This is a genomic window from Streptomyces sp. CNH189, from assembly GCF_000527195.1.
The window spans coordinates 1-196,769 of record NZ_AZUS01000017.1 but is presented as its reverse complement, the minus strand read 5'-3'; the positions used below and the strand labels follow the sequence as shown (position 1 = coordinate 196,769).

Genomic DNA, 196,769 nt, shown 5'->3' with positions numbered 1-196,769 from the left:
GCGGCCGAGGCCCCGGTGCCCGTCGCCGCGCACTGAGCGCCGCGCGTCCGGCGAGGACGCGGACGAAGGCGAGCGGCGCCGCACGGATGCTCCGTGCGGCGCCGCTCGCTTCGTGCGTGCGTCGGCCCAAGTCCGTCCCTGTCGCGCGGGCGCGTCAACCCGGGCCCGTCCCCGTCACGGGCGCGTCAGCTCGGGTTCGTCTCGATGACGGCGGTGCGGTCGGACGTGCTGATCAGCGCCTGGCGCAGGGCGCCGTAGACGTCCTGGGGGGTGACGGCGGTCTTCTTGCCGTTGCCCCGGGTGATGAGCACACCGTCGAACGCCTGGCCGTACAAGTCCTCCAGCGCCTTCAGGTCGGGCTTGTCGACCAGCTTGCCGTTGACCGCCTCGACGCGCAGGAACTTCCACAGCGACTTCTCGGGGCTCATCGGCACCGAGTGCGCCGGGTCGGTCTGCACGGTGACCCGGTCGGACATCGCGGGCTCGGCGAACTCCTTCATCATCCGGTCGACCTCGGCCTTGGTGACCTTCGGCTGCTGGGCCGTCGTGGGGACGTTCACCGCGTTCGCGGTACCGGTCTCCACCTGCGTGCGGTACGCGGCGGCGACCACGTCGGCCGCCTTGGCGGCGTCGACGCCCTTGCCGGCCTGCGGGTACACCGGGACGGCCTTGCCGGACTCGAACGTGATCGAGCCCTCCTTGACGGTGCCGACGCCTCCGGCCGCGTTCTCCAGGGCGGCCTGCAGCTTCTCGTGGTCGACGGGGATCTCCGGCTCGACCACGCGCGACTGGCCGAACAGCGAGCCGATGACGTTGACCGGGTTGTAGTCGCTGGTGGCGGCCTTGCCGACGGTGGCGTCGATGTCGACCTGCAGACCGGCGTTGTCCGGCTGGAGTTCGAAGGTCTTGCCGTCGACGGACAGCTTCAGCGGCTTGTTCAGCCGGCCGTCGAGCGCGCCGTCCAGCTTCTTCACGGCCTCGTCGCGGGTGCCGCCGCCGATCTCGATGCCGAGCACCGTGGTGCCCTTGGGCACGTCGGAACGGTTCATCAGCAGGCCCGCGCCGTAGGCGACGCCGGCGACCAGGACCACGCCGGTGGCGAGCAGGACGAGCTTGCTGCGCCCCTTCTTCTTCGGCGCCTTGGAGGAGCTCGCCGGGGGCGGGCTGACCGGGTCGGGCAGCTTCGGCGGGGTGTGCGGGCCGGGGGCGTTCGGGCCCATGCCGGGGGCGTCGAAGGACGCGCTCGGCGGGATCACCGGGATGCCGCTGGTGACGGTCTGCCCGGAGACGTTGTCGTGGCGGGGCCCGTAGCCGGCGGCGGCGGGGTCGGCGAGCTTCTGCGGGGTGAGGATCGCGGTGTCGTCGCTCAGTCCGCCGCCGGGGCCGGTGCGCTCCTCCGCGAAGGGCGCGCCGCCACCGGGGGCGCCCACGCCGCGTGCGACGGCGGGCGGGGTCATCGGGCCGTCGCCGGTGACCGGGCCGCCGGTGGGGCCGGAGGGGGCCTGCGGGCCGCCGGGACGGCCGGGGCCGGGCGCGCCGCCGGGCCGCCCCGCGGGGCCGCGCCGGTTGCCGCCGTCGGTGTCGTCCGCGAAGTACGGGAGGTCGTCGCGGCGCGGTTCGCCGCCGCGGTTCGCGTCCGGACGGGCGCCGTTGCCGCCGGGAGCGCCGGCCAGTGCCTCGGTCACGTCGAAGGAGCCGGTGCCGCCGCCGTGACCGGGAGCCACCGGACCGCCGGTGGGCCCGGCCGCCTTCCCGCCGCCGGGACGGGGAGCGCCCGGGGCGCCCATGGAGCCGACCACGCCGCCGGGCCGCGGGCCACCGGGTCGCGCGCCGGGACCGCCCGGCGCGGCGCCGCCGCCCGCGGGGCCCGCGCCGTTCGGTGCGGACGGGGCCTGCGGAGTGCCGGAGGGAGCCGCGGTGGGCGCGCCGGAAGTACCGGGAGCAGCCACGCCGTTGGCCGGGGCCGCGCCCTGACCGGGCTTGCCCGCCGAGGACTTGCGGGGCGCGAACCAGTCGCTGGCCGGCTTCTCCTCGGCGGCGGGCCGGTCGGCGGCCTCGGGCCGCGCGGGGGGCTCGACCGGGTCGGCGGGGGGTGCGGCAGGAGCGGGCTCGGCGGCGGTCTCGGCGTCGGCGGTGGCTTTCCTGCCCTCCGCGTCCGTGACCGGCTTGCGCACCACGACCGGCGGAATCGGCCGTGACCCGGGGATGTTGATCCGGATCCGGGTCGTCAGCGTGGTCTCGGTCTTGCGTTCCTCCGGCCGCGCGGCCGAACGGCCCGCGTCCGTGCCCTCGTCCGGAATCGCCGGAATCCCGTAGGGCGGGGTGCCCGACGGGTAGGCGGCTCCGCCGTGCCCGTTGGGCCCGGAGGACGGAGTGTCAGTTTCACGACTCAAGGCAGGTTCTCCCGGTTGGCTCCGCCGCCCGTCACGACCTCACGGTGGGGGTCCTCCCAGCTCGGGCGAGGCCGAGGGTTCGAGGGAGGCTCGACGGCGCGCACCACCTTACTGGCCATGTCCGGCCCGTATCCCAGTACCGCCGGGGAAACCCACACCGGACCATCACGCCCCTGGCACGGCGAAGTGGTACGTCACTTGCGAAGTCGGGCGGAGTCGCCGTCCGGTTGCCTCCCGGCACCGAAGGTGGCGCAGATCACAGCCACGGCGATGCCACCGAGCAGGAAGAGGTACGAGCCGCTTCCCGCGGCGAACACGAAGTCGCCTTCCGGACGGCTGACCGTGAGCAGGACGACCATGATCATCCAGCCGGCGGCGACGGCCACCCCGCCCGACCGGCCACGCGTCGCCCGGGACGCGCCGAGCACCAGGCCCGCCTCACCGGCCAGGGCGAGCAGGAGCCCGCCCGGGAACCACGCGGGCTGGACCAGCGCCCCGGCGATGCCCACCACGGCGCCGAGCACCAGCAGCCCGAGCAGGGCGACGGCCCGTCCCGCGGAGGGCGGACGCAAGGGCTGCGCCATCAGGGGCACGCGGTCGCCGCTCACGACGCCTCCCCCGCGCCGACGCCGGCGAACAGGTCGTCCTCCGGGCCCGTGGGCCGCCCGCCGCGTACCAACTCGTAGTACTCGGTGGTGAACAGCGGCTGCGCGAGCTCGTTGGACAGCACGAAGTACGGCTGGTCGGCGACGGTGATCTGGGTGGCGTGGGCGCGCATCGCGGCGGCCTTGGCGCCGGCGTACGCCGTGCCGTCGACGGCCGTGGTGACCCGCTCGTCGTCGACCACACCGGGGACGTCCTGGACCCCGCCCGCCTTGTCGAAGGGCAGGTCGGGAAGGTCACGCTCCAGCCGGGCGAAGGCGTCCTCGGCCACGGAGCGCGGCACGCGGTTCCAGTAGACCTTGGGGACGTCCCACCCGGCCGCCGTGGCCAGTTCGACGGCGCGCATGGCGACGCGGTGGGTCTGGATGTGGTCGGGATGCCCGTAGCCGCCGTTGTCGTCGTACGTGACCAGCACCTGCGGCCGCACCTCGACGATCACCTCGGCGAGCAGCCCGGCGGCCTGGTCGACGTCGGCCTGCCAGAAGCAGCCGGGGTCGTCGTTGTCGGGCAGCCCCATCATTCCGGAGTCGCAGTACCGCCCGGCCCCGCCGAGCAGCCGGAAGTCCGTGACGCCGAGCGCCGCCATCGCCTCCCGCAGCTCACCGAGCCGGTGTCCGCCGAGGGCGGCGCCGCCGAGGTGCCGCAGTCCGGGCGGGATGACCTCGCCGCGTTCACCGAGGGTGCAGGTGACCAGCGTCACGTGGGCGCCCTCGGCCGCGTAGCGCGCCATCGTCGCGCCGTTGTTGATCGACTCGTCGTCCGGGTGCGCGTGCACCAGCATCAGACGCCGAGCGGAGCCAGATGGGGGTCCCCCCGGCCGAGGGCTGGAGGAGGGCAGTTCCGTCATGGGGCCACCCTATTTGGCCTGGGGTGGTTCCGGTCGACTTGGCCGGTTCGCCGGACGTCCCGCCCTCCGGCCGGGCAGCACTCAGCCGCGCAGGGTGCGCGCCCAGGGGGCGTCGACGGCGGCGGCGTCGATGGCCACCAGCACGTTGCTGAGGAGGGCGTCCGCGAAGTAGCGGCGGATCTGCTCCTCGGAGGCGCCGGAGACGGCGCGGATGTACTCGACCTGCTTGGCGTAGCACCGGCGCACGGCCTCGCCGATGCCGGGTTCGGTCGCGCACCCCTGGGCGTGCATGAGGATCATCAGCACGTCCCGGTCGCCGATGACGTCGTCGTACGCGGTGGTCAGCGCGTCCATGACCGCCTGCGGGTCGGTGCTGCGCACGGAGGCCGCCGCCGTGGCGGCGGCCTCGCGCAGACGGTCCGAGCAGTGGTCGACCAGGGCGACGAACAGCGTCTCCTTGTCCTTGAACAGCCGGTACAGGTACCCCTGCGAGATGCCGGCCGCCTTGGCGACGTCCGTCGTGGAGGTCCCGTAGTAGCCGCGGGCGGCGAACGTCCCGATGGCCGTCCGCATGACCGTGGCCCGGCGCTCGTCGGCGGTGGAGCGCTGCCGCGTCCTGGATTCCATGGAAGTAATCAACCACTTTCAAGAAAGGGGCGTCAAAACATCCGCCGGCGGTCAGTCGCGGCTGAACGCCGTGACCATGTCGGCGGAGCCGCCGAGCGCCTCCATCGCGACCAGCGGGTTCCAGTAGTCGACGTACCGGCTGATCCTCCCGTCCCGGGTCTCGACGACGGAGATGTACGTCTGGTTGTACGGCCGCCCGGTCTCCAGGGCGACGCCTTCGCAGCACAGTTCGGCGATGACGAGGGTCGGGTCGACGGTCTCGTGGATCCGCACGTCCTTCATCTCGACACGGAACGCCTTGGGGAAGTTGGCGATGTGCGCGCGCAGTGCGTCGTACCCCTGGAGCCGGGTGGGGTACCCGGGCGGCGCGTACGGGAACTCCAGGACGCCGTCCTCGGTGAACAGCGCCGCCCACTCGTCGGGGCGTCCGGCGGTGAGGAGGTCGAGGTGGTCGAGGAAGGCCTGCTGGGCGGCGGCGCGGATGGGGTCGAGGGTCTGGGGGGTGTGGGTCATGGGTGGGTCACTCCCTACTCATGTAAGCGGTCAACCACTTACTTTGTAGTCCGAAAGAGAGTCCCCACTCGGACGGAGCGGGGACTACAGCCAGCTTGGCGCGCCCTCTAACGGCGTCGGATGTAAGTAATAGACCACTCACATAAGTGCGTCAAGCTGGCCCGTAGGCGCACCCCACGATCACTCTCCGCCACGATCTCCACGAGTGCGATCGTGGAGCCGCCGGGGGTGGGTCAAGCCAGGACGTGCCGCGCGGGCGAAGGTGACCGATTGAGTCCCTCCGACTTCCGGAACACGTCCTTCACGACCGGTTCCGCTCCGCGCCGTGGTCCTCGTAGCGCGGCAGGCCGCTCGTGGAGATGGTCCACTCGCCGATGATGACGTCCTCGCCGTAGACGAAGTCCTTGCGCACGGCGTAGCGAGGGCCGTCCGGGGTGGAGTGGATGTCGCCGAGGACGGCACCGCTGCCGGTGCGGGGGTCGAAGATCGCGTAGACCGGTACGCCCATCAGCGGATAGTCGCCCATCTTGCCCACCCAATCGTTGTCCGGGTTGGACCGCGAGACGACCTCGATGGCGGCGATGACCGCCCGGGGATCGAACCCGGCCGGCACCTCCATGTCCGCCATGGTGATCACCATGACGTCAGGGCGCCGCATGATGCCCTCGTACTCGTCCTCCACATCAGGCGTGCCCGTATGGGCCACGACCTCTGCCGGCATCACCCTCTCCAGGCGCTTGCGAAGCAGCGACGCGGTCAGCTCGTGTCGGCCGTTGGGCGACAGAAGGTCGTGGATGATCCCTTCCTTGGTGATCTCGAACTTCCCCGGCAGCGCGTCGTCCGTGGACCGGACGAAGTCGCGCAGGGCCCGGTACCGGCGGGAGGCGCCCTGATGTGCGTCGTCGGGTGGGGTGGTCATGGCTCTCGCTCCTCGTCGTTCACGCTAGGCAGCCGTCTGGATGTCCGTCCGGCAGTCGCGGCAGCGGGTCGCGGAGCCGGGTGAACGGAAGGCCCGGTCGCAGCCGTCGCAGTTCCGCAGGGGGTGCGGTACGGGCGGCGGGGCGGCGGCCGGTGCGCGGAATGGGGGCGGGGGCGGGAGCTGGTCCGCGAGGCGGTGGGCCAGGAAGGCCGCGGGCCGGCGTACGCCCTCGGGCGGCAGGTCGGCGGTCAGGGCCCGGCGTACGGCGGCGGGGGTGACGTCCCGCTCCAGCCAGGCGGCGACGCCGGGGGTCAGGTGGGCCGTGTCGGTGGTGGAGAGGAGCAGCCGGGGCTCGTGGCGGTGGAGGTCCGCGAGGAGGTCGGCGGCGGCCCGGAACAGCGCGGGGACGCTGCACCCTGGGCGGGGCACGGCGGGGAGGGGTTTGCGGGGTGCTCGTTGCTCACGCGTCTCCCGTGGGGTGCGCTCCTCGCGGGCCTCCTGCGGTGGTGGCTGCGGCTGCGGTTCGGCTGTCGTTCGGGAGGGTGCCTCGGCGGGACGGCGGGCCGCCGCCGGCTGGTTGCACGAGGTCGTGCGGGTCACGATGCGGCCGGTGGAGGTGCGGACGCGTTCGCGGCGCAGATAGCCGTGAGTCTCCAGTTCGCGCAGGGCGGCAGCGATACGAACAGCTCCCTCGGGGAACCGTGCGGCGAGGCTCTTGATGTCGGCCGGGGCGCCCTTGGGCAGCGACTGGAGGTGCGTGCCGAGCCCGATGGCGAGCAGTGAGAGCTCGCGGTGCTGGGCGAGGTGGTTGCCGATCACCGTGAAGCGGGTGGTGTGGCGGGTGTTGTCGTGCCGGAGCCCGCCGGTGGTGCGGTGGGCCTGGTTCGGGTGCTTGTTGCCCGCTGGGCGGGCCTGTGCGTGCGGGGGCACGCTAGGGTTCTGCGTATCCATCAGGAAGGTCCTGTCTTCCTTGGTGGTCAGGCCCTCGCAGTGGGATTGCAGTCCCGGCGGGGGCCGTCTCATGTCTGTGATCGCGGTGGTGCGCTGCGCTGAGCGTCGGGCCTGGGCGGCTCGAAAATGCAGCCGAACCGGGGATGTTCACCCGCCCGAGTGAGCGCGACCACGGGCGGGAGGGGTGGGGTTTGGTGGGGTGTTTTCCCCCGGAGTTCTTTGTCTTTCAGTCGTCGATGGCACCGGAGCGCGAGGGTGCGGGTTCCGGTGCCGTCAGGCTCAGTTCGGCCCAGACGGTCTTGCGTGGGAAGCGCCCTTCGCTTACGCCCCAGCGGTCGGCCAACGCCTCGACGAGCAGGAGGCCCCGGCCCGACTCGGCTTCCGGGTCCTGTACTTGCGGCTCGGGCATCCGCTCACTGCGCGTGTCGGTGACCTCGATGCGGAGCGTGGTGCCGACCACGTAGAGCGTGAGGCGGAAGCTCCGGCCGGGGAGGCGGCCGTGGGTGGCCGCGTTGGCGGCCAGCTCCGCGACGACGTGGCTCGCCCGCTCGTACGGGAGTCCCCAGCTCCGGAGCGTGTCCACCGCGAGCAGGCGGGCGAGGCGGGCACCGCGGGGGGTGGAGGACAACAGCACGGTGAAGTTGCGGATGCGGTGCTCGGGTTCGGGTCCTGACCCGTGCCGGGCGATTCCCTGAGTTTGCTGATTCACGTGACCGAGCGTGGTCGACCGGACATACCGTTACCTGTGATTGCCCTGTTACGTAGAGCTACGGTCCAAGGTTTGTCCAGCGCTGTCGGGACTGTCGGAGCGACTCCTGCGAGCGGGGCGGAACAGTACGTCGCAGCACTATGGAGGGGCGCGCATGTCGGTGAACGGTGAGGCGGTGCGGGTCGGGACCGGGACGGACCAGACGGACGAGCCGGGCTGGGAGGTGGACCCGGACGACGACTGGGCGCTCGCCGTGGTCGCCACAGTAGGACGGCAGTTGAGGCTTCGCCGAGAGGCAACAGGGATGCGCGTCGGCGACTTCGCGGTGGCGGTCGGATACGGCGAGGATCTCGTCTACAAGATCGAGACGGGCAGGCGGATCCCGAGGCCCGAGTACCTGGACACGGCCGACGAGGTTCTGGGCGCGGGCGGCCTCGTCGCGGCGATGAAGGAGGACGTGCGGAAGGTCCGGTACCCGAAGAAGGTGCGGGATCTTGCGCAGATGGAGGCGCGGGCGGTTGAGCTTCAGCTCTACAACCCCGTGAACCTTCATGGGCTTCTCCAGACGCCCGAGTACGCCCGCGCCCTGTTCCGCATGCGGCGACCGCGCTACGCGGAGGAGGAGATCGAACGCGGTGTTGCGGCCCGCGTGGCCCGCAAGGCGGTCTTCGACCGTGACTCGGCGCCGGAGTTGAGCTTCATCCAGGACGAGTGGACGCTCCGACGGCGCCTCGGGGGCCGGGAGGTCGTCCGCGCGCAGCTCGACCACCTGCTGACCGTGGCCCAATTGCCCAACGTCGAGATCCAGGTCATGCCGATGGACCGCGAGGAGCACGCCGGGGCGGACGGCGGGATCGAGGTGTTGAAGTTCGAGGACGGGACGGCGGTCGGCCGTTCCCCGGCAGTGGCCGGCGGCCGTCCGGTCACCGATCCACGCCAGCTCCGTATCCTTGAACTGCGCTACGGCATCATCCGGGCGCAGGCGCTCACTCCACTCGAGTCGACCGCCTTCATCGAGCGGCTGTTGGGGGAGACATGATCCGCACGACCCCGTCACGGGACGCCTGCGAACTGGCGTGGTTCAAGAGCAGCTACAGCAGCGGAGCCGAGACCGACTCCTGCGTCGAGATCGCCACCGCCCCCGCCACCATCCACGTCCGCGACTCCAAGAACACCGACGGCCCCCGCCTCACCTTCACCCCGGCCGCCTGGGCCGGCTTCCTCACCGCCGCGCGCCACGACCGTCCGGCGTGACATCACCGCGGCGCAGACCCGGTGAAGCGGCCGGGCTGCTGATCGACTGCACGGTGCCGAGTGCCGCCCGCGATGTGCCGTCATGACACCCGACGCGCGCCACGAGTCCGACGCCGACGTCACCGTGGAGATGACGACGCTGCAACGGCATTGCATCGACGGCGGTGTGGACAACGAGGTCTCGATCGCGGCGGTGGACGGCCGCGACGACGACGTCGAAGCGGGCCACGCCGTGCGCGAGGCGGGTTGGCGGCAGGCCGCGGGCTGGACGGGCGACCCCGGGTCGGGCCGGTGGCCCCCCGATGACGCACGCGTCAGGGTGTCGCTGCCCGGCTCACAGTGGCGTTTCGTGATCCGCGTGCTCGACCGGGACGAAGCCCTCGGCCCTCCTGCCCACCCCGGAAACGTCACCGACCGACGGTTCTGGCCGGTGCTCCGGCGAGCGATCGTCGCCGCCCTGGAGGCCGGGTCCGCGTAAGGCGCGCCCGGTCCAGCGCCGCGCGCCCCCTCACGCCCCCCTGAGGCTAGGGAACGGCCGGTCCGCCTCCAGTTCGAACGCCAGCTCCAGCAGGGTCCGTTCAGCGCCCGGACGGCCCGAGAACATCACGCCGATCGGCAGGCCGTCCGGGGTCGTGGACGCGGCCGGGAGGGAGATCGACGGGGTGCCGACGACGTTGTTGACCGGGGTGAACGCCACGTACGCGAGGATCCGCTCGATCAGCGTGGCGTACGGGACGGACGGGGCGAGGTGGCCGAGCGGCGGGGTGGTGTGCGCGAGGACCGGGGACAGGATGACGTCCTGGCCCCGGAACGCCGCCGCGTAGGCCTCCCGGGTGCGCTTCAGGCGGCGCACCACCGCCGGTGTGCTGCGCCAGTTGCGGACGTACGTCTCGCGCAGGCCGCGGCTCAGGCCGTCCATGCGGTGGCGGTCGAAGTCCGTGCCCATGGTCCGGCCCGTGGCGCCGATGAGGAACGACAGCATGCCCCAGTAGGTGAGGAAGTCCTCGGTGAAGCGCGGGTCGATGGCCAGCTCCACCGGCGTCACCGTGTGGCCGAGGCGTTCGAGGCGCCGCGCCGTCTCCGTGACGGCCGCGCGGGTGTCCTCGTCGGTGCGGGCGCCGTTCGGGGAGTCCACCAGCAGGCCGACCCGCAGCCGGCGCTTCCCCGGGCCCTCCACCAGCCCCACGGACGGCAGCTTGGCGTTCCGGTGGTGCAGTTCCGCCGCGGCGAGGAACGCGGCGCTGTCCCGGACCGTGCGGCTCACGACGCCGTCGACCACGATGTCGATGGGCAGCTGACGCCCTTGCGCGTTCGGCACGGTCCGGCCGCGGGTGGGCTTGAGCCCGACGAGGCCGCAAGCGGCGGCCGGGATGCGGATGGAGCCGCCGCCGTCGTTGGCGTGCGCGACCGGCACCGCACCGGCGGCGACCAGGGCGGCGCTGCCGCCGGAGGAGCCGCCCGCCGAGTGGCCCGTGTGCCAGGGGTTGCGGACCGGCGGGCCCTCCTCGTACTCCGTGCTGGGGCTGAAGCCGAACTCGGGCAGCCGGGTCTTGCCGAGCACCGTGACGCCGGTGCTGAGCAGCTGGCGGGTGAAGGCGGCGTGCCGCCGGGCCGGCCGGGGCCGGAACGCGGCGCTGCCGTGTCCCGTGGGCAGGCCCGCGAAGTCGGTGTTGTCCTTCACGAAGGTCGGCACCCCGGCGAACACGCCGCCGCCGGGGGCGCCGTGGGCGGGGATGTCGAGGTGCACCTGGACGGCGTCGAGCCGGGCGTCGGCGTCCCGGACCCGGGCCGCGGCGTCCTTGGCGACCTCGGCGGGGCTCACCTCGCCCCGGCGGATCGCCGCGGCGAGGCCGACCGCGTCCAGGTCGCCCAGGGCGTCGTCACGGAAGACGTGGACCTGGGTCCGCGCCTCGCCGCGTCCTTGGCTCTGTTCCTCGGAAGTCGTCACCGTAGGCTCCGCCCTGCGCGCGTGAATACTGGCCCGTCCATCATTGCTTACCGACGGGTAACACGCGAGAGGCCGGCCTCGGCCGCGCTCAGAAGTTGAGGCTGCCGATCATCCCCGCGATGTTGGTGGTGACTTCGTTGATCGTGGGCGCGATCGTCGACGAGGCCAGGTAGAAGCCGAGCAGCATGCACACGATCGCGTGCCCTGCTTTCAGGCCCGACTTCTTGATCAGCAGGAAGACGATGATCGCCAGCAGCACCACCGCCGAAATCGAGAGTGCCACGGCGGCTCACCTCCAAGGATCCCAGGGGCGCGGGGGTCACGGAACATGGGGGCAGTACGTACACACAGCAGGCAGCAGGTTCATACCCACTATGCGCTAACGATCATAACTATCCGTACGTGCGCATCGATCGGCGCACGGCCGCACAAGGGGGCGCATGGCCAATATGGTCAGGGCATGACGACCGAGACGGACTCCTTCCCCCGACTCCACGCACGCACCCTCCGCTTCACGCTCGGCGCACCGCGTTCGTTCAGCGTGGCGCCCGACGGCTCACGTGTCGTGTTCCTCCGCTCAAGTTCCGGTACGGACCGGGCCAACGCCCTGTGGGTGCTCGACACCGAGGGGGGTGGGGAGCGCGTGGCGGCCGACCCGCGCGCCCTCCTGGGCGGCGCCTCCGAGCAGCTCTCCGCCGCGGAGCGGGCACGGCGCGAACGCAGCCGTGAGTCGGGCGCCGGCATCGTCGGCTACGCCACCGACGCGGCGGTGGAGCTGGCGGCTTTCGCCTTGTCAGGGCGGCTTTTCACGGCCGAGCTGAGGGCCGGCACGGCACGCGAACTGCCCACCCCGGGACCGGTGATCGACCCCCGTCCGTCGCCCGACGGCCGGCATGTCGCGTACGTCGCCCGGGGCGCCCTGCGGGTGATCTCCGCCGAGGGGGCGGGCGACCGCGCGCTCACCACCCCCGAGTCGGAGGACGTCACCTACGGTCTGGCCGAGTTCATCGCGGCCGAGGAGATGAGCCGGTCGCGCGGCTTCTGGTGGGCCCCGGAGTCGGACCGGCTGCTGGTGGCGCGGGTGGACGACACGCCGGTGCGGCAGTGGTGGATCTCCGACCCCGCCCACCCGGAACGTGACCCGCACCACGTTCGCTACCCGGCGGCCGGCACCCCCAACGCGGACGTCCGGCTGTTCGTGGTCGACCTCGAGGGGACGCGCACGGAGGTCTCCTGGGACCGGGCGCGCTACCCGTACCTGGCGCGAGTGCACTGGTCAGCGGCAGGGGCCCCGTTGCTGCTCGTACAAGCGCGCGACCAGCGGGGCCAGCTGATCCTGGCCGTGGACCCGGAGTCCGGGGCCACCCGGATGGTGCACGCCGACGAAGATCCGGAATGGCTGGAACTTTTCCCCGGTGTGCCCTGCTGGAGCCCCTCCGGACAGCTCGTCCGGATCGCCGACGAGGGGGGTGCCCGGCGCCTCGCCGTAGGTGAACGACCGCTCACCGGACCGCAGTTGCACATCCGTGCGGTACTCGACGTCTCGGACGACGACGTGCTGGTCTCGGCGTCGGCAGGCGCGGAGGCGGCCGACCCGGAGACCGGTCAGGTGCACGTCTACCGGGTGAACGAACTGGGCATGGAGCGCGTCTCCGAGGAGCCCGGGGTGCACACCGCGGTGCGCTCCGGAGGAGTCACGGTGCTCGTCTCGGCGACCCTGGACCGGCCAGGTTCTCGGGTGCGGGTGCTCCGTGACGGGAAACAGACGGCGACTGTCCCCTCGTACGCCGAAGACCCCGGTATGTCCCCTCGGGTGACGCTGACACAGGGGGGCGCACGCCGCATCCCGTGCGCCGTGCTTATGCCTCGGGACTACGCCGGTGACAGCCCCCTCCCGGTGCTCATGGACCCCTACGGTGGTCCGCACGGCCAGCGGGTGGTGGCCGCCCACAACCCGCACCTGACCTCGCAGTGGTTCGCCGACCAGGGCTTCGCGGTGATCGTCGCCGACGGGCGCGGCACCCCGGGCCACTCCCCCGCCTGGGAGAAGTCCGTCAAGGACGACATCGCCGCGGTCGTCCTCCAGGACCAGGTGGACGCGCTCCAGGCGCTGGCGGAGGACTTCCCGCTCGACCTGGGCCGGGTCGCGATCCGCGGCTGGTCCTTCGGCGGCTACCTGGCCGCCCTCGCGGCGCTGCGCCGCCCCGACGTGTTCCACGCCGCCGTGGTCGGAGCCCCCGTCACCGACCTGCGCCTGTACGACACCCACTACCAGGAGCGCTACGTCGGGCACCCGGACGAGCAGCCGGAGAACTACCGCCGCAACTCGGTGATCGACGACGCCGGCCTGGTCGACGCCGCCGAACCGCACCGGCCCATGATGATCATCCACGGCCTCGCCGACGACAACGTGGTCGTCGCCCACTCCCTGCGGCTGTCCTCGGCACTGCTGGCCGCCGGCCGCCCCCACGAGGTCCTGCCGCTGTCCGGCGTCACGCACATGACGCCACAGGAGGAGGTCGCCGAGAACCTGCTCCGCCTCCAGCTCGGCTTCCTCCGGCGCGCGCTGTCCCTCCCGGACACCGACGCACCGCGTTAACACCGGGGCAACTCCGCGGAAGCGGTACCGATATACGGACAGGGAAAGCTGTTCAGCGTACGGCCGTGCGGGTGCCGTGAACGGGCCGGGATGCGCCATGTCATCCCGGCCCGTACCCGTACCCGTGCCGACAGCCGGCCCACCGGTCAACCGGACCCGTCGCCCCGCTCCTCCACCGGCACCACGTGCTTCTCCTCCGCGAAGTGGCACGCCGAGTCGTGGGCCGCGGGTCCCCCCTCCAGCCACTCCGGCACCGCGAGCAGCGGCACCTCCTGGGCGCACCGCTCCCGCGCCTTCCAGCAGCGGGTGCGGAACCGGCAGCCGGACGGGATGTTCGTCGGCGACGGCACGTCCCCGGTCAGCACGATCCGCTCCCGGTGCTCGCGCGCCCGGGGGTCCGGGACGGGCACGGCGGACAGCAGCGCCTGGGTGTAGGGGTGCGTGGGGTGGTCGTAGATCTCGGTGTCGGTGCCGGTCTCCACGATCCGGCCGAGGTACATCACCCCGACCCGGTCGGAGATGTGCCGGACGATCGACAGGTCGTGCGCGATGAAGACGTAGGACAGGTCGAACTCGCTCTGGAGCCGGTCCATCAGGTTGATGACCTGCGCCTGCACGGAGACGTCCAGCGCGGAGACCGGCTCGTCGGCGACGATCACCTCGGGGCGCAGCGCGAGGCCCCGCGCGATGCCGATGCGCTGCCGCTGGCCGCCGGAGAACTGGTGCGGATAGCGGTTGATGTACTCCGGGTTCAGGCCCACCACGTCCAGCAGGTCCTGCACCCGGCGCCGCCGGTCCCCCTTGGGCGCCACCTCGGGGTGGATGTCGTACGGCTCCCCGATGATGTCGCCGACCGTCATCCGCGGGTTGAGCGAGGTGTACGGGTCCTGGAACACCATCTGGATGTTGCGGCGCACCGCCTTGAGCGCCCTGCCGGACAGCCGGGTGATGTCCTCGCCCTTGTAGCGGATCGAACCGGCCGTCGGCCGCTCCAGGTTGACCAGCATCTTGGCGACCGTCGACTTGCCGCAGCCGGACTCCCCCACGATGCCCAGCGTCTCACCCCGGTCCAGGTGGAAGTCCACGCCGTCGACCGCCTTCACGGCGCCGACCTGCTTGCGGAAGACGATGCCCCGGGTCAGCGGGTAGTGCTTGACCAGGCCGCTGACCTCCAGGATCGGCTCAGTCATCCAGGCACTCCCTCCAGAAGTGGCAGGCACTCCCGCGCGTGCCGGAGACCTCGTACAGCGGCGGGTCGTCGGTGGTGCAGATGTCCCGGGCCAGCGGACAGCGGGGGTGGAAGGGACAACCGGGCGGGATGCGGGTGAGGTTGGGCGGCAGGCCCTTGATGGCGTAGAGCTCCCGGCCCTTGTGGTCCAGGCGCGGGATGGAGTCCAGCAGACCCCGGGTGTACGGGTGCGCCGGGGCCTTGTAGATGTCATGCACCGGCGCCGACTCCACGATCCGCCCCGCGTACATCACCGCGATGCGGTCGGCGACGTCGGCGACCACACCGAGGTCGTGGGTGATGAGGATCAGGCCCATCCGGTACTCCCGCTGGAGCTCCGCGAGCAGCTCCATGACCTGGGCCTGGACGGTGACGTCGAGGGCGGTGGTCGGCTCGTCGGCGATGATCAGGGCCGGTTCCAGGGCCAGCGCCATCGCGATCATGATGCGCTGGCGCATGCCGCCGGAGAACTGGTGCGGGTACTGCCGGACCCGCTCCCGGGCGCCGGGGATGCGCACCCGGTCCATCAGCTCGACCGCCTTCGCCCGCGCGTCCTTGCGGGACATGCCCCGGTGCACGGTGAACATCTCGCCCAGCTGGTCGCCGACGGTGAGCACGGGGTTCAGGGAGGACAGCGCGTCCTGGAAGATCATCGCCATCTCGGCGCCCCGGATCCGCCGGCGCTCCTCCTCCTTGAGCTTCAGCAGGTCCCGGCCCTGGAAGACGACCTCGCCGCCGGTGATCCGGCCGGGCGGGACGTCGAGGATGCCCATGATCGCCTGGGCCGTCACGGACTTGCCGGAGCCCGACTCGCCCAGCACGGCCAGGGTCTCCCCCTCGTCCACGCCGTAGCTGACCCCGTTGACGGCCTTGGCCACACCGTCCCGGGTGCGGAACTCCACGTGCAGGTCACGCACTTCGAGCAGCACCGCGGCTCACCTCAGCTTCGGGTCGAGGGCGTCGCGCACCGCGTCGCCGAGCATGATGAACGCCAGGACCGTGATCGCGAGGGCCCCGGAGGGCCACAGCAGCGCGTGCGGGGCGTTGCGGATGTAGGGCGAGGCGGTGGAGATGTCGATGCCCCAGGAGACGCTGGGCGGCTTCAGCCCGACCCCGAGGTACGACAGGGTCGCCTCCAGGGCGATGTACGTGCCCAGCGCGATGGTCGCGACGACGATGACCGGGGCGACCGCGTTGGGCGCGATGTGCCGCAGCAGCAGCCGCGAGTGGGACGCGCCGAGCGCCCGCGCGGCCTGCACGTAGTCGTTCTGTTTGGCGGTGATCACGGCGCCGCGGGCGATGCGGGAGATCTGCGGCCAGCCGAGCAGCACGATGAAGCCGATGACCGGCCAGACGGTGTTGCTGGTGATGACGGACAACAGCACCAGACCGCCGAGGACGACCGGGATGGCGAAGAAGACGTCGGTGATCCGGGACAGCACCGAGTCGGAGACGCCGCCGAAGTATCCGGCGAGCGCGCCGAGCACACTGCCGAAGACGGCGACCCCGAGGGTGGCGAGCACCCCGACCGCGACGGAGGTGCGGGCCCCGTACACGGTGCGGGTGTAGACGTCGCAGCCCTGCCCGTCGAACCCGAAGGGGTGGCCGGGCTGGGAGCCCTCCTGGGCCTTGGACAGGTCGCACTTGAGGGGGCTTCCGGAGGTGATGGCCGACGGCCACAGCGAGATGAAGACCAGGAACAGGATGACCAGCGCGGAGACGATGAACACGGGGTTGCGGCGCAGGTCCCGCCAGGCGTCCGACCACAGCGAGCGGGGCCGGTCCTCCGGGCCCGTGCCGTCCGGGCCGGCCGGCGTCTTCTCCAGCGTCTCGGCCTCGTCGACACCCAGGTCCATGGCGCCGCCCATGCTGGTGCCCGCGATGGCGGCCTCGGGTTCCTCGTGACGGTCAGACATAGCGGATCCTCGGGTCGAGTACGGCGTACAGGAGGTCGACGACGAGGTTGGCGACGAGGAAGACCAGCACCAGGACGGTGACGAAGCCGACCACCGTCTGCGTGTTCTGCCGCAGGATGCCCTGGTAGAGCTGGTAGCCGACACCGTGGATGTTGAAGATGCGCTCGGTGACGATCGCGCCGCCCATCAGGAAGCCGATGTCGGCTCCGATGAAGGTGACCACGGGGATCAGGGAGTTGCGCAGCAGGTGCCGGACGACCACCCGGCGCCGGGGCAGGCCCTTGGCGATCGCGGTGCGGACGTAGTCGGAGCGGCGGTTCTCCGCGATGGAGGTGCGGGTCAGCCGGGTGACGTAGGCGAGGGACACCGACGCCAGCACCAGGCCGGGCAGGATCAGCTCGTCGAAGGGCGCCTCGGAGGACACCGAGGGCCGGATCCAGCCCCACTTCACGCCGAGCAGCAGCTGGAGCAGCAGACCGGTGACGAAGGTGGGCACGGAGATCACGACGAGGGTCAGCAGCAACACCCCGGTGTCGACCGGCCGGCCCCGGCGCAGCCCGGTGACCACGCCGAGGGTGACGCCGATGACGATCTCGAAGAGGATCGCGATCACCGTGAGCCGGATGGTGACGGGGAACGCCGTCGCCATCAGCTCGGTGACCTCCTGGCCGTTGAAGGCCGTTCCGAAGTCACCGGTGAAGACGTTCCCCATGTACGTCAGGTATTGCTGCCAGACCGGCTTGTCGAGGCCGAACTCCTGCTCCAGACGGGCGGCCGTCGCCGGGTCGCACTGCCGCTCCCCGCACAGTCCCGCGATGGGGTCGCCCATCACGTTGACCATGAGGAAGATCAGCAGCGTGGCCCCGATGAAGACCGGGATCATCTGGAGCAGCCGCCGGACGACGTAGCGCCCCATGCCGGCTCAGCTGACCTTGATCTCGTCGTAGACGGGAACGCTGAACGGATTGAGCTTGACGTTCGACAGCCGGTCCGACCAGCCGGCGCTGCCGTTCTGGTACCAGAGCGGGATCGCGGCCATGTTGTCGCGGACCACTTCCTCCGCCTGCTGGAACAGGCCGACGGCCTTGGCGGTGTCGGTCTCCTGGTTGGCCTGGTTCACCAGGTCGTCGAACTTCTTGTTCGACCACTTGCCGTCGTTGGAGGAGGCGTTGGTGTAGTAGAGCGGCTGGAGGAAGTTCTGGATGAGCGGGTAGTCCATCTGCCAGCCGGCCCGGAACGGCCCCGTCATCTTGCGGTCGGTGATCTCGTTGCGGAAGTCCGCGAAGGTGCCGACCGGGTTGGCGGTGCAGGCACGCTCGTTGTCGAGGGCGTTGTTGATGGAGTTGCAGACGGCGTTGACCCACTCCCGGTGGGAGCCGGTGTCGGCGTTGAAGGTGATCGTCACCTTGCCGCCGGGCAGTCCGCCGCCCTCCTCGATCAGCTTCTTGGCCTCGTCCGGCTTGAACTCGCAGAACTCCCCGCACAGTCCGTCCTGGAAGCCGCCGTCCTCGCCGAGCACCGGGGAGGTCCAGTCGGTGGCGGGGGTGCGGGTCTTCTGGAAGATCGTGTCGGTGATCTGCTTCCGGTCGATCGCCATGGACAGGCCCTGACGGACCTTCGTCGCGCCGTCGGTGTTCCAGGCGTCGTCGTAGAACGGGAAGGCGAGGGTCTGGATGATGCCCGCGGGGGTGTTGAGGTAGCGGTCGCCCAGGTCGTTCTTCACGTTCTTCAGCTGCGCGGCGGGCACGTCGTCGACGAGGTCGAGGTTGCCGGCCAGCAGGTCGGTGTAGGCGGTGTTGTTGTCGGTGTAGACCTTCAGGTCCACGCCGCCGTTCTCCGCCTTGTCGTCGCCGGGGTAGTCGTCCCACTTGCGCAGGGACATCTGCGAGCCGCGGTTGCACGACTCGACCAGGTAGGGGCCGTTGCCGACGGGCTTCTTCACCCACGCGTCGTGGTCGTCGAAGAACGCCCGGGGCAGCGGGGCGAAGGCGTTGTAGCCGAGGGTGTCGGGGAACGTCGAGAACGTCTGGGTGAGCTTGACGGTGAAGGTGCGGTCGCCGGTGACCTTCAGGCCGGACAGGGTGTCCGCGGTCTGCTCGCCCTCCTCCGGGTGCACCTGGTCGTAGCCCTCGATGTAGCCGAAGAAGTACGAGTTGCGCTGGTTGTTGCGCAGGCTCGCGCCGTAGTTCCAGGCGTCCACGAAGGACTGGGCGGTGACCTTCTCGCCGTTGCTGAACGTCCAGCCGTCCTTGACGGTGACGGTGAAGTTCCGCGAGTCGTCGGTCTCGATGCTCTCGGCGAGCATGTCCTTGGCCTCGCCGGTCTCCGGGTCGTACCGCTTCAGCCCCCGGAAGATCATGTCCAGGACCTTGCCGCCCTGGACCTCGTTGGTGTTCGACGGCTCCAGCGGGTTCTGCGGGTCGCCCCAGGAAGCGCTCAGCACGGCCGCGGAGTCGCTCCCGCCGTCTCCGCCGCCGCCGCATCCCGCCGTGGCGAGGGCGACCGCCATCGCGCAGGCGGCCCATCTGGCGTGCGTGGTGATGCGCATGGGGTGCCTCCTCGTGCCCGGGTCCCTTACCGGGTCAGCCTGGAAGCGGGGGACCCGGCGCGCACGCCCGCCGGGTCCGTACGGGTACGGGGTGTCCTCCGGACGGCCGCACGAGCCCGCCCGTGACCCTCCCCGAAGCCCCGGACGGCGCGGGACGCCCCCTGCCCTCGCGGGCGGGCACGCCGAGGCGCGGGTGAACGACGCACGTCCACGGCGGGGGTGACGAGCCGGGGCGGCCCGCGCCACGGGCCGGCGGCGGGCGAGGCAGCGCGCCGGGCGGGCGCGGGACTCGGGGCCGCGCCCCGAAGGCCAGGGCTTCCCGTACGCACGGCGAACCGCCCGCGCCCGTACGGGCCCTTGCCCTCACGGGCGGCCACGCCGAGGCCCGGACCCGCGAGGGCGCGTCGGGGGCGGGTATGCCGGAGGGCCGGGGCAGGAGGGTGCACCCTCCTGCCCCGGCCCTCCGGGACGGATCAGCTCTTGGCGATGTGCGACTCGTTCTCCAGGGCCTTCAGGCCCGGGTCCATCACGACGTCCTCGGTGCGGCCCGCGATCGAGCCCTCCTCCGGGTAGTGGCACGCCGTCAGGTGGCCCTCCTTGCTGCCCTGGATCCGCACCAGCGGCGGCTCCTCCGTGGCGCACTTCTCCGTCGCCTTCCAGCAGCGGGTGCGGAAGCGGCAGCCGGACGGCGGCGAGATCGGCGAGGGGACGTCACCGGCGAGGCGGATCCGCTCCCGCTTGTCCGCGTCGATGTCGGCGTCCGGCACCGCGGACAGCAGCGCGTGCGTGTACGGGTGACGGGGCCGGTTGTAGATCGAGTCGCGGTCCGCGATCTCCACGATCTTGCCCAGGTACATCACCGCGACGCGCTGCGAGAAGTGCCGCACGATCGCCAGGTCGTGGGCGATGAAGACGAACGCGATGCCCATCTCCCGCTGCACTTCCTGCAGCAGGTTGACCACCTGCGCCTGGATCGACACGTCCAGGGCCGACACCGGCTCGTCGGCGACGATCAGCTTCGGCTGCAGGGCGATGGCACGCGCGACGCCGATGCGCTGGCGCTGACCGCCGGAGAACTCGTGCGGGAAGCGGTTGTAGTGCTCCGGGTTGAGACCCACGATCTCCAGGAGTTCCCGGACCCGCTTCTCACGGCCGCCGGGCGGGTTGATCCCGTTGATCTCCATCGGGCCGGAGATGATCGTGCCGACCGTCTGCCGCGGGTTCAGCGAGGCGTACGGGTCCTGGAAGATCATCTGGATCTCGGACCGGATCGGCGCCAGCTTCCTGCGGTCGGCCGAGCTGATGTCCTGGCCCTGGTACTCGATGGTGCCCGCGGTCGGCTCGTAGAGCCGGGTGATCAGCCGTCCGGTGGTGGACTTGCCACAACCGGACTCGCCGACCAGGCCGAGGCTCTCGCCCGGGTAGACCTCGAAGTCGACGCCGTCGACGGCCTTGACCGCGCCGACGGTGCGCCGGATCGGGAAGCCGCCCTTGATCGGGAAGTGCTTGGTCAGACCGCTGACCTTCATCAGCGGCGCCTCGGAGCCGTTCCGCTGCTGCGGGACGGAGTCGGCGACCGCTGTGGTCGTCTTGCTGTTGTCGCTCATGGAAATGCCCCAGTCGCCGGTTTCCGCTCAGCCCAGCCGGGGCTGAATCGTCTCGATGAACACCTGCTGCCGCTGTTCCGCCGTCAGGTGGCAGGCGGCGGCGCGTCCCGGTGCGAGCGTCGGTCGCTCGCCCGAGCAGCGCTCCCCCGAGACCTTGTCGGTGAAGGCGCACCGCGGGTGGAACGGACAGCCCGGGGGCGGGTTCAGCAGGGAGGGCGGCGAGCCGGGGATCGGCAGCAGCGGCTCGTCGACGTCCGAGGACAGCCGCGGCATGGAGCCCAGCAGACCCCAGGTGTACGGGTGCTGCGGCGACTTGAGCACCTCACGCGTGGTGCCCCGCTCGACCGCGCGGCCGGCGTACATCACCAGGATGTCGTCGGCCATGTTGGCGACCACACCGAGGTCGTGGGTGATCATGATGATCGCGGAGCCGAACTCCTGCTGCAGGTCCTTGAGCAGGTCGAGGATCTGCGCCTGCACGGTCACGTCGAGGGCCGTGGTCGGCTCGTCGGCGATCAGCAGGTCCGGGTCGCAGGAGAGCGCCATGGCGATCATCGCGCGCTGGCGCATACCGCCGGAGAACTGGTGCGGGTAGTCGTCGACCCGCTGCTGCGGGTGCGGGATGCCGACCTTCTCCAGAAGGTCGATGGCGCGCACCCGGGCGTCCCGCTTGGAGGCGCCGGTGTGCTTCATGAACGGCTCACCGATCTGGCGGCCGACCGTGTAGTACGGCGACAGCGCGGTCAGCGCGTCCTGGAAGATCATCGCCATCTTCTTGCCGCGCAGCCTCTCCAGCTGCTTCTCGCCGGCGGTGGTCAGCTCCTGGCCGTCCAGCGTGATCGACCCGTCGATGGCGGTCTTCTTGCGGTTGTGCAGGCCGAGGACGGCCAGGTTGGTCACCGACTTGCCGGAGCCGGACTCGCCCACGATGCCGAGGGTCTTGCCGCGCTCCAGGTCGAAGGAGAGCCCGTCCACCGCCTTGACGATGCCGTCCTCGGTGGAGAAGTGGACCTTGAGGTCGCGCACCGAGAGGAAGGCTTCTCCCGCGGCGGCGGCCGCGGCCTCTTCGGGCTTGGTCTGAGTGGTCACGGTAGTTCTCCTAGGACAGACGCACGCGCGGGTCGATGACGGCGTACAAGGCGTCCACGATCAGGTTGAAGACGATGATCAGCGCGGCGCTGACCAGCATGACGCCCATCAGCATCGGCAGGTCCTTGTTGACGACGGAGGACAGCGCCAGCCGGCCGAGACCGGCCAGGCCGAAGGTCAGCTCGGTCACCATGCCGCCCGACAGCAGCGACGAGAGGTCGATGCCGAGGATGGTGATGATGGGGATGAGGGAGCCACGCCACGCGTAGCGGAAGAACACGAAGTTGCCCGACATGCCCTTGGCGCGGGCCGCCCTGACGTGTTCCTCCTGGAGCTGCTCGATCATCGACGAGCGGCTCATACGCGTGTAGTTGGCGGTGAAGATGGTGGCCATGACGAGCCAGGGGATCAGCAGGCCCATGAACCATCCGCCGAGGTCCTCGGAGAACGGCACGTACTTGGGCTTGTCGAGCCAGCCCGTCTGGTAGACGAGGAAGAGCAGGACCAGCGGGCCGAGGAAGTAGATCTGCATCGAGCTGATGACCAGCGAGCCGGAGCTGAAGGTCTTGTCGATCCAGGTGCCGCGGAACTTGGCGGCCATCATGCCGGCGCCGAGGCCGACGATCAGGAAGACGATCAGCGAGCCGACGGTCAGCGACAGCGTCGTCGGGAAGCGGTCGACGATCGTGTCCCAGACGTTCTGGTCGTTGGCGAAGGACACGCCGAAGCAGGGGGCGCTGCAGTGGCCGACGGCGAAGTCACGGCCGGTGAAGATGCCGATCAGGAAGTTCCAGTACTGGACCGTGACCGGCTTGTCGAGGCCCAGGTTCGTGTGGATGATCTCCAGCGCGTCCGGAGTGCAGTTCTTGCCACAGGCCAGCAGAGCCGGGTCCTGCGGAATGGCGAAGAACATGAAGAAGGTGAACGCACTGATCAGGACAAGGATCAGTGCCGCACCGAACGTCCGGCGAATGAGGAATTGAAGCATGGCAGGAAGCTGCTCTCAGGACGGCGGCTGTCGGAAGGAAGATCTGGGGGTGGCCTCCGGGGCCGGTGGTGGGCGTTCCGCCGCGCGCCCACCACCGGACTCCGGCCTGGCGGTTACTTCTTGAGGAAGATCCGGGTGACGTCCACGTAGCTCGAGTCCGAGCTGTAGCGGAGGCCGCCGATGTTCGAACCGAAGATCTGGAAGACCTTCGTGTAGTAGATCGGGGCAGCCGGGTTGACTTCCTTGGCGATGTACTCGCTCAGCTCGGTCCAGGCCTTGGTGGCCTCGTCGGTGTCGGTGATCTTCAGGATGCGCTGGATCTCCGAGTTGACGTGCTTGTCGTTGATGTGCGAGTAGTTCGACGCACCGTCCTGGATCTGCGTGCCGTCGTACAGCGGCGGCACCACGGTGGAGGCGGACGGCCAGTCCTGACCCCAACCGGTCATGTAGAGGTCCAGACCGTTGTTGACCTTACCGACCTGCTCGTACCAGGTAGCGGCGTCGATCTCCTTCTTCTGGATGTCGAGGCCGATCTTCTCCAGCGCGTCGGTGATCAGCACGGCCTGCTGCTGACGGACCGGCGAGTTGGCGTAGGCGTAGACGAGCTTCTTGCCCGCGAAGCCGCCCTCGTCGATCAGCTTCTTGGCGGCCGCGATGTCACCGTTCGTCTTCGTGTGCCGGTTGAACGGGTCGAAGTCCTCGCGGTAGCCCGGAGTGGTGGGCGAGGTCAGCGAGTTGGCGACCTCACCGCCGTAGGCACCGCCGTCGGCCTTGTAGATGGCCGTGGCCGGCAGGGCCAGGGTGATCGCGTCACGGAGCTTCTTGTCCTTGACGCGGTCCATGTTGAAGTTCAGCTGCCACACGTAGGGCGCGTAGCCCTGGATCGTGCGCTTCATGGCCGCCTTGTCGCTGACGACCTTCTGCAGCTGGGTGGTGGCGACCTGACCCGTGAACATCATCGCGTTCTTGGCCTCGCCCTGGTCGGCGAGAAGGGTCTTGGTCTGGTCCTCGTCGTCGTGGTTCATCTCGATGTTGAAACCGTCGACGTACTGGTGGCGCACGGAGTCGGACTTGGCGTCCCACTGCGTGTTCTTGACCAGCTTCATGGACTTGCCGGGCTTGAAGTCCGCGATCTTGTACGGGCCCGAGGCGACCGGGTCGTGGTCGTACTTCTCCTTGGTGTCCGTCTCCACGGGGACGACCGCGTAACCCGGCATGGTGAGCATCTGCGGCAGGTCGGGCTGCGCCGTCTTGAAGTGGAAGACGACCGTCTTGTCGTCCGGCGTCTCGAGGACGTTGTTGGGCAGGTGCTTGCCCTTGAACGGACCGTCGTAGGCCTTGCGGTAGGTGGTGCCCGCGCCGGACAGCCACTGCTGCAGGAAGGTCGGACCGTCGGTGATGAACGAGGAGTAGAGGCGCTCGACCGTGTGGCGGATGTCCGCCGAGTTGATCGGGTTGCCGTTCTCGTCCTTCAGGTTGTCCTTGAGGGTGTACGTCCAGGTCTTGCCGCCGTCGGTGGTCTTGCCGGCGTCGGTGGCCAGGTCGCCGACGACGGTCAGGTTGCCCTGGTCGTCCTCGTCGTACTGGGTCAGACCGCGGAAGATGAGACGGCCGAGCAGCTTGCCGTCCGAGACGTAGGTCTGGCCCGGGTCCAGGTGGGAGAAGTCGTCCTCCTGGTACACGTTCACCGTGCCACCGGGCTTGGCGCCGGGGATCTCGGCGGCCGGACCGGTCGACGCCTTGACGTCACCGATCTGCACCGGCTTGGACTGCGACTTGGCGTCGTCCTTGGTCTTGCTGTTGTCCTTCGCGGAGCTGTCGCTGCCACCGCCACCGCAGGCGGTGAGGGTCAGGGCGCCGGCGGCAACCGCGACTATCGCGGCCGTGGCGGCACGGTTACGGAAGATGCTCATGGAGACGGATCCACCTGCCTGTAGTAGTGAGCACTGCTGGTATGTGGCCGAAGCGGAAGCCGTGGGGCTGCCCGGCGCCGGCCGGTCGGGAGCGTGGGGGGTTCCCCTGTGGGCTCAGCGCCCCGTCTTGGGGTCGAAGGCGTCGCGCACCGAGTCACCGAGGAGGTTGAAGGCCACGACGAAGATCACCATCGCGATACCGGGGAAGAGCATGTAGTACGGGTCCTGCTCGATGATGCCGGCGCCGATGGCGAACATCCGGCCCCAGTCCGGCGTCGGCTCGACGTATCCGACGCCGACGAAGGAGAGGAACGCGATGCTGAGGATCGTGGAGGGCAGCGTCAGCGTCGCCTGCACCAGCGTCGGCGTGACGATGTTGGGCAGGAGTTCCTTGCGGATGATGCGCCAGGGCGAGGCACCGGAGATCCGGGCCGCTTCGATGAACTCACGGTCCCGCAGGGACAGCGTGGCGCTCCGGACGATCCGAGCCATGCTCATCCATCCGAGGAAGGACAGCACGATGATGATCGCGGAGGTGCGCACATAGGTGGGCGTCTCCTCGTCGGGGGCGACGAAGACGGTGGTGATGACGGGCATCGCGGCCACGAAGAACAGCTGGCTGGGCAGGGCCATGAAGAAGTCGGTGACCCGGCCGAGCCAGTAGTCGATCTTGCCGCCGAAGTAACCGCCGGCCAGACCGATCAGCACGCCCAGCACCGTCATCAGGATCGTCGCGGCCAGGGCCGTGGCGAGCGAGGTGCGGATGCCGTACAGCAGCTGGGTGAACACGTCCCGGCCGAGGCCGGGTTCGATGCCGAACCAGAACTCTCCGGTGATGCCGCCGAAGGGAGCCGCCGGCATCGTGAACAGGTCGAGGAGGTCGGGGTTCTCCTGCCCGTACAGGGTGTACGGGTTCTTGCCGTAGACCTTCGCGATGAGCGGCGCGGCCGCGGCTATCACGAAGAAGAACAGGACGACGACGGCAGAGACCACACCGGTCCGGTCACGCTTGAAGCGCGCCCACATCAACTGCCCGGGACTGCGGCCTTCGAGCTTCTTCGGCTCTTCGGCGTCGCCCTGAGGGGCGTTCTCCTTGTCCAAGACCGTAGAGGTGGGAGCACCCTCAAGCTCGATGGGACTCGTCATCAATTCGTCCGTTTCACAGGTTGGAGGTCGTCGGGAGCACCTGCGGCCCGACGGCCTTCGCACGACGTACGTCTTGCGCAGCGCGCGAGGGGAACAACGACGGAGGGGCGGCAGCCGCCCCGGGGGAACCCTGGCGCGGTCGTGACCTACCGACCGGCCTCACGAGTCGTCAAGGAAGGGCGCGACGCCGCGCCGCCACCGGGACGACCGTGACGGGACTGGGCGCACCCGCGGGACCTCCACCCGCCACCGGGTACGACGCGACCCATTGGGCGCTTGTGGCACCTCGCATGGGTTCCTCCTCATGAATCCGCTGGTTCACCGCAAAAAGGAACACCGGAAACCCCCGGCCCCTCGTCGGACCGAAGATCGTCAAGTGCCCCTGCGCTCGTGGATCGTCGCCGTCAGCTCACGACCCGTTCATCCGAGCTCTACGCGCCTAACTATCTGCCATGCGCCACGACCGAGCCACACCCCCGAGGTTTCGGTTCGATCACAGCTCTCGCCTACATCTTCCAAAATCCGGACAAAGGGTTTGGCGAAAGATCCCTGCGAAACGGACTTGTTACACATCTACCGGAGGCCGGTGTCCGTATAGCGGACGTTTCACGGGGGAAAACCGATTGCACTCAGGGTGCCCGGCGTGCAGGGTGCCCGAGGGGGCATCCGGGCACTCGGCCCGCCGAGTCGGCTCGGCCACGGTGACGGCCCCACCGATCGGGGGACCACCGGCCGCAGGCGCGCCGTTTTGGGAGCAGGGTAGTGCCGGGCCGGACCGTTTCGGCCTGATCAGCCCGTCATCAAGGGTTTTCCCTACCCTCCCCTTGCCGTCACCCTTTCGTCCCTCTCCGCCCCGTTCCCGCCGCCCTCACGCCCCGCCGGGCGCCGGAGACGCGAACGGCACCGGACACCCCCGTGAGGAGGCGTCCGGTGCCGTGTGCCGGTGCGGCGGGGTCAGCCGTGCTTGGCGCGGCTCGCGGCGCGGGCGCGCTCGCGGGCGTCCAGGTTCACCTTGCGGATGCGGACGGCCTCCGGGGTGACCTCCACGCACTCGTCGTCGCGGCAGAACTCCAGGGACTGCTCCAGCGACAGCTTGCGCGGCGGGACGATCGCCTCGAACGAGTCGGCCGAGGACGACCGCATGTTGGTGAGCTTCTTCTCCTTGGTGATGTTCACGTCCATGTCGTCGGAGCGCGAGTTCTCACCGACGATCATGCCCTCGTACACCTCGGTGCCCGGATCCGTGAAGAGCACACCGCGCTCCTGGAGGTTGGTCATCGCGAACGCGGTGACCGCACCCGAGCGGTCGGCGACCAGCGAACCGTTGTTACGGGTCGTCAGGGTGCCGAACCAGGGCTCGTGGCCCTCGTGGATGGAGTGGGCGATGCCGGTGCCGCGGGTCTGGGTCAGGAACTCGGTACGGAAGCCGATCAGACCACGGGAGGGCACGACGAACTCCATGCGCACCCAGCCCGAGCCGTGGTTGGACATGTTGTCCATCCGGCCCTTGCGCACGCCCATGAGCTGCGTGACCGCGCCCATGTGCTCCTCGGGCACGTCGATCGTCATGCGCTCGACGGGCTCGTAGGTCTTGCCGTCGACCTCCTTGGTGACGACCTGCGGCTTGCCGATGGTCAGCTCGAAGCCCTCGCGGCGCATCTGCTCGACCAGGATGGCCAGCGCCAGCTCGCCGCGGCCCTGCACCTCCCAGGCGTCCGGGCGGTCGGTGTCCAGGACGCGCAGCGAGACGTTGCCGATGAGCTCGCGGTCCAGACGGTCCTTGACCTGACGGGCGGTGACCTTGCGGTCCTTGACGACCGCCTTGTTGTCCGCGCCCTTGCCGGTGGCGCCGCGGCCGACCAGCGGGGAGGTGTTGGTGCCGATGGTCATGGAGATCGCCGGCTCGTCCACCGTGATCAGCGGCAGGGCGACCGGGTTCTCCGGGTCGGCCAGCGTCTCGCCGATCATGATCTCCGGGATGCCCGCGACGGCGCAGATGTCACCGGGGCCGGCCTTCTCGGCGGGCTTGCGGGTGAGCGCCTCGGTCATCATCAGCTCGGAGATGCGCACGTTGCTCACCGAGCCGTCGCGCTTCATCCAGGCGACCGTCTGGCCCTTCTTCAGCTCGCCCTGGTGGACGCGGAGCAGGGCGATACGGCCGAGGAAGTTGTCGGCGTCGAGGTTGGTGACGTGGGCCTGGAGCGGCGCGTCCTCCTCGTAGGTGGGCGCCGGGATGTGCTCGAGGATGGTGGAGAAGAACGGCTCCAGGGAGTCGGAGTCGCTCGGCACCGTGCCGTCGGCGGGCTTGGTGAGCGAGGCGACGCCGTCACGGCCGCAGGCGTAGACGATCGGGAACTCGATCTGCTCCTCGTCCGCGTCCAGGTCGAGGAAGAGGTCGTAGGTCTCGTTGACCACCTCGTCGATGCGGGCGTCGGGCCGGTCCGTCTTGTTGATGCAGAGGATGATCGGCAGTCGCTGCTGCAGCGCCTTGCGCAGCACGAACCGGGTCTGCGGGAGCGGGCCCTCGGAGGCGTCCACCAGCAGCACCACACCGTCGACCATCGACAGTCCGCGCTCGACCTCGCCGCCGAAGTCGGCGTGGCCGGGGGTGTCGATGATGTTGATGGTGATGGGCTCCCCGCCGTCCTTGGGGTGGTACTTCACCGCCGTGTTCTTGGCGAGGATCGTGATGCCCTTCTCACGCTCCAGGTCGTTCGAGTCCATCATGCGGTCGTCGACCTGGTCGAGCTGGTGGGCGGCGAAGGCGCCGGCCTGCTTGAGCATGCCGTCGACGATGGTGGTCTTGCCGTGGTCGACGTGGGCGACGATGGCGACGTTGCGGATGTCGTGACGCGTTGTAGACGCAGCCATAAAAGGCGTATCTCCCGGAGTGCTGAGGAAGGCCCTGCACGAGAAGCTCTGGTGGGCGGGCCCTGCCGGGCTGTACACGCCTCGGCCTCACCCCATGGTACGGGCCTCCGGGGGCTAAGGCTCCCGCGGCCGCCGCGGGCACCCGCCACGACGGCCCTGACCGGCGGTTACGGCCGCGCGATCTCAGTCCTCGGCCGACTCCCCGGCGCTCTTCGTCCCCGGGGTGCCGGCCGGTCCCTGCGCCGACTTCTTCAGGAAGCCCATGTCCTCGTAGACCGGGGTGCCGAAGCCGAAGGCGCCGGCGTTGGCCAGGTTCTCGCGGGCCGCGACGAGCTCCGGGCGCTGGTAGAGCGGGATGGAGCCGGCGGCCGCCCAGATCCGGGAGTCGGCCTTGCGGATCAGGTCGCGGCGGTCGCCGTCGTCGAGGGTGGCGACGGCCTGGTCGAAGAGCTGGTCGACCTGGTCGGTGCCGACGCGGGTCCAGTTCTGCTCCACGTTCAGCGAGCCGTCGGCGGCCGGGACCGGCTTGGCGTAGACGGGGCGGGCGTCGGTGGCGGGGAAGGCGGTCGCGGGCCAGGAGTACAGGGCCAGGTCGAAGGCGCCGGAGGCGATGTGGTCCTTGAAGAAGCTGTCGTTGTCGACCTTGGAGACGTCGGTGCGGATGCCGATCTTCTTCAGCATCTTCGAGATCCGGTCGGCCACGCCGGCCAGCGTCTCGGAGCCGGGTCCCGACGGCAGCACGAAGCGCAGGGCCAGCGCCTTGCCGTCCTTGGCGACGGGCGCGGTGTCCGCGCGGGCCGGGGCGGCGGTGCCCTTGGGCGCGTAGGCGCCGGCGGGGGCTCCGCCCTGCGTGAGCCGGCCGGTCCCGGTGCCCGAGTCGTGCGGGGCCTTGCCGTCGCCGTGGTTCTTCCCGTCGTCCTCGCCGACGATGTACGTGCCGTCGTCGCCGGAGCCGTCGGAGTCGCCGTCCTTGTCGGCCTCGGAGCCCGCCGCCTCCTCGCCCTCGTCCTTCTTCTCGTCCTTCTTCTTCTCCTCCTTCACCGGCCCGCCCGGCACCCAGCCGGCGTCCGCGAGCAGGGCGCGTGCCTCCTTGGCGTCCTGCTTGCCGAGGGCGCCGCTGTTGTCGGCGTAGGCGGCCTGACCGGACAGCGCCAGGTGGCTGCCGACGGGCTCGGAGGGCAGCCCGAGCGGCTTCAGGACGGACGCGGCGACGTCCTCGCGGTCCAGGGCGCGGGCCACGGCGCGGCGGACGCGCTCGTCGGAGAGGGGGCCCTCGGCGCCGTTCAGGGCGAGCTGGGTGAAGGCGGGCTCCAGTGACTTGCGCACCTCGAAGCCGCTGAGCGCCTTCTGCTGCCGGGCGTACTTCTCGGCCTTCTTGCGCAGCTTCTCGCGGGCGGAGACCTCCTCGTCGGCGGCGTCCTCGTCGGTGCCGTTGGCGACCGCCCAGGAGCGCAGCGCGTCCGCGGCGGAGCGGTCGGCCTCGGGCCCCATCAGGGGCGTGTTCCCGTCCTGCGGCAGCGCGGCGACGGTGACGCGGCGGGCGGCCTCCGGGTCGATTGCGGCGAGGTCGAGGGTGCCGTCGCTGAGAGCGGCGACGCGCTTGTCGTGCGGCACGGCGCGCAGCACGATCTTCTGCAGCTTGGGCGGGCTCCCCCACCAGCGCGGATTGCGGGCGAGGACGACCTCGTCCTCCTCGCTGTCGACCTTCTCCACCGTGAAGGGCCCGGCGGTGACCTTGATCTTCTTACGCGCCCCGTCGTTGAAGGAGTCCGGGGTGCCCATGACCTCCTTGGGGTAGAGCGGGGTGAACAGCGACTTCCAGTCGGCGTAGGGGCGGCTGAAGGTGACCTTGACCTCGAGGTCGTTCTTGCCCCGTTCGACCTTCTCGATGCGGTCGTAGCCGGCGTTGCGTGCGGTCCAGTAGGCGGTGTCCTTGCCGGACAGGGCGCGCCACTGGGCGGCGAAGTCGGCGGCGCCGATCTCCCGGCCGTCGCTCCAGACGGCCTGCTGGGCCAGCCTGTAGACGACCACCTGCTTGGGCTCGGTGTCGACGACCTCGGCGGAGGCCAGGTAGTCGGCGTTGCGCACGGCCCGGCCCCGTTCGTCCGTGCGGTACATCGACGGCAGGACGGCCTCGGCGATCCGGGAGGTGGTGCCGTCGGCGTCGGCCTGGAAGGTGTTCAGGGTGTCCGGGACGGTGTCCACGGCCCAGCGCAGGGTGCCGCCGTCGGCGACGTCGGAGCGGTCCGCGCGCGCGACGTCCGCCCCGGCGAGGGGCTTGCCCGCGGGGTCGTCGGAGCCGCATCCGGCCAGCACGGGCACCGTGAGCATGCCGGCGGTGAGGAAGGCGACCGAGCGCAGGACCGCGCGCGGGCCGATGCCGTCGTGGGACATCTCTGGGTACCTCCGGAATGCCGCGGACATGAAGATCATGCTGGTGATATTTGGCGCTCATCCGATGTATGCGGCCCACTGAAGAGGAAAGGGTCCGGCAACCCCCGGCGACACGGCGGCCCCGGCCGCCAAACCCACCCGTGCGGCCCAACGCACCCGGCGCGACGCCGCCGGGCACCGCACGATGCACCCATGCGCCTCGGCCAATCGATGCACATCCCTTCACAGCGCAAGGTGTGACGCGCAACACTCGCAGGCGCATGACCGATGCACCGCCTTGGGCCTGGAAGACCCTGGAAGTGAGGTCACGTCATGTCCGTGCACGATGAACTGACGACCGTCCAGCGCTGCCTCGACGACCTGATGCGGTCGGTGGGGCGCCTGGAGAAGCAGCTGGGCAGCGGCGGCCTGGAAATGCGCCGCGTCCGCTCCGACACCAACCACCTGCGCGAGAGCCTCGCGCTGCTCCGGGAGACCGCCGTCGCCACCGCGGGCCCGGCCAAGCGGCCCGACCTCGTGACCATCTCCGACACCCCCTACGACCCCTCGCTGTGGGTGGACACCGACGACGAGGGACTCGGCGCCCGCGACCGCCGCGCACCCTGACCCCCGCCCGGCAGCCCCGCCGATCACGGCACCCCCGACGCCTACCGGAGTGGACGACGTGGCCACTGGTACGGAACCCCCTGCGACCGAACCCGATCACCGCGGCGGCGTGAGATCCGGCACCCGCGCCGCGATCTCCGCCCCGCACCTGCGGACCGACCGCTGGTGGCTGGCCCCGGCCGCCACCGCGGCCGGGCTGCTCGCCTTCGTCGTCTACTCGACCTGGCGGGCCTTCGCGAACGCCCACTACTACGCGGCGCCGTACGTCTCGCCGTTCTACTCGCCGTGCCTGGCGGAGAACTGCGAGCCGATGCGCGGCGGGCCGAACTGGGAGCTGTTCGGCGGCTGGTGGGGCATCTCGCCGGCGATCATCATCCTGATCTTCCCGCTCGGTTTCCGGCTGACCTGCTACTACTACCGCAAGGCCTACTACCGGGGCTTCTGGGCGTCCCCGCCGGCCTGCGCGGTCGCCGAACCGCACGCGACGTACACCGGCGAGACCCGTTTCCCGCTGATCCTGCAGAACATCCACCGGTACTTCTTCTACGCGGCGCTCCTGGTCGCCTGCATCCTGAGCTACGACACCGTGCTCGCCTTCCGCGACGAGCACTACGCGTGGGGCCACATGGGGCTCGGCACCCTGGTGTTCCTGCTCAACATCGCCCTGATCTGGGCGTACACCGTCTCCTGCCACTCCTGCCGGCACATCGTCGGCGGCAAGCTGAAGCACTTCTCGAAGCATCCGGTGCGCTACCGGATGTGGCAGTGGGTGGGCCGGCTCAACGCCCGGCACATGCAGCTCGCCTGGGCCTCGCTGCTGAGCGTGGCGCTCGCCGACTTCTACGTCTACCTCGTCGCGTCCGGTGTCTTCGACGATCCGCGCTTCTTCTAGCTGGGGGCCTTACTTATGTCCGTGGTCGACCGACAGGAGTGGGACGTCGTCGTGGTCGGGGCCGGCGGCGCGGGCCTGCGCGCCGCGATCGAGGCGCGCGAGCGGGGCGCCCGTACGGCCGTGATCTGCAAGTCGCTGTTCGGCAAGGCGCACACCGTGATGGCGGAGGGCGGCATCGCGGCGGCGATGGGCAACGTCAACTCCGGGGACAACTGGCAGGTGCACTTCCGCGACACCCTGCGCGGCGGCAAGTTCCTCAACCAGTGGCGGATGGCCGAGCTGCACGCCCAGGAGGCGCCGCAGCGGGTCTGGGAGCTGGAGACCTGGGGGGCGCTGTTCGACCGGACGAAGGACGGCCGGATCTCCCAGCGCAACTTCGGCGGCCACGAGTACCCGCGCCTGGCGCACGTGGGCGACCGCACCGGCCTGGAGCTCATCCGCACCCTCCAGCAGAAGATCGTCGCGCTCCAGCAGGAGGATTACGCGGAGACCGGTGACCACGAGTCCCGGCTGAAGGTCTTCCAGGAGTGCACGGTCACCCGGGTGCTGAAGGACGGCGACCAGGTCAGCGGCGTCTTCGGCTACGAGCGGGAGTCGGGCCGCTTCTTCGTCCTGGAGGCACCGGCCGTGGTGATCGCGACCGGCGGCATCGGCAAGTCCTTCAAGGTCACGTCGAACTCCTGGGAGTACACCGGCGACGGGCACGCGCTGGCGCTCCTCGCGGGGGCGCCGCTGCTGAACATGGAGTTCGTGCAGTTCCACCCCACGGGCATGGTCTGGCCGCCGTCGGTGAAGGGCATCCTCGTCACCGAGTCGGTGCGCGGCGACGGCGGGGTGCTGCGCAACTCCGAGGGCAAGCGGTTCATGTTCGACTACGTCCCGGACGTCTTCAAGGAGAAGTACGCGCAGTCCGAGGAGGAGGCGGACCGCTGGTACGACGACCCGGACCACAACCGCCGCCCGCCCGAACTGCTCCCCCGCGACGAGGTCGCCCGCGCCATCAACGCCGAGGTCAAGGCGGGCCGCGGCTCCCCGCACGGCGGGGTCTTCCTGGACGTGTCGACGCGGATGCCGGCGGAGGTGATCAAGCGACGGCTGCCGTCGATGTACCACCAGTTCAAGGAGCTGGCGGACGTCGACATCACCGCCGAGCCGATGGAGGTGGGCCCGACCTGCCACTACGTGATGGGCGGCATCGCCGTCGACTCCGACTCGGCGGCGGCGCGCGGGGTGCCGGGGCTGTTCGCCGCCGGCGAGGTCGCGGGCGGGATGCACGGCTCCAACCGGCTCGGCGGCAACTCGCTGTCCGACCTGCTGGTCTTCGGCCGCCGGGCCGGCCGGCACGCGGCCGAGTACGCGAGCGGCGCGGGCTCCGCACGCCCCCGGGTGGACGACGCGGAGGTCGACACGGCCGCCGCCGAGGCGCTGCGCCCGTTCTCCGCGGAGGGCGAGGAACCGGCCGAGGGACCACCGGAGAACCCCTACACCGTGCACCAGGAGCTCCAGCAGACGATGAACGACCTGGTCGGCATCATCCGCCGCGAGCACGAGATGGAGCAGGCCCTGGAGAAGCTCGCCGAGCTGCGGACACGGGCCCGTCGCGCGGGCGTGGAGGGCCACCGGCAGTTCAACCCCGGCTGGCACCTCGCGCTGGACCTGCGGAACATGCTGCTGGTCAGCGAGTGCGTGGCCCGGGCCGCGCTGGAGCGCACCGAGTCGCGCGGCGGCCACACCCGCGAGGACCACGCCGGCATGGACCGCGCCTGGCGCAACGTCAACCTGCTGTGCGCGCTCACCGACCCCTCGGGCGGTCTCGCCGCCACGGACGCCGTGCGCGGCCAGATCACCCTGACCCGTGAGACCACCGAACCCATCCGCCCCGACCTGCTCGCCCTGTTCGAGAAGGACGAGCTCGTCAAGTACCTGGCCGAAGAGGAGCTCTACGAGTGAGCAGCTACGAGGCCCGCTTCAGGGTGTGGCGGGGGGACGTCGACGGAGGCGGCCTGGAGGACTTCGCGGTCGAGGTGAACGACGGCGAGGTGGTCCTCGACATCATCCACCGGCTCCAGGCCACCCAGACCCCCGACCTCGCCGTGCGCTGGAACTGCAAGGCCGGCAAATGCGGTTCGTGCTCGGCGGAGATCAACGGCCGCCCCCGGCTGCTGTGCATGACCCGCATGTCGGTGTTCGGCCGGGACGAGACGATCACCGTGACGCCGCTGCGGGCGTTCCCGGTGATCCGGGACCTGGTGACGGACGTCGGCTTCAACTACACCAAGGCGCGCGAGGTCCCGGCGTTCGTGCCGCCGGCCGGGGTCGGGCCGGGCGAGTACCGGATGATGCAGGAGGACGTGGACCGCTCGCAGGAGTTCCGCAAGTGCATCGAGTGCTTCCTGTGCCAGGACACCTGCCATGTCGTCCGCGACCACGAGGAGAACAAGCCGGCGTTCGCCGGACCGCGCTTCCTGATGCGGGTCGCGGAGCTGGACATGCACCCGCTGGACGCGGCCGAGGACACCGGCCTGGACCGCAAGCGCGCGGCCCAGGAGGACCACGGCCTCGGCTACTGCAACATCACCAAGTGCTGCACGGAGGTCTGCCCCGAGGGGATCAAGATCACCGACAACGCCCTGATCCCGCTGAAGGAACGGGCGGTGGACCGCACGTACGACCCGCTGGTGTGGCTGGGGAACAAGATCCGCCGCCGGTCCTGAAGGGTCAGCGGACCCAGCCGTCCTCGAACTCCTTCCAGTTGGTCTCGGTCGCCGCGAAGTCGATGTACGGGGCGAGGCCGAAGAGCTCCCGGTCGGGGTCGGTCCGGGACAGCCCCAGCCGGGCACCGCGCACGGCGGCGGCGACCGTCTCGGCGTGACCCCAGTGACTGGGGTTGCTCTCGTAGTAGAAGGGCAGCCCCATCAGCAGGTGGGTGGTGGGCGGGGTGACCTCCAGCGCGAGTGACGTCTGCTGGGCCACGTACCCGCCGTAGGTGCTCTCGAAGAGGCGCGCGGTGTCGTACGACATCACGGCGATCTGGTCGACGCGCCGGGCCACCTGCCCGAAGAACCTCTGCGACCACCACTTGGGGTGGTCGGCGACGAAGCCGGCGACCGTGTGGAGGTGCGGCAGCGGGTCGATCTGGTGGGCGGCCACGGACAGCTGCGCGTCCCGGGCGCGGGTGACGGCGCGCAGGTCGTCCAGCAGGGAGAGGTAGTCCTGGTCGTCGGAGTGCAGGGGCTCCAGGTCGAGATGGACGCCCTCGTAGCCGGTGTCCAGGACCTGCCCGGCGCTGCGCACCACCTCGTCGCGGGTGGCGGCGTCACTCAGCTCCAGGCCGTCGGGGCCGCCGTTGGCGAGGACGTCCCCGAGGAAGGCCTGGACGCGGACGCCCGGCAGTTCCCGGTGGACCGCGTCGATGAACCAGCGGGCGCGCGGATACACCGACGTGGGCAGGGTGCCGTCGTGCTCCAGCGGGCCGGTGTGGACGTACAGGTCCCGGATGCCGGTGTCCTTGAGGCGGCCGGCGAGGGCGGTGACGTCGGCGTCCTTCTTGCGCCCGTCGACCCACGCGTGCCCGAGCCACATGGCGTCCCGGTTGCGGGTGTGGGTGCCGTCCGCCGGGTCCCCCATGTAGTTGACCCGCAGCGTGGCCTCGATGGCGAGGAGCGGCACGACGACCAGCAGCGCGAGCACGAGGGCGGTGCGTCGGGCCCGGCGCACCCAGGGTCTGCGGCGCTTCTTCGCGGGCTCGGGAGCGGGTTCGGGCGCTGGTTCGGGCGTGGCCTGCGTGTCGTCCGTGCGCTCGTCCGCACCCGCCGTCCCGTCCCGCGACTCCGTGTGGTCCATGCGCCGTTCCCCTCGTCGTCGGATGTTGCGGGTGAGGACGAGGAGAACACGTGTCCTGGTTGCGGTCGGGACACCATGATCACGAAGGGTCACGGCACGGTCGACACGGCGTCAGAACAGGCTGAGCAGCGCCTCCGCCGGGTCGGTGAGGGCGGTGTCGGTGCCGGGCAGCGGCAGCTCGAACCACACCGTCTTGCCCCGGGGCGTACGGCGTGAGCCCCAGGCGGCGCTGAGCAGCCCGACGAGCTGGAGGCCCCGGCCGCCCTCGTCGGTGTCGCGGGCCCGCCGTCTGCGGGGCTGGACCAGGCCGGAGTCCCAGACCTCGCAGACCAGTGTGCGGTCGAGCAGCAGGCGGAGTCTGATCTCCCCCTCGCCGTACCGCAGGGCGTTGGTGACCAGCTCGCTGACCAGCAGCTCCGTGGTGTCGACCAGGGGCTCCATGTCCCAGGCCAGCAGCTGGGCGCGGGCGTACTCGCGGGCCCGGCCCACGCTGCGCGGCTCGCGCGGCAGGGTCCAGTCGCCCACGGAGTCGGCGGGCAGGCCCTGTACACGTGCCATCAGCAGGGCGATGTCGTCCTCGCCGTGATGGGTGTCCAGCGTGTTGAGGACGTGGTCGCAGACGTCCTCCAGCGGGGCGGAGGGGTCCGTGAGTGAGCCCACGAAGGCCTGCAGACCCTCGTCGAGGGGGTGATCGCGGCTTTCGACCAGTCCGTCCGTGTAGAGCGCGAGCAGCGCGCCTTCGGGCAGTTCGACCTCCACCTCCTCGAAGGGCTCCCCGCCGACGCCGAGCGGCATGCCGGGCGGCACGTCCAGCATCAGCGCGGTCTCGCCGGGCTCCACCAGGACGGGCGGCAGATGGCCCGCGTTGGCGAAGGTGCAGCGCCGGGTGACGGAGTCGTACACGGCGTAGACGCAGGTGGCCAGGTAGACCTCGGAGAGGTCCGCCTCGCGCGGACGGCGGGCGGCCCGGGTGGCCTGCTGGACGCCTCCCGCGAACGCCTGGGAGGGGCCGCCCGGTGCGCCGAGACCCCGGGCGATCTCGTCCAACTGGGACAGCACCTCGGCCGGTTCGAGGTCGAGCTGGGCCAAGGTGCGGACGGCGGTGCGCAGTTCACCCATGGCGACGGCCGCGCGCAGGCCGCGGCCCATGACGTCGCCGACGACCAGGGCGGTGCGGTGGCCGGGCAGTTCGATGACGTCGAACCAGTCGCCGCCGACCTCGCTGGGCCGGCCGGTCGCCACGTTTCCCGGGAGGTAGCGGCAGGCGATGTCCAGACCGGACGCCTCCGGGTCGCCGGGCGGGAGCAGGGACCGCTGCAGTATCAGGGCGCGCTCGTGCTCGCGCCGGTACAGCCGGGCGTTGTCGATGCAGACGGCGGCCCGCGCGGCCAGTTCCACGGCGAGGTCGCGGTCCCGGTCCCCGAACGGCTCACTGCCCTTGGTGCGGGCGAACTGGGCGAGGCCCACCACGGTGTCGTGGGCGACCATCGGCACCGCGAGCGTGGACTGCACCAGGCCGCCCTCCTCGCCCGGCACGGCCTGCGGGCGGGCGGTGCGCAGGGCGTCCGCGCAGGCCGAGTTGAAGGGGTAGTGGTGGACGGCGCCCAGCTTCACCGGCTCCCCGGTGCCGCTGAAGGGTCCGTCGGAGACAGCGCTGGCGAAGGCGACCCGGCGCACCTCGGCGCTGCCGTCGGCGAGCCCCGGCGGGGTCTCGTCACCGGCCAGCAGGCCCTGGTACAGGTCGACGGTGGCCAGGTCGCAGAAGCCGGGCACCACCACGTCGAGGAGTTCGCGGGCGGTGGTCTCCAGGTCGAGGGAGTTGCCGATGCGCGCACCCGCCTCGTTCAGAAGGGCGAGATTGCGCCGCGCGGCGGCGGCCTCGCGGGCGGCGGCGCGCCGGGCGGTGATGTCCGTGCCGAGCCAGGAGATGCCGATGGGACGGCCGCTTCCGCTGTGCACGCGGTAGAGGTTGACGGACCAGTGGCGGCGCTCGTCGGAGCCCGGGACGAACCCGGTGACGTGCATGTCCGTGATCGACTCGCCGGTCTCCAGCACCCGGCGCAGGGTCGCCGCGACGCGCTCGGCCTCCCCGCGCGGCAGGTAGTCGTGGACCCCCTTGCCGCGGTGGTCGTCCGGGGTGCCGCCGAAGAGGGACGCGAACCGCTGGTTGGCCCGGCGGACCCGCAGGTCGGGGTCGATCAGCAGGAAGCCGAAGGGAGATTGGCCGAATATGGCCTGCGAGGCGGCCAGATCCGTCTCGATACGGCGCAGGGTGCGCACGTCGACGACGATGCAGACGGCGGCCTTCTCGCCCGCCTCGGTCCGCGTCGGCATGACGTAGACCTCGGCGATGCCCTCCCGCTCGCGCTCGTCCCCGGCCAGGTCGGCGGGCAGCCGGAACGGCACCACGCCCGTCCACTCCCGGCCGTCGAGGATCTCGGCCATCTTGCGCTGGCCGCGCTCCCTGCGGACGGGCTCGAGGAACGCCTCGATCGGGTCCATGCCGACGGCGCGCTCCGCGGAGATGCCGAAGATCTGCTCGGCGCGCAGGCTCCACTGGTCCACCAGCCCGTCCGGGCCGATGGAGAAGGAGGCGACCTTGATGTAGTCGTACATGGAGCCGGGCGGGGCGGTCTGCCACATCGCGTCACCGGACGGGGCATCGCCGGATACGAGGCCGTCGGCGGCCTCGCTCCTCGGGCCTCCCGTCGAGTCCTCGGACTCCGTGGCCTTCGCTGGTATCTCGCTCACGCGAACCGTCCCCTCCAGCTCACCGCGTCCGGCACCGGTCACCGGGGGCGGCTGCCCNCAGTATCCAGCACTACGGCGCCGCACAACACGGTGTTCACGATCACAGCACGGTCCCGATGCTTTTCGGTCCGCGCCGTGAGAACACTCCCAGTCTTCTAACCAGCGGACACGTCGTCGAATCCCCCAGTTCGACAACCGTCACGGACCGGAACCGGTCACTCGGTGCGACGGGGGCACGCATCCCCCCGCGAACGACCGTGCGAGACCTCACCGCGGGACCGCGAGTTCGAACCACACCGTCTTGCCGCGCGGTCCCGCCTGGTGACCCCAGCGGCACGCGGAGACGGCCAGGAGCTGCAGTCCTCGCCCGCCTTCGTCGTCGGGGCGGGCGGCGCGTTCGCGCGGGGGGTCGGGGAGGGGGTCGGACACCTCGACGAGGAGCACCCCGGGGCGCGTGGAAGGCCTGGTCAGGCAGACGCCGACGGGGCCGGTGGCGTACCGCAGGGCGTTGGTGACCAGTTCACTGACCAGCAGCGCGGCCACGTCCGAGACGGTGTCGAGCTGCCACGCGCCGAGCTGGTCCCGCACGGCGCAGCGGGCGGTGTGCACGGCACCGAGGTCCGTGGTGAAGGTCCACGTGACCCGGTCGGTGTCGGTGTCGGTCACATGGATCACCTCCTCGCCGAGCGAGCCAGGCAGTCCGACTGTGTCCGGTTCCCTGTGGTCAATAGGCACGTACCCGTTATTCACGGGAGATACCGCGCACAACGGCGCGGGACCGGCGACACCGGCGCATCGCGGGCGCCCACGGGCCGTCATCTTCACGTCCGCGCGCCGCGATCGCGCTCACCCGCCCAGCGCACCGCCGGCCCGGAGGTCGTCGAACAGCAGCTGGTCGACCGGAGGCACCTGGGCCCGGTCCGCGTACGAGAACCAGGCGATCTCGTCGATCTCGCTGCTCGCGGCCAACGTCCCCGCGTAGTCCGCGGTGTAGCAGCTCATCCGCACCACCGTGCCGCCCGGGGCGCCGGGCACCTCGGCCTCGTACGTGCCCACGTGCACCGCGGTGGCCGGGTCGAGGAGCACGGTCAGCTCCTCCTTGATCTCGCGCAGCAGCGTCTCCACGTCCGTCTCGGCACCTTCCCGCTTGCCGCCCGGGATGTAGAAGACGTCCTTGCCCCGTGGTCGCGCGCAGAGGATCCTGCCGTCCTCGATACGCACCCACGCCACTGTGTCGATCAGGGTCGACATCACTCCGCCTTCGTCGTCCGGTTGCCCGGACGACCCTAACCGCAGCCCGGACAGCGCATGTCGCTCAGCCCTCCAGGGCGGCGATCGCCTCGTCCAGCCAGGTCCGCTCCTCGGCCCCGGTCGCCCGGGCGACGCGCAGCATGCCCTGCCGGAACAGATCGGGTGCCTCGTCGGCCCGCATCGGCTCGCCGTCGCGGTAGAAGAAGCTCGACGGCGTCTCGAGGAACGTCCGGCGCCGGCGGAGGACGGCGGCCTGCCCGGCGGGGTCCGGGAGATGACGCAGGAAGGCCAGCAGTGTGAAGAAGCGCTGCCCGTCGGTGATCTCCACGTCCTTGGGGTTCCCGAGGCGGTCCAGCAGCGCGGCGCGGCCCGCGTCCGTGAGGGACAGCACCCGGCGGTGCGCGGCGCCGCTGCCGGGTTCGGTGCGCTGCTCGACCGAGCCGGCCTTCGCCAGCCGCGTGATGGCCGGGTAGAGCGCACCGTCGCTCACCGGGCGGATGTGGCCGTTGAGGGCCTGGAGCCGCGCCTTCAGTTCGTAGCCGTGCAGGGGCTCCTCGCAGAGGAACCCCAGGATCGCCAGCTCCAGCATGGACCGTTCTCCTTGCCCGCACCTGTCCGCGCACTTGTTCGCCCGGCGGGCCCATGCTATCTCTTAACGCGGTGCCTCGATAAGAGGTACAACGAAACGAGGGGGCTTGTTGTGGACACCGCGTACCACCGCCGCACGCTGGTGTCTCTGGCGTGCCCCGTCTACGTCGAGCTCCTCGCCGGGGTCACGGCCGGGATCATCAACATGGTCTGGGTGGCCCGGCTCGGCGGGGACGCCGTCGCCGCCGTCGCGGTCGCCACCAACGTCGAGAACCTGCTGCTCGGCGTGATCCTGGTGGCCGGCTCCGGCACGACCGTGCGGGTCGCGCGGGCCAGGGGCGCGGGCGATCCGGCCGCGACGCGCTCCGCCGTGCGCGGCGGCTGGACCCTGTGGGCGCTCGTCACCCCCGTGGTCGCGGCCGGCGGGTACCTGGCGCGCGAGCCGCTGGCCCGGCTGGTGCTGGGCGGCGACGACGGCCCCGCACTGTCCCTCGCCACCGGCTACTTCTCGATCGCGTTGCCGGGCATCGCGGTGTTCTACGCGACCAACGTGGTCGACGGCATCCTCAAGGGCACCGGCGACACCCGCACGCCGATGCGGCTGTCCCTGGTCGCGAACGGACTGATCCTCGCGCTGGATCCGCTCCTCGTCTTCGGCCTGGGTCTCGGGGTGCGCGGGGCGGCCGTCTCCACCGTGCTGGGGCGGAGCGTGGCGCTCGTCTGCGGCCTGCTCGTGCTGCGCCGCACCCGTCCGCCGCGGTGGAGCCCGCCCGGAGGTTCCCGGTTCCGGGGGCTCGGGGCGGACCTGCGCGCCACCGCCGTGACCGGCCTGCCGATGTCGGCCGACTTCCTCGTCCGGATGACCGGCGCCCTCGCCCTCGTCGCGGTCGTCGCCCGGATCGGCGTGAGCGACGTGGCCGCGTACGGGATCGCGACCAAGGCGATGTACGTCGTCACGATGGCCTTCTACGCGGTGCGCCAGGCCGCCGCCATCCACACCGCGCACCTGCTCGGCGCGGGACGGGACGAACGGCGGACCGTCGGCCGCCAGGCGCTGCTCGTCTCCGGGGGGCTGGGACTCGCGGCGGCCCTGGCCCTGCTGGTGGCCGGGCCGTGGATCATGCGGGTCTTCGGCGCCGGCGGCGCGATCGCGGGCGCCGGGTCCCTCTTTCTGCGATGCGTGGGGCCGTATCTCGTGCTGCTCGCCTGCCTCATCGCGCTGGGCGGCGTCTTCGACGGAAGCGGCCGGGCACGGATCCTGGTGAGGATCACCTTGTGCGGTTCGGTGCTCCAACTGGCGCTAGCGCAGGGCCTGTCGGGGTGGGGACTGCCGGGTGTCTGCCTGGCCATGGCGCTGTCGACGGCGGCACAGTGCGCGGCCGTCGTACGGCTGCACCGCCGCACGACGCGGCCCGGCGCCACGTCCGGCGGCGGGAGCCGACGGGAGGCGTCACAGGCGCGGCCCTGAACCACGGCACCGTGCGCGGCGGCCCGGCGACGGGCGCCCGGCTCGGTCCCCGGCCCCCCGACCCGGCGTTCCCACGCGGGTCGGTCGTACGGGTCGGGTGTACGGGTCGGGTGTACGGGTCGGGTGTACGGGTCGGGTGTACGGGTCGGGTGTACGGGTCGGTTGTGCGGGTCAGTTGGCGGAGGCGCCGTTCTGGCCGATGCGCTCGACCCAGTAGAGCTGTTTGTGGCCGCGGCCGTCGAGGCTGTCCGCGATCTTCTCCGCCTCGGCACGGGTCGCGTACCGGCCCACCCGGTAGCGGTTGCCGTTGTCGTCCTGACGCACGACGAGCCAGGGAAGAGTCACCGTGCCGTCGCTCATCGCTCCCCTCCACTTGCCTTCCGCGGCCAGTGCCGCGCCCCGCCCGGTAAGGAAACCGCAGTCCGCATATGCCCGAGCCTACGCCTTACCTTCACTGAGCGAATACGGGTTTTCACAAGGAGGCACGCAACCGGCCAGCACGGAGGGGGCGCACGGCGGCGGATGCGCCGTGCGCGGGGACCGACGTGTCCGGTCAGCGGCGTATGTGCGGCCTTGCCCGGCCCCAGGGGCGACCTGCGAGAACGGCCAGATTGCTTCGTCCGGCAAGCGGTTGCGGCACGTGCGGTGCGCCGGAGCGGAGAGCGGGCGTGGGGCGCGGAGGGGAGCGCGAGGGGGTGATGGGGCGGATGGGGAGGCGCGGAAGGGGACCCGGAAGGGCTGACGGCCCCTCAACGCCCGCGGGCACGTCGCGAGTCCGCCGGGCGGGGCGTGGACTCCCGTTCGGGACTGCCTACTTCACCGGCAGGTGGTACGCGGCGCGGTAGCGGTCCGCGGGGACGACGACGTCGGCGGTCTCGACCGGGCGGCCGGAGGCGAAGTAGGTGCGCTGGATGACCAGGACGACATGGCCCGGGACTCCGCCGAGCAGCACCAGCTCCTCCGCGAGGCCGGGGCGGGCGCCGACCTCCTCCGTCACGTTGTCCACGATCACGTCGATGGCGCGCATGCGCTCGACGACGCCCATGCCGCCCAGCGGGCCCTCCTCGGGCAGCATCACGGGCGTCCGGCCGGTGAGCGCCAGCGGCTCCCAGGAGGTGGAGAGCATCATCGGCTCACCGGCCTCCCGGAAGAGGTACTTGGTGCGCATCACGCGGTCCCCGGGGTCGACGCCGAGCCGCTGGGCGATGTCCACGCAGGCGTCCGTCTGCTCGCTGCTGGACTCCCAGGTGCCCCGCACGCCGATGTCGGCCTGCTCCTGACGGAAGGGCGTCGCCCCCCGCTCCGGGCGGAACCCGGAGCGGGCCACCCGCCGGGGCTCGGGCCGCTCCCGCACATACGTCCCCGAGCCCGAGCGGCCCTCGACGAGGCCCTCGGCCATCAGCACCTTGCGCGCCTCCAGCGCCACCGTGTCCGAGACGCCGTACTCCTCGCGGATGCGGGCCTGGGAGGGGAGCCGGGTGTGGGGCGGCAGCAGACCGTCGACGATCTTCTGTCGGAGATCACCCGCGACGCGCAAGTACGCCGGCTGCTCACCGAATGTCACTGGCCACTCCCATCAGCTTGTACAGACAGCAACAGAGTGGCAACCCTGGGTTGTCCGAAGCAAGCGCAGGCCAAACAATCACTCGATGTGATGACTTCTGCCGCATGAGGGCTTTACGCAGGCACTTTCTCCCCACTATGGGCGCGCTCACACCTGCATGTCGCCGGCTTCCGGCTCGCGCTCGGCGTCCTCGTCGTAGTCGGGCGGCGAGGAGGCCAGGCCCAAAGCTTCGCGGGTGGTGACGGACTGGGCGGGGTCGGTCAGCTCCCAGGCCTTCTCCTCACGTAGCCAGTAGCCGTCCGGGTCGGTGGCGTCCGCCGCCTTCCCCCAGGCGACGCGCGCCTTCCCGAGGTCCGCGATCAGGTCCTCCACCGGCTGCTGCGCCGCGGCCGGCCACGCGTGCGCGCGCAGCTGCCTGATCTGCTCGGCGAGGGCCTCCTCGACCTGTCCGGCCCACTCCCGGTCGTCGCTCACGTCGTCGTCCGGGTAGTCGGACCCGGGCACCTCGTCCAACGCGACGTTGAGGACCTCCGCCGCCTCCAGATAGGCCAGTTGGTGGGCGTCGAGCGTGGTCTCGTCGCGGCGCAGCGAACCGGTGGAGCGGCTCCCGTCCTCGCGGCCCAGCACACAGGCGATGGAGCGGTCACCGAAGGCCCAGCTCTGCCGCGACGGGGCGAAGTAGTAGACGCCGACCTCACCGGGCAGGGCCCAACTGTCCCTCACATAGGCGTCCTGCAGCTCGTAGCACCGGTCCTCCCCCAGGTCGACGAGTCGGTCGTCCCCGGGGAAGTCACCTCCGGGGACGGTGACGAGGGCGAAGACCTCACCGTCGTGCCGCTCGGCGCAGGGCACCCGGTCGACCTCCGTGGTCCACCCCTCCAGTCCGCCGGGCGAGGTGAAGCAGTCGCCCTTGCGCAGCGAGAGGACGCTGTTGCCGCTCGTCCCGTCCCGGAAGCCCTCCCAGGCGTCCGCCGCGACACCGCTGGCGAGCGACACCGCCCACAGCACGAGCCCGAGCGAGGACATCACGATCCCGGTGACCGCCATCCCCAGCCCGCGCTCACCCCGCCGTTTGATCTGCCGCAGCGCGATCAGGCCCAGCACCAGCCCGAAGGCGGGCAGGAAGCACAGCAGACCGAGCACCAGGGCCGCGATGGCGACACCGTTGACGGCGGCGGGCGGCCGGGGCCCGTACGGACCGTAGAGACCGTACGGACCGTAGAGACCGTGCGGCGCGGGACCGGGCCGGCCCTGGTGGGGGAACTGCGGCGGCTGGGCGCCGCCTTCGTACTGCGGCCCGGGGGGCGGAGGTATCGACACGAGGCGCATCGTAAGCGGACGGTGACGCGCACCGCCCCCGGGGAGGCTCCCCGAGGACAGGCCCTGCCCCTGGGGGACGTCCCCCAGGGGCAGGGCTTCCGGTCCCCAGGGGACGTCCCCTGGGGGCGGGGCTTCCGGTCCCGCCGGACCGGAAGGCGCACGCGACCGCGCCGGTGCCGGTCCGCTCAGCCCACGTACAGCAGGCGGTTGGGCGAACCGCTGCCCGGGCTGCCGACCACACCGGTGGTGGCGGCGGAGGTCAGCGCGGACGAGACCTGGGCGGGGCCGGCCGACGGGTTCCCGGCCAGGTACAGGGCCGCGGCACCGGCGACGTGCGGGCTCGCCATGGAGGTGCCGGAGATGGTGTTGGTGGCCGAGTCGCTGGTGCGCCAGGCGGAGGTGATGGAGGAGCCCGGCGCGAACAGGTCCACCACCGAGCCGTAGTTGGAGTAGCTGGCGCGGGCGTCGGTGGAGGTGGTGGCGCCGACCGTGATCGCCTCGGTCACCCGGGCCGGGGACTTGGTGGAGGCGTTGGTGGACTCGTTGCCGGCCGCGACGACGAAGGTGACGCCGGCCGAGACGGCGTTGCGGACGGCCGCGTCGAGCGTGCTGTCCGCGCCGCCGCCGAGCGACATGTTGGCGACGGCCGGCTTGACCGCGTTGCGCGCCACCCAGTCGATGCCGGCGACGACCTGGGCGGTGGTGCCGGAACCGGAGTTGTTCAGGACCCGGACGCCGACGATCCTCGCCTTCTTGGCGACGCCGTACGCGCTGCCCGCGACGGTGCCGGCGACGTGGGTGCCGTGGCCGTTGCCGTCCTGGGCGACGCTGTCGCGGTCGACGGCGTCGTAGCCGTTGGAGGCACGGCCGCCGAAGTCGTTGTGGCTGATGCGGACGCCCGTGTCGATGATGTACGCCGTCACGCCCTGCCCGGCCGAGTCCGGGTAGGTGTAGGCCCGGTTGACCGGCCGGTTGCGCTGGTCGATGCGGTCCAGGCCCCAGGAGGGCGGGTTGGACTGGGTCGCGGTGATCGTGAAGGTGCGGTTCTGCACCACGGAGGCGACGGCCGGGTCGGCGGCGAGGCGTTTCGCCTCGGCCTCGGACGCCTCGATCTCGTAGCCGTTGAGCGCCTTGCTGTAGGTGCGCTCGATGTCGGCGCCGTACTTCTCCGCCAGGGCCCGGCCCTTGGTGGTGGTCGAGCGGGCCTCGTCGGCCTTCAGGGTCACGATGTAGCTGTCGGCGACGGCGTTCGCGGCGCCCGCGTACTGGATGCGGCCTTCGGGAGCGGGCGCTGCCGCCCCTGCGGGGAGTGCGGAGACCAGGCCCGCGACGAGTGCCACGGAGGCCGCGGCACCGAGGGTGGCCAGTCTTCGCCGGGGGTGACGCATCACTGCCATGTGAGGGTTCCTCCTCAGTCGGTGGTGCGCGTTCTGTGTGGGGGGTGGTGCGGTGACGCACGGGTCCGCCTGCGACGGAGGCACTTCATGTCGGGAGCATGACAAGGGCGGCCGAGGCGTCCGTGTGCGTCAGCCGAAAGATTGAGGGTTCTACAGGAATTGCACAAGGGCGCCTCGGCGACGTACGGACTTCGCCGTTCCGATCCGGACACCGGGCGTCAGGCACCGCGCGCCGGGCGTCGGGCGCCGGGCACCGCGCGCCGGGCGCCGGGCGCCGGGCACAGATGCGGCACAGGCAGCCCATGGACTCCGCCCCCACCCCCGTTAACATGTTCGAACTCACCACGGATGTCCTCATTCACCGGCTGACCACCGGACGACCCTGCCCCTCAGCGCGATGTGCCACGTGCGCACAAAACGAGAACATAGGCCGAACAGTTGATAACCGAACCGACTCGAACACCGCCGCGGGACGACCGCGGGACGCAGCCCGCCGCGTGGCGCCGGCCCCGCGTGGTCCTGTGGACCGCGGCGGGTGCGGTGACGCTCGGCTTCCTCGTCGCGCTGGAGATCGTGGCGCGCGGCTACGGCTTCTCGGGACCGATCACCGAGCAGTCCCGGGAAGTGATCTTCAAGCCCGAGTCGGGTCCGCTGCTGTACGGCGGGCTGGCGCTGACCATGGTGGTGCTCACCTGGCGGCAGCGGCTGATCGCGCTGGGCGTCGCCGCCGGCGTGGACATCGTCTTCTTCCTGGTGCGGTGGGCGGCCGGCGCCGACCTGAACTTCGGCAACGGCGCGCTGTGGGTGGTGCTGGGCGTCGCGGTCCTCGGCGTCACGCGCCGCACCGGGCAGGAACGGTTGCTGCTGCTGAAGGGCACCGGTCTCGGCCTGCTGCTGGTGGCCGGCCACAAGACCGGTGACACCTGGCTGCTGATCACCTCGGAGACCCGGCCGACCGTGCTCGACGCCTACGTGGCGGCCGCGGACCACGCCCTGGGCGACCCGTCCTGGATGATGGGCCGCCTGCTGGAGGCCACCGCGCCGGTCAGCACGGGCGTCCTGCACGTGGTCTACGGCCAGCTCCCGCTGGCCGCCGCGCTCGTCGGCCTCTACCAGCTGCGCCGGGTGGCCGTGGACCGCCGCTTCCCCGCCCACCACCTGGTGCGCACGTTCCTCGTGATAGGCCTGCTCGGGCCCGCGATCTACATGATCTTCCCGGTCGTCGGCCCGATCTTCACCTACGGTGCCGACGGCGGCGCCTACGCGGTGGCGAACCTCTGGCCGGACACGCTGCCCCCGGTCACCGGCCCGCAGCCCATCCCGTTCGACGACATCACCCCGCGCAACTGCATGCCCAGCCTCCACACCGCCTGGGCCGTCACGCTCTTCGTGCACACCCGCCAGGGGTCCCGGGCGATGCGGTACGCGGGCACGTTCTGGCTGGTCGGCACGCTTTCCGCGACGATGGGCTTCGGCTACCACTACGGCGCCGACCTGCTCGCCGGCGTGGTGTTCGCGCTGACCATCGAGACGGCGGTGCGGTGCTCCGCACACGGCTGGAACCGGTCCGCCGTCCGGCTGGTCGTCCTCGGCTCCGCGGTCTTCGCCGCGCTGCTGTCGGCGTACCGCTGGATGCCGGTGGAGCTGGCCGCCCGCCCGTGGCTGTACGGCCCGCTCCTCCTCCTGGCGACGGGCACCGTGATCTACGCGTACGTCCGTACGGCGCGGGGGCAGGACACGGAGGCAACCGTCCCGGGACCTCGTTCGGCACCGGAGGCGGTGGAGCCGGCGGGGTCGGTCGGGTCGCGGGAGGAGTCGGTCGAGCCGGCGGAACCGGCGGAACCGGCGAAGTCGACCGAGCCCCGGAAGACGGCCGGACCCTCGAAGTCCCCGGAATCGAGTGAGACCCCAAAGTCGCCCGGGTCCCCGGACGCACGGCCGGAACTGGTCTGACGGCCCGGGCAGGTCACGGCCGGAAGCGCGCGGTCGCTTTCGCCCGCCGCCGTGACCGGTGGTCGCGCCACTTGGTGACGAGCCACAGGACGTTGACCCCGCCCAGGGTGACCAGTACCGCCACCGAGTCGGCGTGGACGGCGGCGCCCTTCCCGGGCGCCAGGCCGCGTACGGCGCGGACCAGCAGGGCGATGTCGAGGGGCAGGGTGACGGCGGCCATGAAGGCCAGACAGGCCACCGTGCCGACGACGAGGACGACGCTGTAGAGGCGGACCGCCCGGCGCTCGTGGGCGGGCAGCCGGGCTGTCGGGTCGCCTCCCCCGGCCACCCCGCCGCCGTCCGCCTTGTCCCCGGCCACCCCGTCCCCGTCCGCCTTGTCCCCGGCCACCCCGTCCCTGTCCTCTGCCGCCGCCGTACGGACGCCGGGGCGCAGCGCCCTCAGCGCCCGCACCGCCCGGCGGAAGTGGTGGCGGGCGTGGGCGAGACCGTCGCCGTACAGGTCCCGGCAGCCGGTCAGGTCCTGCAGGACGAAGTACACGTCGGTGCGGGTGAACACCATCAGCTGGAACGGCAGCGGCATCAGGGCCAGCAGCAGGCCCGCGGCCGTGAGCCGGTGGGCCGTCGACCCGGCGTCCGTCCCGGCCAGGACCAGGACCAGGACCGAGGCGACGGACAGGTTGAGCGCGATGCCGGACAGGTAGGCCGTCAACCGGTGGCGGCGCGGGGCGAGTTCGATACCGCTGATGTCGGTCTGCATGACCAGGAACTGCAGCCGCGTGCCCAGCCGCATCCGTCCTGGGACGCCGGCTGCGCGGGCGCTGACCAGATGGGCCAGTTCGTGGGCCAGCAGCAGCGCCCACCCGGTGGCCGCCCCGCTGAGCAGCACCACGCTGCCGTGCGGGCTCCACAGCAGGTCCCGGTAACCGGGCAGCAGGCCGGGGCGGCGCAGCAGGGTGACGAGGGCCGCCGCCAGCAGCACGGCGACCGCCACGGGCAACGCGGGGTGCAGGGCGAACCGGACGTGGCCGGGCCGCAGCCACGGCAGGGAGGCACGCGGCGGCTCGGGGTCGGGCAGCGCCTGCTCCCCGACGCGGGCGACGAATCCGAGGGCAGCCAGGTCCTCGACGAACTCCGAGATCTCGAAGGCCTCACCCGTCTCGGCGCGCAGCCTCTCCTGCGTACGGGCCACGCTCAGCCCCTCACCGAGCAGTTCCACCGCCCGCGCCCCGGCGGTCGGCAGGGCGACGAAGGTGCGGGTGGCCATGCGGCCCACGATCCATTCGTCCCGGTCGCGCCGCATCGCGAGGTCGTGCAGGACGACGCGGGCCGACGGTTCGACGCGGGGCGGGGATCCCTCGGAGGTGTCCGTGCCCGTGCCCGTGTCCGTGTCCGTGCTCGTGCTCGTGTCCGTGCTCGTGCTCGGGCTCGGGCCCGTCATGGGGCCTCCCCGGGGTGCGGGGTCGCCGCCGGCCGCGTACCGCAGGCGGGACAGTCGTCACGCCGTTCGGAGCGTTGCATGACCGGGTCGCCCGGCACCATCAGGTTGAGGCCGAAGCGGCAGCCGGGTTCGACCGGCGGGATGCCGCAGAGCAGGGTGACGGCGGCGTGGGCGAGCAGGCTGCCGGACAGGCCCGCGGTCACGGCGTTGACCGGGTTCCACGGCATGCGGGGCGAGGCGACGTCCTCGTCCTGGCCGGGTGCGAGGCGCAGGTCACGCCGTTCGACCTCGGCGTCGCGCAGGCACTGCCAGCAGGCGCCCCGGCCGGGTGCGAACATCCCGACGCTGACCAGCGGCCCGCGGTAGCCGGCCTCGGCCCACGGGGTGCCGGTGTCCAGGCACACCCGGTTCACCCATCGGCGGATCACCGGGGGACGGTCGGCGGCGAGGAGCAGCAGGTCGTAGCGGGCGGGTGAATCGACGTCCGGACGGAGGGGTGAAGGCACGGTGACGAACCCGGGGACGGCGTTGGACTCAGGGACGGCGCCAAACCCAGGGACGCCGTCCGGCGCGCGGGTGAGCAGGTCCTCCAGGTCCGCGGGACCACGCACCTCGCGGCGCTCGCCGGTGACCGTGGTGTCGGCGTTGAGGGCGCGCAGCGCGGCCAGTGCCGCGTCCAGTTTGGGCCTGCCCAGGTCTCCCTCGCCGAACAGCGTCTGCCGGTTGAGGTTGGACAACTCGACGACGTCCGGTTCGACGCAGTGCAGGTGCCCCACACCGGACGCCACGAGGTCCCGCGCGGCGGCTCCGCCGGTGCCTCCGACGCCGACCAGCAGCACCCGGGCCCGCCGCAGCAGCATCTGCGGGTCCCAGGCGCTCTCCCGGGGCCGGAGGTCCATCCAGCGCAGCAGGGTCATCCCCCTGCCGTAGCGCTCGCGTTCGCGCGCGGACAGTTCGGCGGGCGGCGGGGCGCCGGCGTCCTCCACGTACCCGGCCCCGGTCAGGTCGTCCATCGCCTGGACGATGTCCTCGGCCCGCAGGTCGAGCCGGGGGTGGCACCGGGACACCTCGGCGACGACGCCGTCGGGCCCGCGCGTGCCGTCCATCGCCTCGACGAGGGTCCACACCCACCCGTCGGGGTCCCGGATCTCGGCTCCGATGCCGTGGACGACGCCGCCGATCCGTACGTCGCCGTCCACGGTCCGGTAGGCCCGGTGCTCCGGCTTGACCCGAGGCCGCCGCATCGTACGGACCGTGGCCTGTCCCGCTGTCCACACCGTCATCTTCGCGCCAATCTCGTCGGCCTCAACTACCGCACCCGCAACGCTCATTGACAACGATTGCCCAGCCGACGAACCCTGGCAAGCGCACATCTGGTCCTCGTGCGACAACCATCAAGGGGAGGAACGGCATGGCGAACAAGATCGAGATCCGTCCGCTGGACAAGAAGGAGACCACCGGCGACAGCGGTGGCAACGGCGGCGCCTGACGGACGCCCAGGATGGACCGCTACCTGACGGTCGCGGACGTCTCCGCGTCGGCGCGGCGGCTGGTCGCCCGGTACCCGGGCGCCGGCCGCCTGCGCCGTGTCGGCACGTCCCGCGCCGGCCGCCCCCTGGAGACGCTGTCCGTCGGCCACGGGCCGCACCACGTCCTGGTGGTCGCCCGGCCGCACCCCGACGAGCCGGTCGGCGCCGCGACGGCGCTCGCGCTGGCGGAGCGGGTGGCACGCGGCGACGGACGCACCGCGGCGACCGACCCGGCCCGCGTCACCTGGGACTTCGTGCTGTGCCTGGACCCGGACGGCGCCGCGCTGAGCGAGGGCATCGAGGAGGCCACGGCCGGCCCCGCTCCCTCCTTGGAGCACTACTTCCGCAGCGCTTTCCGTCCGGTCGCGGCGGAGCAGCCCGAGTGGGCGCCGATCGTGCCGCGGCATCTCCCGGAGAGCCAGGCCCTGTTCGACCTGATCGAGACCTACCGCCCGGTCCTGCAGTGCTCCCTGCACGGCATCGAGGCCGGCGGCGCCTTCGTACAGCTGACGGACGCCCTCCCAGGCCTCACCGCACCCTTCCACACGGCCGCCGCCGACCTCTCCGTCCCCGTCCAGCACGGCACGTTCGACGCCCTGTACTGGGAGAACCCCGCCCCCGGCGTCCACGTCCTCCCGCCGCCGGAGGGCACCGGCCGGCTGGCGGCCGGTTCCGAGAACATCGGCCGGTCCACGTGGTGCGCGCCGCAGCGGTACGGCGGTGTCACGGCGATCGTCGAGGTGCCCATGTGGGCGAGCGTCCTGGCCGACGCTCCGTCCCCGCACCCCGACGCCCTGCGCGCCCTGCGCGGCCTGTCCCGGCTGGTGCGGGACGGCGGCGAGCAGGTGACCGCGGTCCTCGACAAGGCGCGCGGGCTGCTGCCGCCGGCGGAGGAGAGCGCGCCCCGGCGCGTACTGGAGTGGATGGCGGACGGCCTGTACGACCTGGTCGCCGACTCCTGGGAGCCCCTGGCGCGGCAGGCCGCCGAGGGCTCGGAGCCGCTGACCACCTCGCAGGTGTGCGCCCTGGACGTGGTGGCCCGCCGCCAGCCGCTCCGCGCGGCGGGACTGCTGCTGCGCCTGCTGTCGGCCTCGGACGACCCGGCCGCCCCCGCGCTTCACGACGAGCTGCACGCCCTCTTCAGGGCCTGGTGCGCGGACTTCGCGCAGGCCCTGGCCCTGCGCTGGGTCCCGGTGCGCGACCAGGTGGACCTCCAGTCACGCACGGTTCTGGCGGCGGCGGAGTGCGCGGTACGAGCGGCGCGTCGCTGACCTCTCAGGTCGGGTCCCCTGACCACGACCCTCCGCCTGGAGGAGTCCTCCCTGGTGCGCCTCCCCGACATCCACCAGGACCACCTCCGCGCGACCGGAGACGCCGACGCCTACGCGGAGGAGGTGACGGCCTTCTTCACGGCGGCCTTCGCCCCCCTCACAACGGCCACGCAGCAGCGGGCCGTTACCAACATCGAGGTTACTGACATCGAGGTTAGTAACATCGAAGTTAGTAACATCGAAGTTGGTAACCAGCCCCGTCGGAGCACCCCCACATCACCGGGCGGTTGGCGGACGTGTACTCCTCGGCGATGGTGAAGACGCTGCCGCAGCGGGGGCATTCGGCGTGGCCGAAGAGGTGGGTGATGCCGTCGGCGAGGGCGCCCTGGCCGTCGCGGACGGCCGTGGCGTACATCCGTCGGCCGACGCCGGACAGGGCTGCCGGGTCCGCGGGCCTCAGGTCGCGCCGGCCCACGTCTCCGAGGTGCCAGTCCCGGATCGCCGAGTAGCGCCCGTACGCGCCGATGGCGATCGTCACGTCGACGGCGCAGTGCGGGCAGGCGACCTCGTAGAAGTCGTCCGAGAAGTCCCCGAGGACGGCGCTCCAGTGGTACTGCTCCTCGGTCGCCAGCAGAAAGCGGAAGCTCGCCAGGTAGTCGTCCGGGCGCGACCGCAGGTGCCGGTCGAGGATGTCGCGGAACGTCCTGATCGCGTCGGCGCAGCCCGGCAGCAGGTCGTCACAGCCGTGAGGGGACGGGACGCACATCACGATCAGCCCGGCGAGCTCGCGCGCCCGCGCACTGTGCGACGTAAGAGGCACCAGACGCGGCAGTGCGGCGAAGCCGGCGGGAAAGACCGTCGCACATTCGAGCAGCAGCCGGTGCCCCAGCTCGTCCCACGCCTCGGCGTCGTCCCCCCGCTCGACCCGCCCCAGCAACTCGGGAACGCGATCGACGTCCCCGAAACAGTCGTACATCCCCGCCCAGTCCACGGCCCGAGTATGCAGGCGTGCGGCCGGCCGCACTCAGCCGGTCTACCGGACCGAAGGGCCCCTTAATCGGGTGCCGTGGGGCTCCCGTTCGTCAGGCCCAGGCGGGTCTGTTCCTCCTCGACGATCTGGCGGGCCAGCTCGGTGTCCGACACGTCGACCGCGTCCGGGGTCGCTTCGGCCACGGCGCTGCGGCGGGCGTAGGCGTCGAACAGGCGGGTCTTCTTCTCCAGCATCGTCACCATGCGTTCGTCCACTCCTCCGGTGGCGAGCAGGCGGTGCACACGTACCGGCCTGACCTGGCCCATGCGGTGGGCCCGGGCGACCGCCTGGTGCTCGATGGTCGGCTTGATCTGCGGTTCGCAGATGACGACGACGGAGGCGGCCTGCATGTTGAGGCCCACCCCGGCCGCCTGCACCTGCGCCAGAAGCACCGCCGGCCCCTGCACACCGGCGAAGTCGTCGACGATCTGCTGCCTCCGTGCTGCCGAGACGCCTCCGGTGAGCGGGCCGAACACCGCGGCGCCGGCAACGAAGTCCGCGGCGAGCGCTGCCTCCACCACGGCCAGCACGTCCTTGAAGTAGGAGAAGACCACCGTCTTCTGCCCGTTCTCGCCGGCCTCCTGGACGATCTCGCGGAGGCGGGCCAGCTTGGCCGACTTCCCGGGGCGTGCGTACGCGGCCCTGCGCATCGCCATGAAGTTGCCGGCGCGCACGGCTTCGCGGTACGCCTCCTCGTCCGCCGCGCTCAGCTCCTCCCACTCGTCGGTCTGCTGAAGACTGGGAAGTTCCGTGAGCACGTCCTCCTGGTTGCGCCTCAGGTAGACCGGGGCGACGGTCCTGCGGAAGGCGGCCGATCCCACCAGGGCGCCTCGCTCGCCCAGGGAGTCCGCGACCTTCGCGTCGAGCATCCGGACCAGGTTGCGGAACTCCGCGGCCCGGTTCTCCATCGGGGTTCCGGTCATGAAGAGGCTGCGCTCACAGCGCTCGGTCCACAGCGCGACCGTCTCGGACCGCTTGGCCCTCGGGTTCTTCACGGAGTGCGCTTCGTCGACGACGAGCACGCCGACCTCCCCGCCGCCGGGCACCGGGAAGCCGCGCAGTGCGTCGAACGTGGTCACCCCCACCCCGCCCCGGCCCTTCCAGTCCGCGAACGCGTCGTGCCGGTCGGGACCGTGGAGCACCGTGACGCGCAGGGCGCTACGGGCCTCGATCTCCCGGGTCCAGTTCACGAGGACGCTCGCCGGACAGACGACCATGAAGTGGCTCTGCCCTTCGGCGGCCAGGTGTGCCAGCACGGCGATCGCCTGGATGGTCTTCCCAAGACCCATCTCGTCGCCGAGTATCACCTTGCGCTGGGCGAGGGCGAAGCGCGCACCGAACGCCTGGTAGCCACGCAGGGAGACCCGGCGGTGCGCGTCGTCGAGGTGCTGGGTCCGTACCCGCTCGGCGATCTCCTCCGGCAGGAAGCCCTCGGCCGCGGCCGTGTCGGGCGGCCGGCCGGCGATCTCGGCGAGCAGGCTGTAGTACTCGGCGGAACGGAGTTCGAAGTCCACCCAGGCCGCGACGTCGGACGGGGATCCGCGCAGCAGGTCCACCGATGTCTGGGCGAGCAGCTCGGGCAGGCCCGCCTGCTCGGCCTCCTCCACCAGCGAGCGGATCTCGTCGACCGCCACGAGGGCACGCGCCCTCTTCTCCTGGCCGGCCAGGAGCATCCTGATGCGTCCGGCGGCGGGCCGCGCCTCGGCCAGCAACGGGCCGAGCCGCTCCGACAGGGCCGCGGCCCGCTCCACCGCACGCCGGGCCTCCGGTCCCGCCTCCACCAGGACGTGCAGGGCCGTGACCAGTGCGGTGGTCCTCGGCTTCGGCCGGTCCACGTCCAGGTGGACGGCCACCGTCTCGTGCACGGCCTCGGAGAGCCGGCGAGCCGCGGCGAGCATCTGATCGACCGTGCGCTGCCCCACCCCGGGAATCTGCCGCAGCCGGTAGGGGCCCGCTTCGAGGACACTGCTTACCGTGCGCAGGCCGCCGCCCTCCACGTTCCCCAGCCGCAGGCGTCCTTCGGTGACGTCCTGGAGCCTGGCGACGGGAAGGGTGTCGAGCTCCCGCTTGACCGCAGCGTCGTGGAGCGGCCGCAGCGCCGCCCTCACCGCGTCGACGGCCTTGCCGTGGTCGGCGGTCACGGCCCGCGCCGACTCGTGGAGCCGCGCTCCCCTCACAACGGCGTCCCGCTCGCCCCGCCCCACCCCGCGCCCCTTCCCACTTGACCGACGCCGACGAGAACAAGAGGGCCTGACCCGCGTCCTCGCAGGCCAGGCCACTCACGGGGAGGAGATCAGACGTTGAAGCGGAACTCCATCATAAGGCTCTGACCTGCGGAAACGCGCGCGTATCCAGCACCCATCCGACACAGGCGCCGCGACAAGATGCAAGAAGACTCAAGATCACCAAAGTACCCTCCAGCGTCCGCAGATGTACGAAGTTTGCGAGATGGGAGCAGGATGGACGCCGCGCATACTGCAGCTCAGAGGAGTCTTCCAGCGACACCAGGTACTCAGAGCGTCACGGCGACTCTCTGGACGACGAGCGACCCCAGGGAGAAGCGCCCCGCCGACACAGCTCAAGTGGAGGCGCAGGAAGGCGAAACACAAGGCGGTGACGCCATCGCCCTCGTCCTAGGTCGGGCCCATACGCCGTACAGCGACTACCGCGCTAAGATCATCGGCCAGCGGTAGCTCCACAGTCCGCAGGGCAGGATGGCCCAGCCAGTGGAGCCGGGCAGTGTCGGGACGACCAGCGTAAGAGGGCGGCCAGGTCTGGGAAGGCGTGAAATCGTCGACGACGAGCACTCCACCCGGAACGAGTAGGCGCTCGGGATCCGCAGCACCGCCGCCCTTGGCCTGGCCACCGCCGTCAAGCACAAGCAAGTCGTACGGCCCGTGCGCGTATATATGAGTCCAGTCGGCGCACAACACGCGTACCTGCGGCACATGGGAGAAGACGTCGGCAGCAACCTTCGCCCGCGCCGGATCTCGCTCCACACTGAGCAGTTCCACGTTCGGGGCCGCTCCGCTGGCCAGCCAGGCAAGACCCACCCCACATCCGGTGCCCGTCTCGGCGATGCGCTGTCGGGCGCCGCCGGCCAGCACTTGCAGTAGTCGGCCTTGCTCGGGGCGGCAGGAGTAGCCGAAGCCATAGCGTTGGGCAGCGTCGAGGGCGCGCTCGACAAGCGGGGGCAGCGGCCCGCTGTGCAGGCGGTAGGCAGCAGTGCCGTTCATCGACATGACGGCAAGTATGGCCTCTACGGTCAGCCGGTCACATCAAGCACCTTCTGACGAATCCGAGTTGATGCCCGGCTATGCTGAGGCGGCACCACCAGGTCCGGTATCGCCTGTAGTCCGACGGGAGTGAATCGGCTTGCTTGTCGACGCAATCGGATGCCCCTACCGAACAACAACGCCGGCTGTTCGCCCTGATCCGTGCGCCGACTACCTCTCCCTCAAAGGCGGCGATCGGGTTGAGTGGGACGAGTTCCTCGGTGTATGGGTGGTGACCGGATACACCGAGGTGGCGCAATTGCTACGGAATCCGGCTCTGTCTTCCGGCTGGCCGACGCAGGGTGGCACAGCGCTGCACGAGGACACCCCGGACAGTGGCAGCGGCTCACGGACCAACTCCGTTGTACGTCGCTGGTTCATGTTCAACGACGATCCACGCCATGCCCGGTTACGTAAAATCGTGGCGCCACTCTTCACGGCAGAGCGCGTCGACGGCACTCGTTCTTTTGTCGAATCGACGGTGACAGATCTGCTCGCCGGGGTCGGAAACAGCCTCGATGTGATGTCCGATCTGGCGATTCCGCTCTCCAGCCGCGTGATCTGTCACGTACTCGGCCTGCCCCGTGACGTCGCGCCACGACTGCGGTCATGGACCCAGGACATCGACGCCCTGTTGAGAGCCGACTATCTCCCTCAGGCGCGGGAACAAGGGGACCGTGCCGTGCGCGAGATATCCGACGCGGTCGAATCCGTCCTGCGCGCCGGTAGCGCCGACGACGGCACCGGGATCAGTCTGCTGCACCGAGCCTTTCACGCGGGAGAGATCGAGCGGGAAGACGTACTGGCCACTGCGAGCCTCCTCGTCCATGCTGGATTTGAGACCACCTCCACCTTCATCGGCAAGGCGGTCCGAGCCGCGATCCATACCGGCACCTGGCAGCAACTGACCGTTCCCCAGGCCGGAATGGCGTTGGAGGAACTACTCAGATTCGACACCTCGGTACAGCAGGTCGCCCGGGTGGCGCGAGAGCCGGTGAGCATAGCCGACCGACGTATCGAGGCGGGTGATCTGGTCCTGCTCATGCTGGGGGTCGCCAACCGAGACCCGGCGGTGTTCTCCACGCCCGACCGACTGGAACCCGGGCGGGAAATCAAACGGCTCCTGACCTTCGGTCTCGGCGCCCACTACTGCCTCGGGGCCCGACTGGCCAGGCTGGAAGCCGAGGTGGCACTTCAAGCTCTGGCATCGAGATCGAGCACTCTGTCTTTCGCCGCGCCTCCCGTCAGTCGATCACACAACGGGGTGACGGTGCTCGAGCGGCTCGACGTGGCATTCGCGTAGGTATTGAGGAGGGGGTTACCAGAATGCGGACCATATGGGATGTCGTCACGGAACAGTGCGAACGCACGCCGACGGCGGTCGCGGCTGTCGGCACACGCCGGTACACGTACGAGGACTTCACCGAACGAGCACTGGCGCTTTCCAAGACCGCCTTGGACGGAGTGCCGCGCGGTTCCCTGATCGCTCTCGACACCAGCAATCCGGTGAGCGCCTCGATCGCGATGCTGGCCGCGGCCCGATGCGGCTGTGCCGTGCTTCCGCTGAACAGTGAGAGCCCGTCGGCCCACCGGGAAAAAGTGTTCTCCGACGCCCGCCCCGCGCTGGTCTTGAAGTCCGTCGAAGAAGGGCTCTTCACTGCCAAGGTCACCGCTCACGGGCAGGACGGGGAAGCGGCCCCTGTGCCCTTCTCGGAAATCGCCTATGTGATGTACACATCCGGCTCCACCGGGCAGCCCAAGGGCGTCATGGTTCCGCACAAGGCCCTCCTCGCCCGACTGTCGGGGCTGGCCGCGGTGCCCGGATTCGCCCCCGGCGAATCCATCGTCGCCATGACCGCTCTGTCGTTCGACATTTCGATGGCAGAGCTGCTGCTGCCTCTTTCGGTCGGGGGTACATTCATCGCTGCTCCCACGGATGCCCGGACGGATCCTGACACCTTCGCTGAATTCGTCAGACTGCATACCCCCGACATCATCCAGGCGACTCCGAGTTTCTGGCGCCTTGCTTCGGCGGGCGGCTGGGAAGGTGCGACCGACAGCCGAATCTGGTGTGGAGGCGAACCGCTGACTCAGAGCCTGGCAGCGCAACTGCTCGGCTGTGCGCGGGAACTGTGGAATCTGTACGGCCCCACCGAGGCAACCATCTTCGCGACGGCAGCACGGATCGAATCGGCCGACTCGATCCCCTTGGGATCCGCGCTGCCCGGCTCGGGGGTCGCGCTGGACGGGCCGACGACGGGCGAAGGCGAACCAGAGGAGGGAGAGATCCTGCTCTTCGGTGAGGGTCTGGCTGCGGGGTATCTCGGCCAAGAGGAGCTGACCCGCCGACGCTTTCACCTCCATGACACCCCACAGGGGCGACAGATGGTCTACCGGACAGGCGACCGCGGACGTCGCCTGGCTGACGGCCGCCTGTTCTTCCTCGGACGCGACGACGATCAGGTCAAACTGCGCGGTCACCGTATCGAGCTCGGCGAGGTCGAGGCGACGCTGGAGGAACACCCGGCGGTCACGGAGACCGTAGTGGTACTGCGGGACCGCGACCGGCCGGAGCGCGCCTACCTGGAGGCGCTGGTCGTGGCCGGCGTGGAGGTCACGCCGGCCGACCTCAGGCAGTGGATCCGTGACCGTCTGCCAGTGAGTCACTGCCCGGCGAAGTTCACCGTCCTGGACTCTCTGCCCCGTACGACTGCGGGCAAAGTGGACCGCGCCCGGCTGGCCTCCTGACCCACTGACCAGTGGATCAGGAGGCCAGGGCGGCCATGTCGGTGAATGCCGTGCGAAGCCCCTCCAACAGCGCCATCCCGGTCACCTCGTCGATGTAGTCCGCGCGCCAGGCGAGGTACACTCGCCAGCCCCCGTCCGGCCGCGGGATGGCTTCGACGAGGAGGTCAAGGCTGCTGAGGGGCTGCGGAACACGGACGGCCTCGAGCAGGACCGTGTCGTCGAGCACGACTCGAGGTGGGTCGTTCTGCAGCACGACCCATGCCTGGAACCACGGGTGGCGGCTGCGGTCCGGGCCCAGCAGCCGGACGACTTCGTTGAACGGCGTCCGCCCGTGCTCCATGGCCGAGGTGAGCACCTCGGCCGAGCTGCTCAGCAGTTCTCCTGCAGTCTGCTCGGACGCTCCCTGGAGCACCAGCGCCAGGGGGTTGATGAAGCACCCGATGACCGGTTCGAGCGCGGTCGCCACCCGGCCGGCCGTCACGGTGCCGAGGCACAGGTCCGGCACGCCGAAGACTCCCGACATCGCTCGGCCGGCGGCGGCCAGCAGGGCGGCGCCGGGGGGACCGCTGTGCCGGGCGGCGGCCCCGATCAGCCGACCCACGGTCTCCCGGTCAAGGTCGAACGACTCTTCCCTCCGCGCTGCTTGTGCGCTGTCCGGCGGGGCGGGCAGGAACGGCGGGGGTGCTTGGCTCAAGTGCTCCCGCCAGAACGGGATGTCGTTCTCCTGCCAGCGTTCGGTCTCCGCCCGCTCCCACCGGCTGTACGACTCATAACTGACAGGCGGTGCTTGCAAGTCTCCGCCTGCATAGGCCGTGGCGAGGTCCTCTATCAGCAGCTTCTCCGACCAGCCGTCGAACGCCAGATGGTGCATCTGAAGGCAGAGCATGTGGCGGCCTTCGTCCAGTGCACAGAGCCGTGCGCGCAAAGGAGGATCCGCCTCGAGGTCGAACGGCGTCTCCCACCAGTCCGAAATGAGCCTGGCGGCCAATGTCTCCAAGTCTTCAGCGCCGGAAACGTTCGCTGCCGGACGCTGTTCGAGGGTGAGCGCCGCGGTCGGCCGAGCCACCTGGGTGGGCTCGAGACTCACCTCGTCGATCGGGTAGACCGTGCGCAGCACCGCATGGTGCTCGATCACTCGAAGAAGCGCCGACTCCAGCCTCGTCGGATCGAGGTCACCGGAGAGGAAATAGGCGTGCTCGATCGTGCCGTCGGCATGCCCGGGGTTGAACTGCTCGGCCAGCCACAGTCTTTCCTGGGAATGGGCCAGCGGGGCGGGCTTGTCCTGGGGAGGCGGAAACGGCGTGGCCGTCTCACTGTTCCCGCCCGTAGCGCCCTCCAGCTCCATGAGACCGGACACGGTCGGGGCTCCACTGATCATGCGCAGGGGAACCCTGAACCCGAGCCGCTTGGACAACTCGCGCTGAAGTACGACGAGCAGGATGGAGTTTCCACCCGCATCGAAGAAATTCTCGTCATCGGAGGCGGGATCGGATTCCAGTACGGTCCGCCACGCCTGCACGATCGCGTCCCGTCGTGCATTGACATTACTCACCCAGATCGCCTCTCTGCCGGGCGCGCCGGCGCACCCTGAATCCATACCGTCCGTTCATCCTGCCGCCGTCCCGGTCAGCAGCCCACGTGCCAGACCGCCTGGCGCGACTCCCTGCTGTCCTGAGATCGCCGCAAGCGCCGCTTCCGCTTCGGCAGTCACTCCTGGCCGTGATTCGAGCAGCTGGGCAAGCCCCCGCGCACTGGGGGCGGCGACGAACTCCGACATGTCCAAGGGGGCATTGAGAGCCTTGCGTAGGACCGCGAGTACCCGGGCAGCACCGAGGGAGTCACCACCCTGGTCGAAGAACGACGTCTGCCGGGCCACCGATTTCCGCAGTACGGCCTGCATGGCCAGCACGACGACCTCGGTGACCGGGGAGGCATCCTGCTGCCCGGCCACCGCGTCGTCCGGATCCGGCAGACCGACCAGATACTCCTCGACCATGGCCGACAGCGCCCGGGTATCCGCCTTGCCGCTGGAAAGCAGGGGGAGTTCGGGCACGCAAAGGACGACGGTCGGCACCATGTACCCCGGCAACACGGCCGACAGGTGCCTGCGTACCGCCTGCGGATCAGGCTCAGCGTCCGGTTGCACGACCAGGAAGGCCGCCAGGCCGCTTTGTCTGTGGTGGTCGAACGGCACCACGGCGCACTGCGCGACTCCCGTGCACTGCCGGGCCCGGGTCTCGATCTCCTCGGGTTCGATGCGGTGACCGCGAAGCTTGAACTGGGAGTCGCGGCGTCCGTGGATGCGTAGGAGGCCGTCATGGCCCCAGGAGGCGATGTCGCCCGTGCGGTAGAGCCTCCTGGGGCCTTGGCCGAGGTCGTGGTCGATGAATTGACCGGCGGTGAGGGATTCCGCACCGAGATAGCCGCGGGCCAGCCCCGCCCCGCCGATGAACAACTCGCCACGGCAGCCCGGCGGCATGGGTCGCAAGTGCCTGTCGAGCACGTGCAGTTCGGTGTGCGCGATCGGTGTGCCCACAGTGACCGGACCCGGCGTACAGCGCCAGATCGCCGACCAGACAGCTGTCTCGGTCGGTCCGTAAAGGTTGTATACCTCGTCGGCCGCGGTCAGTAGTCGATCCTTCAACTCCCGTGGCAGCGCCTCTCCCGTGCAGAGCGCGACCCTGGGCCGAACGGTGAGGTGGTCCAGCAACAGCCTCCACACACTCGGAGTCGCCTGGAGGACGGTCACCTGTGCGGCGGCGGCCAGTTCGGCGAGCAGCGTCGGGTCGGCGGCGGTGCGGTCGTCGGCTACCTCGACCGTGCCGCCGGCCACCAGTGGGGCGAGGAGTTCCGGCAGGGAGATGTCGAAAGTGGTGGCCGTTGAAGCGGCAACCACATCGCCAAGGCCCAGACCGGTCAGCCGGACAGCCTCGCGTACGACGTTGGTGAGTGCCTTGCGCCCGACCAGAACGCCCTTGGGCACACCGCTGGATCCGGAGGTGAAGAACACATAGGCGTCGGCGTCGCCCTGCACCGTGGCGGACTGCGGCGGTGTCTGGTCTGTGTCGGTCGCTATGGGCTCCACTCCTGCGGCGGTCAGGACAACGCTCAACTGCGCCAACTGCTCGATCAGCCGCAACCTCTCGGCGGGCAGCCGCTGGTCAAGCGGCACGTAGACGGCGTCCAGCTCAAGCACGGCCAGCAGCGCGGCCACTGTGTCCGTTCCACGCGGAATCCGCACTCCGACCCGCCGGCCGGGTCGCACGCCAGCAGCGGTGAGCGCGGTCTTGAACTCTGCGATCCGTTCCCGTAGCCGCCGCCCGGTCAGCGTACGGCCCCCGCAGCGCACCACAATCGTATCCGGGTCGGTATGAATGCGCGCCGTGATGTCATCAACGATGTCGCCCTGAATCTCCTCCTCGCCCAGGGCCCACCGGCTTTGGAGCTGATCCTCCCCGGGGAGCAGCAGCGGAACTTCACCGAGTCGGAGCATGGGATCCGCCGCCCACGCGGTGACGAAGGCGGACAACCGCTCGGCGATACGGCGTCCGTGATCCGGGGTGAAGAGCTCTGTGCTGAACTCGACCATTGCCGCGAGTCGGCCGTCGGCTTCCTGCCAAAACTCGACGGTGAGATCGAACGCGGCCCTGGCCGGGTCCACCCTGTGCTCCTCGGCCGTCACCCCGACAAGGTCCAGTTCGGCTCCCAGAGTGTTCTGCAGCACGCACATGACCTGGAAGAGCGGCGTACGGCCCGGCACCCGCGCCGGTGCGACCGCGCGCACGATGCGGTCGAACGGCAGCCGGCGGTGTACACACCCTTCGAAGAAGGAGTCCGCTGCCCGAGCGACGAGGTCGCGGAGCGTCAAGTCCGTCATCAACGCGACGCGGACGGGCAGGGTGTTGACGAAGAAGCCCACCAGCGGCTCGAACCTCTGGCCGGGCCGGTCGGCCACCGGTACACCGATCACCAGATCGTCCTGGTCAGCGATGCGAGCCAGATATCCGGCCAGTACGGAGTACAGCGCCACGAAGAACGTCGTGCCCTCCGCCGCTGAGACCTCTTTGAGACTCTCGGCCGTGCCCGCAGGCAGCAGCAACCGGGTACGGTCACCCGACCGGAGGGGTTTCGCAGGGCGCGGGTGGTCGTAAGGCAGGTCCAGTGCTTCAGGCGCGCCGCGGAGGGCCTCGCGCCAGTAGGCGGAAGCCTCTTCCTCGCTCCCGCCGTACGCCTCGACCTCGCTCTCCAATGCCGAGGCCACCTCTGCGGCGGACAGCGGCAACGGATCGAGCACGGTGGGATCGGCGGCAGCGCCCGGAGTGTAGAGCGCGCTGAGCTCCTGCGTCAGCACGTCCAGCGACCAGCCGTCGGCGACGAGGTGGTGCAGGCGCATCAGCAGCAGCGCGCGGTCGGCACTCTCACGCAGCAGGTGGACGGTGAACAGCGGTCCATGAGCCAGGGACATCGGCCGATCGGCCAGTTCTGCGCAGCGTGCCGCGACCGCGTCGGCGGAACCCGGTTCCTCGGCGGTGAGCACGCTGTGCGGGGCGGGCAGGATCAGCAGCCGCGCGCCCGCCTGAAACTGATCGCACACCGACCGCAGCAGCTCGTGCCGCTCCACGAGCGCCTGGAGGGCGCTGTCGAGAGCCGTCTCGTCCACCGGGCCGGTCAGCCACCAAGCTTGGCAGATCACATGGGTGGCGCCCATCTCCTCGTACTGGTCGAGGTACAACAGCCGCCGCTGCTCCGGCGTCATCTCCACGGCTGCCGTGTCCCGCCGGTCATCCATCCGTGGCTCCGGGCTGCCTGACCTCGTCGATCGCGACTGCGATCGACTTCACGACCGGGTTGCGCAGAATCACCTTGGGCGGGAGAGCCACCTGGAGGTCGCGCTTGATCCGGCTCTGCATCTGGAACGCCAGCAGTGAGTGGCCTCCGATTTCGAAGAAGTGGTCCTGGACAGTCACTCCTTCGATGCCGAGCAGTTGCTGCCACAGGCCGATCAGATAGGTCTCGGTCGGAGTCGTCCCACGGGACCGGGGCTGTCGGCGGTCCAGTTCTCCGTCCAGGATCCGGCGCAGTGCGTCGAGATCGCGTTTGCCGTGCTCGTTCGCAGGCATGTCCGGAAGGAGCACGAAGCGGCTCGGCACCATGAACTCGGGCAGGTTCCTGACGCAGTGGCCGCGAAGCCGGTCCGCCGAAGCATCGTCGTCGAGCACGACGAGCGCTGCGAGGCTGCGGTCCTCACCCTCGCCTTGAGGCAGGACGACGGCATGGTGGACGCCGGGGTGCCTGAGCAGCATCCGTTCCACCTCTCCGCACTCCACACGGTAGCCGCGGATCTTCACCTGGTCATCCGTTCTACCCAGGAACTCCAGGACCCCGTCGGCGGAATACCGGGCCAGGTCACCGGTGCGGTACCGACGGCCGGGTCCCGTTCCGGCCGGGCCGGTGAGGAACCTTTCGGCGCTCAGCTCCGGCCGGCCGAGATAGCCCCGGGCCACGCCCGGGCCCATCACATGGATCTCGCCCGTCTCTCCCGGGCCCACCTCACGCCCTTCGGCGTCCAGCAGCAGGACACTGACGTCGTCCAGCGGTCGGCCGATCGGGATGCTGGCGCGTTCGGTGTCAGCGAGGGTGACCTCGTGCGCCGTGCAGGCGGTGGTGATCTCCGCGGGACCGTAGAGGTTGAACAGCCGTCCTTCGAAACGGCCCGAGAGTATCGCCCGGCAGGTGGCCGGCAGGACGACGTCGCCGCCCACGTACAGCAGGCGCAACGCGGAAAAGGCGTCCGGGTCCTCACGCACCACATGGTTCGCGACCATGGTGGGCACCAGCATGGCGGTGATGCGCAGCCGCCGCAGCTCCTGCTGGAATCCAGCGGCCAGCAGCTCCGGCACGTCCGGCAGGACGACAACCTCCGCTCCGTGGCGCAGGGACTGCCACATCTCGAAGTGGAAAGCGTCGAAGGACAGACTGGATATCTGGCCCACCCTGTCGTCCGGCGTCAGATCCGGCAGGAAGGAATTGCATGCGAACGAAAGGATGTTGCGGTGCTCCAGCACGATCCCCTTCGGGGTACCGAGCGAACCGGAGGTGAAGAGCACGCTCGCCGCACCGTCCGACCGGGGTCGTCCTTGGGGAGCCGCCGAGGCCGGCAGCGCGCCGCTGTCGTATGCGATGACCTCCGCGCCGTGGGCGTCGAATCTGCCCTCCCAGCCGGGTTCGGTCAGCACCGTCTTCGCGCCGCTCTCGGCAAGCATCAGATCGCGCCGCGCGTCCGGATAGCGACTGTCGACAGCCACATATGCGGCACCCGTCTTGAGGATGCCGAGGATCACCGCGAGAACGTGCGCCGATCGGCTCATGTACATGCCGACCCGGTCCTCCTGGCCGACGCCACGCTCGACAAGAAGGCCCGCCACGGCGTCCGCCAGAGCACCGAGCTCGGCATAGGTCAGGGATTGCTCGGCGTCGGTGACGGCGGGGCGGTCAGCATAGCGCTGCACCGAGTCCTCGAAGAGCTCGATGAGCGTTGCTACGGGGTGTTCGGATGGTGTAGTCATCAAGCAGCCTCTCCCGCGGGCGTGTCGGTCCACTCGTCGTACGGTTGCCGAAGGAGAGCGGCCCAGTGGTCCAGGAGCACCTCGATCGTGTCGCGGTGCAGCCGGGAGGCGTCGAACCGGGCCTCGACGGAGTAGATCCCGGGGTCTGTCTCCACCAGACTCAGCAACAGATCCCAGTAGAAGTCGGACTCCGAGGGCAGGGTCACGGGCCGGACGGTCATCCTCTTCCCCAAGTCGATCGCCTGAGGCGGTTTGACCGCATCGAAGAAGACCCGTACTCCGGACTGTGGGCCGGTCGGCTCAGGATCCTCGTCCATCGCTCGTACGGCCATCGGCAGGGCGCCATGGCGTAGCCCCGCGATCAACGATTGCCGAGTGCGCCGGACGACGTCGTCGATCGTGTCCCCGACCTGCACCTCAGCTGGCACCGGCAGGCAGTGGCTGATCCGGCCGACGAGCCGCACGGTGTCGGCCGTCCGGTTGATGACGGGGAGCAGCGGTGCGAGCAGCGGATTGCCCGTGGCGCGGTACTGCGCCGTGGCTGCGGTGGCCAGAGCGACGGTGAGCGGGAAGGTGCCGTAGGCGCTCGCCGCCCCGAGGACGTTCGCGTCCGCCTCGGGACCCAGACTGCGCGTGAGAATCACCGAGGCAGGTTCAGTACCCGGGGCGGGTGGCGCGAGGATGCGGGACAGACGTGGTCGGCCCTCGCCGAGTTGGCGCCAGTACGAGTCGATGCGTTCGGCGGCCGCGGAGTCGGCCCACGAACGCTTCCACGCCTCGTGATCGAGCGCCTGGATGACGGGGGCGGATGGGGGGGCCACTCCTTCGCCGGTCAGGGCGCGGTAGTGAGCGGCGAGTTCGTCCAGCACGGTGGTGAATGCCGTGCCCTCCAGTACGAAGTGGTCCGACACCACGACGAGTCGCCGACGACTTGGTCCACGGAGGAGCACCAAGCGCAGGAAGTCGTCGCCGGACCAGTCGAAGCGTTCGGCCAGCGCCTCCTGGGTGGCGGCGACGAGTGCCTCCTCCTCGTCCGTAGCGATGTCCCGGACGACGGTGTGTCCCGCAGCGGGGGCCGGGCGCGGGGTCTGCCACAGCGTGCCGTCATCGCCCGGCGCGAACGCGGTGCGCAGGGCCTCGTGGTGGGACACGAGCGTCTGGGCGGCCCGCTCCAGTAGACCGGGGTCCAGCTCACCGATCACATCGAAGCACTCCCAGATGAGGAAGGGCGCCGGGTCCGGGTCCTGCGACTCGAGGCGGTACTGGCGCTGCTGGGCCTCCGTCGCGGGTGCCGTGCGTACCGGAAGCCGGGTCATGGGGGGCAGCTGCAGACTCATGTCAGAGGCCCGGATGCAGGCGTCCGTGAAGACGTCGAGCCGACGGGCGGCCAGCAGTTCGGTTGCCGGTACCTCGTAGCCGAGCGCCTTCGACACGCGCGCGGACAGCCGAACGGCGTCGAGCGACTTGGCGCCGAGGTCGAAGATGTCGTCGTGCAGGTCGACCTGTCGACCGAGCAACCGTGCCGCCTCCCTGCGCACCAGCGCCGCGACGGTCCCCCGGGCGGACCGGTCGGCGAAGGACGCGGACTCCGCCTCCGCCGTATCGTGCGCTTCCCACGTGTCCATAGTGTTTACCGTGTCCATGGTTCGTTTCTGTGTCGTACGGCGAGGGTCAGTGATAGTCGGGTAGCACGTCGACGAGTTGATCGGCGTCCGCGTCCGCCCAGCGGCTCGGCTCGAACTCCAGGACGTCCACCTCGGCGACGCCCTCCCTGACGAGCGGGTCCTGGCGCGCCAGCTCCTCGACGGAGCCGCTGTCGCAGCGGGCACCGATGATCAGGCCGCCCCGGTAGGAGGTACCGCGCCCGGAGACCAGGAACTCACCCGAGGCGTAGTGCTCGTCCAAGAAGGCTTGATGGCGGTCGATGAGCCCGGGGACCGACGAGGGCGGGACGGCGTAGCGCAGTTTGATGACGTACATCGGGCGACACCTTTCGGCCAGGACGGTGGTGGAACGTCGCCATCTCCGGTCGGCCGGGTACCGACCCCTGATGGCTTCTGATCAGAATTGCCGAAAACGCGATCGGGAGGGCTGAGTTGACGAATCTGGACGATCAGCCGGGAGCAGCTCCGAAGCCAGATGTGCTCCAGGTGAGCGCTCGGTTGGCCCGCTCCTGGGATGTGCCGACGCCTGCGGCCGAACTCGCGGAGTTCCGGCATGTCTGGACCGGCAGCGACGCGGAGGCGGTGCCTCGTCGTTCTCGTCCACTGCCGCCGTGCCCCGGCCTGGGCAACCTGCTGCCTGGTGCACTGCGCTGTGCCCAGGCACTCGGCTATACGGTGACGCAACGCGCCCTGCCCGGTACCTGGGCCGCCGTGGCCGGGTTCACCTGCCGTGAACACGCCGCGATCATCGTCAACCCCGACCGACCCGGCTCCGCGTCCTATGGGGACGGCCGGCTGCTCGTGCGGGCCGAGCTCGCGCTGAACCTGCTGCATGAACTGGCCCATGCCGTGGACCCGGTCGACCATGTCTTCGCTCACCCCGGGCCGCCGCGTCCCGGTGAACGACGGGAGGCACTGCTGGCCGAGGCGGTGGCCTGTCTGGCCGCGGAGACACTGGCCGCCCGGTTGGGGGCAGGACCGGCCGGCGGTGGACAGGCGCGGTATCTCGCCTCCCTGCTGCACCCTACGGAACCCCTGACGATCGACGAGGAGGCGGGCGTGCGCACGCGGGCCGATGAGGCGGTGCGGCTGGTGGTCCTGGCTCATGAGGCAGAGCCGTGGTGCCCGTCGGACGGTGTGCGCCAGGCGAATCACGCCCTGTGTATCGGTGGGCACACCTTCGAGGTGAACTGCGGTGCGGCGGCCCACGGCGGCGAACCGCCCCATGAGGCGGCCGCCGCGGCCGCGCACTGGAGTCGCCTTCGCGTCGCCGAACTGGCCCACGGCAACACGCCGGTGACCGGCTGACCGGGCGAGGGCGTGCGGGCCGACGCACGGCCGGCCCGCACGTGGATCACTCCTCCTCGGCGGGAATGACGATGACGTCCATGGAGGCACCTCCCTTCGCAAGTGCTCCGGCATGCCGGAGTTGACGGGCGAGTCCTGGCCGCCGACCGACTGATCGGGGTCAGCTGCCAGGCGTTCAGGGGTGCCGTCAGACCTCGGCGGATAGTGCATCTTGCACCGGCGACGGGTACAGCGGAGCCCGGCACGGCTTGGTGATGCGCACGTCGGCATAGGTGTGCCTGCCCTGCCCGGCGTCAGGGAGCTTGGTCAGCCTGAACTTCTCGAACTCGATGGTGGAGTCCGTACCGACCACGATTTCCGGCAGCCGGGTGGGATGGACGCCGATGCGAACCTGCATCTTCTTCAGGTATTCGATCTGCTTGATGATGCAGTAATTGCAATCGAGACAGGTGGGAATGTTCTCCGACCAGGCGAACCAAGAAGAGGTCGCCTCCAGCTTGCGGCTACCCGACGGCAGAGTGAGCAGGTTGTAGTTACTGACGAGTTCGTGAAGGTAGACATTCCCTCGAGTCAGCATACGAATGAAATTGATGTCACCGGTCGTACCCCGCTCCAGTACCACGCTGCCGTTGGCGACGCCGAATTGGTAGCCGAGCGCCACGAGGACATCCAGATTGCGCGGGGCGCCGAGGTCGTGCACCCAGCAGTCGAGTCCATGCAGCCATGCCCCAGCACAACTCGTCTTGTGGAAGGTCTTGACGCCGAGTGCGTCACAGAATTCGATGAGCTGGTTTTCTATGGGGAGCTCGATCTTCTTCCGCTTCTTCGCGTCGTGAAGCCCACCGAGGACAAGCAGCCCTGTGTGCTCGGCTGCAACCTCGCTCAGCCGACGCAGAGTGGCCGGGTCGTCGTTCCGGTTGCGGATGATCGGACGAGTGAACACGAGGGTGTTCGGGAAGATCTGCTTGATGGCGGCGATGAACCGGACCCGGTTGCCGAAGGAGATCCCGCCCTCGTCCAGCCCGGTCAAGGAGTAGAAGACCACGACCTTGTCCACATGTGCGACGCCACGCAACTTCTCAAGGACCGCGTCGTCATAGCCGGCCTTGGTGAAGATGGCGATCGGAGCCCGGTGCGCGGTGAGGGACTCCAGCTTTGCGACCGTGTTGTCTATCTGCTCCGGAATGAAAGGGTCCCCGTAGGTGTCGTTGACTGAGACGGGAACTTCCCGGGTCCAGTTCTGCGCAGCGTCCCCAGCATCGCTCTGCATGGGATCGATCTGAAAGGCGTCCGCAGAACCGAAGGGAACATCTTCGCCTGAAAGGACCACAGATCCAACAATCTCAACATCGACCGGACTGCTCGGCTTCATTCGCCGACTCCCCCTTATGAGCCCACTGAAACCCGGGTTGAAAGAGCTCTGCAGCATGACGTGAGTGCACGTTTTGTTGATCCAACGTACGTGTTGATGGGGGGGAGCATGTAAGCCATCGAGGCGGGGGTGGCTGTATCTGTTCGAAACGTGGCCTAGATTGATCGATCCCTGGCTTGTTGTGTCGAGTCACCGGTAGCGTTCCCTCGGCCTGAGCGATGCGGTGATCAAGCGGGGGTGGTCTTCGGTGGCAACGTGCGACGGGGTGCTGTCTGACGGGGAGGGCACAGTTCTGTGAGCTCCCGGACCGAAGCTGTCAGCACCTTCACCAGCGAGGACGTCTACCGCGCCCAGCAGGCGGTGTACCGCACCGGATCCGGACCGGACGCCCGCGAGGTGCTGCGTGATGCCGTCACCCGGCTCAATCCCGGTGATCTGCTGGAAGTAGGCTGCGGCGAGGGGGAACTCTCTCAGGCTGCCATGGCTCACGGTCACCGTGTGGTAGCGGTGGACGGCTCAGAGCGGATGGTGGAGCTGGCCCGGGCCAGGGGGGTGGACGCCCAGGTTTCCTTGCTTCCGACGCTGCCTTACCCCTCGGACTCCTTCGACCTTGCCGTCGCGGCCTGGGTGCTCCATTACCTGACGGATGAACAGGTAAAACTTTCGCTGCGTGAGTTGGCCCGCGTAGTCCGCCCGGGTGGCAACCTGATCTTGGCCACCAACTCCGACCGCCATATGGCAGAGCTCTGGGCTCGTCTTCCCTCCGCGCGCTACCGGCTGACGTTCCCCGCGGAGCGCGCCTCGGAACTGCTCTCGTCCGTCGGGGCGCACGCACAGATCACTGAGGTTGAGGGGACCGTCGTCTTCCGTGACGACGCACAGGCCAGGCAGTTTCTGCGGAACCAGGTCAGACCGGCGAGCGCGGTGGATCGTATGACACCCATCGAGGGCAGCTTGACCGTCACCCGCCGGGCAGCCGTGATCGTCGCGGAGTTCCCCCGGTGACAGCCCGGGCGCGCCTTTGGTGGTTCGGGCCGATGGTGCCGGCCCTGGAACCGATGTGGCACAAGGGACTGATCCTTCATCCGGTTCGCAGCACCGGGGGCGTCACCTGGCTTGCCGATGGAACGGGCGTACAGACGGCGAGGCTGGCTGATCCGCTGCGGCAGAGCGAAGCCCCTGAGGCGCACGACAGCGAATTGTGGGCGCTGGAGCGTGGTGGACCGGTCCCCGACGCGGGGCTGCGATCCGCAACACGCGGAGTGGTGCTGTGGGGGCGTCCGGACAGCCGGCTGCTGCCGCTCGTCGACCGACTCCGCGATCAGGGCCTGGCCGCAGGGCTGCGCGCCGACCTGGTGCTCGGCCGCACGGAGGAGGAGGCCGGCGACCGGGCGGAGCGGTACAGCGACAGCTACGACCCCGACGAGGCCGCGGCCGAAGCCCTGCTCGGAGCACTCGCCAAGCCGCAGAAGGGCGAGCCGGGCCGCGGCGTACCCCGGGGCAGCTACCTCGTCGACCGGGGCACCACCTGGGTGGGGCCCGGCTCCCCGGGAATCGCCGGTGGCCAGTGGTCCTTCACGCTCATCGGCACACCCTCCGTCGTGGGGGCCGCGCTCACCGGGTTGCTGGACCACGGCGTGGGGTTGTGCTGCCTCGGCGGCTCCGCGGCGGAGGCCGAACTGCTGCCCGGCCTGATCGAGCGGATCGAGGCCGGATGATCGGTCATGCCCCCGCCCCGGTCAGTTGCTGCCAGTGCACTTCCCTCCGGTCCGTCGTGGTGAGCGGATCTGCGATCAGCCCCCGGCGGGCCGGGACCTCGGCATCGGCCTCGAACTCGTACAAGAGCACGGCGCCGTTGGGCACCGTGTGGCCGGCTCGCCGCAGCAGCGGCAACGGGTGCGCGCTCCAGGAGGGTTCCAGTGCCATCCGGGCCGCCATTATCGCCTCCCCGTGGCTCACGGCAATCAGGGCACCGCTGCGCAGGCCGGCCAGTGTGGCGGCAAGCCAGCCGCCGACCCGGTCGCGGACCTCCCGCAAACTCTCACCACCCTCCGGTCGCCAGCCCCACGGGTCCGCTCGCGCCTGCCTCCGGGCCTCCGCGCGCCGTTCGTCCACCGCGTCGCCCTCGGCTCCCTCGAACCACCTGCCCCAGGCCCGTTCCGCGAGAGGCGGGCACGGTTCCACGACTCCGGCCAAGCCGAGCAGCGCTGCCGTTTCCCGCGCCCGCTCACTGGGGGAAGAGCACACTGCTGTCACGTCGAGCCCGAGGCCACGCAGCCACCGCCCGCACGCCCGCGCCTGTTCGCGGCCCACTTCGGTGAGCCCCGCCGACGTCCCGTCGACCGGGGAGGGCAGTGCATGGGTGTTGTGCGCACACTCGCCGTGTCTGACCATGATCAACTGTCGGACACCGCGCACATCCACCCCCACCAGGAACATTGCAAGGAGAAACCGCTGTGGAGCAGTCTGGCACGATGCCCGCGCTGGTGGCCCAGCGCATCTACGACTTCGAGCCAGTGCCGGCGACCCTCGTCGGCGACGTCCTGTACTCCGACCAGGAGTACTGGCGCCATGCCGGCAGACGGCGCTACTTCTGGCTGCTGGAGGAAGACGTCCAGCTCGTCTACGAGCCCTTCGGATGGCGGGGCGAGTGGTATGTGGACCTGGTCTCCTTCGAGCGCGTGCAGTGGAACGAGCTGCCGCTGTTCACGGTGCGGGACCAGTACCTGGACGTGGTGGTCGAAGGCATGGGTCCCACCTACCGGCTGATCGACCTCGACGAGGCGGCGGAGGCTCTGCTTTCGGGCGAGCTGAGCGCTCCCGTACTGGCTCGGGCCATGGTCAAGGCTCAGCGATTCATCGACAGGTACCTGCACCGCGGCGCGGTGTTCCCGCCGCCTGCCCTGCACGGCCTGTTCGACGCCGATCACTGCTACCCGGACTGGTCGCGGCAGCCCGTGCGGCTAAGAAGCTGAGCCGCTCCCTTTCAGCGGAAGGCCGTCCCGCATGAACATCGTGCCGCCCGCCGCGGAACCGTTCCTGCGGCCCTTGTTCGCCACGAACGACGAAGCGTGGCCTGCAAGCGACCTCTCGTTGGACAAGGCGGTACTCGACGCCCTCAAGGAAACCAAGTCCGCCTACACCGTGCTACAGGCATGGGCGGCCCGAGCACTGCCGCTCGGGCCGGAGGCCCGGGCCGAACTGGACCGGCTTCGCACCCGCGAGGCCGTCCTGGACCGTGAACTCGCCGCGGCCTCCAGCTGTCTCACGGAGGCCGGAGTCGAGCACCTCCTGCTGCGGGGCCACGCCCTGGGCACTCGATACCCGGCAGGGCAGGTACGCCAGTACAACGACGTCGACCTGCTCATCCGTGAAGGCGACGCGCTACCGAGCGCACTCACCGCGCTGCGGTCCCTCGACTACTACACAGCACGGCCCATGGTGTGCCGACGTGACGGGGCCGGACTGTGGGCGGGTGTGGCACTGAACCGTCGAGTCGAGGGGCTCGGTCACCCGATGTACCTCGACCTCACCACGCTCGGTCCCGGACTGGACCGCGCGAGCGCCGTGTCGCTCCCCGCAGATGCCTGGGCGGGGCTGCGGGAACTGCCGGTCGGCGGGGCCCGCGTGCCGGTTCTCGACACGACGTGGCAGGCCGTGGTGTTCGCCGTGGAACTGGTCGAACGCGGAGACAAGTTCATCTTCCGGGACCTGCTCGACCTGCTGGCCCTGGACCGCGGCGGAGCCTACTGGGACGCCGTCGTCGCGGCGCTCGCCGGAGCACCCGCGGCAGTCGTCGCCTTGGCAGAACTGCACCGCATCGCGCAGGAGGCCGGAATACCCGTACGGACGGCCCCGGTGCCGCGACCGCCGTCACACGGCCTCGGTACCGCGGTGTCGACGCGAAGCCGCCGCGCGGCCGTCGCAGCGCTCGACCACGTCATCGCCCGGTTGCGCGGGAAGAACAAGGCCCGGGCCCGTCGGCTCGTCGAACTCTTCCCCGTGCGGCCATGGTTCGCGCTCGGCCTCCCGGTCTTTGTGCTGCCGCCTGCCGCCGACCGGCAGGTGTCCGGCGGTGCGGTACTCCGCGGCGTCGGCCTGCCGGACCACCGGGCGCTGGTCTATCCGCTGGTGCCGCCCGGATACTCCCGGGCCGCCTTCGCCCCACCGGCCGAGGAGCACATATGACCGTCATCCAGCACGACGCCTGGGCCCGGCTGTGGCTGGCCGAGCTCGAACGCCGCACCGACCGTTCGCCGCAGGACGCCTCGCTCATCCGCGACCGACTGGCCCGTGCGCGCGAGCGCACAGAAGTGCTCCACGCACGTGCCCGAGACGGCTCGGAGGCTTTCGCGGGCATGGCCGAGCACCGGCACCCGCTCACCGGTCAAAGGGAGATCGTGCTCAGCCATCTGGCGGCGGAACGCCCGTCAGCGCTGCGGGAACTGCTGGCAAAGCTGCCCGTCGGCGGTCAGGCCGCCGCACTCGAGACGGCCGGCGTACCCGGCGACGAGATCGCCGCCATCATGCGCCAGGCGTCTTTCCAGCCGCACGTCCTGACCCTCCGGCACCGCACAAATCCTCAGGCGCCAGTTCCGAAAGGGCCGTTGGACATCCATGTCGCGCGCACCGCGGAACACGGCTTCGTCTATGACTGCCTGGCGACGGCGCTGGGGCGCGGGCTGTATGACGAGTCGACAGTCACCGACCTCCGGGAGTGGGCACGCTCCAAGTTCGAGCTGACCGGTACGTCCGTCTGCCTGGTCGGCACCCTCGACGGCCGACCGGTCTGTCACGGCCTCGGTATCCCGCGGCCGGACCGTTACAGCGGCGGCAAGGTGCTGTACGTCGTGGACGTGTTCGTGGTCCCCGAGGAGCACTCCCGTGGCTTCTCCCGGATGGTGTCGGCCGCGCTGCTGCGCCGGGCGGCCGAGCGTGGTCACCAGGTCCTCGAGAGTGATCTGGTCATCGGGCCGAACAGCGACAAGCTCCTCGACGGCCTGCGGGACGCCGGCTGGGTCGCTGACCGGCTGCGCTGGCGCCGGGCGGCGACGGGGGTGGACCGGTGACCCCAGAGCCTTCCGCCGTGCATACGTCCCCACCTGCAGCCTGTCTGGTAGCGCAGACTCTGGAACCGCTTATCGTCCAGCTGGCCTCGGGCCGCGCCCCGACGCCGGGCACGCCCTGGCTGATCATGATTCATGCCCCCGGCGAGAACCGCACCGGTAACAACTACTGGCAGGCACAGACCGCACGCCGGCTCGCCTCGGCCGGAATCACCGTGGCCCGCTTCGACCTGGCCGGATACGGGGAGAGCCTCGCGGACCAAAACGTGTCCGTCTGGGACCGCCAGATCGCCGAGGCGGTGTCGACCGCACGGTCCTACGACGCGTCCGCCGTCCATGTGACGGCCCGCGGGCTGCACGCCGCGCTGCTGCCGGACTCGGCGCCCGGGCTGCGGGTGGCCGTCTTCCCTCCTGAGCCGCAGGACCTCGACTGGTGGCGGCAGAACGCCGGCCGGTCCGGGACGTGGGAGGCCCGATCCGACGCACCGGCCGACGAAGTGGCCTTCTGGGCCGCATGCGGCGTTGAGACCAATCTCCTCGGCGGGCTGACCGCGCCCATCGGCGTACTCGACGAACTCGTCCGACGGATGTGCTCCTCCGAGGCTGCCCCCGGATGGGACCTCACGCTCTGCACTGAGGAGGGCAGGACCGCCGACCCCAGCCGGATGATCGCCGGCCGCCATGGTCTGGCACGGCTCGAGGCCGACCGGCACGGCCTGCAGGCCGTGCTGCACAACGCGCTCATGATGTGGCCCCGGCAGCCGGGTCCGGAAGGAGCAGAATGATGGCACGCGGACGGCTGATCGCGGTGAGCGGCGTGGACGGCAGCGGCAAGTCCACGCTCGTCTACGGGCTGGCCCGACGTCTGACCCAGCGGGGCCTGACCGTCCGGTCGCTTCCTGCGCTGAAGCCTCGCGGCGAATCTCCGGTCGGTTGGGCCCTACGGACCCCGTCGGCAGGTGGAGGGGAGACTCTGGAGCGCTGGATCGCCGGGTACTTCACCCTCGTACTGGCGTCGAACGCCGCAGAGGTGGTGATCCCCGCCCTGGACCGTGGGGAGTGGGTGATCGCCGACCGCTGGGCTCTCGACCATGTGGCCAACCAGCGATCGTTCGGCATCGAATTGGACGAGTGGACCGCCTGGCTGAAGGTGGTGCCGCAGCCAGACCGCCATCTGCTGGTGGATGTCCCGCCGGATCTGGCCGCGCAGCGCATCGCCGGCCGCGGCAAGGACCCCGGTGTCGGCCACGGTCACGACTTCCTCACCCGGTGCCGCGGCCACATGCTCGAACTCGCCCGGGAAGGTACCTGGGGCCAGGTCACCGTGCTCGACGGATGCGCGGACGAGGTGTCGCTGCTCGATGCGGCCGAGACGGCCGCCCTGTCTGGGGAGGAGCGATGAGCGCGCCCGGAGTCGTCACCCTCGACGGGCCCAACGGTGTGGGCAAGACCGCCGTGGCCCGTGAACTGGCACGGGAACTGGGCTGGGCCTGGCTGTCGATCGGCATGGTCTACCGGGCGCTGGCGGCGGCTGCCGCCGAGCTCGCCTCGCCCCTCCACCTGCGGTGGGAAAAGGCATCGGACGGCGGCCTCGACCCGGTGGTCGAGGTGGCGGGGACGGCATTTCGCGAAGCGGATCTCACCGCCGAACACTTCGGCTCCGCCGCTTCCCGGCTCGGCGCGGATTCCGCCTGGCAGGCCAAGGTGAACCGGGTACTGCTTGCCGCGGCAGCTGACCGCGGCGTGGTGGCGGAAGGCCGGGCGGGCCAGGAGATCTTTCCGGATCCGCTGTTGGCGGTCTTCCTCTGGGCCGACGCCGAGGAGCGGGCGGCGCGTGCGGCAGCGGTCAGCGGCGTTGCGTACGACCCCGAGCGTGAGCGCCGCGACCGGACGCGCGCGGCGGAGCCCCTCCGTGTCAGACCCGGTTGCCTGGTGTGGAACTCCACCCGGCTCACCATGGAGATCACTGTCGCAGCGCTGGCCCGGAGAGTGCGGACCGTCCGGGGCGAGCGGGAGTTCACCATCGCGGTGACCGGGTTGCGGGGTGAGCACCGCGGTGGCGGACTGCGCTGCGTGCCCGGAGACCATCCGGCCGACGCATTCCTCACCGTCCCGCCCGGCGGGGGCGACGCCGAGCGGCTGGCACTGGCCGAGGCTCATGCGCCGATCCTGCGGTACGGCAGCGACATCGTCACCGTGGGCCGCGTGCCCAGCCGGCGGGGGGACGCCGTACTCGACGCCGTGAGCTGGCCGGCCAACCGTCAGCTCAGGGCGCGCTGGCTGCTAGACCACGGGCACTTCGCCGTCCCCGCGGAGGTACTCGCCCTGGCTGACGCAGACTGGACCGCGGCCACCGACGGCCTGGGCGCGAGGCGTCCCAGCGCACTCGCGGCACTGCAGGACGCGTGGTGGCTGCCCTGCCCGGCCACGGCCCCTGCGGCCGGTCCCGCGACGACGCCGGACACGGGGCATGCCCAGGCGGACCTGGACGCCGTACTGCGGCAGCCGCGTCCGGGAGACACGACGACACTGCTGTTCGACCTGAAGGGCCATCACGATGCCCGGGCCGCCCTCTGGCTGACCGCGGCCGCCCCCGACGCCCTGACCGACTTCGTGCAGCGGGAGTGGGGAGGCAGCCGATGACCGGCGAGCGGGAAGTCGTCCGCGAGCAGTTGTGGAACGGTCCCCCGGGACGACGCTGCCTCGTCGTCATAGACCGCCCGGCGACTCGGGAGCCGACGGGTACCGTCTGCCTGGCGCACGGCCTGACCGGCGATCGATCCGGGCCCCAGGAGTTGCTCGCGCAGCTCTCAGCGGACTTGTGCGCCCGGCTGGGCGTCCGCGTCATCCGGTTCGACATGACGGGTTCGGGCGACTCCGAGGGCGACTTCGCCGACACCCGCTTCAGCGGCATGGCCGAGGACTTCGTAGGCATCGCCAGGGCGTTGTGCCGTCCGGGCGAGCCGCTTGTGTGTGCCGGGATCAGCATCGGGGGGGTGCCCGCCGTCATGGCTGCTCATCGGCTGACCCGGGCCGGTGGAGCCGACGGCCCTCGACCCACCGGAGTACTGCTGCTGTCGAGCGACCTGATCCAGGGCGTGCGCTTCGCGACCGAGGGAGTGACGGCCATCCGGGGCGGGGAGTTCCACCTCCCAGCAGTGTTCTTCCGAGAGCGCGAGAGCATCCGTCCCCGCGACCTAATGCTGGAAACCGGGCTGCCGTTCCTCCTCTGCTACGGCGCGGCCGACGACAAGGTGGCCGGCGAGTCGGCTTGGTTCGCCGAGCACGGCGGGACGGTCGAGGCCATAGCCGGCGACCACCTCTTCGAGAGCGTTGCCGCCCGGCGCGTACTGGCGAGTGCCTGTGCGGACTTTCTCAGATCCGCCTTCTCCCTCTCCCCATCAACCAGCGACGTCCGGGAGGATGCGCGATGACCCTCACCTTGTGTCTGATCGTCCGTAACGAGACCGCCTATCTCCGTGGCTGTGTGGAGTCCGCCCGGGACTTCGTCGACCAAGTCGTCATCGTCGACACCGGCTCGACCGACGGCACCGTGGATATGGCCTGGCAGCTCGCTGACACGTTCTGCGAGGTCCCGTTCGACGGCGATTTCTCAGCTGCCCGCAACGAGGCGCTGGTACGCGCGGACGGAGACTGGATCCTCTTTCTCGACGCCGACGAGCGCATGATCGACGGCGAGGCTCAGCGGCTGCTGGGGCATCTCAAGGAAGTCGGCCCCGATGTTCTGGGACTGCGCCTGCTGCGCTACAACTTCTTCGCCACCGGCGGCTTCTACACCGGCCGGGAGCTGAAGGTGTTCCGCAACCTCCCGGAGATCGAGTACCGGCGCAAGATCAACGAATCCGTCGCAGCCAGCATCACGGACGCGGGGGGCAAAGTGGAACCCACGCCGGTGGTGATGAACCATTTCGGGCACTGCCGACCGGTCGCCGAGCGTGACGAGAAGGCGTACCGCTACCTGTCCCTGATGGATCGCCAGTTGCGGGACAGCCCCAAGGACGCCGTGCTGGTCGGCTACAAGGGCCTGATCATGCGCACCCTGGGTCGCTTTGAGGAGGCGGAGGACCACTCCAACCGTTCGGTCGCCCTTGATCCCTCCTCCGCCACCGTCTGGCTGTTCCGCGGGCACGTGCTGCGCTCGCTGGGCAAGGACGGAGAAGCCCTGGAGGCGTATCTCAAGGGCCTGAGCGTGGCGCCCGAAAACGCCGCGCTGCACAACATGGCGGGCGTACAGCTCGCCGCACTGGGCCAGCACGCGGATGCGGCCGAGAGCTTCCGTACCGCCCGTCATCACGACCCGCAACTCCTGCACACGGACATCAATCTGGGACTTCTCGCCCAGGCCAGCGGCGACTGGGCTGGTGCGGCCGAGCTGATGCGCAGGGCGGGCGCGGCCAACCCCGGCTTCTACCACGACGAGTGGGCGGGACGCGCGGAGCGTGATCCGTTCCGTGCCTTCTATTACGAGACCGTTCTGGGCTACGCCGGTCTCGGTTACCACATCGGCTACTGCGAGCAGCGCGTGAGCGGCACCGTACCGCCGTCGGGCCGCTGACGGGATGGAGAGGCGACGGCAGATGACGACCCAAAGCGCCGCGGAATTCGACAAGATCGCGCGGGAGTACGACGAGTCGCGCGGCGGTACTGCGCGCGCGGAGGGCTTCGCCGAGCAGTTGGCACCGCTCCTCGATCCCGACCGGGTGCTCCTGGACGTGGGCATCGGGACGGGCATCGTCGCTGCGGAGCTCGTGCGGCGGGGCATCCCCACCGTCGGTGTCGATCTGGCGCCGGCCATGCTCTCGCTGGCTCGTCGTCGGCTCGGTGCCGCAGTCGCCGTGGCCGACGCGGCCCGGTTGCCCATCCGTTCGGGCTCGGTGGCCCAGGCCGTCTCGACGTGGCTGTTGCATGTGGTGCCCGACCGTGCGGCCGTCTTCCAGGAGGTGGCGCGGGTTCTGGAGCCCGGCGGCCGGTACTACGTGATTCCGGCTCGTGGCCAGCGGCCGACGGACGAGATCGGCGTCGTGGTCAACGAGTTGGAGGATCTCCTCGATCCGCAGCGGAGCCGACAGGACGGCCCGGAGGAACTTGCACCGACCGCTGAATCCTGTGGGTTGAGCTACCTCGGTCCCTTCGGTCAGCGAACCAAGGTCTTCGAGGAGTCCCCGGAGGACATGGCGCAGGCGCTGTCCGCCGGCCTGTTCTCCGGTTCGTGGACGGGCGGCGCCAAGGCCGCGGAGGCGACCGAGAGCGCCTGCGCGAAGCTGCGCGCGCTGTCCGACCCGGGCCGGCCGCGCAAGAGGGAGGTGGTGGACGCGGTCCTCGTCTTCGAACGGGTGCGGGACGTATGAACTGCCGCACCGCAGTCATCGGCCTCGATGGGCCTGGTTCTGTCGAGCGTCCGTACGAGACCGACTCAGGAGGATCATATGTCCCCGGCGCTCGCCTACTCCTGGTTCCTGCCGCTCGGCCCCGATGTGCACCACATCGGCACATGGCCGGCCGAGTGTGGCACTCCGTCGCTGGACCGCCTCGTGGACATCGCGGTCACGGCCGAAGCGGCGGGTTGCCAGGAGATGCTGGTGCCCACCAGCTTCCACAACGACCTGGAGACGTTCACCACTGCCGCTGCCGTGCTCGGGCGCACCTCGCGGATCGGGATGCTGCTCGCCGTACGCCCGAACCAGTTGCATCCTGTGCAGGCGGCCGCGGCGGTCTGCGGACTGGAGGCCCTCTTCCCCGGTCGGATCCGGCTCAACATCACCACCGGCGGCTGGGCTGAGGACCGCTGGCTCGGGGACTTCGAGAGCAAGGAGGTCCGTTCGGACCGACTCGAGGAGTGGCTGGAGGTGCTGCACGAGGTGCTTTACGCGGACACCCCGGTGCGCCACAAGGGCCGGTTCTACGAGGTGGATGGCGCAGCTCTGCACCGCCGGCCCGAGCGCCGCATCCCGTTGGCGATGTCGGGCTCATCACCCCGGGCACGGGAGATTCTGAGCCGCTTCGGTGACGAGTACCTGATGTTCGCGGGGCCCCTGCCGAAAGTGGCCGCCGAGGTGGAAGCACTGCGGGTCACACCTGGCATAGGGACAGCAATTCGGGTGACTTTGCGCACTCATCTGGTGGTGCGGGAGGACGAGGAGGAGGCGTGGGCGGCGGCGGCGGAGATCGTCTCGCGGGTCCAGCCGAACGTCCGGGCGACGATCCGAGCCCAGCGTCCGGACGCGCGGTCCCAGCGAGCCGGACAGAACGAACTGGCCGCAGGGGACGACCTTGTCGTGGGCCCGAACTTGTGGGCAGGGATAGGCACCGGCCGCTTCGGGGCGTCCGTCGCGATCGTCGGCACTCCCGCCCAAGTCACTGACCGCCTGCTGGAGTTCCGCTCAGCCGGCGTCAACGGGTTCATTCTGTCCGGCTACCCCAAGCTGGAGGAGGCTCGCGTCCTGCAGCGGCTGCTGGTGCCGGAACTGCTCGGCCGTGGGCTCGCCCCCGACTCAGCGGTAGTCGCCCGGCCCGTGTAGGAGAGCGACCATCTCGGGGTGGGCCAGGGGTGTGCCCGAGGCTCGTACGGTCTCGGGCACCGGCACCTGGGTGACAACTCCGCGGGCGTCCACCAGCCGCTCCAGATCATCGCGATCATGGGTGTGCAGGACCTGGATGGGGATGTCGAGCGCCAGCCGCTCCGCTGCCAGGTTGCCGGTCAGCAGAGCGACCCAGGCCGCATAGCGCCCAACCAGGCTCTTGGCCACCAACTCGGGATCCTCGTCCTCCTCCAGGACCCGCCCCAGGTGCTCGGCCACGGTGTTGCTGAGGAATCGCATGACCGTGTGGAACAGCTCTACCGGCTCCTTGAGCCCCAGCAGCTCATCCGGCACCGCAGGTGACGCACCCAGTCCCGTGAGCAGGTCGGCCAGTGCGTCGCGCAGGTCGTCGCCTGTGGTGACCAGGGGGTCGACGAGGACGAGCGTGCGCGGGGCGGCACCATGTTCGGCCAGATCGGCGGCTACGTGTACGGCGAAGAGAGCACCGTTGCAATTGGCTATCAGGGCACCGTACGGCCCGCCTCCGGCATGCTCACGTGCTACGGCCGCGGCCCGCGCGGCAATGTCGACGGGGCCGTCGCCAGTCACCCCGGCCAGCGGATCGATCCGCAGCACCGGGGCGGTGGAGTCACTCGGAAAGGCGGTCTCGAAGGACATTTCGGAGGCAAGCCCGGTGAATTCGATCAGCAGAACGGTCTCAAAGCTGGTCGGCACGCACGCTCTCCTCGGTGTCAATGACAGGTTCGGCCTTGCGTCCGGGCATCTGTGAATGCTTCGGCTCCTCTTGCTCTTCCGCCTCCTGGGGCCGGGTAGCGATCGCCCACCGGACGGCGGGGGCGGTTCCGACGGCGAGGGCGGCGAAGATCAGGGTCATGAGCAGCCATCCGGCGATCTCGACGCTCTCCATCAGGGCGGTGAGAGCGACCGGTCCGATCACGGACTGCACGGTGTATCCGATCGAGAACACCGCACCGTACTCACCCTGGCTGTGCCGCGGGGAAAGCCCGTACTGAAGGCCCCACTGAGCCGAGGAAGTCAACAGTTCGCCGACAGTCAGCAGCACTGTGGCCACGATCAGCAGGGTGAGAGCCAGGGATATGGAGTCGCCCAGCGCAGAGACTCCGATGACGGCACACGACAGTGCCAGTGCAATGCTGCCGTGACGCAGCTTATGGCCAGCCCCCTCAGGCGTGTCCGCGCCCTTACTGGCGCGTACTTGGAAGAACACGACTAGGACTGTATTCAATCCGATCAGCCAGGCCGCCATGGGGCGAGGCGCCTCGGTCTGCGCCACGATCCACAGCGGAAGCGCGAGAGTGAGGATGGTGTCGCACACTGCGGTGAGCCCGCACAGGAAGGAGATCAGGACGAACGGACGGTCCCGCAGCGCAGTGTTGCCCCGGAGGGAACTCTCGCTCTTAGAGGGCTTTCTCACCTGCAGCCGCGGCAGCAGAAGCATTAGCGTGCTGTTGGCTGCGGACACGGCAGCGAAACCGTAGAACAGCCACAAATAGGCGGTCTTGGTGTCCTGCGCGATGGCGAGACCTGACAGCGCAACACCAACCGTCATTCCGATATTGATGACACTGCGGTTGTACGCGAACAATCGGACGCGTGCCTCTGAGTCGAGAAGCTGCCCGATGTATGCCATCTTGCCCACGGCACCCGCTCGTTCGGCGATACCAAGGAGGATCATGATGGCGATGTAGCCGCTGAAGGACGTGACCTTCGTGGCGATCAGGAGCAGTGGCGCCTGGAGGAAGCCGGTGAGGACGGCCATCTCCCGGGTGCCGATCCGGTCAGTGAACCGACCGGCGACCGGAGCGGCGAGCATCCAGACGACAGCAGCCAGAGTGACGCCGAGTCCTACCTGAGATACTGACAGCCCAACGATCCGGTGGAAGTAGATGGGAGTACCGGAGGAGAAGAATCCAAATCCCGTGCCGTAGAGCGCAGTGGAGAGCGCAAGGACACGCGGTGGTCCCGGATCAGGCAACAGTCGGGAGAGCCGTCCTTCGGGCTTCTGCGCTGGCGTGGACCCGCCACCCTCGGTCATACGTTCCCTACCCCCTCGCGAGCTCCACGGAGACATCCGGCCACAGATCGCACAGGCTAGCGACGAGCTTCTGAACCCGGCAGCAAATACCCCAGATCTTGGCTGGTTCTGGCCCATCGACCGACGCAAGCGCACCGGTGCCGGGTTCGCTTGGCCGTGCGCCCCACTATCGGTCTCGTCGAGTGCGTGCTCCCATTAGCCTGGTTCTCCGCGCGGGCTGCCGCTATGTGCCGTTCCCACACCTCAGCGTGGACGGTCCGCAACGGAAGACCGTGCCGCACCGCCTCATCCACCACCCAGTCGAGCACTCAAAGAGCCTCTCCAGGCCGTCGGCACGCACGACTGGTCGAGCGTCTGCAGATCCACTTCAGCCTCGGAGGCCCGAAGAAGGCGTGGGAAGGCCCCGCCCCCCGTGCACTGCCCGCCATCCCCACGCTCCGAACGGTGCAGGCCCCAGCACGGGCGCTGTCATCCTTCCAGCACGAATCCAGCACGGTAGGGATGAGCAGGGGTGATGACAGGTGACGAGAGATCAGAAAATCCGGCACCTATCCAGCACGGTAAAAATCTAGGGGCCCGACCCCCAAGAGTCAGACCCCTGTTGAACTGCATGTTTGCCAGATCAGCGAAGTGGTGCTAAGTCACCCGCTAGACGTTGAAGCGGAACTCCACCACGTCGCCGTCCTGCATGACGTAGTCCTTGCCCTCCATGCGGGCCTTGCCCTTGGAGCGGGCCTCGGCGACGGAGCCGGTCTCGACCAGGTCCTCGAAGGAGATGACCTCCGCCTTGATGAAGCCCTTCTGGAAGTCGGTGTGGATGACACCGGCGGCCTCGGGGGCGGTGGCGCCCTTCTTGATGGTCCAGGCGCGGGATTCCTTCGGGCCGGCCGTGAGGTAGGTCTGCAGGCCCAGGGTGCGGAAACCGACGTGGGCGAGGGTGGCCAGGCCGGGCTCCTCCTGACCGACGGACTGGAGGAGTTCGAGGGCCTCGTCCTCGTCCAGCTCGGCGAGGTCCGCCTCCAGCTTGGCGTTGAGGAAGATCGCCTCGGCCGGGGCGACCAGCGCACGCTGCTCGTTCTTGAAGTCGTCGTCCGTCAGCTCGTCCTCGTCGACGTTGAAGACGTAGAGGAACGGCTTGGTGGTGAGCAGGTGCAGGTCGTGCAGCAGCTCCGAGCGCTCCGTGCCCTGGACGATGCCCTGGGAGAACAGCGTGTCGCCCTTCTCCAGGATCTCCTTGGCCTCCTCGACGGCCTTGACCTTGGGGCCGATGTCCTTCTTGATGCGCGACTCCTTCTGGAGGCGCGGCAGGACCTTCTCGATGGTCTGCAGGTCGGCGAGGATCAGCTCGGTGTTGATCGTCTCGATGTCGTCCTTGGGCGAGACCTTGCCGTCGACGTGTACGACGTTCTCGTCCTTGAAAGCGCGGATGACCTGACAGATCGCGTCCGACTCGCGGATGTTGGCGAGGAACTTGTTGCCCAGGCCCTCACCCTCCGACGCGCCGCGCACGATGCCGGCGATATCGACGAAGTCCACGGTCGCCGGGAGGATCCGCTGCGAGCCGAAGATCTCCGCCAGCTTGGTCAGCCGGGGGTCGGGGACGCCGACGACGCCGACGTTGGGCTCGATCGTGGCGAACGGGTAGTTGGCCGCCAGCACGTCGTTCTTGGTCAGGGCGTTGAACAGGGTCGACTTGCCGACATTCGGCAGACCGACGATTCCGATCGTGAGCGACACGTTGCGACTTCCCGTACGTGAGGATGGGGGCGAGGACCGGCCGGCTGGGCAGCGTGGACCGATCCACCAGTCTACGGCGTACCCGCGGGCGCCCGGCCGCTGTGTCGAACGCCCGGCCGATGCACGGAACGCGCCCGGCCGATGCACGGAACGCGCCCGGTCGATACGCGGTAGGCACGCGGCCGACGACCTCTCGGCGTCCCGCCCCCGCCCCGCCGACGTCCGGTTCTCGGCGTGTCTGACGGGCATCTCGGCACATAAAACGACCTAAGTTGGTCCAGTGGAGCAACACAGGACGCGACCCGCCCAGCACGGACCGCGGCGCGACCCGGCGCCGGGCCCACCGCCACCGCCTCGTTCGTCACGGTCGCCCAGGCCGCCGCTGCCCCCACAGGCGGGCCGCGCGGCGGGCGGCGGAGTGACCAGGTCCGCGCGCTCCCAGCGGCCCTCGCGGCCTCCCGGGCGCCGGCCCACTCCCCCGCCCGACACCCGGCGCCTGCCGGGACCGCGGCTCACCGGACTGGGCAGCGGGCTGTTCTGCGGGGCCGTGATGCTGGCGCTCGGGCTGCTGACGGAGGCGCTGTTCGGCGCCTCGCAAACCGTCTACGGGGTGCTCTTCCTGCCGGTGTGCGTGCTGACCGCGCTCTGGGTGCGCGCCGGGGACCTGCTGATCGCCCCCGTGGTGGTGCCGATCGCCTTCGCCGTGGGGATGGTGCCCGTCGCCGACGAGGGCGGCGGGAGCACCCTCGACCGGCTGATGGGCATGGTGACGGGCCTCGCCACCCAGGCGGGCTGGCTCTACGGCGGCACGCTGGCCGCCGGTGCGCTGGTGCTCGTCCGCCGGGTGCGGCGGGTGCGCACGGCCAACCGCCGCGTCGCACGGACCCGGGCAGGCAAGGCGCCGGTCTGAGGGCCCCTACACCCCCGTGGCCGCCCGCATGGCCGCCCCCACGATCCCCGCGTTGTTCTGCAGGTGGGCCGGGACGATCTCCGCCCTGATGCCCTCGATCTTCGGCAGGAACTTGTGGGCCTTGCGGCTGACGCCGCCGCCGATGACGAACAGCTCGGGCGAGAACAGCATCTCCACGTGGGCGAGGTACTTCTGCACCCGGCGCGCCCACTCGTCCCACGACAGGTCGTGGTCCTCCTTGGCCTTGGTGGCGGCCCGCTTCTCCGCGTCGTGGCCCTTCAGCTCCAGGTGACCCAGCTCGGTGTTGGGGACGAGGACGCCGTCCACGAACAGGGCGCTGCCGATGCCGGTGCCGAAGGTCAGCACGATCACCGTGCCCTTGTGGTGCCGTCCGGCGCCGAAGTGCATCTCGGCGACGCCCGCCGCGTCCGCGTCGTTGACCACGGTCACCGGCAGGCCGCCCAGGCGGTCGCCGAGCAGCACGCGCGCGTCGGTGTCGATCCAGCCCTTGTCGACGTTGGCCGCCGTGCGGATCGTGGCGCCGTCGGTGACGACGCCGGGGAAGGTGATGCCGACCGGGCCGGTCCAGCCGAAGTGGTCGACGACCTCCTTCACGCCGTCGGCCACCGCGTCGGGCGTCGCCGGGTGCGGGGTGAGGACCTTGTGGCGCGCCTGCGCCAGGTCCCCCTTGTCCAGGTCGACCGGGGCACCCTTGATCCCGGAACCGCCGATGTCCACACCGAAGATCTGCATGGCTCCACGTTACGACGTACGACGCACGGTCACGGAGTCGAACGCCGTGACCGCCGCCGTCCGCGAACGGTGCTCAGGACTGGGCGCCGGTGCCCTTGCCGCCCCGCTCGGCCACCAGGGTGGCGGCCTCCTCGCGCAGGTCGCGCCGGAGCTCCTTGGGCAGGGAGAAGATGATGGACTCCTCGGCCGCCTTGACGATCTCGACGTCCTCGAAGCCGCGCTGCGACAGCCATTCCAGGACCTGCTCGACCAGCACCTCCGGCACCGAGGCGCCCGAGGTGACGCCGACCGTGGTCACGCCCTCCAGCCAGGCCTCGTCGATCTCGTCGGCGAAGTCCACCAGGTGGGCGTCGCGGGCGCCGGCCAGCTTGGCGACCTCGACCAGCCGCTTGGAGTTGGAGGAGTTGCGGGAGCCGACGACGATCACCAGGTCGGCCTCGGCGCCCATCTGCTTCACGGCGAGCTGCCGGTTCTGCGTGGCGTAGCAGATGTCGTCGCTCGGCGGGGAGATGAGCTGCGGGAACTTCTCCTTGAGGGCGTCCACGGTCTCCATGGTCTCGTCGACGCTCAGCGTGGTCTGGGAGAGCCAGACGACCTTCGACGGGTCGCGGACCTCGACCTTCGCCACGTCGGCCGGGCCGTCCACGAGCTGGATGTGGTCGGGGGCCTCACCGGAGGTGCCGATGACCTCCTCGTGGCCCTCGTGACCGATCAGCAGGATGTCGTAGTCGTCATTGGCGAACCGGACGGCTTCCTTGTGCACCTTGGTGACCAGCGGGCAGGTGGCGTCGATGGTGGCGAGCCTGCCGCGCTCGGCCTCCTCGTGCACGACCGGGGCGACTCCGTGCGCGGAGAACATGACGATGTTGCCCGGGGGCACCTCCTCCGTCCGTTCGACGAAGATCGCGCCCTTCTTCTCCAGGGTCTGCACGACGTACTTGTTGTGCACGATCTCGTGCCGGACGTAGACGGGAGCCCCGTACTGCTCCAGGGCCTTCTCGACGGCGATCACGGCGCGGTCGACTCCCGCGCAGTAGCCCCGGGGGGCGGCGAGCAGGACACGGCGGCCAGACGAAGCGGTCATGCGTCCCATCGTAAGGGCCATGGCCCGGGGGTCCGGTCGTGGTGCTCCGACGGTGGCGGCGCACCGGTGTCGGCGGGGCGCACTAGTCTCGCGGGCATGGCTGTGAACACGTCCGCGGAAGCCCCCCTGCCGGTCGGGGAGGTGTCGCGGCTCATCGGAGGGTGGATCGACCGGCTCGGCGCCGTGTGGGTGGAGGGTCAGATCACCCAGCTGTCGCGGCGGCCGGGCGCGGGGGTGGTGTTCCTGACCCTGCGCGACCCCTCGTACGACATCTCGGTGGGGGTGACCTGCTACCGGCAGGTGTTCGACGCCGTCGCGGACGTCGTGAGCGAGGGCGCGCGGGTCGTGGTGCACTGCAAGCCCGAGTGGTACGCGCCCCGCGGGCAGCTCTCACTGCGCGCCGCCGAGATCCGCCCGGTGGGGGTCGGGGAGCTGCTGGCGCGACTGGAGCAGCTGAAGAAGTCGCTGGCGCGGGAGGGGCTCTTCGCTCCGGAGCGCAAGAAGCCGCTGCCGTTCCTGCCGCACCTGATCGGGCTGGTCTGCGGGCGCGCGTCGGCGGCCGAGCGGGACGTCCTGGAGAACGCGCGGCACCGCTGGCCCGCCGTCCGCTTCGAGGTGCGCAACGTGCCCGTGCAGGGGGTGCACGCGGTGCCGCAGGTGGTCCAGGCCGTGAAGGAGCTGGACGCGCTCGACGACGTGGACGTGATCGTCGTGGCGCGCGGCGGGGGCAGCGTGGAGGACCTGCTGCCGTTCTCCGACGAGCAGCTGGTGCGGGCCGTGGCCGCCTGCCGCACCCCGGTCGTCTCGGCGATCGGGCACGAGCCGGACAGTCCGCTGCTGGACCTGGTCGCCGACCTGCGCGCCTCCACACCGACCGACGCCGCCAAGAAGGTGGTGCCGGACGTGGGCGAGGAGTACGAGCGGGTGCGGATGCTGCGGGACCGTGCGCGCCGCTGCGTGGGGGCGCTGCTGGACCGCGAGGAGCGTGGGCTGGCGCACGCGCTGGCCCGGCCGTCGATACAGGATCCGCACCGGATGATCGACGCGCGGGCGGAGGAGGTCACGATGCTGCTGGACCGGGCGCGACGGGCGCTGCGCCACCAGCTGGACCGGGCCGACTCCGAGCTGACGCACACGCACGCGCGCGTGGTGGCCCTCTCCCCCGCGGCCACGCTGAAGCGCGGGTACGCGGTGCTGCAGCGGGAGGGCGGGCACGCGGTGCGCGCTCCGGACGAGGTGGGGCCCGGCGAGGTGCTGCGGGCGCGGGTGTCCGCGGGCGAGTTCACTGTCCGAGTCGATACGTAGGGTGGGCGGAATGACCGGCAAGACGGAGCAGACGGCCGCGGCGGCGGCCGAGGCGCTCGGATACGAGCAGGCGCGGGACGAGCTGATCGAGGTCGTACGACGCCTGGAGGCGGGCGGTACGACGCTGGAGGAGTCCCTGGCGCTGTGGGAGCGGGGCGAGGAGCTGGCGAAGGTGTGCCGGCGCCGCCTCGACGGGGCGCGGGCCCGGCTGGACGCGGCGCTCGCCGAGGAGGAGGCCGAGGAGGCGGACGGGGACGCCTGAGGGGCGGGCCGGAGCGGATCGCCGCAGAAGCGGCGTGCCACAGGCGGAGTGGAGCACGTCACTCCACCTTTGGTTGAAGGTTGAACTTCATAGCGGTACTGTCGAACCGTCAACCGGACCGTGGTCCGCCTTTTTGGCTCACGGGCCGCCGCTCATCCCCATGAAGGTTCACGCATGTCTCTCGTTCTCGACGCCGCCGCCCAGGACCTGCTGTTCCGTGAGGCGCGCACCGCCAACACGTTCACCGACGAGCCGGTGACCGACGAGCAGGTCCGGGCGATCTACGACCTGGTCAAGTACGCCCCGACCTCGATGAACCAGTCCCCGCTGCGCATCACGCTGGTCCGCTCCCCCGAGGCCCGCGAACGCCTGGTGCGGCACATGGCCGAGGGCAACCGGTCCAAGACGGCCGCCGCCCCGCTGGTGGCGATCCTCTCCGCGGACAACGAGTTCCACGAAGAGCTGCCGCACCTCTTCCCGCACTTCCCGCAGGCCAAGGACGCCGTCTTCGCCGCGCGCCCGGTCCGTGAGGGCTCCGCCGCGCTGAACGCCGCCCTCCAGGCCGCGTACTTCATCATCGGCGTGCGCGCCGCCGGCCTGGCCGCCGGCCCGATGACCGGCCTCGACTTCGAGGGCGTGCGCAAGGAGTTCCTGGACGACGACCACACCCCGCTGATGGTCGTGAACATCGGCCGCCCCGGCCCCGACGCCTGGTTCCCGCGCAGCCCGCGCCTGGAGTACGAGCAGGTCGTCACCACCGTCTGAGCCCGAGCGGGACAGCACGAGGGGCGGGGTCCCGGATCGGCCGATCCGGGACCCCGCCCCTTGCCGCGTGCGCGCCGCTCACTCCGTGCGCAGCGCCTCCACCACCGTCGTCAGCTCCTCGAAGGACGCCGTGCCGGTCACCACGGTCGTCGAGCCCGGGGTGTCCTCCAGCACCAGCGCGTCGTACTGGTCGCCCTCGTAGCGCGTCCAGGTCTTGCCGTCGATCCGCTCCGTGACCCCGGTCTTCTCCGCCCGCTGCGTCGCGTCCTCGATGAACGCCGACCGCTTGCCGGCGGACTGTTCGACCGCCACGTACTCGCCGTCGGGGGACCGGAAGCCCAGGTGCCAGGCCTCGTCCTCGACTCCCCGGTAACGGACCGAGGTGGGCTTCCACTGCTCGGGCAGGCCCTCGGGGGCGGCCACCGGGTAGGAGGCGGCGCGGCGGGCGGTGAGCAGATCGACGCGGTAGTCGACCCGCTTGATGTCGGGCTCACCGTCCGTGTGCGGGATGAACAGCCACACCACTCCCGCCGCGAGCACGATGAGGGCCAGGGACAGGATCATGTCCCGGGCGGTCTTCTGCATGCTGTTCGTTCCTGCCACGCCCCCTATCGTCGCAGGTGCCCGGAGCGCTCATCCGTGGGGTCCCCTGCTCATTTTGTCTGCCTGGCGATAGAGTCGTGACCACACCCTCATCCGGCCGTCGTCGTACAGAAAGGTGCGCTCCGATGACCGAACACCACCACCTGCCGTCCGAGCTCGATGTCCCCTCCGAGGCCCCCGACCGCAACCTCGCCCTGGAGCTCGTACGGGTCACCGAGGCCGCTGCGATGGCCGCGGGCCGCTGGGTAGGGCGCGGTGACAAGAACGGCGCCGACGGGGCCGCGGTGCGCGCCATGCGCACACTGGTCTCCACCGTCTCGATGAACGGCGTCGTCGTCATCGGCGAGGGCGAGAAGGACGAAGCCCCGATGCTCTACAACGGGGAGCGCGTGGGCGACGGCACCGGCCCCGAGTGCGACATCGCCGTCGACCCGATCGACGGCACCACGCTCACCGCCAAGGGCATGACCAACGCGATCGCGGTGCTGGCCGCCGCCGAGCGCGGTTCGATGTTCGACCCGTCGGCCGTGTTCTACATGGACAAACTGGTCACCGGGCCCGAGGCCGCCGACTTCGTCGACATCAACGCCCCGGTGAACGTGAACATCCGCCGGGTCGCCAAGGCCAAGCGGGTCACCCCCGAGGACGTCACCGTGGTGATCCTGGACCGGCCGCGGCACGACGGCATCATCAAGGAGATCCGGGAGACCGGGGCGCGCATCAAGCTGATCTCCGACGGCGACGTGGCCGGCTCCATCCTGGCGCTGCGCGAGGGCACCGGCATCGATCTGCTGCTGGGCGTCGGCGGCACCCCCGAGGGCATCATCTCGGCCTGTGCGGTCAAGTGCCTGGGCGGCACCCTCCAGGGCAAGCTGTGGCCGAAGGACGACGAGGAGCGGCAGCGGGCGATCGACGCGGGGCACGACCTGGACCGGGTGCTGACCACGGAGGACCTGGTCACCGGGGACAACGTGTTCTTCGTGGCGACCGGCATCACCGACGGTGAGCTGATGCGGGGGGTGCGCTACCGGTCCGAGACGGCCACCACCGACTCGATCGTGATGCGGTCCAAGTCGGGGACGGTGCGGCGGATCGACTCCGAGCATCGGCTCAGCAAGCTGCGGGCGTACAGCGCGGTCGACTTCGACCGCGCCAAGTAGCGGCGCGGGTGCCTGCGGCGGTCGGGCGGGTGCGGGTGCGTGGGGGTCGATCGCGCAGTTCCCCGCGCCCCTGGATGGGCCGGCCCGGCCGACGCCGGACAGAAACCGGTGCGCTCGGCGTGGCGTGCTGGAAGGGGCGCTCCCTGTGCGGAGGGGGCGCCCCCCTTTTTCTTGCGTGACGGTCAGCCTGCCGCGGCTATGCGGCCCTGGGGGGCGGCCTTCTTCAGTTCCATGTCGCGGCGCCGGCGGCGGGCCAGGACCACACGGCGCTCGGCGGCGGTCAGGCCGCCCCAGACGCCGTAGGGCTCGGGCTGCAGCAGGGCGTGCTCGCGGCACTCCACCATGACCGGGCAGCGGGCGCAGACCCGCTTGGCCGCCTCCTCGCGGGAGAGCCGCGCGGCGGTCGGTTCCTTCGACGGCGCGAAGAACAGGCCCGCCTCGTCGCGCCGGCACACCGCCTCGGTGTGCCAGGGGGCTTCCTGGTCCCTGTCCCGCGCTGCCACTCGCTGGGCCGGAACGGCGGCTACCTGCAGGGACGAATGCGGCGGTTGCAGCACGGTCTACTCCTGACGACGGCTTCGCGAGCTGGCGAGCGCCGTGGATGCACACGGGTCGGCCCGGCGTGAATCCCTGGCGCCCTCCAAGGAGACGATGCGTCAAGGCCTACCCGATGTACGCGCGCCTATGCACAGAGTCCCCAACGGGCCTGGGCCCGCCCCGCGTTCAGTGCCCCAGGTGCTTGCGCACGCTGCGGTCCACCGTCCGCTGCACGCGGTCGAGGATGTCCTTCACGAGTTTGCCGCGCTTCGGCCGGGCCTCGACGCTGCCGAGGACCGCCCATCCGTCGACGTAGACCACCGGGGCGTTGTCGTCGTCCGAGTCCTGCGGCTCCACCTCGAAGGCGCCGAGGACACCGCCGCCGGAGCCGCGCAGCGACACGTTCTCCGGGACGCGAATCTCGACGCTGCCGAAGACGGAGAACGCCTTGATCATCACCTGCTGGTGGTCGAACAGCGCCTCGCTGAGGTCGATCTCCACGCTGCCGAAGACCGCGTAGGCGTGGATACGGCGGCCCGTCCGCCAGCGGCCCTTGCGGGCGGCGGCGCTGAACACCGCGACCACGTTGTCGTCGGGGTCGACCGGGAAGACGCCACCGGTGGGACGCCCCGGTACGGAGGAGGGGGCCGCGCGCCGCTGGTGGGCTGCCGGCAGGTCCTGGATGAACACCTCCAGCTCCCCCACCGTCTTGGCGGCCAGCACGCCCTCGACGCGCTCCGCGTGCTCGTCGGCGGTCAGGCGGCCCTCGGCGAGGGCCTCGCGCAGGAGGTCGGCGATACGGTCACGGTCGGCGTCGGAGGCGCGCAGGTCGGTGCTCCGCGGTGCCGTGTCCGGCTGCTGGGCGTGCTTCTGAAGGTCCACGGCAGCAGCGTACCCAAACGCGATAGATCGCGACTACCCCGCGGCGGGGACAACTGAGGACAACCTCACAGGATCGCCGTCCGAGGCAGGTCCTAGGCTGGGAAGGCCCGCCGACGGAGGCGGGCGGTCTTCCGTCGAGTGAGGAATGGGCGAGATGCCTGAGTTCGAGTACGCCGATCTGCTCCCCATGGGAGAGGACACCACCCCCTACCGGCTGGTGACCTCCGAAGGTGTCTCCACCTTCGAGGCCGACGGCCGGACGTTCCTCAAGGTGGAGCCGGAGGCGCTGCGCAAGCTCGCCGAGGAGGCCGTCCACGACATCCAGCACTACCTGCGCCCCGCGCACCTCGCCCAGCTGCGCCGCATCATCGACGACCCCGAGGCGTCGTCCAACGACAAGTTCGTCGCGCTGGACCTGCTGAAGAACGCGAACATCGCGGCGGCGGGCGTGCTGCCGATGTGCCAGGACACCGGCACGGCCATCGTCATGGGCAAGCGCGGCCAGAACGTGCTGACGTCGGGCCGCGACGAGGAGGCCCTGTCCCGGGGCATCCACGACGCCTACAAGAACCTCAACCTGCGCTATTCGCAGATGGCTCCGCTCACCATGTGGGAGGAGAAGAACACCGGCTCCAACCTCCCGGCGCAGATCGAGCTCTACGCGACGGACGGCGACGCATACAAGTTCCTGTTCATGGCCAAGGGCGGCGGCTCGGCCAACAAGAGCTTCCTGTACCAGGAGACGAAGGCCGTCCTGAACGAGGCCTCCATGATGAAGTTCCTGGAGGAGAAGATCCGTTCGCTGGGCACGGCCGCCTGCCCGCCGTACCACCTGGCGATCGTCGTCGGCGGTACGTCCGCCGAGTACGCGCTGAAGACCGCGAAGTACGCCTCCGCGCACTACCTGGACGAGATCCCGTCCGAGGGCTCCCCGCTCGGGCACGGCTTCCGGGACAAGGAGCTGGAGGAGAAGGTCTTCGAGCTGACGCAGAAGATCGGCATCGGCGCGCAGTTCGGCGGCAAGTACTTCTGCCACGACGTGCGCGTGGTCCGCCTGCCGCGGCACGGCGCGTCCTGCCCGGTCGCCATCGCGGTGTCCTGCTCCGCCGACCGCCAGGCCGTCGCGAAGATCACCGCCGAGGGCGTCTTCCTGGAGCAGCTGGAGACGGACCCGGCGCGGTTCCTCCCCGAGACGACGGACGAGCACCTCGACGAGTCCGGCGACGTCGTGAAGATCGACCTCAACCAGCCGATGAAGGCGATCCTCGCGGAGCTCACCAAGTACCCGGTGAAGACACGGCTGTCGCTCTCCGGCCCGCTGGTCGTCGCGCGCGACATCGCGCACGCGAAGATCAAGGAGCGGCTGGACGCGGGCCAGGAGATGCCGCAGTACCTCAAGGACCACCCGGTGTACTACGCCGGCCCCGCGAAGACCCCGGAGGGGTACGCTTCGGGATCCTTCGGGCCGACCACGGCCGGGCGGATGGACTCCTACGTGGAGCAGTTCCAGGCGGCCGGCGGGTCGATGGTGATGCTGGCGAAGGGCAACCGCAGCAAGCAGGTCACCGACGCGTGCGCCGAGCACGGCGGCTTCTACCTGGGCTCCATCGGCGGGCCCGCGGCCCGGCTGGCGCAGGACTGCATCAAGAAGGTCGAGGTCGTCGAGTACGAGGAGCTCGGCATGGAGGCGGTCTGGAAGATCGAGGTCGAGGACTTCCCGGCGTTCGTCGTCGTCGACGACAAGGGCAACGACTTCTTCCAGGACCCCGCGCCCCAGCCGACGTTCACGTCGATTCCGGTGCGGGGGCCCGGACTCGCGTAACCGTTTGACCGGGGCTCCGCCCCGGACCCCGCTCCTCGAACGCCGGAGGGGCTACTTCACACGGGGTCCGGGGCGGAGCCGTGTCCGCATAGCGGAACCTCTGTGCTGCTTTCGGACAAACATGGCCCCGCCCCACCCCGTGCCGTTGACGGCCTCAACAACCTGCTGTGACTCTTCCTGACAGCCCGGCATGCACATGCCATGCCAGGTTCCCCGCGTGGCAACCCCACAGCCACCGTCCGGAGGAGTCCAGGTGAAACGAAGATTCGCCACGGCGAGCACCCTGCTCGCCCTCGTGCTCGGCCTAGGCACGCTCCCCGCCGCGGCATCCGCGTCCAGCACGTCCCCCGCCTCCACCACCACCGCCCTCGCCGCACCCGACGTCAGCATCACCGCGGTACGGGCCCACCTCGACGAGCTCAGCGCCGTCGCCGCCCGCAACGGCGGCAACCGCCGGTCCACCACCCAGGGTTACCGCGACTCCGTCGCCTACGTGAAGGGCAAGCTCCAGTCCGCCGGATACACCGTCACCGAGCAGCCCTGCACCTCCGGCTGCACCAGCGGCGCCGGCCCCAACCTGATCGCCGAGTGGCCCCAGGGCGACGCGAACAACGTCTACATGTTCGGGGCGCACCTCGACGGCGTCTCCGCCGGGCCCGGCATGAACGACAACGGCTCCGGCTCCGCCGCCCTGCTCGAGAACGCCCTGACGCTCGCCCGGCAGAACCCGGAGATGCGCAACCGGGTCCGCTTCGCCTGGTGGACCGACGAGGAGCAGGGCCTCAACGGCTCCGACTTCTACGTCCGTTCGCTGTCGTCGACGGAACGCGCCCGGATCAAGGCGTACTACAACTTCGACATGGTCGCCTCCACCAACGGCGGCTACTTCATCAACCACATCACCTCCGCCGCCGCCGCGCCGATGAAGGCGTACTGGGACTCCCTCGGTCTCCGGCCCGAGGAGAACACCGAGGGCGCCGGCCGCAGCGACGACTACTCCTTCGAGCGGTACTCCATCCCCACCTCCGGCTACGCGATGGGCGCGAGCGCCCGGAAGACCTCCGCGCAGGCCGCCAAGTGGGGCGGCACCTCCGGCGCGTCGTACGACCCCTGCTACCACCGGGCGTGCGACACCCTCACCAACATCAACACCACCGGCCTCGACCGCGCGGCCGACGGCATCGCGTACACCCTGTGGCAGCAGGCCGTGGGCACCGGTGGCGGCGGCACCTGCGACCCGGCCGGCGTCGTCGGCAACGGCGGGTTCGAGAGCGGCACCGCGCCGTGGACGGGGACCACCGCGGCCATCGCCGCCCACACCGCCCGGCCGGCCCACGGCGGCACCCGCTTCGCATGGCTCGGCGGCAACGGCTCCACGAGCACCGAGTCGATCAGCCAGACGGTGACCGTGCCGGCCGGCTGCACGCGCGCGTCCCTCGGCTACTGGCTGCGCATCGAGACCGCCGAGTCCGGCTCACGGGCGTACGACACCTTCACCGTCCGGGTGAACGGCACCACACTGGCCACCCTGTCCAACGTGAACGCGGGCAGCGCCTACGTGCAGCGGTCGGCCGACCTGTCGGCGTACGCCGGGCAGACCGTCACCCTGACGTTCACCGCCACCGAGGACTACAGCCTGCAGACCGGCTTCCTGCTGGACGACGTGACCCTGCAGAGCGGCTGACACCCCCCACGGGTGCTCCGCCCCGCCGCGCGACGTCGCGGCGGGGCGGACGGCTCCCCCGGGGAATACGCTCGTCCGGGACCGCTGCTGTGGATCACGGAGGTACACGATGACGACCACGGACGACGACCGGAACTATCGCGTCGAGCACGACTCCATGGGCGAGGTGAGAGTCCCCGCCGACGCCAAGTGGCGGGCGCAGACCCAGCGGGCGGTGGAGAACTTCCCGGTCTCCGGGCAGCGGCTGGAGCGCGCCCACATCGAGGCGCTGGCCCGCATCAAGGGCGCCGCGGCGAAGGTGAACGCCCGGCTCGGGGTGCTGGACGAGGACATCGCCGAGGCGATCCAGGAGGCGGCCGCGGAGGTCGCCGGGGGCCGGTGGGACGAGCACTTCCCGGTGGACGTGTTCCAGACCGGGTCGGGGACCTCGTCGAACATGAACACCAACGAGGTGATCGCGACCCTCGCCACCGAGCGCCTGGGCCGGGACGTGCACCCCAACGACCACGTCAACGCCTCGCAGTCGTCCAACGACGTCTTCCCCTCGTCGCTGCACATCGCCGCCACCGCCGCGGTCACCCGGGACCTGATCCCGGCCCTGGAGCACCTCGCCGCCTCCCTGGAGCGCAAGGCGGAGGAGTTCGCGGACGTGGTGAAGTCCGGGCGCACCCACCTGATGGACGCCACGCCCGTCACCCTGGGCCAGGAGTTCGGCGGGTACGCCGCCCAGGTGCGGTACGGCGTCGAGCGGCTGAACGCCTCGCTGCCCCGGCTGGCCGAGCTGCCGCTGGGCGGGACCGCCGTCGGCACCGGTATCAACACCCCGCCCGGGTTCTCGGCAGCGGTCATCGAGGAGGTCGCGCGGGCGACCGGGCTGCCGCTGACCGAGGCGCGCGACCACTTCGAGGCGCAGGGCGCCCGGGACGGCGTGGTGGAGACCAGCGGGCAGCTGCGGACCGTCGCCGTGGGCCTGACGAAGATCGCGAACGATCTGCGGTGGATGGCGTCCGGACCGCGCACCGGCCTGGCCGAGATCGCCCTGCCCGACCTGCAGCCCGGCTCCTCGATCATGCCCGGCAAGGTCAACCCGGTGATCCCGGAGGCCGTGCTGATGGTCTGCGCCCAGGTCACGGGCAACGACGCGACCGTCGCGGCGGCCGGCGCGTCCGGCAACTTCGAGCTGAACGTGATGCTCCCGGTGATCGCCAAGAACGTACTGGAGTCGGTGCGGCTGCTCGCCAACGTCTCCCGGCTGCTCGCCGACCGCACGGTCGACGGGATCGTCGCGCACCGCGACCGGGCCCGGGAGTACGCCGAGTCCTCGCCGTCCGTGGTCACTCCGCTCAACAAGTACATCGGCTACGAGGAGGCCGCCAAGGTCGCCAAGAAGTCCCTCGCGGAGCGCAAGACCATCCGGCAGATCGTACTGGAGGGCGGCTACGTCGAGCGCGGAGACCTGACCGAGGAACAGCTCGACGAGGCGCTGGATGTCCTGCGGATGACGCGCCCGTAAAGCATCGGGCACCGGGGGTGAACCGTGACGGGTGCCGCAGCGCTGTGTGGTCCGGCCACCTAATATCTGCGCATGACAGAGGGTGCAACCACGATGCGCGGCACGGCGGGCGGGGCGGCCCGCCCCTACTGGGCTCCCGGGACGCAGATCCTGTGGCGGTACCGGGAGAACGGCGGCGCGCGCATCCACATCGCGCGCCCCGTCACGGTCGTGCGCGACGACTCGGAACTGCTGGCCGTGTGGATGGCGCCCGGTACCGAGTGCGTCAAGCCCGTGCTCGCCGACGGCACCCCGGTGCACCAGGAGCCCCTCGCCACGCGCTACACCAAGCCGCGTACGGTGCAGCGGGACCGCTGGTTCGGCACCGGTGTGCTGAAGCTGGCCCGGCCCGGCGAGCCCTGGTCGGTGTGGCTGTTCTGGGAGCCGGGCTGGCGGTTCAAGAACTGGTACGTGAACCTGGAGGAGCCGCTCGTCCGCTGGGCGGGCGGGGTGGACTCCGAGGACCACTTCCTGGACATCTCCGTGCAGCCGGACGGGGGCCGGCACTGGCGCGACGAGGACGAGTTCGCGCAGGCCCAGCGGGACGGTCTGATGGATTCCGCGCTGGCCGGACGGGTCCGGGAGGCCGGGCGCGCGGCGGTCGCGGTGATCGACGCCTGGGGGCCGCCGTTCGCGGACGGCTGGGAGAACTGGCGTCCGGATCCGTCCTGGACGGTACCGTCACTGCCACAGGACTGGGACCGCACACCGGCGCACGCGTCCCCGTGAGACCCTTGCCGCGCCCCCGGGCAGGAAACGTAGGATCGTCGTCCGCAAGGGCGCGGAGCAGCAACCACCGGAGCGCGCGCGAGGCTTGACCAGACGTCACCGAGGGGCGGCAGGACGTGAGCGAGGGGTACGGAAACACCGGAAGCGGCCAGGGACGGCCGGCCGGCGTCGCAGGAACAACCTCTGACCACACGCGAAATCCGTTCCGGGGGCACGTGTTCCGGGTATCGGAGTTTCGGCGGAGCGAACCGCGCGCACGGCGTGCGCCGGACGGATGGACTCGACACGCGTGACGGAGCAGCCGACCTCCTTCGAGCGCCCCCAGCCGGGCGTGGACCCCGCGGATCCCCGCGGGGCGTTCCCGCGTACCCCGACACCGGAGCGGGCGGCCGGCACCGGGGCCGCCTTACCGGTACAGGGCCGCGCCGCCGGTGAACCTCCCGCGCCCGGAGCGGCGCCGGGAGCCGGCGCGCACGGCACGGTCACGCCCGGCGGCTCCGCCCCCGGTCCCGCGGACGGCCCGGGTTCCGAGCACTCCCAGCCGGGCACCGGCCCGGACGCGGAGCCGGACGCCCACCGTCCGCGTCCCGCGCCGGACGGCATCCCGGTGCAGCCCGCCGACGGGCAGGGCCGGGTGACCCGGCCGCCGGAGGCCAAGGAGCGCCGCACCGGCCAGGTGACGCGGCCGGGCCGGCCCACGCCGATGCGGCGGGACGGCGACCGGCTGCGCTTCGTCGGCGCGGCCACCCGGCGGATCGCCCGCGGCATCGACCTGGACGAGATCGTGATGGGGCTGTGCCGGGCCACCGTGCCCACCTTCTCCGACGCGATCCTCGTGTACCTCCGCGATCCGCTGCCGGTCGGCGACGAGCGGCCCACCGGTCCGCTGGTGCTGCGGCTGCGCCGCACCGACCGGATCCCGGCCGAGCGGGACACCGAGGGCGGCGGCTTCACGCCGGTCGCGCCGCCGGAGCCGTCCGAGCTGGACTCGGTCGGCGAGGAGCTGTGCACGGTACGGCCCGGCAGCGCGCTCGCCGAGGTGCTGCGCGGGGTGCGCCCGGTGTTCACGGACGCGCCCGCCGCCCGCGCGGCGCTGCCCGAACTCCTCGGCGAGGAAGGTGCGTCGGCCGTCCCGGACGGCCAGCGGGCGATCCTCGCCCCGCTGCGCGGCCGCCGCCGGGTGATCGGCGCCGCGCTGTTCCTGCGCCGCCCCGAGCGCATCCCGTTCGAGGCCGACGACCTGCTCGTCGCGGCGCAGCTCGCGACGCACAGCGCGCTGGGCATCGACAAGGCCGTGCTGTACGGGCGCGAGGCGTACATCGCGGACGAGCTCCAGCGCACGATGCTGCCGGAGACCCTGCCGCGCTGCACCGGCGTACGGCTGGCGTCGCGTTACCTGCCGGCCGCGGAGACCGCCCGGGTCGGCGGCGACTGGTACGACGCGATCCCACTGCCGGGCAGCCGGGTGGCGCTGGTGGTCGGCGACGTGATGGGCCACTCCATGACGTCGGCGGCGATCATGGGACAGCTGCGCACGACCGCCCAGACCCTCGCCGGGCTCGACCTGCCGCCGCAGGAGGTGCTGCACCACCTCGACGAGCAGGCCCAGCGGCTCGGTGTGGACCGCATGGCGACCTGCCTGTACGCGGTGTACGACCCGGTCGCGCACCGCATCACCATCGCCAACGCCGGCCATCCGCCGCCCGTGCTGCTGCACCTGGGCGGGCGCGCGGAGGTGCTGCGGGTGCCCGCGGGCGCCCCGATCGGCGTGGGCGGGGTGGACTTCGAGGCCGTGGAGCTGGAGGCGCCCGCCGGGGCGACCCTGCTGCTCTACACCGACGGCCTGGTGGAGTCCCGGCTGCGGGACGTGTGGACCGGCATCGAGCAGCTGCGCGAGAAGCTCGCCGCGACCGCGCAGTTGACCGGGCCCGATCATCCGCCGCCCCTTGAGGCGCTCTGCGACGAGGTGCTCGACATGCTCGGGCCGGGCGACCGGGACGACGACATCGCGCTGCTCGCCGCCCGCTTCGACGGGATCGCGCCGAGCGACGTCGCGTACTGGTTCCTGGAGCCGGAGGACGCGGCGCCCGGCCGGGCGCGGCGTCTTGCCCGGCGGCAGCTGTCCCGCTGGGGCATGGACGAGCTGAGCGACTCGGTGGAGCTGCTGGTCAGCGAGGTCGTGACCAACGCCGTGCGGTACGCGACCCGGCCGGTGACGCTGCGGTTGCTGCGGACGGATGTGCTGCGGTGCGAGGTCGGGGACGACGTGCCGCAGCTGCCGCGGCTGCGGCAGGCGCGGGCGACGGACGAGGGCGGGCGTGGGTTGTATCTGGTCAACCGCCTTGCCCGCCGGTGGGGGGCGACCCGGCTGAGCACCGGCAAGGTGGTGTGGTTCGAGCTGAACCACGGCTAGTGGTTCGCTGACGCGTGAGAGGGGCGTCCGGTGAGGTCACCGGACGCCCCTCTTGGGTGTGCGGGGTGCTGCCGCGGGGGGTGCGGCCTGCTGCCGCGGGGGGTGCGGCCTGCTGCCGGGTGCGGCTTGTCGTGGGCTGGTCGCGCAGTTCCCCGCGCCCCTGAAGGGCGCGACCCGCCGTGGGGGCTTCTCGCCTGCGCCGGGTGCGGCTTGTCGTGGGCTGGTCGCGCAGTTCCCCGGGCCCCTTCAGGGCTTTGCTATTCGCGGTCGTTGTTGAAGGGGTCGTCCGGGTCGCCCGGTAGGTCGAAGGTGGGGGGCGGACTCGTCTGCGTCTGCGACGGCGGGGGTGACGTCGGGGTCTGGGACGGGGGTTCCGTCGTCGGCGGCGGGGACGTGGTCGACGGCGGGGCCGAGGTGGTCGGCTCCTCCGTCGTCGGCGTCTGCGACGGCGACTCCGACTGGGTCTCCGACTGGGTCGGGCTCTTGGTCGGCTTGACGCCCGAGCCCTGTTCGGTCTCCAGGTCGAACTTCTTGACCTCGTCCATCACCCCGAAGGTGTACGCCGCCCAGATCTCGGCGGGGAAACCACCGCCGTTGACGCGGTAGTCGACGCCGCCCGCCTTGTACATCGGGACCTGCTTGCCGTTCTTGGCGTCCTCGCCGAACAGGCCGACGGAAGTGACCAGGCCGGGCGTGTAGCCGGTGAACCAGGCCGACCTGTTGAAGTCGGACGTACCGGTCTTGCCCGCCACCTGCTGGCCGTCGCGCAGCGGGTTGTCACGCACGGAGGCCTTGGCGGTGCCGTCGTCGACCACTCCGGTGAGCACCGAGGTGACCGTGTCGGCGGCCCGGCGGCTGATCACCGACTGGCCGACCGGGTCGGGCATCTCCAGGGTGCGGTCCTTGTGCTCGACCGTCTTCACGATCGACGGCGTGACCTTCTTGCCGTGGTTGGCGAGGGTGGCGTACACGCCGGCCATCTGCAGGGGGCTCGCGCCCATGCTGCCCAGGGTCTGCGCGGGGAACGGGTCCAGGTCCTCGGACATGCCGAGCTCGCCCGCGACCCGCATCACCTCGGTCATGCCGACGTCGACGCCCATCTGCGCGAACACCGAGTTGACGGACTTGTTCATCGCCTCCTGGACGGGGATCTCGCCGTAGTTGGTGCCGTCCTCGTTGGGCGGTGCGAAGCCGACCTTCTTGCCGTCGTCCGTGACGGGGTGCTTGCTGTCGCCGTCGTACAGCGTGTCGGCCGTGATCGGCACGCCGTCCTGGGTCTCGGCGCCCTTCTCCACGGCCGCGGCGAGGATCACCGGCTTGAAGGTGGAGGCCGGCTGGTAGTCCTTGCGGGTGGCGTTGTTGGTGTAGTGCTTCACGTAGTCCACGCCGCCGTACATCGCCACGACCTTGCCGGTCTTCGGGTCCACGGAGACGGCGCCGGCCTGGACGTTCGCGTCGACCTTGCGCTTCGTCGGGTCGAGCTTGCTGGTGAGCCGCTCCTTGACCGCCTTCTCCAGCGCCTTCTGCTTCTTCTTGTCGATGTTGAGCGTGATGGTGTAGCCGCCGCGGTCCAGCAGCGCCTTGGCCTGCTCCAGGTCCTCGGCGACGCCCTGCTCGACGAGCTGCTGCTTGACGGCCGTGTTGGCCGCCTCGACGAGGTAGCCGGTCTGCCCCTCCATGCCGGGGGCCGCCTTGGGCTCCTTCGGCACGGGGAACTTCATGGCGCCGCGCTCACCCGAGTCCAGCCACTTCTGCTCGACCATGTTGTCCAGAACGTAGTCCCAGCGCTCCTGGACGAGCTTCTTGCCCCGGTCGCTGGCGATCGCCCAGTCGTACTGGTTGGGCGCCTGGAGCAGCGCGGCGAGGTAGGCGCCCTGCTCGACGGTCAGGTCCTCGGCGTCGACGCGGTAGTAGGCCTGGGCGGCGGCCTGGATGCCGTAGGCGCCGCGGCCGTAGTAGCTGGTGTTGATGTACCCGGCGAGGATGTAGTCCTTGGACTTCTCCCGGTCCAGCTTCAGGGAGATGACCAGCTCCTTGAGCTTGCGGCTGACGGTCTGGTCCTGGGTCAGGTAGTAGTTCTTGACGTACTGCTGGGTGATCGTCGAGCCGCCCTGCGCGCCCTTGCCGGACAGGGTGTTGAGGACACCGCGGGCGGTGCCCTTCAGGTCGACGCCGCCGTCCTTGTAGAAGGTCTTGTTCTCGGCGGCGACGAAGGTCCGCTGGACGTCCTTGGGGACCCGGGCGAGGTCGACGATCTCGCGGTTGCGGTCGCCGTCGCGGGCCATGAGGCTGCCGTCGCTGTACTCGTAGACGTTGCTCTGCAGCTCGGCGTCGGCGTTCCCCTCGGGGATGTCGATCATCATGTACAGCACGATGAAGGCGCCCATGCCGAGCAGGCACAGGGTGAAGAAGGTGCCGACGATCTTCTTCCAGGAGAAGAGGCGGCGTATGCCGGTGCGGCCGGCCGCACCGTCAGCGCGGCGGCCCTTGGGTGCCGCACGGCGCCCGCCGCGCTGTCGTGCGCGTCTTTCATCCGCTCGTCCCATACGCCCGTTCCGCTCCGCTTCGTATCTGTGTGCACATCAGGCACACGCGTTCGCCGCTCAGGTCAGCTCAGCAAGCTAGCACCGGGAGCTATGACAAAGGGCTGCCGATCCGGCCTTTACGGACGTGACAATCAGCACCCACTCCAAAGGAACCGACGTACGAAACGCACTGGAGGTTGCCGTGGACCGGTAATGTGATATCACTTAGATAGGAAGTCGATAGACGACACCGACAGACGACACCACCGCACGAACAGCGCCGTGCGCAGCCGCACGGAGATACGGGGGAGCTTCCATGCCCACGCACGACCCGCAGGTCACGGCCGACGTACCCGAGATGCCCGCCCCGCGCGTCCGGGAGGTCAAGGCGCACAGCATCGGCGGCGGCCTCGCCCTGCTGCTGGGACTGGTCGGCCTGGCGGCCGGCGTCGTGATGATCGTCGTCGCCACGGCGGTGGACGGCACCGCCGCCAAGGCCGTCCTCATCGTCGGCGGCATCCTGGTCGCGCTCGCCGCGTTCCTCGCGATGTGCGGACTGAACATGGTGGCGCCGGGCGAGGCCCGGGTGGTGCAGCTGTTCGGCCGCTACCGGGGCACCATCCGCGAGGACGGCCTGCGCTGGGTGAACCCCTTCACCTCCCGCACCAAGATCTCCACCCGGGTCCGCAACCACGAGACCGCGGTGCTGAAGGTGAACGACGCCTACGGCAACCCGATCGAGCTGGCCGCGGTCGTGGTGTGGCGGGTCGAGGACACCGCCCAGGCCACCTTCGAGGTGGACGACTACGTCGAGTTCGTCTCCACCCAGACCGAGGCGGCCGTGCGGCACATCGCCATCGAGTACCCCTACGACGCCCACGACGAGGACGGCCTGTCGCTGCGCGGCAACGCCGAGGAGATCACCGAGAAGCTGGCGGTCGAACTGCACGCGCGCGTCGAGGCGGCCGGCGTGCAGATCATCGAGTCCCGCTTCACGCACCTCGCCTACGCCCCCGAGATCGCCTCGGCGATGCTCCAGCGGCAGCAGGCGGGCGCGGTCGTCGCGGCCCGGCAGCTGATCGTGGAGGGCGCCGTGGGCATGGTCGAGACGGCCCTGGCCCGCATCCAGGAGCAGGACATCGTGGACCTCGACCCCGAGCGGAAGGCGGCGATGGTGTCCAACCTGATGGTCGTGCTGTGCGGTGACCGCTCGGCGCAGCCGGTCCTCAACACCGGGACGCTCTACCAGTGACCGCACCGTCCGGGGGCCCGGCCCCGCAGCGCCGGCCGCAGCGCAAGCAGGTGCTGCTGCGGCTGGACCCGGCGGTGTACGAGGCGCTGGCCCGCTGGGCGGGCGACGAGCTGCGGTCCGCCAACGCGCAGATCGAGTTCCTGCTGCGCCGGGCCCTCGCCGAGGCGGGCCGCCTCCCCGGCGAGACCGGCCCCCTCCCCCGCCGCGGCCGCCCCCCGGCCGCCGGACCGCCACCGGGCGGCCGCCCGCCCTCGGGCGGAAGCGCGCCCTCGGGCGGAAGCGCGCCCCCGGCGGGCGGGACGGCGCCCTCCGACTGAACCGGCCCCCGCCGCACGAGGCGGGGGCCAAACGCATGCCCGCAGGCGCGCGAGAGCCGGTGACACAACCGTGACAATGCGGCCCCACCAGCGGCGGACCACGCACGGGCACGGACTCCACACCGGGCGTATACATCGTGCGTATACACCGTGTGTAGAGTGCTCCTCATGTCCATCGGTCACACCCTTCTGGGGCTCCTGGAGTCCGGCCCGCGTCACGGCTACGACCTGAAGCGCGCCTTCGACGAGAAGTTCGGTCACGACCGGCCGCTGCACTACGGCCAGGTCTACTCGACGATGTCCCGCCTGCTGAAGAACGGTCTCGTCGAAGTCGACGGCATCGAGGCCGGCGGCGGCCCGGAGCGCAAGCGGTACGCCATCACCGAGGCCGGCATCACCGATGTCGCCCGCTGGCTCGCCACACCGGAGAAGCCCGAGCCGTACCTCCAGTCGACGCTCTACACCAAGGTCGTCCTCGCCCTCCTCACCGAGCGCGACGCGGCCGACGTCCTGGACACGCAGCGCTCCGAGCACCTGCGCAGCATGCGCATCCTCACCGACCGCAAGCGCACAGGCGATCTCGCCGACCAGCTGATCTGTGACCATGCCCTCTTCCACCTCGAGGCCGACCTGCGCTGGCTTGAGCTCACCGCGGCCCGCCTCGACAAACTCCGTGAGGCGGTGGCCCGATGACCACGTCCGCACCCGCCGGTTCCCTGCTCACCGCGCAGGACCTGCACAAGATCTACGGCCCGACCAAGGCGCTCGACGGGGCCGGCTTCTCGATCCACCCCGGTGAGGTCGTCGCCGTGATGGGGCCCTCCGGCTCCGGCAAGTCGACCCTCCTGCACTGCCTCGCCGGCATCGTGACCCCCGACTCCGGGTCGATCACGTACAACGGGCGCGAGCTGACCGCGATGAACGACTCCGAACGCAGCGCGCTGCGCCGCTCCGAGTTCGGCTTCGTCTTCCAGTTCGGCCAGCTCGTCCCCGAACTCACCTGCGTGGAGAACGTCGCCCTGCCGCTGCGGCTGAACGGCACCCCCCGCAAGGAGGCCGAGCGCAGCGCCCTCACCTGGATGCAGCGCCTGGAGGTCGACGACGTCCGCGGCAAGCGGCCCGGCGAGGTGTCCGGCGGTCAGGGCCAGCGCGTCGCCGTCGCCCGCGCCCTGGTCACCAACCCGCGGGTGGTGTTCGCCGACGAACCGACCGGCGCGCTCGACTCCCTCAACGGCGAGCGGGTGATGGAGCTCCTCACCGAGGCCGCCCGCTCCACCAACGCCGCCGTCGTCCTCGTCACCCACGAGGCGCGCGTCGCCGCGTACTCCGACCGCGAGATCGTCGTCCGCGACGGCAAGTCCCGTGACATGGAGCGAGTCGTATGAGCGCCCGTCAGTGGGCGCGGGACCTCGGTCTCGGCGTCCGCTTCGCCCTCACCGGCGGCCGGGAGGGCTGGATCAGAGCCCTGCTCACCGCGGTCGGCGTCGGCCTGGGCGTGGCGCTGCTGCTGCTCACCACCGCCGTGCCGAACCTGCTCGACGGACGCGACCGGCGGGAGGACGCCCGCCAGGACCAGGCGTACAGCCAGGACACCCTGAGCCCGTCGGACGACACCCTGCTCATCGCGCACGCCAACAGCGACTTCCAGGACCGCGACCTGCGCGGCCGACTGGTGGAGGCCGAGGGGCCCGGCGCCCCGGTGCCGCCCGGCGTGAGCGAACTCCCCGCTCCCGGCACCATGGTGGTCTCCCCCGCACTGAAGGAGCTCCTCTCCTCCGACGAGGGCAAGCTGCTGCGGGACCGGCTGCCGTACGACATCGTGGGCACCATCGGCGACTCGGGGCTGATCGGCTCCCAGGAACTCGCCTGGTACGCGGGCGGCACGGGCCTCGCCGAGCGGCTGGCGAGCCCGACGGTCATGCGGATCGACGCCTTCGGCGCGGACCGCAGTCAGTACACCGAGCCGCTGGACCCGGTCCTCCTGATGCTGACGCTGGTCATCTTCGTGGTGCTGCTGGTGCCGGTCGCGGTGTTCATCGCCACGGCGGTGCGGTTCGGCGGCGAGCGGCGCGACCGCAGGCTCGCCGCGCTGCGGCTGGTCGGATCGGACAGCCGCATGACCCGGCGCATCGCCGCGGGCGAGGCGCTGGCCGGCGCGGTGCTCGGGCTCGGCTTCGGCACGCTGTTCTTCCTGGCGGGGCGTGAGTTCGCGGCGTCCATCGAGCTGTTCCGCCTCAGTGTCTTCCCGAGCGACCTCAACCCCTCGCCGGTGCTGGCCCTGCTGGTCGCCGTCGCGGTCCCGGCCGCCGCGGTGCTGGTCACCCTGGCCGCGCTGCGCGGCGTGGTCATCGAGCCGCTCGGCGTGGTCCGCACGACGCGGCCCGCCCGCCGCCGGCTGTGGTGGCGGCTGCTGCTGCCGCTCGCCGGTGTGGCCATGCTCGTGCCGATGCTCGGACAGGGCCGTGAGAACGGCGACTTCAACCAGTACCTGGTCGTCGGCGGTGTGCTGTGTCTCCTCGTCGGGGTCACCGCCCTGCTGCCGTGGATCGTGGAGACGGTCGTCTCCCGGCTCGGTTCGGGCGGCCTGGCCTGGCAGCTGGCCGTGCGGCGGCTCCAGTTGAGCAGCGGTACGGCGGCCCGCATGGTCAACGGCATCGCCGTGGCGGTGGCCGGTGCGATCGCCCTGCAGATGCTGTTCGCGGGCATCGACGGCCAGTACACCCGTACGACCGGGCAGGACGTGTCCCGGGCGCAGATGGAGGTCAACCTCTCGGACGGCGTCCCGTACGCGCCCGCCGCGGCGAAGCTGGAGGACACCCGGGGCGTGCGTGAGGTCGACGCGCTGTCCCACGGGTACCTCTACGAGCGCTCCTGGAAGTCGGAGGACACGGGCCTCGGGACGCAGCTGACCGTGGGCGACTGCAAGGCCCTGCGCCTGGTCGCGAAGCTGTCCGACTGCGAGGACGGTGACGTCTTCGCGGTCACCGGAGCCGACTACGACACCGACACGCCCGCCCTGAACAAGCCGGGGCGCAAGCTGCACCTGGAGCCCAACGGCTACGCGCCCGACGCGCCGGACAACCTCTGGACCGTGCCGCGGGACGTGAAGACCGCCGTCTCCGTCATGGACCCGACCGGGATGATGCAGAGCGGGTTCCTGCTGACGCCCGGCGCGATGTCGCCGGAGGTCGCGGAGTCGGTCACCGCGCGACTGTACCTCTCCATCGACGACTCGGTGCCCGATGTGCAGGAGTTCGTGCGCAACACGGCCGCCGCCGTCGATCCGCTGGCCCACACGACGACCTGGTCCGCCACGGAGCGCACCACCCGGTTCGACTCCATCCGCACCGGCCTGTTCGCCGGCGCCACCGCCGTGCTGTTCCTCATCGGGGCGAGCCTGCTGGTCTCCCAGCTGGAGCAGCTGCGGGAGCGCCGGAAGCTGCTGTCGGCCCTGGTCGCCTTCGGTACCCGGCGCCGCACGCTGAGCCTGTCGGTGCTGTGGCAGACGGCGATCCCGATCGGCCTGGGGCTGGTGCTCGCCGCGGTGGTGGGGACGACCCTCGGCGTGGTGCTGCTGCGGATGACCGCGACTCCGGTGCACGTGGACTGGGGGAGCGTGCTCGGGATGACGGGGGTCGGCGCGGGCGTGGTCGCCCTGGTCACCCTGCTCAGCCTGCCGCCGCTGCTGCGGATGATGCGCCCGGACGGGCTGCGCACCGAGTGACCCGCCTCCGGCCGGGGAGGGCGTTCAGTCCTCCACCGGCCGGACCGGCAGAGCGCGCATCGCCTCGCGCAGCGCCGCCGCCAGTTCCTCGTACTCCGTCGCCCTCGCCGCGCCCGTGCGCATGGCGAGGGCGATGCGGCGTTTCGGGGCCGGGTCGGCGAAGCAGGCGGTGAGGAGGCGGTCGGCGCGGCTGGTCTCCACCTCGACGGCGGTGCGCGGCAGCAGCGTCACCCCGAGGCCGCCCGCCACCAGCTGCACCAGCGTGGACAGTCCGGCCGCGGTGGTGGTGGCCGCCACCCCCGCGCTGCCGGCCTCGCGGCAGATGTCGAGGGCCTGGTCGCGCAGGCAGTGCCCCTCGTCGAGCAGCAGCAGGTTCAGCTCGCGCAGCACCGTGCGGGGTATGCCCCGGCGGCCGCCGAGCCGGTGGCCGGGCGGGGTGACCAGCACGAAGTCCTCCTCGAAGAGGGGAAGCTCGGTCACGCCGCCGACGCCGAGCGGCACGGCGAGCAGCAGCAGGTCGAGACGCCCGGCGGCCAGCCCGTCGAGCAGGCTGGCGGTGTGCTCCTCGTGCACCTGGAGGTCGAGTCGGGGGTAGCGGTCGTGGACCAGCCGCAGGACCGTCGGCAGCAGGTAGGGGGCGACGGTCGGGATCACACCGAGGCGCAGCACCCCGGTGAACGGCGCCCGCACCGCGTCCGCCTCCTCCATCAGCGAGGCGACCTCCGCGAGCACGCCCTTGGCCCGGGCGGCGAGCCGCTCCCCTGCCGGGGTGAGCAGCACCTTGCGCGTCGTACGTTCCACCAGCGTGACGCCGAGGGTCTCCTCCAGCGCCGACAGCGCGCCGGACAGCGCCGGCTGACTCATCCCCAGGAACGCGGCGGCGTCCCGGAAGTGCAGATGCTCGGCCACCGCGGCGAACGCCCGGAGCTGCGCGAGGCTCGGCTGCCTGCGCCGGTCACCCACGGTCACTGATAGGTCCCTCCGATCAACCCGACCGAGTGTAGCTATTTCACTGATCAATGCACTCTGTGCCAACATCAACCAGGTCCAACCCATGGGAAACATCCACAATTGGGGTGTTTCTTCGCTGCAAGGAGAGCCTGTGCTCACTGTCGGTGACAAGTTCCCCGAGTTCGAACTGACCGCCTGTGTCTCGCTGGAGAAGGGCAAGGAGTTCGAGACGATCAACCACAAGACCTACGAGGGCAAGTGGAAGGTCGTGTTCGCGTGGCCCAAGGACTTCACCTTCGTGTGCCCGACCGAGATCGCCGCATTCGGCAAGCTGAACGACGAGTTCGCCGACCGCGACGCCCAGGTGCTCGGCTTCTCCGGTGACTCGGAGTTCGTCCACCACGCCTGGCGCAAGGACCACGACGACCTGCGCGACCTGCCGTTCCCGATGATGGCGGACTCCAAGCACGAGCTGATGCGTGACCTCGGCATCGAGGGCGAGGACGGCTTCGCCAAGCGCGCGGTGTTCATCGTGGACCAGAACAACGAGATCCAGTTCTCCATGGTGACCGCCGGCTCCGTCGGCCGGAACCCGAAGGAGGTCCTGCGGGTCCTGGACGCCCTGCAGACCGACGAGCTCTGCCCGTGCAACTGGACCAAGGGCGAGGACACCCTGGACCCGGTCGCGCTGCTGGCCGGGGAGTGACCTGACATGTCCCTCGACTCCCTGAAGTCCCGTATACCGGACTACGCCAAGGACCTGAAGCTCAACCTGGGTTCGGTCATCGGCAACTCCGACCTGCCGGCCCAGCAGCTGTGGGGCACGGTGCTGGCGACGGCCATCGCGTCGCGCTCGCCGATCGTGCTGCGCGAGCTGGAGCCGGAGGCGAAGGCGAACCTGTCGCCGGAGGCGTACACGGCCGCCAAGGCCGCCGCCGCCGTGATGGCGATGAACAACGTCTTCTACCGCACCCGCCACCTGCTGTCGGACCACGAGTACGGCAACCTGCGGGCCGGTCTGCGGATGAACGTCATCGGCAACCCCGGCGTCGACAAGGTCGACTTCGAGTACTGGTCCTTCGCCGTCTCCGCCATCAACGGCTGCGGCATGTGCCTCGACTCGCACGAGCAGGTGCTGCGCAAGGCCGGCGTGGACCGTGAGGTGATCCAGGAGGCGTTCAAGATCGCCGCGGTGGTCCAGGCCGTCGCAGCGACCCTCGACGCCGAGGCGGCGCTCGCGGAGTAACTCCGCGCCCACCCCGTCACGTACGGGCCCGTCCACCCGCCGGGGTGGGCGGGCCCGTCACCGTTTCCGCGCGCTCGCCGGCGTCAGCGTTCGTCCGTGGGCTCCGGGGGCCGGTCGGCCTCCGTCGCCGGGTGCTGCGGTTCGGGGGTCGCCGGGGCCGGGGCGTCCGGCGCGGACATGGCCGTCGCGCCCCGCGGCCGGGGCGACTGCGCGAGGGCCGCCTCGTGGGAGTAGGCCCGCAGATAGCCGACGACGGTGTTGGCGACCGCGACCAGCGGTACGGCGACCACCGCGCCCCCGATGCCGGCAACGATGCCGCCGGTGGCCACCGCCAGCACCACCGCGAGCGGATGGACCCGCACCGCGCGCCCGAGGATGAACGGCTGGAGGATGTGTCCCTCGATCTGCTGGACCGCCAGCACCACCACGAGCACCATCACACCGGTGAACACGCCCTGGGTGACGAGGCCGACGACCACGGCCAGCGCGCCCGACACCACCGCGCCGACGAGCGGGATGAACGAGAACAGGAAGATGAAGACGGCGAGCGGCACCGCAAGCGGCACGTCGAGGAAGTAGATGCCGAGGCCGATGAAGATGGCGTCGATCAGCGCCACCACCACCGTGCCGCGCACGTACGCGGTCAGCGTGCGCCAGGCGACCGGGCCGGCACCGGCGACGCCCGGACGGGCGGCGGCCGGGACCAGCTTGAGCGACCAGCGCCAGATGCGCTTGCCGTCGTAGAGCAGGAACAGCGTCGAGAAGACCGCCAGCAGGATGCCGGTGAGCGCCTCGACGACGACCGTCACGCCCTCCAGGCCCGCCGAGGTGATCTGCTCGGTGTTGGCGCCGACCGCCTCCCGCAGATTCTTGGCGATCTCGTTGATCTGCTTGTCGGTGACATGGAAGGGGCTGTTGAGCAGCCAGTTGCGCAGCTCGTCGATGCCGTCCTGGATCTGGTCGGCGAGGGTGTCGATGTTCTCCATGACCTGCCAGGTCACGAACCAGCCGATGAGTCCCATGACGACGAAGCCGAACAGCGCCGTCAGCACGGTGGCCGGTCCGCGCGGCACCCCGAGCCGCGTCAGCCGCGACACCGTGGGCTGGAGCAGCGCGGTGATCAGCAGCGAGGCGACGAACGCCAGCACCACCAGCTGGACGGCGCTGATGATGCGCATCAGCACCCAGACGGTGCCCGCCAGCACCAGCAGGCGCCAGCCGGCCTCGGCGGCCACCCGTACGCCCCACGGAACGGCCTGCGCCGGGTCGGGGCGCGCGGGGAGGACGACCTGGGTGTACTCGGGGGGCGCGGGCGGCCGGTCGGGGTCGGTGGTGTGGCGCCCGGGGCCGTCGTCCGGCCCCTGCTCGCCCTGCACTTCGGCGCGGCGCTCCTCGAGCTTCTTGCCGACCTTCGTCAGTCCGGCTCCGACCCGGCCGAGCCACCCTGGCAGTTGCGACATGATCCGTCCTCTTCCCCCGTTTCCGCCCACCAGTCACCCCTGGAGCCGTCGCTCAGACGGTACATGGCGAAAGCCCCGCACCGTAGGACGGTGCGGGGCTTTGCCGAGGTCACGCGCGCCCGTCGGTGACGGGGCGGGTCCGCGGGCCTAGTACCAGTGGTTGGCCTGCCAGAACTCCCAGGCGCCGCAAGGGCTGCCGTAGCGGCTGTCCATGTAGTTGAGGCCCCACTTGATCTGGGTGGCCGGGTTGGTCTGCCAGTCGGCGCCGGCGGAGGCCATCTTGGAGCCCGGCAGTGCCTGCACCAGGCCGTAGGCGCCGGAGGACGGGTTGGAGGCCGTGTAGTTCCAGCTGGACTCGTGGTCCACGATGTTGCTGAAGCACTGGAACTGGTCGGCCGGCACCATCTGGCGGGCGATGGCCTGGACGTCGGAGACCGAGTAGGAGGCCTGGACCACGAAGGCGGACGCGTCCCGGGACGCGGAACGGCTGGCGACCTTCTCGGCCTCCTCGCGCTCCTTGGCCTCGCGCTCGGCCCTCTCGGCTTCCTTCTTCTTCGCGATCGCGGTCTTGGCGGCTGCCTTGCGGGCAGCCTCCTCCGCGTCCTTCTTGGCGGTCGCGTCCGCGGCGATGGCCATCGTTTCGGCCTGCTGCGTCAGCGACGCGGTCTGCACCTGCGCCTGCTGCCCTGCGGGGATGTCCGCGAGCAGCGTGGTGCCGGCTGCCGTCGCTTCGGCGTCGTTGTTCTGCGCTGCGGTGCTGCCCGAGGCAACGCCGACGACGCTTCCGACGGCGGTGACCGCCGTGGCCGAGGCCACTGCGAATCCCCGGACCGAGATCCGGCTCACACGGTTTCCTTCCAGCATCGCCCGCTTCGGTGACCCTCGCGGACGCAATCGTGCCCCTGACACTGGCCTCCCCAACTACGGGTCACGGGAGGCACGGGCCCGGTGGGCAACTCCCTGGACAGGAGTGCCGCGTGGTGCTCGGGCGGCATACGACGACGCTATGGAGTTGGAACGGTGTTCTCGTGTGGTTCTGCACCGCTGGGGGTGCAGCTGTGTCGTATGCGGGGCCTGACAGGAGTGAGACTCTGCCGCAACCGGGCGGCGCAAGGCAATTCTCTGTCGCGTGTGAAAGCTCACATGCTGTTTGCCCCTGAGGATTCCCGGAAAGCCGCACACGCGCCGACGCCGCCCGGCTAGGCTCGTGGCCTTTTCCGGACGGCGCCAACTACTGCGTAACCGGTTCACGTTGGGACGCGAAGGTCAGATGTGACCGTCTTCGAGCATTTCGGTCACAAGGGCCGCGATCTGGGACCTCTCGGACCGGTTCAGGGTCACGTGGGCGAAGAGCGGATGCCCCTTCAACTTCTCCACGACGGCGACCACACCGTCGTACCGGCCGACCCTCAGATTGTCCCGCTGCGCCACGTCGTGCGTCAGGACGACCCGGGAATTGGCCCCGATCCGCGACAGAACGGTCAACAGGACGTTCCGCTCGAGGGACTGCGCCTCGTCCACGATGACGAACGCGTCGTGCAGCGAGCGGCCCCGGATGTGGGTGAGCGGCAGGACCTCCAGCATGCCGCGCGCGGTGACCTCCTCGATGACCTCCCGGCTGGTGACCGCCGACAGCGTGTCGAACACGGCCTGGGCCCAGGGGCTCATCTTCTCCGCCTCGGAACCGGGCAGATATCCGAGCTCCTGCCCGCCCACCGCGTACAGCGGACGGAAGACCATCACCTTCTGGTGCTGCCGGCGCTCGAGCACGGCCTCCAGGCCCGCGCACAGCGCGAGCGCGGACTTGCCGGTGCCGGCCCGGCCGCCCATGGACACGATCCCGACGTCCGGGTCGAGCAGCAGGTCGAGCGCGATCCGCTGTTCGGCGCTGCGGCCCTTGACGCCGAACGCCTCCCGGTCGCCGCGCACCAGACGGACGTTGCCCTCGGCGGTGACCCGGCCGAGCGCCTTGCCGCGCTCGGACTGGATGGTCAGGCCGGTGTGCACGGGCAGCTCGGCCGCCTCGGGCACGTACACGTGTCCTTCCTCGAAGAGGACGTCCACCTGCTCGCCGGGCAGGGTCAGTTCGGACATCCCGGTCCAGCCGGAGGTGTCCGTGATGGCGAGCTCCGCGCGGTACTCCTCGGCGAGGAGACCGACGGAGGACGCCTTGATCCTGAGCGGGAGGTCCTTCGACACGACGGTGACGTCGAACCCCTCGGCCTGCAGGTTGCGGGCGACCGCGAGGATGCGGGAGTCGTTGTCCCCCAGGCGGTAGCCGCTGGGCAGCACGCTGGGGTCCGAGTGGTTGAGCTCGACCCGCAGGGTTCCGCCGAGGTCCCCGGTCGGGATCGGGGCGTCGAGGCGGCCGTACCGCACCCGGTAGTCGTCCAGCAGGCGCAGTGCCTGCCGGGCGAAGTAGCCGAGCTCGGGATGGTTCCGCTTGGCCTCCAGCTCCGTCACCACGACGACGGGGAGCACGACCTCGTGCTCGTCGAAGCGGCTCGGGGCATGAGGGTCGGCCAGCAGGACGCTGGTGTCGAGAACGTAGGTGCGCCGGTCGGGCTTGTGGCGCTTTGCGCTGGTCACCACGGAAGGACGAACCCCCTCGGATGAGGTCGGGGAGCGACGAGGCGGAGCTGGACCGGTCGACGGCCGCCTTGCACGGCGGGCCGAGAACCGGCCCTCCGCCGCTTCTTCCGTGCCGTGACCGCACGGGCGGGCTGGTGCAAAGGGCCTCCCGGGCGGACGGCTCCCATGCCGTCCGCTGAGATCCGACACCCGTGGTTCGGGCGTCGGCCTGACTCAGTTATGCCCTCGAACAAGCGCGGCCATGCCACGGACCGTCACGGCGCGCCGGTGAACGACGCGTGACACGCGGTGACGCAGGGGTGGAGCGGGGGTGGTGTGGGGGTCGGACGCCCGTGTTCAGCCGCCGTAGCGCCGGTGGCGGGCGGCGTAGTCACGCAGCGCGCGCAGGAAGTCCACCTTGCGGAAGGCCGGCCAGAAGACGTCGCAGAAGTAGTACTCCGAGTGGGCGGTCTGCCACAGCATGAATCCGGACAGCCGCTGCTCACCGCTGGTGCGGATGACGAGGTCCGGGTCGGGCTGGGCCTTGGTGTAGAGGTGACGTCCGATCATGTCGACGTCCACGGACTCGGCGAGCTCGTCCATCGCGACGCCCTGGTCGTGGGCGTCCAGCAGCATGGAGCGCACGGCGTCGGCGATCTCCTGGCGGCCGCCGTACCCGATGGCCACGTTGACCACTATGCCGTCGACGTGCGCGGTGGCCGCCTCGGCCTCCTTCAGGACCGTCTGCATCCCGGAGGGCAGCAGGTCGAGGGTGCCGACGTGGTGGACCCGCCAGCGTCCGTCGGCGGCGAGGGTGCCCACCACGTCCTCGATGATGCCGAAGAGCGGGACGAGCTCGTCCTTGGGCCGGTCGAAGTTGTCCGTCGACAGCAGCCACAGGGTGACCACTTCGACGTCCGTCTCGGAGCACCAGCCGAGGAACTCCCCGATCTTGTCGGCGCCGGCCCGGTGTCCGTGCACGGTGCTGGAACCCGCGGCCTTCGCCCAGCGGCGGTTGCCATCCATGATGACGCCGATGTGCTTGGGCACCTGAGCGGTGTCCAGGTGGCCTTCCACCCGGCGTGCGTACAGCCTGACCAGCAGGCTCCGCAGCTTGTCGCGCAGGTTCACGTGATCGTCAGCCCCTCCGTGCGGATCGGACAGGCGCGGCACCCCGCCGCGTCGCGCGGCAAGCGGCCCGGTCTCGGCCGCGGGCGGTCCCTGCCCGGATGGCGGTCCCCGAAGGCGAAGCGTACCCCCGCCGGGGCGGGGGTCCCCAACGTCCGGGGTGACCCGGTTTTGTCGGCTGTACTGCGGCGGCACGCCGTTTGGGGAGTGCCGTCGGAACCGCTGCTCCGCGGTGTTCTGGCAGAGCAGCACCAGGACGGCGGCCCCGGCGGCGAGCGGCAGGATGCCGAGCGGGACGCCCCGCGCCGCCCCGCCGAGCGCGAACAGGATCTGCAGGGAGGCGGGGGCCGCGCGGGAAGCGGTGCGAGGGGAGGCCCGGAGCGGGGTCCCCGGGAGGGACCCGGAGGGGGTTTTGGGGGGGGGCGTCAGGGACGGGGGCGGACCGGCGCGGAACCGCGGGCACAAAAAAACGGGCCGGTCCGTGGGGGGGAGACGGACCGGCCCGAGGGGGGGTTTCCACCATAACCCTTCGTAAGTGATGCTGCGTGCATCGGCGCGGCACAACTACTCTCCGAAACCGTCCGGCGACGCCCGGAAGGCCCCGGAGGGGCCGGTTCACCGGCTTTCAATGGCCGGAACACAGCGAAATCGCGCGAAAACCGTGCGTTGAGGGGACTCTGTGCATGATGTGACACCAACCCTGCACCATTCCGGCCACTCTTCCGGCCGTCCCCCCGACGGGTGACCCCGGGGGTGGCTCAGGCTTGACCGGCCGACCCGGCCGAGGGGGTCGATGGGCACCGCGCAGCCCCCTCCACTGCGCGGTGACCCTGCCGCGCAGCTTTGCTCGCGCGAATCAACTTGGTCCGAACCTAAGTGATCCGCTGCCATGGAGGCCAGGCTCGCCCCATAACGATGCGGAAACTACCGGCGTGGGGTGTGGACGGCGGAACCGGGCCGTCGGGCCTCGACGAGGTGCCGCGTGCTGTGGGCGACGAAGGGCCCCTCGGCCTCGATCCGCTCGTGCAGCGCCCGCAGCCGGGGCCGGTGGGCCTCGACGGTGAAGCCGGGGACCATCCAGATCACCTTGCGCAGGAAGTGGACCACCGCGGCGATGTCGTGGAACTCCATGCGCCGCCGCTCGGCCCGCAGGTCGACGATCTCCAGCCCGGCCGCCTCGGCCGCCCGCCGCTCACGGTCGGGGTGGCGCGCGTGCCGTCGTTCCGCCGGCTGCGGTCCGAGGAAGTACTCGACGACCTCATAGGCGCTGTCGGGCCCGACGTGCTGGGCGAAGTAGGTGCCGCCGGACCTGAGGACACGGGCGATCTCACTCCAGTGCGGCTTCACGGGGTGCCGGCTGAAGACAAGAGCGAAGGACCCGTCGGCGAATGGCAGCGGCGCGTTCTCGGCCGCCGCGACGACGGTGGCGCCGCGGGGGCGCAGCAGGGCGGCGGCCTTGCGGACGTTGGGCGGCCAGCCCTCGGTGGCGACGACGAGCGAGGGCCGGCGGGGTGCCCGGGCGAGGGCGAAGTCGAGGACCTCCCCTCCCCCGGTCTGGACGTCGAGCACGGGCCCGTCCGCCGCGCCCAGCCGGCCGGCCTTCAGGGTGGCGTACCCCCAGGAGGGCCGGGCCTCGGTGGCGCGCCCCTCGAACCACGAGAAGTCCCATCCCTCGGTGGGCACGGAGGCGCCCTCGGCGAGGAGTTCGTCGAAGGCGCGGCTCGGGGGCTGGGGCCGGCGAGGTGCCTGGGGGCGGGGACGGGTCATGCGGCGAGGATGCCCGAGCGTTGGTCGGTCCGTCGCGGGGTTTTCCGCCCGGCGGCCGTGGGGTCACGCCCGCTGGGCGGCCGTGGAGTCGGGCTCCCTCAGGCAGCCGTGGAGTCATGCGCGGTCGGCGGTCGTGGAGTCGGGCGGGCTGGGTGGCCGTTCATGCATGGCGGTCGGGGGTCGTGGGTTCACCCGAGGAGGGGCCGTACCTCCTCACCGGCGAAGCGGACGAAGCCCTCCGGGTCGGGCTCGTCGCCGGTGGGCTGGAGGACGACCGCGTCGGCGCCGGCCTCGGCCAGCCGCCGGACTGCCTCGGCGACGGCGCGGGCGTCCCCGGCGACCCCGAGGTCGTCGTCCGGGCCATGGCCCTCGGCGACCAGCTCGGCGCGCAGCCGCTCGCGCGCGCCGTCCCCGGTCGCGGTCAGCAGATAGACGACGACCCGGTGGTCCGCGCCGTCACGCCCCGCCGCGACACGCCCCTCCTCGATGAGCCGGCGCGCCTGCCGCACACCGTCGGCCGAGGTGTCGGCGGTGAGGATGGTGCCGTCGGCGGCCTCACCGGTCAGCCGTACGGTCCGGGGCCCCATGCCGCCGGCCAGGACGTCGACGGGGCCGGGCGGGGGCCAGTCGAGGGCGACGTCGTCGAGGGTGACGTACCGGCCCTTGGTGGTGACCCTTTCCCCGGCCAACAGGGCGCGCAGCGCGAGGAGATGCTCACGGAGCAGGGTGAGGGGCGACTCGGCCCGCGCCCCGACCTGTCCCATCCAGTCCTGCACGCCGTGCCCGACGCCGAGGATCACGCGTCCGGGGAACATCCGGTGCAGGGAGGCGGCCTCCATGGCGGTGACGGCGACGTTCCGCAGGGGCACGGGAAGCAGCCCGATGCCGACCTGGACGCGTTCGCTCCACGCGAGGGCGGCGGCACCGGTGGAGATGCCGCCCTCGCGGAAACAGTCCTCCCACAGCCAGAGCTCCTCGAGCCCGGCCGCGTCGGCCGCCCGCACGACGGAGCGGAGCCGCTCGGGGGCGAGCTGGGGCCGGAACACAGCGCCGAGTGTCGTCATGCGGCTGTACCTACCCACACGCGTCCACCCCGGCAAACCCTTGCCGGGGCGAACGGGTGCGGCGCTCTAACGGTTGACGGCCTGGATCTCCTGGACGACGACGTCCTGCGTCGCTCCGAACTCACCGTCGGGCAGGTCGCCGCCCGCGCCGCCGGAGCCGGTCCAGTGGATCTCCCACGTGACCGTCGCCTGCAGCGGGAAGGTGCCGTCGCCGGAGGAACGGAGGTACTTCACGCCGCACGGCGGCGTCCGGTTCGCCTTGCCCTTCGCATAGGGCTCGCCGATACGGCCGTTGTTGATCTCGCAGACACCGGAGGCGGGGTACGTCTCGGCGTCCGGGGTGCCCGGTTCGATCTTCAGCGAGACCGGTTCGGCCGTGGCGGTCGCGTTGATGCCGATCGCCGGTACGGACGCGGTCACCGAGACCGGCTGGAACTGAGCGCCGTCCAGCCACGACCAGGTCGGCAGGTTCACCTTGGTCGCCTGGGCGGGAGCGAGCGTCACCTCGGTGCCGGGGACGCGGACCTCCGCGTAGGCGAGCTGCGCGAGGATTTCCGGGGTGACGGCGTTCTCGATGTTCGCGGGCGGGGCGTCACCCTCGTCCACCCAGAAGTAGTCCTCGTCGCAGGAGTCCCAGCCGGGCGGGTAGCTCCTGTCGACGTAGGCGTCCCACCAGTAGCCCTCGCCGGACTTGTGCTTGTTGAAGTCCTTCTCGGGGTCGTCCGGGTTCGTGTACTTCTTGCGCTGCTCGGCGTCCCACTCGTGACCCGTCGACCCGGCCTCCCAGATCGGCTCCAGGTAGTTCTGCAGCTGCTCCGGGGTGTACTTGGGGGCGTACCAGCAGGGGGGCGGCGACCACGAGGTGGTCGAGGTGAGGCCGCCGACCTTGCCGCCCTTGCCGTTCTTCGAGTGATCGAAGACGACACCGCCGGCGGTGACGGAGAGGTTCCCGTCACCGTCGAGGTCGGCGCTTTGGTCTTTGCCGATCGTGTCCCCGCCGAAGCCCGTCTCGGCATACGCGGGCGTGGTGGCGGTGAGCATCGCAGCCGCGAGTCCCACGGCTGTCAGCAGATGCTTGCCCTTGATCACGGCTGGCACTTGACGCTCCCCCTCTGTGACGTCAGACGCTCAGTTACCCAGACACCGTTCTCGTTCTTGCGCAGCGTGGCTGCATAGATGACGTAGGAGGTCTTCGAGACGGGTGTCACGTCGACCTTGCCGGTCTTGAGGAACTTGTTGTACGCCTTGCCCTGGTCCTCGCAGTACACCAGTGCGGCCGTTCCGTCCTTGTTGACCGTCACGTTCGCGTCGTAGAAACGCGTGACGCCCGTGGTTCGGGCTTTGTGGTCGACGAACTCCTGGATCCACTTCTCGGTGGCGGCGGCAGCCGTTCCCTCGGTGTAGAAGCGGTAGGCCTCGTGGAGAGGGTCTTGCTCCGCGATGGCCATGTCGACGGCTTTGATCCGCTGCTCCGAGTCGCCAAGGACGGCGTCCTTGTCCTTGTCGCCGGTCTTCGGCCACTCGAACTTGTAGGTCACGTCCGAAGGCAGCTGCACTTTCGGGCGTTCCGCCGAAGCAGGGGCCGACGTGGTCGGCGACGCGGACTTCTTGCCGCCGGTGTCGGCGCCGGCGATCGCGTCGCTGTCCTTGGACGGGCTGTCGTCGTCGCTTCCGCACGCGGACAGCGTCAACGCCGCGGTGGCGGTCAGCGCGAGCGCTGCGAGCAGGGTGGGACGGCGGTTCACAGTCGGCTCCCGGTGGGGCGAGGCGTCACATCAGCGTGCCAACGCTATCCATCGCGCCCGGTGCGGCACCAGAGCGGATGGGGCAACTGCAACACAGCTAATACCGAATTGGGACGCAGGCCTCTACGTCACGGCCGGCACTTGGTGCTTCCGGCCTGCGACAGGATCTTGTGGATCACCCACGCGCCCTTTTCTTCGCTTTTCCTCAACGACGTGTGGTAGATCACGTAGCTCTTGGCAGTGACCTCGGTCTTCTCGATCTTGTTCGTACCGAGGTACTTCACATACGCCTTGCCCTGGTCCTCGCAGTAGCTGAGTGACGCTGTGCCGTCCGCCTCCACGCTGACTTGAGGTGCGTAGAAGCGGTACGAGCCGGTGATGCCGGCCTCGTGGTCCACATAGTTCTGCACGAACTTCTGCGTGGCGGCAACGGCTTCGCCCTCGTAGTAGTAGAGGTACGCCTTGTCGAGGGCGTCCTGGTTGACGATCGCCTGGTCCACGGCCTTGATTTCTGTGAGCGAACCTACGGCTGGCACTTCTGGCTGCCTCGGTCGGACGCGACGTCCGTCGTCTGCCAGACGCCCTCCGCGTTCCTGGCGAGGGCGGTGCGGTAGAGCACGTAACTCTTGGCCGTGCTCGGATTGTTGTCCACTTTGCCGGTCTTCTTGTTCTTCAGGAACGACTTGCTCTCGTCCGAGCAATAGGTGACGTATGCCTTGTTGTCGCCGGAAAGTTCCACCGCGTAGTCGAAGTACCGGGTCTCACCGACCCACGTGTCATTCGCCTTGACGTACCGGAGTACGAAGTCGATCGAGCTGCTCAGCGCACGGTCAGCGTGGTAGTAGCCCAGGGCCTCGGTATCGGTCGAACCCTTGAAGATGGCCTCGTCCACGGAACTCACGCTCAGCGTGCTGTCGCGCAGCACCGCGTCCTTCGCCGCATTCCCGGTCTTCTCGTACTCGAAGACGTTCTTCGCGTCGGACGGAAACGTGATGGTCGGGCGCCCGCTCGTGTCCGACTCGGTTGGGGCCGGGGTCGGGGACGCCGACTCCTTGTCTGACGACTTGTCGCCGCCCTTCGCCGTAGCGTCGCTTTCCTCGCCGCCGCACCCGGTCAAGGACAGAGCTGTGGTCACGGCAAGGGTCGTGAGGAAGGCAGAACGGCGGTTCAAGGAAGCTCCCGGTGGGGCGAGGCGTCGCTTTGGGGGATCACGTTATCCAGTGGGGGGTAAGTTCGTTCGCCGGGGTGAGGGGAGGCACGATCGTGCGTTGGCGGGACGGGCGTGGGGAGTTGCTCGTGCGGGGCTTGAACGGAGCCGTGAGCGCGCGCGTGCCGTTGGAGATCGCGGCCTCCTATCGGGCGCGGACCCGAGGGCTGCTCGGACGGGACTCCCTGGACGGCGCCCTGTTGCTCTCCCCCGCCAACAGCATCCACACCTTCCGTATGCGCATGCCCATCGACGTCGCCTATCTGGACCGGCGGCTCCGGGTCGTCTCCGTGCGCACCATGCCCCCCGGACGGCTGGGGCGGCCACGTGTCCGGGCGCGCCATGTGATCGAGGCCGAGGCGGGGGCCATGGAGGGGTGGGGGCTCAAGATCGGATCGGTGGTGGAAGTGGTGCGAGGAGAGGACTGACCTTCAGTTCTCTCCTCGCGGGAAGGAGATTTCCACCCTTCGGTTCTTCTTGCGGCCGGCCTCCGTCGAGTTGTCGGCGATCGGGTAGTCCTCTCCGTAACCGCGCACCTCGTACGTGAGGTTCGCGTCGCTCAGCTCCTGGACGAGGATGCCGTGGACGGCGTTGGCCCGCTTGCGGGAGAGGACGTCGCCGTGGGCGGACGAGCCGAGGTTGTCCGTGAAGCCGAAGACGCGGATGCGGGTCGCGTTCTGGACCTTGATCTCCTCCGCGATGTCGGCGATGCGAGCCCTCGCCCGTGCGCCGATCTTGGCGCTGTCCTTGCCGAAGAGGACCTCCGCCTGAAGGGCGAACTTCACGTCCGTGTTGGTGTCCTCGCGGCGTTCGTCACCGCTCTGGTCCTCCACGACGGACTTGATGTCCAGGACCTTGGGTTCGGCGAGCGTGGCCCCGTCCGGGAGCTTCAGGTCCGGGTCGTTCGCGTCCAGTTCCACGGGGGCGGAGGCGCTGGCTTCCGTGCCGGGTGGAACGCTCGGGCCGTCGTCCGCGTGGGCCACGGCCGAGCCTGTGGCCAGGAGCGTGGCGAGTGTGCCGATGAGGAGGAGGCGCGTGGGTGTCATCCTCTGCCTCACCCAGAGATCTGGATGGTGCCGCTGGCGAACGACGGCAACTGGAAGGTGACCTCGGACGTGTCCGCCGGTGGAGCCGGGAACTGCATGAACACGGGAATCGACTCGCCGGCCTTGAGCCGCGGCATGTTCGTGGTGGTCAACGGACGCCCTTCGGTGTCCCGCAGAACGTAGTACCGCTTCTTGCTCACGCTGTCGACGAGCGTGGCGCCGCCGAGCGACGGCCCGTGCCTAAGGATTTCAGTCTCGACCCCTGCGGCCCGGAGCGACACACGCGCGGGGTGGGCACTGTCATTCTTCAACTCCCCGTTCAACGTGACGAAGCCACCCGCATCCCTGGCCGCCGACGTGATCTTGAGAATCAGACCTGCCTCACCTCGGAGTTCCGCCAGAACCTCATCGGCCCCTTCCTGAGTGCTCGGGTCGGAGCCGCCGTTGCCATTCGAGGCAGAGGCCGACGTCTTCGGCTTTCCGTCCTCACCGTCGCCGCTTCCGCTGCATCCGGCGACGCCGAGGGCCAGTCCGGCCGCAACAACCAGCGCGACGGCGCCCGTCCGGGCCCTCGCTGTGAACCGAACATTCATACCCTGCATCCTCAGTCACTCGTCGTTCGCTTGTCAGTCGGCCAGGTGCACGTCGAAGAGATCTTCGGGCTTGGGCAGCAAATCCTCAGGCGTCTCCGGGTCCAGTTCCCAGTTCACCCCGCCTTGGCAGTTGAGCGTGGGGAGCGCATCCTCGATGTCTGCGTCCTCGTCCGCACCGGGGAGCTGGAAACCGCACCGCGGCTCGATCACGGCGGTGGCCGTCGCCCGTGACTTCTTCGTCTCGGTGCCAGGCACGATGGAGTCCCCAACCGTTTTGTTCGTCTGCACTTCAACCGTGTGGCCGAGGAGCCCATCCGTGCTGCAGCTCAGCACCATGGCATCGTTGTTGGCCGCCAGTTGCTCGGCACGCCAGCAGGCCGGAGTGAGCCCTTCCGCCATGCCGTCGAAGATTTCCTGCCACGTCTCGGGCTCCAGAAGGTGCTTTACCCACGCTCCGGAGAGCTGGTCACGCCTCTCCTGGGCAGCAGCGAGTGCCGCCGCGTCGGCCGCGGTCTGGGCGCCGTTTCTGTTCGCCGCGGCTTGGCCGACTGCGAGATAGGCGAACGCGAGGAAGAGCAGGCCCCCCACCACCATGATGTAGATGGGGAACGCCTGCCCTGAGTCGGCGGGAAGAAATCGACAGGTCAGCCGACCAGTTCGTCGACCTTGTTCACGATGGCGTCGTAAATCGTCTGCCCGATGCTCGTCCCCGTGATCGCCAGCACGATGGCCACCACCACCGCGATGATGCCCAGGTACTCCACCGCCGTCTGGCCCCGGTCGTCGCGACGGGCCGTGCGGGACTGGAGGTGCCTGACCGTCGTGTTGATCCAGTTGCCCATGGTGTTCCCCTCCGGCGGACGCGGTGGCGGCCCGGGTCAAGAGGCCGCCGTCGACGTCGGCACCGTACGCGCCGTCGGCCGGGGTGCCGAAGGGTCCCGGGACCCAATTCCGGGCCCAATTCCGGGCCCAACGCGTGGTCGTCACAGGTCACCCCACTCCCGGCCGGATTCCGGTGCCGTGCCCAGCCACTTCGCCGTGGCCTCGGAACGGCTCGTGCTGTGCAGCTTGGCGAAGATGCGGTTGATGTGGTTCTTCACCGTCTTCTCGCTGATGAAGCAGGTGGCGGCGATCTGATGGTTGTTCATGCCGGACGCGATGAGGTCCATGATCTCCACCTCCCTCCCGCTCAGCCCGTATGTCGACCTGTCAGACACCGACTGTGCCACATCTGGTTGCAGTTGCGAAAGGTTTTCCGTAGAAGTAGGCCCTTCCGTACGCCAACGCCCCTCAGGGGCAGGACCGGAGACCTTACGTCCGCGGCCCCCCTCCCGCAATTGCGCGAGCAATGCCCCCGCCGCCGTCGGCGTGACATGCGGTCTCCCCCGCTTGGTGTCCCGCACCGCCGTCACCAGTTCGTCCGCCGTGAACTCGCCGTGCACCAGGTAGCCGTTGGCGCCCCGGCGCAGAGCCTCCTGGACGATCTCCGTCTCCCCGCTGTACGTCAGCATCAGCACCGCGGTGAGCGGCACCAGGTGCGGGAGGGCCGCGATGCCGTCGACGCCCGGCATGCGGACGTCCAGCAGGACCACGTCGGGGCGGTGGGCGCGGGCGGCCTCGTACGCCTCCTTGCCGTCCGCCGCCTGCGCCACCACCGTGAGGTCCTCGCGTCCGTCGAGGAGGGCGGTCAGGCCCGCGCGGACCACGGGGTTGTCGTCGGCCACGACCACGCGGAGGGGGTCCGGGGGCGGCGCCTCCCCGAAGGGGTTCGGCTCACCGGTCATGGTGGACCTCCGTCGGACTCGTCGTCGTCACCGCCGCGAGCGGCAGCTCCAGGCGGACCTCCGTGCCTCGGGCGCCCTCGCCCCGTCCGAAATGGATGCGGGCGCCTACCGATGCGGCCCGTTCGGCCATCCCCACCAGGCCGAAGTGGCCGGAGCGGCGCAGGTCCGCGAGATCGGTGCCGGCCGGCAGGCCCGTGCCGTCGTCGCGGACGCTGACGCGCAGCACGTCGCCGTGGACGCCGGTGTGGACGCCGGCGTGGACGTCGACCCTGGTCGGCCGGGCATGGCGGTGGGCGTTCTCCAGGGCCTCCGAGGTGATGGAGAGGAGTTGGCGGGCGACCGCCGGGGGGACAGGCGGGGCGGGTGCCTCGCCCGTCCTCGTGTACGTCACCGGCACCTCACCGCGCGACATGAAGAGCCGGACCGTACAGGCCAGTTCACCCAGTACATCCACCGTCCGCCCCGGTTCCCCCTCCCTCCGCAGGTCCGTCAGCAGCTCCCGGGACTCGGCTGCGGCCCTGCGGGCGGACCGGGCCACCAGTTCCGCCTGGCGTCTGACCAGGGCCGGGTCCATCCGGGCGGCGCCCGCCGAGCAGGCCAGGCCGTCCGCCGCCAGGGCCACCCCGTGCAGCGTCTTGGCCACGGAGTCGTGCATCTCCCGGGCCAGGCGCGCCCGTTCGGCGTCGACGGCCTCGGTGACGGCGAGGCGGGCGCGGACCGCGGTCAGGGCGCGGGTCGCCTCGCCGAGGTGGAGCATCAGCTTGCGCAGGCTGGAGCCGACGGCGCCCGCGATCACGCACAGGCCGGGCAGGATCAGGACTTCCGCGGGCTCCGTGTGCGGCTTGTCCAGCGCCGCGTGGACGAGCAGCAGGATCAGCGCCTGCAGCGAGGAGAAGACGGCGGCGCCGCGCCAGCCGTAGATGAGGCCCGCGAGCAGGGGCGTGCAGACGCTGACGTAGGCGAGGGTGGTGTCGGGGCCGGCCGAGATCAGCAGCAGGGCGCCGAAGAGGGTGTCCGCCGCGAGGAGGGTGGGGTGGCGCAGGAGGAGGGGGCCGAAGCGTTCCCAGTCGCGGAAGAGGGCGTACGACACCATGAAGGTGACGACGACCGCGATGCCGACCAGGCGGGTGCCCCAGCCGGGGCCCGCGTTGAGGAGGGCGGAGGGTGCGGCGACGGCGATCATCGCCAGCCGGAAGCCGAACGCCTGCCGGCACAGGGCCTGCAGGGCGTTCACCTGGAGCTGGGTGTCCGGCTCCCGCGGGGCCGGGGCTGTCGCCGTGGGGTCCCCAGCCGCCATGAGCCCCTCAGCCGCCGAGAGGTCCTCAGCGGCCGTACGTCCCTCGGCCTCCGTACGGTCCTCGCCGCCCTCGTTCTCGGCCCGGGCCGGAGCGGCCGTGGGGCCCTGCGGGGAACGGGCGCAGGCCGAGACCGCCGCCGCCCGTCGCCCGGCCGGGCGACGGCGTCGCCACGTGTGGTGCCTGATCGTCGTCATCGCGTCCCTCCCCGTCACTCGCCCGTGAGGGAGCCGAAGTCGGTGCCGGAGCCGAGGATGAGGCCCGCTCCGAGCAGGATCATGGTGGCCGGAACCATGAAGGTCGTGATCATCATGGTGGCCTTGGGGACGGCACGGGCCGCCTTGCGGCGGGCGTTCTGCGCGTCCGTACGGCGCATGTCCTTGGCGAGCGCGACCAGCGTGTCCACGATCGGCGCGCCCAGCTCCTCCCCTTGCTGCAGCGCCGTGACGAACATGGCCACCTGCTCGGAGTCGTTGCGGCGGCGCAGCTCCGCGAAGGCCTGCCTGCGGCTCATCCCCAGGTCCATCTGGCGTAGGGTGATGCGCAGTTCGTCCGCCCAGGGACCCTCGTACCGGGACGAGACGCGGTCCAGGGCCTGCCGGAAGCCGAGACCGGCGCCGACCACGACCGCGAGCACGTCGAGGAAGTCGGGCAGGGTCCGTTCGATGACGTCCTTGCGGATGCGGATCGCCGACCAGATGCCGACCTCCGTCCAGAACGCGCCGAACGCGAGGAGCAGCAGCGCCACCAGGAGCTGGCCGCGCATCAGGAACACCAGGAAGCCGGTGCCGCCGAGGGCGCCGTAGACGGCGCGGCGGGCGGCGTAGCGGTGGATGGTGAGGCCGCCGGGGTTGCCCGCGAGGTCGATCTTGCGGCGGTACCTGGCGACCTGCTTGGGCCCCATGAGGCGCAGTACGGCGGGGGCGTAGCGCATGCCCATGCGGTCGACCAGGGAGTCGACGGCGCCGGTGCGGGTGGAGCCGACCTCCAGGGCCAGCATCAGGTCGCCGGGGAGTTTCGCCTCCGCCCGGTACATGCGGACGCCGGCGAAGATGCCGCACACGGCGAGGGCCATCAGTGCGGCGAGCGCGAGTGCCATGTCGTCGTCTCCTCTCCGGCTCAGACGTCGATGCGGGACAGGCGGCGGATGAGGAGGAAGCCGACGGCGTACAGGCCGAAGGCGACGAGGACCGCGATCTGGCCGGCCGGGGAGCCGGTCATGCGGTCCAGGGCGCCGTCCTTCACGCCGTTCATCAGGAACAGCGAGCCGACGCCGAGGACCGGCACAGCGTACGAGGTCATGCTGACCTGGGAGAGCTGGGTGCGGATCTCGCGCCGGGTCTCCTTGCGCTCCTCCAGCGTCTCGGTGAGGTTGCGCAGCGCGCCCACCACCTGGCCGCCCGCCCGGTTGGCCAGCACCAGCGTGGTGACGAGGACGACCAGCTCGCGGGAGGGCAGGCGGTCGGCGAGCTCGCCGAGGGCGTCGTCCATGGAGGCGCCCATCGCCAGCTGGTTGGCCACCTTGCCGAGTTCCTCGCCGGCCGGGGCGTCCAGTTCCTCCGCCGCGATGCCGACGGCGGTGCGCAGGGCCAGGCCCGCCTGGGTGGCGTTGGCCAGGATGCGGGCGAGCTCGGGGAGCTGGTTGATGAACTTCTCGATGCGCTTCTGCCGCGTCCAGTTGAGGAACTGCACGGCCGCCCACACACCGAGGAGCCCGGCGATCGGGCCGAAGAAGGGGGCGAGGGCGGCCTGCCCGACCAGCCACAGTCCGGCGACGGTGACGAGCATCGCGACGAAGAACTCGCCGGGGGTGACGTCGAGGCCGGTGGCCACCAGGCGCAGCTCCAGCTTGCGGCCGAGGCGGGTGCGGCGCAGGCGGCGGTCCAGCGTGGGGAAGCGGCGCCGGCGTCCGGCGTCCGGCAGCTGCCCGGTGGCCGTCAGCCGGTCCACCAGGGCCTGCCGCTGCGCCCGGCCGGCCGCGTAGGAGTGCACCCCGACGACTCCGAGGACGCAGGTCAGCAGGGCGACACCGGTGGTCAGCGTGATGAGGTTCTGCAGCTCCATGGGGGCGGTACCTACCTGGCTTCTCGGGTGGCGAGCTGGTCGGCGGTGTGGGCGATGCCGAACGCCTGCGGGACGGGCTGGCCGGCCATGTACAGGCGGTCGGCGGTCCGCCGGGGCAGGGGGTGGTGGACGAAGGAGCCGTGGACGCGGCCGTCGTGGGTCATCGGCAGCGCGTCGAAGCGGGCGGCCGTCGCCAGCCGGTACGGCTCCCCGCCGTGGCTCTCCAGCAGGGCGATCTCGGTGATGCGGCGGGCGCCGTCGGCGAACCGGGTGAGCTGGACGATGACGTCGACGGCGCTGTTGATCTGGTCGTGCAGGGCGACGAAGGGGATCTCCACGTCGGACATGGAGGCGAGGGTCTGCAGCCGGGTCAGGGCGTCCTCGGCGCTGTTGGCGTGGACGGTGGCGAGGGAGCCGTCGTGGCCGGTCGACATCGCCTGGAGCATGTCCAGGGACTCCCCGCCGCGGACCTCGCCGACGACGATGCGGTCGGGCCGCATGCGCAGGGAGTTGCGCACCAGGTCGCGGATGGTGACCCGGCCCTTGCCCTCGACGTTGGGCGGCCGGGACTCCAGACGGATGACGTGCGGCTGCTGGAGCTGGAGTTCGGCGGAGTCCTCGATGGTGATGATGCGTTCGCCCTCGGGGATCAGTCCGGACAGGGCGTTGAGGAGGGTGGTCTTTCCGGTGCCGGTTGCTCCGGAGACGATGACGTTGAAGCGGGCCTGCACGAGTCCGGCCAGCAGGTACAGCATGGGCTCGTCGAGCGAGCCGAGGCCGATCAGCTCGTGGAGGGTGAAGGAGCGCGGGAAGCGGCGGATGGTGAGGACCGCCCCGGTCAGGGACAGCGGCGGGATGATGACGTTGACGCGCTCGCCGGACGGCAGCCGGGCGTCGACCATCGGGTTGGACTCGTCCACGCGCCGGTTGACGGTGGAGACGATACGCTCGATGGTCTGCATCAGCTGGTCGTCGGAGGCGAACCGCAGCGGCAGTTGCTCCACCCGGCCGCCGCGCTCGACGAAGATGGCGTCCGGGCCGTTGACCATGATCTCGGTGACGGACGGGTCCTCCAGCAGCGGCTCCAGGATGCCGAGGCCGAGGGCTTCGTCGACGACGCGGCGGATCAGCTGGGAGCGTTCGACCGTCGACAGGACGGGGCCCTCGCGGCTGATGATGTGGCCGAGGACGCGTTCCAGCCGGGCCCGGCGCTCCGCGGGGGCGAGCGCGCTCATCTCCGCGAGGTCGATCTCCTCCAGGAGTTTGGCGCGGTAGGACGCGACGAGGTGGCCGTCCTCGCCCCGCCCGGTCCTCTCCTCGGGGGAGTTGATACGTGCCCGCAGGCTCATGAGTGGCTCGCTCCTCGTCCTCGTCCGGTCCTCGTCCGCTCACCGGTCCTCGTCGTGGGCCGTGCCGGCCCGGTGGTGGGGTCAGTGGTCGACGGGCATCGTGGCGCTCCTCCCCGCCGTCCCGAAGTCCCAGCCGGGCACGATCGACGGGATGTCGATCCGGGCGGTGACGGTGACCTCGTCGCCGCCCCCCGACGTGCCGCAGGAGGTGCCGCCGGCCAGCCAGGAGCTGACGGCCGCCGCGCAGGCGGCCTGGGCGCCCTGGTCCAGGGAGGCGCTGCGGGCGCCCGCGCGGGCGGCGGTGCCCGCCTGCTGGGCGGTGTAGGCGATCAGCCCGAGCTGGACGCCGGCCATCGCCACGAGGATCAGGACGGGCAGGAAGCCCAGGTATTCGAGCGCCACCTGTCCCCGGTCGCGGCGGCGGCCGTCCGAGCGTCGGTACGGCACCTCAGGCACCTCAGGCATCTCAGTCCGTCTCCTCCTCGACCGCGCCCGCGTGACCGGTCACGTCGAACGGGAACGACACGGTGCCGGGGAAGAGGATCGGCACCCTGATCCTCACGTCGGCGGTGACCATGCCGCCGCCGGTCGCGCAGGTCACCGTCGCGCCGCTCCCCCAGGCCCCCGACAGCTTGTCCTGCCCGGCCTCCTGGCAGGCGCCCTGGCGTGCGCCGGGGGACGCGGCGGTGCCGGCCCGCGCCGCCTCGTCGGCGGCGTTCCCGGCGAGCGTGAAGGTGTAGCCGACCAGCACGAGCTGCCACAGCACGATCAGCGTCACCAGGATCGTCGGGGTCATGCCGAGGAACTCGACGGTGACCTGCCCCCGGTCGCCGGACGGCCTCCTGCGGACGCCGTGGCCGCGCGACCGCATCGGGTCGCCGTGGCCGCACGACCGCCTGGAAACGCCGTAATCACACGACCGCTTCGGGACGCCGTAGTCGCACGACCGCCTCGGGACGCCGTACGACCGCCTCGGGCCGGTGGCCGCCCGCCGACGCCCGGGCCCCGCCGCCCTTGCCGTCCGCTCGCCGCTCATCCCGTACCGTCCCGACGTCGCCGGAAGCTCACCGCGCCCCGGTCGCCGCGCAGCCGGCCGCCCTTGTGGCCGCCCTCCGCCGCGCGGACCAGGTCGAGTTCGCCGGCCAGCGCCCACATCGCCTGCTTCACGGTGCTCTTGGCCTCCAGCTCGTGGACGCGTCCGGCGTCCACCACGCCCTGGAGCTCCTTGAAGTGGGCGGGGATCGTGGTGGCGGCGACAGGGGTGCCGGTGATCCGGGCGATGAGGGGCGGCTGGATCTCCGTGGACCGGTTGTGCCGGTTGACGACGACGGTGGTCTCCTCCGCCTTGCGGATCTGCAGCCGGTCCCACATCCGCACCGCCCGCTTGGCACCGCGTACGGCGATGACGTCGGGGGTGGTGACCAGCAGGGCCCGGTCGGCCATCTCGACCGCCGCCGCGCCGGCCCCGCCGAGCTGCGCGCCGCAGTCGACGACGACGACCTCGTAGCGGGAGCGCAGGGCACCGACGATGTGGCGGGCGGCGCGGTCGGTGACCTCCTCGCCCCGTTCGCCCTCGCCGGGGGCGAGCAGCAGGGCGAGGCCGCTGTCGTGGCGGAAGACGGCGTCGGCCAGGACGCGCGGGGAGATGTCGTTGATCGCGGCCAGGTCGACGACCGACCGGCGGAACTGGACGTCGAGGTAGGAGGCGACGTCGCCGGTCTGCAGGTCCATGTCGACCAGGGCGGTGGTCCGTCCGGACGTCTGGGCGGCGAGCGCCAGCTGGACGGCGGTCAGGGTGGCGCCGACTCCGCCCTTGGCCCCGCTGACGGTGACGACGGTGCCGCCCGCGCCGGGGAGCAGGTCGCTTCCGGCGCCCAGGTGGCGCCGTACGCCGGCCGACCACTGGGCGACCGCCGCGACCCGGACGGCGAGTTCCTCGTAGCCGACGGGGAGGGCGACCAGGCCGCGGGCGCCGTGGTCCATGGCGGCCTGGAAGAGGCCGGGGCTCGCGTCGGAGGTGACGAGGACGACGCCCACGGCGGGGAAGCGCAGGGCGACCTCGCGGATCAGCTCCAGTGCCGGGACGGGGCCCATGCGTTCGTGGACGACGACCACCTCGGGCAGTTCGTCGAGGGACTCGGCGGCCAGCCGGGAGAGGGCGTCGACGAGCTGCGTGGAGTCGGTGACCGGGGCGAGCGGCTCCGCGTCGGGGAGCTGGCTGAGCAGGGTGGTGAGGGACCGGACCGCGTCCGCGTCACCGACTGCCGGGAGGATCCTGGTGGACATGCGGGCCTCTCACTTGTCCTGCGCGAGTTCGTACGTCCGGTCCTTCTCGGGGACGGCGGCGTCGCCCCCGGGGGCGACCAGCGCGAGGCGGACCCGCTGGGCGAAGGACTCGGCGTAGGTGATGCGCTGGGCGTCGAGCGTGGACAGCGCGAAGGTGATCGGGACGGCGTCGGTGGGCTGCCGGCCGCGGTCGCTCTCGTCCGGCTGGAGGGCGGTGAGCCGGCCCACGTCGAGGACCTTGGCGCCGGTGACGATGATCTTCGACTGGTCGGGGTCGCCCTCCCGCTGCCCTTCGAAGGTGGCGTAGACGTTGACCGTGGAGCCCGGGGTGATCTTGCCGGCCACGCCGGTCGCCGCGTCGATCATGATGGCGACCTCCTGCTGCCCCGGTTGCAGGGCGGGCCGGTCCACGATCATGTCGCTCTGCAGCAGGGAGCCCTCGCGCAGGGTGGTCACGGCGATCTTGCCGCGGAGGTCGTCGAGGTCGGTGACGGCGTTGTCCGACAGCCACCGCTCGGGCATCTCGATCCGCTCGAACTGGTCGGCGTTGAGCGTGGTGTAGGGCGGGATGTCCGCCTTCAGACGGTACGCCGGGACCTCGGGGCCGACCTTGGAGCGCACGTCGTTGATGACGGAGAGCACGCCGGCGAAGGCGCCGAGGGCGCACAGGACCGACAGGAGCAGGAGTATCACGCCGCGGCGCTGACGGGAGTTCATGAACCGTGCAACCTCGTTGGGGGGTAGCGGTCGAGCGGGATCGGGCGGTCTCGTGCGGTGGTGGTGTACGGGTCAGGAGCCCCGGGTGAGGGCCGGTCCTGCCTCGGGGGCGGGCGGAGTGGCCGAACAGAACACGCAGCGGTCGCCGATGACGTCGATGCCGCACCAGTGGCAGGTGCCGCGCCGCACGGACGTGACCAGTTGGTAGAGCACGGACAGGTCGGGCAGGTAGGTGCAGAACTCGACGAGCTTGCCGGTGCCCCACCAGTCGCCCGACTCCGCGGGCAGCGGCGCCTCGCGCAGGCCCTGCACCCGCCAAGCGGGCGCCAGGGTGGTGGTGACCCAGTCGGACTGGAGCTGACCGCGGGCGACGAGCATCCAGGTGCCGAACTCGGGGCCGTCCAGTGTGGTGTCGGGGCCGAGCCGGACGAGGTGCGGCTGTGGATGAGCGAGGACGGCGAACTGGCTGCCGGGCATCCAGGACTTGGCGTGCTGCTTCAGGTCGACGGGCACCCGGTCGAGGCGGGCGACGGAGCCGAGCAGCGCCCCGGCGTGGAGGTAGTGGGTGAGCAGGCGGCCGGCCGAGGCCAGCACGCCGGGTCCGATGTCGCAGGAGGCGAGCTGGCGTAACTGGCGGGCCAGCACCGCCACGGCGAGCGGCGGCAGGTCGGGACGGAAGAGGGCTATCCGGTCGCTCTCCAGCAGGGAGCGCAGGGTGTGCAGCCGCCGCAGGACGGCGGTCGGGGTGGCCTTGGAGCACACGACGACGACATGGCCGTACTGCTCGACGGTCAGCTGCAGCTCGGTCAGCACCTGGTCGAGCGGGCGGGTGTCGACGTCCCGCAGCACCACGGCGGGCAGGGTCCGTTCGTCCTGCGCCGGCAGCGCCATGTCGGCACTGGTCACGGCAATGGCAGTTGGCACGCGCGGCTCCCCGTTCTCCCCATGCCCGTCGGCCCACCGGGCGTTACTCCGGTGCACCCTCGTGACTTCACTGCGTGACTACCTCAGCACTGTATCCACGGGTTCGTGACCGGAGAACAGCCTTTGAGCAGCCGAACAGCAACTCCTGGCACACAAGGTGCGTCAAAACGGGGCAGGTCGATCATCTCGCCGGTCTCGATCCGGCACCGACGGTGTGGGTCCTGTGCACCGGCTTGACGCGGGACCCGCCCCGAGTCCTCCGGGCCACGCTTCCCACCCGTCCTCCGCCCTACTCCCGTGCGGGCGCCGCCGTTTCCGGTCTGGACCTATTGACAAGGGGATTGGTCTGGACCACGGTGTGCACATCAACGGTGGCCACCGTCGCTTCCTCCTCCCCAACTCCCCCACCGGAGGCCCCAAGTGGACCGCGCACCACGCACGCCCGGCCGCGGCAGACGCGCCTGGGCGGCAGCCCTCGTCTCCGCCCTGTCCCTCGTCCTCCCCCTGGCCGGCGCCGGCCAGGCGTCCGCGGCGGACGTCAACAACGCGAAGAACGCAGGCTTCGAGTCGGGCCTGAGCAACTGGACCTGTTCGGCGAACAGCGGCAGCGTCGTCCCCTCCCCGGTGCACGGCGGCTCGGCCGCGCTGAAGGCCACACCCGCCGGGCAGGACAACGCCCGCTGCTCCCAGACGGTCGCGGTGCGACCGGGCTCGACGTACCGGCTGACCGGATGGGTGCGGGGCGGGTACGCCTACCTGGGCGTGACCGGCACCGGCACCACCGACGTGTCCACCTGGACCCCGGACTCGGGCAGCTGGAAGCAACTGTCCACCAGCTTCTCCACGGGCGCGAACACCACCTCCGTGACGGTCTACACCCACGGCTGGTACGGCCAGCAGCCCTACTACGCCGACGACGTGTCCGTGCTCGGCCCCGACGGGGGCGGCGGGGGCGACCCGGAGCCGACCGTGCCGGGCACGCCGGGCGGGCTGACCGTCTCCGGCACGACGGCGACCTCGGTGACCCTGGCGTGGAACGCGGTGTCGGGGGCGACCGGTTACACCGTCTACCGCGACGGCACCCGGGTGACGGCCGTGTCCGGCACATCGGCGACCGTGACCGGACTCACGGCCTCCACGTCGTACTCCTTCCAGGTGGCGGCGGCCAACGCGGCGGGCGAGTCGGCGAAGTCGGCGGCGATGAGCGTACGCACCCGGGAGAACGGCGGGGGCGGGGGCGGTGACCTGCCCCGGCACGCGGTCACCGGCTACTGGCAGAACTTCGACAACGGCGCGGCCGTGCAGAAGATCTCCGACGTGCCGTCGCAGTACGACATCATCGCGGTCGCCTTCGCCGACGCCACCGGCACCCCGGGCGCCGTCACCTTCAACCTGGACTCGGCCGGCCTGAACGGCTACACCGTGGACCAGTTCAAGGCGGACGTACGGGCCAAGCAGGCGGCCGGCAAGAAGGTCATCATCTCGGTGGGCGGCGAGAAGGGCACCGTCGCGGTGAACGACCCGGCCTCCGCGACGAACTTCGCGAACTCGGTGTACGCCGTGATGCAGGAGTACGGCTTCGACGGCGTCGACATCGACCTGGAGAACGGCCTCAACCCGACCTACATGACGCAGGCGCTGCGGGCGCTGTCCGCGAAGGCCGGCCCGTCGATGATCCTGACGATGGCGCCGCAGACCATCGACATGCAGTCGACGTCCGGCTCGTACTTCCGGACGGCGCTGAACGTGAAGGACATCCTCACGGTCGTCAACATGCAGTACTACAACAGCGGTTCCATGCTGGGCTGTGACGGCAAGGTCTACAGCCAGGGCACGGTGGACTTCCTGACCGCGCTCGCCTGCATCCAGCTGGAGAACGGCCTCGACCCGTCCCAGGTGGGCCTGGGCCTGCCGGCCTCCACCCGGGGCGCGGGCAGCGGCTACGTCGCCCCGTCCGTGGTGAACGCCGCCCTGGACTGCCTGACCCGCGGCACCGGATGCGGCTCCTTCAAGCCGTCGAAGACCTACCCGGGCCTGCGCGGCGCCATGACGTGGTCGACCAACTGGGACGCCACGGCGGGCAACGCCTGGTCCAACGCGGTCGGCCCGCACGTCCACGCGCTGCCGTAACCGTCACGTCCCTCTCCCCAGCCACGGCGTCCTGCTCCGGATCAGCTGATCCAGAGCAGGACGCCGTCCCCGTCACGGGCTGCCGCGCCGAAGTACGGCATCAGGGCCTCGTAGTGGGCGGTCACCTCGTCCAGCGGCTCACCGCGCTCCCAGACGATCGTCGGGTAGACGCCCGCCGCGGCCAGGTCGGCCGGGGTGACGCCCTCGGTGAGCCGGGCGGGGGGCGTGGCGGCGAAGGCCTCGGCGGCGGTGCGGACCTGGTCCGGGGTGAGGCAGCGGGGCGGCCCGTAGCTCCAGTCGTCCGCCCCGGGTATCTCCTCCTCGCCGAAGACGACGTCCACGGGGAAGCCGACGCGGCCCAGCAGGAAATGCAGGGCGTGCCACATCTTGTCGGTGTCGTAGCAGCGCGCCTGGTCCCCCGGCAGCCCCGCGTCCCACTCCTGCTCGCCCAACTCCTGAACACGCTCGTACGCCCAGTCCGGGTCGCCGACCGCGCGCTCGAACTCGGCGGCCGTCAGGCGCGCGTACTCCCCGATCATGCCCACGGTGGCTCCCCCACAGGTCGACGGCCGGCGCTCGTGTGCGCCGATGACGCGGTCATCCTGGCAGCGGCCACTGACAACGGACCGCGCGCGCTGTGTCCGCCGCCACATGAAACATTTCTCCGGGTCCACCGCATCAATGAGGTGAGAGCGGTTCGGGGAGTACGACGGGGGACGGAATGAGACAGCAGCGCAGCGCGGACTACGCGGAGTTCGCCTCCGCGCGGGCGGGACACCTGTACCGGTCCGCGTGCCTGCTCACCGCCGGGGACACGCACCTGGCCGAGGACCTCGTGCAGGAGACCTTCGGCCGGCTGTACGTCCGCTGGGGGCGCGTGTCGCGGGCGGAGAACCCGGCCGCGTACGCGCAGACCGTGCTCACCCGGACCTTCCTCGCCCACCGGAGACTGCGCAGCAGCCGTGAGCGGGCGACCGACACGTTCCCCGACCGGCCGGGCGCCGCCGACGGGGACGCGCCGCTGCGGCTGACGCTGATGGCCGCGCTCGCCCGGCTGCCCGCCAAGGACCGCGCCGTCGTCGTCCTGCGCTACTGGGAGGACCGCTCGGTGGAGCAGACCGCCGACGTACTGAACGTCAGCTCGGCCGCTGTGCGGACACGGTGCGTGCGCGCGCTCGGCCGGCTGCGGGAGCTGCTCGGCGAGGACATCCAGGAGTACTCCCGCCCCTGACGCCCGCCTCCGTCCCCTTCTTCGACCTCATACTTCTCACACCCCGCGGAAAGGGTGGTTCGTCATGCCCGAGAACATGCAGCAGGACCCCTTCGAGGACCGGTTCGCCGCCGCGCTGCGCGACACCGGCCACAGCATCCACACCGACGACCCGGCCGCCCTCGTCACCGGGGGCCGGGTGCGCGGACGCCGGGCCCAGCTGCTGCGGCGGACCGCCGTGCTGGGGGGAGCGGCCGGTGTCGCCCTGGTCGGGGTGGGCGGTGCGCTGCTCCTGCCGGGCGGCTCGTCCGACCCCCGGCAGACCTCCGCGGCGGCGAGCTCCCCGTCCCCGGGCTCCTCGTCCGCCGGCACCCCGTCCTCCTCGTCCGCGGGGTCCGCCTCGGGCGAGGGGACCTTCTCGGGCGACGACATCCTGCGTTCGCTCAAGGCACTGCTCCCGGAGGGAACCTTCAGCGAGGAGGCCGCGCACGGCACGGATTCGCCGATGCCCCCGAACGCGTACGTGGTGTTCGACGACGGCAAGGGCGCGGCGGCCATCGGCCTGAGTCTCGGCCGCGTGGAACCCGGCAGCGAGCAGGCCCGCCAGGTGACGACCTGCCCGGACAAGACGCAGGTCGACCACGACGCCTGCACCTCCGACCGGCTGCCCGACGGCTCCCTGCTCATGCTGTTCCAGGGCTACGAGTACCCGGACCGCCGGGTGGAGACCAAGTGGTGGAACGCCGAACTGGTCACCCCTGAGGGACAGCACGTGTCGCTGGGCGAGTGGAACGCGCCCGCGCAGAAGGACGCCCCGGTGTCCCGGCCGCAGCCTCCGCTGTCCGTGGAGAAGCTGAAGGAGGTCGTCACCGCCGACGTGTGGCGACGGGTCGTGGACGCCATGCCGGAGAGCCCGAAGCCGTCCGCCACCCACGAGGCGCCCCCGGCCGGGATGCCGGGCAAGAAGATCGCCGACACGCTCGCCGGTCTGCTGCCCGACGGGCTCAAGGTGATCAGCGAGGGCGGCCAGGGCAGCGGGTACGGCTACCTCGTCGTCGACGACGGCAAGGGCGGAAGCCTCGTCCAGGTGAACGTGCAGCCCGGCAGTGGCGACCTGGCCCGGGAGATCTTCGGGGGCGCCGAGGTTCTCGCCGACGGCACCCTCGTCACCGCCCGGAAGCAGCCCGGGGAGAAGGGCGGGGACGGGGTCGTCATGTGGACCGTCGACACCCTGCGCCCCGACGGGCTGCGCGTCGTGATCAGCGCCTTCAACACGCCCGCCCAGCACGAGGCCGCCACCCGCGACACCCCCGCGCTGACCCTCGCGCAGCTGCGGAAGGTCGCGTTGTCCACGCAGTGGGACGCGGGGGCGTGAGGCGGGTGGGAGGCCGTCCCGTCGGACGGCCTCCGACCGTCGGGAGAACTCCGGCTGTCGAGAGAACTCCGGCTGTCAGAAGAACTCCGACCACGGCTGGTCCCAGATCTGCTTGACCGCCAGGACCAGGAAGAGCAGGCCCGCGACCGCCAGCATGCCGTTGCTCAGGGCGCCGTTGCGCCATTCGCGCGGGGTGCGGGCGGAGTTGAGAAGCCAGATCAGGGTGAGGGCGAGGAACGGCATGAAGGCCGCGCCCAGCACGCCGTAGATGATGATCAGGCGGAACGGCTCCTCCTGGAACAGCAGGATCATGGGCGGGAAGGTGAGCCACAGCAGGTACGCGCGGAACGTCCAGGAGCGTTCCCGGCGTCCGGAGGCCAGCTCGTCGACGCGCGCCTGCCGCTCGCCGCGCTGCCGGGCCAGGAAGTCGGCGAACATGAGGCTGACGCCGTGCCAGACGCCGATCAGGGAGGTGAAGGAGGCGGCGAAGAAGCCGACCAGGAACAGCGTGCCGGTGGTCGCTCCGTACCGGTCCTCCAGGACGTCGCCGAGCTGGATCAGGCCCTGGTCGCCGCCGGAGATGGCGATGTTCGCCGAGTGCAGCAGCTCCGCGCCGACGAAGAGCATCGCCACGACGAAGACGCCGGTGGTGATGTAGGCGACCCGGTTGTCGAGCCGCATGACCTTCATCCAGCCGGTGCCGGTCCAGCCCTTGGCGTTGACCCAGTAGCCGTAGGCGGCCAGCGTGATGGTGCCGCCGACGCCGCCGATCAGGCCGAGGGTGTTGAGGACGGAGTCCTTCTCGTCGGGCAGGACCGGGAGGAGGCCGGCGAAGGCGTCGCCCAGGTTGGGCGTGACCCGGAAGGCCAGGTAGACGGTCACCACGAACATGACGCCCACCAGGACCGTCATGACCTTCTCGAACACCGCGTACTTGTTGAACCAGACGAAGACCAGGCCGACCAGTCCGCAGGCGATGCCCCAGTACTCGAGGTCCATCACGTCCGGGAACAGCGCCTGGAGCGGCAGGGCGCTGGAGGACATGGCGGCGGCGCCGTAGACGAAGCCCCAGATGACGGCGTAGACGGCGAAGAACCAGGTGGTCCAGGGGCCGAGGCTGGCCCAGCCGTCGAACAGGGTGCGTCCGGTGGACAGGTGCCACCGTCCGCAGGCCTCCGCGAGGGAGATCTTCACCAGGCAGCCGACGACCGCGGCCCACAGCAGGGTGTAGCCGAAGTTGCTGCCGGCGATGAGGGTGGCCACGAGGTCGCCGGCGCCCACGCCGGTCGCGGCGACGACGATGCCGGGGCCGATGTGACGCCAACTGGACGTGCGCGGGTGGGGGCCGGGCGCGGTCGCGTCCCCGGTGTCCTGGGTGTTTCCCGTGGTGTCCGCCATGGGGTCAAGTAAGCGGACGGGTGCCGGTCCGGCAAGAGGGCGTGCCGGGATCTTCACCGGATGCCCCCCGCGGCCGACGCCCCCTCGCTCGCCCGGTCACGCCGCTCGCCGCGGCACCGGACCGCTCCCCGTCCGTCGGTGACCGGCAGGGGGCGCCGGTACTGCCGTCAGGCGCGGTCCGCCGTCTCCGGTTCGCCCGTGGTGGTTTCCTCGGACCCCGCCTGCTCGTCGGACCCGGCCGGCTCCTCGGCGCCGTCGTCGAAGTACCGGTCGAGGACGGCGTCCAGGGAGGTGTCCCACTCGGCGAACCGGCTCCGGGAGTCGGCGTCGATCTCGAGGGGGTACCAACGCCGGTCGGGGGTGTGGACGGTGACGGTGTACCGCTTGCCGAAGCGGGCCGTCTCCGTCTCCACCGCGCCGATCTCGTCCCAGCGGAACTCGCACTCCTGGTCGTCCAGCTTCAGCCGCACGCCGCGGTGGTCGGCGACGATGGCGGCACGGCGGTCGGACGCCTCGAAGACGGGGCCGTCGGGGACGGGCTCCGGCTCGTCCCCGGTGTCCTCGGACGCCGGGGCGGCCACGGACTCCTCACTCTCCACGGCCTCTTCGGCCTCTTCGGCCTTCGGGGCCGCATCCGCGGCCTCGTCCACGTCCTCCTCGCGGCCGGTCGCGGGCGAGGTGAGCCCGGGGATGAATGCCGGGTCGAACCCGGCGCCTTCCAGGGGCTGGCTGCTCGAACCTATGCGCTGCTCCACACCGCAGGAGTATGGTCGACAATCCTGTGCGCGTCACAGCCAGCCCCGACTTCGTTATCAGACGCCTACACGGGCACCACGGCTCACCGGGCCCGCCGGGGTCACACCACCAGGCTCAGCGCCGCCGCGACCACGAACCCGGCGACGGACAGGACGCTTTCCAGCACCGTCCACGTCTTGAGCGTGTCGCGCTCGCTGATGCCGAAGTACTTGGCGACCATCCAGAACCCGCCGTCGTTGACGTGCGAGGCGAAGATGGAGCCGGCCGAGATGGCCATGATGACGAGCGCCACGAACGCCTGCGAGTGGTCGCCCTCGGACAGCAGCGGCGCCACGATGCCGGCCGTCGTCACGATCGCCACCGTCGCCGACCCCTGCGCGACCCGCAGCACCACGGAGATCAGGTACGACAGCACGATCACCGGCAGGCCGACGTCGTTGAAGGTGTCCGACAGCGCCTGCGCGACCCCGCTGCCCTTGAGGACCGCGCCGAAGACGCCGCCCGCGCCGACCACCAGCAGGATGTTGCCGACCGGCTTGAGGGACGAGGTGGACACGGTCTCCAGGGACTTGCGGGACCAGCCGCGCCGGATGCCCAGCAGGTAGTACGCGAGGAACAACGCGAGGGTGAGGGCCACGAACGGGTGGCCGAAGAACTCGATCACCGAGCGCAGGGTGGACTCGTCCAGCGCGATGGAGGAGAAGGTCGCCGCGAGGATCAGCACCAGCGGCGTACCGATGATGCCGAGGACCGTGCCGAGCGGCACCGGGGTCTCGCGCGGCTGGACGCCCGACGCGCGCTGTTCGGCGGCGACGGCGTCCTTGGCCTCCTGCGCGGCCTCCACCATGTCCTGCGGCACGGCGACGAAGATGCGCTTGCCGATCCAGGCGGAGTAGACCCACGCGGCGGCGACGGCCGGCAGACCGCAGACGACACCCATGAGGATGACCCAGCCGAGGTCGACGTGGAGCAGTCCGGCGGCGGCCACCGGTCCCGGGTGCGGAGGCAGGAAGGCGTGGGTGACGGAGAGCCCGGCGAGGAGGGGGAGGCAGTAGAGCAGGATCGACCTGCCGGAGCGCTTGGCCGCCGCGTAGACGATCGGGGCGAGGACGAAGATGCCGACGTCGAAGAAGACCGGGATGCCGAAGATGAGGCCGGTCAGGCCCATCGCGAGGGGCGCCCGCTTCTCGCCGAACAGTCCGAGCAGCCGGCTCGCCAGCACCTCGGCGCCGCCGCTGACTTCGAGGATCGCGCCGAGCATGGTGCCCAGGCCGATGATGATCGCGACATGGCCGAGGATGCCGCCCATCCCGGACTCGATGGTGGACACCGCGTCCGAGCGCTGGACCGTGCCGAAGAGTTCGGTGACCGACAGGCCCGCCAGCAGGCCGACGGCTATGGAGACGGCGAGCAGCGCGACGAACGGCTGGAGCCGCACCTTGATGATCAGGAAGAGCAGTAGCGCGATACCGATGGCGGCGACGGTGAGCAGGCCCGCGGTGCCGTCGACGAGGAGGAGGAACCCTCCGGTGTGCGGTGGTGTCTCGGCGGGCGCGGAGGCGGCGAGCGGGAGGGACGGATGGGACATCGGGGGTCCTCTGGGTAAGGGCATGGGGCTTTCGGGCAGGGGGGATCGCGGCACGGCGTCCCGGGGTGCGGGACGCCGTGCCGTGACGACGTGCGGTGTGCGGTGGGGAGAAAGGGAGATCAGCCGAGGACGGCGAGGGCGTCGATCTCGATGAGGAGGCCGGCGGGCAGACCGACGTAGACGGTCGTGCGGGCGGCCGGGGGCTGGGTGAGGCCCTGCTCCTCGAAGTAGGCGTTGTAGAGCTCGTTCATCTCGGCGAAGTGGTCGACGTCGGTGAGGTAGACGCGGATCATCATCACGTCGTCCCAGCTCGCGCCGCCCTCCTCGAGGATCGCCTTGACGTTGGCGAGGGTCTGGAGGGTCTGCTCGCGCAAGGTCGGACCGGCGGGGGTGGGGGCCTTGCCCTCCTCGTGCGGGAGGAAGCCCACCTGTCCGGCGACCTGGAGGATGTTGCCCTTGCGGACGCCGTGCGAGAACTTCGCGGGCGGGGTGGTGTGGGTCTTCGGGGTCAGCGCGACTTTCTCGGTCATGCGGGGGATGTCCTTACTTCGGTTCTGCCGGGGTCCGGCCGGAGTACTCGCCGCTGATGGCGTCCGCCGTACGGCGCACCAGCGGGAGCAGGGTGAGGAGTTCGTCGGCGGTGACGACGACGTTCGGCGCGGAGACCGACATCGCGGCGACCACCCGGCCGTCGGCGCCTCGGATCGGCGCGGCGACACAGTTGATGGACTCCTCGTGGCCGCCGAGGTCGGTGGCCCAGCCCTGTTCGCGCACCTTGGCCAGCTCCTGGAGGAACGCGGCCGCGTGGGGCGTCGAACGGGGTGTGTACATGGGGTAGTCGAGCTTCTCCGCGAGGGCGCGGCGCTCGTGTTCGGGCAGGTCGGCGAGGAGCAGCTTGGCCACGGCGGCGACGGTGATGGCGACGGGCTTGCCGATGCGGGAGTACATCCGCACCGGATAGCGGCTCTCCACCTTGTCGATGTAGAGGACCTCGTTCTCCTCGTACACGGCGAGGTGGACGGTGTGTCCGCAGCTCTCGTTGAGGCGTACGAGATGGGCGTGGGCGATCTCGCGGACGTCGAGGGTCTCCATCGCCTCCTGGGCGAGCGCGAAGAGGCGGGCGCCGAGGCGGTAGCGCTGGTCGGACTGGCGGTAGACCAGGCCGTGCTCGTGCAGGGTGCGCAGCAGGCGCAGGGCCGTGGACTTGTGCACGCCGAGGCGGTCGGCGACCTGGCCGAGGTCGGCGGGGCCCTCCGCGAGCAGCGGAAGGATGCTCAGGGCGCGGTCTACGGTCTGGCTCATCGGGTGCGTGCCTCCTCTGCGGCCTCTGCGTCGGCGTCTGTCCAGCCGGGGCCGAGTCGCAGTCTCCCCCACGCGGGGGCGTCGAGGGCGGCGAGGCGGTCGGCGAGGGGGCGGGGCGGGGGTGGGGCGAGGTCACCGGGGGCGGTGAGGGTGGCGGCGGCGGTGAGGTGGCCGTGGCGTAGACGGTCCCGCACGGGCAGACCCCGGAGGGTCGCCGAGAGGAAGCCGGCGGCGAAGGCGTCGCCGGCGCCGACTGCCGCGACGACGTCGACGTGCAGGGCGCGTACGAACGTCGCGGTGCCGTCGGCGTCCTCACACAGGAGGCCGTCGGTGTCCTTGTCGAAGGCGACCGCTCCGCCCTTGCCCTGCTTGACGACCACGATCCCAGGTTCGGGAACGGCCTCCCGCACCGCACGGGCGCCGTGCAGCCCCCATGCCTGGCGCGCCTCGTCCTCTCCCACGAAGACGATGTCCGCCCTGCGGGCCAGCTCCAGCAGGACGTCCGGATTCTGGCCCTCGCCCCACAGGCCCGGGCGGTGGTTCACGTCGAAGGAGACAAGAGGGCGCCCCGGCCGGGGGGCCGTCAGCTCGCGCATCAGGGCCAGGCAGTCCGGCGAGAGCGCCGCCGTGATGCCCGAGAGGTGCAGGACGCGTCCTGCACGCACCGCGTCCAGGTCCACGCCGGCCGGCGACATCGCCGACGCCGCCGAGCCCGCCCGGTAGTAGGCGACCTCGTGGGTGTCGTCCGCTCGGTCGCCCGCCGTGCGGAAGTAGACGCCGGTGGGACGGTCCGGGTCGCGGGGGACGTACGAGACGTCGACGCCGTACGCGCCGATCGCCTCGGCCAGGTGGTCGCCGAAGCCGTCGGCGCCGACCCTGCTGACCCACCGGGTGGAGTGCCCGGCCGCCGCGAGCACGCACGCCACGTTGGACTCGGCACCGCCGATCGCCCGGTCGAAGGAGGGGACGTCGGCGAGGCGGCCGGGCCGGGTCGGCAGGAACGTCACCATGGACTCGCCGAGCGCGACGACGTCCACGACGTCGGGGGCGTTTCCGGTTCCGGTGACGGTCACGATGGCGGGGCTCCTCGTCGGGGCGGGGGACGCGGTGTCCGTTGACCGCGTGTGGCGGAGATGTTAGACAGCGGTGAGCGTTATACGCAATGGGTGTTGCAGTCAGTGCAACACTGCTGATCAGGGAGGCTTTGATGGTCCTCGATGCTCTCGCCCGCCTCGCCGAGGAACGGGTCGGCCACCGCTTCAAGGGCCTTCCGCCGGACGCCGAGGGGCTGACCGTCGGAGGGCTGGCCGCGCAGCGCCGGAACCTCTTCACCGACGGCTTCACCACGCCCGTGCTCGCCCTGTCCGCCGAGCGTCTTGAGCACAACCTGGCGGCCCTGGAGACGTTCGCCGAGCGGCACGGGCTGGCGTTCGCGCCGCACGGCAAGACCTCCATGGCACCGCAACTGTTCCACCGCCAGATCGAGCGCGGCGCGTGGGGCATCACGCTGGCGGTGCCCCATCAGGTGCGGGTGGCACGCGAGTTCGGGATCGAGCGGGTCTTCCTGGCGAACGAGCTGGTGGACGCGGCGGCCCTGCGCTGGGTCGCCGCCGAGGTGGACGCCGACCCCGGTTTCCGTTTCGTCTGCTACGTCGACTCCGTGCGCGGCGTCGAGCTGATGGACGCGGCGCTGGACGGGGCGTCCCGGCCGGTGGACGTGGTGGTCGAGCTGGCCGCCGGTGAGGGTGCGCGCACCGGGGTGCGCACGGAGGCGGAGTGCGCGGCCGTCGCCGACGCCGTGGCCGCCGCGCGGGCGCTGCGGCTGGTCGGAGTCGCCGGGTACGAGGGCGAGGTGCCGCAGGCCGATCCGGAGCGGGTGCGGGCCTGGCTGCGGCGGCTGGTGGCGCTGGCCGTGGACTTCGACAAGGCGGGGCGGTTCGCGGGGCTGGACGAGATCGTGGTGAGCGCGGGCGGCAGCGCCTGGTTCGACGCGGTGGCGGACGTCTTCGCGGAGGTCCCGGAGCTGTCGGCGCCGGTGCTCAAGCTGCTGCGGTCCGGGGCGTACGTGTCGCACGACGACGGGCACTACCAGCGGCTGACGCCGTTCAACCGGGTGCCGGGCGAGGGCGGTCTGGAGCCGGCGTTCCGGCTGTGGACGCAGGTGGTGTCGCGGCCGTCGGCGGAGCAGGCGTTCACCAACGCGGGCAAGCGGGACGCCGCGTACGACCTCGATCTGCCGGTGGCCCGGGTGGTGCGCCGGGACGGGGTGGAGCGGCCGGCCAGGGGGATCGAGGTGACCGGTCTGTCCGACCAGCACGCGTGGCTGCGCACCTCTTCGGAGGCGGATCTGGAGGTGGGAGACTGGGTGGGGCTCGGACTGTCCCACCCCTGCACGTCCTTCGACAAGTGGGCGCTGATCCCCGTGGCGGAGGCGGACGGCACGGTCGTCGACTACATCCGTACCTTCTTCTAGGAGGCAGGACCGTGGAAGAGCTCGTCATCCGGGACGCGGACGTCGTCGACGGCTCCGGTGATTACTCCTACCGCGCGGACGTGGTGGTGGACGGCGGACGCATCGTCTCCATCGTGAAGGAGGCGGCGGACGCGGGCTGCCAGCGTCCGAAGGCGCGACGCGAGCTGGACGCGGAGGGGCTGGTGCTGGCCCCCGGCTTCATCGACATGCACGCGCACAGCGACCTCGCGCTGCTGCGGGACCCCGACCACAGCGCGAAGGCCGCGCAGGGCGTCACCCTCGAAGTGCTCGGCCAGGACGGGCTGTCGTACGCCCCGGTGGACGACCGGACGCTGGGCGAGGTGCGGCGGGCGATCGCCGGGTGGAACGGCCCGGGTGACGACGTGGACGTCGACTGGCGGTCGGTGGGCGAGTACCTGGACCGACTGGACCGGGGCGTCGCGGTGAACGCGGCGTACCTGATCCCGCAGGGCACGGTGCGGGCGCTCGCCGTCGGCTGGGAGGACCGGGAGGCCACGCCCGAAGAGCTGGACCGTATGCGGCAGTTGGTTGCGGAGGGCATGGAGCAGGGCGCGGTCGGCATGTCGTCGGGGCTGACGTACACCCCCGGCATGTACGCCCCGGACGCCGAACTGACCGAGCTGTGCCGGGTGGTGGCGTCGTACGGCGGCTACTACTGCCCGCACCACCGGTCCTACGGCGCCGGCGCGCTGGAGGCGTACGCGGAGATGGTGGCGCTGACCCGGGAGGCGGACTGCCCGCTGCATCTGGCCCACGCCACCATGAACTTCGGCGTGAACAAGGGCCGGGCGCCCGAGCTGCTGACGCTCCTCGACGACGCGCTGGACGCGGGCGCCGACATCACCCTCGACACGTACCCGTACACCCCCGGCTGCACGACCCTCGTGGCGCTGCTGCCCAGCTGGGCGAGCGAGGGCGGTCCGGAGGCGATCCTGCGGCGGCTCGCGGACGAGGCGACGGCGGAGCGGATCCGCCACGACCTGGAAGTCACCGGCTCCGACGGCTGCCACGGGGTGCCGGTGGAGTGGGAGACCATCGAGATCTCCGGGGTCGGCGACCCGGCGCTGGACGAGTACGTGGGCCGTACGGTCCTTCAGGCCGCGCGGGCGCGCGGGGAGGCCCCCTGGACGGTGGCGCGGGAGCTGCTGCTGAAGGACAGGCTGGCCCCGACGATCCTCCAGCACGTGGGCCACGAGGAGAACGTACGGGCGATCATGCGCCACCGGGTGCACACGGGCGGCTCGGACGGCATCCTGCAGGGCGCGAAGCCGCATCCGCGGGCGTACGGGACGTTCCCCCGCTACCTCGGCCACTACGTGCGGGAGCTGGGGGTGCTGTCACTGGAGGAGTGCGTGGCGCACCTGACCTCGCGCCCGGCCGCGCGGCTGCGGCTGGCGGACCGGGGGCTGGTGCGCGAGGGCTACAAGGCGGACCTGGTGCTGTTCGACCCGCGCACGGTGGACGCCGGGTCGACCTTCGCCGAGCCGCGCACGCTGCCCACAGGCATTCCGTACGTGCTGGTCGACGGGCGGTTCGTGATCGAGGACGGGCGGCGCACGGACGTGCTGGCGGGGCGGGCGGTGCGCAGGAATCCGCGCTGACCGCCCGCCCCGCCGGGGCCCGTCAGGGCTTGGGGACGGTGCAGCCGCTCGCGCTCAGGTCGAGGCGGTTGCCGGTGGTGAAGCAGGCGGTGAAGGGGTAGGTCTGCTGGGCGTAGTTGATGCCCTGGCGGACCGTGACGCCACCGTTCGCGTCGACCTCGCACGGGTTGTTGACCGTGCAGCGGCCGCCGTCCTCGTTGCCGGTGTTGTTGACGGCGACCACCTTGCCGGTGGCGTCGTCGACCACCGGGGAGCCGGAGGTGCCGCCGATGGTGTCGCAGGCGGAGGTGTAGCGGACCGAGTCCTTCCAGGTCCAGTCGCCCTCCTTCAGCCGGTAGGCGAAGCCGTCCACGGAGCAGCTGTAGATCCGCTTCCAGTAGCCGGAGACCACGCTGATGGCCGTGCCGGCCGCCGGGCGGGTGCTGGAGAGGGTCAGCGGGTCGATCCCGTAGGCGCTCTTGATCTGCGCGTACGTGCTGCTCAGGCGGTAGATCGCGGCGTCCGTGTCGGTCATGGTCGCGTAGACCAGCCGGTTGGCGCGCAGGGTGGCGACCTTGGAGCCGGAGGCGTTCAGCAGGCCGAAGGTGCGGCTGGACGCGCGGTCGGTGAGGACCTGCCCGGGCGAGGGGAAGCCGCTCTCCAGGCAGTGGCCGTTGGTGAGCACCAGCGCGGGATCGGAGGCGGCCGAGTTCGGCATGCGGACCACAGAGCCGGAGCAGTTGCTCAGCGAGACGGTGCCCGCGAAGTTCACCGCGGCGGCCTTCGGCGCGGTGAGCCCGGACAGGGTGTCCGCGACGGCCCCGACCGTGTCGTTGACGACGTCCGTCAGCGACGTGGCCGGGGCCGTGCCCGTGGTCGTGTCCGCGCCCGTGGGGGAAGGCGCGGCGGCGACCGCGGGGGTCGCGCCCGCCCCGGCGAGGGCCAGGGCACAGAGCGCGACGACGAGAGGTTTTCTCATGTGGGGTCCCCTCAATGCGGCGTCGGGCGGCCGGATCGCTCCGGCCGCCCACAAGTTGTCATGCGCATTGTCAGCACGGGAACGCCGGGCGGGCAAGGACGCGTTTTCCCCGGTGACGACCGGGCGGCACGCACCCCGGCTGCCGGGCAGCGCGCGTCCCCCGGCCGGCGGGCACGACGCACCCTCCCGGCGGCCGGGCGCGGGACGGCCTACAGGGTCACCCCTGGACCTGCGGAAAGAGGGGCCGGGTGCGGGGAGGCCCGGTGTGGAGGTGATGGAGGCGCGCACCCACGACCGTCACCCTGGGGGCAAAACCACCCGAACCGACGCGTCTCACGTGGCGGAAAACACGGCCCGAAGGGCCATACCGGGCCGTAAGCTCCCAGCATGCAGGTGATCCAGTCGACCAAGCTCGCCAACGTCTGTTACGAGATCCGGGGCCCGGTGCTCGAGGAGGCGATGCGGCTGGAAGCTGCCGGCCATCGCATCCTCAAGCTGAACACGGGCAATCCGGCGGCGTTCGGCTTCGAGTGCCCGCCGGAGATTCTCGAGGACATACTGCGCAACGTGTCGTCGGCGCACGGCTACGGCGACGCCAAGGGCCTGCTGGCCGCGCGCCGCGCCGTCGTGATGCACAACCAGACGCTCGGCATCGAGACCGACGTCGAGCACGTCTTCATCGGCAACGGCGTGTCCGAGCTGATCGTGATGGCGATGCAGGGCCTGCTCGACGACGGCGACGAGGTGCTGGTCCCCGCGCCGGACTACCCGCTGTGGACGGCGGCCGTCTCACTGTCCGGCGGCACGGCGGTGCACTACCGCTGCGACGAGCAGTCCGACTGGATGCCGGACCTCGCCGACGTGGAGCGCAAGGTCACCGACCGCACCAAGGCCATCGTCATCATCAACCCGAACAACCCGACCGGCGCGGTCTACGACGAAGCCGTCATCAAGGGCCTCACCGACATCGCCCGCCGCCACAACCTGCTGGTCTGCTCGGACGAGATCTACGACAAGATCCTCTACGACGACGCGGAGCACGTGCCGACCGCGAAGGTCGCCCCCGACCTGCTCACCCTCACCTTCAACGGCATGTCGAAGGCGTACCGGGTGGCCGGCTACCGGGTGGGCTGGATGTCGATCTCCGGCCCGCGCGCCCACGCCGACTCCTACATCGAGGGCCTGACGATCCTGGCGAACATGCGCCTGTGCGCGAACATGCCGGGTCAGCACGGCGTGGTCGCCGCGCTCAGCGGCCGCCAGACGATCAACGACCTGGTGCTGCCGGGCGGGCGGCTGCGCGAACAGCGGGACGTGGCGTACGAGCTGCTGACCCAGATCCCGGGCGTGAGCTGCGTGAAGCCGAAGGGCGCGCTCTACCTCTTCCCGCGCCTCGACCCGGACGTCTTCAAGATCCAGGACGACCGGCGGATGGCCCTGGACCTGCTGCGCCGCGAAAAGATCATGGTCGTGCAGGGCACCGGCTTCAACTGGCCGGAGCCGGACCACTTCCGGGTGGTCACCCTGCCCTCGGTGACCGATCTGCGGGACGCGGTGGGCCGTATCGGCCGCTTCCTGGACGGCTACAGCCAGCGCTGAGACTGATCAAATCCAGCATCGCTTTAACTTTAGACTGATTCCAAGCTAGGATGGCTTCCTGCCAGCACCCAGGAGGCCATCCATGTACGAACCGATCCGCTCCAAGTCGGTCCACAGCACGATGGCCGGCCCTGACGACTTCCCCCACAGGTCCCGCGAGGAGGAGCTGGACATCCAGCTCGCGGGTCACCTCGCCGCCCTGCTCGCCGTCACCGACGAGCTGCGCGCGGCGGAGCCCTCGGCCGACCTGGAGACCGCGGCCGAGCGGCTCACCCAGGAGATCACCCGCCTGCGGGGAGGACGTACGCCGGCCCGTGCGTCGGCGACCGGACCGGGCCGCGAGCCCGGCACCGCGGCCCTGCACCGGCGGGCGCACGCGCTCGCCGGACGCGCCCTGGTCGTCGCCGCGTCCCGGGCGGACACGGCGGCGGCGATCCTCGCCGCCGAGCGGATGGACGCGCACACCGCGGCTCAGCAGCCGCGCCCCCTCGCGTCCTCCGCCCACTGAGCCCTTCCGGGGGCTCCCTCCTACGGCCCCGGTCCGCGCGCAACCCGCAGCGACGCGCGGACCGGGTGCCACATCACGTCCCGTCCCGGGTATGAGCACCACTCGGCTCAGGGAGTGAGCACCACCCGGCCGAACACCTCCCCCGCGTCCGTCGCGCGGTGGGCGTCCGCCGCCCGGTCCAGGGGCAGCACGTCGTGCACGACGGTACGCAGCTCCCCCCGCGCGGCCTCGGCGAACCGGGCCGCCCGTACGGCCTGACGGTCGGAGGCGGGCACGGTGTCGGCGCTGAAGGTGGCGAACGACAGCGACTTGCGGAAGCCGTGCATCAGCCGCACACCGAAGTCCTCCGGCGGCTGCCCGCCGACGACGCCGGCCAGCACGTACCGCCCGTCGGCGTGCAGCGCGTCCAGGACGCCCGGCAGCCCGGACCCGCCGACCACGTCGATCACGACGTCGAAGCCGGTGGGCGCGTCCGGGTGGTCGCTCTTGAGGGACCGGTCCAGGACACGGGTCGCCCCCAGCTCCCGCAGCCGTGCGCCCCGCTCCGCGGACGAGGTGGTCACCGCCACCGTGCCCGCGCCTGGTTCTGCGTCCGTGGCGCCGACGGTACGTGCCTGCCGTCGGCGCAACCGGCCTCTTACCGGGCCGGTTTCACCGTCACCCCGTCCGAGGACTCAGTAGGTTGGCGGGATGAGTGAGCAACGGCACCTGGAGTTGGCCTGGCGTCGACTCATGGACTGGCTGGAGGCGAATGCGCCGGTTTCCCGTACCTCCCTGCTGCCGCCGGCCCCGGAGCACACCGTTGAGGCCGCCGATGCGCGACTGAGACAGCACCTCGGGTTCGGTCTTCCCGCGGAGCTGGCCGCTCTCTGGCGCCTGTGCGGCGGTGTGGAGCACCGGTACATCGAGGCCAACGAGGACGAGGGTGAGGTCGGCTCGGGGGCGTTCCTGCCCGGCGGGATGCTGCTCGGTCCGGCGGACGCGCTCAGGGCGCGACTGCCTGAGACCGGGCGCGGGGATGCGTGGGGCGGTGCCGCTGTGGTGCCGTGGCTGACGGGCGACGAAGCGGGGCCGGAGTCCGGGCACTACGCGGGGGCGGACGGCGTCGGCCGCTGGTCGCTGCCGGACAACCTGGCCTGCGACAAGCCGGACTTCCCGTCGATCGCCGCCTATCTCGACGCGGTGCACCGCACGCTCACCGAAGGGCCGGGCGATGCCATGGGTTCGGATGTGCCAGGGCTGGTGTGGGGCTGCCTGGTCTGGGACGACCCCGAGGCGCCTTCGCTGGACGATGCGCTGGAACACTGGCATCCCGTCCATTGACCTGTGAGCCACGCCTTCCGCCGCTACGCGGCCCACGTCATCGAGGCGCTCCGCGCACCGGAGGCAGCCAGACCGCTTCCCCCGGCGGCCCGCCTGGACCTCACTCCGTGATCTGTCAGACCCGGTCCAGCGGACGGTGAGGACCGCTCGGCAGGCTCACCTCGACCGGGTCGCCGGGGCGCACCACCCCGCCCTCCTTCACGACGCCCATGATCCCGGCCTTGCGCACCAGGTTGCCCTCCGCGTCACGGCCGACGACCCGCTTCAACAGCCCGTCCTGGAAGCGGTCGATCTGCACGCAGGGGTTGCGCAGCCCCGTGACCTCCACCACCGCGTCCTCCCCGAGGCGCAGCAACGTGCCGACCGGCAGGCCCAGCAGGTCGATGCCGCGTGTGGTGATGTTCTCGCCGAGCCGGCCGGGCGTCACGGTGAAGCCCTCCTCGGCGAGCTCGGCGAACAGTTCCTCGTGGATGAGGTGGACCTGCCGCAGGTTCGGCTGGGTGGGGTCCTGCGCGACGCGCGACCGGTGCTTGACCGTCACCCCGGCGTGCACGTCCCCCTCCACCCCGAGCCCGGCGAGCAGGCGTACGCTCTCCCGGTTCGGCTTGGTGAACGAGTACTCCCCGTTGCTGCTGACCGCCGTCACGCTGCCGCCCATGGCCCGACTCCCCCTTAGGTGAACGTAGTCGGCCCGAGCCTAGACGCAGGCGTCCACGCCGTCCCCGTGGTTCCCGCGCCCGGACCGGCCGGGGCGTAGGTAGCGTCGGGGGCGCGGGTGACCGAGGACGCCCTCGGGCGGGGCGGGAGGGGACACGGCATGGCGGGGGACGCCGACGACACGGCCGGGCGGCTGCGGGCGGTCTGCGAGAGCTGTCGGACCGCTTCTGCGAGCGGGACGACGCCGGCGAGCGCGCCCGCAAGGTGGAGCACACACCCGGCGAGCTGGTCGGCGTCACCCTCGGCGACGACCTCTCCCGTGTCATCCCCTCCGAGCTGGCGGTCCTCGGCGTGCCGGAACTGCGCGCGGTGTTCGCCGCGCGGTACGCCGCCGGGGAGCTGATGCTGTACGACAGCCGGGGCGAGCAGGCCACCGGCAAGGGCGCGGTGATCGCGTGCGTGGACACCTCGCACTCCATGTACGCGGAAGGTCCCGGCGGCATCACCCGGGAGGCGTGGTCGAAGGCGTGCGCGCTGGCCCTGCTGGACCAGGCCCGCCACTCCGGCCGGGACTTCGTCGGCATCCTCTTCTCCGGCTCCGACAAGCTGCGGGTCTTCCGCTTCCCGGTCGACCGCCCCTCCCCGGTCGCCGACGTCCTGGACTTCGCGGAGACGTTCCTCGGCGGCGGCACCGACTTCCAGCGCCCGCTGGGCACGGCCGCCAAGATCCTGGAGGAGGAGTTCGACTCCACGGCCCGCGCGCGCGGTGACATCGTCCTGATCACGGACGACGCCTGCGAGGTCTCGGAGAACTGGACCCGCCTGTGGAACGACATCAAACGCCGTCTGGACTTCCGCCTCTTCGGCATCGCCGTCGCCACCCCGAACACGGCCACCGCCTCCGGCTCGGTCCTGGAGTCCCTCTGCGACAACCTCCGCACGGTCGACGACCTGACCGACGTCCACACGACGGCAGACCTCTTCCGCGTGATCTGACCGCGCCCGACGGCGGACAGCCGGGCGCCCCGGTCCGCGTCGGTGCGGGCCGGGGCGTCCGTCGGGTCTCGGCACGTTCGTGAGCCCCTGGGCGGGGCCGTGCCGAAGGGGGCGGGCGTGGGCCCGGTGCCGCCGGTTCCCGTCGGGGCGGACGGGTGGGGCGGCTCCGGGACCGGTACCCCGCACGCCGTTGTGCGGGGCCCCGCCGGTGTGTTCCGCGGCCGGCCGTGGCGTGACGATCGCTGGTCAGGGCATCCTCAAACCGAGTACCGGCCGGCCGCGGGGTCTGTGCGGGCGTCAGCCCAGGCGCTTCACCAGCGCGTGGTACTGGTCCCACAGCTCCTTGGGCGTGTGGTCGCCGAAGGTGTTGAGGTGCTCGGGGACCAGGGAGGCCTCCTCGCGCCACACCTCCTTGTCCACGGTGAGCAGGAACTCCAGGTCGCCGTCGGAGAGGCCGAGCCCGTCGGTGTCGAGGGCGCCCTTGGCCGGCAGCACGCCGATCGGCGTCTCGACGCCCTCGGCCGTGCCTTCCAGGCGCTGCACGATCCACTTCAGGACGCGGCTGTTCTCACCGAAGCCGGGCCAGACGAAACGGCCGTCGTCGTCCTTGCGGAACCAGTTGACGTAGTAGATCTTCGGCAGCTTGGACTGGTCCTTGTCCTTCGCCACGTCGATCCAGTGCGCCATGTAGTCGCCCATGTTGTAGCCGCAGAACGGCAGCATGGCGAACGGGTCGCGGCGCAGCTCGCCGACCTTTCCCTCGGCGGCGGCGGTCTTCTCGGAGGCCACGTTGGCGCCGAGGAAGACGCCGTGGTTCCAGTCGAAGGACTCCGTCACCAGCGGTACGGCGCTGGCGCGGCGCCCGCCGAAGAGGATCGCGGAGATCGGCACGCCCTTGGGGTCCTCCCACTCGGGCGCGATGATCGGGCACTGGGACGCCGGCGTGGTGAAGCGGGCGTTGGGGTGGGCGGCGGGCGTGCCGGACTCGGGCGTCCAGTCGTTGCCCTTCCAGTCGGTGAGGTGGGCCGGGGTCTCCTCGGTCATGCCCTCCCACCACACGTCGCCGTCGTCGGTGAGGGCGACGTTGGTGAAGACGGAGTTGCCCCACAGGGTCTTCATGGCGTTGGCGTTGGTGTGCTCGCCGGTGCCGGGGGCGACGCCGAAGAAGCCGGCCTCGGGGTTGATGGCGTAGAGGCGGCCGTCCTCGCCGAAGCGCATCCAGGCGATGTCGTCGCCGATGGTCTCGACCGTCCAGCCGGAGATGGTCGGCTCCAGCATGGCGAGGTTGGTCTTGCCGCAGGCGGACGGGAAGGCGGCGGCGACGTACTTGCTCTCGCCCTGCGGCGGGGTGAGCTTGAGGATCAGCATGTGCTCGGCGAGCCAGCCCTCGTCGCGGGCCATGACGGAGGCGATGCGCAGGGCGTAGCACTTCTTGCCGAGCAGGGCGTTGCCGCCGTAGCCGGAGCCGTACGACCAGATCTCGCGGTCCTCGGGGAAGTGCGAGATGTACTTGGTGGAGTTGCAGGGCCAGGGGACGTCCGCCTGGCCGGGCTCCAGCGGGGCGCCGACGGAGTGCACGGCCTTGACGAAGAAGCCGTCGTCGCCGAGCTCGTCGAGGACGGCCTGCCCCATGCGGGTCATGGTGCGCATGGACACGGCGACGTACGCGGAGTCGGTGATCTCCACGCCGAGGGCGGACAGCGGCGAGCCGAGGGGGCCCATGCAGAAGGGGACGACGTACATGGTGCGGCCGCGCATGGAGCCGCGGAAGACGCCCTTCTCGCCCTGGAAGATGTCCCGCATCTCGGCGGGGGCCTTCCAGTGGTTGGTCGGGCCGGCGTCCTCCTCCTTCTCGGAGCAGATGAACGTCCGGTCCTCGACCCGCGCGACGTCGGTCGGGTCGGAGGCGGCGTAGTAGGAGTTGGGGCGCTTGATCGGGTCGAGCTTCCTGAACGTGCCCTTCTCGACGAGCTCCTCGCACAGGCGCTCGTACTCGGCTTCCGAGCCGTCGCACCAGACCACGTTGTCCGGCTGTGTCAGCTCTGCGATCTCGTTGACCCAGGAGATCAGTCCCTGGTGGGTGGTGGGGACGCCGGGTTCCGCGATGTCGCGCGCCACGTGTGCTCCTAAATGAGGGGTTTTTGGTTGGAGGCCCCGTGGGGGCTGCGACCCGGATGCTGGAAGTGGTGACTTTGGCGCTCATCCGGTGTCGACCGCACTCATTTGATCATCCGACGCACGCGCCCATCTGTCCAGAGGGCCGCACAGGTGAGCAACGTGACGCTGACCACGGCTGTCGTGCGGCTTTACACGCACGTTGAGTGAACGAAACCAATTCTTTGCGTGACAGCCCGAGGCGCCGACGTGAGACGATGGCCACTGCGGGGACTCAACAGATGGCCGCCAGGTGTAACTTACGGTTCCGTAGGTACGATGCGAGACATGACTGCGTTCGCCCCCGACACGCCCAAGGACCCTCAGGCCGACGGCCGGGGCCCGGTGGCGACCTCTCTGCCTCATCCCGTCAAACCCAAGCTCCGCGGCTGGCTCCACCTCGGCATGTTCCCCGCCGCCCTGGTCGCCGGACTGGCGCTCACCGCCTTCGCCGACTCCCCTCGCGGTCGCCTCGCCTGCGGCGTGTACGCGCTGACCGCCTGCCTGCTGTTCGGCGTGAGCGCGCTGTACCACCGGGGCGACTGGAGCCCGCGCATGGACGGCGTCCTGCGCCGTCTCGACCACGCCAACATCTTCCTGATCATCGCGGGCACCTACACCCCGCTGACGATCCTGCTGCTGCCGCACTCCCAGGGACGCTGGCTGCTGTGGGGCATCTGGGCGGCGGCGGCCGCCGGGATAATCTTCCGCGTCTTCTGGGTCGGCGCCCCGCGCTGGCTCTACACGCCCTGCTACATCGCGATGGGCTGGGCCGCGGTGTTCTTCCTCCCGGACTTCCTGCACACCGGCGGCGTCGCCGTGCTCGTCCTGGTCGTCGTGGGCGGCGTGCTCTACAGCGCGGGCGGCATCGTCTACGGCATCAAGAAACCCAACCCCTCCCCCCGCTGGTTCGGCTTCCACGAGGTGTTCCACACCCTCACCCTGGCCGCCTTCATCGCCCACTACGTGGGGATCTCGCTGGTGGCGTACCAGCACGCCTAGGAGGCTCCGGGGGGGGCACCCCGCCACCCCGCACACAGGCCGCGGCGCGACGCCGCGGCCTTTTCCGTGGCCGCGGCGTCGCGCCGACGCCGGTGGTCCGCCCCGCGCCTCCGCGCCGGTCACCGACCTGCTGGTGGCCGCGTTCCCGCCCGACGGCCGCACCGCCCCCGCGGGGGAGGCCGGTGATCGGGACATGGCCGCCCCGGAGGCCGATGCACGACAATGACCACCATGACGGCCGCACGACCCTCCCTCACTCCCGACGCCCCGCCGCGCCCCGGACTGCGCGAACGGAAGAAGATCAAGACGAGGGAGGCCATCCGCACGGCCACCTACGCGCTGGTCGAGCGGCAGGGGTACGACGAGACGACGATCGAGCAGATCGCCGAGCGGGCGGAGGTGTCCCCGTCGACCGTCTTCCGCTACTTCCCCACCAAGGAGGACATCGTCGTCACCGACGAGTACGACGAGCCGCTGCTCGCCGAACTCGCCGCACGGCCCGCCGACGAACCCTGGGCGGACTCCGTCAGGTACGTGATCCGCAAGGCGATCCAGCTCGCCGTGGCCGAGCAGCCGGACGTCACCGTGCTGCGCTCCCGCCTGATGCTGGAGGTCCCGGCGGTGCGCTCACGGATGGCGGAGAGCCTGTCGGAGACCGGACGGCTGCTCACCGAGGCGATCGCCGGCCGCACCGGACTCGACCCGGACGGCCTGGAGGTGCGGGTGCACGCCATGTCGCTGGTGGGCGGCCTGCTGGAGGTCACCCGGTACTGGGCCGAGCACGGCCACCGGGACGACTACGCCGACCTCGCCGACCGGGCCGTCGACGTGATCACGCACGGCCTGCCCGCCGGCACATCCTGAGGCGGCGCACGCCGCACATGGCATCCTGACCGGGTGAACGGTCCCGAGATCCACGTCGAGTTCGCCCCCGAACTGCTGGTCTTCGTGGCGCGGGCCCGCGCCACGGGCGGCCTCAGGACGGCCACCGACGGCTTCTCCAGCCTCGGCCACGTCGTCGAGTCCCTCGGCGTCCCGCTGACCGAGGTGGGCGCACTGCTGGTGGACGGCCGCGAGGTGCCCATCGGACACGTCCCGGCCGCCGGCGAGTCGGTGACCGTCCGCCCGCACCCGCACCCGCAGGGGGTGCCCGGCGCTCCCCTGCGGTTCCTGCTCGACGTGCACCTCGGGACTCTGGCCCGCCGGCTGCGGCTGCTGGGCGTGGACACCGCGTACGAGTCGACCGACATCGGCGACCCCGCTCTGGCCGCCCGCTCGGCCGCCGAGAAGCGGGTCATGCTCAGCCGCGACCGGGGCCTGCTGCGGCGCCGCGAGCTGTGGGCGGGCGCCTTCGTCTACAGCACCCGGCCCGAGGAGCAGCTGACGTACGTCCTCGACCGCTTCGACCCCGAGCTGCGGCCCTGGACCCGGTGCACCGCCTGCAACGGCCTGCTCCGGGCGGCCGGCAAGGAGGACGTCGCCGACCAGCTCGAGGAGGGCACGCACCGCACGTACGACGTGTTCGCCCAGTGCGCCGACTGCGGACGCGCCTACTGGAAGGGCGCGCACCACGAACAGCTGGAGGCGATCGTCGAGCGTGCGGTCGCGGACCGCTCCGGCCGCCGCTGACCCGCGACTCCCCGGGCCAGAATGCGGCGACCTGTCGGTACCGCCCGGCCGTACCCACGGCGGCGCACCCGCGGTGCTCGGCGCTCGGCGCGGAGACGTCCGCCATGCGGGAGCTGTCCAAGGTCTACGCGATCAACGGTGCCTGGGCCCTGACGGGCTTCCTCGTCGCCCCGCGCGTCCTGCGCCGGACGATCCGCCGCGCGGCCGGTACCCGCCCCCGGAGAACCGAGGCCCTGGCACGAGCCGACCTCTGACGGGCCCCCTGGAGCTCGCCGGTGCCGCGGGCCGACCCGGACGGACGGCGCGGCCGGCGCTCCCGGGTGACGTCCGCGCCCCAAGGGGCTCCTCCCCGGCACCGCGAAGGGCTGCTCCCCGCACCACTTGGGGCTGCCCACCACAAGGGGCTGCCCCCGCCCCGCTCAGCCTCCGAGGGCCGTCCGCAGGCGGTCCGGGTCGGTCGTCGGGGCGTCGCAGGTGAAGTCGCGGCAGACGTAGGCGGCCGGGGCGCCGTCGACGAGGGGGCGGTCGGCGAGCAGCGGGAACTCGTCGCTCCCCGGGCGCCCCACGGCGACCACCGCGCCGGGCGCGTTGCCCAGAAGCGCCGTGCGGTGCAGGGTCGTCGTCGCCGGGTCGTCCGGGCCCTGTCCGACCACCGCGATCTCCCGGGGACCGTCCAGCACGGCCTCGGCGACCGCGAGGCCCCAGCCGATGAAGCGGGGCACGCGCGGGCCGAGCGCCTTCACCACGCCCAGGGCCCGCTCGGCCGCGGTGCGGTGCGCCTCGGAGCCGGTGTGCGCCGCGTAGCCCAGCAGGGCGCCGGCGGCGGCGGTCCAGCCGGACGGGGTGGCGTTGTCGGTGGGGTCCTGCGGGCGCCGGATCAGCCGCTCCGCGTCCGACGCCGTGTCGTAGAGGGCGCCGGACTCCGTGTCCAGGAAGCGGGTCAGGACGTGGTCGACGAGCAGGCCGGTGAAGTCCAGCCACACGCCCTCACCGGTCACCGACGCCAGCGCCAGGAAGCCCTCGGCGACGTCGGCGTAGTCCTCCAGCACCCCCGCGTTGGCGCCCACCTGCCCGTCCTTGCTGGTCCGGGCGATACGGGCGTGCTCGTCCAGGTGCACCCGCACCAGCAGGTCACCGGCGGCGACCGCGGCCTCCACCAGGTCCGGCCGGTCGAAGTAGGCGCCGGTCTCGGCGAGCGCGGCGATCGCCAGGCCGTTCCAGGCCGCGACCACCTTGTCGTCCCGGCCGGGAGCGGGGCGCCGGTCGCGCGCCGCGAGCAGCCGCTCCCGTACGCCGTCGATCCGGGCCGCGTCGAACATCTCGTCGCGCTGCGGCAGTTGCAGCACCGACGCGCCCTCCTCGAAGGTGCCCTCCTCGGTCACCCCGAAGTACCGGGCGGCCAGCTCCGCGTCGTCGTCGCCGAGCACCTCGCGCAGTTCCGCGGGCGTCCACACGTAGTAGGCGCCTTCGACGTGCCGTCCGGTGCCGCCACCACCCTTTTCATGACGCCCTTCGGGCGACACCGCCTCTTCGCTGTCCGCGTCCAGAGCGGACGCGAACCCGCCCTCGGGGGTGCGCAGTTCGCGGACCATGAAGTCGGCCGTCTCCAGCGCCACCCGGCGCGCCAGCTCGGAGCCGGTGGTCCGCCACAGGTGGGCGTAGACCCGGCAGAGCAGGGCGTTGTCGTAGAGCATCTTCTCGAAGTGCGGCACCACCCAGTCGCGGTCCACGGAGTAGCGGGCGAAGCCGCCGCCGAGCTGGTCGTAGATGCCGCCGCGCGCCATCCGCTCGCAGGTGTCCGCCGCCATCTGCAGCGCGCCCTCCGCGCCGGTGCGGGCGTGGTGGCGCAGCAGGAACTCGATGACCATGGACGGCGGGAACTTCGGCGCCCCGCCGAACCCGCCGCGCTGCGGGTCGTACTCCCGGGTCAGGCCGAGCAGCGCCTGCGCCAGCTCCTGCTCGCCGGGCACCTGGTCGTCGCCGTAGGCCAGCTCCCGGCCGGCCAGGTCCCGCGTGATCTTCCCGGCGACGTCGCCGACCTCGTCGCGCCGCTCCTCCCATGCCTGCCGGACCCCCTCCAGCACCTGCCGGAACGACGGTATTCCGTGCCGGGGGGCGGGCGGGAAGTACGTACCGAAGTAGAAGGGCTCGGCGTCCGGCGTGAGGAACACCGTCATCGGCCAGCCGCCGTGCCCGGTGGCCGCCTGCACCGCCTCCATGTACACGGCGTCGACGTCCGGGCGCTCCTCGCGGTCCACCTTGATGCTGACGAAGTGCGCGTTCATGTCGTCGGCGGTGGCCTGGTCCTCGAAGGACTCGTGGGCCATCACGTGACACCAGTGGCAGCTGGAGTAGCCGACGCTCAGCAGCACCGGCACATCGCGCCGCCGCGCCTCGGCGAAGGCCTCCTCGGACCAGGTCCACCAGTCCACGGGGTTGTCGGCGTGCTGGAGGAGGTAGGGGGACGTGGCCTGCGCAAGTCGGTTCGCCATGTCTCCATCCTCGCGCACGCCGGCCACCCGCCGCGGGACGGACGCCGCCCCGGCCCGTCGTACGGCACCCGGAGGGTCCCGGGCCCCACGGCGGCACGGCGGGCGCGGGGCCTCGGCCGTGTGAAGGGATCGTGACGGCACGGCCGTTGATCGTCGCACCCTCGCGCCGGGGGCCCGGCCGCAGCACACTCGTAGGCGACGAAGTCGCCGCCGGAGGGGGACGTGACATGCGGGACGGCCATCGGACGGAAGCCGAGCGGCTGTTGGCACGCGCCGTGGAGGAGGAGGTGCGCCGGACGGGCGGGCGCACCGACGGGAAGGTGCTGCTCTCACGGGCGCGCGGGGCGCTGGACGCGATGGCGCACACGGCGGCCGAGGAGTACGAGGCGTACACCCGCGCCCTGGACGAGACGGAGGCCGGCCGGCTCACCTTCCGGCAGCGCTACGCGCGCGAGGGCGCCGGGACGCCGCTGCTGGTGGCCGGGGTGGCGGGCCTCGCGGCCGTGGCCGCCGACATGGCGCTGGGGACGGGCACCGGGACCGCGCTCGGCGCCGGGGTGGCCGTCGGCGTGGTCGGCGCGGCGGCGACGGTGGTGAAGGTGGCCGGGGCGCACGTGCCCGCCGCCCACCACCGGGCCGGTGCGGCCGGCCAGCCGGGCGGGCCCGACCAGCTGCGCCTGCAGTGGCTGACGGCGCTGGAGGTGCGCGGCATCCGGCCGTTCCTGGATCAGCAGCGGGTCCTGACCGCGTCCACGGCGCCGAAGAAGAACGGGCCACGGCTGCGCGGCGCCGACAAGAGCGCCGCGGCCCGGGGGCGCAGTGTCCTGGAGCAGTCGTTCGGGCAGCTGCCGGAGCCGCTCGGCGCGTTCGCGGGGCGGCGGCAGGAGATGGCGCGGATCCGGCAGTGGGTGCGGGCGGCCCGCGCGAGCACGGAGACCCGGCCCACGGTGGTGGTGCTGCACGGGGTGTCCGGGAGCGGCCGGACGACGCTGGCGGTGCGGGCGGCGCACGACCTGAGGGACCACTTCCGCGGGGCCTGCGTCGTCGATCTGCGCGGTGACAGCTCCGGCGAGCCCCCGCTGTCCACCCGGGACGCGCTGCTGCACCTGCTGAACCGGCTCGGGGCGCCGCGTGAGCAGCTGCTGTTCCGGGAGCGGTCCTCCCCGGACCAGCAGGTCAAGCGGCTGAGCGAGCTGTACCACCAGCATCTGACCGGGACGCCGGTCACCATCGTGCTGGACGACGCGTCCGACCCGCAGCAGGTCCGCACGCTGATACCGGAGCGTTCCGACAGCCTGGTCCTGGTCACCTCCCGCGCCCCACTGGGGCTGCCGGAGGACCTGCCCGCGACGGTGCACCAGCTGCCGGTGGAGCCGCTGGACCCGGCGGGCGCGGAGGAGCTGCTGGCCGCCGCCGCGCAGGACGACGCCGGCCCGTACGACGCCGAGGCCACCGACCGGGTACGGGAGCTGTGCGGGGGGCTGCCGCTGGCGCTGCGGCTGGCCGGTGCCGCCCTGGGGCCGCGCTCGCCCCTCGCGCTCGCCACCGACCTCGGCGCCTACGGGCCCGTCGAGCCGGTCGAGCGCGCCCTGTGGCTGCGCTACACCGACCAGCCGGAGACCGTACGGCGGCTGCTGCGCAGGCTGGCCCTGGCCGGACGCGCCTCGCTCGGTGCCGCCGCGGCCGCCGCGCTGCTCTCCACCGACGAGGCGGAGGCGACCCGGCACCTGGCGGCGCTGCACCGGGCCGGACTCGTCGACCGCGTACGGCACAGCCGGTACCGGCTGCACGACCTGGTGCGCGCGTTCGCGCTGGCCCGGCTGCTGGACGAGGAGGACCCGGACGAGCGCACGGCCGCGCAGGAGCGGCTGATCGTGAACTACGCCGAGCTCGCCGACTCGGTGCTGCGGCTGGTCGACGGCAACATGTCGACCCGCTCCGACCGGTTCGGCTCGTACGGCTTCACCTCGCTGGACGAGGCGCTGCGCTGGCTGGACGACGAGTCCAGCTTCATCACGGCGGCGCTGCGGCACGCGGAAGGCGTGAACCGGGGCGCGGTGCTGAACCTGCTCGGCGCCCTGTGCGACTACTGCCTGCTGCGCGGCGACCTCTACCGGCTGGGCGAGATCAACGAGCTGGCGCAGGCCGTGGACGAGGGGCTGCTGGTCCGCTCGGTGCAGTGGCGCACCGGCATCGCGGCACGTCAGCTGGGCGAGCTGGACAAGGCGCGGACCACCCTCACGTCGGTGGTGGACCTGTACCGGGAGGCGCAGCACGAGGCGGGGGCGGCGCGGGCGCTCACCTCGCTCGGCATCACGCTGCACCATCAGGGCAATCTGAAGGAGGCGTCGGCGCGGCTGCGGGAGGCGCTGGAGCTGCAGGCGTCCGAAGCGCTGGCCACGGACCGCGCCTGGACGATGCACGCGCTGGCGGCGGTGGAGCGGGACCGGGCCGGGCTGGCCGAGGCGCTTCAGCTGCTCAGGGAGTCGTTGGTGCTGCACCGGGCGGGCGAGTCCGTGCACGGGCAGGCGTGGGCGCACTTCCAGCTGGGTCAGCTGCATCTGCGCCGGGGCGACGTGCCGCGGGCGGAGGGCGAGCTGCGCACCGCCCTCGACCTGTACGGCCGCACCCGCGACGCGCGTGGCGAGGCGTGGGCGCTGACCGAGCTGGCGCGGGCCCGGCTGGTGGACGGGGACGCGGGTCCCGCGGTGGAGGAGCTGCGCCGGGCCGCCGGACGGCACCGGGAGAACGAGGACGCGCGCGGCGAGGCGTGGACCCTGTACTACCTCGGCCAGGCCCTGGAGGAGACCGGTGACCTGGACCGGGCGGTGCGCGAGCTGGAACGCGCCCGCACGATGTTCTCCCGCATGCGGGACGTCTACGGCCTGGCCTGCGCCCGGCACCACTCGGCGCGGGTGACCCGGGACCAGCGGGCGGCGCAGACGGGCAGCCTGCGCAACTCCGGCTTCGCCCGTCAGCTGCTGGTCGACGCGCGCGCCGACTTCCAGCGGATCGGGGTGGCGCACGGCGAGGGGTGGACGTGCCTGGAGCTGGCGGTCGTCGACGCGGGCAACGCGCGCACCCCGCAGGCGCTGGCGCTGTGCGACGAGGCGGTGACGCTGTTCGCGTCCTACGGCGACCGGCGGGGCGAGGACTGGGCACGCTTCCTGCGCTGCACGCTGCTGCCGTACGCGGCACCGGGCGGCACGGAGGTCGGTACGGCGGTGGCGCAGCAGGAGCTCACGGAGCTGGGCCGCGCCGGCCACCCGGCCCGCGACCCCAAGCTCACCGACTGCGTCGAGGCGTACCAGCTCCTGCTGGAGCGGGGCGTCACCCTGGAGGCCGGCTGGCAGGCCTGGAACCTCGGCCTGGTCCCCACCCGCCACGCCCGGGAGGTGATGGGAGTGGCTGTGCCGCTGGACGCGTGAGGGTCCCCGCAGGGGCCGGCACCTGGAGGTCTCACTGCGTGATGCCGGCGGTGCGGACGGCGGCCAGCCAGTCGGGGAACTCCTGCAGGAGCTGATCGAAGAGGTCGTCGTCCGGGACGGCTCTCGGGGTGCGGCCGGCGTGGAAGAAGCCCGCGTTGTCGACGATGCGGCGCGCCGGGACGGCGAGAGTGTCCAGCTTGCGCAGGAACGCGAACTCGTTGTCGTCGGGGTCGCCGAAGCCGATGAACTGCCAGAACAGAGGAAGGCGGGCGGCCCTGCACAGGTAGCGTTCGGCAGCGAACTTGCTGGTGGGACCGCCGTCGGTCTGGAAGACGACCAGGGCGGGGCACCGGCTGGCGGATGCCAGGTAGTGGTCGACGACCTCGTCCATGGCCCAGTGGTAGTTGGTGCGTCCCATGTGACCGAGGTTCTCGTGCAGCTTGTCGATCCGGCCGCGGTGCCCGCCGAGCGTCAGCTCGGCGGAGCCGTCGACGTCGGTGGAGAAGAACACCACGGGAACGACGCCGTCGTCGAAGTGGGCCGACAGCGACAGGACCTGCTCGGCCAGGTGCTGCATGGTGCCGTCCCGGTAGTAGGGCCGCATCGACCCGGAGCGGTCCAGCACGAGATACACCGCGGCCCGCACGCCCTCCAGCCCGTGCCGGCGCACGCCGGCACCGGCCGCCTTGTACAGGCTGACCAGGTCGGGCGCCTTCTCCTGCACCTTGGACAGACTGATGCCCGCCGTGCGCTCACTGCCGTTCGTCGAGATCACTCCCCCATGGTGGTGCACCGCTTCCGGGCAGGTGCACCGTTTGCCTGATCGGCCAGGGGCGAGGTCGCGCGAGGCGGGCGAGCGCAGCACCGGGGGTCCCGTGGCGCCGTCGGGGCCGCCCGCGGGCGCACGGCTGCGGCACCCGGCGGGTCGCCGGGTGCCGTCATGCGCGGCTCGGTGTCAGGCCGTCGACTTGTCGGCTTCGGGCACGGCGGCGTCCGTCGCGGCCTTGCCGTCGGGCTCCGTGAAGTTCACCCGCCCCATGTGCCGGCTCATCGACTTCATCAGCCCCCAGACCGCCAGGGCCATCACCGCGAACACGATGAAGCCGAGGACACCGGGGGTGACCTTGTCCTCGTCGAATTCCGCGGCGAGGGGGACCAGGTGGGTCATTGCCAGGCTTGCGCTTGCGCTCATGTCAGTCATTGTCCCGGATGCCCGCGAAGAGGTCGTCCTCGGGGAGGGAGGTGTCCACGAGCGACTTCGCGAGCTCGTACTCCTCGGTGGGCCAGACCTTCTTCTGGAGGTCCAGCGGCACCCGGAACCAGCCCCCGTCGGGGTCGATCTGCGTGGCGTGCGCGATCAGCGCCTTGTCCCGGATCTCGAAGAAGTCGGCGCACGGCACGTGCGTGGTGAGCGTGCGCTCCTTGCGCTCGGACTCGTCCCACCGCTTCAGCCAGTCCCCGTACGGCGACTCCAGGCCGCGATCCAGCATGGCCTGGTGCAGCGCCTCGGTGCGGGGGCGGTTGAAGCCCTGGTTGTAGTAGACCTTCAGCGGCTGGTAGGCCGGGCCGAACTCGTCCTCCGGGTACTTCCCGGTGTCCGCCGCCCCCTCGAACGCCACCATCGTGATCTTGTGGGTCATGATGTGGTCGGGGTGCGGGTAGCCGCCGTTCTCGTCGTAGGTGGTGATCACCTGCGGCCGGAAGGAGCGGATCTTGCGGACCAGCTCACCCGCCGCCTTGTCGACGTCCTCCAGGGCGAAGCAGCCCTCCGGCAGCGGCGGCAGCGGGTCGCCCTCGGGCAGACCCGAGTCGACGAAGCCCAGCCACTCCTGCTTCACACCGAGGATCTCGCGGGCCTCGTCCATCTCCTTCTTGCGCACTTCGTGGATGTGCTCCTCGATGTACGGGTCCCCCTGAAGCTTGGGGTTGAGGATGGAGCCTCGCTCCCCGCCCGTGCAGGTCACGACCAGCACGTCCACCCCCTCGGACACGTACTTCGCCATGGTGGCCGCGCCCTTGCTCGACTCGTCGTCGGGGTGGGCGTGCACGGCCATCAGTCGCAGCTGGTCAGTCAAGACTCAATCCTCAAGTCGTGGGCCGCCCTGGGTACGGCGGCGCAGTCGCAGGCTTCTATAGTGACGGAACCGGGGGGCGAAAAATTCCGGAGCGCCGCTCCCGGGGACGGTCCGGGGACGCCGGTCCCTTCCTGCCGAGGAGACGATCATGAGTACGTCGAGCACGCGGCTGCCCGAGGGCCGTTACGGCCGCTCCTCGGACCAGCGTGCCGACCGCACCCTCAAGGTCGTCGGCGGGGTGCTCGCCGTCCTCTTCGTCGCCCTGATCGGCTGGTTCGGCTACCACTACGTCGCCCAGAACGAGATCAGCGGCGAGCTGATCGGCTTCGAGGTCGGCGAGGACGCGGTCAAGGTGCACCTGGAGGTGCACAAGGACGCGGGCGTCGTCGGCTACTGCACCGTGCGCTCGCAGGCCGAGGACGGCGCCGAGGTCGGCCGTGCCGACTTCCGCTTCGGCGAGGACGCCACCCGCGTCGACCAGGTCGTCACACTGCGCACGACCTCCCGCGGCACCAGCGCCGAGCTCATCGGCTGTCACGCCGAGTGACGTGGTGGGGAATACCCGACCACTGACCTGCGCCGACGGGAATTCGTGCGCTTATGTCCTCCCCCTGCGGGCACTCAATTGTTAGGCTCGTGGTTTCGCCCGTCCCCGGGGGTCCATCCTTCTGGGTAGGGCGATGCTTTGTATTCCCAGTACCTACGAGGAGCACCTGTGACCCAGACCAGCGAGAACGTCACCTGGCTGACCCAGGAGGCGTACAACAAGCTCAAGGACGAGCTTGAGTACCTTACTGGTCCCGCGCGCTCGGAGATCGCCGCCAAGATCGCCGCCGCGCGCGAGGAGGGCGACCTGCGTGAGAACGGCGGGTACCACGCCGCCAAGGAGGAGCAGGGCAAGCAGGAGCTCCGTGTGCGCCAGCTCACCCAGCTCCTCGAGAACGCCAAGGTCGGCGAGGCCCCCGCGGCCGACGGCGCGGTGGCGCCGGGCATGGTCGTGACGATCGCCTTCGACGGTGACGAGGACGACACGCTGACCTTCCTGCTCGCCTCCCGCGAGTACGCGAGTTCCGACATCGAGACCTACTCGCCGCAGTCCCCGCTGGGCTCCGGCGTGATGGGCCACAAGGTCGGTGAGGACGCGGAGTACGAGCTGCCCAACGGCAAGAAGGCTGCGGTGAAGATCCTGAAGGCCGAGCCCTACAGCGGCTGACCCGCCTCACGCGAGTCCCCACGAGCCCCCGGCGCCATCGGCGCCGGGGGTTTCGTCATGCGGCGGCCGAGCGGTACTTACGGACGGCCAGCGTGCGGAAGACCGCGATGATCAGGATCGAGTAGATCACCGACGCCCACACCGGGTACTGCATGGGCCAGGCGTCCGAGGTGGAGACACCCGGGTTGCCGAACAGCTCGCGGCAGGCCTGGACGGTGGCGCTGAACGGGTTCCAGTCCGCGATGTGCCGCAGCCAGGGCGTCATGTTGCTGGAGTCCACGAACGCGTTCGACACGAACGTGACCGGGAAGAGCCAGACCAGTCCGCCGGAGGTGGCCGCCTCGGGGGTGCGCACCGACAGGCCGATGACCGCGCCGATCCACGTGAACGCGTACCCGGTGAGGAGCAGCAGTCCGAACGCGCCGATGACCTCACCGATGCTGGTGTGGGTGCGCCACCCGACCAGCAGGGCGACGACGGCGAGCACGAGCAGCGTGAGCGCCGTCTGCACCAGGTCGGCGAGGGTGCGGCCGGTGAGCACCGCGCCGCGCGCCATCGGCAGGGAGCGGAAGCGGTCGATGAGCCCCTTGTGCATGTCCTCGGCGATGCCCGCGCCGGCCCCCGCGGTGGCGAAGGTGACGGTCTGGGCGAAGATGCCGGCCATCAGGAACTCGCGGTAGACCTGCGGGCTGGTGCTGCCGCCGATGTCCAGGGAACCGCCGAACACGTACGAGAAGAGCACCACGAACATGATCGGCTGGATCAGCCCGAAGATGACCACCTCGGGGATGCGCATCATACGGATCAGATTGCGCTTGGCGACGACCAGCGAGTCGCGGATCGACTGACCGATGGCGTTGCCGGGGGCCGCGACCCGCACGGCGTCGGTGACGGCACTCACTTCGCGGCCTCCTCGTCCTGGCGCTGTCCGCGTCCCTTGCGTCCCTTGGCCCCTCTGGCTCCCTTGGCCCCTCTGGCTCCTTTGGCCCCGTCGGCCTCGGCCTCGGTGGAGCCCGCGCCGGTGCGCGGCGCGTCGCCGTCCTCGCCGTCACCGCTCTCGGCGGCATGGCCGGTGAGCGAGAGGAAGACGTCGTCGAGGGTGGGGCGGCGCAGTCCGATGTCGTCGATCTCGATGCCGTCGGCGTCGAGTTCGCGGATGATCTCGGCGAGGAGTTTCGCGCCGCCGGAGACCGGCGTGGTGATCTTGCGCATGTGTTCCTCGACGGTGGTGTCGCCCTGACCGAGCCCGCGCAGGCTGTACTTGTCGAGCAGGGCGGCCGCGGCGCGGATGTGCTCGCGCTCGTGCACCACGACCTCGACGCGCTCGCCGCCGGTGCGGGCCTTGAGCTGGTCGGAGGTGCCCTGGGCGATGACCCGGCCGCGGTCGACGACCGCGATGTCGTGCGCGAGGTGGTCGGCCTCCTCCAGGTACTGCGTGGTGAGCAGCAGGGTCGTCCCGCCGGAGACGAGCTGCTTGATCACCTCCCACAGCTGCTGGCGGTTGCGCGGGTCGAGGCCGGTCGTCGGTTCGTCCATGAACATCACGGGCGGGGAGACGACCAGGGCGGCGGCGAGGTCGAGGCGGCGGCGCATGCCGCCGGAGTAGGTCTTCGCGGTGCGGTCGGCCGCGTCCGCGAGGTGGAACTGCTCCAGCAGTTCGTCCGCGCGGGCCCGGGCCGCCTTCGCCTTCATCTGGTAGAGCTGCCCGACCATCTGGAGGTTCTCCCGGCCGGTCAGGTACTCGTCGACGGCGGCGAACTGGCCGGACAGGCCGATCGAGCGGCGTACGGCGTCGGGCTGCTTCAGCACGTCGAGGCCGGCGACGACGGCCTTTCCGCTGTCGGGCCGCAGGAGGGTGGTGAGACAGCGGACGGTGGTGGTCTTGCCCGCGCCGTTCGGCCCGAGCAGCCCCAGGACGGTGCCCTCGGGGACCTCGAGGTCCACCCCGTCCAGTGCCCTTACGTCGCCGAAGGTCTTCACCAGACCTTCGGCATAAATGGCGCCTGGCATATGAATCTCCACGTCATCGTGATTCTTCGGAAAAGCCTAGGTCGGTGCGCCGGTCTCCGCTGGAGTTTTCCGCCCCGGCACGGCAGTGGAGCGTCAGCGGCCGGGCCACGGCACGCGACACACCATAACGCGATGTATCGCGTCTCTCAATGGGATAACCCGAAGGAGTGAAGCCACTTCCGGGGTCAGCCCGTCACCGTGTAACCCGCCTCGCGCAGGGCCTGTTCGACCTCGGCGCAGTGCGCCGGGCCCTTCGTCTCCAGGTGCAGCTCGACCTCCGCCTCGGTAAGCCCGAGTCGCGGGTCGGTCCGTACATGGCTCACGTCGAGAACGTTGACGTCGACCACTGACAGTGCCCCGAGGAGTGAGGCTAGGGCGCCCGGCCGGTCGGTCAGCCGCAGCCGTACGGCCAGGTAGCGGCCCTGCGCCGCCATGCCGTGCCGCAGCACCCGCTCCATCAGCACCGGGTCCACGTTGCCGCCGGACAGCACCGCGACGACCGGGCCCTCGAAGGCGTCCGGGCGGCTCAGCAGCGCCGCGACCGGGCTCGCCCCGGCCGGTTCGACGACCATCTTGGCCCGCTCCAGACACAGCAGCAGCGCGGCCGACAGTTCGTCCTCGGTGACCGTGCGGACCTCGTCCACCAGCTCGCCGACCAGCTCGAACGGCACGTCGCCCGGCCGCCCCACCTTGATCCCGTCGGCCATCGTCACCGGGTGGCGGAGGGTCACCGGGCGCCCGGCGGCCAGCGACGGCGGATACGCCGCCGCGCCCTCCGCCTGCACCCCCACGATCCGCACGTCGGGCCGCAGCGACTTCACCGCGACCGCGATCCCGGCGGCCAGCCCGCCCCCGCCGACCCCGACGACGATCGTGCGCACCTCGGGGCACTGCTCCAGGATCTCCAGCCCCACCGTGCCCTGGCCGGCGATGACGTCCGGGTGGTCGAAGGGGTGGATGAACACCGCGCCCGTCTCACGCGCGTACTCCTGGGCCGCGGCCAGCGACTCGTCGACCACCTGGCCGTGCAGGCGCACCTCGGCGCCGTACTCCCGGGTCGCGCTGATCTTCGGCAGCGGGGCGCCCTTGGGCATGAACACCGTGGAGCGCACCCCGAGCAGCGACGACGCCAGGGCCACGCCCTGCGCGTGGTTGCCGGCGCTCGCCGCGACGACGCCCGCGGCCCGCTCCTCGGGGAGCAGCCCGGCGATCCGCACGTACGCGCCGCGCAGCTTGAACGACCCGGTCCGCTGGAGGTTCTCGCACTTCAGCAGCACCGGAGCGCCCACCTGCCGGGAGAGGTGCCGGCTGCCTTCCAGCGCGGTCGTACGGGCCACGCCGGAGAGCATCTTGTGAGCGCCGCGCACGTCGTCGAGAGTGACGGTGCGCAGCCGGTCGGCCGTGCTGTAGCTCATGCCTCCAGCATCGCAGTTCGCCGGGCGCGACGGCCGGTGTGACCAACCCGCGGACGACCGCTTTGCACAGCCCCGGTACGGTCCGCGCCCCGGCCGCGTACCCTGTCGTCCCATCAGCAGCCCATCACGAAGTGAGCCCCCCGCCATGCCCACAACACCTGAAATGTCGATGGACATGACGACCGATCTGACGGCGGTCGGTGACACCGGTCTTCTCGACACTCTGCAGCACGAGGTGGCGCTCTTCGCCCGCCGCGCGGAACAGACCCGGCTCGGTGGGGTCGGCCAGGTGCGCAACTCCATGGACCGCGCCGCCTACCTGCTGCTCAACCGTCTCGACAAGGAAGGGCCGATGGGCGTCAAGGCGCTCGCGGCCAGCATGGGGATCGACTCCTCGACGGTCACCCGGCAGGTGGCGCCGCTCGTCGACACCGGCCTGGTCACGCGCACCTCGCACCCCGAGGACGGGCGCGCGGTCGTGCTCCAGCTGTCCCCGGGCGGACAGGCTCGCCTGGAGGAGGTGCGCGCGTCACGACGCCAGTTGATGGCCGAGCTGACCGGCGACTGGGCGCCCGAGGAGCGCGAGGCGTTCTGCACGCTCCTCACCCGGTTCAACGGCGCGCTGTCCTCCCGGATGTCCGCCCAGGACCGGGGCGACTCCTGATCCACCGGGAGCCGTGACCGGGCCTCTCCGGCCGCGCGGAAGCGCGCCGGCCGTGGCGGAGGGCCCGCCTTGACCCGTGCGCGCCTCTTGACCGGGAGGCACGCCCTGGCCTGATATGTGGAGGGGGTCCTTGTCCGCGGCGCGGTAGGGGACCGGCTCTCTCCGGGGCTACGGGAGGTGCGGGTGCGAGCACGGCATGCGCTCGACGACGTCCGCGCCCAGGAGTTCCGGGCGTACGTGGCAGGCGCGGGCGGACGGCTGCTGCAGACCGCGACCCTGCTCACCGCCGAACCCCCGGACGCCAACCCGCGGGCGCGGCGCCTGCTGACCCTGGCCCTGGCCCGTACGTACGCCTGCTGGGACGGGCTGCACGGCGAGGACCCGTACGACCACACCCGCCGCTATCTGGTGACGCGGTTCGCGCTGAGTGCCTGGCACCGGCACGGCGCGCTCCGTCCGCGGCCCCGCCCCGGCGGCCCGCTGGCCGTGCTGAACCCGCAGGAGCGTCTGGTCCTGGTGCTGCGGCTGCACGAGGGCATCGCCGAGGAGCAGACCGCGGCGATGCTGGGGCTGCCCCTCGAGCGCGTACGGGCCGTGCACGACCGCGCGATGGCGGCCGTGCTGCGTCCGCCGCCACGCCCCGCCCCCGCACCGGTGCGCGTCGACACGGTGCCGTCATGACCGGGGACGCGGGATGAACCGCGCGGACCGCGAGGCGCGCGTACGGCGGCTGATGGAGCAGGTACCACCGGTCGTGCCGTCCGACCTCGCCCTGGACGCCGTGCGGCGCGGAGCCCGCAGGGAGCGGCGCCGCACCCTCGCCCGCCGCGCCCTGTGGCTGCTGCTGTGCGCGGCGACGGTGGCGTTCGTGGTGTGGGCGCTCACGGTCCGGCCGTGGGTGGAGCCGCCGTCCGAGACGACCCCACCCCTGACCGGCTGGTGAGACCGGCTAGCGCCCGAGCGCCTGCTGGAGGTCCTCCAGGAGGTCGTCGACGTTCTCGATGCCGACGGACAGGCGCACCAGGTCGGCCGGCACCTCGAGCTGCGAACCGGCGACGGACGCGTGCGTCATCCGCCCGGGGTGCTCGATCAGCGACTCGACGCCGCCCAGCGACTCACCGAGGGTGAAGACCTTGGCGCGGTTGCAGACCTCGACCGCCGCCTCCTCGCCGCCCTCGACGCGGAAGGAGATCATGCCGCCGAAGGCGCGCATCTGCTTGGCGGCGACCTCGTGACCGGGGTGCTCGGGCAGGCCCGGGTACAGCACGCTCGTCACGCGCGCGTGACGGCTGAGCATGTCGGCCACGCGCGTGGCGTTCTCACTGTGCCGGTCCATGCGCACCGAGAGCGTCTTGGTGCCGCGCAGCACCAGCCACGAGTCGAAGGGGCCGGCGACCGCGCCCATCGCGTTCTGGTGGAACGCCAGCTCCTCGCCCAGCTCGGCGTCGGCGGTGATCAGGGCGCCGCCGACGACGTCCGAGTGGCCGCCCATGTACTTGGTCAGGGAGTGCACGACGACGTCCGCGCCGAGTGCGAGCGGCTGCTGCAGGTACGGCGTGGCGAAGGTGTTGTCGACGACCAGCCGCACGCCGGCGTCCCGGGCCACCTGGGCGACGGCGGCGATGTCGGTGATGCCGAGCAGCGGGTTGGAGGGGGTCTCCACCCAGACGACCTTGGTCTTCGGGGTGATCGCGGCCCGCACCGCGGCCGGGTCGGAGGTGTCGGCGACCGACCACTCCACGCCCCAGCGGGCGACGACCTTGGCGAACAGGCGGAACGTGCCGCCGTACGCGTCGTTCGGGATGACCACGTGGTCACCGGGGGCGAGCAGCGTGCGCAGCAGGCAGTCCTCGGCCGCCAGCCCGGACGCGAACGCGAGCCCGCGGCGTCCGCCCTCGAGGGCGGCCAGGTTCTCCTCCAGCGCGGTCCTGGTCGGGTTGGCGCTGCGGCTGTACTCGTAGCCGCCGCGCAGGCCGCCGACGCCGTCCTGCTTGTAGGTGGACACCTGGTAGATCGGCGGGACGACCGCGCCCGTCAGGGGGTCGGCGGTGTTGCCCGCGTGGATCGCGAGCGTCTCGAAGTGCTGACTGATGTGCCTGTCGCTCATGGGCCCGAGGGTAGTGCGCGCGGCGGGGTGATGACGTCCGCGGCCTGCCGGGCGGGGCGGCGGGGCGCCCCGGAGGGCGGATGCCGGGGTTTTTCCACAAGTTCGGGCACCGGGTTGGCCATCGGACGGCGTGGTCTGGTTCGCTTGTGGCATGGAGATTCTGTGGGTGCTGATCGCGCTCGTCATGCTGTTCGCCGTGGTGACGCCGTTCCTCAGGCGTCGGCGCGGCGCGGTGGGCCTGGTCCCGCCCGGCCACCCGGACGCGGCGGACCCGGCGAACTACGGTTTCGCGCTCCAGGAGGAGCTGGACGTCCGCATGCCCGGACCCGACCAGGACCTGCTGGACGTGCTGGACGTGGTGCAGCGCACCCAGGACTACCGCGCGGCGCGGCAGCTGCTGGCCGGCACGGCGGCGGACGGCGAGGCGCGCTGGCAGCGGGTCCAGGCCTTCGCGGGTGCCGCGTCCCTGGAGCTGACGCAGCGGCCCGGCGGTGTCTCCGAGGCGCCCGGCGGCCAGTGGCTGCGGGTGTGGCGCACGGAGGCCCCGAAGGACGCGGGCGGCGCCGCGGTGCACGCCGAGTTCCTGGTGCAGCAGGCGTGGCGCACGGCGGCGCCCGGCACGGACGAGTTCCGGATCATCATGGAGGAGGCGAAGGCGGCGTGCGGCGAGGCGGCGCTGCTGGCCCCCGGTGACCCGGTGCCGTACATCGTGGAGCTGTCGGTGGCCCGCGGGCTCGGGTATCCGCGGCAGGAGTTCGAGCAGGTCTGGCTGAAGATCCTGGACCGCGCCCCGGCGCACATGGGCGCGCACCTGGCGGCGCTGCACTACTGGTGCGAGAAGTGGCACGGCTCGCGGGACGAGGCGTACGCGTTCGCGGAGGCCGCGGCGGCGCGGGCGCCGCAGGGGTCCCTGCTGGCCGCCATGCCGCTGTTCGCGGTGTTCGAGCACCTCCCGGAGGTGAATCTCGTCTCCGGGTTCTACCAGAGCGAGGTCGTCACCAGGGCGATCCACGGCGCGCTGCACGCGGTGCACTCGGCCCGCCCCGACGACCCGATGCTGGCGCACGTGCGCCACATGCTGGTGTTCTTCCTGGTCCGCGCCGAGCGCTGGGCCGAGGCGATGAACCAGCTCATACACGTCGACGGCCATGTGGGCGCCCTGCCCTGGACCCTCTCCGCCGACCCCGCGGCCGAGTTCGCGGTCCACCGCGCGCTGGCCGTCGCCGGCTACGAGGCGAACGGCGGCAGCCCGGCCACACTGCCGCACTGACGTCAACACCCGCGCGACGCCCCGGCGTTTGTCCGGATATTGCCCCGTCCGTGCCCATATTCTTGACCCCTGCGAGGTCGGCGCCGGCCTCGGGTCGAGGAGTCGGATGTGGCGAACGTACGGGTCTACGAACTGGCCAAGAAGGTAGGGGTCGACAGCAAGGTCGTCCTGGACAAGATGACCGAACTGGGCCACTTCGTGCGGTCGGCGTCGGCCACGGTCGAGGCGCCTCTGGTGCGGGAGCTGATCGACGCGCTCGGTGCCGTGCACGAGCGCATGCCGGAGCAGCGCGCGTCGGAGCCCCGGTCATGTCCGGGACCGCCGCCGGCCGGTTCGGTGCTGCGCCCGCAGCACCACGAGTGGGACCCCACGTCCCGCTGGAAGCCGCTGCAGCCCTTCGACCCGCGCCGGGTGGGGCCGTACACGGTGCTGCGGCGGATCGGCAGCGGCTCGATGGGCAGGGTGTTCCTCGGCCAGTCCCCGGCCGGACGGCTGCTCGCCGTCAAGGTCGTCAAGGAGGAGCTGGCCGACGACCTGGAGTTCCGCCGGCGCTTCCAGCGGGAGGTCGCCGCGGCGCGGGGCGTGAACGGTTTCTACGCGCCCCCCGTCGTGGACGCGGACACCGGCGGGGACATCCCCTGGCTGGCCACGGCGTACGTCTCGGCGCCCTCCCTGAGGGACCTCGTGGACGCGTGCGGGCCGCTGCCCCTGAAGGCGCTGCGCTGGGCGGGCGCCCAGCTGGTCGAGGCGCTCCGGTCGGTGCACGCCGCGGCGATCGTGCACCGGGACCTCAAACCGTCCAACGTGCTGGTGGGCGTCGACGGCCTGCGCGTGATCGACTTCGGGCTGGCCTTGGCGGCCGCCGCCGCGGCCAGCAAGCTGACGGTCGCCCACGCCACCCTCGGCACCCCCGCCTACATGTCGCCCGAGCAGGCGTTGGACGCGCGGAAGGTGACGCCCGCCAGCGACGTGTACGCGCTGGGCGCCGTGCTGGTCTTCGCCGCGTCCGGGCACAGCCCCTACCCGGGCGGTGACCCCGTCCGCACGATGATCCGCATGCAGACCGAGGCGCCCGACCTCAGCGGCGTACCGGAGGCGTTCGTGGACGTCGTCGCGCCGTGCCTGCGCCGGGACCCCGCCGGGCGCCCGGAGCTGGACGAGCTGCTGGACCGTCTCGCGCGGGACATGGAACCGGGCCCGGACGGGATGTACCGGCCGTCGGAGCTGCTGCCGCCGGCGGCCTTCGAGTTCCTCGGCCTGCAAGACGTGTGACACGGCCCGCCGTGACCTCTGCGTGGCGGCATCCCGCCGCGACGCCCACGACGTAACACCCCCCGTCGGCTTCCGACGAACGGAGCAAGAGTGCAGGAAGTCATCTACCTGTCCGACCGGAAACTCTCGCAGTTTCTGCCCGGACTGCGGTCCGCCTGGCCCCGGCAGCGGGTCAGCGTCTCCACACCGTTCGGCGGGGTGGAGGTCGACCCGTCGCCCGGTCCCGCGTCCGATTTGTGGGGCAGGCATCTGCAGCGGGTGGTGCGCCGGGTACAGGAGTCGGCGCGCTGGTACACGGAGTCGGGGACGCGGCCGGGGCAGTGGATCGCCTTCGAGGCCCCGCTCAACTACTTCGTACTCGAGGGCGCGGACCCGTCCATGGTGTTCTTCGCGGACGCCCCCGCGGCGGACCGGCCCGTCCGGCTGCTGCTGCACGGCTCCCGCGAGCACCTGATCGCGGGACCGCTGCCGCGCGTCACCGACAAGACCATGGAGTCGGGCGCCCTGGTGCGCGACCTCCTCGGCTCCGACGCCAGCGCGCCCGGGGCGCTGCTCGCCGCCCTTTCCGACGACCTCGGCGCCGGACCGGACGGACGGCGCCCCTCACTCGTCACCGCGCTGCGCGGCCTGCTGGCCCGCATCGACGCGCAGACGCATCCGGAGATGGCGGCTTCGATGCGGGGCTACGCCCGCGTCACCACCGGGTTCACCGCCACCGACGGCCCGGGCCTGCTCGTCGCCAGCCCCCTCTACGTCGAGTACGACGACCCCGCCTGACCCCGGGGCCGGGCGAGGCGTCCCTGGGCGCCTCGCCCGCCACGGCCCGCGGGCCCGTACCCCACGGCGCCGGGCCGCGCACGGACGCACCCGCGCCGGCACACACGACACCCGCCCCGCGCCGGCAGCCCGGCGAGCAGCACCGTCACATCGACGCACGCCCTACGCCGGCACCGCACGACACCCGCCTCGCGACAGCAGCCCGGCAGGCAGGCAGCACCGTCACATCGACGCGCGCCCCGACCCGGGCGACGTCGAGTCGGCGCACAGGAGGCCGGGGAGGCCGACCGCCTCCGTCATCCGTGGCGTGGGACGGCCGTACAGCGCCGCCACCCGGTCCGCCGACGCCAAGGGGAACCGCGACGGCGGTCCGCCCCGCGCGTCAAACGTGGGGCGGACCGCCGCGTCAGGCCGCCTGGCGGCGGCGCACCGCTCAGATCGTCGCCGTGTCGATCACGAAGCGGTAGCGGACGTCGCTGTTCTCGACCCGCTCGTAGGCCTCGTTGATCTCGGACGCGGCGATCAGTTCGATCTCCGCGCCGATGCCGTGCTCGGCGCAGAAGTCCAGCGTCTCCTGGGTCTCGGGGATGCCGCCGATCATCGAGCCGGCCAGCGACCGGCCGCCGCCGATCAGCGAGAACAGGTTGAGGGACACCGGCTCCTCGGGGGCGCCGACGTTCGCCAGGGTGCCCTCGGGCTTGAGCAGCGACAGGTACGCGCCGAAGTCCAGCGGGGCCGACACGGTCGACACGATCAGGTCGAAGGAGCCCCGCAGCTCCTCGAAGGTCTTCGGGTCGCTGGTGGCGTAGTAGTGGTCGGCGCCCAGCCGCAGCCCGTCGTCCTTCTTGCGCAGGGACTGCGACAGCACCGTCACCTCGGCGCCCATCGCGTGCGCGAGCTTGACGCCCATGTGGCCCAGGCCGCCCATGCCGACGATCGCGACCTTGCGGCCCGGCCCGGCGCCGAAGCGCTTCAGCGGGGAGTACAGGGTGATCCCGGCGCACAGCAGCGGCGCGGCGACGTCGAGGGAGAGGCCGTCCGGGATGCGCACGACGAAGTTCTCGTCGACGACGACCTTCTCGGAGTAGCCGCCGTAGGTGGGCTCGCCGTCCCGGCCGACTCCGTTGTACGTCGGGGTCTGGCCCTGGGCGCAGTACTGCTCCTTGCCGGCCAGGCACATCTCGCACTCGCGGCAGGAGTCGACCATGCAGCCGACGCCCACCCGGTCGCCGACCTTGAACCGGGTCACGCCGGGGCCGACCTCGGACACGACGCCCGCTATCTCATGGCCGGGCACCATCGGGAAGATCGCCTCGCCCCAGCCCTCGCGGACCTGGTGGATGTCGGAGTGGCAGATCCCGGCGAACTTGATGTCGATCAGCACGTCGTGCTCGCGCACCGCGCGCCGTTCGATGGTCGTGCGCTCCAGGGGCGCCTTCGCGGCGGGCGCGGCGTACGCGGCGACAGTGGTCATACGAAGTTTCTCCTCCTCAAGGGGTCGTGCGCCCGGTTCCTGCTCCGTCCGGGTCCGCACAGGGTCCAGCCTGGGACAACGGACGGCGCGTACCCAGACTTCCTGGTTTCGTACGCACGCTGTGCGTACCACTGGCGGGGACAGGCTGACGTGCGTACGAACGGGCACCATGGATACATGGACGAGCAGACCGGCGAACCGGCCGGCGCCCCGGGCGGCGGCCTGGACCCGCGTGCCGAGCTGAGCGAGTTCCTGCGCACCCGCCGGGCCCGCCTGAAGCCGGAGGACGTGGGCCTGCCGGACGTCGGGCGGCACCGCAGGGTGCCGGGCCTGCGCCGGGAGGAGCTGGCCCAGCTCGCCGGGGTGTCCGTCGCGTACTACACGCGCCTGGAGCAGGGCAACGGACGGAACGTCTCGGTGGAGGTGCTCGACGCGATCGCCCGTGCGCTGCGGCTGAGCGACGCCGAGCAGGCGCACCTGACGAACCTCGCGCGGCCCGGCCGGCACCGCAGGCGGCCGGCGCCCCGCAGCCGGCAGGCCCGCCCGGCGCTGCGGCAGCTGCTGGACGCCATGGAGACGGTTCCGGCGTACGTGGTGGGGCGGCGCTCGGAGATCCTCGCCTGGAACCGGATGGCCGCCGCGCTCTTCGGGGACTGGGGCCGGCTGCCGGCGCAGGAGCGGAACTGGGCCCGGCTGGTCTTCCTCGACCCGGGCTACCGGGATCTGTTCGTGGAGTGGGACCAGAAGGCCTGCGACATGGTCGCCTACCTGCGCATGGACGCGGGCCGGCGGCCCGACGACCCCCTGCTGTCCTCGCTGGTCGGCGAACTGTCGGTGAAGAGCGAGGAGTTCCGCAGGCTGTGGGCCCGGCACGACGTCAAGGAGAAGAGTCACGGCGTCAAGCGCCTGCGGCACCCCCTGGTCGGTGAGCTGACGCTGCTGTGGGAGTCGTTCCGCCCGGCCGGCGAGGGGGAGCAGTCGCTGGTCACGTACTTCGCGGAGGCCGGGTCGGCGTCGGCCGAGGCACTGCGCCTGCTGGGCAGCTGGAACGCGGACGCGCCGCCGTCGGAGAGGCGGACGGCGGCCGGCTGAGAGACGGGAACGGCCCGCGGGAAGCGCGTCGCTTCCCGCGGGCCGGCCGGGACCACCTCACATCCCGCGGGCCGCCAGTGACCCGTACGCCATGTCGGGCGCCGGGTTCAGGGCCTACTTGCCGAAGTAGGCGTTGTGGACCGTGATCGTGGACGCGTTGCCCTTCTTGTCCGTGATCCTGGCGCGGAAGGAGATCGCCTTGCCCTTCGAGGGGTTCTTGACGGTGATCTTCCCCTTCGTGACCGTGGTCTTCTTCCAGCTCTTGCCGCCGTTGTAGGAGACGTACACCGCGAGGGACTTGAGGTTCCTGCCCTTGGCGGCGCCCTCCACGACGACCGGGAAGGTGGCCTTCTTGCCGGCCGCGACCTTGCTGTCCAGCCCCGTGGCCGCGACGAAGCGGGCGGAGGAGACGGGCAGTTGCCTGGTGCCGGAGACCTTCTTGGAGCGGAAGGTCCAGCTCGCGTCGACGCGGGTGGACACGGCGGCGAGCTTGGCGCTGCGCTTGACCGAGGCGGTCAGCCGGTACGCGGCGTCACCGGAGGGGACCTTGAAGCTCTCGTAGCCGGACAGCGGGTCCTTGAGCGATCCGACCTTCTTGCCGTTGCGGTAGAGGGTGGTGGTGGCGGACGTGAAGTCCGTCGAACCCACGTGGCCCTTGCCGTCGGCGAACAGCGGGATCATGCCGTAGAGGGTGTCGCCCTCACGGAAAACGCCGTAGCCGGCGGCGAGACGGGGACCGAAGACGGCCGTGTTGACGGTCTCCTTGTAGGTCGTGCCACCCTTGTAGGCCTTGCTCGCGCCGATCTGGTATCCGGCGTCGTAGACGGGCCAGCCGTCCGCGTCGTAGCCGCCCTGCTGTTCGAAGTCGAGGTCCCACCTGACGCCGTTCACCGTGGACAGGTGCAGGGTGCGGGTGGCGGGCAGCTTCTGCGCCTGGCCGAAGCCGGACGCGCTCTCGCTGCCGGGCAGCCGGCCGAACGCGCTGACGGAGCCGTCCTTGCCCTTCGCCGCCGCGCCCATGGCGACCTTCACCGTGGCGAAGTCCTTCGCCTGGTAGTTCTTGGTGAAGCCGGTGGCCAGCTTCTTCACCCTGCCGCCGGTGACGGTGCTGTACTGCTCCTTGCCGCCCTTGCTGTAGTGGGCGTCCCACTGCTGGAGCAGCGTGCCGTCGGTGATCTGCGGGCCGAGGTGGGCGGAGCGGAAGCCGGCGAACGAGTCCAGCCACCAGCCGAACCCGGACGAGCCGTCATCGGTCCGCAGGCTGTACTCGGCCGAGGCGAACTCGGCCCGGGCGCCCTTGACCGGCAGGGTGACCTTGACCGGTTTGGCCTTGCGGGCGTCCACCGTGACGGTGGTGTTCTTCGTGACGTCCAGCTTCGGCTGGGCGATCCAGTCGGCGCCCCGCCACTTCTCCGGGTCGGAACCGACGAGGACGGCGGCGTCCAGGACGTAACCGCCCCGGGGCACGCGGACGGTGACCGCGCCGTCGGCCTCGTACGGCATGTAGCCGCGGCCCTCGGCCAGACCCGACAGGCCCGCCAGGAACGTCGTGTAGTTCGAGGCCGGCTTGCCCGCGCGGTCGAGGAACTTCAGCGTGAGGTCGTACGACTCGACCTCACGCTCCACCGCGGCCGCGGTGCGCACGCTCTGGCCGCCGCCGGTGGCGACCACGTACGCCGAGTAGGCGCCGTCGACGGTACCGCCGAGCCGGGTGTCGGCGATGACGTCGACGGAGGCCGTGCCGCCCGCCGGGACGGTCACGGTGGTCGCGCCGAGGGTGAAGAACCCGGCCGGTGCGGCCTTGCCCCTGGGGTCGGTGGCGGTGGACGTCAGCTTCAGCGTGACGTCCTCGGTGCCGACGTTGCGGTAGGTGACCTGACGGGTGACCGGCTTGTCGTCGGTGTGCGGCCACTGCTGCACACCGAAGCTCAGCGACACCGGCTCGGCGATCACGGTCTGCGTGATCGCCTTGTCCACCTGGATGCGGCCCGAACCCTGCTCGAAGGGGGTGTACGTGCCGCCCTTGGTGGAGCCGGTGAGCGCGCCCTTCAGCTCCGCCGAGGTCCACTCGGGGTGCTGCTGCTTCAGGATCGCCGCGGCGCCCGCGACGTGCGGGGTGGCCATCGACGTGCCGGAGATCGTCATGTAGCCGGCCGGCTTCTCGCCGACCTCCTTGGCGATCTCGTTGCCCTTCGCCGAGGCGGCCGTGATGTCCACGCCGGGGGCGGTGACGTCCGGCTTGATGGCTCCGTCGCCGATGCGCGGGCCGGTGGAGGAGAAGTCGGCGAGCCTGTCCTTGTCGTCGACGGCGCCGACGGTGAGCGCGGCGTCCGCGCTGCCGGGCGAACCGATCGACTGCGGGCCCTCGTTGCCGGCCGCGACGGCGAACAGGATGCCCTTCTCGGCGGAGAGCTTGTCGACCGCGGCCTCCAGCGGGTCGACCTCCGGGGTGTCCATGCCGCCGAGGCTCAGGTTGACGATGTCGGCGCCCTGCGCGGCGGCCCACTCCATGCCGGCGAGGATCTCGGAGTCGTCACCGAAGCCGCTGTCGTCGAGGACCTTGCCGTTGAGGATCTTCGCGCCGGGCGCGACGCCCTTGTACAGGCCCTTGGACTGAGCACCCGTGCCGGCCGCGATGGACGCGACATGGGTGCCGTGGCCGACCACGTCACCGGCGGTCGGGGCGGTGGTGAAGTTCCTGGCCGCGGTCACCTGGCCCTTGAGGTCCGGGTGGGTGGCGTCCACGCCGGTGTCCAGGACGGCGATCTTGACGCCCTTGCCGTCGAAACCGGCCGCCCACGCCTTCGGGGTGCCGATCTGTCCCACCGACGTGTCCAGGGACGCCTTGCGGACCCCGTCGAGCCAGACGTGGGCGATCCCGGAGGCGGTACGGTCCCCGTCGGTGACCGCGTCCCACAGTTCGGTGGTGTCGTCCTGCGGCGTCTGCACGGCGTCGGCGTTCAGCGACGTGAGGCTCCGGCGGACCGTGCCCGCGTCGCGGACCTCGGCCTTGGCGGCCCGCGCGCCGCCCTTGTAGCCGACGATGACCTTCAGACCGCGCTTGTGCGCGTCGCGGGTCGCCGTCCTGTTCAACTCGGTGACATCGAACAGCCGTTGGTCCAGCGTGCCGGTGGCGACCAGCCGGGCGGCGTCCGCCGGGATCACCAGCGTGTGGCCGTTGCCGCGGCGGACCTGGACGGGTATGTGCTCCCGGCCCTCGGCCCGCTCCAGGCCCACCACGCGGCCCTTGGCGTCCACCACGACCCGGTCACCGGTGATGAGGGTGATCCGGTGTTTGCCCTTCGGCGCGGCCGCACTCGTCGACGAGCCGGCCGTGCCTTCCCCGTGGGCCGACGCCGGGCCGGCCATGCCCGCCGCGAGCGCGACGGCGGTCGCCGTGGCGATCGTGGCGGCGCACGCTCTTTTCACTTGTCTGCGCAAGGTTCCCCCTAGCGAAGTCGCCGGGTGGCGGAAGCATCACCCGGCCGGGGGTGGTCTCGTACGCCTGCGCGCACCCCCCGGTGCTCGGGAGTATGTCGAGGGGTGATCAAGCAACTCAAGGGCGATCGGGGGAGGTCGGGAAGTCGCCGGGAGACTGTGATGTCACCGCCGGAACTCCGTTACGAGATCGCGTGGTTGGGGACATCGGGGGCGGGTGTCGCGAGGACGGCCGATGCCCCCGTCGCCGCTCCCGGAGGAGGGGACGAGGGCATCGGCCGTTGTGGTGTGGGGTGTTCCGCCGAGGGAGGGTGGGTCAGGCCTCGGAGCCCGCCTTCCACTGCTCCCAGCTCATGTTCCAGCCGTTGAGGCCGTTGTCCGGGGCGATGGTCTTGTCACCGGTGTTCTGGACGACGACCACGTCACCGACGATCGAGTTGTTGTAGAACCAGGCGCCCGGGGTGCTCGGGTCGTTCGCGCCCTTGGCGTCGGCCAGGCCCACGCAGCCGTGGCTGGTGTTGACGCTGCCGAAGATGGACTTGGCGCCCCAGTAGTTGCCGTGGATGAAGGTGCCGGAGGTCGACAGACGCATTGCGTGCGGCACGTCCTTGATGTCGTACTCGCCCTTGCCGTCGTCGTCGGTGAAGCCGACCGTGGCGCCGTTCATCCGGGTCTCCTTGAACTTCTCGGAGATCACCATCTGGCCCTCGTACGTCGTGTTGTCGGGCGCGCCGGCGGAGATCGGGATGGTGCGGACGACCTTGCCGTTCTGCGTGACCTTCATCTGCTTGGTCTCGGCGTCGACGTAGGAGACCTGATTACGGCCGATCTTGAAGGTGACCGTCTTCTGCTGGACGCCGTAGACGCCCTCGGCGCCCTCGACCCCGTCGAGGGCCAGCTTCAGGGTGACGGTGGAGCCCTCCTGCCAGTACTGCTCGGGACGGCAGTCCATGCGGTTGGCGTTGAACCAGTGGCAGGCGACCTCCTGGCCGCTGGTGGAGGAGACGGTGATCCCCTTCTGCACGGCGGCCTTGTTGGTGATCGCCTTGTCGAAGTTGATCGACACGGGCATGCCGACGCCGACCGTGGTGCCGTCGTCCGGGGTGAAGTTGCCGATGAAGCTGTTGGCCTGGGAGACCGTGGTGAAGGAGGCGTTCTCGTGGGCGACGAGACCCTCGGCGTCCTGGGCGGTGGCCGTCAGCTTGTAGGTGGTGGCGCGCTCGAGCTGGCCGCTGGGCTTCCAGCTCTTCTTGTCGGCCGATATCTCACCGGAGACGGCGGTGCCGTCGGCGGTGGTCATCGTGACCTCGGTGAGCGTGCCCTTGTCGACGGTCACGGCGGCCGAGTTGTTGATGGAGGCGTTGGTCGAGCCGTCCTTCGGCGTGATCTTGATCTGCGCCTCGGAGGACTTCTGGGCCGCCGCCTCGTCGACCTGCGCCTGCGAGGTGTCCTTGCCGTCGGTGCCCGAGGCCTTGTCGTCCCCTCCGGAACACGCCGAGAGCACCAGCACTCCGCCGAGCAGAGCGGACGCGGCCGCCAGACCCCTGCGCCGCCGCTTACCGTCCGTCATCACACGCTTCTCCATCGTTGCCAGAATCCCAACCCCACGAGGCCCCGGCGGGAGCCGAGGCGCCTCGTCCACAAACCTCAACGCTACGACCGGGTGATCCGGTTCCCCGAAGCCCACGCGTGTGGGACTCACCACGTCCGCCGGTGCGGACGGTGGGAACGCCGGTCAGTGCGCCGATTGAGACGTGCCGATCCCGGGTGGCGGTTGCCTCCCGGGGTCAACATTTCCCCAAGTCGCGTCAGCCGCTTCGGCCCGCCCCGTCCTCGTCGTCGTAGGACTCGTCGTAGGACTCGTCGTGGAACTCGTCCTCATCCTCGTCGTCGACGTCCCATTCCGGCGAGTCCGGGTCGTAGTCGATCCGCTCACTGCTCCAGGAGGCCTGGTGCAGTTCCACCCCGGGCACCCCTTCGACCAGCCCGAACGGGTCCACGAGATGAGCCACGGCTTCCGCTGTGTCCTCTGCCACAGTCCTTTCGGCGTGCGCCCGTTCCGCGTCCGGCAGCGCCTCGTCGTCCGTGATTCCCCGCAGGGCGGCGCCGGTGACCGCCTCCGCGTCGTCGATCTCGAGGACCAGCTCCACGCGAAGCCGTACAAACCGTGATGTCTCTGGAGTGCTCATGCCCGGAGCGTACGGGGACCGGCGCCCGTGACTTTCCCGTGACCCGCGCCGTTCACTACCATCACCCCACACGGCCAATTCGCCAGCGCCACAAGGGGATCGATATTCCGTGTCATCCGCGCTCCGTCCGTTGCTGACCGCCACCGCCGCGGGCACGCTGCTGTGCGCCCTGTGGTTCGTCCCGTCAGCGAACGCGACCCCGGACACCCCGGCGGACAACGCTCCGTCGGCGAACCCGTCCCCGCAGGTCACCGAGCAGGCGAGAGGGGTGTCGGCGGCCACGTCGGCGTCACTGGAGAGCACCGGCCAGGGGGTCCGCCTCGCGGACACGGGCAGCTTCGACAGCACCCCGTACATCGTCGGCGGCACGGCCTTCCTGGCCATGGGCGCCGGCTTCGTCGTCTACTCGGTCCGCCGGGAGCGCCTGGAGTTCTGAGGGCCTCCCCCGCGGCGTACCGGGGCCCCGCGGACGCGTCCGCGGGGCCCCGCCGTCTCAGCGCAGCGGTCCGGTGACCCGCTCCACGGCCGCCACCAGCCGCCCGTCCCGTACGAACGCCTCCGCGGCGGCGAGGTCGGGGGCCAGATGGCGGTCGGGGCCGGGGCCGCCCACGCCGGCCTCCCGCAGCGCCTTCAGCACCTCCCGCGTCGCCGGGGCGGGGGTGAGCCCCTCGCGCAGCTCCACGGCCCGTGCGGCGGCGTACAGCTCGACGGCGACGACCCGGGTGAGGTTGTCGACGGCCGTGCGCAGCTTGCGCGCCGCCGACCAGCCCATGGAGACGTGGTCCTCCTGCATCGCGGAGGACGGGATCGAGTCCGCGGACGCCGGTACGGCCAGCCGCTTCAACTCGCTGACCAGCGCGGCCTGCGTGTACTGCGCGATCATCAGCCCGGAGTCGACACCGGCGTCGTCGGCGAGGAAGGGCGGCAGTCCGTGACTGCGGTTCTTGTCCAGCAGCCGGTCGGTGCGGCGCTCCGCGATGGAGGCGAGGTCGGCGACGGCGATGGCGAGGAAGTCCAGGACGTAGGCGACCGGCGCCCCGTGGAAGTTGCCGTTGGACTCCACACGCCCGTCGGGAAGGACGACCGGATTGTCGACGGCGGCGGCGAGTTCGCGCTCGGCGACCAGCCGGGCGTGCGCCAGGGTGTCCCGTCCGGCGCCGGCGACCTGCGGGGCGCAGCGCACCGAGTAGGCGTCCTGGACGCGGGGCGCGTCGTCCTGGTGATGTCCCGTCAGGCCCGAACCGTCCAGCACGGCCAGCATGTTGGCGGCGCTGGCGGCCTGTCCCGGGTGCGGGCGGATGGCGTGCAGCTCGGGGGCGAGCACCTTGTCGGTGCCGAGCAGCGCCTCCATGCTGAGGGCGGCGGTGACGTCGGCGGACTTGTAGAGGAGGTCCAGGTCGGCGAGGGCCATGACCAGCATGCCGAGCATGCCGTCGGTGCCGTTGAGGAGGGCGAGCCCTTCCTTCTCCCGCAGGACGACGGGGCGGATGCCGTGGGCGGCGAGCAGTTCGCCGGCCGGCCGCACCACGCCGTCGGGCCCTTCGGCCTCCCCCTCGCCCATCAGGGTGAGCGCGCAGTGCGAGAGCGGGGCGAGGTCGCCGGAGCAGCCGAGGGAGCCGTACTCGTGCACCACCGGGGTGATCCCGGAGTTGAGCACGTCGGCCATGGCCTGCGCGACCTCGGGGCGGACGCCGGTGCGGCCCGAGCAGAGGGTCTTCAGACGCAGGAACATCAGGGCGCGGACGACCTCCCGCTCCACCCGCGGTCCCATCCCGGCGGCGTGCGAGCGGACGATGTTGCGCTGCAGCTGAGCGCGGAGTTCCGGGCTGATGTGCCGGGTCGCCAGGGCGCCGAAGCCGGTGCTCACCCCGTAGACGGGATCCGGCTTGGCGGCCAGGGCGTCCACGATCTCGCGGGCCGCGGCGAGGGCGGCCACCGCCTCGGCGGACAGGTCGACGCGAGCGTCGTCGCGCGCCACGGCCAGCACGTCGGACGCGGTCACGTCCGACGTCCCCACCACCACAGTGTGCATATCCATATTCAGGAGCCTACGCATTGAATTCCGCGCTGTCATCACCGGATCGGGGTCGCACCCCTTACCGCCCTAGGGTGCGTGCCTCCCCCGGAACCGGCGGCGCTCGCCGTCCGTCTCCCGCGACGGCGCGTCCGCAAGCCGCACCACGGGATCGTCCGGCCCCTCCCGCCCGGCCACCACGGGGTGCGCGGCCCGCTCGGCCTTCGCCCGGTACTGGGCGGCGTCGGCCAGCCGGAACAGCCGCCGGGCGGAACGCACCGGCCCGATGGGGTCCTGCGTGGACGCCACCCCGCACGCGACGCCGTCCCCGATCCCCAGTTCCACCGCCCGCCGGCACACCTCGTCGGCCGCCTTGACAACCTCGTCGGCCGACGGGCCCACCGCCAGCAGGCAGAACTCGTCCCCGCCGAGCCGCGCCGCCAGCGCCCCCGGCAGCATGGCCCCGCACAGCGAGAGCACGGTCCCGAACCGCTCCAGCAGCCGGTCGCCCACGGAGTGCCCGAGCGTGTCGTTGACCCGCTTCAGCCCGTTCACGTCGCACACCACCAGGCTGACGACGGCCCCGTCCCGCCGGTGCCGCTCCACCGCCTCGTCCAGCCGGGAGTCCACGGCACGCCGGTTGGCCAGCCCGGTCAGCGAGTCCGTGAACGCCAGCCGCCGCGCCTCCTCCAGCCGCTCGGCCTGCGCGATGCCCGCCGCCACCACGGAGGCCAGGACCGTCGCGAAGTCGGCGTCGCCACGCCCGAAGACCGGCTCGCCGACCGGCCGGGCCACGTACAGCTCGCCCCACGCCCGCCCGTGCAGCACGATCGGCGCGACCACGCAGCAGCCGCGCCCGCGCCGCCGCAGCGCCGCGACCCGCTGGTGGCAGTATCCGGCGCCGCCCTCCTCGGGGCCCTGCGCGGTCTCCACCCAGGCGTCGGGCTCGCCCCCGCCCGCCCACTGCTCGTGCAGGAACTCGGTGATCTCGGCGAACTGGTGCACCGGGTACGACTCGTCCTCGGGGAACTCCTCCTCCCCCTCGGCCAGCTCCCCGACGTTCACCAGCACCCGCAGCCGCCCGAGCTCCCGCTCCCACACGGACAGCGCGGCGAAGCTCCCGCCCAGCGCCCGGCGGGCCCCGCCGGCGGCGGCCCGCCACGCCTCCCGCGAACTGTGCGCGGCGGCCATGCCCTGAGCCAGCGCCACCACGGCCGCCAGTCGGCTCTCCTCACCCATTCCCCCAGATTAGGGAGATTTCCTGCTTATCGAGACATCGAGGATGACGCGAGCGTCACTCCCCCGGCCACTCCGGCCGCCGCTTCTCGTTGAAGGCGGCGACGCCCTCCGCCCGGTCCCCGGAGAACGCCACGGACCGCCAGGCGGCGTCCTCGACCTCCAGCCCGGCCGGCAGGTCGAGCCCGTGCCCGAGCCGCAGCGCCCGCTTGGCCGCCCGCAGCCCCACCGGCGAGTTCCCGGCGATCCGCGCGGCCATGGCGAGCGCCTCCTCCCGGTCCCGCCCCTCCTCGACCAGCTCGTCCACGAGCCCGATCTCCCGCGCCTCCACGGCCTCCACCCGCCGCGCGGTGAAGATGAGCTCGGCCGCCCGGGCCGCTCCCACCCGCCGGGGCAGCAACTGCGTACCGCCCCCGCCCGGAATGACCCCGACGGACACCTCGGGCAGCCCCATCACGGCCGTACGGTCGGCCACGATCACGTCGCACGACAACGCCAGCTCGCACCCGCCCCCCAGCGCGAAGCCGTGCACAGCGGCGACGACGGGCACCGGCAGCTGCAGCACCCCGGTGTAAGCAGCCCGCGCCACAGGTCGCTGCCGCACGAGATCGGCGTCGCTGAACGAATTCCGCTCCTTCAGGTCGGCGCCCACGCAGAACGCCCGCTCGTGCGACGAGGTCAGCACCACCGCCCGTACGTCCCGGTCCTCGCCCAGCGCGGCACAGGCCCCGGCGATCGAACGGGCCATCTCCGTGGACACGGCGTTCATGGCCTTCGGCCGGTCGAGGACGAGCTCCGCGACATGCCCCCGCTCATGCCGGCGCACCAGCACGAACTCCCCGAACCGTTCCTCACTCATGACACCCTCCGGTTAACGCGGGTTAACTTCGCTCGCCCCGATCATGGCAGCCGGGAGCCGCCGAGGAAAAGGGTCCACCCGTTCGAGTGACATACGAGCGACTGAGGTCCGCCGGCCCCGGGAGGCGCGTAGCGTGCGCACACCGCGGCGCGTAGGGGGCGCACGCAGGGGGAGGCAGAGCGATGACACCGGACGAGACCCGCCGCGTCCTACGAGGACGCCACCGCAAGCCACGCCGACGCCGGGCCCTGCTGGCCACGGCCGCCCTGACCCTGGCCGCGGGCGCCGCCACCCTCATCCGCGTGGCCGTGCCGGACGCGCCGGACACCGGCGCGCAAGCGGGCCCCCGCCCACTCGCTCCGACCAGCGCCTCGCCCCACCACCCACCACAGGCCACTGACACGGGAACCCCGGCACCCCCTCAGCCGAGCCCGTCCTCCCCACAACCTCTGGGCGGCAAGGCATCGGCCCCCCTCACACCCCCCGAGAGCAGCACCGCCCCACCCCCGTCACGCGAACCGACCGAGGAGCCGGCCTTCCTGCCCCCGCCCTCGCCACCGCCACCACCACCCCAGCCGACGACCGAGCCGCCACCACCCCCGCAGACGGCTTCCACTCCGCCCCCACAGGAACCGGACGACGACGAACGCCTGGCCCTCTGCCTGCCCCTGATCAACCTCTGCCTGGGCGGCTGAGCCGACGCGTCACTCGGACTCGGAGCCGTTCCGGCGGGTGAGCAGCCAGGGCTCCACCACACCGAGGCCACGCACGGGCCGCTGCCACATCGGCTGGAGCGCGAAACGGTACGAGGGCGGCTCCTCGCCCTCCTTCTCCGCCGCGGCCACCGCTTCGGCCGCCGCGGCCTCGCTGGCCGGTGCGTCGCCGGTGCGGATCAGTTCCTCGGCGAAGGCGGTGTCCACGAGCACGGCGTCGCGGGGCGCTATGGAGGTGAGCCGGGAGGCGAGATTGACGGTCGTGCCGAACACATCGCCCATTCGGGTGGTGACCGTGCCGAAGGCCATGCCGACCCGGAGCTCCGGCATGGTGCTGTCGTTCGCCATGGTCTCGATCAGCCGCATGGCGATCTCCGCCGCGGTTCCGGCGTCGTCGGCGGCGTAGAGCACCTCGTCGCCCAGCGTCTTGATGAGCCGCCCGCCCCGCGCCGCGACCAGGTCGGCCGCGGTGGTCTCGAACGCCTCGACCAGTTCGCCGAGCTCCTCCTCCTCCATCCGGCGGGTCAGCCGGGTGAAGCCCACGAGGTCGGCGAAAGCGACGGCGAGGCGCCGGTCCACCATCTCCTCGTCGTCGGCGCCCTGCACCACCCGCCCGGCCGAGGCGGCCAGCTGCCGCCGCCAGACGTAGACCAGGAACTCCTCCAGCTCGGGCAGGAGCAGCTCGACGATCGGATACGTGACCTCGGTGCGGGTCATGCCGGGCTCGGGCGGCTCGGTCAGCCCCTCGAGGAAGGAATCGATCTGCCATTCGGCCAGACGCGCGGTGGTCTGCCCGGTGGACCGGGCCACCTGTACGGCCATCGCCTCACTCAGCAGCCCCGCCTCCACGAGACCGGCGAGGCGCCGCAGAGCGAGAACGTCCGCCTCTGTCAGGGCCTTCGCCTGTCCTACGTCGGCGAAGCCCATGGCACGCCAGAAGCGGGTGGCCAGTTCCATCGTGACGCCGGCGCTGCGGGCCGCCTGGAACGGCGTGTACCGGCGCTCGGCGCCCAGGATGAGCTGCTCGAGGCGCAGAGCAAGCGGATCCTCGCCGTCGCCCTGCGCGTCCGCACCGGAACCCGAGTCGTCGACGCTCACGCGTTGCTGCCCTTCCGATCTGCCACGGTCATGTCTCGACCGGGCTCAACTCTACGGCAGGTGTGCGCCAGCTCACTCCGTCAGGTTGGGCCGTGGGAGCAGCGGCCCCCGGCGTCCCTTTTCAGCCACGGCGCCGCAGCAGCCGGCCAAGGGGGGCTGCACACCCGGTGCCTTGGCGGCGCACCCGGCGCGGGTGCGTGCCGGTGCGGTCCGCGCAGCCCGGCACTGACGGGGTGCCGCCGCGCCCGCCCTCCCCCACTCCCCGCTCCGCTCGAGCGGGGGCCCCATCGCCCCAGGCGGCACGACGGCCCGCAGCTGGCGGCAGCTCGCGGCCGCCGTCCGCCCGCGCGCCCGCGGCGAATGGCCCGCCACGGCGTTGGTGTGGCCGCCGACGGCGGGAAGGGGACGGGGTGGGGGTGGGCGCCCGCAGCGGCTGGCGCGTCAACACCCCACACCCCACAAGCACGCTTCATCGCGCCGGACCGAGGACGACCACCCCCACCGCGGCCCCGCACCACCCACCATCCCTGGGCGCTGCACCAGCCCCCACCGGACAGAACTCTGCGCCGCAGGCGTCACCCCCCGTCACATCCGCAGATGAATGATGTCCCCCGCCCCCACCGGCTCCTGCACCCCCGCCTCCGTGGCCAGCACCAGCCGCCCGTCCCCGTCGACCGCGACCGCCTCCCCCACCAGCGCCCGATCCCCCGGCAGCTCCGCCCGCACGACCCGCCCCAACGTCGCGCACCCCGCCGCATACGCCTCCTGCAGCCCGCACGCCCCGGCGTCGCCCCCCGCACCCCGCCACCGCCCGTACCACTCCTCCAGCGCCCGCAGCATTCCCCGCAACAGCGGATCCCGGTCCGTACTCACCGCCCCCGCCAGCGCCAACGACCCCGCCGTGGCCACCGGCAGCTCATCGGCCCGCAAACTCACGTTGACACCGACCCCCACGACGACGCCCCCGCCCATGCCCCCCGAAGCGCCCGTGGCCTCCACCAGGATCCCCCCGGCCTTCCGCTCCTCACCCCCCACGGTGACCAGCACATCGTTCGGCCACTTCAACGCCGTGTCGACCCCGGCCGCCCGCGCCAGCCCCGTGGCCACGGCCACCCCCGTCAGCAGCGGCAGCCACCCCCACCGCTCCACCGGCACCTCCCGCGGCCGAAGCAGCACGGAGAAGAACAGCCCGGACCGCGCGGGCGCGACCCACCGCCGGTCCAGCCGCCCCCGCGCGTCGGTCTGCTCCTCCGCGACGAGAACGACCCCCTCCTCCAGCTTCTCGGCCGCCGCCCGCGCCACGAGATCGGAGTTGGTGGACCCGGTGCGCTGCACCACCTCCACCTCGCGCCACAACGCCCCCTCCCGCACCAGCCCACGCCGCAGGGCGGTGGCGTTCAGAGGCGGCCGGTCGAGGTCGGACCACCGGCTACGACCGGTCCCAGGGGATTCGGAGTCATCTCGGGGTGTCATGCAACCCACACTAGGTGTGGGAAACACCGCACTGCCGAACTCACGGCCCCCCACTACGCTACGGATGAGTAACCGTCCCCCCTTTTGAGCAGGCAGGGAGCCGCATCCCGATGTCCGAGCCGGAAGAGCAGCAGCCTGACATCCACACGACCGCGGGCAAGCTCGCGGATCTTCAGCGTCGCATCGAAGAGGCGACGCACGCCGGCTCCGCACGCGCCGTCGAAAAGCAGCACGCCAAGGGCAAGCTGACGGCCCGTGAGCGGATCGACCTCCTGCTCGACGAGGGCTCCTTCGTCGAACTGGACGAGTTCGCCCGGCACCGCTCCACCAACTTCGGCCTCGACGCCAACCGCCCCTACGGCGACGGCGTCGTGACCGGATACGGCACGGTCGACGGCCGCCCGGTCGCCGTCTTCTCCCAGGATTTCACCGTCTTCGGCGGAGCCCTCGGCGAGGTCTACGGCCAGAAGATCGTCAAGGTGATGGACTTCGCCCTCAAGACCGGCTGTCCCGTCATCGGCATCAACGACTCCGGCGGCGCCCGCATCCAGGAGGGCGTCGCCTCCCTCGGCGCGTACGGCGAGATCTTCCGCCGCAACACGCACGCGTCCGGCGTGATCCCGCAGATCAGCCTGGTCGTCGGCCCCTGCGCGGGCGGCGCGGTCTACTCCCCCGCGATCACCGATTTCACGATCATGGTCGACCAGACCAGCCACATGTTCATCACCGGCCCGGACGTCATCAAGACGGTCACCGGCGAGGACGTCGGCTTCGAGGAGCTCGGCGGAGCCCGCACCCACAACTCGACCTCCGGCGTCGCGCACCACATGGCGGGCGACGAGAAGGACGCGATCGAGTACGTCAAGCAGCTCCTGTCGTACCTGCCCTCCAACAACCTCTCGGAGCCGCCCTCCTTCCCGGAGGAGGCGGACCTGGCGGTCACCGACGAGGACCGCGAACTCGACACGATCGTGCCGGACTCGGCGAACCAGCCGTACGACATGCACACGGTCATCGAGCACGTCCTCGACGACGCGGAGTTCTTCGAGACGCAGCCGCTGTTCGCGCCGAACATCCTCACGGGGTACGGCCGCGTCGAGGGCCGTCCCGTCGGCATCGTCGCCAACCAGCCGATGCAGTTCGCGGGCTGCCTGGACATCACCGCGTCGGAGAAGGCGGCCCGTTTCGTGCGGACCTGCGACGCCTTCAACATCCCGGTGCTGACCTTCGTCGACGTCCCCGGCTTCCTGCCCGGCGTGGACCAGGAGCACGACGGCATCATCCGCCGCGGCGCCAAGCTGATCTACGCCTACGCCGAGGCGACGGTCCCGCTCATCACCGTCATCACCCGCAAGGCGTTCGGCGGCGCGTACGACGTCATGGGCTCCAAGCACCTGGGCGCCGACCTCAACCTCGCGTGGCCGACCGCCCAGATCGCGGTGATGGGCGCGCAGGGCGCCGTCAACATCCTGCACCGGCGCACCATCGCCGAGTCGGACGACGCGGAGGCGACCCGGGCCCGGCTGATGCGGGAGTACGAGGACGCCCTCCTCAACCCCTACGTCGCGGCCGAGCGCGGCTACGTCGACGCGGTGATCATGCCGTCCGACACCCGCCGCCACATCGTCCGCGGCCTGCGCCAGCTGCGCACCAAGCGCGAGAGCCTGCCCCCGAAGAAGCACGGCAACATCCCCCTGTAAGGAGCCGCTGTGATCAAGGTCGTACGGGGCAACCCGACCCCGGAGGAGCTGGCCGCCGCACTGGCGGTGGTCCGGGCGCGCGCCGCGGCGGCGGCCGCCCCGCCGTCCGGCGTGCCCACGGTCCGTGACGCCTGGTCCGACCCGTCCCGCATCGCCGCCCGCCGGGTGCCCCAGCCGGGCCCGGCGACGTGGTCGCGGACGTACTGGCCGGGCGCCTGAGGCGGCGGG

At 71.1% G+C, this 196,769-nt stretch carries 173 protein-coding genes and 3 pseudogenes; 71 read left to right on the top strand and 105 right to left on the bottom strand.

The genetic code is table 11. The features are described from left to right. Positions 1-185 precede the first annotated feature (185 nt). The 8 genes from B100_RS37005 to B100_RS0123045 all read right to left on the bottom strand — a co-directional run bounded on the left by B100_RS37005 (position 186) and on the right by B100_RS0123045 (position 7,622). Positions 186-2,393: a hypothetical protein gene (locus tag B100_RS37005; RefSeq protein ID WP_024886781.1), complete on the bottom strand. Its 2,208-nt coding sequence runs from the start codon at positions 2,391-2,393 to the stop codon at positions 186-188. 194 nt (positions 2,394-2,587) lie between these two features. Then, positions 2,588-2,977: a DUF6113 family protein gene (locus B100_RS0123075; RefSeq protein ID WP_037723319.1), complete on the bottom strand. Its 390-nt coding sequence runs from the start codon at positions 2,975-2,977 to the stop codon at positions 2,588-2,590. Between the two features lie 20 nt (positions 2,978-2,997). Beyond that, entirely contained in the window at positions 2,998-3,903 is a 906-nt protein-coding gene (mshB, locus tag B100_RS0123070) for an N-acetyl-1-D-myo-inositol-2-amino-2-deoxy-alpha-D-glucopyranoside deacetylase (protein WP_024886779.1), read from the bottom strand. A gap of 81 nt (positions 3,904-3,984) precedes the next feature. After that, a complete protein-coding gene (locus tag B100_RS0123065; protein ID WP_024886778.1) occupies positions 3,985-4,530 on the bottom strand; it encodes a TetR/AcrR family transcriptional regulator in 546 nt (181 codons plus the stop codon). A gap of 51 nt (positions 4,531-4,581) precedes the next feature. Further along, on the bottom strand, positions 4,582-5,043 hold the full coding sequence (locus B100_RS0123060; protein WP_024886777.1) for a nuclear transport factor 2 family protein: 462 nt from the start codon (positions 5,041-5,043) through the stop codon (positions 4,582-4,584). Positions 5,044-5,344: 301 nt separating this feature from the next. Continuing rightward, positions 5,345-5,962 (bottom strand): Uma2 family endonuclease, encoded by a 618-nt coding sequence (locus tag B100_RS0123055; protein ID WP_024886776.1) that lies wholly within the window; start codon positions 5,960-5,962, stop codon positions 5,345-5,347. 24 nt (positions 5,963-5,986) lie between these two features. Next, positions 5,987-6,913, bottom strand: coding sequence for a hypothetical protein (locus B100_RS0123050; protein WP_024886775.1), 927 nt, complete (start codon positions 6,911-6,913; stop codon positions 5,987-5,989). A gap of 226 nt (positions 6,914-7,139) precedes the next feature. Beyond that, positions 7,140-7,622: an ATP-binding protein gene (locus B100_RS0123045; RefSeq protein ID WP_024886774.1), complete on the bottom strand. Its 483-nt coding sequence runs from the start codon at positions 7,620-7,622 to the stop codon at positions 7,140-7,142. 154 nt (positions 7,623-7,776) lie between these two features. Between B100_RS0123045 and B100_RS0123040 the strand changes: the two genes are divergently transcribed. The 3 genes from B100_RS0123040 to B100_RS0123030 all read left to right on the top strand — a co-directional run bounded on the left by B100_RS0123040 (position 7,777) and on the right by B100_RS0123030 (position 9,354). After that, positions 7,777-8,661: a Scr1 family TA system antitoxin-like transcriptional regulator gene (locus tag B100_RS0123040; protein WP_024886773.1), complete on the top strand. Its 885-nt coding sequence runs from the start codon at positions 7,777-7,779 to the stop codon at positions 8,659-8,661. Continuing rightward, positions 8,658-8,876: a DUF397 domain-containing protein gene (locus B100_RS0123035; protein WP_024886772.1), complete on the top strand. Its 219-nt coding sequence runs from the start codon at positions 8,658-8,660 to the stop codon at positions 8,874-8,876. Before B100_RS0123040 ends, B100_RS0123035 begins: the two co-directional genes overlap by 4 nt. An 82-nt stretch (positions 8,877-8,958) precedes the next feature. Next, positions 8,959-9,354 carry a hypothetical protein gene (locus B100_RS0123030; protein WP_024886771.1) on the top strand — a complete coding sequence of 132 codons (396 nt, stop codon included), beginning with the start codon at positions 8,959-8,961 and terminating at the stop codon, positions 9,352-9,354. 30 nt (positions 9,355-9,384) lie between these two features. Here B100_RS0123030 and B100_RS0123025 read toward each other — a convergent pair whose 3' ends face one another. Continuing rightward, positions 9,385-10,824, bottom strand: coding sequence for an amidase (locus tag B100_RS0123025; protein WP_024886770.1), 1,440 nt, complete (start codon positions 10,822-10,824; stop codon positions 9,385-9,387). An 88-nt stretch (positions 10,825-10,912) separates the two neighbouring features. Further along, positions 10,913-11,107 (bottom strand): hypothetical protein, encoded by a 195-nt coding sequence (locus B100_RS0123020; RefSeq protein ID WP_024886769.1) that lies wholly within the window; start codon positions 11,105-11,107, stop codon positions 10,913-10,915. 177 nt (positions 11,108-11,284) lie between these two features. Here B100_RS0123020 and B100_RS0123015 point away from each other — a divergent pair, with 177 nt between their 5' ends. After that, on the top strand, positions 11,285-13,423 hold the full coding sequence (locus B100_RS0123015; RefSeq protein ID WP_024886768.1) for a prolyl oligopeptidase family serine peptidase: 2,139 nt from the start codon (positions 11,285-11,287) through the stop codon (positions 13,421-13,423). 146 nt (positions 13,424-13,569) lie between these two features. Here the strand turns inward: B100_RS0123015 and B100_RS0123010 are convergent, their stop codons facing one another. The 12 genes from B100_RS0123010 to B100_RS0122955 all read right to left on the bottom strand — a co-directional run bounded on the left by B100_RS0123010 (position 13,570) and on the right by B100_RS0122955 (position 31,123). Continuing rightward, positions 13,570-14,613 (bottom strand): dipeptide ABC transporter ATP-binding protein, encoded by a 1,044-nt coding sequence (locus B100_RS0123010; protein WP_024886767.1) that lies wholly within the window; start codon positions 14,611-14,613, stop codon positions 13,570-13,572. Beyond that, positions 14,606-15,580 carry an ABC transporter ATP-binding protein gene (locus B100_RS0123005; protein WP_024886766.1) on the bottom strand — a complete coding sequence of 325 codons (975 nt, stop codon included), beginning with the start codon at positions 15,578-15,580 and terminating at the stop codon, positions 14,606-14,608. Before B100_RS0123005 ends, B100_RS0123010 begins: the two co-directional genes overlap by 8 nt. A gap of 6 nt (positions 15,581-15,586) precedes the next feature. Next, positions 15,587-16,567 (bottom strand): ABC transporter permease, encoded by a 981-nt coding sequence (locus B100_RS0123000; protein ID WP_024886765.1) that lies wholly within the window; start codon positions 16,565-16,567, stop codon positions 15,587-15,589. Next, on the bottom strand, positions 16,560-17,483 hold the full coding sequence (locus B100_RS0122995; RefSeq protein ID WP_024886764.1) for an ABC transporter permease: 924 nt from the start codon (positions 17,481-17,483) through the stop codon (positions 16,560-16,562). The genes B100_RS0123000 and B100_RS0122995 overlap by 8 nt, the downstream gene beginning before the upstream one ends. 6 nt (positions 17,484-17,489) lie before the next feature. Next, positions 17,490-19,115 (bottom strand): ABC transporter substrate-binding protein, encoded by a 1,626-nt coding sequence (locus tag B100_RS0122990; protein WP_024886763.1) that lies wholly within the window; start codon positions 19,113-19,115, stop codon positions 17,490-17,492. 473 nt (positions 19,116-19,588) lie between these two features. Then, complete coding sequence (locus tag B100_RS0122985) at positions 19,589-20,722, bottom strand: dipeptide ABC transporter ATP-binding protein (protein ID WP_024886762.1); 1,134 nt, start codon at positions 20,720-20,722, stop codon at positions 19,589-19,591. A gap of 27 nt (positions 20,723-20,749) precedes the next feature. After that, the gene (locus B100_RS0122980) at positions 20,750-21,811 is read right to left on the bottom strand and encodes an ABC transporter ATP-binding protein (protein WP_024886761.1); all 1,062 of its coding nucleotides are present in this window, start codon (positions 21,809-21,811) and stop codon (positions 20,750-20,752) included. A gap of 10 nt (positions 21,812-21,821) precedes the next feature. Continuing rightward, entirely contained in the window at positions 21,822-22,799 is a 978-nt protein-coding gene (locus tag B100_RS0122975; protein WP_024886760.1) for an ABC transporter permease, read from the bottom strand. Positions 22,800-22,912: 113 nt separating this feature from the next. Next, positions 22,913-24,712, bottom strand: a complete 1,800-nt coding sequence (locus tag B100_RS0122970) for an ABC transporter substrate-binding protein (RefSeq protein WP_024886759.1) — start codon at positions 24,710-24,712, stop codon at positions 22,913-22,915. A gap of 114 nt (positions 24,713-24,826) precedes the next feature. Beyond that, positions 24,827-25,858 carry an ABC transporter permease gene (locus tag B100_RS0122965; protein WP_024886758.1) on the bottom strand — a complete coding sequence of 344 codons (1,032 nt, stop codon included), beginning with the start codon at positions 25,856-25,858 and terminating at the stop codon, positions 24,827-24,829. A gap of 954 nt (positions 25,859-26,812) precedes the next feature. Then, on the bottom strand, positions 26,813-28,729 hold the full coding sequence (gene typA / locus B100_RS0122960; protein ID WP_024886757.1) for a translational GTPase TypA: 1,917 nt from the start codon (positions 28,727-28,729) through the stop codon (positions 26,813-26,815). A gap of 183 nt (positions 28,730-28,912) precedes the next feature. Beyond that, entirely contained in the window at positions 28,913-31,123 is a 2,211-nt protein-coding gene (locus tag B100_RS0122955; protein WP_024886756.1) for an ABC transporter family substrate-binding protein, read from the bottom strand. Positions 31,124-31,435: 312 nt separating this feature from the next. Here B100_RS0122955 and B100_RS0122950 point away from each other — a divergent pair, with 312 nt between their 5' ends. From B100_RS0122950 to B100_RS0122935, 4 genes are read left to right on the top strand one after another with little or no spacing between them, the layout of a single operon-like run. Continuing rightward, on the top strand, positions 31,436-31,729 hold the full coding sequence (locus B100_RS0122950; protein ID WP_024886755.1) for a hypothetical protein: 294 nt from the start codon (positions 31,436-31,438) through the stop codon (positions 31,727-31,729). A gap of 58 nt (positions 31,730-31,787) precedes the next feature. Beyond that, positions 31,788-32,621, top strand: a complete 834-nt coding sequence (locus B100_RS0122945) for a hypothetical protein (RefSeq protein ID WP_024886754.1) — start codon at positions 31,788-31,790, stop codon at positions 32,619-32,621. A 15-nt stretch (positions 32,622-32,636) separates the two neighbouring features. After that, entirely contained in the window at positions 32,637-34,571 is a 1,935-nt protein-coding gene (locus B100_RS0122940) for a fumarate reductase/succinate dehydrogenase flavoprotein subunit (RefSeq protein ID WP_024886753.1), read from the top strand. Next, positions 34,568-35,335 carry a succinate dehydrogenase/fumarate reductase iron-sulfur subunit gene (locus B100_RS0122935; RefSeq protein ID WP_024886752.1) on the top strand — a complete coding sequence of 256 codons (768 nt, stop codon included), beginning with the start codon at positions 34,568-34,570 and terminating at the stop codon, positions 35,333-35,335. Before B100_RS0122940 ends, B100_RS0122935 begins: the two co-directional genes overlap by 4 nt. Positions 35,336-35,339: 4 nt before the next feature. Here B100_RS0122935 and B100_RS0122930 read toward each other — a convergent pair whose 3' ends face one another. From B100_RS0122930 to B100_RS0122910, 5 genes are all read right to left on the bottom strand, one after another. Then, positions 35,340-36,464 carry a glycoside hydrolase family 18 protein gene (locus B100_RS0122930; RefSeq protein WP_024886751.1) on the bottom strand — a complete coding sequence of 375 codons (1,125 nt, stop codon included), beginning with the start codon at positions 36,462-36,464 and terminating at the stop codon, positions 35,340-35,342. 111 nt (positions 36,465-36,575) lie between these two features. Beyond that, positions 36,576-39,215, bottom strand: a complete 2,640-nt coding sequence (locus B100_RS0122925) for a SpoIIE family protein phosphatase (RefSeq protein WP_024886750.1) — start codon at positions 39,213-39,215, stop codon at positions 36,576-36,578. Between the two features lie 267 nt (positions 39,216-39,482). Further along, positions 39,483-39,890, bottom strand: coding sequence for an ATP-binding protein (locus B100_RS0122920; RefSeq protein ID WP_486585682.1), 408 nt, complete (start codon positions 39,888-39,890; stop codon positions 39,483-39,485). Between the two features lie 171 nt (positions 39,891-40,061). Next, complete coding sequence (locus B100_RS0122915) at positions 40,062-40,466, bottom strand: NUDIX hydrolase (protein WP_037723277.1); 405 nt, start codon at positions 40,464-40,466, stop codon at positions 40,062-40,064. Positions 40,467-40,530: 64 nt separating this feature from the next. Then, the gene (locus tag B100_RS0122910; protein WP_024886747.1) at positions 40,531-41,055 is read right to left on the bottom strand and encodes a PadR family transcriptional regulator; all 525 of its coding nucleotides are present in this window, start codon (positions 41,053-41,055) and stop codon (positions 40,531-40,533) included. Between the two features lie 111 nt (positions 41,056-41,166). Here B100_RS0122910 and B100_RS0122905 point away from each other — a divergent pair, with 111 nt between their 5' ends. Then, positions 41,167-42,522 carry an MATE family efflux transporter gene (locus tag B100_RS0122905; RefSeq protein WP_024886746.1) on the top strand — a complete coding sequence of 452 codons (1,356 nt, stop codon included), beginning with the start codon at positions 41,167-41,169 and terminating at the stop codon, positions 42,520-42,522. 171 nt (positions 42,523-42,693) lie between these two features. On the opposite strand, the gene B100_RS0122900 is transcribed toward B100_RS0122905, so the two are convergent. From B100_RS0122900 to B100_RS0122885, 4 genes and pseudogenes are all read right to left on the bottom strand, one after another. Beyond that, positions 42,694-42,882: an SPOR domain-containing protein gene (locus tag B100_RS0122900; RefSeq protein WP_024886745.1), complete on the bottom strand. Its 189-nt coding sequence runs from the start codon at positions 42,880-42,882 to the stop codon at positions 42,694-42,696. A gap of 451 nt (positions 42,883-43,333) precedes the next feature. After that, the gene (locus B100_RS0122895; RefSeq protein WP_024886744.1) at positions 43,334-44,086 is read right to left on the bottom strand and encodes a GntR family transcriptional regulator; all 753 of its coding nucleotides are present in this window, start codon (positions 44,084-44,086) and stop codon (positions 43,334-43,336) included. Between the two features lie 147 nt (positions 44,087-44,233). Then, on the bottom strand, positions 44,234-45,415 hold the full coding sequence (locus tag B100_RS0122890; RefSeq protein ID WP_037723276.1) for a DUF4190 domain-containing protein: 1,182 nt from the start codon (positions 45,413-45,415) through the stop codon (positions 44,234-44,236). 179 nt (positions 45,416-45,594) lie between these two features. Next, a pseudogene (locus tag B100_RS0122885) lies at positions 45,595-46,803 on the bottom strand (S8 family peptidase); the annotation flags it as partial. A 513-nt stretch (positions 46,804-47,316) separates the two neighbouring features. On the opposite strand from B100_RS0122885, the gene B100_RS0122880 reads away from it, so the two are divergent. Continuing rightward, the gene (locus B100_RS0122880; RefSeq protein WP_051490035.1) at positions 47,317-48,756 is read left to right on the top strand and encodes an inositol phosphorylceramide synthase; all 1,440 of its coding nucleotides are present in this window, start codon (positions 47,317-47,319) and stop codon (positions 48,754-48,756) included. A 13-nt stretch (positions 48,757-48,769) separates the two neighbouring features. On the opposite strand, the gene B100_RS0122875 is transcribed toward B100_RS0122880, so the two are convergent. Both B100_RS0122875 and B100_RS0122870 read right to left on the bottom strand, forming a co-directional pair. Next, positions 48,770-50,194, bottom strand: coding sequence for a hypothetical protein (locus tag B100_RS0122875; protein ID WP_024886740.1), 1,425 nt, complete (start codon positions 50,192-50,194; stop codon positions 48,770-48,772). Then, positions 50,191-51,438 carry a ThiF family adenylyltransferase gene (locus B100_RS0122870; protein WP_037723309.1) on the bottom strand — a complete coding sequence of 416 codons (1,248 nt, stop codon included), beginning with the start codon at positions 51,436-51,438 and terminating at the stop codon, positions 50,191-50,193. The genes B100_RS0122875 and B100_RS0122870 overlap by 4 nt, the downstream gene beginning before the upstream one ends. A gap of 86 nt (positions 51,439-51,524) precedes the next feature. On the opposite strand from B100_RS0122870, the gene B100_RS37000 reads away from it, so the two are divergent. Then, on the top strand, positions 51,525-51,683 hold the full coding sequence (locus tag B100_RS37000; RefSeq protein WP_158686744.1) for a hypothetical protein: 159 nt from the start codon (positions 51,525-51,527) through the stop codon (positions 51,681-51,683). 12 nt (positions 51,684-51,695) lie between these two features. Next, positions 51,696-52,994: a M14 family zinc carboxypeptidase gene (locus tag B100_RS0122865; RefSeq protein WP_024886738.1), complete on the top strand. Its 1,299-nt coding sequence runs from the start codon at positions 51,696-51,698 to the stop codon at positions 52,992-52,994. 229 nt (positions 52,995-53,223) lie between these two features. On the opposite strand, the gene B100_RS0122860 is transcribed toward B100_RS0122865, so the two are convergent. The 3 genes from B100_RS0122860 to B100_RS0122850 form a co-directional block, all read right to left on the bottom strand. Then, positions 53,224-53,985, bottom strand: coding sequence for a hypothetical protein (locus B100_RS0122860; protein WP_024886737.1), 762 nt, complete (start codon positions 53,983-53,985; stop codon positions 53,224-53,226). Positions 53,986-54,047: 62 nt separating this feature from the next. Beyond that, positions 54,048-56,201, bottom strand: a complete 2,154-nt coding sequence (locus tag B100_RS0122855) for a DEAD/DEAH box helicase (RefSeq protein ID WP_486585681.1) — start codon at positions 56,199-56,201, stop codon at positions 54,048-54,050. Between the two features lie 456 nt (positions 56,202-56,657). Continuing rightward, positions 56,658-57,266 carry a class I SAM-dependent methyltransferase gene (locus B100_RS0122850; RefSeq protein WP_024886735.1) on the bottom strand — a complete coding sequence of 203 codons (609 nt, stop codon included), beginning with the start codon at positions 57,264-57,266 and terminating at the stop codon, positions 56,658-56,660. A 133-nt stretch (positions 57,267-57,399) separates the two neighbouring features. On the opposite strand from B100_RS0122850, the gene B100_RS0122845 reads away from it, so the two are divergent. Further along, on the top strand, positions 57,400-58,602 hold the full coding sequence (locus B100_RS0122845; protein WP_024886734.1) for a cytochrome P450: 1,203 nt from the start codon (positions 57,400-57,402) through the stop codon (positions 58,600-58,602). Positions 58,603-58,625: 23 nt separating this feature from the next. Then, the gene (locus B100_RS0122840; protein WP_024886733.1) at positions 58,626-60,047 is read left to right on the top strand and encodes an amino acid adenylation domain-containing protein; all 1,422 of its coding nucleotides are present in this window, start codon (positions 58,626-58,628) and stop codon (positions 60,045-60,047) included. A gap of 16 nt (positions 60,048-60,063) precedes the next feature. On the opposite strand, the gene B100_RS0122835 is transcribed toward B100_RS0122840, so the two are convergent. Genes B100_RS0122835 through B100_RS0122815 form a run of 5 tightly spaced genes read right to left on the bottom strand, consistent with a single transcriptional unit; the run spans position 60,064 to position 68,593 of the window. Further along, on the bottom strand, positions 60,064-61,599 hold the full coding sequence (locus B100_RS0122835) for a condensation domain-containing protein (protein ID WP_158686743.1): 1,536 nt from the start codon (positions 61,597-61,599) through the stop codon (positions 60,064-60,066). A 54-nt stretch (positions 61,600-61,653) separates the two neighbouring features. Further along, on the bottom strand, positions 61,654-64,836 hold the full coding sequence (locus tag B100_RS0122830) for a non-ribosomal peptide synthetase (protein ID WP_024886731.1): 3,183 nt from the start codon (positions 64,834-64,836) through the stop codon (positions 61,654-61,656). Beyond that, positions 64,829-66,613 (bottom strand): non-ribosomal peptide synthetase, encoded by a 1,785-nt coding sequence (locus B100_RS0122825; protein ID WP_024886730.1) that lies wholly within the window; start codon positions 66,611-66,613, stop codon positions 64,829-64,831. Before B100_RS0122825 ends, B100_RS0122830 begins: the two co-directional genes overlap by 8 nt. Next, complete coding sequence (locus B100_RS0122820) at positions 66,613-68,238, bottom strand: condensation domain-containing protein (protein ID WP_158686742.1); 1,626 nt, start codon at positions 68,236-68,238, stop codon at positions 66,613-66,615. The genes B100_RS0122825 and B100_RS0122820 overlap by 1 nt, the downstream gene beginning before the upstream one ends. 46 nt (positions 68,239-68,284) lie before the next feature. After that, positions 68,285-68,593 (bottom strand): YciI family protein, encoded by a 309-nt coding sequence (locus B100_RS0122815; protein ID WP_024886728.1) that lies wholly within the window; start codon positions 68,591-68,593, stop codon positions 68,285-68,287. A 116-nt stretch (positions 68,594-68,709) separates the two neighbouring features. Here B100_RS0122815 and B100_RS36575 point away from each other — a divergent pair, with 116 nt between their 5' ends. Beyond that, positions 68,710-69,585 carry a hypothetical protein gene (locus B100_RS36575; RefSeq protein WP_158686741.1) on the top strand — a complete coding sequence of 292 codons (876 nt, stop codon included), beginning with the start codon at positions 68,710-68,712 and terminating at the stop codon, positions 69,583-69,585. Between the two features lie 187 nt (positions 69,586-69,772). Here B100_RS36575 and B100_RS0122805 read toward each other — a convergent pair whose 3' ends face one another. Then, positions 69,773-70,957, bottom strand: a complete 1,185-nt coding sequence (locus B100_RS0122805) for a hypothetical protein (RefSeq protein ID WP_024886726.1) — start codon at positions 70,955-70,957, stop codon at positions 69,773-69,775. Between the two features lie 294 nt (positions 70,958-71,251). On the opposite strand from B100_RS0122805, the gene B100_RS34905 reads away from it, so the two are divergent. Both B100_RS34905 and B100_RS0122795 read left to right on the top strand, forming a co-directional pair. Next, complete coding sequence (locus B100_RS34905) at positions 71,252-71,962, top strand: class I SAM-dependent methyltransferase (RefSeq protein ID WP_024886725.1); 711 nt, start codon at positions 71,252-71,254, stop codon at positions 71,960-71,962. A 260-nt stretch (positions 71,963-72,222) separates the two neighbouring features. Further along, positions 72,223-72,675, top strand: a complete 453-nt coding sequence (locus tag B100_RS0122795; RefSeq protein WP_024886724.1) for a hypothetical protein — start codon at positions 72,223-72,225, stop codon at positions 72,673-72,675. 4 nt (positions 72,676-72,679) lie between these two features. Here the strand turns inward: B100_RS0122795 and B100_RS34900 are convergent, their stop codons facing one another. Continuing rightward, positions 72,680-73,396 carry a histidine phosphatase family protein gene (locus B100_RS34900; protein ID WP_024886723.1) on the bottom strand — a complete coding sequence of 239 codons (717 nt, stop codon included), beginning with the start codon at positions 73,394-73,396 and terminating at the stop codon, positions 72,680-72,682. A gap of 17 nt (positions 73,397-73,413) precedes the next feature. Here B100_RS34900 and B100_RS0122785 point away from each other — a divergent pair, with 17 nt between their 5' ends. The 10 genes from B100_RS0122785 to B100_RS34130 all read left to right on the top strand — a co-directional run bounded on the left by B100_RS0122785 (position 73,414) and on the right by B100_RS34130 (position 82,562). Continuing rightward, positions 73,414-73,932: a ribonuclease FAU-1 family protein gene (locus tag B100_RS0122785; protein WP_158686740.1), complete on the top strand. Its 519-nt coding sequence runs from the start codon at positions 73,414-73,416 to the stop codon at positions 73,930-73,932. Between the two features lie 31 nt (positions 73,933-73,963). After that, positions 73,964-75,145, top strand: coding sequence for a nucleotidyltransferase family protein (locus B100_RS0122780; protein ID WP_024886721.1), 1,182 nt, complete (start codon positions 73,964-73,966; stop codon positions 75,143-75,145). Continuing rightward, the gene (locus B100_RS0122775) at positions 75,142-76,026 is read left to right on the top strand and encodes a GNAT family N-acetyltransferase (protein WP_024886720.1); all 885 of its coding nucleotides are present in this window, start codon (positions 75,142-75,144) and stop codon (positions 76,024-76,026) included. Before B100_RS0122780 ends, B100_RS0122775 begins: the two co-directional genes overlap by 4 nt. 125 nt (positions 76,027-76,151) lie before the next feature. Then, positions 76,152-76,808 (top strand): hypothetical protein, encoded by a 657-nt coding sequence (locus B100_RS0122770; protein WP_024886719.1) that lies wholly within the window; start codon positions 76,152-76,154, stop codon positions 76,806-76,808. Next, positions 76,808-77,425, top strand: a complete 618-nt coding sequence (locus tag B100_RS0122765; RefSeq protein ID WP_024886718.1) for an AAA family ATPase — start codon at positions 76,808-76,810, stop codon at positions 77,423-77,425. The genes B100_RS0122770 and B100_RS0122765 overlap by 1 nt, the downstream gene beginning before the upstream one ends. Next, positions 77,422-78,666 (top strand): (d)CMP kinase, encoded by a 1,245-nt coding sequence (locus B100_RS0122760; protein WP_024886717.1) that lies wholly within the window; start codon positions 77,422-77,424, stop codon positions 78,664-78,666. Before B100_RS0122765 ends, B100_RS0122760 begins: the two co-directional genes overlap by 4 nt. Continuing rightward, complete coding sequence (locus B100_RS0122755; RefSeq protein WP_024886716.1) at positions 78,663-79,457, top strand: alpha/beta fold hydrolase; 795 nt, start codon at positions 78,663-78,665, stop codon at positions 79,455-79,457. The genes B100_RS0122760 and B100_RS0122755 overlap by 4 nt, the downstream gene beginning before the upstream one ends. Beyond that, on the top strand, positions 79,454-80,599 hold the full coding sequence (locus tag B100_RS0122750) for a glycosyltransferase (RefSeq protein WP_024886715.1): 1,146 nt from the start codon (positions 79,454-79,456) through the stop codon (positions 80,597-80,599). Before B100_RS0122755 ends, B100_RS0122750 begins: the two co-directional genes overlap by 4 nt. A gap of 22 nt (positions 80,600-80,621) precedes the next feature. After that, positions 80,622-81,392, top strand: coding sequence for a methyltransferase domain-containing protein (locus B100_RS34895; protein WP_024886714.1), 771 nt, complete (start codon positions 80,622-80,624; stop codon positions 81,390-81,392). Between the two features lie 78 nt (positions 81,393-81,470). Next, a complete protein-coding gene (locus B100_RS34130) occupies positions 81,471-82,562 on the top strand; it encodes an LLM class flavin-dependent oxidoreductase (protein WP_037723274.1) in 1,092 nt (363 codons plus the stop codon). On the opposite strand, the gene B100_RS0122735 is transcribed toward B100_RS34130, so the two are convergent. From B100_RS0122735 to ychF, 3 genes are all read right to left on the bottom strand, one after another. Beyond that, complete coding sequence (locus B100_RS0122735) at positions 82,536-83,297, bottom strand: hypothetical protein (RefSeq protein ID WP_024886712.1); 762 nt, start codon at positions 83,295-83,297, stop codon at positions 82,536-82,538. The two genes, B100_RS34130 and B100_RS0122735, sit on opposite strands and share 27 nt — an antisense overlap. Then, positions 83,281-84,639 (bottom strand): MFS transporter, encoded by a 1,359-nt coding sequence (locus B100_RS0122730; protein WP_158686739.1) that lies wholly within the window; start codon positions 84,637-84,639, stop codon positions 83,281-83,283. The genes B100_RS0122735 and B100_RS0122730 overlap by 17 nt, the downstream gene beginning before the upstream one ends. A gap of 648 nt (positions 84,640-85,287) precedes the next feature. Further along, complete coding sequence (gene ychF, locus B100_RS0122725; RefSeq protein ID WP_024886710.1) at positions 85,288-86,376, bottom strand: redox-regulated ATPase YchF; 1,089 nt, start codon at positions 86,374-86,376, stop codon at positions 85,288-85,290. Positions 86,377-86,794: 418 nt separating this feature from the next. Between ychF and B100_RS36570 the strand changes: the two genes are divergently transcribed. Beyond that, on the top strand, positions 86,795-87,286 hold the full coding sequence (locus B100_RS36570) for a DUF6542 domain-containing protein (RefSeq protein WP_037723272.1): 492 nt from the start codon (positions 86,795-86,797) through the stop codon (positions 87,284-87,286). Between the two features lie 6 nt (positions 87,287-87,292). Here the strand turns inward: B100_RS36570 and ppgK are convergent, their stop codons facing one another. Both ppgK and B100_RS0122710 read right to left on the bottom strand, forming a co-directional pair. Beyond that, positions 87,293-88,039: a polyphosphate--glucose phosphotransferase gene (ppgK, locus tag B100_RS0122715; RefSeq protein WP_024886708.1), complete on the bottom strand. Its 747-nt coding sequence runs from the start codon at positions 88,037-88,039 to the stop codon at positions 87,293-87,295. Positions 88,040-88,112: 73 nt separating this feature from the next. After that, positions 88,113-89,132, bottom strand: a complete 1,020-nt coding sequence (locus B100_RS0122710; protein ID WP_024886707.1) for a 4-hydroxy-3-methylbut-2-enyl diphosphate reductase — start codon at positions 89,130-89,132, stop codon at positions 88,113-88,115. 87 nt (positions 89,133-89,219) lie between these two features. Between B100_RS0122710 and xseA the strand changes: the two genes are divergently transcribed. The 3 genes from xseA (at position 89,220) to B100_RS0122695 (ending at position 91,455) form a co-directional block, all read left to right on the top strand. After that, positions 89,220-90,428, top strand: coding sequence for an exodeoxyribonuclease VII large subunit (gene xseA, locus B100_RS0122705; protein ID WP_024886706.1), 1,209 nt, complete (start codon positions 89,220-89,222; stop codon positions 90,426-90,428). A gap of 10 nt (positions 90,429-90,438) precedes the next feature. Further along, a complete protein-coding gene (locus B100_RS0122700; protein WP_024886705.1) occupies positions 90,439-90,690 on the top strand; it encodes an exodeoxyribonuclease VII small subunit in 252 nt (83 codons plus the stop codon). A 174-nt stretch (positions 90,691-90,864) separates the two neighbouring features. Then, positions 90,865-91,455, top strand: coding sequence for a malonic semialdehyde reductase (locus tag B100_RS0122695; protein WP_024886704.1), 591 nt, complete (start codon positions 90,865-90,867; stop codon positions 91,453-91,455). Positions 91,456-91,533: 78 nt separating this feature from the next. Here the strand turns inward: B100_RS0122695 and B100_RS0122690 are convergent, their stop codons facing one another. Continuing rightward, a complete protein-coding gene (locus B100_RS0122690) occupies positions 91,534-92,040 on the bottom strand; it encodes a DUF4245 domain-containing protein (RefSeq protein WP_037723270.1) in 507 nt (168 codons plus the stop codon). A gap of 143 nt (positions 92,041-92,183) precedes the next feature. Here B100_RS0122690 and glpX point away from each other — a divergent pair, with 143 nt between their 5' ends. Then, a complete protein-coding gene (glpX, locus tag B100_RS0122685) occupies positions 92,184-93,218 on the top strand; it encodes a class II fructose-bisphosphatase (RefSeq protein WP_024886702.1) in 1,035 nt (344 codons plus the stop codon). 182 nt (positions 93,219-93,400) lie between these two features. Here glpX and B100_RS0122680 read toward each other — a convergent pair whose 3' ends face one another. Beyond that, a complete protein-coding gene (locus B100_RS0122680; protein WP_024886701.1) occupies positions 93,401-93,775 on the bottom strand; it encodes a WhiB family transcriptional regulator in 375 nt (124 codons plus the stop codon). 166 nt (positions 93,776-93,941) lie between these two features. Next, positions 93,942-94,637 carry a DUF1707 and DUF2154 domain-containing protein gene (locus B100_RS0122675; RefSeq protein WP_024886700.1) on the bottom strand — a complete coding sequence of 232 codons (696 nt, stop codon included), beginning with the start codon at positions 94,635-94,637 and terminating at the stop codon, positions 93,942-93,944. Between the two features lie 145 nt (positions 94,638-94,782). On the opposite strand from B100_RS0122675, the gene B100_RS0122670 reads away from it, so the two are divergent. The 5 genes from B100_RS0122670 to B100_RS0122650 all read left to right on the top strand — a co-directional run bounded on the left by B100_RS0122670 (position 94,783) and on the right by B100_RS0122650 (position 102,837). After that, entirely contained in the window at positions 94,783-96,459 is a 1,677-nt protein-coding gene (locus tag B100_RS0122670; RefSeq protein WP_024886699.1) for a fumarate hydratase, read from the top strand. Between the two features lie 253 nt (positions 96,460-96,712). Then, complete coding sequence (locus tag B100_RS0122665; protein WP_024886698.1) at positions 96,713-98,143, top strand: M28 family peptidase; 1,431 nt, start codon at positions 96,713-96,715, stop codon at positions 98,141-98,143. 109 nt (positions 98,144-98,252) lie between these two features. After that, positions 98,253-99,656, top strand: a complete 1,404-nt coding sequence (locus tag B100_RS0122660) for a class II fumarate hydratase (RefSeq protein WP_024886697.1) — start codon at positions 98,253-98,255, stop codon at positions 99,654-99,656. Positions 99,657-99,728: 72 nt separating this feature from the next. After that, positions 99,729-100,424, top strand: a complete 696-nt coding sequence (gene fomD, locus B100_RS0122655; RefSeq protein ID WP_024886696.1) for a cytidylyl-2-hydroxypropylphosphonate hydrolase — start codon at positions 99,729-99,731, stop codon at positions 100,422-100,424. A gap of 274 nt (positions 100,425-100,698) precedes the next feature. Next, positions 100,699-102,837 (top strand): SpoIIE family protein phosphatase, encoded by a 2,139-nt coding sequence (locus B100_RS0122650; protein WP_024886695.1) that lies wholly within the window; start codon positions 100,699-100,701, stop codon positions 102,835-102,837. Between the two features lie 257 nt (positions 102,838-103,094). Here the strand turns inward: B100_RS0122650 and B100_RS0122645 are convergent, their stop codons facing one another. Continuing rightward, complete coding sequence (locus B100_RS0122645; protein WP_024886694.1) at positions 103,095-105,383, bottom strand: transglycosylase domain-containing protein; 2,289 nt, start codon at positions 105,381-105,383, stop codon at positions 103,095-103,097. A 295-nt stretch (positions 105,384-105,678) separates the two neighbouring features. Here B100_RS0122645 and B100_RS0122640 point away from each other — a divergent pair, with 295 nt between their 5' ends. From B100_RS0122640 to B100_RS0122620, 5 genes are all read left to right on the top strand, one after another. Beyond that, the gene (locus B100_RS0122640; RefSeq protein WP_024886693.1) at positions 105,679-106,614 is read left to right on the top strand and encodes an SPFH domain-containing protein; all 936 of its coding nucleotides are present in this window, start codon (positions 105,679-105,681) and stop codon (positions 106,612-106,614) included. Further along, the gene (locus B100_RS0122635; RefSeq protein ID WP_024886692.1) at positions 106,611-106,931 is read left to right on the top strand and encodes a hypothetical protein; all 321 of its coding nucleotides are present in this window, start codon (positions 106,611-106,613) and stop codon (positions 106,929-106,931) included. The genes B100_RS0122640 and B100_RS0122635 overlap by 4 nt, the downstream gene beginning before the upstream one ends. A 168-nt stretch (positions 106,932-107,099) precedes the next feature. Continuing rightward, on the top strand, positions 107,100-107,624 hold the full coding sequence (locus B100_RS0122630) for a PadR family transcriptional regulator (RefSeq protein ID WP_024886691.1): 525 nt from the start codon (positions 107,100-107,102) through the stop codon (positions 107,622-107,624). Continuing rightward, the gene (locus tag B100_RS0122625) at positions 107,621-108,316 is read left to right on the top strand and encodes an ABC transporter ATP-binding protein (protein WP_024886690.1); all 696 of its coding nucleotides are present in this window, start codon (positions 107,621-107,623) and stop codon (positions 108,314-108,316) included. The genes B100_RS0122630 and B100_RS0122625 overlap by 4 nt, the downstream gene beginning before the upstream one ends. Beyond that, positions 108,313-110,655 carry an ABC transporter permease gene (locus tag B100_RS0122620; RefSeq protein WP_024886689.1) on the top strand — a complete coding sequence of 781 codons (2,343 nt, stop codon included), beginning with the start codon at positions 108,313-108,315 and terminating at the stop codon, positions 110,653-110,655. Before B100_RS0122625 ends, B100_RS0122620 begins: the two co-directional genes overlap by 4 nt. A 24-nt stretch (positions 110,656-110,679) precedes the next feature. Here the strand turns inward: B100_RS0122620 and B100_RS0122615 are convergent, their stop codons facing one another. Continuing rightward, positions 110,680-111,624, bottom strand: a complete 945-nt coding sequence (locus tag B100_RS0122615) for a LysR substrate-binding domain-containing protein (protein ID WP_078541100.1) — start codon at positions 111,622-111,624, stop codon at positions 110,680-110,682. A 133-nt stretch (positions 111,625-111,757) separates the two neighbouring features. Here B100_RS0122615 and B100_RS0122610 point away from each other — a divergent pair, with 133 nt between their 5' ends. Next, the gene (locus B100_RS0122610) at positions 111,758-112,312 is read left to right on the top strand and encodes a peroxiredoxin (protein WP_024886687.1); all 555 of its coding nucleotides are present in this window, start codon (positions 111,758-111,760) and stop codon (positions 112,310-112,312) included. A gap of 6 nt (positions 112,313-112,318) precedes the next feature. Next, positions 112,319-112,852, top strand: a complete 534-nt coding sequence (locus B100_RS0122605) for an alkyl hydroperoxide reductase (RefSeq protein WP_024886686.1) — start codon at positions 112,319-112,321, stop codon at positions 112,850-112,852. Between the two features lie 83 nt (positions 112,853-112,935). Here B100_RS0122605 and B100_RS0122600 read toward each other — a convergent pair whose 3' ends face one another. The 10 genes from B100_RS0122600 to B100_RS0122555 all read right to left on the bottom strand — a co-directional run bounded on the left by B100_RS0122600 (position 112,936) and on the right by B100_RS0122555 (position 123,758). Further along, positions 112,936-114,312, bottom strand: a complete 1,377-nt coding sequence (locus B100_RS0122600) for an AI-2E family transporter (protein WP_024886685.1) — start codon at positions 114,310-114,312, stop codon at positions 112,936-112,938. 147 nt (positions 114,313-114,459) lie between these two features. Then, positions 114,460-115,158 carry a lytic transglycosylase domain-containing protein gene (locus B100_RS0122595; RefSeq protein WP_024886684.1) on the bottom strand — a complete coding sequence of 233 codons (699 nt, stop codon included), beginning with the start codon at positions 115,156-115,158 and terminating at the stop codon, positions 114,460-114,462. A gap of 420 nt (positions 115,159-115,578) precedes the next feature. Beyond that, entirely contained in the window at positions 115,579-116,904 is a 1,326-nt protein-coding gene (gene phoH2 / locus B100_RS0122590; RefSeq protein ID WP_024886683.1) for an RNA 5'-3' helicase PhoH2, read from the bottom strand. 336 nt (positions 116,905-117,240) lie between these two features. Continuing rightward, a complete protein-coding gene (locus tag B100_RS0122585) occupies positions 117,241-118,014 on the bottom strand; it encodes an isoprenyl transferase (protein ID WP_024886682.1) in 774 nt (257 codons plus the stop codon). 921 nt (positions 118,015-118,935) lie between these two features. Continuing rightward, complete coding sequence (locus B100_RS0122580; protein WP_024886681.1) at positions 118,936-119,778, bottom strand: class I SAM-dependent methyltransferase; 843 nt, start codon at positions 119,776-119,778, stop codon at positions 118,936-118,938. 188 nt (positions 119,779-119,966) lie between these two features. Further along, positions 119,967-120,842, bottom strand: a complete 876-nt coding sequence (locus tag B100_RS0122575) for an LLM class flavin-dependent oxidoreductase (protein ID WP_024886680.1) — start codon at positions 120,840-120,842, stop codon at positions 119,967-119,969. Positions 120,843-120,908: 66 nt separating this feature from the next. Further along, a complete protein-coding gene (locus B100_RS0122570) occupies positions 120,909-121,883 on the bottom strand; it encodes a hypothetical protein (protein WP_037723300.1) in 975 nt (324 codons plus the stop codon). A 44-nt stretch (positions 121,884-121,927) separates the two neighbouring features. Then, complete coding sequence (locus B100_RS0122565) at positions 121,928-122,587, bottom strand: hypothetical protein (RefSeq protein ID WP_024886678.1); 660 nt, start codon at positions 122,585-122,587, stop codon at positions 121,928-121,930. Between the two features lie 128 nt (positions 122,588-122,715). After that, positions 122,716-123,123 (bottom strand): hypothetical protein, encoded by a 408-nt coding sequence (locus B100_RS0122560; protein ID WP_024886677.1) that lies wholly within the window; start codon positions 123,121-123,123, stop codon positions 122,716-122,718. Next, positions 123,111-123,758, bottom strand: a complete 648-nt coding sequence (locus B100_RS0122555; RefSeq protein ID WP_024886676.1) for a hypothetical protein — start codon at positions 123,756-123,758, stop codon at positions 123,111-123,113. The genes B100_RS0122560 and B100_RS0122555 overlap by 13 nt, the downstream gene beginning before the upstream one ends. An 89-nt stretch (positions 123,759-123,847) precedes the next feature. Here B100_RS0122555 and B100_RS0122550 point away from each other — a divergent pair, with 89 nt between their 5' ends. Then, complete coding sequence (locus B100_RS0122550; RefSeq protein WP_024886675.1) at positions 123,848-124,222, top strand: DUF192 domain-containing protein; 375 nt, start codon at positions 123,848-123,850, stop codon at positions 124,220-124,222. 3 nt (positions 124,223-124,225) lie between these two features. Here the strand turns inward: B100_RS0122550 and B100_RS0122545 are convergent, their stop codons facing one another. The 14 genes from B100_RS0122545 to B100_RS0122480 all read right to left on the bottom strand — a co-directional run bounded on the left by B100_RS0122545 (position 124,226) and on the right by B100_RS0122480 (position 135,834). Then, positions 124,226-124,840, bottom strand: a complete 615-nt coding sequence (locus tag B100_RS0122545) for an OmpA family protein (RefSeq protein ID WP_024886674.1) — start codon at positions 124,838-124,840, stop codon at positions 124,226-124,228. 8 nt (positions 124,841-124,848) lie between these two features. Further along, a complete protein-coding gene (locus tag B100_RS0122540) occupies positions 124,849-125,433 on the bottom strand; it encodes a hypothetical protein (RefSeq protein ID WP_024886673.1) in 585 nt (194 codons plus the stop codon). Between the two features lie 33 nt (positions 125,434-125,466). Further along, positions 125,467-126,027, bottom strand: coding sequence for a pilus assembly protein TadG-related protein (locus tag B100_RS0122535; protein ID WP_051490034.1), 561 nt, complete (start codon positions 126,025-126,027; stop codon positions 125,467-125,469). A 50-nt stretch (positions 126,028-126,077) separates the two neighbouring features. Beyond that, a complete protein-coding gene (locus tag B100_RS0122530) occupies positions 126,078-126,275 on the bottom strand; it encodes a Flp family type IVb pilin (protein WP_024886671.1) in 198 nt (65 codons plus the stop codon). Between the two features lie 141 nt (positions 126,276-126,416). Next, on the bottom strand, positions 126,417-127,217 hold the full coding sequence (locus tag B100_RS0122525; protein WP_024886670.1) for a response regulator transcription factor: 801 nt from the start codon (positions 127,215-127,217) through the stop codon (positions 126,417-126,419). Beyond that, positions 127,207-128,709: a histidine kinase gene (locus B100_RS0122520; RefSeq protein ID WP_024886669.1), complete on the bottom strand. Its 1,503-nt coding sequence runs from the start codon at positions 128,707-128,709 to the stop codon at positions 127,207-127,209. Before B100_RS0122520 ends, B100_RS0122525 begins: the two co-directional genes overlap by 11 nt. A gap of 14 nt (positions 128,710-128,723) precedes the next feature. Next, positions 128,724-129,611 (bottom strand): type II secretion system F family protein, encoded by an 888-nt coding sequence (locus tag B100_RS0122515; RefSeq protein WP_024886668.1) that lies wholly within the window; start codon positions 129,609-129,611, stop codon positions 128,724-128,726. A 20-nt stretch (positions 129,612-129,631) separates the two neighbouring features. Continuing rightward, the gene (locus B100_RS0122510; RefSeq protein ID WP_024886667.1) at positions 129,632-130,576 is read right to left on the bottom strand and encodes a type II secretion system F family protein; all 945 of its coding nucleotides are present in this window, start codon (positions 130,574-130,576) and stop codon (positions 129,632-129,634) included. Between the two features lie 11 nt (positions 130,577-130,587). After that, positions 130,588-131,925: a TadA family conjugal transfer-associated ATPase gene (locus tag B100_RS0122505; RefSeq protein ID WP_024886666.1), complete on the bottom strand. Its 1,338-nt coding sequence runs from the start codon at positions 131,923-131,925 to the stop codon at positions 130,588-130,590. 81 nt (positions 131,926-132,006) lie between these two features. Next, positions 132,007-132,390: a TadE/TadG family type IV pilus assembly protein gene (locus tag B100_RS0122500; protein ID WP_037723266.1), complete on the bottom strand. Its 384-nt coding sequence runs from the start codon at positions 132,388-132,390 to the stop codon at positions 132,007-132,009. Between the two features lies 1 nt (position 132,391). Then, positions 132,392-132,796, bottom strand: a complete 405-nt coding sequence (locus B100_RS0122495; protein ID WP_024886664.1) for a TadE family protein — start codon at positions 132,794-132,796, stop codon at positions 132,392-132,394. Between the two features lie 161 nt (positions 132,797-132,957). Next, the gene (locus tag B100_RS0122490) at positions 132,958-134,211 is read right to left on the bottom strand and encodes an AAA family ATPase (RefSeq protein ID WP_024886663.1); all 1,254 of its coding nucleotides are present in this window, start codon (positions 134,209-134,211) and stop codon (positions 132,958-132,960) included. Between the two features lie 9 nt (positions 134,212-134,220). Beyond that, the gene (gene cpaB / locus B100_RS0122485) at positions 134,221-134,928 is read right to left on the bottom strand and encodes a Flp pilus assembly protein CpaB (RefSeq protein WP_024886662.1); all 708 of its coding nucleotides are present in this window, start codon (positions 134,926-134,928) and stop codon (positions 134,221-134,223) included. A 72-nt stretch (positions 134,929-135,000) separates the two neighbouring features. Beyond that, positions 135,001-135,834, bottom strand: coding sequence for a hypothetical protein (locus B100_RS0122480; protein WP_024886661.1), 834 nt, complete (start codon positions 135,832-135,834; stop codon positions 135,001-135,003). A 438-nt stretch (positions 135,835-136,272) separates the two neighbouring features. On the opposite strand from B100_RS0122480, the gene B100_RS0122475 reads away from it, so the two are divergent. Next, positions 136,273-137,982, top strand: a complete 1,710-nt coding sequence (locus B100_RS0122475; RefSeq protein WP_024886660.1) for a glycoside hydrolase family 18 protein — start codon at positions 136,273-136,275, stop codon at positions 137,980-137,982. A gap of 41 nt (positions 137,983-138,023) precedes the next feature. Here the strand turns inward: B100_RS0122475 and B100_RS0122470 are convergent, their stop codons facing one another. Then, complete coding sequence (locus tag B100_RS0122470; protein WP_024886659.1) at positions 138,024-138,527, bottom strand: YfbM family protein; 504 nt, start codon at positions 138,525-138,527, stop codon at positions 138,024-138,026. Positions 138,528-138,703: 176 nt separating this feature from the next. On the opposite strand from B100_RS0122470, the gene B100_RS0122465 reads away from it, so the two are divergent. Both B100_RS0122465 and B100_RS0122460 read left to right on the top strand, forming a co-directional pair. Continuing rightward, positions 138,704-139,213, top strand: coding sequence for a SigE family RNA polymerase sigma factor (locus tag B100_RS0122465; protein WP_024886658.1), 510 nt, complete (start codon positions 138,704-138,706; stop codon positions 139,211-139,213). Between the two features lie 64 nt (positions 139,214-139,277). Then, entirely contained in the window at positions 139,278-140,567 is a 1,290-nt protein-coding gene (locus B100_RS0122460) for a hypothetical protein (RefSeq protein ID WP_024886657.1), read from the top strand. A gap of 75 nt (positions 140,568-140,642) precedes the next feature. Here the strand turns inward: B100_RS0122460 and B100_RS0122455 are convergent, their stop codons facing one another. The 6 genes from B100_RS0122455 to B100_RS0122430 all read right to left on the bottom strand — a co-directional run bounded on the left by B100_RS0122455 (position 140,643) and on the right by B100_RS0122430 (position 146,684). Continuing rightward, positions 140,643-141,965, bottom strand: coding sequence for an Nramp family divalent metal transporter (locus B100_RS0122455; protein WP_024886656.1), 1,323 nt, complete (start codon positions 141,963-141,965; stop codon positions 140,643-140,645). Between the two features lie 167 nt (positions 141,966-142,132). Next, positions 142,133-142,720, bottom strand: coding sequence for a hypothetical protein (locus B100_RS0122450; RefSeq protein WP_024886655.1), 588 nt, complete (start codon positions 142,718-142,720; stop codon positions 142,133-142,135). 101 nt (positions 142,721-142,821) lie between these two features. Further along, a complete protein-coding gene (locus tag B100_RS0122445; RefSeq protein ID WP_024886654.1) occupies positions 142,822-144,309 on the bottom strand; it encodes a GntT/GntP/DsdX family permease in 1,488 nt (495 codons plus the stop codon). Between the two features lie 119 nt (positions 144,310-144,428). After that, the gene (locus B100_RS0122440; protein ID WP_024886653.1) at positions 144,429-144,839 is read right to left on the bottom strand and encodes a RidA family protein; all 411 of its coding nucleotides are present in this window, start codon (positions 144,837-144,839) and stop codon (positions 144,429-144,431) included. A 13-nt stretch (positions 144,840-144,852) separates the two neighbouring features. Further along, positions 144,853-145,611, bottom strand: coding sequence for an IclR family transcriptional regulator (locus B100_RS0122435; RefSeq protein ID WP_024886652.1), 759 nt, complete (start codon positions 145,609-145,611; stop codon positions 144,853-144,855). Continuing rightward, complete coding sequence (locus tag B100_RS0122430) at positions 145,608-146,684, bottom strand: sugar kinase (protein ID WP_024886651.1); 1,077 nt, start codon at positions 146,682-146,684, stop codon at positions 145,608-145,610. The genes B100_RS0122435 and B100_RS0122430 overlap by 4 nt, the downstream gene beginning before the upstream one ends. Before the next feature lie 134 nt (positions 146,685-146,818). Here B100_RS0122430 and B100_RS0122425 point away from each other — a divergent pair, with 134 nt between their 5' ends. Beyond that, the gene (locus B100_RS0122425) at positions 146,819-148,084 is read left to right on the top strand and encodes an alanine racemase (protein WP_024886650.1); all 1,266 of its coding nucleotides are present in this window, start codon (positions 146,819-146,821) and stop codon (positions 148,082-148,084) included. Positions 148,085-148,095: 11 nt separating this feature from the next. After that, positions 148,096-149,706: a D-aminoacylase gene (locus B100_RS0122420; protein WP_024886649.1), complete on the top strand. Its 1,611-nt coding sequence runs from the start codon at positions 148,096-148,098 to the stop codon at positions 149,704-149,706. A gap of 22 nt (positions 149,707-149,728) precedes the next feature. Here B100_RS0122420 and B100_RS0122415 read toward each other — a convergent pair whose 3' ends face one another. Continuing rightward, positions 149,729-150,664, bottom strand: coding sequence for a S1 family peptidase (locus tag B100_RS0122415; protein WP_024886648.1), 936 nt, complete (start codon positions 150,662-150,664; stop codon positions 149,729-149,731). A gap of 387 nt (positions 150,665-151,051) precedes the next feature. On the opposite strand from B100_RS0122415, the gene B100_RS0122410 reads away from it, so the two are divergent. Beyond that, positions 151,052-152,263 carry a pyridoxal phosphate-dependent aminotransferase gene (locus B100_RS0122410; protein ID WP_024886647.1) on the top strand — a complete coding sequence of 404 codons (1,212 nt, stop codon included), beginning with the start codon at positions 151,052-151,054 and terminating at the stop codon, positions 152,261-152,263. A gap of 82 nt (positions 152,264-152,345) precedes the next feature. Continuing rightward, positions 152,346-152,771: an SCO4983 family protein gene (locus B100_RS0122405; RefSeq protein WP_024886646.1), complete on the top strand. Its 426-nt coding sequence runs from the start codon at positions 152,346-152,348 to the stop codon at positions 152,769-152,771. A 107-nt stretch (positions 152,772-152,878) separates the two neighbouring features. On the opposite strand, the pseudogene B100_RS0122400 reads toward B100_RS0122405, so the two are convergent. Continuing rightward, a pseudogene (locus tag B100_RS0122400) lies at positions 152,879-153,427 on the bottom strand (zinc-binding dehydrogenase); the annotation flags it as partial. A gap of 34 nt (positions 153,428-153,461) precedes the next feature. On the opposite strand from B100_RS0122400, the gene B100_RS0122395 reads away from it, so the two are divergent. Continuing rightward, positions 153,462-154,094 carry a hypothetical protein gene (locus B100_RS0122395; protein ID WP_024886644.1) on the top strand — a complete coding sequence of 211 codons (633 nt, stop codon included), beginning with the start codon at positions 153,462-153,464 and terminating at the stop codon, positions 154,092-154,094. A gap of 115 nt (positions 154,095-154,209) precedes the next feature. Here B100_RS0122395 and B100_RS0122390 read toward each other — a convergent pair whose 3' ends face one another. Continuing rightward, a complete protein-coding gene (locus tag B100_RS0122390) occupies positions 154,210-154,752 on the bottom strand; it encodes an MOSC domain-containing protein (protein ID WP_024886643.1) in 543 nt (180 codons plus the stop codon). 170 nt (positions 154,753-154,922) lie between these two features. Here B100_RS0122390 and B100_RS0122385 point away from each other — a divergent pair. Next, positions 154,923-155,747, top strand: a pseudogene (locus tag B100_RS0122385) (VWA domain-containing protein); the annotation flags it as partial. 297 nt (positions 155,748-156,044) lie between these two features. On the opposite strand, the gene B100_RS0122380 reads toward B100_RS0122385, so the two are convergent. After that, a complete protein-coding gene (locus B100_RS0122380; RefSeq protein WP_024886641.1) occupies positions 156,045-157,865 on the bottom strand; it encodes a phosphoenolpyruvate carboxykinase (GTP) in 1,821 nt (606 codons plus the stop codon). Between the two features lie 324 nt (positions 157,866-158,189). Between B100_RS0122380 and trhA the strand changes: the two genes are divergently transcribed. The 4 genes from trhA to B100_RS36995 all read left to right on the top strand — a co-directional run bounded on the left by trhA (position 158,190) and on the right by B100_RS36995 (position 160,786). Then, positions 158,190-158,903, top strand: a complete 714-nt coding sequence (trhA, locus tag B100_RS0122375) for a PAQR family membrane homeostasis protein TrhA (RefSeq protein ID WP_024886640.1) — start codon at positions 158,190-158,192, stop codon at positions 158,901-158,903. A gap of 231 nt (positions 158,904-159,134) precedes the next feature. Next, the gene (locus tag B100_RS0122370; protein ID WP_024886639.1) at positions 159,135-159,767 is read left to right on the top strand and encodes an acyl-CoA-like ligand-binding transcription factor; all 633 of its coding nucleotides are present in this window, start codon (positions 159,135-159,137) and stop codon (positions 159,765-159,767) included. A 33-nt stretch (positions 159,768-159,800) separates the two neighbouring features. Beyond that, positions 159,801-160,532, top strand: coding sequence for a Mut7-C RNAse domain-containing protein (locus B100_RS0122365; RefSeq protein WP_024886638.1), 732 nt, complete (start codon positions 159,801-159,803; stop codon positions 160,530-160,532). Between the two features lie 104 nt (positions 160,533-160,636). Next, positions 160,637-160,786 carry a hypothetical protein gene (locus B100_RS36995; RefSeq protein ID WP_158686738.1) on the top strand — a complete coding sequence of 50 codons (150 nt, stop codon included), beginning with the start codon at positions 160,637-160,639 and terminating at the stop codon, positions 160,784-160,786. A 165-nt stretch (positions 160,787-160,951) separates the two neighbouring features. Here B100_RS36995 and B100_RS0122355 read toward each other — a convergent pair whose 3' ends face one another. After that, the gene (locus B100_RS0122355; protein ID WP_024886637.1) at positions 160,952-163,024 is read right to left on the bottom strand and encodes a thioredoxin domain-containing protein; all 2,073 of its coding nucleotides are present in this window, start codon (positions 163,022-163,024) and stop codon (positions 160,952-160,954) included. A gap of 227 nt (positions 163,025-163,251) precedes the next feature. Here B100_RS0122355 and B100_RS0122350 point away from each other — a divergent pair, with 227 nt between their 5' ends. Beyond that, positions 163,252-166,452, top strand: a complete 3,201-nt coding sequence (locus B100_RS0122350; protein WP_024886636.1) for a tetratricopeptide repeat protein — start codon at positions 163,252-163,254, stop codon at positions 166,450-166,452. Positions 166,453-166,483: 31 nt separating this feature from the next. On the opposite strand, the gene B100_RS0122345 is transcribed toward B100_RS0122350, so the two are convergent. The 3 genes from B100_RS0122345 to mca all read right to left on the bottom strand — a co-directional run bounded on the left by B100_RS0122345 (position 166,484) and on the right by mca (position 168,527). Then, positions 166,484-167,227: a VWA domain-containing protein gene (locus B100_RS0122345; protein ID WP_024886635.1), complete on the bottom strand. Its 744-nt coding sequence runs from the start codon at positions 167,225-167,227 to the stop codon at positions 166,484-166,486. 180 nt (positions 167,228-167,407) lie between these two features. Further along, positions 167,408-167,653, bottom strand: coding sequence for a hypothetical protein (locus tag B100_RS0122340; RefSeq protein ID WP_037723260.1), 246 nt, complete (start codon positions 167,651-167,653; stop codon positions 167,408-167,410). Then, positions 167,646-168,527 carry a mycothiol conjugate amidase Mca gene (gene mca / locus B100_RS0122335; RefSeq protein WP_024886633.1) on the bottom strand — a complete coding sequence of 294 codons (882 nt, stop codon included), beginning with the start codon at positions 168,525-168,527 and terminating at the stop codon, positions 167,646-167,648. The genes B100_RS0122340 and mca overlap by 8 nt, the downstream gene beginning before the upstream one ends. Before the next feature lie 148 nt (positions 168,528-168,675). Here mca and B100_RS0122330 point away from each other — a divergent pair, with 148 nt between their 5' ends. Next, the gene (locus B100_RS0122330; protein ID WP_024886632.1) at positions 168,676-169,074 is read left to right on the top strand and encodes a DUF4307 domain-containing protein; all 399 of its coding nucleotides are present in this window, start codon (positions 168,676-168,678) and stop codon (positions 169,072-169,074) included. 168 nt (positions 169,075-169,242) lie between these two features. After that, positions 169,243-169,740 (top strand): transcription elongation factor GreA, encoded by a 498-nt coding sequence (greA, locus tag B100_RS0122325; RefSeq protein WP_024886631.1) that lies wholly within the window; start codon positions 169,243-169,245, stop codon positions 169,738-169,740. 55 nt (positions 169,741-169,795) lie between these two features. On the opposite strand, the gene B100_RS0122320 is transcribed toward greA, so the two are convergent. The 3 genes from B100_RS0122320 to ilvA all read right to left on the bottom strand — a co-directional run bounded on the left by B100_RS0122320 (position 169,796) and on the right by ilvA (position 173,165). After that, entirely contained in the window at positions 169,796-170,641 is an 846-nt protein-coding gene (locus B100_RS0122320) for an ABC transporter permease (RefSeq protein WP_024886630.1), read from the bottom strand. Further along, the gene (locus tag B100_RS0122315; protein WP_024886629.1) at positions 170,638-171,750 is read right to left on the bottom strand and encodes an ATP-binding cassette domain-containing protein; all 1,113 of its coding nucleotides are present in this window, start codon (positions 171,748-171,750) and stop codon (positions 170,638-170,640) included. Before B100_RS0122315 ends, B100_RS0122320 begins: the two co-directional genes overlap by 4 nt. Before the next feature lie 185 nt (positions 171,751-171,935). Next, complete coding sequence (gene ilvA / locus B100_RS0122310) at positions 171,936-173,165, bottom strand: threonine ammonia-lyase (protein ID WP_024886628.1); 1,230 nt, start codon at positions 173,163-173,165, stop codon at positions 171,936-171,938. A 175-nt stretch (positions 173,166-173,340) separates the two neighbouring features. Between ilvA and B100_RS0122305 the strand changes: the two genes are divergently transcribed. The 3 genes from B100_RS0122305 to B100_RS0122295 all read left to right on the top strand — a co-directional run bounded on the left by B100_RS0122305 (position 173,341) and on the right by B100_RS0122295 (position 174,772). Next, a complete protein-coding gene (locus B100_RS0122305; protein ID WP_399998664.1) occupies positions 173,341-173,829 on the top strand; it encodes a MarR family winged helix-turn-helix transcriptional regulator in 489 nt (162 codons plus the stop codon). A gap of 183 nt (positions 173,830-174,012) precedes the next feature. Further along, entirely contained in the window at positions 174,013-174,510 is a 498-nt protein-coding gene (locus B100_RS0122300) for a sigma factor-like helix-turn-helix DNA-binding protein (protein ID WP_024886626.1), read from the top strand. 13 nt (positions 174,511-174,523) lie between these two features. Next, the gene (locus B100_RS0122295) at positions 174,524-174,772 is read left to right on the top strand and encodes a hypothetical protein (protein WP_024886625.1); all 249 of its coding nucleotides are present in this window, start codon (positions 174,524-174,526) and stop codon (positions 174,770-174,772) included. A 6-nt stretch (positions 174,773-174,778) separates the two neighbouring features. Here B100_RS0122295 and B100_RS0122290 read toward each other — a convergent pair whose 3' ends face one another. Beyond that, on the bottom strand, positions 174,779-175,936 hold the full coding sequence (locus B100_RS0122290) for a cystathionine gamma-synthase (RefSeq protein WP_024886624.1): 1,158 nt from the start codon (positions 175,934-175,936) through the stop codon (positions 174,779-174,781). A gap of 151 nt (positions 175,937-176,087) precedes the next feature. On the opposite strand from B100_RS0122290, the gene B100_RS0122285 reads away from it, so the two are divergent. The 3 genes from B100_RS0122285 (at position 176,088) to B100_RS0122275 (ending at position 179,255) form a co-directional block, all read left to right on the top strand. Then, a complete protein-coding gene (locus B100_RS0122285; RefSeq protein ID WP_024886623.1) occupies positions 176,088-177,206 on the top strand; it encodes a hypothetical protein in 1,119 nt (372 codons plus the stop codon). A gap of 108 nt (positions 177,207-177,314) precedes the next feature. Next, on the top strand, positions 177,315-178,478 hold the full coding sequence (locus B100_RS34120; RefSeq protein WP_024886622.1) for a translation initiation factor IF-2 N-terminal domain-containing protein: 1,164 nt from the start codon (positions 177,315-177,317) through the stop codon (positions 178,476-178,478). A 90-nt stretch (positions 178,479-178,568) separates the two neighbouring features. Then, positions 178,569-179,255 carry an SAVMC3_10250 family protein gene (locus B100_RS0122275; protein WP_024886621.1) on the top strand — a complete coding sequence of 229 codons (687 nt, stop codon included), beginning with the start codon at positions 178,569-178,571 and terminating at the stop codon, positions 179,253-179,255. 433 nt (positions 179,256-179,688) lie between these two features. Here the strand turns inward: B100_RS0122275 and B100_RS0122270 are convergent, their stop codons facing one another. Continuing rightward, entirely contained in the window at positions 179,689-180,729 is a 1,041-nt protein-coding gene (locus B100_RS0122270) for an NAD(P)-dependent alcohol dehydrogenase (protein WP_024886620.1), read from the bottom strand. 177 nt (positions 180,730-180,906) lie between these two features. Between B100_RS0122270 and B100_RS0122265 the strand changes: the two genes are divergently transcribed. Next, positions 180,907-181,821 carry an MmyB family transcriptional regulator gene (locus B100_RS0122265; protein ID WP_024886619.1) on the top strand — a complete coding sequence of 305 codons (915 nt, stop codon included), beginning with the start codon at positions 180,907-180,909 and terminating at the stop codon, positions 181,819-181,821. 114 nt (positions 181,822-181,935) lie between these two features. On the opposite strand, the gene B100_RS0122260 is transcribed toward B100_RS0122265, so the two are convergent. The 3 genes from B100_RS0122260 to B100_RS0122250 all read right to left on the bottom strand — a co-directional run bounded on the left by B100_RS0122260 (position 181,936) and on the right by B100_RS0122250 (position 187,448). Then, positions 181,936-185,250, bottom strand: a complete 3,315-nt coding sequence (locus B100_RS0122260; RefSeq protein WP_024886618.1) for a S8 family serine peptidase — start codon at positions 185,248-185,250, stop codon at positions 181,936-181,938. Between the two features lie 325 nt (positions 185,251-185,575). Next, positions 185,576-186,829 carry an Ig-like domain-containing protein gene (locus B100_RS0122255; protein WP_024886617.1) on the bottom strand — a complete coding sequence of 418 codons (1,254 nt, stop codon included), beginning with the start codon at positions 186,827-186,829 and terminating at the stop codon, positions 185,576-185,578. 238 nt (positions 186,830-187,067) lie between these two features. Beyond that, complete coding sequence (locus B100_RS0122250; RefSeq protein ID WP_486585680.1) at positions 187,068-187,448, bottom strand: hypothetical protein; 381 nt, start codon at positions 187,446-187,448, stop codon at positions 187,068-187,070. A 109-nt stretch (positions 187,449-187,557) separates the two neighbouring features. On the opposite strand from B100_RS0122250, the gene B100_RS0122245 reads away from it, so the two are divergent. Continuing rightward, entirely contained in the window at positions 187,558-187,884 is a 327-nt protein-coding gene (locus B100_RS0122245; RefSeq protein WP_199785276.1) for an LAETG motif-containing sortase-dependent surface protein, read from the top strand. Positions 187,885-187,941: 57 nt separating this feature from the next. On the opposite strand, the gene hutH is transcribed toward B100_RS0122245, so the two are convergent. From hutH to B100_RS0122220, 5 genes are all read right to left on the bottom strand, one after another. Beyond that, complete coding sequence (gene hutH, locus B100_RS0122240; protein WP_024886614.1) at positions 187,942-189,480, bottom strand: histidine ammonia-lyase; 1,539 nt, start codon at positions 189,478-189,480, stop codon at positions 187,942-187,944. 72 nt (positions 189,481-189,552) lie between these two features. Further along, positions 189,553-190,701: a sensor domain-containing diguanylate cyclase gene (locus B100_RS0122235; protein ID WP_024886613.1), complete on the bottom strand. Its 1,149-nt coding sequence runs from the start codon at positions 190,699-190,701 to the stop codon at positions 189,553-189,555. 55 nt (positions 190,702-190,756) lie between these two features. Then, the gene (locus tag B100_RS0122230) at positions 190,757-191,557 is read right to left on the bottom strand and encodes an enoyl-CoA hydratase-related protein (RefSeq protein ID WP_024886612.1); all 801 of its coding nucleotides are present in this window, start codon (positions 191,555-191,557) and stop codon (positions 190,757-190,759) included. Positions 191,558-192,261: 704 nt separating this feature from the next. Beyond that, positions 192,262-193,368, bottom strand: coding sequence for an adenylate/guanylate cyclase domain-containing protein (locus tag B100_RS0122225; protein WP_024886611.1), 1,107 nt, complete (start codon positions 193,366-193,368; stop codon positions 192,262-192,264). A gap of 585 nt (positions 193,369-193,953) precedes the next feature. Beyond that, entirely contained in the window at positions 193,954-194,841 is an 888-nt protein-coding gene (locus tag B100_RS0122220; RefSeq protein WP_024886610.1) for a biotin--[acetyl-CoA-carboxylase] ligase, read from the bottom strand. Between the two features lie 110 nt (positions 194,842-194,951). Between B100_RS0122220 and B100_RS0122215 the strand changes: the two genes are divergently transcribed. Beyond that, positions 194,952-196,541 carry an acyl-CoA carboxylase subunit beta gene (locus tag B100_RS0122215; protein ID WP_024886609.1) on the top strand — a complete coding sequence of 530 codons (1,590 nt, stop codon included), beginning with the start codon at positions 194,952-194,954 and terminating at the stop codon, positions 196,539-196,541. Between the two features lie 9 nt (positions 196,542-196,550). Next, positions 196,551-196,760, top strand: a complete 210-nt coding sequence (locus B100_RS0122210) for an acyl-CoA carboxylase epsilon subunit (protein ID WP_024886608.1) — start codon at positions 196,551-196,553, stop codon at positions 196,758-196,760. The last annotated feature ends 9 nt before the right edge of the window (positions 196,761-196,769 follow it).

Bases quoted from the DNA above. Each gene is read 5' to 3' on its own strand.
- B100_RS0123075 (WP_037723319.1), bottom strand. From the start codon at position 2,977: ATGGCGCAGCCCTTGCGTCCGCCCTCCGCGGGACGGGCCGTCGCCCTG.
- mshB (WP_024886779.1), bottom strand. From the start codon at position 3,903: ATGACGGAACTGCCCTCCTCCAGCCCTCGGCCGGGGGGACCCCCATCT.
- B100_RS0123065 (WP_024886778.1), bottom strand. From the start codon at position 4,530: ATGGAATCCAGGACGCGGCAGCGCTCCACCGCCGACGAGCGCCGGGCC.
- B100_RS0123060 (WP_024886777.1), bottom strand. From the start codon at position 5,043: ATGACCCACACCCCCCAGACCCTCGACCCCATCCGCGCCGCCGCCCAG.
- B100_RS0123055 (WP_024886776.1), bottom strand. From the start codon at position 5,962: ATGACCACCCCACCCGACGACGCACATCAGGGCGCCTCCCGCCGGTAC.
- B100_RS0123050 (WP_024886775.1), bottom strand. From the start codon at position 6,913: ATGGATACGCAGAACCCTAGCGTGCCCCCGCACGCACAGGCCCGCCCA.
- B100_RS0123040 (WP_024886773.1), top strand. From the start codon at position 7,777: ATGTCGGTGAACGGTGAGGCGGTGCGGGTCGGGACCGGGACGGACCAG.
- B100_RS0123035 (WP_024886772.1), top strand. From the start codon at position 8,658: ATGATCCGCACGACCCCGTCACGGGACGCCTGCGAACTGGCGTGGTTC.
- B100_RS0123030 (WP_024886771.1), top strand. From the start codon at position 8,959: ATGACACCCGACGCGCGCCACGAGTCCGACGCCGACGTCACCGTGGAG.
- B100_RS0123015 (WP_024886768.1), top strand. From the start codon at position 11,285: ATGACGACCGAGACGGACTCCTTCCCCCGACTCCACGCACGCACCCTC.
- B100_RS0123010 (WP_024886767.1), bottom strand. From the start codon at position 14,613: ATGACTGAGCCGATCCTGGAGGTCAGCGGCCTGGTCAAGCACTACCCG.
- B100_RS0123000 (WP_024886765.1), bottom strand. From the start codon at position 16,567: ATGTCTGACCGTCACGAGGAACCCGAGGCCGCCATCGCGGGCACCAGC.
- B100_RS0122995 (WP_024886764.1), bottom strand. From the start codon at position 17,483: ATGGGGCGCTACGTCGTCCGGCGGCTGCTCCAGATGATCCCGGTCTTC.
- B100_RS0122990 (WP_024886763.1), bottom strand. From the start codon at position 19,115: ATGCGCATCACCACGCACGCCAGATGGGCCGCCTGCGCGATGGCGGTC.
- B100_RS0122985 (WP_024886762.1), bottom strand. From the start codon at position 20,722: ATGAGCGACAACAGCAAGACGACCACAGCGGTCGCCGACTCCGTCCCG.
- B100_RS0122975 (WP_024886760.1), bottom strand. From the start codon at position 22,799: ATGCTTCAATTCCTCATTCGCCGGACGTTCGGTGCGGCACTGATCCTT.
- B100_RS0122970 (WP_024886759.1), bottom strand. From the start codon at position 24,712: ATGAGCATCTTCCGTAACCGTGCCGCCACGGCCGCGATAGTCGCGGTT.
- B100_RS0122965 (WP_024886758.1), bottom strand. From the start codon at position 25,858: ATGACGAGTCCCATCGAGCTTGAGGGTGCTCCCACCTCTACGGTCTTG.
- typA (WP_024886757.1), bottom strand. From the start codon at position 28,729: ATGGCTGCGTCTACAACGCGTCACGACATCCGCAACGTCGCCATCGTC.
- B100_RS0122955 (WP_024886756.1), bottom strand. From the start codon at position 31,123: ATGTCCCACGACGGCATCGGCCCGCGCGCGGTCCTGCGCTCGGTCGCC.
- B100_RS0122950 (WP_024886755.1), top strand. From the start codon at position 31,436: ATGTCCGTGCACGATGAACTGACGACCGTCCAGCGCTGCCTCGACGAC.
- B100_RS0122940 (WP_024886753.1), top strand. From the start codon at position 32,637: ATGTCCGTGGTCGACCGACAGGAGTGGGACGTCGTCGTGGTCGGGGCC.
- B100_RS0122930 (WP_024886751.1), bottom strand. From the start codon at position 36,464: ATGGACCACACGGAGTCGCGGGACGGGACGGCGGGTGCGGACGAGCGC.
- B100_RS0122915 (WP_037723277.1), bottom strand. From the start codon at position 40,466: ATGTCGACCCTGATCGACACAGTGGCGTGGGTGCGTATCGAGGACGGC.
- B100_RS0122910 (WP_024886747.1), bottom strand. From the start codon at position 41,055: ATGCTGGAGCTGGCGATCCTGGGGTTCCTCTGCGAGGAGCCCCTGCAC.
- B100_RS0122900 (WP_024886745.1), bottom strand. From the start codon at position 42,882: ATGAGCGACGGCACGGTGACTCTTCCCTGGCTCGTCGTGCGTCAGGAC.
- B100_RS0122890 (WP_037723276.1), bottom strand. From the start codon at position 45,415: ATGCGCCTCGTGTCGATACCTCCGCCCCCCGGGCCGCAGTACGAAGGC.
- B100_RS0122875 (WP_024886740.1), bottom strand. From the start codon at position 50,194: ATGACGGGCCCGAGCCCGAGCACGAGCACGGACACGAGCACGAGCACG.
- B100_RS0122870 (WP_037723309.1), bottom strand. From the start codon at position 51,438: ATGCGGCGGCCTCGGGTCAAGCCGGAGCACCGGGCCTACCGGACCGTG.
- B100_RS0122865 (WP_024886738.1), top strand. From the start codon at position 51,696: ATGGACCGCTACCTGACGGTCGCGGACGTCTCCGCGTCGGCGCGGCGG.
- B100_RS0122850 (WP_024886735.1), bottom strand. From the start codon at position 57,266: ATGTCGATGAACGGCACTGCTGCCTACCGCCTGCACAGCGGGCCGCTG.
- B100_RS0122840 (WP_024886733.1), top strand. From the start codon at position 58,626: ATGCGGACCATATGGGATGTCGTCACGGAACAGTGCGAACGCACGCCG.
- B100_RS0122830 (WP_024886731.1), bottom strand. From the start codon at position 64,836: ATGGATGACCGGCGGGACACGGCAGCCGTGGAGATGACGCCGGAGCAG.
- B100_RS0122825 (WP_024886730.1), bottom strand. From the start codon at position 66,613: ATGACTACACCATCCGAACACCCCGTAGCAACGCTCATCGAGCTCTTC.
- B100_RS0122820 (WP_158686742.1), bottom strand. From the start codon at position 68,238: ATGGACACGTGGGAAGCGCACGATACGGCGGAGGCGGAGTCCGCGTCC.
- B100_RS0122815 (WP_024886728.1), bottom strand. From the start codon at position 68,593: ATGTACGTCATCAAACTGCGCTACGCCGTCCCGCCCTCGTCGGTCCCC.
- B100_RS0122805 (WP_024886726.1), bottom strand. From the start codon at position 70,957: ATGAAGCCGAGCAGTCCGGTCGATGTTGAGATTGTTGGATCTGTGGTC.
- B100_RS34900 (WP_024886723.1), bottom strand. From the start codon at position 73,396: ATGTTCCTGGTGGGGGTGGATGTGCGCGGTGTCCGACAGTTGATCATG.
- B100_RS0122780 (WP_024886721.1), top strand. From the start codon at position 73,964: ATGAACATCGTGCCGCCCGCCGCGGAACCGTTCCTGCGGCCCTTGTTC.
- B100_RS0122775 (WP_024886720.1), top strand. From the start codon at position 75,142: ATGACCGTCATCCAGCACGACGCCTGGGCCCGGCTGTGGCTGGCCGAG.
- B100_RS0122770 (WP_024886719.1), top strand. From the start codon at position 76,152: ATGATTCATGCCCCCGGCGAGAACCGCACCGGTAACAACTACTGGCAG.
- B100_RS0122765 (WP_024886718.1), top strand. From the start codon at position 76,808: ATGGCACGCGGACGGCTGATCGCGGTGAGCGGCGTGGACGGCAGCGGC.
- B100_RS0122760 (WP_024886717.1), top strand. From the start codon at position 77,422: ATGAGCGCGCCCGGAGTCGTCACCCTCGACGGGCCCAACGGTGTGGGC.
- B100_RS0122755 (WP_024886716.1), top strand. From the start codon at position 78,663: ATGACCGGCGAGCGGGAAGTCGTCCGCGAGCAGTTGTGGAACGGTCCC.
- B100_RS0122750 (WP_024886715.1), top strand. From the start codon at position 79,454: ATGACCCTCACCTTGTGTCTGATCGTCCGTAACGAGACCGCCTATCTC.
- B100_RS34895 (WP_024886714.1), top strand. From the start codon at position 80,622: ATGACGACCCAAAGCGCCGCGGAATTCGACAAGATCGCGCGGGAGTAC.
- B100_RS34130 (WP_037723274.1), top strand. From the start codon at position 81,471: ATGTCCCCGGCGCTCGCCTACTCCTGGTTCCTGCCGCTCGGCCCCGAT.
- B100_RS0122730 (WP_158686739.1), bottom strand. From the start codon at position 84,639: ATGACCGAGGGTGGCGGGTCCACGCCAGCGCAGAAGCCCGAAGGACGG.
- ppgK (WP_024886708.1), bottom strand. From the start codon at position 88,039: ATGCAGATCTTCGGTGTGGACATCGGCGGTTCCGGGATCAAGGGTGCC.
- B100_RS0122710 (WP_024886707.1), bottom strand. From the start codon at position 89,132: ATGGGACGCATGACCGCTTCGTCTGGCCGCCGTGTCCTGCTCGCCGCC.
- xseA (WP_024886706.1), top strand. From the start codon at position 89,220: ATGGCTGTGAACACGTCCGCGGAAGCCCCCCTGCCGGTCGGGGAGGTG.
- B100_RS0122700 (WP_024886705.1), top strand. From the start codon at position 90,439: ATGACCGGCAAGACGGAGCAGACGGCCGCGGCGGCGGCCGAGGCGCTC.
- B100_RS0122695 (WP_024886704.1), top strand. From the start codon at position 90,865: ATGTCTCTCGTTCTCGACGCCGCCGCCCAGGACCTGCTGTTCCGTGAG.
- B100_RS0122690 (WP_037723270.1), bottom strand. From the start codon at position 92,040: ATGCAGAAGACCGCCCGGGACATGATCCTGTCCCTGGCCCTCATCGTG.
- glpX (WP_024886702.1), top strand. From the start codon at position 92,184: ATGACCGAACACCACCACCTGCCGTCCGAGCTCGATGTCCCCTCCGAG.
- B100_RS0122670 (WP_024886699.1), top strand. From the start codon at position 94,783: ATGGGCGAGATGCCTGAGTTCGAGTACGCCGATCTGCTCCCCATGGGA.
- B100_RS0122660 (WP_024886697.1), top strand. From the start codon at position 98,253: ATGACGACCACGGACGACGACCGGAACTATCGCGTCGAGCACGACTCC.
- fomD (WP_024886696.1), top strand. From the start codon at position 99,729: ATGACAGAGGGTGCAACCACGATGCGCGGCACGGCGGGCGGGGCGGCC.
- B100_RS0122650 (WP_024886695.1), top strand. From the start codon at position 100,699: ATGGACTCGACACGCGTGACGGAGCAGCCGACCTCCTTCGAGCGCCCC.
- B100_RS0122645 (WP_024886694.1), bottom strand. From the start codon at position 105,383: ATGGGACGAGCGGATGAAAGACGCGCACGACAGCGCGGCGGGCGCCGT.
- B100_RS0122640 (WP_024886693.1), top strand. From the start codon at position 105,679: ATGCCCACGCACGACCCGCAGGTCACGGCCGACGTACCCGAGATGCCC.
- B100_RS0122630 (WP_024886691.1), top strand. From the start codon at position 107,100: ATGTCCATCGGTCACACCCTTCTGGGGCTCCTGGAGTCCGGCCCGCGT.
- B100_RS0122625 (WP_024886690.1), top strand. From the start codon at position 107,621: ATGACCACGTCCGCACCCGCCGGTTCCCTGCTCACCGCGCAGGACCTG.
- B100_RS0122620 (WP_024886689.1), top strand. From the start codon at position 108,313: ATGAGCGCCCGTCAGTGGGCGCGGGACCTCGGTCTCGGCGTCCGCTTC.
- B100_RS0122605 (WP_024886686.1), top strand. From the start codon at position 112,319: ATGTCCCTCGACTCCCTGAAGTCCCGTATACCGGACTACGCCAAGGAC.
- B100_RS0122600 (WP_024886685.1), bottom strand. From the start codon at position 114,312: ATGTCGCAACTGCCAGGGTGGCTCGGCCGGGTCGGAGCCGGACTGACG.
- B100_RS0122580 (WP_024886681.1), bottom strand. From the start codon at position 119,778: ATGACCCGTCCCCGCCCCCAGGCACCTCGCCGGCCCCAGCCCCCGAGC.
- B100_RS0122575 (WP_024886680.1), bottom strand. From the start codon at position 120,842: ATGACGACACTCGGCGCTGTGTTCCGGCCCCAGCTCGCCCCCGAGCGG.
- B100_RS0122570 (WP_037723300.1), bottom strand. From the start codon at position 121,883: ATGCTCACCGCCACCACGCCCGCGTATGCCGAGACGGGCTTCGGCGGG.
- B100_RS0122545 (WP_024886674.1), bottom strand. From the start codon at position 124,840: ATGACACCCACGCGCCTCCTCCTCATCGGCACACTCGCCACGCTCCTG.
- B100_RS0122540 (WP_024886673.1), bottom strand. From the start codon at position 125,433: ATGAATGTTCGGTTCACAGCGAGGGCCCGGACGGGCGCCGTCGCGCTG.
- B100_RS0122535 (WP_051490034.1), bottom strand. From the start codon at position 126,027: ATGGTGGTGGGGGGCCTGCTCTTCCTCGCGTTCGCCTATCTCGCAGTC.
- B100_RS0122530 (WP_024886671.1), bottom strand. From the start codon at position 126,275: ATGGGCAACTGGATCAACACGACGGTCAGGCACCTCCAGTCCCGCACG.
- B100_RS0122525 (WP_024886670.1), bottom strand. From the start codon at position 127,217: ATGACCGGTGAGCCGAACCCCTTCGGGGAGGCGCCGCCCCCGGACCCC.
- B100_RS0122520 (WP_024886669.1), bottom strand. From the start codon at position 128,709: ATGACGACGATCAGGCACCACACGTGGCGACGCCGTCGCCCGGCCGGG.
- B100_RS0122515 (WP_024886668.1), bottom strand. From the start codon at position 129,611: ATGGCACTCGCGCTCGCCGCACTGATGGCCCTCGCCGTGTGCGGCATC.
- B100_RS0122510 (WP_024886667.1), bottom strand. From the start codon at position 130,576: ATGGAGCTGCAGAACCTCATCACGCTGACCACCGGTGTCGCCCTGCTG.
- B100_RS0122505 (WP_024886666.1), bottom strand. From the start codon at position 131,925: ATGAGCCTGCGGGCACGTATCAACTCCCCCGAGGAGAGGACCGGGCGG.
- B100_RS0122500 (WP_037723266.1), bottom strand. From the start codon at position 132,390: ATGCCTGAGGTGCCTGAGGTGCCGTACCGACGCTCGGACGGCCGCCGC.
- B100_RS0122495 (WP_024886664.1), bottom strand. From the start codon at position 132,796: ATGCGGTCGCGCGGCCACGGCGTCCGCAGGAGGCCGTCCGGCGACCGG.
- B100_RS0122490 (WP_024886663.1), bottom strand. From the start codon at position 134,211: ATGTCCACCAGGATCCTCCCGGCAGTCGGTGACGCGGACGCGGTCCGG.
- cpaB (WP_024886662.1), bottom strand. From the start codon at position 134,928: ATGAACTCCCGTCAGCGCCGCGGCGTGATACTCCTGCTCCTGTCGGTC.
- B100_RS0122465 (WP_024886658.1), top strand. From the start codon at position 138,704: ATGAGACAGCAGCGCAGCGCGGACTACGCGGAGTTCGCCTCCGCGCGG.
- B100_RS0122460 (WP_024886657.1), top strand. From the start codon at position 139,278: ATGCCCGAGAACATGCAGCAGGACCCCTTCGAGGACCGGTTCGCCGCC.
- B100_RS0122455 (WP_024886656.1), bottom strand. From the start codon at position 141,965: ATGGCGGACACCACGGGAAACACCCAGGACACCGGGGACGCGACCGCG.
- B100_RS0122445 (WP_024886654.1), bottom strand. From the start codon at position 144,309: ATGTCCCATCCGTCCCTCCCGCTCGCCGCCTCCGCGCCCGCCGAGACA.
- B100_RS0122440 (WP_024886653.1), bottom strand. From the start codon at position 144,839: ATGACCGAGAAAGTCGCGCTGACCCCGAAGACCCACACCACCCCGCCC.
- B100_RS0122435 (WP_024886652.1), bottom strand. From the start codon at position 145,611: ATGAGCCAGACCGTAGACCGCGCCCTGAGCATCCTTCCGCTGCTCGCG.
- B100_RS0122425 (WP_024886650.1), top strand. From the start codon at position 146,819: ATGGTCCTCGATGCTCTCGCCCGCCTCGCCGAGGAACGGGTCGGCCAC.
- B100_RS0122415 (WP_024886648.1), bottom strand. From the start codon at position 150,664: ATGAGAAAACCTCTCGTCGTCGCGCTCTGTGCCCTGGCCCTCGCCGGG.
- B100_RS0122410 (WP_024886647.1), top strand. From the start codon at position 151,052: ATGCAGGTGATCCAGTCGACCAAGCTCGCCAACGTCTGTTACGAGATC.
- B100_RS0122405 (WP_024886646.1), top strand. From the start codon at position 152,346: ATGTACGAACCGATCCGCTCCAAGTCGGTCCACAGCACGATGGCCGGC.
- B100_RS0122395 (WP_024886644.1), top strand. From the start codon at position 153,462: ATGAGTGAGCAACGGCACCTGGAGTTGGCCTGGCGTCGACTCATGGAC.
- B100_RS0122390 (WP_024886643.1), bottom strand. From the start codon at position 154,752: ATGGGCGGCAGCGTGACGGCGGTCAGCAGCAACGGGGAGTACTCGTTC.
- trhA (WP_024886640.1), top strand. From the start codon at position 158,190: ATGACTGCGTTCGCCCCCGACACGCCCAAGGACCCTCAGGCCGACGGC.
- B100_RS0122370 (WP_024886639.1), top strand. From the start codon at position 159,135: ATGACGGCCGCACGACCCTCCCTCACTCCCGACGCCCCGCCGCGCCCC.
- B100_RS36995 (WP_158686738.1), top strand. From the start codon at position 160,637: ATGCGGGAGCTGTCCAAGGTCTACGCGATCAACGGTGCCTGGGCCCTG.
- B100_RS0122355 (WP_024886637.1), bottom strand. From the start codon at position 163,024: ATGGCGAACCGACTTGCGCAGGCCACGTCCCCCTACCTCCTCCAGCAC.
- B100_RS0122350 (WP_024886636.1), top strand. From the start codon at position 163,252: ATGCGGGACGGCCATCGGACGGAAGCCGAGCGGCTGTTGGCACGCGCC.
- B100_RS0122340 (WP_037723260.1), bottom strand. From the start codon at position 167,653: ATGACTGACATGAGCGCAAGCGCAAGCCTGGCAATGACCCACCTGGTC.
- B100_RS0122330 (WP_024886632.1), top strand. From the start codon at position 168,676: ATGAGTACGTCGAGCACGCGGCTGCCCGAGGGCCGTTACGGCCGCTCC.
- B100_RS0122315 (WP_024886629.1), bottom strand. From the start codon at position 171,750: ATGCCAGGCGCCATTTATGCCGAAGGTCTGGTGAAGACCTTCGGCGAC.
- ilvA (WP_024886628.1), bottom strand. From the start codon at position 173,165: ATGAGCTACAGCACGGCCGACCGGCTGCGCACCGTCACTCTCGACGAC.
- B100_RS0122305 (WP_399998664.1), top strand. From the start codon at position 173,341: ATGACGACCGATCTGACGGCGGTCGGTGACACCGGTCTTCTCGACACT.
- B100_RS0122295 (WP_024886625.1), top strand. From the start codon at position 174,524: ATGAACCGCGCGGACCGCGAGGCGCGCGTACGGCGGCTGATGGAGCAG.
- B100_RS0122290 (WP_024886624.1), bottom strand. From the start codon at position 175,936: ATGAGCGACAGGCACATCAGTCAGCACTTCGAGACGCTCGCGATCCAC.
- B100_RS0122285 (WP_024886623.1), top strand. From the start codon at position 176,088: ATGGAGATTCTGTGGGTGCTGATCGCGCTCGTCATGCTGTTCGCCGTG.
- B100_RS0122270 (WP_024886620.1), bottom strand. From the start codon at position 180,729: ATGACCACTGTCGCCGCGTACGCCGCGCCCGCCGCGAAGGCGCCCCTG.
- B100_RS0122265 (WP_024886619.1), top strand. From the start codon at position 180,907: ATGGACGAGCAGACCGGCGAACCGGCCGGCGCCCCGGGCGGCGGCCTG.
- B100_RS0122255 (WP_024886617.1), bottom strand. From the start codon at position 186,829: ATGACGGACGGTAAGCGGCGGCGCAGGGGTCTGGCGGCCGCGTCCGCT.
- B100_RS0122250 (WP_486585680.1), bottom strand. From the start codon at position 187,448: ATGAGCACTCCAGAGACATCACGGTTTGTACGGCTTCGCGTGGAGCTG.
- hutH (WP_024886614.1), bottom strand. From the start codon at position 189,480: ATGCACACTGTGGTGGTGGGGACGTCGGACGTGACCGCGTCCGACGTG.
- B100_RS0122235 (WP_024886613.1), bottom strand. From the start codon at position 190,701: ATGGGTGAGGAGAGCCGACTGGCGGCCGTGGTGGCGCTGGCTCAGGGC.
- B100_RS0122230 (WP_024886612.1), bottom strand. From the start codon at position 191,557: ATGAGTGAGGAACGGTTCGGGGAGTTCGTGCTGGTGCGCCGGCATGAG.
- B100_RS0122220 (WP_024886610.1), bottom strand. From the start codon at position 194,841: ATGACACCCCGAGATGACTCCGAATCCCCTGGGACCGGTCGTAGCCGG.
- B100_RS0122215 (WP_024886609.1), top strand. From the start codon at position 194,952: ATGTCCGAGCCGGAAGAGCAGCAGCCTGACATCCACACGACCGCGGGC.